A 230686-nucleotide genomic window follows, 5' to 3' on the forward strand; every position below is an offset into this window, starting at 1 on the left:
GCCGGACACCGATGGGACGGAGGACGTGAACTACCGTGACTTCGATGACGACGGCGACGGTATAGACACCCCTGACGAGGATGCGGACGATGACGGCGACCCCACAAACGACGACACCGATGATGACGGCACCCCCGACTACCTGGATCCTGATATGAATAATGTCATCGACGCTGTTGATGATTCTTATACGGCTGATGGTAATGGAGTAATCGCGGGTAGCAATGTGCTTTCCAATGATACCCTTGATGGAGAACCTGCAACATTATCAGAGGTGATTTTGACCTCCACAGTTACAGATGAACTCACCATCAATGAGGATGGAAGCATTACCGTAGCCGAGGGAACCCCGGAAGGTACCTATACCATAGATTATACAATTTGCGAGATTAACGATGAGGACAACTGCGATTCAGCAACGGTTACCGTGGAAGTAGGTCCGGGAATGGGCAACATCATCGATGCCGTTGATGATTCCTACACCGCCGATGGAAGTGGAGAAATCGCTGATAGCAATGTACTTTCCAACGATACCCTCAATGGAGAGCCTGTAACATTATCGGATGTAATTTTGACCTCAACAGCTACGGAGGAACTCACCATCAATGAGGATGGTAGCGTTACCGTAGCCGAGGGAACACCGGAAGGCACCTATACCATTGAATATACAATCTGTGATATTACAGATGTGGATAACTGCGATACAGGTACGGTTACCGTGGAAGTAGGTCCGGGAATGGGCAATATCATCGATGCCGTGGATGATTCTTTTACTGCCGATGGAAGTGGAGAAATCCCTGATAGCAATGTGCTCTCCAATGATACTCTTGATGGAGAACCCGTGACATTGTCAGATGTGATCTTGACCTCCACGGCTACCGATGAACTCACCATTAATGAGGATGGAAGCGTTACCGTAACCGAGGGAACACCGGAAGGCACCTATACCATTGACTACACGATCTGTGAGATTGCCGATGAGGACAACTGCGACACAGGTACAGTTACCGTGGAAGTAGGTCCGGGAATGAACAACATTATTGATGCCGTGGATGATTCGTACACTGCTGATGGAAGTGGGGTAATTGCTGATAGCAACGTACTTTCCAACGATACTTTGAATGGAGAGTCAATTGAGCTATTGGATGTAATACTTACTTCGACCTCCACAAATGAACTCACTATCAATGAGAATGGAACGGTTAGCGTAGCTTCAGGAACCCAGGAAGGTACATACACCATCGAATATACAATCTGTGAAGCTGGAAATACCGACAACTGCGATACCGCAACTGTTACCGTTACGGTCGCTATTGAAGCTATTTCCGTGAATCAGATGTTGACGCCGAATGGCGATTTGAAAAATGACTTCCTTTTCATAAGAGGTGTAAAAAACATTAGGGCCAGTACGCTTAGAATTTTCAACCGCTGGGGAGTAGCTGTATACGAAGGGAAAAACTACGACAATGTGAACAATGTTTTTGACGGGCGTTCACGTGGAAGGTCGACCTTGAGTGTCAACGATTATCTTCCGGCGGGAGTATATTTTTATATATTTGACTACGAAACGGATGAAGGAAGTTTTACCGACTCCGAATACATATACATTAGTAGGTAACATATTGAATCAGAATGATTAAAAAACACTTTTTAATTCCGTTTTTGTTCGTTGTTGTAACGTTTCAAAGCCTTGTAGCACAGCAAGACGCACAATATACCCAATACATGTACAACACCCTTAGTGTAAACCCTGCTTATGCCGGGTCTAGGGGTCAGTTGACATTTGCAGGTCTATACCGTTCACAATGGATAGGTCTTGATGGAGCCCCGGAAACCTTTACGATAAATCTTCATTCCCCAATCAGAAACAGCAGATTGGGATATGGTATTTCCATAGTAAATGACAATATTGGTGACGGGGTTGTGCAAGAAACATATCTCGATATGGTTCTCTCGTATACCATCGAATTCGCTCGTGAAAATAAACTGTCATTTGGATTAAAAGCGGGTGGAAATATGCTGAACCTGGATTTCAATGGTCTTAGAAATTTTGACCAGGAGGTAGTCCAGCAAGACAATATCGACAACCAGTTCAATCCAAATTTCGGATTGGGACTTTACTATCATAATGACAGGTTCTATGCAGGCTTTTCCGCTCCGAATATTTTGGAAACGGAATACTTTGACAATGGTAATTCTGATTCGGTTAATTTTTTGTCCGCTGAACGAATCAATTTCTATTTTATAACAGGTTATGTTTTTGATGTAAACCCCGATTTGAAATTCAAACCAGCGCTTTTGACCAAAGCCGTTGGAGGAGCACCGTTACAAGTAGATCTTTCAGCAACCTTTCTTTATGCTGAAAAATTCAGTTTTGGCGCAGCGTACAGATTGGATGCAGCGGTCAGCGCTTTGGCAGGATTCCAGATTACAGATCAAGTAATGTTGGGCCTAGCTTACGATCGTGAGACAACAGAGCTTGGAGGAACCCAATTCAATGATGGTTCGTTCGAGATATTTTTAAGATGGGAGCTTTTAAGGGCTTTCCAAAGAACTGTATCACCTAGATTCTTTTAATTTATGGTTATGCTAAAAAGAATACTTATACTTCTTGTTTTCTTAGGATTTGCATACCATGGGGTGGCCCAAGAAAAAGATAAGGTCAATGAGAAGCAACAGGCCAAGGTCAAGGCAAAGGCCGATGAGCAGTACAATGAATATTCTTTTAGCCCTGCCATAGACATTTATAAAAGAGTACTCGACAAGGGCTATGTTTCATCAGATCTGCTAAAAAGACTTGCTAACTCCTACTATTTCAATGCCAAGTATGAAGAAGCTGCGAAAGTTTATCAAAGATTGGCGGAAGCCTTTCCAGAGGAAATCGAGCCTGACTATTATTTCCGCTATGCCCAAAGTTTGAAAACATTGGGAAAGTATGACGAATCAGCCAAAATAATGGCAAAATTCAAAGAAATTACTGCTACATCATCCGATGATGCTTATGATGAGGATTATCTGGATAAAATAGAGCAGAACTCCGGAAGATATAATGTTGAGCCTTTCCCTTACAATACGAAATATTCGGATTTTGCAGCATCTTACTATGAAAAGGGGTTAATATTTTCTTCGGATAGGGATACCGGAAATTTGGCGCGCTATAGACATACATGGAATTCGAAGGATTTTTTGGATTTGTATAAGGTAAATGCGGATAGTATTTCCGATGACAACGTGGTAAAATTGGAAGGTGACATAAACACAAGGCTTCATGAATCCACTTCTGTGGTTACCAAGGATGGGACAACCATGTATTTCACTAGGAATAACTTCTTGGATGGGAAAAAATACAAGGACGAACAAGGAGTAATACGACTAAAGATTTATAGCGCAGAATTGGTGGATGATGAATGGACCAACGTGATTGAACTACCATTCAACAACGATTCGTATTCCGTGGCGCATCCAGTTTTAAGTCCAGATGGCAAAAAACTCTACTTTGTTTCCGATATGCCTGGTTCACATGGGGAATCTGACATCTTTATGACAGAAATCATAGGAGATGGCACTTATGGTCCCATTGTCAATTTGGGGAAAAACATCAACACAAGAGCAAGGGAAACTTTCCCGTATATCACTGATGAAGGAGTTCTTTATTTTTCTTCTGACGGCCATCAAGGATTAGGAGGATTGGATGTGTTTGCAACAAAAATTGCCTTTGGCAACTTTAATGAACCTATTGTAAATGTTGGAAAACCCATCAATAGCAATTATGATGATTTTGCATTTATCATGGACAACGAGGCCAAAACGGGATATTTTTCATCAAATAGAACCGGAGGATTGGGTGAGGATGATATCTATCAATTTGTTGAAAACGAACCGCTGGTACTGGATTGTATACAAGATGTAACAGGAACGGTTCGGGATCGAATATCCAATGAGGTTTTGGTAGGCGCAACGGTTAAAATTATTGATGAAGAGAACAACGAAGTATCCTCCACCTTGACAGATTCCAAAGGAAACTATGTCTTGGATTTAGATTGCGCCAAAGGGAATTTTGTTAGGGCATCCAGAGATGGCTACGTACCTGCCGAGGAGTATTTGAACAAATCCTATGGAAAACCAAGGATTGTGGACTTTTATTTGGAGCGTGATGTGGTTACGGGTGGTTTTGGAGACGATTTGGCCAAATTACTGCAGCTGAGCACAATTTATTTTGACCTGAACAAATTCAACATACGTCCAGATGCGGAGATTGAGATTCAGAAAGTGATTGTGGCCATGGAAAAATATCCAAGCTTAAAAATCAAGGTAAACTCGCATACCGATAGCCGCGGTAACGATGCCTACAACCTCTGGTTATCACAAAAAAGAGCTCAATCTACGGTTAATTATATGATTTCTAAAGGCATCTCAGCCGATAGGTTACAGGGAGAAGGCTTTGGCGAGACTCGTTTAGTGAACGATTGCCTTAATGGTGTTCCTTGTTCTAGAGAAAAACATCAGTTAAACAGAAGATCAGAATTTATCATTTTTGAGTAAATGCCTTTCTAACGGCTTGAAGCTTGTAACAGAATTTCCTTAAGAGCTTTAAATCAAATACTTGGCATCCATTCAAAAGATGTATATGCATGAAATCTGTATTTACACAACATTTTTTATGCAAGTATATCAATGAATTCTAGTTTTGGGCAGATTGATAGGCTCAAATGAGGAATTTATGGGTAGATTACAGCTTTCAACTTTTCTTTTTTTAGTATTTGTTTTGTTCCTGACCTTAAATTTGAGGGCACAGGTGAATGAAGATTTTGAAAGTGGTACTGCTACTGGTTGGACAACTTCTGGTACGGCATCGACAGGAACTTTTGTAGTTGCCAACCCTACAGGTCAAAGCAGCGGAGGGGTAGCTACACAATTAGAAGACGACCATACCACTGCGCCAGGAGTAAATGCATATTTTACTGCCACCAACAGTTCTGCAGGGAACGCTGATGTAGATGGAGGCACATCGGTTACAACTTCCCCAACCTATAATATTACGTTGGCTTCTCAGCTTTCAATCTGGTATTTTTTTGGACAGCGGGACAATGGAGATGATGCCAACGATTTTTTTCTATTGGAATATTCGTTGAATGGCGGAGGTAGTTACACGAGCTTGGTTTCAATAGGCGATGTAACCACCAATGCAATTTGGACTGAAGCAACAGCAGCTATTCCGGCAGGCTCCAATGTAGTTGTTAGAGTAACTGTTTCAGATGGAGCAGGCGCAGGGGATATTATTGAAGGTGGAATTGATGACTTGGTGATATCTGCAATTACTCCAGAAGTACTAATAGATGATGTTTCAATTGATGAAGATGCCGGAACAGTTACACTTACTGCCACGCATTCTGGACCCGATGCTTCAGGAGCATTTACCGTTGATTACCAAACAAATGATGGGAGTGCCGTCGACGGGTCTGATTATACTGCAAGCACAGGAACACTTAGTTTTAATGGAACTTCAGGAGATACTGAACAAATTACAGCTTCCATTTTAGACGATTTAATATTTGAATCAGCTGAGAACTTCACCGTTTCATTTTCAGCGACCTCGGACGCTGATGTGAACATCTCCGATACGGCAACGGTGACCATAAATGACGATGATAATGACCCCAATGCAACAAGACCTTATGAAGAAAGAACCGCCATAAACCTTATGGGAAACTTTAAAATGCTGGGAAATACCAATTTACAATGTACATCGGGATGTCCAGTATCTCCAGTCTCCAATAACCCGTCGGTTGTGATGGGATATGCCGATGTAGATAGTGATGGCACAACGGTTAATTCAAGTAGTAGTAACCTTAATTTACCAGTAGGTTCTACCGTAGAATGGGCAGGGTTATATTGGGGAGGGGTTTACAACAGTTCTTACGGGGGTATTACCAATCCAGCTGGCTCGTTAAATATCGATCAGGTCAGGTTCATGGACCCTACATCAGGAACGTATGCAACGGTAAATTCGGATGTCAGAAATATAGAGACCACCAGTTTTGCAGGATGGAACACCTTCATGTCTTATGCCGATGTAACTTCTATTGTACAATCTGGAGGAAATGGTAATTATTTTGTGGCTGACATTGCTTTGGTGACTGGAAGCGCATTCACCGGTCCTCATGGAGGATGGACAATGGTGGTCATATACAATGATCCAGCAGATACATCTAGAAATGTTAGTGTTTGGGATGGTTTTGACTTCTTTGGATTCGGAGCAAATGATTCTTTTACGGTTACCGGACTTCTTACTCCCTCTATCGGAACTTTTGAAACCCATGTGGGTTATTACGGCATGGACGGGGAAGCAAGTAGTACTGGAGATTTTGTAAGTGTAGAAGGCACTGCTCTTTCAAATGGACTTAATCCCGCCAATAATACATTAAATGGTACCATTTCGGAGTTTGGAGTGGATTTAGGAACGAGAAATCCCAATTTTGGTTACAGTTGGGGTGTTGATATTGACGTATTTGATGCCTCAGGATTGGTTCCCAATAATGCTACGGATATGGATGTTGTTCTGGGTAGTAGCAGTGAAGGAATTTGGGGGGGAGTATTTGTTACTTCCAACGAAATTGCATTTCCTACAGTTGCAACGTCATCTTTTAACCCTACTGAAATTTATACAGGAGAAGAATCAACAGTGACCATAACCATTGAAAACCCGTCAAATGGAGTATCTCTCACAAATTTAGCATTGACAAACAACTTGCCATCTGGTATGGTTATAGCTTCCACTCCAGATGCCTCATCTACCTGTGGGGGAACCATCTCCGCTATAGCTGGGGCAACATCCTTTTCCATTACAGGGGTAAGTCTGCCAGCAGGAACAACATGCACTTTTACCTTCGATGTGACCGCTTCGTCTGCAGGGTTGTATACAAACACAATCTCACCTTCCGATATTACAAATGATCAAAATATACCACTGTCGGGAACAACGACTTCTGATTTGACAGTGCTTGCAAGACCAGTGAACCTAATTACCAATCGAGGAATTACTTATAGGGTGAACAAGGATTGAATCTTCAGGATAAATCAAGTTATGATAAAATTGGGTTGCTGAACACTTATTTTTATTGGATTTATCGACCAATTACCTCACAATTTTGCAAGTATGCAATCGAAACCAAGGAGTACACAACAATTATTTAGAAACACTTTGAAGTACAGTTACATTTGGTAAAAGCATATTAGGATATATAAAAGCCAGCCAAAGTATTTTGTATGAAAAAAGGTCTAGCACTATTGACAATTGCATTTGTATTGTCTTGGTCGTCCATGTTGGGGCAAGATACCTTTCGTGATAATTTTAGCTCAACTTCCTACTCAAATAACGACGGTACCCAGAATTTTTCCAGTAGCTGGGATGAGACAGGAGATGATGATAGTCCAACTAGTGGACGGATTGAAATAGTTGGGAATGAGTTGGAATTCAACAATATAGACAGTAGAACTATATTTAGGAATCTAAATCTATCCGGTGCGTCAAGCGTAACCTTGGACCTTGATTACGATGCAACGTCAAGGGGAAACGAATCCCTTTTGGTGCAGTTATGGAACGATAACACTTCTTCCTACGAAACTGTTGCAACCATCAACACTTCCGTTTCCAGTTCTATCAGTCATAACCTAACCGCCGACCAAATTGCTTCAACTTCCTCTATCCGATTTGTAGGAGGAGATTCCAATTGGGGTAATGGCGAGACCATATACATAGACAATGTTTTGTTTACGGCTACCTTTAGTCCGATAATTACGATTGCGGATATTTCTTTTGATGAAGGTACAGGAAATGCCATTTTTACGGCGACTCACTCAGGAGCAAACGCTTCGGGAGCTTTCACTGTAAACTTTCAAACAGTCAATGGAACTGCGATAGCAGGAAGTGATTATACAAGCACAACAGGAACATTAAATTTTAACGGAACCAGCGGGGATACCGATACCGTCTCGGTTCCAATTACAGATGATGGGACGCTGGAAAGTTCGGAAACTTTTACACTACAATTTACCAGTACTTCTGACGGTTCTGTGAATATAGCGGATACGGCAACAGGAACAATAACCGATAATGACGGCTTTATTATTACAGATGGCGTTACGGATACCACTTGTACTGGAACTTTTTTGGATTCAGGGGGAGTAAGTGGAACGTATAGCAATAATGAGGATATTACCTATACCATCTGTCCTGATGTGGCAGGTAGCTTTACCAGAATAAGTTTTACCAGTTTTGATGTGGAAAATGGTTTTGATTTTTTATATGTATATGAGGGAACAACTACCGGTGGAACCTTGATTGGACAATACCACAATGGGAACCTTCCCCCGACCACCATTACTTCTACGGACGGTACAGGATGTTTGACCTTTAGGTTTACATCGGATTTCAGTGTCACCAACAATGGTTGGGAAGCAACGATTTCCTGTTTTACTCCAGGGCCCAGCGTAACTGTTGCCGATGTTGCAGTGAATGAAACAGCAGGTAATGCTGTGTTCACGGTTACGCATTCCGGATTGGCGGCCTCCGGCCCGTTTACGGTCAATTTTCAGACAGTTGATGGTACAGCTTTAGCAGGAAGCGATTATACCAGCACCACCGGAACCTTGAACTTTGATGGAACAGTTGGAGATACCGATACTATAACAGTACCTATTACTAATGATAGTACCGTGGAAACAGCAGAGACCTTTACAATTCAGTTTACAAGTTCTTCAGACGGAACGGTTGACATTTCGGATACCGCTACCGGTACGATAAATGCCCAGATTTTTTCTGATGAGCCATTGACCTTATATGAAGAATTCCATGGAAATGTAGATTATGTTGTAACGGGAAACACGCTTAGAACAGCTGATAACAACACGGACCCCTGTGCGGTGACCAATACAAGTTCTGGTACTTTAATTGCACCTATTCCAGGTACAGGGACGATTAGAAAAGCATATTTGTATTGGGCACATTCAAGTTCTACCCTAGATACGGATGTTACATTTGAAGGGCAGGCAGTAACTGCTGATATTGCTTATAATGCCTTTGGAGCAACTTATTTTAGCTATTTGAGCGACGTTACCACCATTGTAAATGGAGTGGCCAACCCTTCAACGAATACCTATGACTTTGCAGATCTGACCATTGATACAACAAGTAGTTGTAGTAGCCAAGGTGTTCTTGGAGGTTGGGCGCTTATTGTATTTTATGATGATCCAACCCTACCGGCATCAAGTATCAATTTATATCAAGGGTTTCAACGACTTAGAAATGCCAGTGATTCATTTACCTTGGATTCCTTTTATGCCATAGCAGGTTCTGGAGCCAAGGCAACTTTCCTTTCATGGGAAGGTGATAGTACACTTTCGGGCACATCTGAGACACTTTCGATTACCAATCAGGCTAGCACAACTTTCACCTTAAGTGGTGACGGAGGCCAAACAGGAAATAACGCATACAACTCAACCATATACGACGATACTCAAGCTCCAGTTTATAATGATGCCACTACTTACGGTTTGGATTTGGATACCTATGGAATATCGACGTACATATCCCCTGGAGATTCTCAGGTTACGGCGAATGTTTCAGTAGCTTCCGATGCCGTTTTGTTTAATGCGGTATTGATCAGGGTACAATCTAACTTGATAACCGGGACTGTGTTTGAAGATGTAAACTATCCAGGAGGGTCGGGCCGAGATCAAGCAACATCTACAGGAGTAGGGGTCAACAATACAACCTTGGAAATATTTGATGCATCAAACAATTATATAGAAAGTACTACTACCGATAGCAATGGCGATTATACCTTCGGAGGGATGGCAGATGGGAACTACACGGTTAGGGTGGTCAATTCATCGGTAAGGTCTTCAAGAGGAGGAGGTGTAGGTTGTACCTCATGCATACCGGTACAAACCTATAGGAATTACAATACTTCAGGTTCGTTTGTAGACGTTACGGATGAAGTTGGTGGAGCTGATCCCTCAGCAGTGGATGCCACGACAGGAACGCTTACAGGAGCCCAAACCACTTCCGCGGTAACCATAGCAAGTGGGGGAGTAGTGGGATTGGACTTTGGTTTCAATTTTAATACAATCGTCAACACCAATGAGGATGGACAAGGTTCCTTGGAACAGTTTATTGTCAACTCCAATAATTTGGATGAAACGGGATTGGATATTGGAGCGAATTCGATTTTTGATCCGGCAGCAGGGGAGGACATTTCAATTTTTATGATTTCGACCACTTCAGATCCCTTGGGTAGAACGGCGGATTCTAACTTTAGCGGGGGATACTTTGATATAAGCATAAGCAATGGAAATCCATTGACCGCTATAACAAGCAATAAGACCAGTATCGATGGTAGAACACAAACAACATATTCTGGTGATACCAATTCCGGTAATGTGGGCTCAGGTGGAACAGCGATTGGGGTGTCGGCGGTTGCACTTCCCAATTATGCCCGACCAGAAATACAAGTACACAGAAACTCAGGAGATGTTTTCGATATTCAAGCCGAGGCTACCATAAGAAATCTCTCAATATACGCCAGTAGCAATGCCGCAATTCAAGTCAATAGCGGGACTGCAAACATTACGGCCAATCTCTTGGGAGTAAATGCACAGGGAAACAATGCAGGCAACGTTAATTTTGGTATTGAAAACTTAGGTGGAAATATCACTGTTGATGGCAACTATATTGCAACGAACACTGATAATGGGATTCTTGTGAATGGTGGAACATCCAGCCTGATACAGAACAATCACATAGCCAGCAATGGTGACGCCGCCTGTGATGACAACATCAATATCCAAGGTGGTAGTGGAATCACGATTCAACACAATCTCATTGAAAATGCGGCTGCCTCAGGAATTGATGCATCAGCAATATCCGGCGGGTTGACCATAAGAGAAAATGCTATTACGGCCTCTGGGCAGGATGGCGGAAATTGTTCGGGAGAAGTTAAAAGCATGGGAGTCATCCTTGCAGGAGACAACTCTCAGTTAACTAATAATCAGATATATAGCAATGGAGGTGGAGGAGTTGTGGTAATAGGAGGTACTGGTAATTTAATTAGCCAAAACTCTATTTATGCAAATGGAACATTGGCTGCAGCATTAGGAATTGATTTGGACGCTTCCGCTGGTGTAGGCGATGGTGTGACCATTAACGATAGTGCCGATGTAGATTCAGGTCCGAATAATTTATTGAATTTCCCTATAATTTCAAACGCATATATTTCTGCGAGTAATTTGGTTGTAACAGGTTGGTCAAGACCAGGCACCACGGTAGAATTCTTTATAACTGATATCAGTGAAGGAACGGCTACTGCTGGGGATAATCAATTGGGATTGACCACAGATTATGGAGAAGGACAAACTTTTCTTGGTAGTGCTGTTGAGGGAAGTGTATCGGATGACGATGGTGATACCACTTCATATTCAGATGCAGATGGAAATACGGACAATACCAATGCATTCAAATTCACCATTCCTTTGTCGATTTCACCTTCGGCGGGGCAATTTTTGACCGCAACTGCTATGTTGGGGAACTCTACTTCGGAATTCGCTCCAATTTCGACTTTAAAAATACCTACGGTAATCACAAATAGAAGAATTACTTACAGAGTCAATAGAAATTAACAGGATTTTTCTTAATTCTTATTGAGATGATTTCATGACTTTTTGGTCACGGATGATACCCTATGTTAACTTTTTTAACACTCATCCTAGCCTTTGACATTGTTGGTGTAATCGACCAATGACCTGTAAAAAATGAAAGGTTTTTAAGGCTATGACCTCAGGATTTAACCACTATACCTTCGGAATTCAGGCATACACAACAAATATTTTCACCCCCTATAGGTAAAGGTAATTTTGTAAAGTGTAGTAGTGTTTAAAATGCACAGCAAGCATTAAAAACACCACGAACAAGCATAAAAGATTACAAAAAACACATTAGACAATGTCATTTAACGATAACCCCATGAAAAAGAGCATAATAGTCATTGCGTTACTATTTTTCTCCGGACTTGCCTATTCCCAGACCACGGTAACATTACAGGATCAATGTAATTGTGAAGTATTGAGCGGAACGGCCGTATCCAGTCCTGGAGCGGTTACCCCAAGTGGAGCCGATACAGGTGATGTATATGTGAATACCAATACGGGTACAATCTATTTTTGGGATGGAGATTCTTGGGAGTTGACATCCACGGATGACCAGCAACTTACAGGATTTACCTTTGATGGAGCTACAAACGTACTGACATTGACCCTAGAAGATGGGGGAAGCGCAAATGTCGACTTGAGCAGTTTAAGTGATACTTTGACAGATACAAATACCACAATTATCTCTTTCGCAATTGATGGAACCAACACTAATTTGGTTATTACTGATTCCGATGCAAACACATTCGCAGTTGCTTTGGCTGATATTGCAGCTTTGATCGATACCGATGACCAGACCGCTGCCGAGGTAAGCTATGACAACACCACATCTGGATTGACGGCAACGGATACCCAAGCGGCTATAGACGAGATCGCTGCAGGCAGTACCGATGACCAGAACATCGAAAGCCTTGGAGTTGATACTGGAACGAACATATTGACTGTGGGCATAGAGAACGGTACTGGTCAAACAGTTGACCTTTCGCATTTGGATGATGCTGGAACCGATGACCAGACCGCCGCCGAGGTGAGCTATGACAATACCACATCTGGACTGACCGCAACGGATACCCAGGCTGCCATTGATGAGGTAGCTGCTGGTAGTACCGATGACCAGAACATCGAGAGCCTTGGAGTTGACACAGGAACGAACATATTGACGGTCGGTATCGAAAATGGTACAAGCCAAACCGTGGACCTATCGCATTTGGATGATGCTGGAACTGATGACCAGACCGCTGCCGAGGTAAGCTATGACAACACCACATCTGGATTGACGGCAACGGATACCCAGGCCGCAATCGATGAGGTTGCAGCGGGCAGCACCGATGACCAGAACATCGAGAGCTTGGGCGTCGACACAGGAACGAACATATTGACGGTAGGTATCGAGAATGGTACAAGCCAAACTGTGGACCTTTCACACCTTGATGATGCTGGCACGGATGACCAGAATATCGAGAGTCTAGGGGTTGACACCGGGACGAACATATTGACAGTGGGCATTGAGAACGGAACAAGTCAAACAGTTGACCTTTCGCATTTGGATGATGCTGGAACCGATGACCAGACCGCTGCCGAGGTAAGCTATGACAATACCACATCCGGATTGACGGCCACCGATACCCAGGCCGCAATCGACGAGGTCGCGGCAGGCAGCACGGATGACCAGAACATTCAGAGCCTTGGAGTGGATACAGGTACTAACATATTGACAGTTGGCATCGAGGATGGAACAAGTCAAACAGTGGATCTTTCCCATTTGGATGATGCTGGAACAGATGACCAGACCGCCGCCGAGGTGAGCTATGACAATACCACATCCGGATTGACGGCCACCGATACCCAGGCGGCCATTGACGAGGTTGCTGCTGGTAGCACCGATGACCAAAATATTCAAAGTCTTGGAGTTGACACCGGAACGAACATTTTGACGGTGGGCATCGAGAACGGAACAAGCCAAACAGTTGACCTTTCCCATTTGGATGATGCAGGTACTGATGACCAGAACATCCAGAGCCTTGGAGTGGATACGGGGACTAATATATTGACCGTTGGCATTGAAAATGGAAGCTCACAGACAGTAGATCTGTCACATCTAGATGACAATGGAACGGATGACCAGACCGCTGGCGAGGTAAGCTATGACAATACCTCATCTGGATTGACGGCAACAGATACGCAAGCAGCAATCGACGAGGTTGCAGCTGGAAGTACTGATGATCAGACCGCTGCCGAAGTGAGCTATGACAATACCACATCTGGACTGACGGCAACGGATACCCAGGCTGCCATTGATGAGGTCGCGGCGGGCAGCACCGATGACCAGAACATCCAGAGTCTTGGTGTTGACACAGGAACAAACATCTTGACGGTTGGTATCGAGAACGGTACCTCACAGACCGTTGACCTATCGCACTTGGATGATGCCGGTACCGACGACCAGACCGCTGCCGAGGTGACCTATGACAATACCACATCAGGCCTTACGGCCACCGATACCCAGGCCGCAATCGACGAGGTCGCGGCGGGCAGCACCGATGACCAGAATATCCAGAGCCTTGGAGTTGATACCGGAACGAACATATTGACGGTGGGCATCGAGAACGGTACCTCACAGACCGTTGACCTATCGCACTTGGACGATGCAGGAACCGATGACCAGACCGCTGCAGAGGTGAGCTATGACAATACCACATCAGGCCTTACGGCCACCGATACCCAGGCCGCAATCGATGAGGTTGCAGCGGGCAGCACCGATGACCAGAACATCGAGAGCCTTGGAGTTGATACGGGCACGAACATCTTGACGGTAGGCATCGAGAATGGAACAAGCCAAACAGTTGACCTTTCGCACTTGGACGATGCAGGAACCGATGACCAGACCGCTGCAGAGGTAAGCTATGACAATACCACATCAGGCCTTACGGCCACCGATACCCAGGCGGCCATTGACGAGGTCGCTGCTGGCAGCACCGATGACCAGAACATTCAAAGTCTTGGAGTTGACACAGGAACAAACATATTGACCGTTGGTATCGAGAACGGTACCTCACAGACGGTTGACCTTTCGCACTTGGACGATGCTGGTACTGACGACCAGACCGCTGCAGAGGTGAGCTACGACAATACCACATCAGGCCTTACGGCCACCGATACCCAAGCAGCAATCGACGAGGTTGCAGCTGGCAGCACGGATAACCAGACTATTGATAATCTTTCCATTTCTGGGGGTGAACTCAGCATTTCACTGGAAGACGATGGTGTTGCACCATCAACAGTTGACCTGATAAGTAATAATGCGAACAATGATATTTCTGCTGGTACTGATGGTGGACTCTATCTGAACGTAGCTTCCGTGAGTATTTCAGAAACTATCACAACCTTGACGGACAATCTTGACGGGACATACACTTATACAAGCGAAAATGGAACACCTACAACATTCACGGGCACGGACGACCAGACCGCAGCGGAGGTAAGCTATGACAATACCACATCCGGATTGACGGCCACCGATACCCAAGCAGCAATCGATGAGGTTGCCGCCGGAAGCACCGATGACCAGAACATCCAGAGTCTTGGGGTTGACACAGGAACAAACATCTTGACGGTGGGCATCGAGAACGGTACAAGTCAAATAGTGGACCTTTCCCACCTTGACGACGCTGGAACAGACGACCAGAACATTGAGAGCTTGGGCGTTGATACGGGCACGAACATCTTGACGGTAGGCATCGAGAATGGAACAAGCCAAACAGTGGACCTTTCGCACTTGGACGATGCAGGAACCGACGATCAGACCGCTGCAGAGGTGAGCTATGACAATACCACATCAGGCCTTACGGCCACCGATACCCAGGCGGCCATTGACGAGGTCGCTGCTGGCAGCACCGATGACCAGAACATTCAAAGTCTCGGAGTTGACACAGGAACGAACATATTGACCGTGGGTATAGAGAATGGAACAAGTCAAACAGTTGACCTTTCGCACTTGGACGATGCAGGAACCGACGATCAGACCGCTGCAGAGGTGAGCTATGACAATACCACATCAGGCCTTACGGCCACCGATACCCAGGCTGCCATTGATGAGGTAGCTGCTGGCAGCACCGATGACCAGAACATCGAGAGCCTTGGAGTTGATACCGGAACGAACATCTTGACCGTTGGCATCGAGAACGGTACAAGCCAAACAGTTGATCTTTCCCACTTGGACGATGCTGGTACCGACGACCAGACCGCAGCGGAGGTAAGCTATGACAATACCACATCTGGACTGACCGCAACAGATACCCAGGCTGCCATTGATGAGGTCGCCGCAGGCAGCACGGACGACCAGAACATCGAAAGCCTTGGAGTTGATACAGGAACAAACATCTTGACGGTGGGCATCGAGAACGGTACAAGTCAAACAGTGGACCTTTCCCACCTTGACGACGCTGGAACAGACGACCAGAACATTGAGAGCTTGGGCGTTGATACGGGCACGAACATCTTGACGGTAGGCATCGAGAATGGAACAAGCCAAACAGTGGACCTTTCGCACTTGGACGATGCAGGAACCGACGATCAGACCGCTGCAGAGGTGAGCTATGACAATACCACATCAGGCCTTACGGCCACCGATACCCAGGCGGCCATTGACGAGGTCGCTGCTGGCAGCACCGATGACCAGAACATTCAAAGTCTCGGAGTTGACACAGGAACGAACATATTGACCGTGGGTATAGAGAATGGAACAAGTCAAACAGTTGACCTTTCGCACTTGGACGATGCAGGAACCGACGATCAGACCGCTGCAGAGGTGAGCTATGACAATACCACATCCGGATTGACGGCCACCGATACCCAGGCCGCAATCGACGAGGTCGCGGCAGGCAGCACGGATGACCAGAACATCGAGAGCCTTGGAGTGGATACAGGTACTAACATATTGACGGTAGGCATCGAGGATGGAACAAGTCAAACAGTGGACCTTTCCCATTTGGATGATGCAGGTACTGATGATCAGACCGCTGCAGAGGTGAGCTACGACAATACCACATCAGGCCTTACGGCCACCGATACCCAGGCTGCCATTGATGAGGTCGCGGCGGGCAGCACCGATGACCAGAACATCGAGAGCCTTGGAGTTGACACAGGAACGAACATATTGACGGTGGGCATCGAGAATGGAACAAGCCAAACAGTTGACCTTTCGCATTTGGATGACGCGGGAACCGATGACCAGAACATTGAGAGTTTGGGTGTTGACACCGGTACGAACATATTGACAGTGGGTATCGAGAACGGTACCTCACAGACCGTTGACCTGTCACATTTGGATGATGCTGGTACGGACGACCAGAACATTGAGAGCTTGGGCGTTGATACGGGCACGAACATCTTGACGGTAGGCATCGAGAATGGAACAAGCCAAACAGTGGACCTTTCGCACTTGGACGATGCAGGAACCGACGATCAGACCGCTGCAGAGGTGAGCTATGACAATACCACATCAGGCCTTACGGCCACCGATACCCAGGCTGCCATTGACGAGGTCGCTGCTGGCAGCACGGATGACCAGAACATCGAGAGCCTTGGGGTTGATACCGGAACGAACATATTGACTGTAGGCATCGAGAATGGAACAAGCCAAACAGTGGACCTTTCGCACTTGGACGATGCAGGAACCGATGACCAGACCGCTGCAGAGGTGAGCTACGACAATACCACATCCGGATTGACGGCAACGGATACCCAGGCTGCCATTGATGAGGTAGCCGCAGGCAGCACGGACGACCAGAACATCGAAAGCCTTGGAGTTGATACAGGAACAAACATCTTGACCGTTGGTATAGAGAACGGTACCGGCCAAACAGTGGACCTTTCCCATTTGGACGATGCAGGCACCGATGACCAGACTATTGACAACTTTTCTATTACTGGGGGAGAGCTTAGCATTTCATTGGAAGACGATGGTGTTGCGCCATCGACGGTTGACCTGATAAGCGCCAACGCTAACAATGACCTTTCTTCAGGTACTGACGGTGGCCTTTATTTGAACGTAGCTTCCGTGAGTATTTCAGAGACCATCACAACCTTGGCCGATAATCTTGACGGGACGCACACTTATACAAGTGAAAATGGAACACCTACAACATTTACAAGCACCGATGACCAGACCGCTGCAGAGGTAAGCTATGACAATACCACATCCGGGTTGACGGCCACCGATACCCAAGCAGCAATCGATGAGGTTGCCGCCGGAAGCACCGATGACCAGAACATCCAGAGTCTTGGTGTTGATACAGGAACGAACATCTTGACGGTAGGTATCGAGAACGGTACAAGTCAAACAGTGGACCTTTCCCACCTTGACGACGCTGGAACAGACGACCAGAACATCGAGAGCCTCGGGGTTGATACCGGAACGAACATATTGACGGTAGGTATCGAGAACGGGACAAGTCAAACAGTGGACCTATCGCATCTGGACGATGCAGGAACCGATGACCAGACCGCAGCAGAGGTGAGTTATGACAATACCACTTCTGGATTGACGGCAACCGATACCCAGGCTGCTATCGACGAGGTAGCTGCCGGCAGCACCGATGACCAGAACATCGAGAGCTTGGGCGTTGACACAGGAACAAACATATTGACGGTAGGTATCGAGAATGGTACCTCGCAGACGGTTGACCTTTCGCACTTGGACGATGCAGGCACTGACGACCAGACTGCAGCAGAGGTGAGCTATGACAATACCACATCTGGATTGACGGCCACGGATACCCAAGCGGCCATTGACGAGGTTGCTGCTGGTAGCACTGATGACCAGAACATCGAGAGCCTTGGGGTTGATACCGGAACGAACATATTGACTGTAGGCATCGAGAACGGTACCAGTCAAACAGTGGATCTTTCCCATCTGGATGATGCAGGAACCGATGACCAGACCGCAGCTGAGGTCAGTTATGACAATACCACTTCTGGATTGACGGCAACGGATACCCAGGCCGCCATCGACGAGGTAGCTGCCGGCAGCACCGATGATCAGAATATTCAAAGTCTTGGGGTTGATACAGGCACGAACATATTGACTGTGGGCATCGAGAATGGTACCTCACAGACAGTTGACCTTTCGCACTTGGACGATGCCGGTACGGATGATCAGAACATTGAGAGTCTTGGCGTTGACACCGGAACCAACATCTTGACAGTTGGTATCGAAAATGGAACAAGTCAAACAGTGGACCTATCGCATCTGGACGATGCAGGAACCGATGACCAGACCGCAGCAGAGGTGAGTTATGACAATACCACTTCTGGATTGACGGCAACCGATACCCAGGCTGCTATCGACGAGGTAGCTGCCGGCAGCACCGATGACCAGAACATCGAGAGCTTGGGCGTTGACACAGGAACAAACATATTGACGGTAGGTATCGAGAACGGTACCTCGCAGACGGTAGACCTTTCCCATTTGGACGATGCTGGTACTGACGACCAGACCGCTGGCGAAGTGAGCTATGACAACACCACATCAGGACTGACCGCAACGGATACCCAGGCGGCCATTGACGAGGTGGCTGCTGGCAGCACCGATGACCAGAACATCGAGAGCCTTGGCGTTGACACCGGTACGAACATCTTGACCGTTGGCATCGAGGACGGTACAAGTCAAACAGTTGACCTTTCACACCTTGATGATGCCGGTACTGATGACCAGAACATTCAAAGTCTCGGAGTTGACACCGGTACGAACATATTGACCGTCGGCATTGAGAACGGTACCTCACAGACGGTTGACCTATCGCATTTGGACGATGCCGGTACTGACGACCAGAACATCGAGAGTCTTGGAGTTGATACTGGAACAAACATCTTGACAGTTGGTATCGAGAACGGAACAAGCCAAACAGTTGACCTTTCCCATTTGGACGATGCTGGAACAGATGACCAGACCGCCGCCGAGGTGAGCTATGACAATACAACATCAGGACTGACCGCAACGGATACCCAAGCTGCGATCGATGAGGTTGCCGCTGGTAGCACCGATGACCAAAATATTCAAAGTCTTGGAGTTGATACCGGAACCAACATATTGACGGTTGGAATCGAGAACGGTACCTCACAGACGGTTGACCTTTCCCATTTGGATGATGCCGGTACTGACGACCAGACCGCCGCCGAGGTGAGCTATGACAATACCACATCCGGATTGACGGCCACCGATACCCAGGCGGCCATTGACGAGGTTGCTGCTGGTAGCACCGATGACCAAAATATTCAAAGTCTTGGAGTTGACACCGGTACGAACATATTGACCGTCGGCATTGAGAACGGTACCTCACAGACGGTTGACCTTTCCCATTTGGACGATGCTGGTACTGACGACCAGACCGCTGCCGAGGTGAGCTATGACAATACAACATCAGGACTGACCGCAACGGATACCCAAGCTGCGATCGATGAGGTTGCCGCTGGTAGCACCGATGACCAAAATATTCAAAGTCTTGGAGTTGATACCGGAACCAACATATTGACGGTTGGAATCGAGAACGGTGCCTCACAGACGGTTGACCTTTCCCATTTGGATGATGCTGGAACAGATGACCAGACCGCCGCCGAGGTGAGCTATGACAATACCACATCCGGATTGACGGCCACCGATACCCAGGCGGCCATTGACGAGGTCGCTGCTGGTAGCACCGATGACCAAAATATTCAAAGTCTTGGAGTTGACACCGGAACGAACATTTTGACGGTGGGCATCGAGAACGGAACAAGCCAAACAGTTGACCTTTCCCATTTGGACGATGCTGGAACAGATGACCAGACCGCTGCTGAGGTGAGCTATGACAATACAACATCAGGACTGACCGCAACGGATACCCAAGCTGCGATCGATGAGGTCGCTGCTGGCAGCACCGATGACCAGAACATCCAGAGTCTTGGTGTTGACACAGGAACAAACATCTTGACGGTAGGTATCGAGAACGGTACAAGTCAAACAGTGGACCTTTCCCACCTTGACGACGCTGGAACAGACGACCAGAACATCGAGAGCCTCGGGGTTGATACCGGAACAAACATCTTGACGGTAGGTATCGAGAACGGTACAAGTCAAACAGTGGATCTTTCCCACCTTGACGACGCTGGAACAGACGACCAGAACATCGAGAGCCTCGGGGTTGATACCGGAACGAACATCTTGACGGTGGGTATCGAGAACGGAACAAGCCAAACAGTTGACCTATCGCATTTGGATGATGCCGGTACTGACGACCAGACCGCCGCCGAGGTGAGCTATGACAATACCACATCCGGATTGACGGCCACCGATACCCAAGCTGCGATCGATGAGGTCGCTGCTGGCAGCACCGATGACCAGAACATCCAGAGTCTTGGTGTTGACACAGGAACAAACATCTTGACGGTAGGTATCGAGAACGGTACAAGTCAAACAGTGGACCTTTCCCACCTTGACGACGCTGGAACAGACGACCAGAACATCGAGAGCCTCGGGGTTGATACCGGAACGAACATTTTGACGGTGGGCATCGAGAACGGAACAAGCCAAACAGTTGACCTTTCCCATTTGGACGATGCCGGTACTGACGACCAGAACATCGAGAGTCTTGGAGTTGATACTGGAACAAACATATTGACGGTGGGTATCGAGAACGGTACAAGCCAAACAGTTGACCTTTCACATTTAGACGATGCTGGAACTGACGATCAGACCGCCGCGGAGGTGAGCTATGACAATACCACATCTGGATTGACAGCAACGGATACCCAAGCGGCCATTGATGAGGTGGCTGCAGGCAGCACGGATGACCAGAACATTGAGAGTCTCGGCGTTGACACAGGTACGAACATATTGACGGTAGGCATCGAGAACGGTACCTCGCAGACGGTAGACCTTTCCCATTTGGACGATGCTGGTACTGACGATCAGACCGCCGCGGAGGTGAGCTATGACAATACCACATCTGGATTGACGGCAACGGATACCCAAGCGGCCATTGATGAGGTGGCTGCAGGCAGCACGGATGACCAGAACATTGAGAGTCTTGGCGTTGACACAGGTACGAACATATTGACGGTAGGCATCGAGAACGGAACAAGCCAAACAGTGGACCTTTCCCATTTGGACGATGCTGGAACCGATGACCAGACCGCTGCCGAGGTAAGCTATGACAATACCACATCCGGATTGACGGCCACCGATACCCAGGCCGCAATCGACGAGGTTGCAGCGGGCAGCACCGATGACCAGAACATTGAGAGTTTGGGTGTTGACACAGGGACCAACATCTTGACGGTAGGCATCGAGAACGGTACAAGTCAAACAGTTGACCTATCGCACTTGGATGATGCTGGAACCGATGACCAGAACATCGAGAGCCTTGGGGTTGACACCGGAACAAACATCTTGACGGTGGGTATCGAGAACGGTACCTCACAGACAGTTGACCTTTCACATTTGGATGATGCTGGTACCGACGACCAGACCGCTGCCGAGGTGAGCTATGACAATACCACATCCGGATTGACGGCCACCGATACCCAGGCCGCAATCGACGAGGTTGCCGCTGGTAGCACCGATGACCAAAATATTCAAAGTCTTGGAGTTGATACCGGAACCAACATATTGACGGTTGGAATCGAGAACGGTACCTCACAGACGGTAGACCTTTCCCACTTGGACGATGCTGGTACGGACGATCAGACTGCAAGTGAAGTTAACATTACGGATGCAGGAGGAAACTTTGCAGCTACAGAAGTTGAAGGAGCATTAGCAGAACTTGCTGCTTTGACCGATGATGACGTAAGTGTAACAAATACCGTAACAGGAAATAGGATAGCAACAATCTCAGAACCAGGAATCTCAGCTGTAGATATCAACGAAACAGTTACAAGTCTATCTCAAAACACTTCAACAGGTGTGATCAGCTATACCGATGAAGATGGTGGCGCTGCACAAACAGCCAATGTGGTAAGCACTGATACCAACAATGAACTGACAGTGGGAGCAGATGGCGGTGCCTCTTTTGAAATGACTGATTTGGATGTTGATGGAGACGGAGCAAATGAAGGAACTGTGGATGATGCCATGTCGGACATTGCTAAAATAACAGCAACTGCAGGAAGAATCTTTTATCCACCTTCAATAACCGTTGATGCGTCAACCACAGGAATAAAGAATATCGATTTGTACCAAGAATATTTGGATCAGTTTGGAACACCTACCGTAGGAAGCGCAGGAGCTCCCGCGGCAATTCCGACATATGGTCGCACAGATTTGTATTACTATGTTACCTATGCAGATCCAACGGTTTTTGAAACGGACTCTGGTGACCCCAACTTTATGACGATTGATGCAAACGGTAATCTTACTATTGAGGTTGAAAATTTACCTACGGATTACAATACTTTGATCAATGTAGTTTTTGTAGTGAAATAATAACAATAAGAGCTAAACAAGCCGTTGAAACCTAATATCTTACATAAATCTTTATTCCTTGGGCTGTTTACCCTCTTTATTGGGATGAACACCATAAATGCACAGTTCTTGCTACAAGCACCGACCGGTGGTGGTGAAAGCAATTACCAATGGTTTGAAGCATCCGACTTAAGTACGGTACTTGGCACAAATTCCTTTTACGAAGCCACCCAGCCAGGTGTTTACTTTGCAACCTACGATGGTACACTTTGTGGGTCCAATGCTACGGGCTATTTTATCTTGACAGATTGTAGAGCTCCCGACAACCAGGTAACCTTAGATATTTCTGCCAGTATTCCAACAGGGGCCGCAGTGAGCTGGAGTCCTACTTTGACAGGAGACCAGACCCAACCCACTGTAACCAGCACGGAAACTGTTTCCAGATATACCGCCACAATAACCAAAGCGGGGAATGCAAGTCAGCTTCCGCGATTTACGGTAGTTTGTATGACTGAGGCAGCAACACTTGTGGATGATCTTATAGCAGTGGATGAGGACAGCTCCGTTGTTGTTCCGATTTATGCCAATGATACTGACTTACCCAATGACGGCTCATTGACCACAACGAATCCGCCGAACGGAACGGTTACCATCAACAATAATGGTACGGCAAATGACCCCTCAGATGATATTGTGACTTATACTCCGGATCCAGATTATAATGGTACGGATACATTCGACTACACAGTTTGTACTTCAACCGGAGCATGCAGCACTGCGACAGTTACCGTAGATGTGATTCCAATTGTGGATGCATTGGATGATTCAGTGGCTACAGATCAAGATGTAGCTGTCGATATTGATATCCTGGCCAATGACAACGATCTTCCAACAAGTGGTACTTTGACCACTACAACTCCATCCAATGGAACTCTGTCCATTAACGATGGCGGAACTCCTGGTAATCCATCAGATGATTTCGTTACATACACGCCAAATGCTGGCTATTTAGGTCCCGACAGTTTTGATTATACCATCTGTGACACAAGTGGAAACTGTAGCACCGCTACCGTTACCATACTTGTCAATGTTCCAAGTATAAACTTGGATGCTGATAACGATGGGATTATTGACAGTTTCGAAGATTTGAATGCAGATAATGACAATGATCCGACTACCAATCCTACCGATACGGATGGTGATGGTATCCCTGATTATTTAGACATAGATAGCGATAATGATGGTATTCCAGATAACGTTGAAGCTCAACCAACATCCACCTATGTAGCTCCGAGCTTGATGGATGTGGATGACAATGGATTGGATGACGCTTACGAAAACGGAGGAAATGTTGGATTGATTCCTGTTGATACAGACGGCGACGGTATCCCAGACTATGTCGACACCGATAGTGATGATGATAATGTGCCAGATAGTATTGAAGGCCATGATTTAAATCAAGATGGAATCGCTGATGTAACCATTATTGGTTCGGATAAAGATAATGATGGACTTGATGATGCCTATGAAGGTAGCACTGTTATCGATATTGATGTAAATGATGAGATCGATAACCCTAGCGCCAATTTAATGGACACAGATAGCGATGGTGTACCAGATTATAGGGATTCTGACGATGATGATGACGGAATTGAAACCATCGATGAAGACATAGACCTTGATGGCAACTACGCCAATGACGATGCCGATGGGGACGGAATACCAAACTACTTAGATCCAGACCTTGGACCAACACAGGTTGATCCAATTGATGTAATAAACGTAATAACGCCAAACGGTGACGGCATACACGATGTCCTTACCATCAGAAATTTAGAAGATTATCCAAACAACACAGTAAAAATTTATAACAGATGGGGTGTGCTGGTCTATATGACCAAGGCATACAACACCAACGGAAATGTCTTTGATGGCACTTCCGAAGGAAGAGTAACCGTAGACAAGGATAATAAACTTCCTGTGGGTACGTATTTCTATATCATAGATTACGAGGATCCAACGGGAAGCATGAAACAGCTTTCAGGTTACTTATACATTAACAGATAAAAAAGAACCGTGTACTGTGGAAAGAAAGGATATGGCAAAGAAAATTAGATTACTGATCACGATATTGGTATTTGGCTTTGGAATCATGGTCCAAGCACAGCAAGATGCCCAATATACCCAGTATATGTACAATACCGTGAGTGTCAATCCCGGTTATGCGGGATCTCGAGGACATTTAAGTATTGCAGGATTATATCGAAACCAATGGTTGGGATTGGATGGTGCCCCGGAGACACAGACACTTAATGTGCATTCACCAATAGGATACCGTGGAGTTGGATTGGGAATTTCAGTAGTCAATGATAAAATTGGACCAACCTCGGAAACTTATTTTGATGTTGATTTTTCATATACAATACATACTTCCGTGGATGCAAAGCTTAGCTTTGGGTTAAAAGGAAGTGCCCATATGTTGGATATTAGGTATTCGGAACTGGATGAATTTGATGTAGATCCTCAACTGCAGGCCCAGCAAGATGTCCAAAACAAGTTTTCCCCTAATATTGGAGCTGGAATATACTATCATACAGAACGATTTTACACCGGACTTTCAGTACCCAGGTTGCTAGAGACCACCCACTTTGATGAAGCTTCAATTTCAGAGGCAAAAGAGCAGATGAATTGGTATTTCATTACGGGGTATGTATGGGATTTGAATCCCTTTTTGAAATTTAAACCTACACTTTTGACCAAAATGGTTCAAGGTGCTCCGTTGCAAGCCGATATCTCGGCCAATTTTATGCTCAATGAAAAATTTATCGGTGGAATTGCTTATCGATGGGATGCTGCATTCAGTGGCCTTGTCGGATTTAGGTTATCTGATGAAATGTTCATAGGTGTTGCCTATGATCGCGAAATAACCGATTTAGGCGCCGCAACCTTTAACGATGGATCTTTTGAGATTATATTGCGATATGATTTCCTAAAGAATGTCGGCAACCTGAAATCCCCACGATTCTTTTAAGAATACGCAAGTTTAAGAACATTTTAGCCCTCACATCCCCATAATTCCTGACAAACGTCATATTTTTACTCTATGAAAGAGGAAAATGTGATTTTGGTCAATGAAGCCGATGAACCTATCGGCTTAATGCCCAAAATGGAAGCCCATGAAAAAGCTGTTTTACATCGGGCTTTTTCGGTTTTTGTAATGAACCAAAAGGGACAGACCATGTTACAACAAAGAGCGAAGGACAAGTATCATTCCCCTTTGTTGTGGACCAATACCTGCTGCAGTCATCAGAGGGAAGGGGAGAGCAATATTGAAGCTGGAAAAAGACGTTTACAAGAGGAAATGGGTTTTCAAACTGAGCTTCAGGAACTTTTTTCTTTTATCTACAAAGCTCCTTTTGATAATGGCCTCACCGAGCACGAGCTGGATCATGTGATGATGGGAAATTATGAAGATTCCCCAACTATCAACACAGATGAGGTAGAAGCCTGGAAATGGATGTATCCATCGGAAATTAAGGAGGACATAGCCAAAAATCCTGAACAGTATACAGCTTGGTTCAAAATTATTTTCGAGCGTTTTTATGATCACCTAACCAAAAGCATGGCAAAATGAAGGTGAAAGTCAGTAGAAAAGCAAGCTTCAATGCGGCCCATCGACTTTATCGAAAAGATTGGGACCATGAAAAAAACAACGAAGTTTTTGGAAAGTGTAGTTATCCAAATTACCATGGTCATAATTATGACCTAATTGTAAGTGTCGAAGGAGCAATTGACGAAGAGACCGGTTTTGTAATGGATTTGAAGGTGCTCAAGGATTTGATCAAAGAACATGTGGAGGAAGCATTGGATCATAAAAACCTGAATACCGATGTTCCAGATTTCAAGGATTTAAATCCAACCGCTGAAAACATCGCTGTTGTCATTTGGAACAAACTCAGGCCCCACATAAAGCAATCTAACAAATTAGAGGTGGTACTTTATGAAACCCCTCGTAACTTTGTAACCTATTCAGGCTAAAAATAAAATGACCCTATACCCATTAAAATTCAAACCCATCCTTAAAGAACGACTTTGGGGAGGAACAAAGCTCAAAGACGTACTCAAAAAGCCTATTGAAAGCGATATTACTGGTGAAAGCTGGGAACTTTCCGGAGTAAGTGGAGATATTTCAGAAGTCTCGGAAGGTGAACTGAAAGACATTTCGTTAAAAACCTTAATAGAGAAGGAAGGAGAAACTCTACTTGGGAAAAGTGTGGTTGATCGTTTTGGGAGTGAATTCCCCATCCTTATCAAGTTTATAGATGCCAAGCAAGACCTGTCCATTCAATTACACCCCAATGATAAGCTGGCCAAAGAAAGGCACAATTCATTCGGAAAGACAGAGATGTGGTACGTGATGGATGCGGATCCAGGAGCACAACTTATAGTTGGTTTCAATAAGGATGTTGAAAAAAGGGAATATGTGGAAAGTCTGGAAAATGACACCCTGCTTGACCTTTTGAACTACGAAGAAGTTGCCGAAGGCGACACCTTTTTCATCAACACAGGAAAAATTCATGCTATTGGCGCTGGGGTTTTGTTGGCGGAGATTCAACAAACTTCGGATATTACATACAGAGTTTTCGATTTCAACCGTAGGGACAAAGAGGGCAATTTGCGCGAACTACACACCCAACTTGCAATCGATGCCATCGATTATTCGAAAAAGGACGACTTTAAGGTAAAGTATTCCAATGAACCGGATCAGGTCAATACCATGGTCGATTGCCCGTACTTCAAAACCAATATTTTGGAACTTACAAGTGCATTGCGCCAAGATGTGGCCCAAAGAGATTCATTTACAATTTATATGTGTGTTGGTGGGGAAGCAGAGATCAAAAATGATTGGGGCAAGACCTTGATTAAAAAAGGACAAACTGCCTTGGTTGCTGCTTCGAGCACCTTTATTGAAATAAGTACCAATGGGGCAAAACTTTTAGAAGTAACCATTTAATATTACCTTTGAAAAAAATTACAGCATGGCAAGCATTCGTGACCTAAAGAAAGATGTCAATTTTGTTTTGGGGGATATTATTGAAGCCGTTTACCTATGGGAGGCCGGTTCCAACAATGTTGATTCCAAAGAAGGTACTGCTATCATAGACAAGGCTATCACGGTTTTTGATGATCTTATGGGTAAAATACACCAAAAGGACGTGGATAACCGTAAAGCCCATTTTAAGGATATTCGTGTTGAGCTTGAAGATAAAGCCACAAAACTAGTGGAAGAGCTGAACAAGCTTTCCAACTAAGCCTTTTTATTTCCCTAAATATGTTTTAAGCGCTTTTCCATATTTGGAAGAAGCTACATCTGCGGATAAGGTTCCATAAATCGAATCCAAATACTTCGGATTTGCATCATTGGCCTGTGTCAACAATATATAAGGGGTTACATAGGAGTCACTATTATTCAAACCAAAATTGAGAATGTACCGATATCGTGCAATGATATTTCGGTCAACCAATTTTTGTATTGAATCCAACGAAATGGCTTCTTCCTCGTCTTCAGAAGGCTGGGCCAGTTGTAAAAGCTCTAATTCTTTGATATTGAAATTGGTAATCATTGCATTGAATTCCTCAAATTTTTCATGGCTTTCAGAACCATATATTTCAGGATCGATATCAAAGGTATTCCATGAGGTGTTTATGGTAATATCGCCAGCTTCCCCGAAGAAGATAATGCGATCGTTAACGTCGTTGTTGTCCTGCTTTTTTAGGTATAGATAAAATATCTCGGGACCTGCCACTTCTTGGGAAAAAGCAAAGGTGCCATCTCCTTCAATTTCCAATGAATCCAAGACCATCAATGTGGAGTCCTTAAAATGTTGTAAGTACAAAGAACCTTTTTTAAGCCCTTTGATGTTACCTGAAACCGTCATGGTATTATCAGTCTTGGAATCACACGAAGCTAGAGACACACAAAGACCTAATAGAAATAAAATCCTCTTCATTCTTAAAATTTAGCGAGGCAAATATCAAAATATTTATCGAATTAGTTCAAATCTATTCCAAAGGAATGCAACAATTATTCTACAGGTTTGATAACGACCTACAAGATTTACTGATATACAATGCTGGAATTTGGATAATCTGGCAACAAAGCCAAATTCTCTTTAATGAAGTGAAGGTCCGCTTCCATATTCAGATTGTTTTTCAAGCTTTTTAGAGCTTTTTGTTGTTCTCCAAGTTTGAGATAGACAAGTATCAATTGGAGTTGTGCATCTGAAAAATCGGGTTGCCTTTGGAGTGCTAAATGTGCATAATGAAACGATTGGGCGTATAGTCTTTGGCTATGGAGCTCCTTGCTCATTTTGACATGGTTTAAAGCGGTTGGATTGGTTTTGGTTACCTCCTTCAAGATGTTCAATACCGTTTTTTTATCCTTGGCAATCTCCAAGTAGCTATGGGCTATCTCATCATGGGCATTGCTCCGAATAATTTCCAGGGCCAATTTTTGGAGTTGATTCCAGTTTTCGGTTCGGTGATACACCTCCATCAAGAGGTTTTCCGATTTCCCGAAAGCAGGTGAGATGGTAGCCGCTTTGACCAAATGTTCCTCGGCTTCGCGATACTTTCCTTCGGAAACCAGAAATAGGGCATAGCTATATAAGTTTTGTAAATTATTTGGTTCAAGTTTAACCGACATTTTCAGATGATGCTCAAGCGTTGCCGATGCTTGTCTAAGGTTTTGAATAGCCTCGAAATTCAATTGTAATTGTTTGTTATGCGGATTATTATGAACCATCTGCCATAGCAAATCCTCGATTTTAGCATATTCTGCCTGATTTATTAAGGAAAATTCATCAAGGGCTTCCCATGAGTTATCCACTTGATATTCAGAATTTGGGAATTGTAGGTAAGCTAAGCAGGCGATGACATAACCTGCTAGACAAAGAAAACTTATTGCCTTGCTTTTATTTGATATGAAATCGGAACCTTCCATGACTCAATATTGGAAGTTGCACAGTTGAGAATGAGATACTGCAACCTATCCTATTCAATCAAGGTAAAGGATGTCCTAAATTATACGGGTAAACGATTTATGTATGAAGGATATGGATTGATGAATCGATGAAAACCACTAAGATTTCCAGAAAATCTACATGGTCGAAGCCACTTCCATCAATAGCGCACATAAATATGCGCCAGCGGTACCTACTACGTACCCAAAGACCGCCAATAGAATTCCAACCGATGTCAAAGATGGATGGAACTCAGCTGCAACAACAGGTGCAGAAGCTGCCCCACCAACGTTCGCCTGACTTCCTACTGCAAGGAAGAAATAGGGAGCTTTTATAAGTTTGGCAACCAAGATGAGCAAACCTGCATGGATGGTGATCCAAATGAGTCCAATAGCAATTAAACCGGGGTTTTCCATTACACGGCCCAAATCCATTTTCATTCCAATGGTCGCAACAAGTATATAAATAAACATACCGCCTATTTTACTTGCGCCTGCACCTTCATAATTTTTGGCTTTTGTAAATGAAAGACCAATGCCAATCGCTGTTGCAAAGACAACCATCCAAAGGAATTTAGAACCTAAAGAGGAAAGTATTTTTTCCTTGTTCCGAACGACTTCAAAATTATTCTCCAAAAATTCCGCAAAATGATATCCCAAAAAATGGGCAATACCCATTCCGGCGAAAGCGAACAGGAGCATCATAATAAAATCGTGCAGGGTCGTTACCCGAGCAATTTTGGCGGTATATGTGGAAACTTTTTCCTTTAATTCTTCAATGGAAGATGTATCAGCCTTTAACCAATTATCAATCCTTTTGGTCTTTCCTATACCTAGCAAAAGTATGGCCATCCAAAGGTTGGCCACAACAATATCAATCAGGACCATACCCCCATATTTTTCTTGGTTAAATTGAAAAACTTCGAGCATCGCTGCTTGATTGGCTCCTCCGCCGATCCAGCTACCTGCAATGGTGGCAAGTCCACGCCAAACAGCATCAAAGCCATTTCCACCCACTGTTTCGGGTGAAAAAATGGATACAATCAAAATCGCCACTGGCCCCCCAATGATAATACCTGCGGTACCGGTCAAGAACATAATTAAGGCCTTTGAGCCAAGATTTGCGATGGCTTTTAAATCTATGCTAAGAGTCATCAAAATTAATGCGGCAGGTAATAAATATCTACTTGCCACATAATAGGTTTGGGACTTGGTTTCATCCACAATCCCAGTACTGGCGAGAATTGCAGGAAGCAAATAGCACATGAGCACGGTGGGTACAATGGCGTAAAACTTTTTCCAGAAACCCTTTTTGATGGAAGAGGTATAAAAAACAAAACCTAGGCAAAGACAAAGAAGACCGAAGATTATGGTGTCTTCAGTAAATGGTAGTTGGTCCATAGAATTTAAATAGCGGTAGTTTCAAATATAGGAAAATCAAAGATGGTCTTTGATAAATTGAGCCACTCCATGTTCTTTATTGCTCAGGGTAACCTGATTTGCAGTTTCTTTGGCCTCTTTTCTGCCATTGGCGACCGCAACCCCAAAGCCAACTTGCTGTAGCATTTCAACATCATTGTAATTATCACCAAAGGCGATTACCTCTTTTAAAGATTCATCCGGTCTTAAAATGGATTTTATGCCCGAAAGTTTGGAGGATGATCTTGGTGCGATTTCAATAAGCGTGTCATTCGACCGATAACAATTCATGGATGATGAAAAATCACGGTCCAATATTGGACTTAATTTGTCCATTTCCTCTTTGTCGGCCATGAGCATAAGTTTATGCGCACCTAAATTCCCTTTTTGCCACTTTTCCAGGGTAGTCTGCGTGTGCTCGAAAATAGGTCGGGCCTTGGTATTGAAGATTTCCTTTTCAACTCTTTCTGACGTCTCGGAAACAAACCAATCGTCGTGCCTGTAAAGTCCTAAACGGATATTTTGCGGCTCACAAATGGAATAGAGCTTTATGATGTTTTCCAAGGGAATGACTGTATTTGTCAATATTTCCCCTTTTTCGACAATCAATGCACCATTATAGGAGATTATGGGATGTTCTTCTATTCCCATTCGTTTTTGAAGATAGGTAATCGATTTGGGCATTCTGGCAGAAACCAAAATAATTCTGGTCTTGTCCTTTATTCGATTGATCTGTGAGATGGTAAACTCGGAAACATCATTTTTTGTGGACAGTAGTGTTCCGTCCAAATCCGAGCAAAGTACTTTAAAATTCATTCTAGATATTTAGCCAATAGGTAAGCTTCAAATTGATGGACCTATTTCTGGGCATAAAGGTATTCACAAAATAATTGTCGTTGTAAACCAAGAACAAATCTGAAAGTGGGGCAAAGCGCCATTGCAGACGAGAGTTAAAGCCCAAGTTATCACGCTGATTACTGTACTGAACCAAAGTTGACCAAAATATGGATTTGCTAAAGGTAATATCCAATCGAGGTGCAATTAGCAAAATGTCTGCTTGCGCGTGTGGGGCGGGTAATTCCAATCGGTCGTAGTTCAGATTCATGGACATATTGACTTTCGGTTGCATCCTTAGATTTAAAAATGCCTCCATGGAATATCGCGTACCGTTAAAGAAACCTCCAATCGAGGGTTCTATGCCGTACGAAAATACTTTTCTCCGATCCGATCTAAACTCCAGCTCAAAAGAATTGAAATAATATCCAGTATCTGCTGGTAAAGGCACCGCATCATCTTTTCCGGTAGGTTCAAATTCGTCGGTCAAAAAGATAAATTGATTGGTATAGGTCGCTTCCAACTCCGACAGGTTGTTGAATTCAGCACCCCACTCAACATTAATTCTGTGGTCGGTGTTCTGATAATCTAGATTTGGTCGCCAAGTAAAAATGGAAAATACTTCAAAACCATGATTGTTCACAGCACCTTGTTTTGGCCAAAAAGTTCGCCTAAAGTTGCTGGCAAGCTTAAAAATATCCGTTCTTGGAATAAAACCTAGATCCGAATTGAATTCTTCATCAATATAAACGGCATCCAAAAATGTACCGTAATTTCTAGCGTTGTAGGATAAAAACGCTCCTCCTGAAAAGTTGCCCTGGCTATCTCCTGGCTGGAATGATTTGTGCGCATAAGCTTTTCCCTGCCAAACATTATCTGACGAAGCCAAATTATAGTCCACCCCAACCACACGGTTGTATTCCTCACTTTCATCCAAAAAACCGGGATTATCAAAAGATTGTCTGTTGATAAAGAACATTCCGATGTTTGACCTTGAAAACACCTTTTGTTGAAGGGTGAACATCATGTTATTGTTGGAAGCGATTTCGTTAGCAGCATCTTCCTCCGTTTGAATGTTCAAAAAACCAAGCCTCAGGTTATTGTTGAGCTTTCCACTCAAACGAACACCTCCGATAATTCTGTTTTCAATGGTATTGTCGGCAGTATCCCTGGCGATACCAATACGCCTGGAAAAGAAGGGATTGGCATCCCTACGTCCGCCAAAATTTCCAAAGAGGTCGTTATTGTCAATAAAAAATTGTCGTCTTTCAGGAAGTGAAACCTCAAAACGGGTAAGGTTTGTAATGAAATTATCGACCTCGACCTGGGAAAAATCAGGGTTAACCGTAATATCCAGATTCATTCCATTACCTATGGCCACTTTGGCATCACCACCTACCTTAACATCGTTGGCAGAGATTTCGTTTTCAAAATCCCTTCCTGAAATCCCATTGACGTATGGAATTATGGCCAAGGGAGTTCTAGATTTTCCCAAGGGCTTTTCAAACACCATACCGCCCATAAAGGCAAGACTTACGATGAATTGGTTCTGTGGAATTCTGATCCAAGTACTACGTTCGTTGGTCTGCATATCGAACCTATAACTATTGAATCTCCATTTGGTTTCCCCTTCGCGAAATTTGAAGGAGGTCAATGGAATAGCCAATTCTGAAATATAATAGTTGTCGTGGATCTTGGATTCCCCCCGCCATTTTACATCCCAGGAGGTCACAAAACCACTGACATCGCTACCTCCTCCAGAGATTAGGGCCTCACGGCGCACACCAAGTGGGTTTATTCCAAATAGAAATGCATTGGTTCCATCGTTAAAGGTGTCAAAAAGCAAACTAATGTTATCGCTATTACCAGCTCTATAATCCCGTCGCAAGGAAGGGGTAAGATAATCACTGCCTTCGGCATCCTGTCGTATTCCGATGTACAAGGTGGTATCGTCGAAAAGCATCTTGATTTCTGTCTTTTGGGTCGCCAAAATGGAGTCAGAAGGGAAGTTCTGTTGAAAATCATGCGCACTTTCTGCCGTTTCCCAAACAGATTCATCCAGTACACCATCAACTGTGATAGGTTGGTCTATGTATTTGACTATGAACGACTTCTTAGGAGATTGGGCTAAAAGTAGAAAAGGAAATAGTGATGCAACGAGTACAAAACGGAGTTTCGGCATGGGTCAATTTGAGTTAGCTGCCCAAATTTAAGCTTAACGTTAGTTAAAAAAATCCCAAAAAATGCTAATAAATTCATCATTTTTTCGGCAAATATTTAGAATATAATTTGATGTAAATTTTATATCGTATTTGAGGTCAGTTTTCTACTTTTGAACAAATCCTGAATTATGAAAAAAACCCTTTTACTTTTTTTACTGATTCCGTTTTTGGTTTCAGCAAATTATTGGGGAAAAACGGGCCATAGAGTTACAGGTCATATAGCGGAAAACCATTTGACAGGAAAGGCCAAGCGTGCTTTAAAAGATTTGTTGGATGGACATAGCCTTGCGTTTGTATCCACCTTTGCGGATGAAATTAAGGCAGATAGGTCGTTTTCAAAGTTTTCCGCGTGGCACTATGTAAACTACCCTTTAGATGTTAGATATGAAGATTCAGAAAAGAGCAAGTGGGGAGATTTGATGGTGGGCATAGAAGAATGTATCCGCATAGTCAAGAATAAGAACAGCTCGAGGGCGGATAGGGTTTTTCATCTAAAAATGCTGGTTCACCTAATCGGGGATTTACATCAACCCTTGCATGTGAGCAGGGCGGAGGACAAAGGTGGTAACGCAATACAGGTGCAATGGTTTGGAGAAGGAACAAATCTGCATAGGTTGTGGGACAAAAACCTAATATTGTCCTATGGAATGACATATACTGAACTTGCGAATGAATTGGACCAGGTTTCCCGAAAAGAACGCAGAGAGATTCAGGAAGGTACTATTTATGACTGGGCCCAGGAATCCCACGAAATTTGTGCGGACCTTTACGAATCCGTCGAGGTTGGCGAAAAATTGGGCTACCAATACAGTTATAAATACAACAAGGTTCTTTTTAGTCAACTACAGAAAGGAGGATTGCGATTGGCAAAGGTATTGAACGACCTTTTCGCTTGATCATTTCAGTATCCGAAAGGTTAAATTGATGCGCTCTCCCATAGGTTTCGATGTCTTTGGAATCTGATGCTGCCAATAATGCTGTGTTGCACCCTTCATAAGTAATAAGCTGCCATTTTCGAGCAGTATTTTATGTTTCTGTGTTTTGTCCGCCTTGTTTCTCAAATGGAAAAAACGTTCGGCTCCCAAGGACACCGACGCAATAACTGGATTGGTTCCCAATTCCTTTTCATCGTCTGAATGCCAGCCGTTGCTGTCCTTTCCATCACGATAAAAATTGAGCAAGCAATTAGTAAAAGCAGTTTCTGAGGCCTTTTCAACCAACTTTTTGATTTGAATCAAGTCTGGCGTAAAAGCATGTGGGCACATAGTGATTCCAGAATATGAATAGGTTTTTGCATTGTCCCCGAATAGTGCAGTCAATCTTGGCTGGTCATAGACTTTACCGAAAACCTTGATTTTATCCTGTTGCCATGGAATTGAATCCTTAAGTACTTGAAAATGGTGCTGGGCCATTTCTGAAGAGAGAAAATCTGGAAAATAAGTGATGTCGCAATCGGGAAGATTTAGAACAATTTTTTCACTGAAGAGCCCCATCTTATTGTAGAACAGCTTTTAGTTGATTCCGGTATTCTGACGGATTTTGTCCGGTAAACGCTTTAAAAGATTTATTGAAGTGTGAAAAATTATTGAAACCACTCTCGTAACATACCTGGGTGATGCTCATCGGCTGTTCAGCCAACAACTTGGATGCATGTACCAATCGATATTCATTTACAAACTGGGTAAAGGTCTTATTGGTGATCTTTTTAAAATACCTACAAAAAGAGGGAATGGTCATACTTACCATATCTGAGATTTCAGCCAAACTGATTTCCTCTTTGAAATTGGCTTTTATATGGTTGAAAACAACATTTATCCGGTCATTGTCCTTTACCTCGGTTTCCATCGAAAAGCCCTCAGCATTCAATACATTGATATCGTCGGAGGTGGCCAATAAGTTGAGAATGTTCAAAATGGATAAGAGTCGTTGAAAATCGGTCTGATATTCCAATACTTCCATCTTTTCCCCAACTTTTGTTTTAGTATTTCCAAAAAAGGCGATTCCCCCCTTGGCCATATCAAATAGCTTTTGAATATTCTTCATTTCAGGGATTTTGAAAAAATCATTTCCCAGAAAATCAGCCTTCATATGAATCAGGGTCTCGCTTTTGTTTCCTGTAAGCTTGTCGGTAAAACCGCAGTGGGGCAAATTGGAGCCAATCAATATAAGATCTCCATCCCTAAAATAAGAGACATGGCTTCCTATCTGCCGCTTACCAGAGCCACCGTTGATATAAACGAGCTCCAGTTCTGGATGATAGTGCCAGCTTCGACCTTTATTTTCGCTACGTTCACTAAATTTCTGATAGGTGAACGAGTTGCCAAAATCGGGTGCTATCGCTTCGAAAGCGGGTTTTTGAACCATTTAAATCAATTTAGCATTCCTAAACAAAGTTAGGTACGCAATTTTCACTTCGTCTATACAAAATTACCAATAATCTATGGTATTTTAACCTTAATATTATTTTAACATACCATATCTGGTAATATTCCATATAAACTGGAAAAAATTGTAGTGTTTTTTGCTTGAAACCAGACATACTTTTGTCCTGTAATCTTAAAAAACGAAATGTTATGAAGTCAGTTTTTAATTATGTTACAGTAGCGGCACTTTTATTGGGAACAATAGGATATGCCAACGGACCTGCAAAAAGCGAGGTGGAAAGAAAGTTGATCAATGTTGAACTTGATCCTGTATTTGTGAAAAAAGGTGATAGAATTTTAGTGAACCTTTTGAACGTTTCACAGGGTAAAGTAGTTCTTAAAGTATATGATAGTCAGAACAGGTTGGTTTACAACGAGTCCATTAAAGGAGAGTTTGTTGTAGAAAAGGCCTTCAACTTTGAAAAAGCTTTCGAAGACGAGTATACCCTTGTTGTTACCGATGAGACCGGTACCTACAAAACAACAATGGAAGTAAAATAGTTGGTTTAGTTAATTAAATTGTTGATTCAATTAGGGCCCGATTCGGGCCCTTTTTTTATGCAAATCGTTTCAAGCGTTCTCTTTTATGCGGTGGGAGTGCTTCATTTGTGATAGCCTTTTCCACAATAGCCTTGTCTTTTGTTCTGGAGAACAGCAGCTGGTAAAACTGTTGGGTCGTAAGCGTGTTTGTTGATTCTTCAACCAATTCGAGAACATCACCGGCTTTCACCTGTCCTTCCTCCAAAACCTTGACATAGGTTCCGGGAAAGCCATGATTTATAAATTTTTTGAGGATATCCTGATCACTAAACCTGATTCCCAGTTTAAAGCAGGGTTCCCGAGGCTGTGTAATCTGCACAAGAGCTGTGCCCAATCTATAGATGCTTCCAATTCTCAGTGTACTTTCGTCCAATCCCTCAACAGTAAGATTTTCGCCAAACATGCCCCAATCCCAGTCCAAATTTGGATATTGTTCCTTCCAGTACGGGTATTGCTCGGCAGAAAAAAGGTAACAGGCCTTATAAATTCCTCCGTGTACTTTTCGGTCACTGATATTATCCTTGGAAACACTTTCTGTTTCCAGGGTAATTGGTTCATCGACAGGGTATTTAAAAATTCCTGTCGTTGTTTCCTCTCCGTTCCAAGTTATGGGAGTAGGTTGACCTAAGTTTGTTGAGATGACTTTCATAGCATAAAGCTAAAAAAAACCACCTTGAAAAAGGTGGCTCCCTAAAAAAGATTTTAAGTGTCTTTTAGTCTTTCTTCTCCAATCGCTTTGTCATATTAAAGCCTACTAGTAGACCAGCTCCGGCCATTAAGAAAATGGTTCCAGGGTAGGCGACTTCCTCATCTAGGTTAAAAGCGTTCACAAGCGCAGACGCAAGAAATATTGCAACTCCTACACTCATTAGCAACACAGCGAAGTTTATCAAGACAATTTTCCAGGTTGGAATATCGTATTGGCCCTTACCTTTAAAAAAGATACTTGCATCCACACCTTTTTCAATTAACGCAAGGCGTTCTTTGTTACGGGTTGAAAAATATAGATAGGTAATCGCAAAGATTACCAAGAAAAAGCTGATTGGAATTAATATTGCTTCTGCCATTTTGATTGTTTTTTAATTGATTAATAAACTCTTTGTAAGCTAAGACGACAGGTTTTACAGCTAGGTTACACTTGCAACATATTTTTTATTTTTAATGTAACCTCCAAAAGCCCATAGTCGTCTAACCTTAAAATGGATCACATCGCGAACCAACCGGATATAGCAGCTATCGTCAATGGTGATTCACAAGAGTTTTCAAAACTTGTGGATAGCTATAAGGATTTGGTATTTACAATTGCGTTGCGAATGCTGAAAAATAGGGAGGAAGCTGAGGAAGTTGCACAGGATTCCTTTATTAAGATATTCAAATCGCTAAAAAGCTTTCATGGCGATGCCAAATTATCCACATGGATCTATAGGATAACATACAATACATGTCTAGATAGAATAAAGAAATACAAAATTGACCAAAAATCAAGACCGATAGAGGAGGTGACTAGCTATCATGTAGCTGATATGGGCAACGCTCTTGATGAAATGATGCAACAGGAAAAATCTGAAATGATAAAAAAGTGTATTCAAAAACTACCTCCAACGGATGCAGCGATTCTTACGCTTTTTTATTTTGAGGAACAAAGCCTGATAGAATTGGCCAAAACTTTAAAATTAAGTGCCAATACGGCCAAAGTGAAATTATTTAGGGCCAGAAAGCGATTGGCCGTAATTTTGAAGGAACAATTGAAACCCGAAACGATTAAAAGTTATGAGTGAGGATAAAGATTTGGAAAAATTGATACACAAATTATTGGATGAAGCCCCATTGGACTCTCCTTCCGATAATTTCACGGAGATGGTCGTTGCAAAGGTTGAAGCGGTAAAAACCGCCAAATTGACGTTCAAACCGTTGATTACAAAAAGGGCCTTTTTGCTCTGGACCGTTGTTTTAGGAGGTCTGGCATTTTATCTGCTGACCTCGGATACGGCGTTCAATGCTGATATAGGAACATATTTGTCGACCTTTTCCGAAACAAATAGTTGGATTTCGGATAAATTGGGACAACTTCAACTCTCCAAAAAAATGATATATACAATAGGCTCATTTGGTGTGATGCTATATTTTCAAACCGTATTGCTCAAACGTTTCTTCAATCGGAGACCTATTTAAACTTTGATAAATAAAAAAAGCCGGTCAATTGACCGGCCTTTTTCAATATAAAACGTATGCTCTATTTTATCATTTCGTAGCTGCGTGCTATGAAATTGGTAAGTTCTTCTCCTTTGAGCAGTCCTTTCGACAAACGGGCTAAATCAAGTGATTGATTGATCAAACGTTCACGTTTTTTAGCTGTTTTTGTGTTCAAAATTTCACCTACCAACTCATGATTGGTGTTTACGATCAGGTTATACATTTCTGGCATATTGCCCATACCGAACATACCGCCTCCACCGGATTGTTGCATTTCCTTCATTCTTCGCATAAATTCCGGTTCCGTAATAATAAATGGGGATGCACTGCTGTCCATGGCCTCCATTTGAATGGTAAACCCTTTTTCCTTGATCACCTCTTCGATTTCACCTTTAAGTTTGTCCTTTTCCTCGTCGGATAACTTGGAAATGGCATCATCTTCTTTTTTGATAAGGTTGTCAACATGATCTGCATCCACTCTGGCAAAAGATAATTTTTCTTTAGAAGTCTCCAGTTTTTGCATCAAATGGGATACAATTGGTGAATCCAATAGCAACACTTCATATCCTTTGGCTTTGGCCGCTTCTATATAACTGTGTTGGGATTCTTTGTCTGACGCATAAAGCACTACCAGTTTATCATCTTTATCGGTCTGGGTGTCCTTTATTTGTTTTTCCAATTCCTCAAAAGTGTAGTATTTGCCATCAACCGATGGGTATAGCGCAAATTTGTCAGCTTTTTCAAAGAATTTCTCCTCTGAAAGCATACCATATTCGATCACCACTTTGATATCATTCCATTTTTGCTCAAAATCTTCACGGTTGTTTTTGAACAGTGAATTGAGTTTATCCGCTACTTTTCTGGTTATGTATGATGAAATCTTTTTTACGGCACCATCAGCCTGCAAATATGATCGCGAAACGTTCAAAGGAATGTCCGGTGAATCGATTACCCCTCGAAGCATTGTTAAAAACTCAGGAACAATACCTTCAACATTATCAGTAACAAATACTTGATTTTGGTAGAGTTGAATCCTATCCTTTTGAATATTGAGGTCATTGGTCAACTTTGGGAAATACAGAATACCTGTCAGATTGAAGGGATAATCCACGTTCAAATGGATATTGAACAAGGGTTCCTCAAACTGCATTGGGTACAGCTCCCTGTAAAATGCCTTATAATCCTCATCCTTAAGATCGGCAGGTTGCTTGGTCCATGCTGGTACTGGATTGTTGATGATATCATCCACTTCCTGGGTAGGTGCTGGATCTTCTTCCTTTGCCCCTTCAGGTTTTGGAAGTGTTTCTGTTTTGGTGCCAAACTTGATCGGAATTGGCATAAACTTGTTGTACTTGGTCAAGAGCTCCCTGATTTTGACATCTTCCAAAAACTCAATGGAGTCTTCAGCTATGTGCAGGATGATTTCAGTTCCTCTATCCTTTTTCTTGGCTTCTTTTAAGGTGAATTCCGGAGATCCATCACAAGACCAATGCACTGCAGCTTCGTCCTTAAAGCTCTTTGTGATTATTTCAACTTTGTCCGCAACCATAAATGCTGAATAGAACCCAAGCCCAAAATGACCTATGATTCCTGCATCTTTGCCAGCATCTTTATATTTGTCCAAGAACTCTTCAGCTCCAGAAAAAGCAACTTCGTTGATATACTTTTTAACCTCCTCTTCGGTCATTCCGATACCTTGGTCAATAATATGGATTTGCTTTTTATCCTTGTCTACTTTAACCTCGATAATTGGGCTGTCATACGCTACCTTGGCCTCACCGATTGAGGTAAGGTGCTTAAGTTTTAAGGTCGCATCAGTAGCATTGGATATAAGTTCACGTAAAAAGATTTCGTGATCGCTATATAGAAATTTTTTGATTAAGGGAAATATGTTCTCTACGGAAACATTGATTTTACCTGTCGCCATGGTTTACTAGTTTTCTTTTATTTTCTTCAGTAATGACAAAAAAAATACCAGAGTGCAGTATATGACAAACTGACATTTCAAGGGGTTTGTTGTCCTATTTTAAACTTTAACATTATTTTGTTTATTCAAATAACATATTAATTAAACAAAATTCATATATTTGAAGTGTTGTAAAAATTGCTATGAATTAGATTCATGCTACAACAAGTTTGTTTATTTATTGGTTAGGTTGTTGAAAACGCATTTTCGCCCGGAAATGCGTTTTCCATTTTTAATTATATAATGTTTATTAATAGAATAAAAATTATAAACAAAATAACTATTAAAACTAAATATTTTGAAACAATTCCTAGGTTCTTTAGAAATGGATGGACAAACATTTCCGGCAGAAACGCGGCAAGGAGTTGAACTATTTTTATGCTATATTCATACTTCCTTGGATATATTTTTTACTTTTCCATTGAATAGCCAAGGCTTTGTAAGTAATTACCTAAAGTATACAATATGTACAATTCAAAAATAACTGGTCTCGGGTTTTACGTACCTGAAAATGTGGTGACCAATGACGATTTGTCCAAAGTAATGGACACTAGTGATGAATGGATTCAGGAACGGACCGGGATAAAGGAAAGAAGGCATGTTGTTCAAGGAACGGATACCACCACCTCAATGGGTGTCAAAGCGGCTGAGATTGCCATTGATAGAGCTGGAATAGCTAAAGATGATATAGATTTTATCGTTTTTGCCACGCTTAGTCCAGATTATTACTTCCCAGGTCCGGGTGTATTGGTGCAGCGGGATTTGGGACTGAAAACCGTAGGGGCATTGGATGTACGAAACCAGTGTTCCGGATTTGTGTATGGTGTTTCCGTTGCCGATCAGTATATCAAAAGTGGGATGTACAAAAATGTTTTGGTCATCGGTTCGGAATTGCATTCCCACGGATTGGATATGACCACTAGGGGTAGGGGAGTTTCTGTCATTTTCGGTGATGGTGCTGGAGCTGCTGTACTCACTCGCGAAGAGGACACCTCAAAGGGAATTCTATCGTCCCATCTACATTCAGAAGGGCAACACGCAGAAGAACTTTCGTTGATTGCCCCTGGAATGGGAAAAAGATGGGTAACAGATATCATAAGTGACAAAGACCCTGAGGATACTTCTTACTTCCCATATATGAACGGCCAATTTGTGTTTAAAAATGCGGTGGTGCGATTCAGTGAAGTAATTATGGAAGGATTGCAGACCAATAATTTGGGACCTCAAGATATAGATATGCTTATTCCCCATCAGGCAAACTTGCGTATCTCCCAGTTTGTACAGAAGAAATTCGGCCTTTCCGATAATCAGGTATTCAATAATATCATGAATTATGGAAACACTACTGCCGCATCTATACCCATTGCATTGACAGAAGCCTGGGAATCGGGAAAAATCAAAGAAGGTGATGTTGTGGTGCTCGCAGCTTTCGGAAGTGGATTTACCTGGGGAAGTGTTATCATAAAATGGTAGTTTTTTATGGCAAGACAGCTTGATAAACTCAATCAGCCGCTTATCGATTTCATTCAGGAGCAAAAGGTGTTTTTTGTCGCCACTGCTATGGAAGAGGGGTCAATAAACCTATCTCCTAAAGGACTTGATTCTTTGCGTATTGTGGATGAAAACAGGGTAGTCTGGTTGAATTTGACCGGAAGTGGTAATGAGACCGCGGCTCATTTGGGCCATAATGATCGTATTACACTTATGTTTTGTGCTTTTGAAGGTGACCCAATGATTTTGAGGCTTTACGGAACGGCAAAGACCCATGTCTTCGAATCCACTTTTTGGAATGACCATATTGGTCTGTTCCCACCAATAAAGGGAGGTAGGCAATTGATTGACATCAACATTGAAATGGTTCAGATTTCTTGCGGAATGGGAGTGCCCATCATGGAATACAAGCGCCAACGTCAAGGATTGCTGGATTGGGCGGAAAAACAGGGTGATGACGGCTTAAAAAAGTATTGGAAAACCAGAAACAGTAAAAGTCTGGATGGCCATGAAATCGAAAGTTAACTTAAACGTAAAACCCCGATCCATTTGGATCGGGGTTTTTAATTGATAGACCTTGAAAGACTAACCAACCAACACTCTACTCAAGGAATATCAAATACGGTCTACAAGATTCCTCCACTGGATTGCTTGGTATTGTTATCTCTGCGTTTACGCTGTTTGGCTCTGTACTTACCGCCACCAAAGCGATAGTTCATACCTACGTAAACATTGTTGCTTTCCCAGTTGAACCCACCTTTCTGTAGATATGGGCGCTGGCCATCAAATCCAAATCGCATAGTATTGAAAATATCATTGTAGTTAAAACTCAATGTTCCTTTGCCCTGGGCAAAACTGTATCGTGCACCAAGATTCGCAAAGTACATTGGTCTTACTTCAAATTGGAGTGTTCTATTCTGCCCTCTGTAAAAACCGAAGGCTTGTAATGTGAGTTTTTTATTTATTTTGAAACTGTTGTTCATACGTAAATTCCACGCTGTGTTGTCGACCTCTACGTTCTCAACCGTAATATCGTCCTCAGTAGGATCTACAACATCCGGATCTAAACTCTCGGTAATTCCCCGCTGGGTCTGTGAATAAAAGTCAAAACTTCCGTTGATGCTCCACCATTTTATGGGCTTGTAGTTCGTAGATAGCTCAAAACCATAAGCCGAAGTATTGTCGAAATTATCGAAGGTCAAGATTAACTTGTTGAAGTCCAATCTATCCACATAAACTGCTCTGTTGATTTCATCGGAAATAGATCTGTAGAAGATACCTGAGGTAATACTTCCATTTTTGATTCTTCTTGTGTAATTCAGTTCATATGAATTGGTAAACTGGGGCTCCAAACTTGGATTTCCAAAGGAAGAAATCAAGGGTGTGGCCCACTCCCTAATGGGGTTTACCTGACCCAGACCTGGTCTATCTACCCGTTTGCTATAACTTACCTGCCATTGGTCCTTCTCATTTGGACTGTAGGTAAGGAAAGCAGAAGGGTATACTTGGGTGTATTTGTCGGTAAAAGCCCTAACGGTATTGGTATCCGCCTTGACTTCAACATCCTCGATGCGTACGCCGACCTGATATGACCACTTGTTTCTTTTCTGACTAAAAGTGGCGTATGCCGAATAGATATCCATATTGTAAACGAAGTCAGTACTAGGTGTTGGAATCAGATCCCCACCAGAGTTGAACGATAAACCGGTTGAGGAATAATCCACATCGGTTTCAAATGTTCTGGACTCCAGTCCAACTTCAATTTTGGAAATACTATCAAGTGGATTCACATAATCCAAATTGATGAAAGTTTGGTTACGCTCGGTATCCACAAAATCCATATAATCTGGAAACAACGATGCTCCTGAGGTTCTAAAGTTTGCATCCTGGCCACTTTCAAATTCGTTGTGGTCAACTTCGAGTTCTATATTGTGTCCTTCCTTTGCAAAATCCAATTTGTAGTTAAAATTGTATTGCCCGCTGGTGTTGTCACTTACATCGTTAAAGAATTGGGTGAGATTTCTTGCCAAATCGTCATTATAAGTTACTGCCGTGATGCCCTCTCCTTTACCATCAAAAATGTTCTGATTGGTGAAAACGGAAATGGTGTTTTTATCATTCAAATAGAAATCGACACCCACTTTGTACAAGTGTGATTTGTTGTTATTGAAAAAGTCAAACTCTTGAAGGGAGTTTTCATCCAGTCTTGTAATGGTACCGTCGTTAACGTATTTACCGATGTTATTACCATAATTACCGTAAAAATTGAATTTTCCGTTACGGTAATTCAAGTCGATTGAGGAATTGAATTTAGCTTCAATGCCTTTGGTAAGTCCAGTGGTAATACTACCGTTAAAGCCTATATTGGCATTTTTATGCAATACAATATTGATGATTCCACTCATACCTTCAGGATTGTACTTGGCCGAAGGATTGGTGATCAACTCAATGGATTTAATTGATGTTGAAGGAATTTGACGAAGCAATTGTGCCACGGGCACATTCGAAAGTTTTCCATCGACCATTACACGTACATTGGAGTTACCTCTCATGGTGATGTCCCCTGTTTGGGAATCGACGTTCAAAGAGGGGATATTGTTCATGATATCCGATGCCGTGGCTCCTGCCGTGGTCAAATCTTTTCCCACGTTGATTACTTTACGGTCTACACGTTGTTCTATGGTAGTTCGTTCGGCAACCACTTCGACCTCGTCGAGTTCGGCCGTTTCCTCCATCAATGTAATGGTGCCGACATTTACTTTACGATTTCTTTTGGTGATGACCAACTTTTGGGAATGGGTCTTGTAACCAATGAATTGAACTTCAAGAACAAATGATCCCTCGGGCAATTTTTTGATCTCAAAAGTACCTTCATCAGTGGTTATTCCCCCTGTAATGGTCTCTGTACCGTCTTCCGATTTTATTACGATGGCCGCATAGGCAACCGGTTGTTTTAAGTCATTGTCAATAACGATTCCCGAAATGGACCCAATTGGAGGTTCATTATCGTTCGTTATTGCCAAGATTGTTGAATGTGCGCCAAGTAAGAACAGCGCAAAAAGTAGAATTACTTTTTTCATGAGTTCGTTTTTTTTGATTGATTGACTGATGTTGTCTACAAGACGACGATATTACGGAAATGTTACATCCCGAGTGTTGTTTAACATTTTTTAACAAGGACTGTCAAAACCTCCATATGTAAGATAGCTGTGAAAAGTCGTACAAAAAGTAAACCCTGACTTCCGATAACAACCGAAACGCCAGGGTTTTTACATTGATAAGCTATACTAAACACTAACCATTAACTATAAAAAATACAGACTTACCAATGATTAATTTATATGTACAATAGACGGTTTTTTTTTGGAATAGTTACAATCTTTGATTTAGTTTAACACATAAATTAACAAATGTTAAAGACACTTGTTTTTGGAGCATCATTAAATCCAGGTAGATACAGTAATCTGGCAATACACAGATTGGTTGAAAACCAAAAAGAAACTGTTGCGTTTGGGGTTCGCGAAGGAACTGTTTCTGGTGTGCAAATTACGAACAACCTTGCTGATTTTCAAAATATACACACCATTACTTTGTATTTGAACCCTAAGCGCCAAATAGAATACTACGATAAAATACTTGCTTTAAAACCCGAAAGAGTGATTTTTAACCCCGGAACAGAAAACCCTGAATTCGCCCAAATACTTTCAGAAGCGGGTATAAAGGTCGATAATGCTTGTACCTTGGTTTTGCTGGCTACTGGGCAGTACTAGGAGTATGATTTTTAGTTCGTATCAACCAAAGCCCCAAAAATGTCAATATCCCATTCAATGGCAACAGTTCATACCCCATTACATACCCTCCCAAATGTTCGGATGGAATATTGGCAATAGTCCAAATAATAAAAACGGAGAGCAGCCCCACTATCCACACATATTTGTCCTTTATATGGTGTTTGGTAAAAATTCCAAACGCAAAGAGGCCCAGAAGAGGTCCATAGGTATAGCCGGCAACGGTCAGTAGACTATCGATGACATTGCTGTTCAAAATGTATTTGAATGAAATAATGACCAAAATGAGCATTAAGCTCATGGCAATATGGGTTCGTTTTCTGGTTTTCTTTTGATTTTCCTCAGTTTGTTTTTCCACATTAAGAAAATCCACACAAAAAGAAGTCGTCAATGAGGTCAGGGCGCTATCAGCGCTGCTGTAGGCTGCCGCAATAAGCCCCAACATAAAGGTAACCGCGAGTGTTAGCCCAAGACCACTGTTAAGGGCAATCTCAGGAAACAATAGGTCAGATTTAGGTTTACCATCCATCAAAGGAATCTCAATGCCATTTCGATTGGCGAAAATGAACAATAAAGCTCCCAACAGCATAAAAAGAAAGGTTACGCCCACCAATACCAAACTGAAGGATACCATATTCTTTTGCGCATCTTTCAAGGTCTTGCAGGTAAGATTCTTTTGCATCATATCTTGGTCCAATCCGGTCATACAGATGGTTACGAACATCCCACCAACAAAGGACTTTATAAAATGATTCCGATCTAGAAAGCTATCGGTAAACAGGAATTTGTTGTATGTTTTTAATTCATCAGAAACCAAAAATTCACCAAAACTCCAATCAAGTTCCCTGTTTATAAATATGATGGACAGCACAACTGCCAAAATCATAAACAAGGTCTGCAATGTATCGGTCCAAACAATGGTTTTAATGCCCCCTCGGTTTGTATAGATCCAAATCAAGGCAATTGAAAGTGTAACGGTAAACTCAAAACGAATGCCCAGATCATCAAAAACAAACTGCTGCAATACAATGGCGACCAGATATAGTCTGAAAGCAGCGCCCAAAACCCTGGATACGAAGAAGAAAAAAGCCCCTGTTTTATGGCTTACCATCCCAAATCGATCCAACAAATACTCATATATAGAGGTAAGGTTGTATCTGTAATACAGCGGTAGGAGCACATAGGCCACAACAAAATAGCCAAATAGATAGCCAAGCACTACTTGCATGTACCCAAATTGGGAATCCTCTACCCAGCCGGGTACAGATATAAAGGTTACTCCTGAAAGTGAGGCCCCCACCATTCCGAACGCAACCAAATACCATGGTGATTGCTTTCCTGCCTTAAAAAAATCTGAATTGGAGTCATTTTTTCCCGTGAAGTAGGAAATGATCATCAACACCAAAAAATATGCGCCGATGAGCAAAAGAATCTGAGTGGCCGACATAGATTGTATTTGATTTGCAAAATACAAAAGTAAATCGGTAACTCTAAAATCGTAATTTTGCCAAACAATCGGAGGTATGGAGTTTTCATCGAAAATCTTGGAAAATGCAGTTTACGAAATGTCGCAGTTGCCGGGTATAGGCAAACGTACTGCCCTAAGGTTGGTGTTGCATTTGCTGAAACAACCAGAGGAACGTACGAATCTGCTTTCCGAAGCCCTCTTGAAATTGAGACATGAGATTAATTTCTGTAAGACCTGTTTCAATATTTCCGATACTGAAGTTTGCGAGATTTGTGCCAACACCAAACGCGATCGAAGCCTGGTCTGCGTGGTAGAGGATATTCGGGATGTTATGGCCATTGAAAACACTTCGCAATACAACGGGCTTTATCATGTACTGGGGGGTAAAATATCACCAATGGAAGGTGTAGGACCACAGGATTTGAATATTGTTTCACTGGTAAAAAGAGTTAAGGAAGAAGGTGTAAAAGAGCTTATTTTTGCATTAAGTTCTACCATGGAAGGGGATACCACCAATTTTTATATCTACAAACAGCTTGAAGGATTGGAAGTGGAAACTTCCACCATAGCAAGGGGAATTTCTGTTGGAGATGAATTGGAGTATGCCGATGAGGTGACCTTGGGTAGGAGCATATTGAACCGGGTCCCCTTTGAAAATTCAATTAAGGCCAGTTGAATTTGAACGAAATAATACATATAAATTAAAAATAAGAGGATTTCTTTACTATTTTTGCAAAATATAAGTCGATATTACCTCGTTAAATAAGAATATGTCAAAGTTTGAGTTGAAATTACCACAAATGGGAGAGAGTGTTGCCGAAGCAACATTGACTACTTGGTTGAAAGAAGTTGGAGATACGATTGAATTGGATGAAGCCGTATTTGAAATTGCAACCGATAAGGTAGATTCGGAAGTGCCTAGTGAGGTAGAAGGAGTGTTGTTGGAAAAACGATTTAATATTGATGATGTCATCAAGGTTGGAGAGGTTGTGGCGGTAATCCAAATGGAGGGAGATGCTCCAGAAGCTTCAAGTAATGGTGCTGATTCAGTCGAAGAAATTGAGGATGTTGAAGAGCCAGCTGCGGTGATTGAAAATCAAATGGCCCAGGTTCAAGAAGCTGTTTCGAGCACCACTCAGGATTTTTCAAGCTCAGAACGCTTTTATTCTCCTTTGGTAAAGAATATTGCCAAAGAGGAAGGGGTTTCCATGGAAGAATTGGAATCCATAATAGGTACAGGAAAAGAAGGAAGGGTCACAAAAAATGATATCAAGGCATTTTTGAAAAATAGATCTACCAATGGTAGTTCTCCCGCAGTTGCGGAACCGGCTGCGGATAAAGTGGTTCAGGCACCTGTTAAACAGGAAAGTCCCAAAGCGCCGAATGAAGTCTCTAAAGCGGCTCCTGTTCCGGTTACCGAAGGTGATGAGATAATTCCATTGACCAGAATGGGCAAACTTATTGCCCAACACATGGTTGATAGTCTATCCACTTCTGCCCATGTCCAGAGTTTTGTAGAGGTAGATGTCACCAATGTGGTTAACTGGCGAAATAAGGTCAAAAAAGAATTCGAGCAAAGGGAAGGTGAAAAACTGACCTTTACTCCCATATTTATGGAAGCAGTTGCCATGGCCTTGAAGAAATATCCGTTGATGAACATTTCTTTGGATGGCGACAAGGTCATCAAGAAGAAAAATATCAATTTGGGTATGGCTGCGGCCTTACCTGATGGAAACCTGATTGTTCCCGTAATCAAAAATGCCGACCAGCTCAATTTGGTGGGAATGGCAAAAACGGTGAACGATTTGGCCAATAGAGCTAGAAACAATCAGCTCAAACCTGACGAAGTCCAAGACGGCACATATACCGTTACCAACGTAGGATCCTTCGGCAGCGTTTTTGGCACACCTATTATTAATCAGCCGCAAGTGGGTATTCTGGCGTTGGGAGCTATTAGAAAGACCCCAGCAGTAATCGAAACCGATCAAGGTGAATATATAGGAATCCGGAGCAAAATGTTCCTTTCCCATAGCTATGACCACCGAGTGGTAAATGGAGCTCTAGGGGGCATGTTTGTAAAAACTATAGCCGATTATCTTGAGGCTTGGGATATAAATAGGGAAATCTAAATACGAAAAGCGACTTTTTTCTTTCCACTATTGTTAACTTAGAGGCTTAATTCAATTCATTGATCAATGAAATATTTTGCCGCTATCAGTTTGGCGTTACTTTTTTTATTTAGTGGTTCAATGCTGGCTCAAGATTTGACCAATTTTCAGAAAAAAACCTTCGAAAAAGATGGGGAAAGTATCCCTTATCGCATATTACTGCCGAAAGATTTTGACCCATCGGAAAAATATCCTTTGATTTTGTTTTTGCATGGCTCCGGGGAGCGAGGAAATGATAATGAGGCACAACTGGTGCACGGCTCCAAGTTGTTCTTGCAAGATGAGGTAAGGAACAACTACAAGGCCATTGTAGTTTTTCCACAATGTAAAGCTGGTAGTTCTTGGGCAAAAATTGATGTCGAAGGGGAATTTCCGAACCGGGAATTTATTTTTTATGAAGATGCGGAACCAACCAGCGACATGATGCTACTGGAAGGTTTGCTGAAACACTTAAAGAAGACTTATAAACTGGATAAGAGCAGAATATATGTAGGTGGACTTTCCATGGGTGGCATGGGAACCTTTGAATTGGTCAGGAGGAATCCAAAACTCTTCGCGGCTGCTTTCCCTATTTGTGGTGGTGCCAATCCAGAAATCTCTAAAAAACTCAAAAAACCGCATTGGTGGGTCTTTCATGGAAGTGCGGACCAGGTTGTACCTGAAAAATGCTCTTCCCAAATGGTGGATGCCATGAAAAACCTTGGAATCAATATCGACTATACCGTATATGAAGGAGTAGGGCACAACAGTTGGGACAATGCCTTCGCTGAACCTGAGTTGTTATCTTGGTTATTCTCTAAATCGAAATAAATCTACATGGAATTACAGCTTACAAAGCCAATATGTTTTTTCGATTTGGAAACAACGGGCACCAATGTCGCTAAAGATAGGATTGTTGAAATTTCAATTCTCAAGATTTTTCCCAACGGTAATAAAGAAAGCAAGACCTGGTTAGTAAACCCGGAAATGCCGATTCCTCCAGAAGTGGTTGCCGTACATGGCATTTCAAACGAAAAGGTGGCCAATGAACCTACCTTTAAGCAATTGTCCAAGGAAATCTATAAAATGATAAAGGACAGTGATCTGGCGGGGTTTAACTCGGATAGATTTGATATTCCGCTGCTTGCTGAGGAAATGTTACGAGCCGATGTTGACTTCGATATGAAGAGTATGATGTCCGTTGATGTTCAGACCATTTTCCATAAAATGGAAAAAAGGACACTTGGGGCTGCCTACAAATTCTACTGCGACAAAGACCTTGATAATGCACACAGTGCCGAAGCAGATACTAATGCTACTTATGAAGTGCTCAAGGCCCAATTGGACCGCTATCCTGAATTGGAAAACAACGTTAAAAAACTGTCGCAATTTACCACACGGAAACAATCATTGGATTTCGCAGGATTTATCGGTATCAATGAAAATGAAGAACCCATTTTTGCCTTTGGAAAGCACAAAGGGAAGACCGTTGATGAGGTCATGGAGTCGGAACCTGGTTATTTTGGGTGGATATTGAACGCAGACTTTCCTTTATACACAAAAAAAGTACTTACACAGATAAAGCTGAGCAAGCTGAATAACAAACTTTCTTAATAATAGTTAAATTGACTGGTGATGAAGTTGATATGTATCGGCAGAAATTATGCTGCCCACATTGAAGAATTAGAAAATGAGCGACCGGCGGAGCCTGTTGTTTTTATAAAACCGGATTCCGCAATTTTACCAAAAGAACAAGATTTCTACATTCCCGAGTTTTCCAATGATGTGCATTATGAGGTCGAGGTTTTGGTCAAAATAAAAAAGGTGGGAAAACATATTGCAAAGCAATTTGCCCATACCTATTATGATGAAATCGGACTTGGAATAGATTTTACCGCAAGGGACGTTCAGGCGCAACTAAAGTCCAAAGGTTTGCCTTGGGAAAAAGCCAAGGGATTTGATGGATCTGCGGTGGTTGGTAGGTGGTTATCAAAAAATAAGTACGAAAATATTGACAAACTGGGTTTTTCCTTGTTAAAAAATGGGAAAAAAGTGCAAAATGGCAATACATCCTTGATGTTGTGGAAGATAGACGAACTCATCGCCTACGTATCAACCTATTTTATGCTCAAAAAGGGCGATATTTTGTTCACGGGCACCCCGGCCGGGGTTGGTAAAGTTAGTCCAAATGATTACCTTTCAGGTACACTGGAAGGAGAGAATATGTTTGAAATTACTGTGAGATAATGATTTACAACCTCGACAAAGTAAATGAGATGGCAGAAGGCGATCAGGACTTTATAACCTCTGTTATTTCTGTATTTTTGGAAGAAGTCCCAACAGACCTGGAAAGCCTTGAAATGGCTATTGAAGCCAGGGATTATGAAAATGTGTACAAACTTGCCCATAAGATTAAACCCAACGTGGATTTATTGGGTATGGAGCAAACAAGAGCCACTGCACTGGAAATTGAAACCTTAGGAAAAAACACCACTAGCATTGACGAAATTGAGAAAAAATTTCCCTTGCTGAAAAAAGATGTACTTCAGGTGGTGTCCGAGCTGAAAAAAGATTTTAATCTGTAAATGCAAGCCGAGATCATAACCATTGGGGACGAGATTCTCATTGGTCAGATAGTGGATTCCAACTCTACATTTATTTCCAAGGAATTGAACAAGGTTGGTGTTTCCGTGTATCAAATTACATCCGTTCAAGATTCACGGGAACATATCTTGGAAGCCATGGCCTCTGCTGGAGCGCGCTCTCCCCTGGTGATTATTACCGGTGGATTGGGGCCGACCAAAGATGATGTCACCAAGCACACGCTGTGTGAATTTCTGCAGGATAAGTTGGTCACGGATAAGGATGTCCTTGCACACATAGAAGTGTTGTTCGAAAAGTACATTTCCACCCCAATTTCCGATTTAAACAGAAAACAGGCTTTGGTGCCGTCAAGGGCGACTGTTTTGCACAATGCTTTTGGAACGGCTCCCGGTTTATGGATGGAAAATGGAAAAACGGTTTATGTTTCCTTGCCTGGGGTTCCCTTGGAAATGAAACATTTGATTCAGGATTATGTGGTTCCAAAAATTGTGGATACCTATGAACGTCCGCATATTTTGCACAAGACAATTCTTACTTATGGACTTGGAGAAAGTGCACTTGCAGAAAAAATTGAAACCTGGGAAGATAGTCTTCCAGACTTTATTAGTCTGGCATACCTCCCAAACTTGGGAAGGGTGAGATTACGATTGACTGCAAAGGGAAGCGATAATGATGTTTTGATCAAGGCCATTAAAGCTGAAGTTGAAAAATTATACCCTTTGATTGGGGATATTATCTATGGAGAAGAAGATGGAGATTCCATTGAAAGTCAAATTGGGAAATTGCTGACCGACAAAAAGATGACCCTTGGAACGGCAGAAAGCTTTACCGGGGGGAAAATAGCAGAGCGAATTACTTCGATTCCAGGTGCTTCGGCTTATTTTAAGGGAAGTATTGTGGGCTATGCCACCGAAGTCAAAATGGCTTTATTGAACGTTCCCAAGGATATTGTGGATAAACATTCGGTCGTTAGCGGAGAAGTCGCTGTTGCTATGGCCGAAAATGCCAGAAAAGTGCTTAAAACGGATTTTTCAATAGCTACTACGGGGAATGCCGGACCCACCAAGGGAGATTCGGACGCTGAGGTCGGTACGGTGTTTATCGCAATAAGTACTCCCAAACACACTTTTGCAAAGCAATTTACGATGGGGAATCAACGCGAACGCATTGTTCAAAAGTCTGTAAACAAGGCGTTTGAGCTGTTGATAAAAGAAATTTTAAATTTCTAAAAAAGAAGTTTGTGCATCCGATTAAATTGCCATAAATTTGCAGCCTCAATAAAATCACTCAAAAGTTAGGGAGATGTCTAAAGTTTGTGAAGTAACAGGTAAAAAGGTGATGTTTGGAAACAACGTTTCCTTCTCTATCAATAAAACCAAAAGAAGATTTGATGTAAATATTTCAAAAAAGAGATTTTACATTCCTGAGGAAGACCGTTGGGTTACCCTTAATGTTTCTTCAAGAGGTTTAAAGATCATCAACAAAAAAGGAATCTCTGCTGTTTTAAAGGAAATCAATTCCAAAAAATAGGTAGATAAGATTTTAAGTACGATACAATGGCAAAGAAAGGAAATAGAATTCAGGTTATTTTAGAGTGTACAGAGCATAAAGACTCTGGTATGCCTGGTACTTCTAGGTACATCACTACAAAGAACAAAAAGAACACGCCGGATAGAATGGAGATCAAAAAATTCAATCCTATCCTTAAGCGTATGACCATTCATAAAGAAATTAAGTAATTAGGTTTTTTACCACGTAAAAGCCGAATCATAAAAAGTAAGCCATGGCAAAGAAAACAGTAGCAACACTTCAATCATCATCAAAAAGATTGACCAAGGCCATTAAAATGGTAAAATCTCCAAAAACTGGAGCTTATACCTTTGTAGAGTCAGTTATGGCACCTGAATTGGTCAACGATTGGTTGAACAAGAAATAATTGTACAACGCATAATATTGAAAAGCCGCTCTATGCGGCTTTTTTTATGCCTTTACTTTCCTATATTTGACGACTGATGACGATTGCATATGAGCCTTTTTAAAAAAATATTTTCTTCGGATAAAAAAGAGACCCTGGACAAGGGTCTTGAGAAATCAAAAAGCAGCTTTTTTGGCAAATTGAGCAAAGCCGTAGCCGGTAAATCCAAAGTTGATGACGAGGTTTTGGATAATTTGGAGGAAGTGTTGGTGACTTCCGATGTAGGCGTAGACACCACCCTAAAGATAATTGACCGTATAGAGGAACGTGTTTCCAAGGACAAATACTTGGGAACAGAGGAGTTGAATACCATTCTTCGAGAAGAAATTGCTGGATTGCTCTCCGAAACCCATATAGGTGAGGACAATGAATTTACCGTTCCAGCTGATAAAAAACCCTATGTTGTCATGGTGGTAGGGGTCAATGGAGTGGGAAAAACCACAACCATTGGTAAATTGGCCCACCAGTTTAAGAACCAAGGACTTAAAGTGGTATTAGGAGCTGGTGACACCTTTAGGGCGGCAGCTATTGATCAATTGGAAGTTTGGGCCAACCGTGTAGATGTTCCGATAATAAAACAAAAAATGGGAAGTGATCCTGCTTCGGTAGCTTTTGACACCTTAAATTCTGCAGTTGCTGACAATGCTGATGTGGTTTTGATAGATACTGCAGGTCGATTGCACAACAAGGTGAATTTGATGAATGAGCTTGCCAAGGTAAAAAGGGTAATGCAGAAAGTGGTTCCTGATGCTCCCCATGAGGTTTTATTGGTTTTGGACGGATCCACGGGGCAAAATGCCTTTGAACAGGCCAAACAATTTACCAAGGCCACCGAGGTGACCAGCCTAGCTGTGACCAAATTGGATGGTACTGCAAAAGGTGGGGTGGTCATTGGAATTTCAGACCAGTTTCAGATTCCGGTCAAGTATATTGGTGTAGGTGAAGGTATTGAGGATTTGCAAGTCTTCAACAAATACGAATTTGTCGATTCTTTCTTCAAAATTTAACTGTAGACCATTCGGACTTAAATAGCCAAAATTCCCTAAATTTAATCGGCCTAGCGATAAATTATGGGAAGAGTACATTTGTTTGAGTTCGAGGATCAAAAATGGTTTCCCGATATTCTACGTAACTACGGTACAGATTTCCTTCAATTCTTATCGAATAAGGTAAAAATCTATAAGCCCGTTATTTGGGTTCTTGAAAAAGGCATAGAAGCTAGTGGAACCGACAAAATCATAGACCTTGGCTCGGGAGGAGGTGGCGGACTGCTTTGGTTGAATTCGGAATTGAAAAAAACATGTCCAGACCTTAAAATAGTACTTACAGATTATTACCCGAACCTTAACGCCTTTGAATACACCAAAAAACAAGCCGATAATTTTGAATATATCAACACTTCGGTTGATGCGCGAAACGTTCCAGGGAGTTTGAAGGGGTTCCGCACCCAATTTCTGTCCCTACATCATTTTAGACCTGAGGATGCCAAGAAAATATTGCAGAACGCTGTGGATGCCAATAGCGTTATCGGTGTTTTTGAGGCTCAAGAAAGAAGTATACCCAGCATTTTGGCCATGTTGTTTTCGCCAATTTCTGTTTTATTGACAACCCCTTTTATCCGACCTTTTAAAATTGGAAGGTTGATTTTTACCTATTTGATTCCCATTGTCCCCTTGTTTGTACTTTGGGATGGTGTAGTTTCTTCCCTTCGGACCTATTCCGTAGACGAAATGAAAGCTTTGGCGAAGGATTTGGAAAATGGAGAAACTTACGACTGGGAAATTGAGCGTGTTAAGTCCGGACCTGGTGTTGTGCTGTATCTTTTAGGAACTCCAAAATAGATAAGTGTAGAATGAAAATGTATTCGCTACTTTTTGCTTTGACTATTGTTTTGTTGGGCTGCCAGGGTGAAAAAAAGGTTCAAACCCAAGAAAATAAGGTTGCAAAGATTGCCTGCGTAGGCAACAGTATTACCTATGGAGCTGGCATGGACGACAGAGAAAACAACGCTTATCCGACCCAGTTGCAAAATATGCTGGGCGATGCCTATGAAGTGAGAAACTTTGGGGTAAGTGCTCGTACTTTGCTTAAAAAAGGGGACCATCCCTATTGGGAAACCAGCGAATATAAAGAAGCACTGGACTATGGTGCGGACATGGTTTTTATAAAGCTTGGGACCAACGATACCAAGAAACAAAACCGCATATATTTTGATGAATTTGAATCGGACTATAAATCGCTCATCTCAGCTTTTAAAGAGCGAAATGAAAAAGCAAGAATCGTCTTGCTGCTTCCGGTTCCATCGTATTTGAATGATAGCACAAGTATTTGGAATCCAATTATTAAAAACGAAATAACGCCCATGACGCAACAGGTGGCGTATGACCTGAACTTGGAAACCATTGACCTTTACCAATTGTTTGTGGACAATCCAGGTTTGCTGCCGGATAAAATCCATCCCTCCTCCCTGGGGGCGACCCTAATTGCAAAAAGGGCCTATGAAGCCGTAAAACAGGAATCCAGCACTTTTGATTTGATAAGGGCCCTACAGGTGGAAAATGCTAAAAAGTCAAACTTTTATGGCTTTAATCAATTTGATTTTGAACTGGAAGGACTCCAACTTAAAGTTGTGCAGCCCAAAAGACCCTTGGAAGATCGACCATGGGTATGGAGGGCCCGTTTTTTTGGTCATGAGTCGCAGACAGATATTGCCTTACTGGAGAGAGGGTATCACATTGTTTATTGTGAAGTTGGAACCTTCTTTGGCAACCCGGAAGCCGTCCAGCGCTGGAATAAATGCTACGATATCATGACCGATGCTGGCTTAAACCCTAAACCTGCTTTGGAAGGGATGAGCCGCGGAGGTTTGATTGTCTATAATTGGGCAGCTGAAAATCTTGATAAAGTAGCTTGTATTTATGCGGATGCCCCTGTTTTGGACGCGAGAAGCTGGCCAGGCGGTTTTGGCAATGGTCAAGGCAGTGCAAGTGATTGGGAATTGGCCAAAGAAAGATATGGACTGACTTCGGATACCCAGCCTGATGATTTTATGGGATGGCCAATACACAAGGCAAAACTTTTTGCTGATTCGAGGATTCCGCTACTGCATGTATGCGGAAACGCCGATAAAGTTGTGCCTGTAGAAGAAAATACACGTCTATTTGAAAAGGAGATAAAAGCACATGGTGGAAATATCAAGACCATTTATAAGGAAGGTGTGGGACATCATCCGCATAGCTTGGAAAATCCGAAGGAAATTGTCGATTTTATCCTGCGCGCCACCAGCCACAAGACCAATTTTGCAACGATTCCCGCTCCCGCCTCGGAATATCGGTCCGCAGCAGGATGGGAAGAGGGGAAAGGTTGGTGGTCCCAAGCCAATCAGATTGATTCCTTGTGTCAAGCTTCCCAAAATGTTGACTTGCTATTGATAGGAAATTCAATAACGCAAGGTTGGGGTGGCTCACGAAGTTGGGTGACCTATAAACCCGGACAAGCTGCTGCTGACACGCATTTTAATGGAATGAAATGGATTGGTGCTGGAATTTCTGGTGATCGCACCCAGCATATCGCTTGGCGATTGGAAAACGGAAATTATGATGCATGCAATCCAAAAGTGGTGAGTTTGGCCATTGGGGTCAATAATTTCCCTGATAATTCCGTAGAGGAAATCGTGGAAGGACTCAAAAACACATTACGGATTACCGAAAAGAAGTTTCCGTCTGCTACCATCCTCTTCTTTGGACCTCTTCCCGCCGGTTTGGACCCTTCATCCGACAGAAGAAAAAAATATAGGGAAATACATACAGAGTTAGCCAACATTGACTACTCCAAAAATGTCCAATACCATAATTTGGAACAATATTTCAGCGATGGTGAAGGAACGCTGAAAAAGGATGATTTAAGTCCGGATGGAATTCACCTTCAACCCAAAGGATATGAAACCTGGGCAAAATATATTCGAGAACAAATTGATAAAATCAACCAGCAATAAAAATTCAATCTCATGAAAAAACTACTCTTTCTTTTGTTGGTATTACTGGCCAACGTCAGTTTTGCCAAAATATGGACCCCAACAATTCTATCGGATAATATGGTGTTGCAACAGCAGTCGGATGCCACAATTTGGGGCTGGACAACTGCTACGAGTGAAACCATAACAATAATAGGTTCCTGGAACAACATTGAGGTTACGGCCAAAGCACATCAAGGTGTTTGGTCAGCCCAATTGCCAACTCCCGTTGCCGGAGGACCTTATACAGTGACCATAAAGGGTCATGAGGAAATTACCTTTACCAATGTCATGATAGGGGAGGTTTGGATAGCATCCGGCCAGTCGAACATGCAATGGACCCCAAATATGGGATTGGATAATGCCCAGGAAGAAATAAAACAGGCAAACTATCCTGATATACGATTTTTTCAAGTACCCCAGCGAAAATCCGCTTCTCCCCAAGATAATACTCCCGGGGAATGGGTTTCATGTGCCCCGGAGACCATGCAGAACTTTAGTTCTGTTGCGTATTTCTTCGGAAGAAAACTACATAAGGGTTTGTCAACACCCATTGGTTTGATAAGTTCTAATTGGGGAGGAACTCCCGTTGAGGTCTGGATACCTGAAGAGCTCATACAGGGTGACACAGAACTCGAGCAAGCGGCTCAACAACTTACCGAATTTGAATGGTGGCCGGAAAAACCGGGAGCCACTTTCAATGCGATGATTCATCCACTTTTGAACTTCAATATAGCCGGAGCGATATGGTATCAAGGAGAATCGAATCGCGCGAATGCGAAATCATATTATAAGTCATTCCCATTATTGATCAAAGCGTGGAGAGACCTTTGGAAAAAAGAGTTCCCGTTTTATTATGCCCAAATAGCTCCCTTTGATTATGACAAGGAAAAGAAGGATATCAAAGCTGCTATTGTGCGGGATGCCCAACTGTACACCATGCAGCAGGTGTCCAATACAGGGATGGCCGTTACCAATGACATTGGAAATCTTAAGGATATTCACCCCACCAATAAACAGGAGGTCGGCAGGCGATTGGCTTTGTGGGCTTTGGCCAAAACGTACGGCGTAAAAGATGTTACTTTCAGTGGACCGGTTTACAAGGAGATGGAAATCAAAAAGAACAAAGCCATATTGACCTTTGATCATGTGGAGAACGGACTTAAAATGGAGGGAAAAACACTCAAGGAATTTTACGTGGCAGGAGCTGACCAACAATTTTATGAAGCCAGGGCCAGAATTAAAGGAAACACGGTAGAAGTATCTTCGAAAAAGGTAAAGAAGCCTGTGGCGGTCAGGTTTGCCTTCTATGACAAAGCCCTTCCCAATTTGTTCAATTCGGAAGGATTGCCAGCATCTGCTTTTAGAACGGATGCTTGGGAAATACCGTTGGAATAAACGTTTAACCATTTAAAATCTATTAAGATGGGTTCTTTGGTATTGCGAATTTTGATAATAGGCTGTTTTGTATGTGGTTTACATGGTGAAGCGCAAATAAATCATCCGAAGGTGAGTCCGTTTTCTTTGGTGGAGCAGGACATAGGCTTGTCAAAAGTGTCAGTTCGATATTCGCGTCCGGCTACAAAGGGACGTAAGATTTTTGGAGGCTTGGTGCCCTACGGCCGTATTTGGCGTGTAGGCGCCAATGAAAGCACTAAGATCCGTGTCGATGCTGATGTCAAAATAATGGAAAGTATCCTACCCAAAGGTACCTATGCAATATATGCTTTTCCAGAATCAGATAGTTGGGAAATAGCATTTCATACGAATACTACCCATTGGGGTGATGGTCGCAAAAATTACGATCCTGAGGAAGATTTGTTTAGGATTTCAGTCAAACCCCAGAAAATATCATATCATCAGGAGAATTTTTTAATCACTTTCGATTCCATTACCCATAACGCTGCACATATGAAGCTAATTTGGGCAGATACCATGGTTGTGATTCCATTTGAGGTGGATACCCATTCACAAATGCAAAATGAAATCTCAAAACAGATTGCAGATAATCCCTCCGCGCAAACCTATTATGAAGCAGCGCGCTATCTGCAAGAACAAGGAATCGATTATCAAAGGGCCTTGGAATATCTGAACAAAGCTTTGGATTTAGGGGGCGATACGTATTACTTCCATAGAGTAAAATCTTTAGTGGAAGCCAAGCTTGGGGACTACAAGTCGGCACTCAAATCTGCTAAAAAGTCGCTCCAAATTGCCGACGGGTTGGGTAAGGATGAATTTGTTCGAATGAATCAAAAAAATATTGATAAGTGGGAAAAACTGTTGAAATAAAAGTGATTGTTAAAAAGAAATACAATCTAATTGCGCTAAGTCTTATGGCTTTGTTGGTGCTTCAATCCTGTCAGTTTTTGGAAAAGAAAGAAGCGGAAGCTGAGGTAGAAAGTCCCCCTATCACAATCGATGAATCTGAAGCTAATATAGTAGAAGAAAGACCACTGTGGGTTCCCTATAACGATTCGTTGGAAGTAGCCCAAAATGCAGAGCATGAAAGGGAACGAATGCGTTACAAATTCATCCAATCCAAAGTTTTGGACAAAAATGAAGTTTTTGAACCCTTATATGCTGAGGTTGCCAAATTTCCAATTGAAAAATATGAATTGATAAAATCTTTGGTGTTGGAACAGGATATTCCGAGCATACAACAACATATTAAAGCTGAAAAATTCAGTTATGTGGATTTGGTATTGTTTTACCTACACCGCATTTACCATTATGAATTGCCAAACGAAACAACTTTAAATACTGTAATAGCTCTAAATTCGAATATTTTGGATGAAGCCAAAGCATTGAATACCAATGCTGAAGGTCACCATCCCATTTATGGTATGCCCATCTTATTGAAAGATAATATCGGCACCTCAGGGATGAATACGACAGCGGGTGCTATTGCAATGCAAGGCAACCAAACAGATGATGCGTTCATAGTAAAACGGTTAAAAGAAAATGGTGCCTTGATTTTGGGCAAGGTCAATTTAAGCGAATGGGCCAACTTTATCTGCGATTGCCCTAATGGACAAAGTGCCTATGGAGGGCAGACCTTAAACCCATATGGCCGACGTGTTTTTGATACCGGCGGCTCAAGTGCTGGAAGTGGAACTTCGGTAGCGGCCAATTACGCCATTGCCGCAGTGGGAACAGAAACATCCGGTTCAATTTTGTCACCATCAGGTCAGAATTCGGTGGTAGGGATGAAACCGACGGTCGGACTCTTAAGCCGTACCGGAATTGTCCCTATTTCAAGCACGTTGGATACGCCAGGACCCATGACCAAAAGTGTTATTGACAACGGAATCTTATTGGATGCCATGCGAGGTTTTGATATGGATGACGAGAAATCGGTGCAGGCCGATTGGAACGAAAACTGGTATGCCGAAGCGGTAAGTTTAAAAGGCAAAAGATTTGGGGCTTTCAAGAATTATATGAAGAGTGATTCCATTTATAGAATGACCATGGAGAAATTGGAAGCGGCAGGAGCAACTGTTGTAGAATTTGAACCCCCCGAATTGGAATTCGACGGCTTTCTTTCAATTTTGAATATTGATATGAAAAATGGCTTACCTACCTACATTGAAACCCAAACAAAAAATAAGAATCAGGTTCTAGTTAAAAGTGTGGCGGACGTGGTGGAATTCAACCTGAAAGATACCTTGATCCGAATCCCGTATGGACAAGCTCGTTTTGATGGCATTTTGGCCGATACCACATCTGCAGAAGGCCTCAAGGCCATCAAGAAGCGGTTAAGAACTGTTGGTCGGACCTATTTTAACACTCCAATGAACGAGTATCAACTGGACGCCATTTTATCCATTAATAACTATGATGCTGGTGCGGCAGCAGCGGCAGAGTATCCTGCATTGACCATTCCGATGGGATACAAAGTTTCCGGCGAGCCTATTAATTTGACTTTTATTGGGAAGCAATTTCAAGAAGGAAAGCTATATGCCCTTGGTAAGGCATTTGAGACTTTGACCCAAGCACGGGAAATCCCTAAAGATTACAGTGATTAATCAATATAGTCGTTGATTTTTTCCCAAAGGGTATTGTCAAAACTCGATGGACCAAGAAGATTTTCACCAGCATCCTCGCCCAAACGGACTATAACCAGATCCATGCTGGGGACGAGATATAATTTTTGATCATCTTTTCCAAGTCCAGCATACATGTCCGCTGGTGCGTTGGGAATCAATTCACCCTGAAACTCAATTTGCAGTACAGGAGCTCTGTAGCCTGATTTTCCATTCAACCACCATAAATATCCATAAGATTTATTCAAGTCCTGAGAGGTATTTTTCATGCCATCAATATAGTTGGAATCTCCAAGGATAACCTCCCCGTTCCATATCCCGTTGTTAAGGTTCACTAGACCGAATCGAGCCATGCTTCGGGCCGAACTAAAAAATACATTGTTAAGTCCGTTCGTGGAGAACCAAAAACCGTCCATTCCAATTTTATCACGTAGATTATCATTAAAATAATCAGGCCAATCGGTATTGGAGGCATTGGCCACAACTTTTTGCAATAAGGTATAGGGACCATTGTGGTATGCCCAACGGGTGCCTGCGCCAGCAACATATTCTAAACAATCTGAAGTAACGCAATCAAATCTTAAATCGTTCAAACCAGAGGTCATTGTAAGCTGATTTCGTACTGTTATCAGACTTTCCTGTTCTGATGTGGCCGAAGTCCATCCTTCCCCCAAATAATCAGAGGTTTTGTCATTTATACTCAACAATCCTTGTTCTTGGGCAATGCCGACGGTAAAGGCAGTAAGGGTTTTTCCAGCCGAGGCCCAATACCAACTTGTATTTTGGGTATGGTCGCCAAAGTACCATTCCACCGCGATTCTTCCCTCTTTTAAAATAATAAAGGCTTTGGTGCCTTTTTCCTCCAGTAAATCGAATAGTGCCTGCTCGTTGTCTGTATTCCAACCCAGTTCCGTAGGGGAAACTGATGCCCATTCTGCCGATTGAATGGGAGGAAAGTACAGTTCAAGTTCATTCCCATCGTCAATCAATGGGTCGGTTTCAGACGAACAACCATAGCAAATCATTGCCAGAAGAATGATTAACAGTTTGGTTCTCATGGTTTTGTTTTAGTGTTAGATACCCAGTTTGTCTAAAGGTTTAACGTTTTCTGAACACAATTATGCGTTATTATCGACCAGTTGCAAGGCTTATTGTATTTTTGCACTCCATTTACAAAAGGTATGCGGACAAAATCGCTTAAGAAGAACAAAATCAATGTAGTTACCCTGGGATGCAGTAAAAATGTTTACGATTCTGAGGTGCTTATGGGTCAATTGAGAGCCAACAACAAGGAAGTGGCCCATGAGGAAGAGGGAAATGTGGTTGTGATCAATACCTGCGGGTTTATTGCCAATGCGAAGGAAGAGAGCGTAAATACCATACTGGAATATGTTCAAAAGAAGGAGGCCGGTAATGTTGACAAGGTTTTTGTAACGGGTTGCCTAAGCGAGCGCTATAAACCGGATTTGGAAAAGGAAATCCCTAATGTGGATGAATACTTTGGAACTAGCGACCTGCCCAATTTGTTGAAAGCCCTTGGAGCTGATTATAAACATGAATTGATTGGGGAACGATTGACCACCACTCCCAAGAATTACGCTTATCTAAAGATTGCTGAGGGTTGCGACAGGCCATGTTCTTTTTGTGCCATTCCGTTGATGCGAGGAAAACATAAAAGCAAGCGCATTGAGGATTTGATAAATGAAGCTGAAAAACTTGCTGCCAAAGGAGTAAAGGAGTTGATTTTGATTGCTCAAGACCTTACGTATTATGGACTTGACTTGTACAAAAAACGAAACCTTGCCGAATTGTTAGAGGCATTGGTGAAGGTAGAGGGCATAGCATGGATTCGCTTACATTATGCATTTCCTACCGGTTTTCCTATGGATGTGCTGCAAGTGATGAAAAGAGAAGCCAAGATTTGCAATTACATCGATATTCCTTTGCAGCATATAGCCGACCCTATTCTGAAAAGCATGCGCAGGGGTACGACCAAGGCAAAAACCACAAAATTGTTGGAAGATTTTAGGACAGAAGTCCCTGGAATGACTATACGTACAACCTTGATTGTTGGATATCCAGGCGAGACAGAGGAAGATTTCCAGACCCTGAAGGAATGGGTAAAGGAAATGCGCTTTGAACGGTTGGGGTGTTTTACCTATAGCCATGAAGAAAATACCCATGCCTATACCTTGACCGATGATGTTCCAGAGGAAGTTAAACAGGAACGCGCGAATGAGATTATGGAACTGCAGTCCCAAATCTCATGGGAGCAGAACCAAGAAAAGGTAGGAAAAACATTTCGGTGCATCATTGATCGCAAGGAAGGCAACCATTTTATAGGCCGAACAGAATTTGATTCTCCCGATGTTGACAACGAAGTACTTATCGATGCGACCAAGCATTATGTGAAAATCGGAGATTTTACCAATATCAAGATCATGGAAGCTTCGGACTTTGATTTGTATGGTGTCCCGGTTGGTTCCTAGTTAATTACATTTGATAAATATCATAGAAGTATTTTTGAGTTTGTTGTAGATTTGGTAGGTTCTTTATTAATCAAAAACACCAAGTTATGGTCGCGACAGCTCAGGACCGTAGGGTCAAAATCAGTATTACACTTTTGCGAATCTTGATTGGATGGCACTTTTTGTACGAGGGCATCGTAAAGTTGTACAATCCAGAATGGACTTCGTTTGGATATTTAGCTTCTGCCCAAGGTCCGTTCAAATCTATTTTTCATTCCTTAACCGCTCCCTCTGTAATTGATTGGGTGGATACCTTGAACGTTACTGCGCTTATGGTAGTAGGAATTACTTTTATTCTAGGAATTTTTGAAAAGAAAGGAGCTTTGGTGGGCATAGGTCTTTTATGCCTGTATTACTTAGCTCACCCTTCGCTTCCCGGAATCCAACAGGTCAATGTTGAAGGGAATTACTGGTTGGTGAACAAGAACCTTATTGAACTAGTGGCCTGCTTCGTTATTTACAACTACCCGACCGCCCACTTTTTTGGGCTTGGTCGTTTTTATAAAAGGAATATTAACCAAACGCAACAGCAATGAACTGGACTAGAAGAGATTTATTGAAAGGTTTAGGAGGACTTCCCATTTTGGGTGCCCTCTGGTGGGCGGGTGCAGCTTCCGTGGTCAATCGTAAGAAGAAAAGATCTGAAATTTTAAACCAATTGAACATTAGTCCGTCATTGCCACCGGCTGTTCCCGGAATTGGCGGAGATCCAGTTCGAATTGGAATCATTGGTTTTGGAATCCGAGGAGAGCAACTCTGCAGGTCTTTAGGGTTTGCCACCGACGAATGGAAGGAAGAAATGAGATTGGTGGCAGAAGAAGACCCCAGCATCAAGGCTCTGGAAGATTTTTTGAAACAGGATAAGCTCAACGTGCGTATGGCCGGAATCTGTGATATTTTTGATGTTAGGGCCGAAAAGGCTTTGAGGTCCTTTGGAACTTCAGAGAACAAAGTCAAGCGCTATGCGACCTATAAGGAAATGATTCATAGCGGGGAAATAGACGCAGTTGTCATAGCGACACCGGATCATTGGCATGCCCCTATGGCCATAGAGGCCTTGAATAACAATGTTCACGTCTATGTGGAAAAACCCATGACCCACACGGTTGAAGAAACCTACCAACTAAGAGAGGCGGCGAAGAACTCCAATGCTATTTTACAAGTGGGGCATCAACATAGACAGACCTTAAGTTTTAGTACTGCACGGGACATTATTGAAAAAGGTACTTTGGGCCATGTTTCACTGATTCAGACCAACACCAATAGAAATGATGACAATGGGGCATGGAATTATGACATTCATGATCAAGCCAGTACCGAGACTATTGATTGGGACCAGTTTTTAGGGCCTGCTCCGAAAGTTCCTTTCAACAAAAACCACTTTTTTAGATGGCGTAAGTGGTGGGCTTATGGTTCAGGGCTTTCAGGTGACTTGTTGACACATGACTATGATAGGTTGAATTGTGTGCTCAATATGGGTATTCCTGATGCGGTTTCGGCTTCAGGAGGTATTTATACCCATAACGATGGGCGAAATGTGCCCGATGTACTTCAAGTAAACATGGAATTCCCAAGATTTTCAACAGGAAGTAGTCAAGCCAAGGGAAAAGAGAAAGGAATGACCTTTTGTTATAGTGCATCCCTCGGTAATTCATTTGGAAGGCCAACCATTTTAATGGGACACGATGCCACAATGGAATTGGGCAATAAACTCACTATTTGGCCAGATATTGCATCCACCAGATATGCAGATATGTTGGAAGCTGAAAAAATGAGACCTAATGTCCCAATCTACCAATATAACCCTGCAGCAAATGTTCCGGATGCGATATCGTCGGCTACCTCCCAATACTTTGCCGATAAAGGATTGATGTGGACCTATATTGATGGGGTTAGGGTAGATTCTACTTTTTTACATATGAGGGAATGGCTTAGTGTCATCAAAAATGGCGGAAAGGTGAGTTGCGGTATTAAAGAAGGTTTCGAAGAAGCTATATCTGCACATATGGCCGGACTGTCCTGGAAATTGGGAAGAAAAATTGAATGGGACTTTGAGAAGGAATTACTTAAACCGATTGAGGGTATAAACTTTGATGAAGTTTTGCTCTTCAATGGAAAGTGGAAGGCGCCTTCCCAGATTTTGGAAAGCTAAAAGTACCATATACTCAATTTTAACATTAGGGTACTACTATTTTTCTAAATTTGTATGATGTATTATAAATTTTGAATCTTTCAAATTAATGTTCGAACCCATTGCCAAGCGAGAATCATTAAGTAGTCATGTAGAAGCTGAATTGACAAAGGCCATCAGGAAAGGTCAATATCAACCCTTGCAGAAGATACCGACTGAGAATGAACTTTGCTCTATTTTTAATGTCAGCAGAACCGTCGTTCGGGAAGCTATAAAGGGATTAAATGCCAAAGGCATTGTAGATGTCAGAAAGGGGAGCGGGGTTTATGTGTCTGAGATGAGTATCCAAAATGCCTCTGAAACATTGAATCTCTTCTTTGGATTATCATCTGATCAAGACGTAATTCTGCATACCATCGATTCCCGCGCAATGATTGAACCCATGATAGCAGCCAAATCCGCGGTCATTAGATCGGAGAACCATATTTCCTTATTACTGGAGAATATGGAAAAAATGCGTCAGTGTCCATTGGAAAACAAGGCCAAAGAAGCGGAACTTGATAATCAGTTCCATAGGATTTTGCTGGATTGTATTGAAAACCCTGTACTTCACTTGTTGGTCGATCCAATTTTTAATCTCATGCCAAGATTTAAGTATAATGTTTTCGCAAAGACAATTACAGGGGATATGGAAGAAGAAAAAGAGAAAATGCTCCACTATCATCAAATGATTACCAATGCCGTTGTCGAAAAGCATCCGCTAAGGGCCGAGAATTTTATGAAGGAACATTTGAGGGTAACTCGTGAAAACTATATTAAGGCACTGAACCAATGAAGGGATTTGTCACGTTTGGTGAGATAATGTTGAGATTAACTCCTTCGCAACAAAAGGATAAGCTATTGTTGGCGAATGAATTCTCAGTGGGTTATGCTGGAGCGGAATCTAATGTTGCAGTTTCATTGGCCTGCTTAAAAAACGAGGTTGATTTTGTAAGCAAGGTTCCACACAGCCCTATGGGACAAGCAGCATTGCTAAGTCTTCAGAAATTTGGTGTTGCTACAGATGAGGTTCTGCATGGAGGAAATCGGATGGGAACCTATTTCATTGAACTCGGTTCTTCGATTAGACCTTCTAGGGTTGTTTATGATAGGGCCGGATCTGCCATTGCTGATATAAAGTCGGATGAATTTGATTGGAAAACGATTCTTAAAAACAAAAAGTGGTTGCATCTCTCCGGGATAACACCAGCCTTATCCAATCAATGCGCGAAAGAAACCGTACTGGCAGCTCAAACAGCCAAGGAAATGGGGGTGAAAGTCAGCTTTGACCTGAACTTCAGAAGAACACTGTGGTCAGATAAAAAAGCTGCTAGAACCATATTTGACAAAATAATTGCTTGCTCCGATGTCATCTTTGCCAATTTGGGAGCGCTGGAGGATGTCTATGATTTGCAGTTTTCGGGAACAGACGCGGTTGAGGGAACAAAAAATGCAATGCTAAAGGCAAACACGCTTTTTGGTGTTGATAATCTAGCCTTTACCATAAGGGAGCATCATTCGGCATCGCAAAACAAACTTCAGGGAATGGCCATGAATAAGAGTGAAATGGTCAACTCAAAGTCTTATGAGATTCAAGTTGAGGATCGCTTTGGTGCTGGAGATGCCTTTGCAGCGGCATATTTACACGCTTTGGACAAAAGTTGGGAGTTGGATAAGGCAATTGAATTTGCCACAGCCGCTTTCGCATTAAAACACACACTTAAAGGAGACCTCCATACGAGTTCGGAGGACGAAATTTTTTCAATTATGAATGGTGATTTATCAGGACATGTAATTCGATGAAAAAACAGGAAATACTGCATAAGTTGTTGGAAGAAAAAATTATTTCCATCATTCGACTAAGGAATGGGGAGATTACTTCGCATGTCATTGATTATCTCGTTAAGGGTGGAATTAAAGTGCTTGAAATCACTTCCAACACACCCAATTTTGATATTGAAATTTCCAAGGCACGAAAGAAGTACCCAAACATTCTGGTAGGGGCAGGGACAATTACCACTCGGGAAAATGCCCAAATTGCCATTGATGCTGGAGCTCAATTCTTGGTCACTCCAAATACGGATAAAGCGATAATCGAACAAGCTCAAAAAACTGATATACCTGTCGTCATGGGAGCATTTACGCCAACAGAAATTGCCAACGCAATTGCCTTTGGAGCTGATATTATAAAACTTTTTCCGGCCAATCAATTGGGGACAGCTTACTATAAATCCCTAAAAGGACCTTATGATGATGTTAAGTTTTTTGCCGTAGGAGGCATTGGTCTGGACAATATGGAAGAATGGTTCGAAGCTGGAATAGACGGCGTGGGCGTTGGAAGCACCTTGGTTAAATCAGAAATAAAAACCCTGGGAGAATGGGAAGCGGTAGAACGCAATGCTTCAAGATTTGTTGACCATTTAAAAAACATTCATGAATCCAGTACAGATTGAGAACATAGAGCTTTTTAAAGTGCCTCCTAGGTGGTTGTTCCTAAAAATTACCACAAAAGACGGTATTATAGGGTGGGGTGAACCGGTTATTGAAGGAAAGGCAGAGACCGTCGCTGCCTGTGTTCGTGAGCTGACTCAACATCTTGTAGGGCGTAATGCAGGTTCTATTGAAGACATCTGGCAAACTTTGTATAGAGGTGGGTTTTATCGAGGAGGTCCAATATTGATGAGTGCTCTGGCCGGTATTGATCAAGCCCTTTGGGATATTAAAGGAAAGTCGTTGGGTGTGCCCGTACATGAGTTGTTAGGTGGTGCAGTCAGACAGAAAATGAAAATGTATTGTTGGATAGGTGGAGATACACCAGAAGTGGTCATTGAGCAAGCTCAATCCAAAGTGAAACAAGGATATAAGGCGGTGAAAATGAACGCTACCGGTGCACTTGAGTGGATTGATTCAACCAAGAAAATAAAAAGTGTATCCAAGAACATTCAAATGCTTCGGGAAGAATTTGGTGATGACCTGGACATCGGACTTGATTTTCATGGAAGGGTGCACAAGGGAATGGTAAAACCGTTGATTGATGAGTTGGCACCCTATCGACCCATGTTTATCGAAGAACCTGTTTTGACCGAAAATAACGAGGCATTGGACCATGTATATGCCTACAGTCCCATTCCGATTGCCACAGGGGAAAGAATGTTCTCAAGATGGGATTTCAAAGAGATACTCCATAGGGGCGTAGTCGATATTATTCAACCCGACCTCAGTCATGCAGGAGGTATTTCTGAGGTAAGAAGAATAGCATCAATGGCCGAAGCGTATGATGTCGCTTTGGCACCACATTGTCCATTGGGGCCAATTTCACTTGCGTCGGCACTGCATATCGATTTTACCAGTATAAATGCATTCATTCAAGAGAGCAGTTTGGGTATTCATTATAACAAAGGCTACGATCTCTTGGATTATATGGAAAATCCTGAAGTGTTTGATTTAGAGGATGGATACATTCCTCTGCTGAAAGAACCGGGACTGGGAATAAAGATTGATGAAGAAAAACTAAAAGAAGCCCAAAAAATAGGGCATCAATGGAGCAATCCCGTCTGGAGAAATGCCGATGGTAGCTTTGCCGAATGGTAATGCCTTACCAGAATGATTTTGATAATGGAACACTCAACAAAATACCTCCTTTAGACACCGTCCTATGGTATATATAATAGCATTGTTATTGGCCTTGACGTTTATCGTTTTAGGCATTGTTAAATTTAAGATCCACCCCTTTTTTATATTGCTCTTGGCAGCCATTGGATATGGTTTTTTAGTTGGAATGGATGTTTCCACGATTATTGCTTCAATCAATGATGGATTTGGGGGGATTATGGGCAAAATCGGATTGATCATCTTTTTTGGTGTCGTGATCGGGACCATTCTTGAAAAGTCAGGTGGAGCATTGGTCATTGCAAATTCCATTTTAAAATGGATTGGTGAAAAGTCGGTATATCTGGCCATGATGTTAACCGGATATGTGCTGTCCATTCCGGTATTTGCCGATAGTGCCTTTTTGATGATGAATTCACTGAACAAGGCGTTGTCGCATAAGGCCAAAGTTCCCTATGCTGGGACAACAGCCGCTTTGGCGCTGGGTTTGACCGCCACCCATGTCATGGTTCCACCTACACCTGGCCCTATAGCCGCGGCAGGTATTTTGGACGCTCAACTTGGCAGTGTAGTGGGTTGGGGGGTGCTGGTAAGCCTATTGTCCTTGACAACATGTTATATTTTTGCCAAGAAAGTGGCTTCAAAAGTCTCTATTCCATATCGCTTGGAAACTATTGAAAATCCATCCCATCTTCCGAAATTATGGAAGTCCCTTTTATCCATTGTGGTACCCATATTGCTCATCGTCCTAAAATCAATATTTGACTATCCAGAATTTGGAATGAAGGAGAATGTGCTGTACCCAGTAGTTTCTTTTTTAGGGACTCCAATGATTGCTTTGCTCATAGGGGTTATTTTAACATTGCTTTTGCCTGAAAAGTTGGATGAGAAAATTTATTCCGCTTCCGGATGGTTGGGAGATGCACTAAAACTTGCAGCTCCAATCCTGTTGATAACCGGTGCTGGAGGTATTTTTGGAAAGATGCTTCAAAATTCTGGAATGGCCGAAGTGATCACGGATGGTCTAGCAGATATACGTATTGGATTGTTTTTCCCTTTTTTATTGGCAGCCTGTCTTAAAACTACCCAAGGCTCGTCCACAGTGGCATTGATTACCACCGCCTCAATTGTAGCGCCCATTTTACCCGCTTTGGGATTGGATGCTCCATTTATGAAAACGATGACCGTATTGGCCATTGGAGCTGGCTCTGCCGTTGTTTCGCATGCCAACGATAGCTTTTTTTGGGTGTTTACCCAGCTTACAGGGATGAACATTCGACAAGGAAACCAGGTCCAGACAGCTGGTACTTTGGTTTTTGGTGTAACCGCGATGTTGATTATTTTTATGATTACCCAACTTATAAATTGATATGTTATGATTTCCAGCAAACAAATTTTTTCATTGGTAATAGTGTTGATAGCTTTCTCGGCTTGTGTTCAAAAGGCTGAAAAAAAATACAAAGAGGATGCTTTTGTGGAAATCTTGGACGATGAAGCATTGAAAATTATTGATGCGGATGCGAAAATGGAGATTCTGGGAGAAGGATATATCTGGTCGGAGGGACCGCTATGGGTTGAGGACGGACAATTTCTTCTGTTTTCCGATATCCCCAATAACAAAATCCATAAAGTTGATGCAGAAGGAACTACCGATTACCTAACACCTTCGGGTTACACAGGGAAAGAACCAAGAGGAGGTGAATTGGGCTCCAACGCACTTTTACTGGATAATGATGGAAATCTTGTGCTCATGCAACACGGAGATCGTAGAGTTGCGAAAATGAATGCGAAACTGGATGATCCCAAGCCGGAATTTGAAACCATTGTGGGCTCATATGAAGGTAAAAGGTTTGACAGCCCCAATGATGGTGTTTTTGATTCGTACGGAAATCTCTACTTTACCGACCCTCCATATGGTTTGGAAGAACGTGAAAAGGATGAAGCCAAAGAGATTGCATACCAAGGAATTTATTTTTTGGGGAATCAAGAAAAAGTAATCTTATTGGACAGTGCAGTCACCAAGCCGAATGGGATTAGGTTGTCTCCGGACGAAAAGAAGTTATATGTGGCCGTTTCAGACCCGAAGCACTCCGTATGGTATCAATTTGATGTTTTGGAGCCTGGAAAAATTGAAAACAAGAGGATTTTTTACGATGCCACGCATTTGGTCGGAAAAGAAGGAGAACATGGACTTCCTGATGGGATGAAGATAAATAGCGATGGATACATATTTGCCACAGGACCTGGCGGGGTATGGATTTTTAATCAGCAAGCAAAACCCATAGCAAAAATCCGCACTGGGGAAGCCACATCCAATTGCGCATTCTCCACAGACGAAAAACGACTGTTTATCACCGCTGATGATTTTGTATTGGGAGTAGATTTAAAATAATCCAACTACATATTCACGAACTCGTAACCGGACAAGGGAATGTTTCTTAAGTCAAATTCGGTTTCGTTCAATAATATGCCGTGTTCCAAGTGCGCTTTCAAATTGGCCAGCCAAAATGTCCATCCGTTGCTGCAGCCATGATGGATATTTAGTTTACTTTGATCATCGGTTGGAATATCAAACTGTTTTAGAACGACCAGTGTTGCCTTTTCGTTCTCTTCCAAGGCCACGGAAACTTTGCTGTCCGCAAAGGAGATTTCCAAGAAATCTGTACCGTTTGCTTTAAGTACCTTTCCACTTTCCGTTCCGTCCCAGTTGTGCCATTGCCAGGTGTAGCTATCACCGGCCTGGATGTTTTCCTCGCTGGACCTTTTTGTTCCGGATTCGGAGATATAATCGGCATGGCTCAAAAACCAAGAGGTGATTCCAGCTGAGGTGCCCCAGCACCAATACAGTTTTTCTCGCGAAGCCTTTATGTAGATTTTTTTCGTAAAACAATCAAAAGTTAATTTTTCCATCACTTACGATTTAGCTCATACTGGTACAATTCCCTTCCCAATTGGGCCAAAAAAGGTATTCCAACCGCATCGTACTCGTATGCATTATCATTAAAGATACCATCTTTATTGACCAAAATGGTCGCAGTGACCATAAAATCTATAGCATTCTTTTCATCCTGAATGTAGGCGCAATCGGTCAGGGTTCCATAAGCATAACCGACTTTGTTGTAGATTTTGATATACTCTGGCATCGGCTCTTCAGAATCTCCGAAAAGTAAAAATTTGACGTAGCTATCATAGTAGGTCTCCCTATCATAACCTGCATCTTTCGGAAGCGTGTACATGGCTTCAAGGAGGAATTCATGCTGAGCGTTACTTAGGTTAAATCGTTGTTCGGGTGGAAAAGCCTCAGGAAAAATAATCCGCTTTAAGAGCGCATGCTGCGCCTCGATGGGGTAGTAATTTTTCATTGAAAAATCAAAAGGACCCTGTTGCAGCTCGTCTTCCGCGTAAAAGCCGGTGCCCTTTTGGATTTTATCAATCCCAAGAGCTGTTTGATATGTATTTATGATAGGCTTACTGGCCACCGTGGTAGAATCGTTTGTGTAAATGATCAATGGCGTTGTGGTTACATTATCCGCATCGGGTACGGAAAGACGATGTACTATTCTAATAGGGGCCACTCCTTTGTTCAACATCCTTTCGTTGAGCGCATCTTGACCCAAAAACTCAATCAGGCGGTTATTAGCCGCATTGTCCGATACCGCAAATATTTCCGAAATAGCCTTTGCAAAAGTGGTTTCAACAGAATCGCCTTCAATGTAAAATAAGGTATTCATGGAGAGGGAATCCACTTCATTCAGCTTTTCCAAAGCAGCCACTGCAGCGGGAAATTTAACGGTACTGGCTGGATAGAAGTAATTTTTCCTGTTTACCTGAAAATCAAAATCCTTGAATTCGACACTGTCATTTTTCCGGTCAATTTGGGTGTATCGGATTTGGATCTCATATTGATCAACACTATCCATTACTTTTCGTATCAAGGGGCTTTCAGAGGCAAGTGCTTTTTCCAAAGAATTTTTGGATTCCTCTTTTTGACACCCAATGTATAGTAATCCGAAAGCCGTAAGTAAAAAGAAAATGCGTTTTGACATATAGTCACTTTTTACATTTAAAAATCGTCCAAATACACTTCGCCTCTATGGGGTTTAAGAATTTCTCTTGCTTCTTCCATTTCAAACTCTGCCACAACCATGAACGCAATACTATGATTGTCACTAAAATGATTCACACCGGTTATATCGAATTTCAATTCTTCAATAACGATGAACTCTTCAAGGTGCTTTCTATAATGTTCAGCGGTTTTAGCAGCTCCAGGCCCACGGAAATCCCAAATCATTTTTATTTTTCTATCCAAAATTTTTGTCATTTTGCTAGGTGTTTAGTACCGATGTGCCATTTTCCGCGAAGGCTTTAAAATCTTCCAGATACTTGCACGATTGTTTTTTGAAAGCTCCTGGCATAAGAAAAGCCATGATTTTCATTCCGATACCTGAAAATTGAAATTCACTTTCAGAAATCCACCTTGTCTTTCCATTTTCTTCTTTAAAGTAATTTTTTTGGATATTATGTACTCCCTTGGTGTCGTAGGTAGTATGCATTTCATCAGGAAGGTTTCTTTTTATAAGGGTCTCTATCATATCAAACTCACGTTTTCCCATTTTATATGTCAAACTCATCTGGGCACCCTCTCGGCTGGGATCTGGAGACAAGAGCTCATATTTTACAAGGCCCCGTTGCCAATGTTTCATATTTTCCGCGTTATCCAATTTTTTGAGGAATTCATCACGCGGGAGGTCGATGACAATTTCTATGGTATACTTCATGTTGGTTGGTTTTTTACTAATGTAATAATTTATGCGATTAGAATACAGAGCTACTAAAAATCTGTTAATGGGAAAGCAACCTGCTTGCGAGCCATGATGTAATTGTTATTTTTGCGGAATGCTTATGCTACAAAAAAATATGAAACCTCTTTTAGGTTTGATTGTTATTGCATTTTTGGGTTCTTGCGGTTCCATTTTTAGGGAAAAAGCAGAAAAGGAACCTTTGGCCCGGGTTGGGGATATCTACCTTTATAAAGATGATGTCGCCTCGCTTATTCGGGATGATATGTCTCCACAGGATAGCGCATTGTTCGTGAACAATTATATCAACAACTGGGCCTCAAAACAGTTGTTGCTCTCCAAATCTAAAATCAATCTACCAGAAGATGAATTGGCCGAGTTTGATCGCTTGGTTGAAGATTATCGAGCTGATTTGTACACCCGTGCCTACGTTGAGGCCCTGGTACTCCAAGCCCAAGACACCGCGGTGACCACTTCACAGCTTAGGTCTTATTACGAAAAGGAGAAGGAAAATTTTAAGCTGAACGAGAAATTGGTGCAATTGCGGTTTGTAACACTACCTCCACAATTTTTGGACAAGGATGAGGTAATCGCAAAAATGAAGGAATGGAAAGACGAGGATAAACAATACTTGGATTCCATTGCCGTCCAGTTCAAAAAGATACATTTTAACGATTCCATTTGGGTAAGCACATCCCGGGTAATTGAACAAATACCAGCTCTTTCCTCTATAAATGAGGCCGACTACTTAAAAAAATCACAATTTTTTGAATTGGAAGATTCCTTAGGGGTATATTTGGGAAGAGTGCGTGATGTATTGGAAATCAATGACACAGCGCCATTTGAATATATTTCACCTGATATCAAACAGCTGATTTTAAATCGACGAAGGTTGGATTACGTAAGAAAGCTGGAAACTGAAATTATTGACGAAGCAACAAAGAAGAACGAATTCGAGGTTTATGAAAAAAATGAGTAAGAAACTGCTTTCAATGGCATTGTTTGCCGTTGCTGGATTGGTCAGCGCGCAGGAAAGCGACCAGGCATTGGTGGAAAAAGATAGCACTGAGGCGACTACAAAAGTGAAATTGGATGGTATTGCTGCAGTGATCGGAGACTATGTTATCCTTGAATCGGATATTGAAAAAACATTTATTGACCTAAAGAGTCAGGGTGCCTCCACGGCCGATTTTACCCGTTGCGGAGTACTTGGTAAGTTGATGGAAGATCGTTTATATGCGCACCAAGCGGTGCAGGACAGTCTCTTGGTATCCGATGATCAAGTGAATGCACAAAGTGATAGACAGATTCAACAATTGACAGCCCAAGTGGGATCCATTGAAAAAGTATTGAAATTCTATAAAAAGCAGGATATCGAAAGTTTTAGAACAGAGCTTTTTGAGATTAATAAGCTTCGTATGCTTTCGGAGAAGATGCAGGGCAACATAGTTGAGGAGATTGAGGTGACTCCAGAGGAGGTTCGCCAGTTTTTTGGCAAAATTCCTGAAAACGAGCGACCCGTTTTTGGAGCAGAGTTGGAAATAGCCCAAATTGTTAAACAACCGACAGCTCCAGATTCGGAAAAGCAGAAGGTCATAGACAGATTGAAGCAAATAAAGCAGGATGTTGAGGAAAATGACGCTAGTTTCAATGTAAAGGCCATTTTATATTCCCAGGATCCAGGTTCAAAATCTAAGGGAGGATTTTATAGCATGACCCGTGAGACTCCTTTCGTAAAAGAATTCAAGGATGTTGCCTTTAGTTTACAGGAAGGTGAAATTTCGGAACCGTTTGAAACAGATTTTGGATATCATATCATTTATATAGAAAAAATAAGAGGGCAGGAAGTTGATTTAAGGCATATTCTTTTAATTCCTGAAATACCTCAAAGTGCAATAGACACTGCGGTTAAAGAATTGGATACTATTCGTCAACAAATTTTGGATGGAAAATACACCTTTGCCGAAGCTGCATTGAACTTTTCCGAAGAAAAAGAAACCAAGTTTGATGGTGGATTGCTTCGTAATCCTATCAACTTTGATTCTCGATTTGAGTTGACCAAAATGGATCCAACCCTATATAATCAGGTTCGGAACCTCAAAGACGAGGAAATTTCAAAACCGATACGAGAAAATGACGAAAGGGGAGGAGCGCCCAAGTTTAAGATTATGAAGATCTCCAACCGCTATGACGAGCATACGGCGGATTTTGCAAAAGACTATATCAAGATTCAAGAGTTGGCATTAAGAGAAAAGCAATTTAATGCCATTAAAGAGTGGATGAACGAGCATATCGAAGACACTTATATCCATGTAAACACTGAAAACAGGGGTTGCGATTTTGCAAATAAATGGGTAAAGGAGTAAATATATATGTCAGACGTTGTTGCGGTTGAAAACCTGGTAAAGAAGCACCAAGCGCTTAAAAATGAAATTGCCAAGGTCATAGTTGGCCAAGATTTGGTAATTGAACAGATTTTACTTTCCATTTATACAGGTGGACATTCTTTGTTGATTGGAGTACCTGGATTGGCTAAAACTTTAATGGTAAACACTATTGCCCAAACCTTGGGACTTGATTTTAAAAGAATCCAGTTTACACCAGATTTAATGCCAAGTGACATTTTGGGGAGTGAAGTTCTGGACCAGAATCGAAACTTTAAATTTATAAAAGGTCCTGTTTTTGGGAACATCATCCTTGCAGATGAGATCAACAGAACACCTCCCAAGACCCAAGCGGCGCTTTTGGAAGCAATGCAGGAAAAGGCAGTGACCATTGCTGGTCAGCAGTATAAATTAAATATGCCCTATTTTGTATTAGCAACACAAAATCCTATTGAACAAGAGGGAACCTATCCCTTACCGGAAGCACAATTGGACCGTTTTATGTTCGCTATCGAATTAAAATACCCCTCCATTGCTGAGGAGATTCAAGTAGTAAAATCCACGACAACGGATGATGAAGTGCAACTGGATACCCTTTTTAGTGCTGAGGAGATAATTGAAGTACAACATTTGGTACGAAGAATACCTGTGCCCGAGAATGTGATAGATTACACCGTTAGATTGGTAAACAAGACCAGACCCCGCATGGAAGGGTCTTTAGATTTTGTGAACAACTACGTGGATTGGGGTGCTGGACCCCGTGCATCCCAAAATTTAGTGTTGGGAGCAAAGGCCCATGCAGCTATCCATGGGAAGTTTTCTCCGGACATTGAAGATGTTAAGGCAATTGCTATGGGAGTTTTAAGGCACAGGATATTAAAAAACTATAAAGCCGAGGCCGAAGGCATTTCTGAAGAAAAAATTATTTCAGAATTGTTATAAATACAAAATCCTACCGACTTATTTGCCAAATTCTAATTCCTAAATCGTAGGTATTTTAGTAAATTAGCCGAATTGTAAAAATCTTAAATCCAATCTAGAATGGCATTTGACATTAAGATGATCAAGGGTGTCTACGCTTCAATGGGGGAGCGCATCGAAAAAGCCCGCGAACTAGTAGGGCGACCTTTGACCCTTGCTGAAAAAATATTGTATTCACACCTTTGGGAAGGAACCCCAACCACACAGTTTGCTCGAGGCAAGGACTATGTAGATTTTGCTCCGGATAGAGTGGCATGTCAAGATGCGACTGCACAAATGGCATTATTGCAATTTATGCATGCCGGAAAACCCAAGGTGGCTGTTCCTACCACTGTACATTGTGACCACCTTATTCAAGCAAAGGTTGGTGCCAGTGCGGATTTAAAAAGAGCAAACGAGACCAGTAATGAGGTTTTTGACTTCTTGGAATCCGTATCCAATAAGTATGGAATTGGTTTTTGGAAGCCAGGAGCTGGAATTATACACCAAGTTGTATTGGAAAACTATGCTTTCCCTGGTGGTATGATGATCGGGACAGATTCACATACCGTGAATGCCGGAGGATTGGGTATGGTGGCCATTGGTGTTGGTGGTGCCGATGCTGTGGATGTTATGGCCGGAATGGCTTGGGAATTGAAATTCCCGAAATTGATCGGAGTAAAATTGACCGGGAAACTTTCGGGTTGGACCGCTCCAAAAGACGTGATACTCAAAGTAGCTGATATTCTTACCGTAAAGGGTGGTACAGGTGCTATAATTGAATATTTCGGTGAAGGGGCAACTTCTATGTCCTGTACCGGAAAAGGAACCATTTGTAATATGGGAGCTGAGGTAGGTGCAACAACCTCCACCTTTGGATATGATGAGTCTATGGATCGCTATTTGAGAGCCACAGACAGAGCAGATGTTGCGGATGCAGCTTTAGAGGTAAAAGAGCATTTGACAGCTGATGCTGAAGTCTATGCCAATCCTGAGCAATATTTTGATCAAGTGATTGAAATCAACTTGAATGAATTGGAACCACACTTGAATGGACCTTTTACTCCAGATTTGGCAACACCAATTTCAAGGATGAGCGAAGCGGCCAAAGCAAACGATTGGCCTTTGAACGTTGAAGTGGGATTAATAGGGTCTTGCACCAACTCTTCCTATGAAGATATTTCAAGAGCTGCATCATTGGCAAAACAGGTCTCGGATAAAAACCTAAAGACTAAATCAAAATTCACAATAACACCTGGGTCAGAACAGGTAAGATATACCATCGAAAGGGATGGATTTATTGATACATTCGATGCTATAGGCGCCACAGTGTTTGCGAATGCATGTGGACCTTGTATTGGAATGTGGGATCGCTACGGGGACAAGGCAGCGGATGGACCAAGAAACACCATTGTACATTCCTTCAATAGAAACTTTGCTAAGCGTGCTGATGGAAACCCAAATACCTTAGCTTTTGTAGGCTCTCCTGAATTGGTTACGGCTATTGCCATTGCTGGAAGGTTGGATTTTAATCCGGTCAGCGATAAATTGATCAATGAAGATGGCGAAGAAGTGATGCTGGACGAGCCAAGAGGGTACGAGTTGCCACCAGAAGGTTTTGCAGTAGAAGATGCTGGTTTCATCGCGCCTATGGAAGATGGTAGCGGGGTTCAGGTTGTGGTTTCTCCTACTTCCGAAAGACTTCAGTTATTGGAGCCATTTGTTCCCATATCGACGGAAAGTCTGCAAGGTGTTAAACTTTTGATCAAAGCTTTCGGTAAATGCACTACGGACCATATTTCAATGGCAGGCCCTTGGTTGAGGTATCGTGGACATTTGGATAATATAGCAAACAACACCCTGATTGGTGCTGTCAACGCATTCAACAAGCAAACAAATTTTGTCAAGAACCAATTGACAGGGGAATACGTAGCTGTTCCTGATGCGCAAAGGGCTTATAAAAAAGAAGGAATCAAGACCATAGTGATTGGAGATCACAATTATGGGGAAGGTTCTTCAAGAGAGCATGCTGCAATGCAACCTCGTCATTTGGGTGTTGCAGCGGTATTGGTCAAGTCTTTTGCTAGGATTCATGAGACCAACTTGAAAAAACAAGGTATGTTGGGATTGACCTTCGCCAATGAAAGTGATTATGATTTAATTCAAGAAGATGACACGTTCAACTTTGTTGACATTGCTGAATTTGCTCCAGGGAAACCTTTAACATTGGAGGTGATACATGCGGATGGAAGCAAGGACACCATAGTTGCTAACCATTCGTATAATGAATCACAAATTCATTGGTTCAAAGAAGGTTCTGCATTAAATGTGATCAAAAAAGAGAATGCATAAAATACCTTTCGGATAATTCAAAGAAACTCCTGATATTGTATCAGGAGTTTTTTAGTTTTAACCAAATCCTAACCTAATGAAAATCAGTAAAAAAACGGTTCTTAATGTCGTACTTATTCTATTCGTACTTTCCTTTTTTATCTCCCCACTAGGTTTAGGACATTATGGTAAGATTCTATTGAACAGGATATTTGCTTCATCACCGCCGATCATAGAAGAGTCAAAGCGTGAGAAAATCACAGATTATGATTGGAAGCTCAAAGACGCGGAATGGAACTTTTTCAATTTTGAGAAATCAAAGGGCAATGTCATTTTTATAAATCTATGGGCTTCTTGGCGATTGCCCAGTGAAGCTGAATTGGCTAGTATTCAGGAACTGTACGATACCTACAAGGGCAAAATGGATTTTTATATCATTACCAATGAAAATAGACCTCCTGTTGAAGAGTTCATGACAAAAAATGGATTCACTTTCCCAGTCACCTATTTGATCATAGGTGAAAAAACGCCCATCAATCCAGATGAAGTACCTTCTTCTTATCTTATTGATAAATCTGGAAATATTGTGATCTATAAACGAAAGATTGCGGACTGGAGTACGACCAAGGTATATGACCTATTGGACGAATTGATTGCCGAATAATTGAATGAAATTTACTAAAGAACAGCTGAGCAATGCCGTTTGGATCTTAGCTATTATTTTAATTGTGTTTACGCCTGTGGGCTTTCATGCCCGGGTTTTTGTGGGAAAGATTTTTGCCATGGATGCCGATATTGTTGAGGCTGGAAAACAAAAAACTTTGACGGATTATAATTGGAGTTTAATGGATGTTGAAGGAGGTCAAATGAATTTCGTATCCAAAAAGGGAGAGGTGAGTTTGGTCAACTTTTGGGCGACATGGTGCCCTCCCTGTGTGGCTGAACTTCCGAGTCTTGAAAAACTTCATAACGATTATGGGGACAAGGTGAATTTTGTTTTTGTTACCAATGAGGAAACTGAAAAAGTAAAACGGTTTCTCGAAAAGAAAGGGTACAGTTTACCTGTTTATGCTGAGAACTCCCGGACTCCCGATGAATTTTTTTCCAGAAGCATACCGGCTACCTTTGTTCTAAACAAATCTGGTAAAATTGTAGTTGATGAAAAAGGTGCTGCCGACTGGAATTCAGTAGGTATCAGAAATCTGTTGGACCAGCTTTTGGAAGAATAGCTTTATTTTTTGAAATACTTAAAGGGTACGACCAACATTCCGAAACATTCCCCATCTTTTCTTCCTAAATGTTTATGATGGATTTTATGTGCCCTTCGTACCCCACGTGCATACCAATTATTGGCATTTCGAAACAGTCTAAAACGTTGGTGGATAAAAATATCATGAACCAAAAAGTAGGCGATACCATAGGCTAGAATACCAAACCCCAGTGGCCAACCGTACCAAAAATCGGTTTCTGCCCCGGAATAGAAACATACCATACTTACCACTGCATAGAAGATAAAAAAAGCATCATTCCGCTCAAACCATGAATCATGGTCTTTTTTATGATGATCTTTGTGAAGACTCCATAAAAACCCATGCATCACGTACTTGTGGGTAAACCATGCCATGAATTCCATAATGGAAAAGGTGCCAAGAAAAATCAATATCCAGAGGAAAATTTTCATTTAGAGCAATTGTAATTTGTAGTTGACATAAGATTCCGCCAAAAGTCCGAATTTTTGATAGTTTGGAACACGGATTCGTGTATTTTTTATTTCGAGTGGTGGAGTACTCTGTAGCTTTTGAAGCAGTTTTTTATAATAGCGATAAGCCGTATATACGCCAAACTTGGCCTGTTCCGGAAGTTTTACAATACCGGAATACCCGACAGCAAAATCAGCCTTGATTTCGTCTACAATTCTTTTTTTAGAAGCTTCGTCCAGCTCCATTAAATTGGTATTGGGAAAATAAGTGCGGTCCAAATCCTCAAAATCGGCTTTTAAATCCCTCAAAAAATTCACTTTTTGAAAGGCAGAACCCAAGGCCATTGCAGATTCCCTTAACTCATTATATTGTTCCTTATCACCATTGACAAAAACACAAAGACACATTAAACCAACTACATCCGCAGACCCATAAATATATTCCTTGTACTCCTCATAGGTAGTGTACTTCTTTTTGGTCAAATCCATTCGCATACTCTTCATAAAGGACGCTACAAGATGATGTGGGATATCGTATTTGTGATAGGTATGCTGAAAAGAGTTTAAAATGGGGTTTAGACTTATTTTATTTTGTACTGCAGCCTCCAATGAAGCCTCAAAACTCTCAAATAACTCTTTCTTATTATAATCGTGAAAAGTATCCACAATTTCATCTGCAAAGCGCACAAAACCATAAATATTGTAAATATCCTTTCGTATGGAGGCTGATAACATCTTTGTTGCCAAAGCGAAAGATGTGCTATAAGATTGCGTCACAATTTTACTGCAATCGTAGGAAACACGGTCAAAAATAGTTTTCATGGGCTTAAGCTTTTTTAGTTATCAGATCTGCCACCAATTTTCCGGAAATCAACGAAGGTGGAACACCCGGACCGGGAACAGTGAGCTGACCTGTAAAAAACAAATTTTCTACTTTGCTACTCTTGAGGTTAGGTCTTAAAAAGGCGGTTTGACGCAATGTATTTGCCATACCATAGGCGTTGCCCTTATAAGAATTGTATTGTTCAATAAAGTCTTTAACACAAAAGCTCTCTTTAAAGATAATGGATTTTTTGGCTCCTTTTTCTGTATGTTGTTCGAACCGATCCATCACAATATCAAAATATTGATTTCTTAACACTGGAGTGTCTTGTAAACCTGGAGCAATTGGAACCAGAAAAAAACCAGTTTCGCATCCCTTCGGAGCCATTGTAGAATCTGTTACAGAGGGAAAATTGGCATAAAACAGAGGTTCGCTTGGCCATTGTGGATTGTCATAAATTTCAATAGCATGCTGGTTAAAATCTGTGTCAAAGAAGAGGTTATGGTGCTTGACCTGTGGTAGTTTTTTATTGAAACCGACATAAAATAAAAGTGATGATGGAGCGTAGATTCGATTGTCCCAATAATTTTCAGAATATTGACGATATTTTTTTGGCAATAAACTTTCTGAATGATGATAATCAGCTCCGCTGACAACTAGATCTGCTTCATGATCTTGTCCAAAACTATGAATTCCCTTTACTTTACCATGATCAACCTGAATTTCGCTGACAGGGCTGTCCGTATGGAATTTCACCCCAAGTTCAGCGGCCAAACTTGCCATGGCCATGATAATCTGGTACATTCCACCCTTTGGATGCCACGTACCCAAGCCGAAATCGGCAAAATTCATGAAGCTATAAAAAGAGGGTGTCTTACTGGGTTTAGCACCCAAGAAAAGTACTGGAAACTCCAAAACGGAAACTAACTTTGGGTTTTTGAACCTTTTCCGAACTTCATGGCTTATGGTTTTAAAAAACTGATCCACCCGCAGTATCGTTTCTTTGGTTACTAACTCCAAAGGAGATAGACCTGGACGAAGCACTACCTTGTTGATGGCAATGTCATAATTGTCCTGCGCTTTGTTGATAAAGCTTTTAAGTTTAACGGCGCTGCCTGATTCAACCCGTTCGAACTCCTCACATATTTTTTCCATGCAATCACCAATGGTGATGGTGTCATCCTTAAAGAAAATTTTATACGCTGGATCTAATTTATCAAGCTGGTAGTAATCAGAGGTTTTTTTATTAAAATCAGCAAAGAATTTGTCAAAGATATCGGGCATCCAGTACCAACTGGGACCCATATCAAAGGTAAACCCATCCTTTTTAAATTGTCTGGCCCTCCCACCAACGGTGGAATTCTTTTCAAAAACTTCCACCTGAAAGCCAGCTTGCGCTAGATAGCAAGCCGCGGAGAGCGAGGAAAAGCCCGAACCTATGACAATTACTTTTTTCATTTTTTGAATGGAATTCCCTTATAAAGTGCTGACAACTTGTTCCAGGGAATCGAATACTTTAATATTTTCAGGAAGATTGCCCAAATCGACATACTGGATTTGATGGCCCAATACATACAAATTGGAATTTCCTGATTGATTTAGTGTTTTAGAGAATTTTTCGAAGTACGAATCCAGTTCATCCTTGGTAGGTGAGACCGTGAAATAGGATAGGAAAGTCAGATTGTCGTAATATTTTAATAAATCCTCTAAACTTTCAATGGGCATGGTCTGTCCCAGGTAAATCGACTTGTAACCCCTGAGAGTTATTTCGTAGTTGATATATAGCAATCCGAGTTCATGGATTTCGTTTTCTGGTAAAAAAAGTGCAAAAACCTTATCCTTCTTGGTTGGTTCCACCATTTGAAGCTTTTCTGTATTGACAAACAGTTTTTGTTTGATCAAATGCGTAATAAAATGCTCATGCGCTGGGCTTATGGTGTCAGTCTGCCACAGAAGTCCAAGTTCGTTCAACAATGGAATAAAAACGTCCGAGAAAATCTCCCTAAACGATTTTTCAGATAGCAAACTACTGTAGGTATTCAAGAACAGTGTCTGGTCAAAATTTACCATAGCTAATTTAAAAGCATTGATAGCATGGGTTTTTTCACTGTTTTTCGAAACGATTTCCCGTACCATTACGGGTATTTGGGCTTCCTCTATCTTGGCTATTTTGGAAATCTTATAACCATTATTATAGAGCAAAGTGACATTTAACAACTTTTGAAGACTTCCTATGCTATACGTTCTGATGTTTGTGTCTGTGCGTTCAGGAGTGAACAGATTATATCTTTTTTCCCAGATTCTAATGGTATGTGCCTTTATTCCCGATAGGTTTTCCATATCTCGGATACTAAAGGAAGCTTTAACATTGTTCATCTTTTCGGTATAAACGTTAAACAAATTTACGATTTAATCAGAGTTGACCTAATTTATTGTCATAAAATTTGTAAAGATTCCATGGAATGCTTTATTTCACGCGCCGAAGTCAGATAACTCGGACAAATATTTAGTTCCCCACAGTAAGTAAAAATCCTTGGGAATGATGGGGGAAATAGTTTTTGGTTAACATATAAGCAAGGGCAACCAAGGATTCGTATTCATTACAGCATAATAGAAGAGGTTTGACTAGGCCAAGTTGAAAGAACTACAACATTAGCCAGGAATGCATTTAGGCCATAACGATAGTGCGGATGTGCAATAATGCTTGCACAAGAAAAAAAACGAAAAGTCCAGATTTCCTTCACTGAACTTAATCATTTCAAAATCTCTGCTCTAAGGACAAGAGTATTTATCTTCTCAAGTATTTTTTGGATTTGAAATTGGTGAGTGACAAATCAGACTGCATTTAGTGATGCCAACCTTAAAAATGGAAAATAGCACGCCATACAACCTGTATTTTTTATAAGTTTTACAAGCTGGATATGGGATAGCGGAACAGTCTATGGACAGCTATTTTTCAGTCAAAATCTTAAAAAGAACGAACAAAACTGTAAGTAAAACGATGCCAATAGATCCGTAAATCTGGTTTTTTAGGTGTTTTTGCATGAGGTTGGATTAGGAACTAACAAGATAGGAATTTTGTGCTCTTAATCGTTATAGATTTGTAAATATTTTCGGCTATTTTGTTAAGAACCTTAGCTGGGAGGACCTAAAATCAAACGATGGAAAAAGGAATTGAGGAATCTAAGCCTGCAGATACTAAAAAAAGGACCAACTAGAGTTTTCTTGCTCTAATTCGCCCCTTAAATGATAAACTCCTGCAGATACAGGGTTTCAGTGCCCACGACTGGAGTCGAACCAGCACGTCCTTTCGAACACTACCCCCTCAAGGTAGCGTGTCTACCAATTCCACCACGTGGGCCTTTTGGAATTTGCGGGCAAATATCGTTAAAATTTAATTTGTTTCAACAAGGTTTTTCGAACAATTTACCATGATTCGGGATTAGGTCAACAGATTTCCATTTTCATCCCATTCTGCAATGACAGCCCTCTTGCTCTGATCCACACATTTTGCCAACCACTCATCATCGTATGACACATCATGTTTGGCAAGTACTTCGTCCGGTACACCATTCCACACATTGGGCATATTGCCCTTGTATCCCAATTCTTCAATCCCCATTTTGGTTGTGTAGTATCCTGAAACCGTCAAATTTCGCATTGTTGAAAAAAACTGGACTTCCAAAGGTTGCTCCTGCTCCGGAATTTCGGGGTTGGGGAAGGCAATGGTATCCAATATAGCTTTTTGCTGTTCCTCGGTAGCTGATTTGAACATGATATTGTAATCGGTATTGCACTTATGATCCAGCCACATCAATCCTCCACGTAACGGGATTTGTAGTTCTGGGATATCTTTTACCATGAATTCAATAAAATCCGGTACTTCGGCATTTGTTGCGCTTCCGTACTCACCGGTGGCAGGTAGAATTAAATCACAGAGAATGGCAATGGTTCCCATTTCATGCTCATTAAAAAAGACCTCTTCCAAAAGCTCTTGATCACGTTCCTTTTCCTTTGTTGTTCTACCATAGGTATAACTTTTAAGCGGAACAATTTCCTCATTTACGGCTTCAGATTTTGGTTTGCATCCATGGACAGCCAATCCGCTGGCAACACCACCTAACAAAATTGATTTTAAACTTTTTCTTCTATCCATGATCAAATGTTTTGCTTTTTTAGTTCTTCAACGATATAATCAGATGCTCTCCAGGCCAAGGCTAAAATGGTCCATGTTGGGTTTTTATCCGCTTGCGATACAAAAGGTCCGGCATCAACAATGAAAACGTTGTCCACGTCATGCATTTGCTGGTATTTATTTACCACGGAAGTCTTCTTGTTATCACCCATACGAGTTGTTCCCACTTCATGTATGATCTCACCTGGAGTCAAAATACCATAGTTTGCATCTTTTCCAGCTTTTTGTCCAAGAACCTGTCCGCCCATATTGTGGATGATCTCTTCAAAAGTATCCTGCATGTGCTTGACCTGTTTTATTTCATGGTCGGTCCATTTATAATGGAACTTTAGCACCGGAATACCATATTCGTCCACCTTGGTGTTATCAATTTCGCAGTAGTTGCTTTCTTGGGCCACAGATTCACCTCGTCCAGCCATCCCGATGACCGAGCCATAATATTTTTTAACATCTTTTCTCAGACCATCTCCATATCCTCCAACGGGCAAGCCAAAAAATTGATTTAATGCATTTGGATTGAAGCCAAATCCGTAACTGGGCATGCCCAAACCACCCCACATTTCAATATGATACCCCCTTGGGAAATCGAGTTTTTCGTTCTCAAGCCACCACGGGGTGTATACGTGCATACCCCCAACACCATCTTCGTTGTAGGTTTGCCTGTTCATAAGGTCAGGGATAAAACCCATTAGATTACTTCCTGTGGAATCGTGAAGGTATTTCCCCATCACATTGCTGCTATTCCCCAATCCATTTGGATGTTGCTTGCTTTTTGAATTCAATAAAATTCTAGCAGAACTACAGGCAGAAGCAGCCAAAACAACTACTTTTCCCTTGAGCTTATATTCTTTTCGATCTTCTTTGTTGATATATGATACCCCAGTGGCTTTACCCTCATCGTTGGTTGTCACCTCGCGTACCATGCAATTGACAAAAAGGTCTATTTGTCCACCGCTTTTCTGTGCCGGGAAAATAAGGCAAGTACCGGCTGAAAAATCGGCATAAACCTGACATGCTCTTGAACACTGGCCGCAATAAAAGCATACACCGCGATCATTGTTTATTTTTTTTGTAAGCATAGACATCCGGGATGGATAGACAGGAATGTTGGACTTTCGCGCTCCCTTGATGTAGTATAACTCGTGCAACCTTGGTTTTGGCGGGGGAAGGAAAAAACCATCTGGATCATTTGGAAGCCCTTCATTGGTGCCAAAAACCCCAATCAGTTTATCGACCTTATCGTAGTAAGGTTTTACATCTTCATACCCAATAGGCCAGTTGTCTCCTAAACCATCGATATTCTTTCTCTTAAAATCGTTTGGCCCAAAACGAAGTGAAATTCTTCCCCAGTGATTGGTTCGACCTCCTAGCATACGGGAACGGAACCACTTAAAATCGGTTCCTTTTTCCTTGGTATAGGGTTCTCCATCAATATCCCATCCACCATAGGCAGAATCAAAATCACCAAAAGGCCTTGTTGTGCTCGCACCACGTCTGGGGGATTCATAGGGCCATTTGAGCTGTGTCATTTGGTCTGGATCTGCTGGGTCAAAAAAGGGTCCTGCTTCTACAACGGCAACTTTTAGTCCAGCTTCTGAAAGAATTTTTGTGGCCATTCCACCACCTGCACCTGATCCCACAATGATGACATCGTATTCTTGGGAAGATTCGATTATTTGCATTTGCTCTGAATTACTTCAGCAAAATATAAAATTTAATAGGAAATTATTCCAACTTCTAGACCAATAACTTGGGAACAAAGACAGTCAACCTTCATTTTTAATGTAAACATTAGCTCTTTTTAGAAGTCTTTTGCTTTTGCTTTATGCACTAATCGCCATACTGGAAGGACTGTCCAGAGCAATAACATAATGAAAGAAATAAACAGCCCTTTGTTGGTTCCGAAAAAGTCTTTGAAAACTGCACCGGTATATCCCAATAGGGCGGATATATCTAATTTTAAAAGAATTAGGGTTCTCGATAAATCGATTGGATTCAGCATTGTGGCGACCAATGAAAAGGTATCCAATGGATATTCTTCAAATACTATCAAAGACATCAAAAACAAACCATCGTAAATAACGGCCATGAACAACCAAAGCAATACTGCGTATCCAAAACCCTTTATTTTGTTTTCGTTGGATAAGGCGATGTTGAAAGATAACGCGGTAAATATTAAGGTCAAAAAACCTCCGGTGATCAATAGTAGGCTAAAGTCGAAAATGGCATCGCTTCGAAGCAATCCGTAGATAACAAAGGGAATCCCCAAGCCCAATATTAAACTTAGTGACAGGGAACCTGCTACGCCGAGATATTGCCCCAAAAATATCGAGGTGCGTCTTATGGGCTGTGCCAACAATAACTCTGTAAATTCCCTGGAATTGTAATAGTACATAACACCGAAGATCGTTCCGATCAAGGGCACCAAAACAATGATGATATTCATCAAGGTAATGACCGCTTTAGAAACATCGTTGTTCAGAAAAAGCAATACAAAACCTAAAGCGAGGTAGAATAAAAAATACACATAGCTCCATCTACTTCTTATAAGGTCATAAAAGCTGTATTTTAATATTTTAAGCATGTGCGTTTTCTGTGGCTATGGCCGCTATGGCATGTTCAACATTGGTCTGGTTGGTCATTTTCTTCAGCTTATCTATGCTGCCCTTAAAGTAGATCTTTCCTTCCAAAAGGTATACAACCTCGTCCGCAACCTCTTCAACAAATTGCATAATATGGGAGGTGACCAGAATGGTTTTTCCATTGGATTTTTCTTTCTGAATCAGCTCTTTAAGCTGGATCAAAGCAGCTGGATCTAGCCCGGTTGTAGGTTCATCCAAGATGATTAGGGGACCATCGAACATAAAGGTCATGACTATATTCACTTTTTGTTTGGTACCTCCGGAAAGAGTAGCAAGTTTTCTATCCAAAAACGGTTCTAGGCCAAATAGGGATATCAATTCCTTATCGTTGCTGGGTTGTTGGTGGAGATCCTTTATCATTCGTATGAGTTCCTTAACCTTTAGGTTATTCGGAAAATTGGCTATCTGGGGTAAATATTCTATGTCCCTAAGGTATTTCCATTTGTTTCGAATGTTCTCTCCAGAAATTGTGATCGTTCCTTCATTCGGTATCACCATGCCCAATATTGACTTTATCAAGGTGGTTTTACCAGAACCATTTGGCCCTAGAATTGCTACAATGCCTTTGGGCTCTATGGTCAGGCTCAAATCTCGAAGCACTTCATTTTTACCGAATCGTTTGCAAAGGTTATCTATCTGTATCATTGTGTTTGTTTCATTAATGGGGTTGCATCCAAAAGATTGTCAGGTGTAAACACAGGAGAGACCTTCTCTGAAAAGTCTATAATGTCCATAAAAAGACTTCTGAGCAGTACAATGGTCTCCGGGGTACGATTTACAATGTATGAAAAGAGTTTGACAGGTCTGTAAGGGACATCTCCAGTCCCATCCTTGTCAAGATCATATCCAGTGTATTTGCTCCAGTAATTTCCACTAAAAATATTATCGTTGAGCTTGCTGTTGTACGAGACATCAAAGGAGTTATGAAGAAAATTATTGGTCGAAAAGATGTTTCCATAACATGCTCCCCTCACTTTTAACGCCCAGCCGTTGTTTATAAAATTGTTGTTCAAATATTTAATTCGGTTAGATCCTTCGATACTAATGCCCACGGTATTTTCTTCAAAGGTATTTCCTGTAATTTTGGCATCGTTGATTTCTTTCAAAAGCATTCCAAAGGAAGCTGCTCCCCAATTTTTTCGAAACGTATTGTTTCGCATTTCAATGTGCTTCGAGAACATTACCGCCACTCCGGATCCATTGTTCTCAAAGACATTATTCTCATAAATATCGTTGTTGGAAAACATAAAGTGCAATCCATACCGAACATTATTTGTGCTGCTATTGTTTTTGATGAGAATATCATCTGAGAATTCCAAGTAGATACCGTCCCTTACATGTTGCACAATGTTTTGTTCTACCTCGATGTTATTGCTGTACCAGAGTTGTATCCCATTTCCCGAATTGAATTCCTCCACAGCGTCTCCAATAATCTTGTTATGATATACTCTACCATGGCTTGATTTCTCCAAATAAATTCCAAAGAATAGTTTTTCCAGAACCACATTCTGGATTAGGAAGTTTTTACTCTTTATGACCCGGATTGCGGCATAATCCGCTGTGTAACTGGTACCTACGTTTATAATGAAAAGACCATCAATAGTGACATTGTCTGAAACTACCGTGATAATCTCTCCCTGATCCCTACCATCTATGATGGGATAGTTTTCACCCAAAATGGTCAAGGGTTTATCGACCCTAATATCGAATTCATTGTACGTTCCTTTTTTAATTAACAGCGTGTCAAAATCAGCGGCACGTTCAATTCCTTTTTTGATGGTGTTTGTCTCGCAACTAGTACAAACCACGATGGTTTTGGCATGTCCGTAAAAGACCATCCAAAGAAGAAGAAAAACAACGATAAATCTGTGCTGACGGAACATGATCTTGATTTATAAAATGGTGTATTTAACACACGTACTTAAAATATAGTCAGAATCCATAAAGATTCCGTTGAAATTTTGGTACAGGGGAAAACTGATTTCTGTTCCAAGTACAAGCTTACTTTGTAAAAGGCCAATGTTGACTCCAGTTCCTCCCCAAATACGTTCACCACCGTAGTTGTTAGGGTCTGCTGTTGTAACCATCATAGGATTTAATTCTGTGTCCATACCTTCTATCTCATTCTCAGTGCTGCCGCTCAATCTAGCAGACACACTAATATTGTTCGAAAGGGCGTATCCAGCCCAGGAGTGCAGCTCATATAAATTGCCAAAACGGTAATCCTCACTGTTGGTTCCTGTTCTGAGGGTACTCAATTGTTGTATTCCCCATGAAAGATCACCGTGATTTCCTTTTAATGTACCCCCAAAAGTAATATCGAACGTTCCAGTACCCAATTGCATGGCATAAGGCAGTTTGGCATCGGCCATCATCGGTGTCGCATCCCTATTTTTAATATCCCCTAGGGGAATGTTGATTTTTGAATTAATGTGAAAGGATAATTTTTCGCTTGAAACCAGACCATATAGCACCCCCAGCTTTAAATCGCCAAGACCGCTAGATGATGTAGAAAAATTGTTTAACATGGGCATATTGTTCATTATCATTCTTGCGGTTAGGTCCATGTCATTTTGGACGAAATTTTGCATGAGCATGACCGTTAAGTTATCTGAGATACCGTACATGGCCCCTACCATATACATCTGCATGGTCATTTCTTGGGGAGCAACCATAAATCTTTGGTAGATATCCTCATCCGAAACCCCATTGGAACCTTCTCGATTCCCGGTCATGGCCATGTTCATATACCGAATTGAAACCATAAAACCACCTTTAGGGTGCAAATGATCTCCCATGATTCCACTTGGGGCATATGCACCAGGTCCATGATGGTGGTGAGAATGGTCGGTAGCGCCAAAATTTGATGAAACAAAGCGTTCGTTTAGCGCTTTCCAATCCATGACTTCACCGTCCTTATCTTTTTGCATTGCTTGAGCATCTTTCTCAGTTGAATAAGCGGAAAGATTTGCTCCCATTGGACTTGGAAGAGATTTGCTTTTTAAATAATAAGCCGTTATGGCCGGTATATAATTCTCAGTGTTGTAATCTACAACCAACAGTTGGCCAAAGTCACTTTCTTTTTTGGTTTTAAGGTAATTGATCAAGCACTCTATGGCATCAAAATGATATACTTGAGTATTGTTTTTTACTGCTTTTGCCTTGAAATTATTGCTTTTGACGTCCATTTTACAGTGTGCGCACTGCTTGTGTTTTTGCGCTGAAAGCAGGGTGAAAACAAGACATGCGAGGACCGTGAAAACTATTTTGGGATATTTCATTTTACTGTTATCGTACGATTAAAAATTTGGAATTCTTGTTCGCCAATACCCAATGTTCCTCCTCTGCAGGGAAGTTGAAATTCTCGTAGGTTTTGAGGTTATATTTTGTTTGATTGATATGAAAATCAATATCTCCTTCCAATACAATTAATTGAGCATCCTTTGGGGAGGTATGAACAGGAAAAGTCGTGTCCTTTTCCATGCTGATGGTCAATATCTCCAGAGCATTGGTTTTGACCAAGGCTGTCACTTGTAACCCTTTAGGTTTCTGTTCGATTATTTGATGGTTAATGGTGTACATCTACTGGAAGTTTTATTGGTTCAATTCAATTAATAGTTCGTCCCAGGAATACAGGGTGCCCCCATGCTTATTTTTTCCAAACTCGGCATCAGTTCTTGTTTCAAAAGCGGTTAGAAATTCGCCCATTGGACTTGGAATTCCTTCGCTTATAAGAAAAATGGCACTTGTTGCATCCATTAATTTTCCGGGTTCGGTATAGTAATTACAGAGATGCAAAGCAACACTGTTGGGCCCCACATCTTTTAAATGGTTTACCATGCATTCGATAGCGTCAAACTTAAATGCCTTGCCCTTGGTCGTCACAATCTGGGCCGCATGTAGCTGGTCCACAATGGTCATTCTGCAAAAGTGGCAACCATCGGTTCCATAAACGATTTCCTGTGGTTTAACACTGCAGCCAGTTAAAACAGTGGTTAAAAAAATGGGAAGCAAATAAATTACGCTTGGATTTTTCATGCTATGGACTTTTTGCGTTCCTTTTTTCCAAGGATATAAGCAACAAATGAGAGTCCCATACCCAAGGCAAGACTGAAGGCTCCCAATTGAGGGTATGAATGCGCTCGGAAGTTTAAAATGTCTTTGGACCCAAAGAATGGAGGTTGAAAGCCCATAACCGAACCATCAGGATTCGTAAACTTCATTATGGCCTTAGGGTCGAGGTCATGTCCATAATCGTGCTCCCAAAGGTAGAAATCATACAATCCGGCAGCACTTAGTAAGACCATAAAAATAAACCAATACAGGTACCAGCGATAATTAGCCTTAAAGGCAATCAACAGTCCAAGAATTGTGGTGGATATTATTCCAATGGGAAAAATCTTAAACTCTGGTATTGCTTCCGGGATATATTTCATGCCGACATAATGGTTCATCAAGTTGATGTTTTTGATATCATGTGGATTGGCATCTGAAAAATCATTGATATGGATATACATTCCCAAAGGTGTTGGATATTGCGGGGCTTCAAGTGTTATTTTCCATAAGGGGAAAACAAATAGAAGTAGGGGCAATAGCACACCAATAAACATTACAATTTTTGAGGTCTTTTTCATTTTTTTACGCTCTAGGGTTTAACAAGCGGGAGGGAACGTCCTCCCGCTTATTCAAATAAGAATCCAACAATTTGGAATCATTGCGTCAGTCCTCTCCCAATGACCAGGTCAAATCAATACTTGAGTTGGCTGGGGAGACTCTAACATACCCTTGCATCTCTTGGTGAAGGGCTGAACAGAAATCGGTACAATAGAAGGGCCAAACGCCAACTTGTTTAGGCTCCCAAACAAAGGTTTCGGTTTGTCCTGGCATAATCAACAGTTCGGAGGTATTGGCGCCTATCATGCTGACACCGTGAGGTACATCATAATCTTGCTCAAGGTTGGTCACGTGAAAATATACTTTGTCACCAACTTTTATACCTTCAATATTGTCTGGATTAAAGTGACTTCGAATCATGGTCATATATATGTGAACCTCATTTCCGTCACGTTCTACCCTTACGTTTGCATCAGATGTTGTAGCGTATTTATGCTTGTTTTCCTCGAGACTGTAGATTTTCTTGGATCTAGGTTTTACCAGATCTGCAGGAATACCGGCTGCGTAGTGCGGTTCACCGACTGTTGGGAAATCAAGAAGCAACTCCATTTTCTCTCCCGAGATATCATACAACTGTGCGGATTGTGTTACCTCTGGTCCGGTAGGCAAGTAACGATCTTTGGTAATTTTGTTCATAGCCAGAACATACTTGCCATATGGCTTTCTAGAGTTACCACCTGGAATCATCAAGTGACCTACGGAATAATAGCAAGGTTGTCTGTCAACAACTTCCCAAGTTCCAACTTTCCATTTCACCACTTCGGAAGAAATAAAGAAGGTGGTATAACCGTTTCCTTTGCCATCAAATTCCGTGTGCAGTGGTCCGAGTCCAGCCTGTTTGACTGTTCCGGCCAAAACATCCTCAAAGCTCAGAATTGGAATTCCGTAAGCTTCCCCTTCAAATTTCTCGTTTTCGATGGCATCGATCATCTTGTTGAACGAGTGTACGGTTAAATCGGATGAGAGTTTCCCGTTTCCTACAATGTATTCACCGGTTGGGTTAACATCACAACCATGGGGGGATTTAGGAGTCGGTAGCAGATAAACTAAACCTGGCAATGTCGAGGCATCGAGTATTCGAACTTCCTTTTTCATTGTGGAGGTAGCTGTGTGGGTCTCCTCATCATAGACATTGTGCGCATAATTGGCCGGCATGGTGGTAAACTTACCTTCATTGATATATTCTTCGGCTTTTTTCCAGTTTACCGCAGCGATAAAGTCCTTATCGTTTTGTGAAGCGTTGACTTCCATCAGGGTGTGGGATTCTTCAGAATTATAGGTTGAGAAGAACATCCATCCATGTGAAGCACCTCTACCGGGGTGGGCCAAATCATAATCGAATCCTGGCATCAATATTTGGAAAGACAAATCCATACCACCATCTTCAGGATCAACACTTAGAAAGGAAAGGGATCCTTTGAACTTACCTTTATATTCTTTGATGGAGATATCCTGTTGTGGGATTGGAACGGAGAAACGGGTTCCCGCTACTACATACTCCGTGTTTTCTGTCACAAAGGCGGAGCTGTGGTTACCGGCACTATTTGGAATTTCAATAATTTCAGTGGTTTCAAATACACTAAGGTCCACTTTAGCGATTCTAGGTGTATTATTTCCATTGATGAAAACGTAGCGACCGTCAATTTCCCCGTTGGTTTGTGAAATATCGGGGTGGTGGGCATCATCCCAGGGAACGAAGCCATGGGAAGTATTGAGCATGGGCTTGGTCTCTTCATTATATCCCCATGCTTTTTCGGCATCTTGTGAGAAAACAGGAATCACTTTGAACAAACGACCTGATGGAAGGCCATATACGGACATTTGTCCACTGAATCCTCCAGAGATAAAGGCGTAAAAATCATCGTGCTCTCCAGGTGCCACATATACCTTTTCAGCAGCACTGGAAGCCAATGCCCCACTTGAGCTTTTGCTCTGTTGGTTACAGCTCGTAAATAGCAGTGAAACACTGGTGAGAGCAAAGATTAAATAATGGACTTTTTTCATTGTTATTGTTTTTTTAAGGTTGTTCTTTAATTATTCACTTGGTGGTAGCATTACTTTATCCACCACATGTACAATACCATTGCCACAAGGGACACTGGCAATTATTTTTGCTCCTCCAACAAAGACATCGTCTCCCTTTACCTCAACTTGGACATCCTGATTATTGGCTTGCCCTAGTTTTTTAAATTTTTTGAGGAAATCTTTAGAGTACTTTCCAGGAGTCACATGATATTGGAGAATATTCGCCAACGAAGCTTTGTTCTCAGGCTTAAGCAGATTCTCGACAGTTCCTTCCGGTAGTGCATCAAAAGCAGCATTGGTAGGGGCAAAAACCATTAAAGGACCTGCATTTACCAAGGCGTTTTCCAATTCAGCGGCTTGGACAGCGGCTACTAGTGTTGTGTGATCTTCTGAACCAATAGCGATATCCAAAACGTTGGGCTGGGCCTCATCATCCTTAAGAAAGGCCTGTCCCTGTTTTTTATCGCTTTTTTGTGTTGCCACTTCGGAGGTGGTAGGGGTCTCAGTTTTGGCTTCGTTCTTACAGCCATGCAAAATGCATAGCACCAAGAGCGAACCTAGGAATACTTTAATTTTGGTGATTACTTGCATAGTTAACTATTATAGGGTTCTAAAATATTCGAGTACAGCACGGGCTTGTTCCTCGGTCAGGCTTTGATTGGCCATTGGAGATCCATTAAATTCCATCAGGAGTTCCTTAGCCAATGGATCTTCCTTTACCATGACCTCTGGATTCAAGATCATGTTCATGACCCATTCTGGGGAACGTCGTTCCAAAATGCCGTTAGGTGCTGGGCCGATAAACTTTTTTCCCACTCTATGGCATGCCAAACACATCTGTTCAAATACGGCTTTGCCCTCTTCGGCCATTGTTTGGTCTATTTCATCATTTAATGTCAAGGATTTAATAGGCCCAACTCCTTTAGTGGTGAAGTCCACCCTTTCAGAGGCTTTTACAATGCTGGCTGTTGACTGGGTATCAACTTTTTCGGTAGTGGATTTTTGTCGCTGCACCTGAAAGCCCTCTTCTTTCTTTTCTTCTTTACCTCCGCAACTTAAAAGAAGGACCATAAGTAAAAATGCACCGCTTTTGACTAGAATTTTCATTGTATTACAATTGTTAGATTTTATGGTCAAAAGTATTGTCCTAAAATGTCAGAGAATATGATAATTGTCACATTTCGGATAAAAACATCTTTTTTATCTTTGTTGCTTGTTTTTAGATACTTATGCTTACAACTTCATCAAAATACGCTATCAAGGCTGTTTTGTTTTTGGCTATCAACTCAAGTGAAAACAATAAAATGATGGTCAAGGATATGTTCGACAGAATTAATGTCCCTCAACAGTATTTGGCCAAGATTTTACAGGAACTTTCCAAAAGGGAGGTCATATCTTCATCCCGAGGACCAAAAGGAGGTTTTTATTTGAGTGATATCAATAAAAAGCTTCCCTTAGTTGCCATTGTCGATGTTATTGAGGGAAGGCATCGCTTGCAGTCCTGTATGCTCAGTATAAAGGAGTGTGATAACGAAAATCCCTGTGCTCTTCACGATTTGGTTGGAAATGCCAACAGTTACTTCTTAAAAAAAATGAAGGAGACCTCAATTGAGAAACTTGTTGGGGATATAGCGGAAGGCAAGGCCGTGCTGCCTTTATGATTTCTTACGCATCTTAATCTCAGATTCAGAATTACTATTTTTCAATCCTATTCAATACTTTTTTTGCATTTTATGTGATAAAATTGTAGAAATGGTATGTTGAATGCTATATTTTTTTTAATTTCAGGGCTTACTCACCAAATATGAAGCTCCACTTATTAAATAGGACTAGTCCTAATAATAGTTCGTTTATGGTTAGCCATAATCTGTATCCTCACTTTTTGAAGATTTGGCATTATCACCCAGAATTAGAGCTGATTTTGCTTGAAAAAAGCTCCGGCACCCAATTTATTGGAGATAGTATTGAAAAATTTGATGTGGGAGAAGTGATTCTAATAGGGAAGAACCTTCCACATATGTTACTCAATGATGATGTGTATTTTGATCCATCATCACAAAGAATGGCCGAATCTGTAGTGGTTCATTTTAAAAAGGAATTTTTGGGAATAGGGTTTTTATCTGTTGCCGAAACAAAACCCATAACAGATTTATTGGAAAGGGCCAGTCGCGGCGTAAAATTTTCAAACGTTGATAAAAAGCTGGCGGAGGACATAAGAAGCTTACTGGATTTAGAGCCTTTCGAAAAGTTGATAAAGTTTATTGAAATTTTGAACGCTCTTGCTAAGCAAAGACCCTACAAATTGTTGTCCAGTATGGGCTATATCAATTCTTTCTTGAAAACAGAAAATAAAAGGCTCCATAAAATTTACGAGTACGTGTTCAAGAATTTTAAAAATTCGATTGGGGCAAGTGATGTTGCTTCGGTGATTGGCATGAATTCCTCGGCTTTTAGCAGATTCTTCAAACAAGTTCACCGTAAAACCTTCACTAGATATTTAAATGAAATACGAATAGGTTATGCCTGTAAACTGTTGCTCGAGGATAAGATGAACATTACGGCAATTGCCTACGAATCTGGATTCAATAATATCTCAAACTTCAACCGTCAGTTCAAAATGATTATTGGTAAATCGCCAAGCTCCTATATTCAATATCATACCGATAAGATGGAATATGTCTAATATGGAGCAAAAATAGTATTGCTCTTCGTGGTTTATTAGGTAGCCAATCCTTGCACCACGGATTAGTTTTGTTTTAAACAATAATAGTAATGTCCCACGCAATATTGATAACTGACATTGAGGTCAAGGATATCCGCTTTCCTACAAGTAAGAATATGGATGGCTCCGACGCGATGAATCCGGACCCGGATTATTCTGCGGCCTATGTAATTTTAAAAACGGACCACCCAGATGGGATAGAAGGACACGGATTGACTTTTACTATTGGTAGGGGGAACGAGCTTTGTGTTGCTGCAATAGAATCCCTTTCTCCACTAATATTGGGAAAATCACTGGAAAGCTTCACCCAAAATATGGGCGATTTCTGGAGAATGATAACGGGTGACAGTCAACTTAGATGGTTGGGCCCGGAAAAGGGGGTGATCCATTTGGCAACCGGAGCAATGGTGAATGCTGTATGGGACTTATATGCCAAAGTTGAGAATAAGCCGCTTTGGAAACTACTTGTTGATATGTCAGCAGAAGAATTAATCTCCTGTGTTGATTTTACCTATATAACGGATGCCATTACAGCGGAAGAAGCGCTCGAAATGTTGAAAAAACAGGAGGGCTCCAAACAACAACGTATCAATAAGCTGCTTGAGTCGGGTTATCCTGCCTACACGACTTCAGCGGGATGGTTGGGCTATTCTGATGAAAAAATGCGTCGCCTTTGCAGAGAAGCTAAAGCCGCTGGATTTAAGCATATGAAAATAAAGGTAGGAGTAGATCTCAATGATGATATCCGGAGAGCAGCTTTGATTCGGGAAGAATTGGGGCCAGACTTGACGTTGATGATGGACGCGAACCAAAAATGGGACGTGGACGAGGCAATTACCAACATGGAAGCTCTAAAAAAGTTTCAACCTTGGTGGATTGAGGAACCCACGAGTCCTGATGATATTTTGGGACATGCGCGGATCGCCAAGGCAGTTCATCCTATAAAAGTGGCCACAGGAGAACATTGTCAAAATCGGGTAATATTCAAACAATTAATGCAAGCGGGGGCCATTGGGATATGTCAAATAGATAGTTGTAGGGTAGGGGGAGTCAATGAAATATTGGCTATTCTGCTTATGGCGGCTAAATTCAATATTCCTGTATGTCCCCATGCTGGAGGAGTCGGACTATGTGAATACGTTCAGCATCTATCAATGATAGACTATGTTGCAATTAGCGGATCCATGGAAGACCGGATTATTGAATATGTGGATCACTTGCATGAGCATTTCCTTGATCCAGTTGTCATCAAGGATGGCGCATACATGCCGCCATCCATGCCGGGATACAGTATTGCCATAAAAGACGAATCCTTGGAACAATATAGATTTCCTAACGGAGTGGTGTGGAAGGCAGAAATGGCCAGTGTAAATTAAATTCAGCGAATTCTAAATAATATTACGTTCAAAAAACTGATTGGATGTCATTGTTCAACCTAAAAGGAAAAACCGCAATAATTACAGGAGGGGGAAGTGGAATTGGAGAAGCTATTTCCAAAACCTTTGCCAAACATGGTGCCGAGGTTCATGTGTTGGAGCTAGACTTGGATAAAGCAAAATCCATCGCGGAGGAGATCAAAAGTACTGGTGGTAGTGCTGTGGGACACCAATGTGATGTGTCGATTCAAGAGGATACCAAACGAGTGATTGGAGCAATCTCAGATAAATCCAAGATTGATATTTTGATCAACAACGCTGGTATTGCCCATGTTGGTAATATCGAGGGGACCACAGAGGAGGACATGGACCGTCTATTTAAAGTAAATATCAAGGGAGTTTACAATTGCGTACACTCCAGTATTGGAACCATGAAAGAACGTGGCGGAGTAATCTTGAACATGGCTTCAATTGCTTCTTCAGTCGGCATTTCAGATAGATTTGCCTATTCCATGACCAAGGGAGCCGTTCTCACCATGACCTATTCCATAGCCAAGGATTATTTGGAATACGGGATTCGTTGCAACAGTATTTCGCCGGCCAGGGTACATACTCCCTTTGTAGATAACTTCATAAAGAAAAATTATCCCGGAAAGGAAAATGAAATGTTCGAGAGTCTTTCCAAAACGCAACCTATCGGTCGTATGGGAAAACCCGAGGAAATAGCTCATTTGGCATTGTACCTATGCTCAGATGAGGCATCTTTTATTACTGGAACTGATTTTCCAATTGATGGTGGATATATAAAATTAAACGGATAGATGAAACTAATACGATTCGGAACAAACGAAAACGAAAAACCAGGTCTGGAACTTGAAAGTGGTACTAGAATAGATGTTTCTGGGTTTGGGGAGGATTACGATGAGGCCTTTTTTGCAAGCAACGGAATTGAAAGGTTGCAGGATTGGATTACTGAAAACTTGTCCACATGCCCTCCCATACCTGAAGGAACACGATTGGGACCACCATTATGTCGTCCCTCAAAGATTGTTTGTGTAGGCCTAAATTATGCAAAACATGCTGCGGAGAGCGGAATGGAGATTCCGTCAGAACCGGTGTTGTTTTTTAAGGCTACTTCCGCAATCGTGGGTCCCAATGATGATTTGATCATACCGAAAAACAGTGAAAAAACAGATTGGGAAGTTGAGCTGGCAGTAGTTATTGGCAAAAAAGCTTCCTATGTAGATCAGAATGAGGCGATGGATTACGTCGCTGGGTACGTATTGCACAATGATTACAGCGAAAGGGAATTCCAGTTGGAACGGGAAGGGCAATGGGTAAAAGGGAAGAGTTGTGACACATTTGCCCCACTTGGTCCTTTCCTCGCCACAAAGGATGAAATCAAAGACCCTCATAATCTCAATCTGTGGTTAAAGCTGAATGGCGAAACCATGCAGAACAGCAATACTTCCGATTTTGTGTTCAATATTCCAGAACTCATACATTACATAAGTAAATTCATGACACTGCTACCCGGTGATATTATCTCCACAGGAACACCTTTCGGGGTAGGTTTGGGGTTAAATCCTCCGCGATACCTAAACCCTGGGGATATTGTGGAGTTGGGAATAGATGGATTGGGAAGTTCAAAACAAGAAGCCAAAGCATATAGGTAAAAATGATTATCGATAGTCACCAACATTTTTGGATGTTCGATCCGGTCAGGGATGCCTGGATAGACGAGTCCATGAAGGCTATTCGTAAAGATTTTCTTCCATCAGACCTAAAACCTATTCTGGATGCCAATGGGGTGGATGGATGCGTAGCTGTGCAGGCAGATCAATCGGAAGAAGAAACGCAATTTTTATTGGATTGTGCTGAAAAAAATGAGTTTGTCAAAGGAGTTGTTGGCTGGGTGAACCTTTTGGTAAGCAAAGCAGAGGAACGACTGGAACATTTTGCATCCCATGCATTGTTAAAAGGAATGCGTCATATCGTCCAAGCAGAACCCGACCCCAATTTTATGCTGCGACCGGATTTTCAATCAGGTATTGCCAAGCTGTCAAAATTTGATTTGACCTATGATATTTTGGTGTATCCACATCAGCTATCCGCTGCAGTTGAATTGGCCAGAAAATTTCCAGAACAAAAATTTGTGTTGGACCATATTGCTAAACCAAAAATATCGGATGGTCTGGATTCCCAGTGGGCACTTCATATGAGGTCCTTGGCCCTGTGTTCAAATGTCTCCTGTAAGTTGTCAGGCATGGTAACCGAAACCAAAGATTTTGAATGGCAGGAAATGGAATTCTTTCCTTTTATGGAAGTCATTATAGAGAACTTTGGAGCAGATAGGGTTTTATTCGGTTCCGATTGGCCAGTGTGTTTGCTGGCGGGATCCTATGAAAATGTTATTTCTATTGTATCAAATTTTATCCAGCAATTGTCACCGACGGAGCAGCAAAAAATAATGGGATTAAATGCAATCCATTTCTATAACCTTTAACTATTGACCATGATTCGAAAAAACAACATTTTAATACTTCTGGGGATAGTTTTATTTACGAATTGCCAACCACAGAAAAAGCAAGAAGAAGCACCGTCCCCAAATATCGTATTGTTCTTTGTGGACGATATGGGTTGGCAAGATACTTCTGTGCCATTTTGGAATAAAAAAACACCTTTTAATGAGCGCTACATAACTCCCAATATGGAACGTTTGGCGAAAGAAGGAATGAAATTCACACAGGCGTATTCCACAGCAGTTTGCTCACCGACCCGGGTAAGTTTAATGACTGGAATGAATGCCGCTAGGCACCGTGTTACAAACTGGACATTAAAAAAAGATATGCTCCAACCCATGGAGGTGAACCACAAGACCTTGCAATTTCCTGAGTGGAATGTAAATGGCATGAGTCCAGTTGCAGGTGACAGCAAAGCAGTCCACGCCACGCCTCTACCACAAGTGTTGAAGGACGCGGGATATTTTACCATTCATTCTGGAAAAGCACACTTTGGCGCTATTGGAACCCCTGGAGAAGACCCTTTGAAGCTTGGATTTGATGTTAATATAGCGGGACATGCCGCTGGTGCACCCGAAAGCTATTATGGTTTGGAAAACTTTGGAAATGGAAAAGAGGGTAAGGAGATCTGGGCAGTACCGGGTCTTGAGCAGTACCATGGAGAAGATATTTATTTAACGGAAGCCATTACACGCGAAGCGTTGAGGTCATTGGACACAGCTGCAGAACAGAAGCAACCGTTTTTCCTGTATATGGCTCACTATGCCGTGCACACGCCCATAATGGGAGATGACAGATTCCTTCAAAAGTATTTTGAAAAAGGGATGGACTCTACGGAGGCCAAATATGCTTCCATGGTTGAGGGTATGGATAAAAGTCTGGGGGATATCATGGATTACTTGGAAAAAAAGAATTTGGACGAAAATACCATCATTCTGTTTATGTCGGACAATGGTGGTTTGAGTGCTGTGGCAAGAGGAGGCGAAAAACACACCCATAACAAACCTTTGGCCAGTGGAAAGGGCTCAGCTTATGAAGGTGGTATCCGTGAGCCCATGTTGGTGAAGTGGCCCGGAAAAGTCGCTGCCCATTCCGTTTCTGATAGCTATCTGATTATTGAAGATTTCTATCCTACAATCATTGAAATGGCTGGAATTAAAGACCCTGAACTAGTTCAGACCGTGGATGGACAAAGTTTTATGACTTTGCTGACTGCCGAAGAATCCGATACGTCCCAACGTCCGCTCTTTTGGCATTATCCGAATGAATGGGGACCCGATGGACCTGGCATAGGTGCATCCAGTACAGTTCGACAGGGAGATTGGAAACTCATTTATTTTCATGAGGATCAGCATCTGGAATTGTTCAACCTTACAGAGGATATTGGAGAAACCAATAATCTTGCTTCAACACATGCTGAAAAAACCCAGGAATTGGCGAAAATACTGTCAGACCATCTGCGGAAGGTGGACGCGCAAATGCCTTCTTTTAAAAACAGTGGGGAAACTGTTCCTTTCCCGGATAAAATAACCTTATAAATGAAAAAAGCCCGAATTGCACTTGCATCTTTGATTACGATTGTTGGAATCCATTCTTGCACCAAAGTAGCACCGCCTGTTCCTGTTGGTCCAACTCCTTCTGAACGACAATTGGCTTGGCAAGATTTACAATATTATGCCTTCATTCATTTCAATATGAACACTTTTACCAATATGGAATGGGGGCTTGGTGGTGAATCTCCACAACAATTTAATCCAACCGAACTGGATACCCGTCAGTGGGCCCAGGTCGCCAAAGATGCTGGAATGAAGGGAATAGTGATTACAGCCAAACACCATGATGGATTTTGCTTATGGCCTACTAAAACCACAGAGCATTCTGTTAAAAATTCTCCCTGGAGAGATGGTAAGGGAGATTTGATAAGGGAACTTTCCGAAGCTTGTGAGGAATATGGGTTGAAATTCGGGGTTTATCTTTCACCTTGGGATAGAAATCACGAGGATTATGGTAGACCTGGCTATATTGAGGATTTTCATGAGCAACTTCGTGAATTATTGACCAATTACGGCGATATTTTCGAGGTTTGGTTTGATGGCGCCAATGGAGGTTCTGGGTATTACGGTGGGGCCAATGAAACCCGAAAAATAGATAACAAGACCTATTATGAATGGGACAAAGTGATTGCCATTGTTCGTGAACTACAACCGGAGGCTGTGATTTTCGGTGATGGCGGACCTGATATCCGATGGGTTGGAAATGAAGAGGGTTGGGCCAATGAGACCCATTGGAGTCTTATCAGAAAAGATGAGGTTTACCCGGGTTGGCCAAGATATGTGGAACTAAGAACAGGACATGAAGACGGAACGCATTGGGTTCCTTCAGAAGTGGATGTTTCCATTAGACCGGGGTGGTATTATCATCCTTCAGAAGATCATCAGGTAAAATCTTTGGCACATTTGGTCAAGATCTATTACGAATCGGTGGGAAGGAATAGCAACCTACTATTGAACCTTCCTGTAGATAATCGGGGATTGGTACATGAAACTGATGTGAAACAGCTTATCCAGCTAAGGGAGCAGTTGGACAAAGATTTTGCTGTTGATTTGGCTAAAAATCAAAAGGCAACCGCTTCAGAAGTTAGAGGAAACAGTGCTGATTTTGAGGCAGCCAATGTCACCGATGGAGATCCAAATACCTATTGGGCCATCAATGATGATAGTAGGGCCGCTTCAATTACGGTTGTGTTTGATAAACCTACAGAAGTTAACCGCATTTTAATCCAAGAATACATTCCATTAGGTCAAAGGGTGCAAAAGTTCACCGTTGAAGCTGAAGTGAATGGCAACTGGGTGGAGCTTGCGAGTCAAACGACCATTGGTTATAAGCGGATCTTGCGGTTTGATACAGTAAAAACTTCAAAAATGAGGGTAAACATTACCGCAGCAAAAGGACCTCCGATCATATCCAATATTTCATGTTTCAAAGCACCAAATTTGCTAACGGAACCCATCGTCAAACGAGATAAAGAAGGAATGGTTTCTTTGGAGGTAACGGATAAAAACATCGAAGTGTTCTATACCCTGGATGGTACTGAGCCAATGATGTCCTCCCAGAAATACAACAAACCGTTTTTGGTAAATCAACCAACGACCATTAAGGCCGTTGCGATGGATCCTGCAGATAAAAGAACTACCAGTATCACCACAAAATATTTCGATGTTTCAAAAAAAGATTGGAAGGTGGAAAGTGTTTCTTCCGGAAAGATTGATGAGGCCATAAAACTTATTGACGATGATCCGCGCACATTTTGGGCCACTGATAAAGATGGTTCGTTACCACAAGAGGTTGTAATCGACCTAGGAAAGCAATACACCTTAAGTGGCTTTAGCTATTGGCCCATCCAAGAACGTTGGTCTTTTGGGATAATAATGGAGTATGAGTTTTTAACTAGCAATAACAATACGAATTGGAACAGGGTTTCGAAAGGAGAATTTAGCAATGTGGTGAATAATCCCATTGAACAAACCATAAGATTTGCGCCTTCCACGGGTAGATTTATTAAATTAAGGGCTATAAAACTTGCCGGGGACGACCCAAGGGCATCATTTGGTGATATTGGAATTATTACGCTGAACAACTAAAAATGGATTTACAATTAAAGGATAAGGTCATCATTGTAACTGGAGGGTCCAAGGGCATTGGCAATGGAATAGTCAATGTGCTCGCGAACGAAGGTGCCATTCCCGTAATTGTGGGCCGCACAAAGAATAATGTGTTGGATGCGGTCAAGCAAATTGAAGATAAAAATCTGAAAGCATATTATGCGTTTGCTGAGCTGACGGACCCAGAGCAATGCAAAGAAGCTGTGGCTCGAGTGGTGGAAAAGTTTGGAAGGATTGATGGGCTGGTGAACAATGCCGGGATTAATGATGGTATCGGATTGGAAGATGGAAATTATGAGGATTTTATAGCATCTGTCAATAAAAACTTGACCCATTATTATTTGATGGCGCATTACGCATTGCCAGAGCTTAAAAAAAGTAAGGGCCCCATTGTGAATATTGGCTCAAAGACATCAATTACAGGCCAGGGGGGAACTTCTGGCTATGCCGCTGCAAATGGAGGTCGAAATGCACTTACCCGGGAGTGGGCCGTGGAATTGCTGCCCTATTCCATTCGGGTAAATGCCGTGATTGTGGCCGAATGTTATACCCCTCTGTACGATAGATGGATAAAAACTTTCCCAAATCCAGAGGAGAAACTGAAAAAGATTACGGACAAGATTCCTTTAGAAAAAAGAATGACCACTGCTCAGGAGATTGCCGATATGGTAGTATTCCTTTTATCACCCAAATCAAGCCATACTACTGGACAATTGATTTTTGTTGATGGGGGATATACACACTTGGATCGGGCACTATAACATTAAAAGAACACAAGGTTACGCTCTAGGTGGCCAAATAGGTAAAGAATGAAACGCTACGCACTAGCTTTGGATTTAAGGGACGACCCAAATTTAATTGCCGAATATGAAGCATATCATCAAGCAATTTGGCCCGAAATAGAACAGAGTATACTGGACTCCGGAATAAAACGGATGGAAATCTATAGACTGGGAACCAGATTGTTCATGTATGTAGAGGCTGATGAGCATTTTACCTTTGAAGCTAAGGCGAAGGAAGATTTGAACAATCCGAAAGTTCAGGAGTGGGAAGAACTTATGTGGAAATATCAGCAGGCTTTGCCCATCGCCAAGCCCGGTGAAAAGTGGATATTGATGCAAGAGATTTTTCGATTGCAATCAAATGACTAAGTAATACAAATACATTGTTGAGGTAGCCATTACCCAGTTAAACTTTGATTATGGAACGGAGAAAATTTATAAATCAGTTAAGCGCCGGTTCGGCAGCTAGTGTTTTAACTCCTATGCTTTTGTCATTTAAGCCATCCCTGGAAATTAATGCTAGGTCGCTTCGTTTCGGGATTGTTGCCGACGTGCACAAGGATCTGATGCCTGATGCCGACGAGCGTTTGGAAAAATTTATTACCGAAGCTATAAATCGAGAGGTAGATTTCATTATCCAAATGGGTGATTTTTGCATGGGCGAATCCAAGAACCTGGCATTTCTAAAAATTTGGGAGACTTTTAAAGGTCCAAAATACCATGTGTTGGGAAACCATGATATGGACAGGAATTCAAAACAGGAAATGTTGGATTTCTGGGGTATGCCCAAGACTTATTATTCCTTCGATTTCAGCAACTACCATTTTGTGGTTTTGGATGCAAATTTTCTATATCAGGACGGGAAATATATAGATTATGATAAGTCGAACTTTTATGTGAACAGCAACTATAGAACCTTTATTGATCCAGATCAGATAGCATGGTTTCAAGCTGACCTTGAGGCTACCCAACTCCCGACCATAGTGTTTTCCCATCAAAGTCTATGGCATTACCAATGGGGGGTAAAAAATCGGCTAACGTTGCAAAAAATCATGGAGGCCCATAAAGAAAAGGTAATCTGTTGCATGAACGGGCATAATCATTTGGACTTTCACCATCATCAAAATGGAATAGACTATATCGAAATCAATAGTATGTCCTATTATTGGATGCCCGATAAGTACAAAAATACCGAGCGTTACCCCAAAGCTATGTATGAACAGTACAAATGGCTTCCCAATATGGCCACCTATAAAGATCCCCTTTACGCTTTTGCAGAATTACGACCGGAAGGAACCATTGCCATAGAGGGGGTGAAGAGCAAATGGATGTCCCCTTCACCTTCTGAAGCGGGAGTCCCAAAAGGGGTATACGGAAGTCAAATTTCTGCGGAAATCTCAGACTATGAACTGCGATTTTAGCACTGGATATTCAAACCAGTTAGAAAGTTAAACAATGAGAGCCCATAAAATGAAGAACTTGGAGTACAATACAAAATACCCTTCCATAGAAGACCTTAGAGATAGGGCCCAAAAACGAATTCCAAGGTTTGCCTTTGAATATTTGGATGGCGGTTGCAACGAGGAAGTAAACCTAAAGAAAAATACTGCCGAGATACGCGATGTGGAACTCAAACCCAAATACCTCAATGCCAATCCGAATTCATCCTTAAAAACGGAACTTTTTGGTCATGAATACGATGCTCCCTTCGGGATAGCCCCGGTAGGATTACAGGGGCTGATGTGGCCAAATGCTTCGGAAATATTGGCCAAGGCGGCTTTTGAGCACAACATCCCCTTCATTTTAAGCACTGTTACTACCTGTAGCATTGAAAAAGCCTCGGAACTTACTGAAGGAAGAGCATGGTTTCAATTGTACCATCCTTCAGAAAATAGTGTTCGCGACGATATTTTAGCAAGGGCCAAAGCTGCTGAATGCCCAGTGTTGGTCCTGTTATGTGATGTGCCCACTTTCGGCTTCCGTCCGAAAGAAATCAAGAATGGACTCTCCATGCCGCCAAAAATGACAATAAACAATATGCTTCAGATTTTGGGTAAACCAAAATGGGCCTTGGAAACCTTGAAACACGGACAGCCAAACTTTGAAACCTTAAAACCCTATATGCCAAACAACCTTAACCTTAAGCATTTGGGACTTTTTATGGACAAACTTTTTTCAAAACGGATGCCCGAGGAAAAAATAGCCCCGATTCGAGATCTTTGGAAAGGAAAGATAGTCCTAAAGGGCGTGGCGACTGAGGAAGATGCGGAAAGGGCCATTAAATTAGGTCTAGATGGGATAATTGTCTCCAACCATGGCGGCCGACAATTGGATGCTGGAGAATCAACCATAAAACCACTAACGCGAATTGCGGAAAAATATGGAGATCAAATTAAGGTTATGATGGACAGTGGCATACGCTCCGGACCAGATATTGCGCGCACTCTGGCCAGCGGAGCAGAATTCACCTTTATGGGCCGTTCGTTCATGTACGGGACAGCAGCATTGGGTAATAAAGGGGGAAATCATACCATTTCCTTGCTAAAAACACAGCTACTTCAGGTAATGCATCAGATTGGTTGTGAACGCACTGTGGATTTTCCGAATCATTTGGTTTGAAAGTGTATCGGTATAAAATCTAAACAATTATTGTGACGATGAACACGCTAGTGCGATTTTCCTTCTTATGTCTGTTGATTTTGGGTATCGCTTGTAAAAATGGGCCAAATGCACAAAAAACCGAGACGTCAAAAGAAGACAATTCTTTAGCGTTGAAAGTAATGACATGGAATATTTGGGGGCGTCTTAACCTGGAACCCCGATATACCATAAATGGTAAAACCGCCAGACAACGTGTCATTGAAATTATCCGAGAAAGCGAGGCCGATGTAATTACGATGACAGAAACCTACGGTTCTGCAAAAGCAATAGCCGATGCCTTGGGATTTCATTACTATACCCCCAAGCCAGACGCCAATCTGACCATTTTCAGCCGTTATCCATTGGAGAACTTCGGAAATATTGAAGGCTTATCACCATTTTCCTTTATTGTTGCAACGGCGGTCCTGCCAAATAACAAAAAGCTTAGAATCTATAACATTTGGCTTACAAGCGGGGGAAGACATATTGTAGAGATTAAAGATGCTTCTATCTCGGATGAAGTGTTTAATGAGGGAGATGAGAATCGCTACGAGCATATTCAGGAGCTGTTGCAGCACAAGGAATTTAAAAAAGATGTAGCCAACAGTGACAAAATTCCAATAATTGTAGCTGGCGATTTTAACTGTGTATCACATTTGGACTATACAGAAGCTACCAAGACTGCTGGATTGAATTTTGGAAGAATCCTTCCCAATAAAACATCGATGGCCATGGCAGATGCTGGATTTGTTGATGCCTATAGAGCTACCAATCCCAACATCACCAAAGAGACCTTGGGTTACACATGGACAACGGTTGGTTTGGAGTATATCTACGAGCCCGAAACTGGCTTTGTGCCCATTGCGACCAAAAATCATCCTGAACCGGAATATAGGGATCCATTTGCGCGTATAGATTATATATATTTCAAAGGAAAGGGGATTGAACCACTGAGCTCGAAAACAATTGTCCATCACAAATCCAATCTAAGCAGAAGCTTTCCAGAATTTCCGTCCGATCATGGTGCCGTTTTAAGTGTGTTCATAGTAAAATAAACTGTATTGCAAATTATCGATAGTGATAAATATCTGTTAAATAAGTTGTATATACAACATTGTAAATTATCTTTGCCCTATGAAATATCAATTAAGGCATTGTGTTGGATCCAGGTTGAGGCGTTTATCTCGAATTGCTGATGGGCATATCAGACAGTTTTTGGGTGAGCATAAAATTACCGAGAATCAGATGACCATTTTGTTCACCTTACACGAATTGGGCAGGGTGGAACAAGGTAAAGTGGGGGAGGTACTCTGTTTGGAACGATCAACCGTCAGTAGAAACATAAAACTTTTGGAGAAAAGAAATTTGATTGAACGATCTGCCCAATACCGACCAGATGTTGAACTGACCCAAGAGGGTATGAACTTGGTAAAAGTGCTTATCCCTCAATGGGAGAAAGCTATGGATGTTCTGGTTGAACAACTTGAGGAAGAAGGTTTGAATAGTCTTCAAAACTTGGAAAACAGAATGCGATAAAATTTTAACCATTAAGTTGTATATACAACATTGAACAAATCAAAATGAAACGAATGATCCCATGGAAACAGGCCCTTGTAACCGCGTTGGCAGTTTACCCCTTACTACTATTGTTTGAATGGGTGGTGAAACAAATCCTTCCGGTACAGCAAATGGATCGTAGGTTGATCCTCCTTATTGTGGTAGCAATGATTGCCTCAACGATGGTATTCTTGGTGATGCCCCTCCTCGTGAAACTGCTTGGCCCGTGGCTATTTAAAAACAATAACAATTAAAATCACACTAATGAAAACAAAAGATCGACAATCGAAATTATTGAGTACCAAAAACGTTCGGATTAAAAAGTTTGGATTGAACATTCGCTATGCAGAACTTGGAAACAGCGAGAACCCCACCATATTGCTGTTACATGGAGTCCCTGAAAACCTTCATACATGGTATGATGTTGCACCGGGACTGTCGAAGGATTATCATGTTTTGGCGTTGGATTGGCCAGGGTTTGGCGGAAGTGAAGCTTTTGAGAATCTAAACGATCATAATCCAAGAAGTTTTGCAGCAGTAGCCATGGATTTTTTGGATACGTTACAAATTGATCATTCACACGTCATGGCAACAGATATCGGATTATCACCAGCATTGATCATGGGAGTTGAAAACACGGATGCTATTGGCAGAATTATTGTCATGGATGGTATTCCGTTCCCTACCACCGCATATTCTTCCTGGGAAGTAAAAAGCTTTGGACGCAAAAATTCGATTCGCGCCAAGGCACTTATCAAATGGTTTCCAAAGGTATCCGCTCAAATTGCTTATAAAAAGGGATTTTATAAGAGTAGCGATATTCCCAAGGAGGTCCAAGAAGAGTTTCTGGTAGATGGCTATAACAAGACCACTCAAAATGCTTTTTTGGTATACTTTCAGAATAATGCTCCCGGTCAGGCTTATTTGGAGAGCCGAATTCATGAAGTGCAACAGCCAGTGTTGGTCGTTTGGGGAAGACATGACCGTTTTATCAATGTCGAACTAGGAGAGCTATTGGCTGGGAGTCTACCCAATGCACAATTAAAAATTATCGAGGACTCTGGACATTTTGTACAAATGGATAAACCGGCTAAGCTGCTATATCATTCGATAAATTTTTTAAAAAAGTCTAATCTTGAAGAAGCTTCTTTAGCCTTACCTAATTAGGCATTTCGTTACAATATAAGTTGTATATACAACTTACAAAATACCAAGAGAAAACTCGGATTAAGGAATTGCAATCAAAAAAAAGTATAACATTTAAAATTAAGAAAAATGAAAGCTGAAATTTTAATTACCGGTGCTACCGGAACAACAGGCCAATATGCCATTGAGTATCTGCTGAATCAAGGAAAAAAGGTTAGGGCCATGGTACGTACATTTGATTATAGAAGTAAAGCTCTGGAGGCTTTGGGGGTGGAAGTGGTCCAAGGCGATTTCATGGATGTGACAAGTTTGGAAAAAGCCATGAAAGGTATAAAAAGGGCTTATTTTTTATATCCCTTTATAGATTATCTCCCAAAAGCAGCCTCATATTTTGCGATCGCTGCTAAAAAGAACAAAGTTGAAATGGTTGTGGCCATGTCGCAAATGGGGGTCAGCGAAAACTCACCGAGTCCAGCTACCCAAAACCATAGTTTGGCCGAGCATATTCTGGATTGGGCCCAAGTAGGGGCAGTACATATTAGGCCAGCATTATTTGCCTGGAATTATCTTGGTTTTGCTGCGCCAACAGTTTCAGATCATCAAAAGTTTTATTACCCATTGGAAGACGCCAAGTACTCTATAGTACATCCAAAGGATGTGGGAGAAGTAGTGGCAAAGATTTTGATAGATCCAGATTTTTCAATCCATGTGGGAAAGAGATACGATATCACAGGACCCGAGGTATTTTCGGCAGCTCAGGTCGCCGGCGAGATTTCAGAAATAATCGGCCAACAGGTGGATTATGAGCCAATTTCCGTGGAAACTTGGATAGCAAATATCAAAGGCCATCCCACCATCAATGATTTTTTGGCAAAACACCTCAAGGAATTTAGCATAGAAGTTGGCGACGGAAGATTCAATAGAACCACAGATACGGTTGAAGCAATAACTGGTCACCCACCACGGACCTTTAAAGCTTACTTAAAAGAGCACAAGGAGATGTTTGTTTAGTGGTTTTTAAAGGACCACTGGTCAGAATTAACAAATAAAAAAGCCCATAACTATGTTAAGGGCTTTTTCTGTTTGGAATTAAAGTTTTTGCTGTGACCTGACTGGGGCTCGAACTGAAGACCCAATCATTTGATTTTCAAAAAGTTAAAATAATTACTTCTGATATGTGCACCGATTTGTACACCTATCAGAAACGATATATCAAATGAACTTATTTGCATGAATTTGCTGTCAAATTTAATTAATAATGTGAATGACATAGATAATAATCTTGTTCAAAAATCAATCAGTTATTTGACAAATTTTTATCAAATAAAAATCTGCTAGGGCAAACCATTCAGGTTATGTAATTAATATTCACAAATAATTGCTGTATTTAACAACGAAATATCTTTAACAAGAAGCGACCGTAATCCATTTAAATTAGCTCCGAATGGTCGGAATGTTCTTTAATAAGGAGGTGCTGATTCTTCAGTTAATCAAATATTAATTAAAAACTTAATATTATATGGCGATTAAGGTAGGTTGTTTTGCATTAATTAATCCATTCCAGACTCTTGACAAGCAGGTGGATCAAATCAAGGAATGGGGATTTAAGTTTGCGGATATAACGGACAACGCTGATGGAGCATGCTTAGGTTCGCATTTCGGTTTTAACGCCGTGGCAAGTTTGGATGCAAATGCATTTGATTTGAAAAGATTGTTTGAACTAAAAGGACTGACGATAACAAGTATTTGTGCTCATGCAAATTTATTAGACCCAACTGCGCCTTGGAGATATGGTACATCTCAAATCATCAAGGCTATTAGAATGGCTGCTGCCATAGGTGTTAAGCATATAATTACCACGGAAGGTGATGCATATACCAACTTTGGTAAAAATCTTTCCAAGGATGAGGGTGTGTTTATGATAAAGGAAAAGCTATATGAACCGCTTCAGATGGCAAAGGACTATGGTGTAAAAGTGTTACTGGAACCGCATGGTAAGTTTACTGACTCTGTTGATTTAATGGTGCGAATTATGGACGAGTGCAATTCGGATGCCTTGGGGGTAAATTTGGATACTGGAAATCTTTGGTTGGGTGGCGGTGAGTCAATCGATATGATTAACAAACTTGGAGATAAAATTGAACATGTGCACTGGAAGGATTTACCAAAGGAAATGATTCCGCTAAGAGGAAAAGAATATGGATGTGGAATGGCCACCATTGCTTTAGGTTCCGGAGTTGTAGGAATTGAGGAGATATATAAGAAGCTGGTAAGATCTGGTTTTGATGGGTTTACAACATTGGAAATTGCTGGTGAGCAAGCAGTTAAGGAAAGTAAAAAATTCTTGGATTCGATGCATGAAAAATATGGGAAGGCTTCATAGTTTGTAATGAAAAGAGAGATTCATAATCGGTTTAGTGCAGCTAATATGATATAGAAGACTTACCTCTTTTCGTATAGTGGTTAAATTAAATAAATTGATTTTTCAAAGCCCCCCTTGAAAAAACCTTCCGATATTCTTTTGGACAACTCCTTCTGAATGATTTATGGGGATGGAAACAGTAGTATTCTTTCCTGAGCCTCCTGGTTTCAAAGTTAACTTCTTCGATATCCCTGATTGGTGTGTATCTAGTGCGTCTTCCCTGTATGTGTTGTTGAACCTTTAGATGTATCCTTTCTGGCTCGGTTTTCCGAGCTGAATGTTTAATTTCAATGTACTCGACCTTACAATAGCTTGCAAGGGATTATGGAAAGGACAGGGAGGCCTGCGAGATATTCAATATCAGCAAGATTACCTACTTCAATCGGAATAGAAAGTATGACAATATGGGCCCGAGGGTTTTCTAAGAAAAAAGAGAAATGATAATACCTACGATTCAAATCAAAAGCGCACATGGGTTCCAATCTAGGTTCAGAGGGCATGTAAAGGGCGTTGGCATGATGCACTGATACATAAAGGCGGAAGGCCGCAGCTCAATGGAAAGGTGGAACGGCCACACCTTACCGACAAGAAAGAGTTTATCAGCTACCAGTCTACTCTTTGAATATGGACTAAAACAAAAAAATAAAGCATATAAGGGCTATTATAACTTTAAAAGACCCCAGAGGATATTTAAAAGAAAAAAACCTATGAAATCTGGATGCATCACTTAAGAAAATAAAGTTTTGGTGCCATTTTAACTGAAGCAGCACAGCTTTGCTTGGCATTTTTTAATATTTTTTTTGAAGTTATAACCCTTCAATGTTTAATCTTATCGCTTCATTTAATTTATCTCGGTGAAAGATATTGAACAAATTGACAATAGTAAGTATCTAATTTTAGAGGATGTAACCTAAATATGGAATTATGAACAAAGGGTATTGTTATTTGTTGGTAATTGCTGTTCTCTTCTTCTCATGTAAAAAGGAGAAAAAGGGAATTATAGCCGGACCTTCAACATGGGAAGAAACTATTGAAATGCATATCGATACATCGGTTCGGGTATATGGCAATTATGCTGCAGTTAAATTACCGATAACTAAAGGAGTTGAAATTTGGAATCCAGCAGCTATTGCTATTGATAGTTTGGGTGTTATCTATGGTTCTAATTATACTGGAGAAATATATTCTTTAATTGATTCGGATAAAGATGGATTGGAAGATACCGCACAACTTTTTTGCGATGTTGGTGACGATGGCTTAAGATATCCGACTAGTATAATTTTCAGAAACTCAAAACTTTTCGTAGCTACAACTCAAGAAATTAGAGTTTATGAAGATACCGATGGAGATGGAAGGTCAGATAACAGTTACACTTTTTTTGATGATTTTCCATATACCATGCACCCATTTGATTGGACATTTGCATTGGAATTTGACTCCGAGGGGTATCTGTATGCAATTTTGTGCACCGATTCTTGGAACGATGACCCAGCTCCTGACCCTGAAGGTTTGAGAGGGTCAATATTGAAAATTGACCCAGATGGAAAATCTTATGAACGAATTGCAACAGGTCTACGTTTCGCATATGGAATGAGATTTAATGAACATGGAGATTTATTCTTTTCAGATAACAGGGGAAATGAGAATAAGTACGAAGAGCTAAACCTTGTTGTGAAAGATGGATTTTATGGTAATAATCAGCCTAAATACCCAAATCATCCACCAATCAAAGATCCAATAATAAAATTAGAATATGGTTTCGCTCCAACCGGAATCAGGTTTAATTCGAAGAACAATGATTTTGGCGATACAGCTGGGAACTTGTTCATCGCGTTTTTTGGTCCAGATGGTCAATGGGAAGATGGGTCTTTGTCCAGAGTTAAGTTAACAAAATCAACCGTTGACGGTTCATACGCGGTCAAAGAGTTTCCAGTTGCCGATAAGATTGCTAAACTATCAGATTTAGTTTTTGGTAAAAATGGTGATTTATATCTGGCACAATTTGGTATTGAAGGGACATTTCATAAACCATATAAAAAACCAATGGGCTCTTATTATAGATTTATACATGCTCCTTGGGTTGTGCCAGATAATCTTGACAATAACACTTCTGTGGTATTTGGAAATGTTCATGAGGGTAAAAAAATATTTAATCAAAGGGCATGTGCTACATGTCATTCCGTCGATGGAAAGGAAGATTTATTGGGTCCTGATTTGTTAGGTGTGGGTAAATTACTTCCAGGAGGTGGACTTCTGGAATCGATAATAGATCCTAACAGAAACATCAAGACAGGATTTGACCAGTCGCTAATAACAAAAAAGGACGGTTTTATTCTTTCAGGGAGAATTGTTACGGCCAATAGCAAATCAATTTCATTGATGGTAGCGGGTAACAAGATTGTGGAAATAGAGAAAAGTGAAATAGAAACCTCGGAGCTTGTTGAGAAATCTTTAATGCCCGAAGGGCTTTTGAGTGGTTTAACAGATGCTGAAATAAAGGATTTACTCGGGTATTTAAACTCACTGAAATAAACAATTCTATTTGTCTATGTTTTTAAGAACAAGAACAGTTTTAACTCTCATCTTTTGTATTTTTTATAGTTTTCTGTTTAGTCAGGAAACTATCCATAAATTGGAATACTATTGGGAATCGGATGATGAATCTTGTGCCTTGGTTTCACGAAAGGACGGAATAATTTGGAAATTAAATTTTGATTTGGAACATGGTAAACCGTTTTTTTATCCTTTGTCTAATAGTTATGGAACAAATATGGTGTGGTGCAGGCCAAATGATCATCCTTGGCATTATGGTCATTGGTTTTCATGGAAATATCTTAATGGAGTAAATTTTTGGGAGGAGAATCAGGATACTCGGGAATCGGAGGGGATTATTAAAATTGTAGATGTCAAGAAAGAACTTTTGGCAGGATATGGGGCTAATTTTATATTTCAAATTGAGTACTGTTTAAAAAATGGCGGTGCGATACTTGAGGAGAAACGAGCAATCAAAATTTCAGAACTTGACAGTTTAGGAAGTTATTTCATTGACTGGAAATTAAATTTTAGAGGGCAAAGTGTGGATGTTATATTTGATAGAACTATACCTGGAAATCTAGGAGGTCCTGGTTGGGGCGGATACGCAGGGTTGTCTATTCGTTTTGCCAAGGAATTAATGGGGCATTCATTTATGATGTCGAACGGGGATATTTTAATGGATGATGTTGTAGGTTATGGGAAGAAAGGAAAATGGATGGATATGACAGGGCAATTTAAAGAATCACAAGTAACTGCGGGGATATCAATTTTTAATCATCCAGATAACAATGAAACTGTTCCATGGTATATTTATAAACATAAAGCATTTGCGTTCTATAACCCGGCATTGATTTTTGAAAAATCATTTCAAATTAATAGGGGTGATGAATTTGAGTTAAACTATAGGGTGTTTATCCATAATGACAGATTAAGTTTTGCTGAAATTGAGAAAAAATATGAGGACTATGTAAATTAATCTGGAATATATCTTGAATATGATCAGTTTATCTGAACTGCTTTTCTTGGAGAAAGAAGTCATAGAATATTGCATGAATGCTAATATTATTGCCGAAGTTCGGGTTTGGATACTGAGTTAATGAGTTGGCCGATATCTTGGAATAACAAAAAAATGTTAGTCATATGAAAACACAGCCGTACAATAATTTTTATGAAATATATAAGGCTGACAGATGTAAACCTTTGGTAGAAGCCTCAGGAGTCAAATCAAAAGAGTTAGAGATGTATGCCTTGGGAAGATTGCAATATCCCGGTAAATTTCTAAATGAAGACGTATTGAGGGATGTGTTCAGCATTGGCTACTGGGATGCTAAGAAAAGTCAATCTTGGGGTCTTAACTGGCATAGGAACGAAGGAATCGAAATTACATACCTAGCATCGGGTAGTATTGGTTTTTCATTGGGTAGGAAATCATCACATGTATTGAAACCGGGAAATTTAACGGTTACCAGGCCATGGCAGTTGCACAAAGTAGGGGACCCCAATGTAGCTACTAGTAGATTGTATTGGTTTATTATGGATTTAGGTGTTAATCAACCGCACCAAAGCTGGAAATGGCCGGATTGGATTATTTTATCTAAGAATGATTTGAATTTCCTTACAAAAGTACTACGTCAGAATGAGTTGCCTGTTTGGGACACCCGTGGTAAGCTTGAAAAAGTTTTCAAAGAAATTGGTAAGTGTTTAGTAAAATCACAAGGGCAAGTAATCCTCGATTCAAAATTGAAGATACTGATTAATGAAGTGCTGTTGTTGATGTTGGATGTATTTCGAGAAGGAAAGGTAAAGTTAGATGAATCTTTAACAATTAATTTAAGAACTGTAGAAATTTTTTTAGACCACCTTAGAACGGATTATGAGCGCAATTGGACACTGGATGAAATGGCATTGCATTGCAATTTAGGAATTACAAGTCTTACCAAGTATTTCAAACAACTTACCAACCTAACTCCAATAAACTATCTCAATAAGGTAAGACTTGAGGCAGCTGCGCAATATTTGCACAATCGTGAAAGAACCAATGTTTCTTCAATTGGATATGACTGTGGATTTTCAAGTAGCCAGTATTTTGCTACCGCTTTTAAGAGGATGTATAATTTGACCCCTTTGGAATATAGAAGAAAAAGCTTGACAACTAAGCAAATTGGCCAATGAAAAGTGTTACAAGAGATTAATTAAGCAATTATCCTATACGTCCTATTCTTTAAGAGTTCTCTGTCTACTTGTGTTATTGCGATTGGATTTTTAGGTTTAATAGTACTTTTAGTAATGAGATGAAAAGTGTATCTCGATTATTTTATAAGTTCAATTAAACGATTCCCAAAATTTAAGAGCGAGAAAAACTGCTATAAATATTAAAACTGAAAAGTGGAATGAAATAATCTCTGAACTAAGAAAAAGAGGTTGGATTGTTACCGCCAAGTATTACGGTTTTGATGCAGGAATTGATGATGATTTTTGATTTTAAGAAAAGGCTTAAAAAAAAATATTGGTCGGTTGGACTAATTGGTTAGAGGGAGAAATAAAATGTAATGACAGCGTTTTTGAATATCTAGAGTCAGAAGTTGGGAGAGAAGTTTAAATATGGAAAGCCTACACGTCTGAAACCACTTGTGATTGCAACTTATAAAGTCTAATCTTTGCCATTATTTCTCGTAAATAGGCCAAAAAACCATTAAGACATTGAAAAAGTTTAAAAAACGATGCGTAACACGGATTTAGAGGGGTATAAAAATTTTAAAAAACCTAAATACAGCATGGAAATCGGTTTGACGGGGAGTAAAATCATTCTTGTAATTGTGGAGGCTTTGACCGTTGAGGAAATCGAGGCTATTTTGACACAAAAATCACCAACAGGGTATTTAAGACGTTACGGTGTTATTGATTGACATGTGACTATCAATGTTTTGAAGTAGAAATCTTCCGAAGGACATTGTTTATAAAACTGTTTTTAATTGGAAAAGGCTTCCGATTTATAGGAAGCTTTTTCTTTTCTAGTAGCGAGAACAGGAGTCGAACCTGTGACCTTGGGGTTATGGGTCCAAAAGCCTAATATTGATAAAAATTAAATTTAAATCTTCAACTAAAAGTGGACTGAACTTGGTCTAAAGTTAAGTGAGGGATTGATTTTATTGACGGTGTGGACGGGTCCCAAACCTTAATTTTATCATTCTGATAAACAATTACTTATGTGTTAGGTTCCCTGAGTGGTAACCGAATCGGCAACCTCAAAATCCCAAAAACTGAAAGAACATCGGTTGGTTTTAAATATGGATAAACTAAGGGAAAGAGGTTAACAGATTAGAGATGAGAGGATTAAATTTTCTTTTAGGACTCGAACCTGTCCTGAAACACCCTATAAATAAAGGTTGCCCATGGGCCATTTTTTAGGTTCATTGCAAGACCCTTCCTTTAATAAATTTTAACATTTGCAGACTATTGATAATTTTAAAAAGCAGATTGGACACAATTATTGAAGTGGTGTTTTTGTGTCGTTTGCACGACAACTTTATTCAGTTGTCTTTTGTAGTTTTATCCATGTTGCTATTGCTTGCAATAACACAAATTTGTCGGTAATCATGCGTTTCTTGGCCTGAACAGGTCCAAAAAATACTCTGATTAAAGGCAATATTTTGAGGTGATTTTGTGTTGTGGAAAATTTGAAAATCAGTGAAGAATAGGCACAAAGACGAAACCTTGGTGAAAGGGTAATGAATTGCCAAGAATATAATAAATGAAAAAGACGGGATTTTCGCTTCCGCTTAGACGTGGTGAGCCACCTGAGGTAGGACAGGAACCTCCTCAATTGCAATACTCAGATAAAAGTCCAAGGGAAATTTATGAAACCCTTAAAGAATGGATGTTTAATACCTTTCCTAAGGTTCGAAAAGAAAAGACTAGAATTTCTGTAAAATCTTCCATTGCAATGTGGCTGGATGAAGACGAAAATGTAGCTCATGAAGATGCTTTCATGCCACCAGCTGGAAGTAGGGAATTTACACATTTGCATCTTGACGGAAGCATTCACACCATTGTAAGTATGGAAGTGGAGGAAGAAATCATTGGAAAAAAATGGGGGGTGCGTCATATGTACTATGACAGAGGAGTAAAGGAAATATTGGTTTATGCGCCTAGAAATTTGGAAGAGCTGATCGTGTTAAAATCCATTGTAATTAAATCTTACGAATATGTAACCGGGTTAACCTTCCAATTATGAACAAGTCAGGGTGTTTATTAAGAATTAAGTCTATACTTGAGAATTTCAGAAATTAGGAGAATCATGGTTGTACTCGGTAATGTTGTCAAGAGTTATATTTATGGACACTTAATCCAGAAACAAAGCTGAAAAGTAGACGTTAACTTCCTTGTTACTCAAAGTTGGTCGTTTTTATTTCGAAACCATATATGACATCAGAAAACTGTTAAAACCGATAGAAGCCGTAATCTTTGTTTGGTTTCTTTTTAAATGGGTTGAATATTGTAAAGATATTATGTGTTAAGCTCCCAATTGGAGGTAACCAATTCTGTGTTATAGGAAATATCTGTATGAAAATGGTACTTCAGCACTTAAAATCATTGCAACCCGAAACTTCAGCAAGTATTGTTTTTGAGTGAAAAACAAATCGTAATCAGATATCTCTGGAACTACCTTGTACAGACAACTTGCCTTTTAATAAAGTTTTATGACTCCCAGACCAAAATTGGTTAATGATAATCACAAAAAACCATTTAACATGATTTTGGGGCAAATTGCGTACTGATGATTGCTAAATGAGTATAAATGTATTGAAAGGGCAATAATAAATTTGGACAATGAAAAAAGAAAATCTGGAAGCTAGAATTAGTTGATTAACAATTTTTCGGGTTTTTTTTATAAAAAAGACAATTGTTCATTGGTTAAGATGTCTTTTTCGAATGCGCAGATTGTGATTATGAAAAAAAGGGCTGGAAAAGAGTACTTCCGGATTAAGTGATAACACAATACTAATCATCTGGGTCAATAAATTCATTATTCAGATTCGGTATTGTTGGAGTTAGAAATGAACTAAAAAAATGGATATATGGAGAAAAAAAAATAAATGCACACTTGGTCAGAAAGAGCGGCCAAAAAAACTAAATAACTGAACTAACTTGTTAATTAATTAAAAAATTATGAATAAAGGTTATAAAAAGATTGGAACATTCGCTTTGTTCTCAGAAACTAAATTAAAGTCCAAATTGATTTTGTTCCTCTCTTTTATTGCAATAATGGAAATAAATGCAGCAGCCAACATTGATTCGTTGAACGATGCAGAGCTGGTGGAGAGAACTAATGAAGAACAGATTACGATTACAGGTAATGTTACCGACAGTGCTGGTGTGCCACTTCCAGGGGCAACGGTTTTGGTGAAAGGAACCAATAATGGTACGCAAACAGATTTCGATGGAAACTATACGATTCAGGCTGACCAAAATGACGTCCTGGTTTTTAGCTATATCGGATATATGTCCCAAGAGGCGCCGATAGGAGGAAGGTCAATCATTGATATTTCCCTTCAGGAAGATGCAAATGAGCTTGACGAGGTGGTGATTGTGGGTTATTCAAGTAAAACGAAAGGTGAAATTACTGGTTCTGTTGCATCCGTTGATGTTGGGGAGGCGTTCAAAAACCCTGTTTCCAACGCTGTTGAAGCGTTGCAGGGCAATGTTTCTGGTGTTACGGTTGTTAGCAGTGGTCAACCTGGTGGAGCGCCATCTGTAGTAATTAGAGGTGTCGGTACTACAGGAAATACAAACCCACTTTATATAATTGATGGAGTGCAAACTACGGATCCATGGGTTTTTAATAGTATAAATACTTCTGACATTCAGCAAATGAGCGTGTTGAAGGATGGGGCTGCTGCCATTTATGGGTCTAGGGCTGCAAATGGAGTTATTATTATAACTACTAAAAGCGGGTCATATAATCAAGGTAGGGCTAAAGTTGAGGTAGATGTCTATACGGGCTTATCCTCTTTGGGAAGTACACCTGATGTGTTGACACCTCAACAACATGCTCAAATGATATGGGATGGAAGATTAAATGATGATCCTTCTACTACCCCTTCACACTTGCAATATGGAACTGGAGCATCGCCGGTGATTCCTCAAGTACTTCAGGGTCAGACTGCTGGAGGGGATCCTCTGCCAAATGCCACGGTTAACCCTAATGGATTTGACTGGTGGGATGTAATTACAGAAGCTGCACCTACTACGAATGCCACGGTGAGCATGTCGGGTGGAACGGAAAACTTCAAATCATACTTTTCGGCTTCTTTCTTTTCTAGAGATGCTGCTGTAAAACACAACAGTTTTAAAAGAGGGAATGTTCAAATAAATACTGAATTTAAGGCCTCAGATAAACTAAGGATAGGTCAGCACTTAAATGTGTCCTACGGGAAAAGTAGAGGAGGAAGTGTTGGAGCTGCAGTAGAAAGTGCAGGAAGAATAAATCCATTGATTCCTGTTTATGATGATAACGGTGTTTTTGCTGGACCCTATAATAATGCAAATGAATTGTCCAATGCAGGAAACCCCTTGGCGGCACTTTATAGATCAAGAAATGATATTTTCAGGAATATTAGAATATTTGGTGATGCCTATTTGAATTATGATATTTTGGAAGGCTTGACCTTTACTTCCAATTTTTCAGGAAACTTGGATCTCTACGATGATAGAATATTTACTGCTAGGACTCCTGAACAGGCAGGAGGTAGCAATAATAATACCTTAAGTGAAAAAAACAGCAATTCATCTTCATGGACTTGGCTAAATATGCTTAATTATACGAAAAGTTTCGGTAGTCATAATTTAAGTGCTTTTGCTGCGGTTGAAGCCATTGAAAATGATTTCAAAACCAATACAGTTGTAGCTTCAGGGTTTTTTAATGAGTCTCCTGAATTTTATACGCTGACCAGTGGTTCTACAATTGGGGCCTCTACTGAAGCGATTGCTAGTCAAAATAGCCTATTTTCTGTGTTTGGGTCACTTGATTACAATTATGATTCTAGATATTATTTGACGGCAACGGTTAGAAGGGACAAAACCTCAAGATTTGCCGGAGATAACAAAACCTCGACATTTCCTTCTTTCAGCGCAGGATGGTCTATTAGTAATGAAAGTTTTTTTCCTGATGATGCCTGGGTTTCTAACTTGAAACTTAAAGGGTCTTGGGGAGAAATGGGGAACCAATTTTTGCCAATTAATAACCCAACACTTTCATTTTTCCGTTTTAATGTAAACACAGCAGATTATGCCTTTACTCCGGGAAATGTCTCCCAAGGAGCTTTATTGAGTCAACTTGGAAACCCCAATCTAAATTGGGAGGTAAGTGTTTCCAAAAATGTTGGACTTGAATTAGGAATGTTTGATAATAGGCTGACCGCTGGGATTGAGCTCTGGCAAATTGATACAGAGGATTTAATTGTTCAGGACTTTACGTCAATTAATTCTACGGCACCTGATGCTTCCGCTCCTTTTGTAAATATTGGGGAAGTTAGAAATAAGGGTATTGATTTTGAAATCGCTTATGCAAATGAAACCAAAGGGGGCTTTTCTTATTCTGTAAGCGCAAATATTTCTAGATATAAGAATGAAGTTATAAGTTTGGTCAATGAGGCCCCGATAAGCGGGCAAACCTTTAGTTTTACGGGCTCATACACACGAACGGAAGAGGGTGAGCCCATATCTTTCTTTTATGGGACCAAAGTTGCAGGATTTGATGATGATGGAAGATGGGTTTATGAAGATATTGATGGGGATGGGGATACCAATGGAGATTCGGATGACCGTACAAATATAGGGTCGCCACATCCAGATTTTACATATGGTCTTAATTTTAATGGAGCATACAAGGGATTCGATTTTTCGTTGTTTTTTAATGGTTCCCAAGGGAATGATATTATCAATCATAATAAAATTTTCACAGATTTTCCAACTTTCGTCAACAACAATAGAAGCACAAGGGTCTTGGATTCATGGACGCCCTCAAATACAGATGCCACTCTTCCCGCTCTTTCCAATACTGTTCAGGGAAATGAGTTGAACTCTAGCACTTATTTTGTTGAGGATGGATCTTTTCTGCGTTTGAAAAATGTGCAGTTGGGATATTCCTTTAATGATAATGTTGTTGATAAACTTGGATTATCAGGTTTAAGGTTGTATGCGTCAGCTACTAATGTGTTTACAATCACAAGTTATCAGGGGTTGGATCCAGAAATACTTCCAATCAACAATTTGAATCTAGGGATTGACTCTCGGACTTATCCAATTACAAGGTTAATTACACTAGGGTTAAATCTGAAGTTTTGAAATTTAGATTTTTTCGATTGAAATAATTAAACTTCAATTAGAAACTATCGAAATCAATTTTATAATAATATAAAATCAAACGCATGAAAAATAAAACTAACATTTTTTTAATACTTATAATGTCAATGGTTTTGGCCTGCAGTGACGAGTTTTCTGAAACTGTGGAGATAGGTTCTTTGGTGCCGGAATCACTTTCAAATGAGGAGGGCGTTAATTTCTCCTTAACGGCGGCATATAGTGTTCTTGACGGAACAAGTAATGTTACAGGGAATTGGCAACCTACGGGTGATAACTGGTGGATGGATGTTATTTCGGATGATGCCCATAAAGGAAGTACTGATAGTGACCAGGCGGAATTGTTTCAATTGGAAACATTTAATTGGTCTGGCGGGAATAACTATATCTTTAATAAGTGGAGGGCCTTATATGTGGGGGCCAATAGAGCAAACGCGGTACTTGTGCTAATCAATAGCTTGGATAACCCAGAGGATTTTACCCAACAGGCAGCAGAAGCTAGATTTTTGAGAGGGCATTACAACTTTGAATTACAAAGACTTTATGGTTTTGTATCCTATATTTCTGAAGAGAATTATGCCGCTAGTGAATTTGACCAACCTAATACGACCGATGTTTGGCCACAAATTGAAGCGGATTTCCAGTTTGCTGCGGACAATTTGCCAAGTTCCCAAAGTTCCGGAATTTCAAGGGCAATTTCTTGGTCGGCCAGAGCTTACTTGGGAAAAGCTTATTTGTATCAGCAAAAATGGGCTGATGCCTTAATGGAATTCAATGCTGTCATAAATTCAGGAACATATTCTTTGAATACAGAATTCGTTGATAATTTTAAAGAGTTCGCAGAAAATAGTCCTGAAGCTGTTTTTATAATTCAATTTGATGTTTTAGGAACAAATGCACCAAACGGTAATCATGGGGGGACATTGAATTTTGGAGGGCCAAATGGTTGGTGCTGTGGATTTTATCAACCTACCCAAGATTTGGTGAATGCTTTCCAAACAGATGGGAGTGGACTACCTTTATTGGATACCTATAACCAGAATGATGTAGCCAATGATGCTGGTATATTTAGTGAAGATCCGTTTACGCCGCATGCCGGGCCTTTAGATCCTAGATTGGATTATACTGTTGGACGTAGGGGAATAGATTATAATGGTTGGGATATACATCCTGGAAAAGATTGGATTCGCGCTAGTTTTAGTGATGTTTCAGGGCCCTACAGTCCAAAGAAGAATGTTTATCATAATGGAGAGACTGCCAACGTGGGGACAGGCGGCTGGGGCCAGCAACGTTCGGGCATCAATTATCATTTTATAAGATACGCTGATGTCCTATTGATGGGTGCTGAGGCAGCTGTTGAGACGGGTGACCTGGCAACAGCCTTGAATTATGTTAACCAGGTGAGGAACAGGGCTAAAAATTCCACCTTTGTATCAAACGATGGAGGTGTAACTCCGGCAGCAAATTATGACATTGAGCCCTATTCATCGTTTCCGGACGAGACATTCGCAAGAAAGGCGGTAAGGTTTGAACGTCGTTTGGAGTTAAGCATGGAAGGCCATCGTTTATTTGATATTAGAAGATGGGGCAATGCCCAACAAATAATTACGGATTATTTGGTGAATGAAGCGAGAACCATACCGAATATCACGAGTAAGTTTGAGATTTACGAACCAAAGCATGATTTGCTTCCAATTCCGCAAAGGGCACTTGATGAAAGTAAGGGAGCTCTTCAGCAGAGTCCTCTATGGGATTAATGAAGGAAATAGTATTTTGATTTGAGAAGAAAAGAATACTGTTATTGTTAGTTTGTAGATAAAGGAGCATTTTTTAAATGTTCCTTTGTTTATTAAAGATTAATTTGTAAATGATTGGTAAAATGTCTTCAATAAAGGTTAAAAGTAACATCTACTTATTTTGGTTATCCCTATTCTTGATATTATTTTCCTGCACTGATGAAAGGGAGGAGCGATTAGGTTTGTTCAAACGTTTGGATTCTTCTCAAACTGGAGTGGAATTTGCAAACAATCTTACAGAGAGTGATAGCTTAAATTATTTTGTTTATCCCTATATCTATATGGGAGGTGGGGTAGCAGTTGGGGACATCAACAATGATGGGCTGAAAGATGTGTTCTTTACGGGAAATATGGTGCCAAACAAACTGTATTTAAATAGAGGAGAACTAAAATTTGAGGACATTTCTGTAGCGGCCAATGTACAAGGTGATGAAAGTTGGTTTACTGGAGTTACAATGGCTGATATCAATGATGATGGTTTCTTGGATATCTATTGCTCGGTAAGTGGCATAACCGGGTCAAAAAAGAACAGATTGTATATTAATAATAGGGACTTGACCTTTACGGAAAGTGCAGAAGATTATGGCATTGATTGCGAAGGAAATAGCGTTCAATCTACCTTTTTTGATTTTGATTTGGATGGAGATTTGGATTTGTATGTTGCAAACTATCCAATTACCAAATTCAATGCTCCTCCAAGCCTTTATCGTTATAAAATGGATCATACTCAAAAGGATGAAACCGACAAGCTATATAGGAATGACAATGGGAAATTTACTGATATCACTGATTCCTCGGGATTACGATCCTTTGGATTATCCCTGAGCGCGACCGTGGGTGATCTTAACAATGATGGTTGGCCAGATCTTTATGTTTCCAATGACTTTGCTTCGCCAGATTATTTGTTCATAAACAATAAGGATGGAACTTTTACAGAGCAAATCAAAAAAGCTACTTCACACACGGCTTTTTATGGTATGGGGGTAGATATAGCCGATTTTAATAATGATCAATTATTGGATGTGCTTCAGGTGGATATGGCATCGGACAATAACCGACGCCAAAAAGCGAATATGGCCAGTATGAACCCAGACCTATTTTGGTCTACTGTAAGTTATGGATTGCATTATCAATATATGCAGAACAATTTGCAGCTAAACAATGGAATGGTCATTGATTCAATACCTCATTTTAGTGATATTTCAAACATTGGAGGGTTGTCTTCAACGGATTGGAGTTGGGGACCATTGTTTGCTGATTTGGATAATGATGGTCTTAAAGACATATTCATCTCGAATGGTACCCGAAGAGAAATCAATAACAGGGATTATTTCAATCAGATTAAGAGAACAAGGCTTTCCAAAGAAATTTTATTGGAAAAATCCTTGGCAATCCCAAGCGAGAAAATAGACAATTTTGTATTCAAAAATCTTGGAAATCTTCGGTTTGAAAAGGCGAATTACTTATGGGGCATAGAGCATGAGGGGTTCTCAAACGGAGCAGTATATGCCGATTTGGACAATGACGGAGATTTGGAAATTATAACAAACAATATTGATGACAGGGCCTCCATTTTTGAGAATTTTGCAGCAAACCTGAATAACTTTTTAAACATTGATTTTGAAGGGTCACAAGGTAATAGATTTGGAGTTGGAAACCGGGTCTATCTTACCTCGGGAGGGGTGACACAGATGCAAGAACTTACGTTGACCAGAGGTTTTCAGTCCTCTATAGCACCTGAAGTTCATTTTGGGCTTGAACAAAACACAATAATAGATAGCTTAAAGGTTGTGTGGACAGATGGAAACACCCAAATACTGACTAATGTAAAACCAAATCAAAAATTAACTTTGAGGTATAAAGATGCCACAGAGCATAGAAGCACAATAACCCTTAGCTCAAATACATTGTTCCAATCAGAAGGAGAATTTGCATTTCCAAGACATAAACATAGTGAAAATATCTATGATGATTTTGGGGATCAAATATTACTACCACATAAGATGTCCACATTGGGACCTAATTTGGCGGTGGGAGATATCAATGGCGATGGGCGTGATGATTTTTATGTTGGGGGGTCTTCAAATTATCCGGGAAATCTTTTTGTTCAAACTGAATCAGGATTCAAAAAAATGTATGAAGAAGTCTTCGAAAAGGACCAATTATGTGAAGATGCGGGTGCAGTGATTTTCGATGCGGACCAAGATGGTGATAATGACTTATATGTTGTAAGTGGAGGATATGAATTTGATTTTGATTCAGATAGGTTGCAAGATCGTTTATATATTAATGAAAATGGCAGTTTAGTAAAGGCTGATGAATTTTCCTTGCCTAAGATGATCTCAAGTGGTTCAAGGGTCTATGCAGCTGATTTTGATAAGGATGGGAAGAAAGATTTGCTCGTTCTGGGAAGGCAGACGCCTAGGAATTATCCGTCCCCTGCAAGAACTTACTTGCTAAAGAATGCCACCGAGAATGGAGATGTACGGTTCGTGGATGCCTCAAACCTGTTTCCAGAGGATTTCAATCCATTGGGAATGGCTACAAGTGCTTCAATAGTTGATATAGATAATGATGATTTGTTGGATATTGTGATAGTTGGGGAATGGATGCCAATAAAGGTCTTTAAGAATAGCAAGTATGGCTTTAAAGATGTCTCAAAGAATGTGGGCTTGGCCAACACGAATGGTTGGTGGTGGAGTATTCGAGAAGGTGATTTTGACAATGACGGGGATATGGATTTGGTGGTAGGAAACAATGGATTAAACTATAAATATAAAGCAACCAATGAAGAACCCTTCAATTTGTATTTCAATGATTTTGATCAGGACAATCGAGGGGATATTGTTCTTGGGTATTATAACGGAGGGGAAGAGTATCCGGTACGGGGAAGGGAATGCTCGTCGCAACAGATCCCGACAATCAAGGTTAAATTTAAGAATTATAACAGCTTTGCCAAAGCTACCTTAAAGGATATATATACAGAACAAGGGTTAAAGAGTTCCAAAAAATACCAGGTTAGTTCTTTTGCGAGTGTTTTTTTGGAAAACGCTGGCGGATCCTTTATCTCCCATGAACTTCCTAATGAAGCTCAAATTTCAAGCTTGAACCAAATTTTGGTAAAAGATTTTGACGGAGATCAGTTTTTAGATATCCTGGTGGCTGGAAATCTTTACGGGTCTGAGGTGGAAACCACACGGAATGATGCGGGGATTGGTCAATTTCTGAAAGGTAATGGGAAAGGCGGTTTTATCGCGAAACCTGCTGAAGGTAGTGGCTTTTTCGCACCTGGTGACGTTAAAGATATGGCAATTATTACCGTTAACTCAGAACAATATGTTCTCATATGTAAGAACGATGACTACCTGCAAGCTGTGAAGATTAATACGGAATACCATTAATTTTTCCAGACGGGGCGTTTTATTTCTTTAGATTTTGGTGCTTTAAGCCAAAAACATCCGTTAGAGCAATTTTACGGGCAAACCGAATCTTGTTACGGGACATATATAAATGCAAACAGTAGTTAATAAATAATCACAAATGTTTAAAGTAAAAAATTTACCATGTTTGATGGTGGCCATGACAATGAATACAATGCTGCTTATTAATTTTGAGGTACATGGCCAATCTAACAAAGATGTGAAATACCTTTCCTCTAAATTAAGCGTATCTCAGCGAATTAAGGATTTAATGTCGCGAATGACATTGGAAGAAAAAGTCGGACAAATGTGTCAGTATGTTGGTCTGGAACATATAAAAAGGGCTGAAAAGAATCTTACACTTGAGGAAATGAGGAAAAGTGATGCCCAAGGATACTATCCGGGATTGTTTAGCATGGATGTAGCTAAAATGACAGCGGATGGAAAGATAGGATCTTTCTTGCATGTAGTCACAGCGAAGGAAGCAAACTATCTTCAAGAGTTGGCACAAAAGTCCCGACTAAAAATTCCTTTGCTCATTGGAATTGATGCAATTCATGGTAACGGCCTGTACAGAGGAGCTACGGTATACCCTTCACCAATATCCCAAGCTGCAACCTGGGATGACGCCTTGATTGAAAAAGGAAGTTTTCAAACTGCTCTTGAGCAACGCGCAACAGGTTCACATTGGTCCTTCACGCCCAATATTGACGTTTTGCGGGACCCTCGCTGGGGAAGAACGGGAGAAACTTTTGGGGAAGACCCGTACTTGGTTGGGAACATGGGAGTGGCGACAATCAAGGGACTGCAATCTGATGCGTTTAGCGGGTTCCAAAATGTTATTGCTTGTGCAAAGCATCTTGTTGCGGGAAGCCAATCCATAAATGGATTAAATGCCGCACCCACGGATGTGTCCAATCGTACTTTAATGGAAGTATTTATGCCACCCTATAAGAGAGCAATAACGGAAGCAAATGTATTTTCTGTCATGTTGGCTCATAATGAAGTGGGTGGTATTCCTGCCCATATGGATAAAACCTTAATGACGGATTTATTGAGAGACCGCTGGGGGTTCGAAGGCTTTTACGTGAGCGATTGGAATGATGTGGAAAGAATCCATTCTTGGCACCGCGTCGCTCAGGATTTTAAAGAGGCATCTTTTCTTTCAGTTGACGCAGGGATGGATATGCACATGCATGGACCGGAATTTATGGAGCATGTTATTGAATTGGTAAAAGAGGGAAAGCTTTCAGAAGATCGTATCAATGAATCATGTAGAAAAATCCTAGAAGTGAAGTTTAAATTGGGGCTTTTCGAAAATCCATTTGTTAATCCTGATGAGATTGATGGTGTGGTGTTTGCAAAGGAGCATCAACAAACGGCTCTGGAACAAGCTAGAAAAGCAGTTGTGCTACAAAAAAACAATGGTATTTTACCTCTTGGAAAGGGAAATGGAAAAAAGATATTTATTACTGGGCCAAATGCCAACAACCAAACAATTCTTGGCGATTGGGCAGCTCCACAGCCCGAGGATAATGTTACTACAATTTTTGAGGGTGTAAAGGCTTTGGGTGAAAAAAAAGGTTACGAAGTGTCTTATTTTGACAGCGGACAGCGGTCAAGAGATATGAAGGATGAGGATATTGTAACAGCTAGTGATTTGGCTGGTCAGGCGGATATAACCATCTTGGTATTGGGGGAAAACTCTTTCCGTCATGATTGGAGCAATAAAACTACAGGGGAAAATATGGCAAGGGCAACACTCAAACTTTCAGGTAAGCAAAAGAAACTGGCAGATAGGATATTAACACATGGTAAACCCGTAATTATGGTTTATGTAAGTGGAAGTCCAATTGCAGAACCTGAACTTGAAAAAAGCGCTGCTGCAGTGCTGAATACATGGGAGCCTGGATGTTTTGGGGGGCAAGCAGCAGCAGAAATTATTTTTGGCCTAGTCAATCCAAGTGGAAAGTTACCGTTAACCATTCCACGAAGTGTGGGTCAATTACAAATGGTCTACAATCATAAGCCTTCGGCATATGTCCACAAGTATAGATCTGAGAAATATACGCCACTGTATCCCTTTGGATTTGGATTAAGCTATACTACCTACAAATATGGGGCTCCAACGCTTTCAACAAATAAACTGACGGTAGATGGCAATGTAAAGGTGTCGGTTCAGGTCAAGAATACTGGAAACATTGCAGGAGAGGAAATAGTACAGCTATATGTTAGGGACAATTTTAGTTCGGTGACTCGTCCCGTAAAGGAACTTAAAGGATACAAAAGGGTTTTTCTTGAACCTGGGGAATCGAAAGTGGTGAGTTTTGGAATAATCCCTGAAATACTGGCATTTTATGATAGGGAAATGAAATATGTTGTTGAGCCTGGAGATTTTACCATCATGGTGGGAAGCTCTTCTTCAGATAATGATTTAAAAAGTGTGAGCTTGAAAGTAGAGAAGAAAATAAATCTAGAAGATTAATAGTCGAAGGGTTATCGTTGATTCGATAATCTGGGATGTATGTGTTTTTAAAGGGATATTCTTTAGTTTCAACACCGCTCTATGTCCTGCCCTAAAATAGGATTTTTTAAAATAAGAAATGCTAATTTTAAATCTGCTGGTATATTTGGATTTTCAAATAGTCAATGCTGATCAATACTGCACGGATTAGGAAAGACAATAAAACAGCTCCTTTGAAAACACTTTACATTTCACCCCATGGACAGATAAAGGCAAAATAACTTTGTGATTTGTCCCATCATTGCTAAAAGCAATAATCTTTAAATTTTACTATTTTGAATATTGCGTGCTGCTCTGAGTAGAGATTTTTGAAGAAGCATAAACGGCATAAACAAATACTATTACAAACGAAAATAAAGGAACAATAAATGAATAATGGATGCTTTGCAAAGAATCAGAAATGTAACCTTGTAAAGGAGTCAAAACAGCACCGCCTAAAATCGCCATTACGAGACCAGAGCTTGCAATTTTTGTGTCTTTTCCTAAGTTGGAAACCCCTAGCCCGAAAATAGTAGGATACATTAAGGACATACAGCCGGAAATCAAAACGAGCGAGTAAACTCCGACTATACCACCGATGACAATAACACAGGAAGTAGATAGAATTGCCACAAGGGATAGAACAACAAGCAACCTGCTGGGAGCAAGAAATTTCATGATTGCTGTGGAAATAAATCTTGAGGCGGCAAAAAAGATTATTGAAGCCAGATAATAGTTAGAGGCCAGCTGCTCATCCAGACTCATTTCTTGCATTACATATCTAATGGTAAAGGACCAAACCCCAATTTGTGCCCCGACGTAAAAGAACTGAGCCAATATTCCAAAAAGATATTGTTTGTTGTTGCTTAATCTTTTTATCGCAGGTGCTATGTTGAAATCTTGTGTAGCATCTGAGGCCTTAGGCATTTTGACAAAAAAGATCAGCAACCAAAACAATATCATGAAAATAGCAAGTGCTACATAGGGTGTCATCACAGCACTAAGTTCTTCAGACTGTATAATGTCAAGCATTGAAGATTCCATATGATTTCTTTCTGATGCACTTGCGGGATTTAGATTTGACAAAATGAAAGTTTTCCCGATTAAAATACCCATTATTGAACCTATTGGATTGAAAGACTGGGCTAGGTTTAACCGATACGTTGCAGTTTCATCGGGTCCCATTGCAATAATATATGGGTTCGCTGTTGTTTCAAGTATTGCTAGACCTCCAGCCAATACAAACAAAGCAAATAAAAAGTGACCATATAACATTGTCAAGCTTGCCGGGTAAAACAATATAGCTCCAATAATAAACATTCCAAGACCAAAAAGAACTCCTGACTTGTAAGTAAATCTTTTGATGTATAAGGATGCTGGAATTGCCAGACAGAAATATGATCCATAGAAAGCAATTTGAATCCAAGAAGTCTGGAAATCTGACATGCTCATTATTCTCTTAAAGGCGGCCAATAGCATATCTGTCATATTGTTGAACAATCCCCAGATAAGAAAAAGGCATGTGATAAGTACAAAGGGAAGCTTTTTGAATTTTTCGGGGCTACCGTGCATATTCGTCAGATTTTTTTGGATTAACTTGGTAAGCAGCTTGGCCCAATTGGATCGAAGGTTTTATACGTAATGGAGAATTCTTGATGCCCAAGCTTTTCAGATGCTGTTGCTTTACCACTCGCCACGCTAATGACCTTGGCGTAAATCTCATCAGAAATATCCTCTAGGCTGGTTCCAGACGTAATTGCGCGCCCAGCATTGACGTCCATGTCATCGGTCATTTTCTGATAAGTTTGTGGGTTAGCGCAAATTTTGATAACAGGAGAAATTGCCGAACCTACCACTGAACCTCTTCCGGTGGTGAACAATATTACATGACATCCTGATGCTATTAATTCTGTAATCTCTGAATTGTCATTAATGTTCGGGAATCCAAACCTAGGTTCGCCATCTGGTACAACATCTAGAAGATATAATCCAGGTTTTTTTGGCACATCCCCTGGCTTTATAAGTCCTGATATTACCGAATTACCACTTTTGCTATATGCTCCAAGGGACTTTTCTTCTATGGTGCTTAGACCACCATCAGAGTTTCCAACGGCAAAACTTCCGTGCCCCATTATGGTATAATATTTTTCTGCCTTTTGGACAGCTTTATTTATTTCGGCGGCCAGGCTTTTATTTTTTGCCCTCTTTTGGATATCCAAACTACAACCTATCATTTCTCCTGTTTCTTCAAAAATTGCAATGGCGTTATCATTGACCAATTTGTCAAAAGTTAAACCAACGGCGGGGTTGGCGGTGATACCACTTGTCGCATCCGAACCGCCACAAATTGTGCCTATTATTAAATCCTCCATACCGAGTGGAACTTTTTTTGCCCTTTTCAATTCATCTATTCTTTTTCGAATCCATTTTCTTCCAATACCTATGCTTTTATTGGTTCCGTTATTTTCTTGAATAACCAACGTTGAAACAGGTCTTCCTGAATTTTCAATGGTTTTGGCAAGCTTCCTCCGGTTAAAACTTTCACAGCCTAAAGATACCAACAGTACGGCACCTACGTTTGGGTGAGTACACAATTGGGACACAATTTTATCCGCGTGGGAATTGGGATAGCATCCACCAAAGCCTATTATTTGAACACCTTCGTTTTTGTAAGCACTGGCAATTTCGGAGGCGACAAAGTGCGCACATTCCACCAGATATACCACTAAAATAACGTTGCGAATCCCTTTTCTCCCGTCCTTTCTTTCATAACCGTATATTGGTGTAGTGTTTATTGAATAGTTCATTTTTGCTTAGGTATATATGTTGGAATAAAATTGCTTTTAATATTATGAACATGGACATGTTGTCCTTGCTTGATATCTTCGGTGGCTGTGCCGATAACAGTATTAAACTTAATAATTGGATCTCCCTTGTTAATATCTCTAAGAGCTACTTTATGGCCAAATGAGATATTTTCATCAATCAAATATTTATCATCACCATATGATATAATCTCTTTTGCTTTAATATCGACACAGCTCACTAGAACATTATCTTTTTCGGCTAGCTTAATCAAGGTATTAAAATTTTCCATATCGTAGATAAGCTTTTTGGGGATCAACTCCCGATAATATCGCTGTCCTGACCATATTTTCTGTTCGCAATACTTTTTCTGTTTTTTCAATTACTTCTTTGGCGATTATTTTAGGGATAATAACTACGCCATCTCTATCAGCCATAACATAATCACCTGAATTTATTACTACATTGTCAATGGTAATGGGTTGTTCGAAATCTTTGGCAATCCATCTACCAACTACGTCAACTGGGGTGTAGTATTTACAGAACACCTTGAATCCAATTTTGGTTATGAAATCAGAATCCCTACAACCACCGTCCACAATATATCCTCTTACTCCTCTCAATTGCATGGTCTCTGCTGAAAGTTCGCCCATGTGGGCAAGAGTACCATCATTGGGTTGACATATTACAACACTGTCTTCGGGAGCTTTTGAGAGCATCCCGGTCCATTGCAGTAAAGTGTCATGTGGTTCCAGTGAGTCATTATATTCGCCACTAATGGTAAATATTTGTCCCGCCAATTTATTATTTACATCTAGTGGTCTAATGTTACTTGATAGCACTTGTTTTGGATATCCCATAGCGCGGAGGACATCATATACCGCTCCAGAATAACACTTTTCTAGGCGGTCGGCCAACGATTGTTTTAAATCCATGATTGAACTCAATTATGTTTTTTGTCTTGTTCTATACCTTAATTGTCTTGGGCATTTTTGAAGGGTTCCGGATCCCATTCAAGCGGAAAACTCTCCTCTCCTCGGATATAGCGACCAACTTTGGCCAACGTTTTAACATCCACATCCCTGATTTTTCCCAAGTAATTTGGACCCACATTTACGGAAAAGATATTCCCATACTCTAATGCTCTCTTGTAATCATAGTATATTTTTTCAGCTGGTAAACAGAGTGAATCATGTTTGGGGAGTGAATAAAACCATTCTGCTCCACCTTGATGCTTGGGTAGTATTGGATAGGTGAATTCTGCAACCTTATACCCTTTATAACTTGCTTCCGCTTCCTTGTTGTATTTGGAGGTCTTTGAATCTCCAATCGTACCAGGTTTGCCTCTTTCTCGTAGACATAAACGACCAGCTGGTTCTCCATGGTTGAAACCAACATATGCATCTGGTTGGAATTGGTGAATGAAATCTACAGTTTCTTTATGGCTTAACCCACCGTCCCCTATGGCATGGTCAAGCCAGAAAAATTCAATGGGGCCGTATTTGGTACACAATTCCTTAAGCTGTGCTTTTTTGATTTCTGGATTATGCCCACCTTTACCTACAGCGCCATCAACGGCGCCAGGCCAGTTCCAATCACCTTCCGAAAAATATAACGCAAGTTTTAGTCCATATTTGTCGCAGGATTCTTTAAGTTTGGCCAAAACATCGGATTTCAAGGGACTTCTGGTCACTTTTTTGTCCGTTGTTTCCGTATCCCAGAGACAAAACCCATCATGATGTTTTGTCAAGAATAGGATGTAATTCATTCCAGCATCCTTTGCTGTCCTACACCATTGGTCAGTATCATAATCTGAAGCTTTAAAATAGTTGACATCCTTATCCAAGGTAGGGGTCCATTCTTTTCCATAAAAAGTGCTAAAAGACCAGCAAACGAACATTCCAAACTTCAAATCCCTGATTTCGTCTGCTCTATCTTTGTTCTCAAATTCAGTTGAATCCTTCGCTTTTGCTGTTTTATTGATACAGCCGAGCATCAAAGTTGCTATTAGGAAAATCGTTAAAATATTTCTTGACATAAATGTTTGATTGTTTCTCCGAATACCAGGTGTGTTGAAATGTAAAATTAATGTTCAAGGTTTGTCAACTTAATACAATGATTGCAATGAGTTGTACTGTATTGGCTGAAATAAGTAAAAGAAACCTTTTGGGAGAATCTCTTGGTAAACTTTTCAAAGGTTTGTCAACAGATTGATGAACTTGGTTGCGGGACATAAATTACATATTTTTCAAAATCGTAAATGGTTGTGAAAATCAGAAGTTTTTTCACAACATAACTGTTCCATTACCTGTTGAAGTTGAACTTTTAGAAGTGATGTTATATGATTTCCTCCTTTATTTCCCAATGCTGCCACACTGTACATGAATGGGCGTCCCATAAAAGTAAACTGTGCTCCACTGGCCATTGAACGTGCAATATCTGGTCCACTTCTAATACCACTGTCCATCATTACTGTAGTTTGATTGCCAAACTGTTCTGCAATTCTTTTCAGTGCTTTTATAGAAGATTCTCCAGCATCCAGCTGACGCCCTCCGTGATTCGACACAATGATTCCATCAAATCCTAGCCTAATGGCTGTTTTCGCATCGTATTCACTTGCCACTCCTTTCAATACCAATTTTCCTTTCCACATATCTCTTATCGGGGCTATTTTTTCTTCGAAGAGTTTTCCGGAAAAAGTTTCGTCCATAAATTTTCCCAACTGCTTTAGATTTAGGTTTTTTGGCATATAGGGCTTTAATGTCTCGAATTCAGGTCTACCTTTCAATAATGTGTTTAGTGCCCAATTGGGTTTGCCCAATATTTGAATGATATTTTTTACACTCATCTGGGGAGGCATTGCAAGACCATTTTTAATATCTCTTGGCCGAAAACCAAAGGTGGGTACGTCGCATAGGACAACGAGGACAGGGCATCCAGCATTTTGGGCCCTTTTGATCAGGTCATCTCTTAATTCATTTTTTGCAGGGTGGTATAGTTGAAACCAAGCTTTTCCTTCTGTGATTTCGCTTATCCGCTCGATACTACTTGTGGTGACGGTGCTTAGGACGAATGGAATATTGTGCTCGACAGCGGCTTTGGCAAGAATTTCAGGTGCATTGGGCCACATTAGTCCTTGAAGTCCTACGGGGGAGATTCCAAAAGGGGCATCATATGTATGGCCAAAAATTTTGGTTTTTAAACTACTTTTATTGTGCTTCTTAAGATAGGTTGGGATTAATTCAATTTTTTGGATATCGCCGATGTTCTTCCTGAGGTTGACGTCTTCGTTACAACCACCGGCCAAATATTCGAAGGCGAACGCTGGAATGTTCTTTTTTGCTTTTTTTGCTAAATCTTCGACAGATGGATAATTCGAGTTAAATTGCATGGCTTTTGAGAATGTGAATTGTTGGTTTTGCTTATAATTGGCCATAATGTCATGTAAACTACTTTTTTTGGAAACTGCCCGTTTCCCGATTTTTCAAATTTAACTTATGAAGTAATTGAATAACCTTAGGTGATTTTAATTAGCCCTTAACCGTGCAGGGTATAGATTTATTCATAATGCCCTGTCTAAATGTGTATATCCACCATCGACAAAGATTAACTGACCTGTTGTATGGTTGGATTTTTCTGAGAGTAAAAAAACTACCATATTGGCAATTTCCTTTGTTGTTGTCATTCGATTTCCAAGAGGAATTTTTTTGGTAATTTCCTTTAAACGTTCTTCAGGGTTTGGCAAACTATTGATCCATCTATTATAAAGCGGTGTAAAACACTCAGCTACGATTACCGAGTTGACTCTGATATTATAAGGTAATAGTTCAACCGCCCATTCTCTGGTCAACGCATTTCGGCCACCGTTGGATGCGGCGTACCCTGAAGTTCCACCTTGACCGGTAAACGATGTTTTTGAACCAATATTAACAATTGAACCCTTGCTTCTTTTTAATTCTGGTAGAGCATAATTGGCCATAAGATAGTAATGTCCCAAATTTCGTCTCAAGGATGTCACGAAATCTTCAAAATTGCCATGCTCTAATCCAACCCCATCGTTCACTCCTGCATTGTTTACAAGGCCGTCAATTCTTCCATATTTTTTTAGCACCCTGTTCACTGCATCTTTGCATTGACTCGGTTCGGTAAGTTCTGCAAGAGCATAATATGCCTTTTGTTTTTTTTCTTTTAAATGCTTAACCGCATCAAGTACATTCTCTTTGTTTCGACCGATGATCACTGGGATAGCCCCTTCTTCGGCAAGCATGTTGACAATACCATTGCCAATGCCCTTGGATCCACCCGTCACTATGATTACTTTATCTTTAAGGCCTAAATTCATTTGTATTGGTTTACTTTATTTATCTTATTGGTGAATCTTAATGAGGTTAAAGAGTTTTTTCTGTACCAAGAAAACAGTTGGTCAAAGGATTATGATTGCATTCTGCCAAAAGAATGGTTCATGGTTATTTTGTGGACTTGATTTGTTGGTTGGAAACTCCAAGCCCATCAATTCCAAGTTCAACGATATCACCTGGTTTCAGGTATTGTGGTGGAGACTGGCCCAGACCTACGCCAAAGGGGGTTCCTGTAGATATCAGATCACCAGGTAGCAATGTCATAAATTGGCTTATATAGCTTACCAGTTTTGGAATGCTGAAAATAAAATCCGAGGTGTTGCCATCTTGCTTGGTCTGCCCATTGACCTTAAGCCATAGATTTAAGTTGTGCGGATCTTTAATTTGGTCTTTAGTGACCAAATATGGTCCTAGGGGTGCAAACGTATTGCAACTTTTTCCCTTTACCCATTGCCCCTCGCGTTCTAACTGGAAATCTCGTTCGCTATAGTCGTTATGCAAGACATAACCGGCGACATGGTCCATTGCATCCTTTTCCTCTATATATGATGCCTTTTTTCCGATTACAACCGCTAACTCTACCTCCCAATCTGTCTTTTGACTCCCTATTGGAATAAGGACATCATCATTAGGGCCAATTATGGCCGACGTAGCTTTAAAAAAAAGTACTGGTTCTTTGGGGATTGGCATGCCACTTTCTGCGGCATGTTTGGCATAGTTAAGCCCAACACAAATAATTTTCGAAGGACGGCTTAACGGAGCGCCCAATCTGATTTCCTTTGGAATAATTGGGCAATTGGATATATTGTTCACTAACCATTTTGCAAGTTCCCCAATCTTTCTGTTTTCAAAAAATGATTCGTCATAATCTGAAATAAAATGGCTTACATCCAAACGCGTGCCATTTTCAAGTTCGACTCCGGGCTTTTCATTGCCATCTAGACCAAATCTAATTAGTTTCATGTAACGTTTTTATGTTGTAAATTTTGTTATCCATTCAATTTAATGAACCCTCCATCTATTGGAAAGTCACTGCCCGTTATGAAAGAAGCTTCGTTGGAGCATAGAAATATGGCCAAACTTGCAATTTCGTCAGGATTTGCCATTCGTCCAATTGGCTGTGTTTTAGAAAGTGCTCTGAACATCTCCTTTTCTTTGCCTGGGTAGTTCTTGGAAATGAAGCCATCAACAAATGGAGTGTGTACTCTAGCAGGTGATATGCAATTACATCTAATACCATGATTAATGTAATCTTTAGCTATTGAGTAGGTCATAGTGAGTACCGCTCCTTTGGTCATAGAGTACGCAAATCGATCAGATATGCCTACAGAGGACGCAATAGAGGCCATGTTAAGAATTACCCCGCTATTGCGTTTCTTCATGTTTTTGATAACAGCCCGTGTACAATTGTAAACTCCTTTGATATTGACTTGGTAAAGCCTATCCATGTCGTCTTCGGAGGTATCCTCTATGTCTCCGATGTGAGCTATACCAGCATTATTGATAAGAACATCGATATCTCCAACTGAACTTATCTTTTCAATTGTTTTCTTTACTTCATACTGATTGGACACATCACACTGAAAGGCTTGAGCATCTAGACCAGATACTTGAATGTCCATGGCTACATCTGTGGCATTACCGAAGTTATGATCCAAGATGTAGACTTGCGCTCCTTGCCGGGCAAAATGCCATGAGAGAGACTTGCCTATTCCACTGCCACCCCCTGTTATCAAAACACCTTTTCCCTTATAACTAAATGATGTCATCATCCACTATTCTAAGATAATTTCAATTATTGTATCAATGGAATCCATTTTTTGGATTGGGATATTGATTGTGGTGCCCTGTCTATTTTTTTTATACTCCAAGGCCGTTTTATCCTTGAATAGTCTAATATGCTTTAGGTCACCATCCAGATTTTCAAGAAGAACCTGATTTTCCTCACTGTTCAAAAGATGGATATATATTGTTTTGCCTCTTTGGGTGGAGGTAAATGAGTCTTTTTTGATTACAGGCCCCCCTCTTGTGTTATAAATAGTTTCTCCATATAGCTCCATCCATTTTCCTAACTTTTTTAAAATGTCTATATGTTCTCGTTGGATTCTACCATCGGGCATTGGTCCGACATTTAACAAAAAGTTGGCGTCACTGCCTGCTGCCTTAACAACGTATCTAATCAAATCATCCAAAGATTTGTGATTGTTGTCAATTAAGTTAAAACCCCACGAACCATTTATAGTTTCGCAGGTTTCTAGAGGTAGTTGCCCTATGTCTTCTGAAGCCGTTCCAAAACCTGTAGTATTCTCGCCTGGTAAATCCTTTTCGAACATTTGAAAATCCTCACCCGGGAAAGGTGCTTCATGGTGATTGTTGCCAATAAGGAGTTGTGGCTTGGTTTGGTGAATAATTCTATAAGTTTCGTCCAAGTTCCAATCAATATTGTTATTATCAATTCTGAAGTCAACAATCTTATGCCAATCCGTTTTATGAGAGGCTTGATCCCACCACCCGTCAAACCAAAACCCTGTGATTTCATAGTTTTCGGCCAACTCTTTAATTTGGGCATTTTGGTAATCCAAATATGCCTCCCAATTTCCAGACTCAGGTCTGCCGGTACTGCGACCGGTCCAGCCCCTGGGGAAATAATCAGGATGGTGCCAATCCAACTGGGAGTAATATGCAAATAACTTTATGCCTTGTTTTTTGCATTCTTGTTCCAGCTCCCTAAAAATATCCCTGCCAAAAGGGGTGGCTTTGACTATATTATAATCGGATACACCGGAATCGTACATGGCAAAACCATCATGGTGTTTAGTTGTGATTGTTATATATTTCATTCCTGCCTCTTTAGCCATAGAGACCCATTTTTTTGCATCGAATTGTACTGGATTGAAGAGTTGGGGCAGTTTTTCATACGCCCTCGCTGAGATTCCCTTTGTTTGCATTATCCATTCGGCGATGCCTTCTTCACCACCGCCTGCCAGCATGCTGTATAATCCCCAATGGATAAATAATCCCATTTTTGCTTCTTGAAACCAATTCCTAGCTTTTATGTTTTCAGGAGATGGTTGGTAATGCCTCTGTTCTTGTGCGGTTACAACCATAGTGAACAGTACTGCAATCATACAAGGTTTCAATAATCGGTTCATTTGCTTTGTTTTGAGATTTAAAAAAAAAGCCATGCGCTAAATCATGGCTTTTTTGCTAACTAAACTTTAAAAGAGACTTAGCATGTAAAGTATCTAATAAACTATCTATAAACTATCTAACTCAACTTAGATGAAGCAAATTTAATCACGGAGATGGATGAGAAATGTATTTAAACCGCAAAGACCAGTACTTAATTTGCATCTTGGGCCAATTGTATGCAATTATCGATAATTATATATATATTGATGATATGTAAACATAGTAAAATGAAATTACTGTATTTAGATAGAACTAGTTTAGGGGATTCTTCTTTTAGAAGCAATCTATTTGTGGGCCCCCACTTTATTAAAGAGTGGCATTATCATCCGGAGTTAGAACTTGTTTTGGTCCAGAAAAGTAGTGGAACTAGATTCATAGGCGACCATGTAGGGAGATTTGATGAAAATGAATTAATCCTGATGGGAGAGAATTTGCCCCATAAGTATAGAAATGATGAAGACTATTTTTTGGAAAACAACAACCTTGAAGCTATGGCCTATGCCGTTCATTTTAAGCAAGATTTATTGGGGAATTCCTTTAACAAGATGCCCGAACTTGCTCATATAGGAGAGATGATCGGGCTTTCCAAATTGGGTATAAAATTTGAAGGAGTCGCTCCGGAGATTTTACAAATGATAAAGGAACTCAGGAGTCTTGAACCAGCCAATAGACTTATCCAATTGTTGGTTATCCTTGATTATTTAGCACGGCACAAGGATTTCCAAGTTTTGTCTAGTGAGGGATTTATCAATTCGTTCAGTATGTCGTATAAGAGCCTAGATATGGTATATGAATTTATTTTTGAAAATTTTGATAAACAAATAACGTTGCCGGAGGTGGCTGAGATTGCATATATGAACCCATCTTCTTTCAGTAGATTTTTCAAAAGGGTCAATGGGAAAACATTTAGAGATTATTTAACCGAAGTAAGAGTAGGGTACGCTTGTCGTTTATTGGCCGAGAAGAAATATAACATAACAAGAATAGGCTACGAAGCGGGATTTAATAATATTTCAAATTTCAACAGGAGATTCAAGGCAATAACAGGACAAACACCAACACAGTATTCTAAAAAATATCAAATTTAACATTTGTTAAACCAATGTCACTTTAATTTCACATGAAGCTTTATTCCATTAGCTGACGAATATTGTGAAATTCCCTTGCATAGAGTCAAGCACAATTTTTTTTTGGAAGGTTAACTTTTCTCAAATACGAAACATTGTTTGAAAAGAAGGCCTATTCTCTTGGTGAGAAGGAAGATTGTATTCCTTGGAATACAAAAGCACATTTTGCTAAATCAATAATATAAAGGTTGTTGTTAAAAAGAGACTAATTGAATCTCAGAGTGATTCGGAATTGAGATTAAAAGAAATAAAAACCAATGAAAAAAAGTGCATTTATTTTTATCTTATTATGTGGTCTTGTAGAACTGCAGGGACAGCAAACCAACTCATATAATAGGGCATTTATAGATAGCCTGAGGAATTCCGTTAGGTCAGAAAACCAAGTGACAAAATTCAATAGTTACCTTGCGCTATCCAAGTTTTATGAAAAAAGGAGCACAGATTCCTCTTTGTATTATGCCAAGATTGCCGTTGAATTTGCTGTTAGGATGAAAAACAATGACAAAATAGGTGATGCTTATCGAAATCTTGGATTTATTACTTTTCGGCAAAAGGATTACGAGTCAGCAAAAAGTAATATTCATTTTGCACATATGTATTATGAGCGAGATAACAACACCATGGCAATTGCTTTGATGAATTTTGAGTTAGGTGAAATCTATTATCAACATACCTATCTAAACCAGTCTTTAAGCCATTTTTTATCAGCCCTTGATGTTTTTAAAAAACAGGGACCCTCGTTAAGGTTACTTGAAATAACTGATGCAATCTCCAGAATCTATTGGGATTTGGACATGTTGGGAAAGAGTCTAGAGTTTCAAATGCAGTCTTTGGAAATCAATAAGGCTTTGAGCAGTTCAATTGGAATCATGGCATCGAAAAATCGTATTGCCTCAATTTTGAGTCGAGAAGGCTGCTTTAATGAAGCGATAAAATACTTTGAGGAATCAGTTAGATATCATAGCGATTCTATTACCGATGCATTCAGGGACCCTGGACTATTGGAAGAGTTACTGGTGTCTCTCAATGGCTTGGCTGAAGTTTATTATAATATAGGTAAATATAAACTAAGTCTCGTTTGTTCCAAAAGGGCTTTCGAAATCATGGACGAAGAAACAAAACCTAATATTGTTGCACAAGTTTATCATAATATAGGTATGTCGTATTTTGGGTTGAAGGAATTCGATAAATCGGAGGAATTTTTGAAAAAAGCATATGCTAAACTAGCCTCAAATCCATCCAACGTGTCTATACTTTCGGCTTGTAATAAAGGTCTATATCTGTTATATGAAAAAAAAGGAGATTACAAAAGGGCTATGAAGCATTACAAGATATTGACAAATTTAAAAGATAGTATTTATGGTAAAGAAATAAATCAAAAAATAGTGCAACTCGAATCGGCACGCGAACTCGAAATAAAGGACAAAGAGTATAAGGGGTTGATGTTGGAGAATGAAAATCAGAGATTGCAGTTCCAGTCGAAAATAAAGAATATTTTTATTGTTTGTTCCATCATTTTTGGGATTGTTTTTATACTGTATACCACAAACGCTTTAAGAAGCAGGACGCTGCTGGCGGAAAAAGAAATGGCAGTGGCCAGGAACAAACTGGATATGTTGCGTTTGCAGATGAATCCTCATTTTGTGTTCAATGTTATTAATGGGGTTCAAAATTTCATATTAAAATCAGATAGATATGAGGCTTACGAACTATTGGGGAAATTATCTAGTTTGTTTCGCTTGATGCATAAGAATTCAAAAGAAACGTACATTTCGCTTGGAGATGAATTGAAATTAATGAGAAATTACATTGAGCTGGAAAAGGCAAGATTTCGAAAAGGTTTTGAATTTAGATTGGAAGTTCCAAAAATTTTGGAAGACAGCAAGTTAAAGATTCCGTCCATGCTCATTCAACCGGTAGTTGAAAATGCGATAATACATGGACTATCCAACAAAAAGGACAAAGGTTTCCTGAGTGTGGAATTCCAATATAAATCAAATGGCCAGAATTACGTAATATGTGTTGTGGAAGATAACGGTATTGGGAGAGAAGAGGCACTTAGAATAAAAAAGCAAAACAAGCACATGTCACTTGCCTCGCATAATACCATGGAACGTCTTGAAATTTTAAAAAAAATGGGACATGAAAATGTAGATGTCAGCTATGAGGATTTGTACTCGGATGGTGAACACCCAAGGGGTACTAAGGTGACATTACGTTTACCGATTACTGAAATATGAGCGATTTAAGAGCACTGATTGTCGACGATGAACTTAATGGGATTGAAAATTTGGTTCATATATTAAAAAAGTATTTCCCGAATGTTACCATTCTAGGGAGTGCACAATCATTGGATATGGCGGAGAGTGCCATCAAGGAACTTGATCCAAATTTATTATTCTTGGATGTGCAAATAGGTACACGTAGCATATTTGAATTATTAGATAGATTAAATACCAGGACTTTTGAAATTATTTTCCTATCGGCTTATGATCACGCTGTAAGGGCCTTCAAATTCATGGCGATAGATTATTTGCTAAAACCGATAGATATTTCAGAGTTAAGAAGTGCTATTGAGCGGGCAACGTTCAATATTGATAACAGGAGTATCCATGATCATGCCGACGACCTGTTATGTGCTATAAGAAGTTCGAGCATGGAAAATCAAAAAATTGCGGTGTCAACCGCCAGAGGTTACGAATTTGTTTATGTAAATGAAATTATGTATTGCATGGCCAAAGACTCCGGTACGCACTTTTTTTTAAAATCAAAGAGAATAATGGCTTCCCAAGAACTAGGTTATTATGAAGCCCTTCTTTCCGGCTTTAATTTTATAAGAATTCACGACTGCAATCTTATAAATACAAGTTTTGTTGAACAGGTTATTTGTTCAGAGGAATGTCATGTGCTCATGAAAGATGGTGAAAGGCTGTCCATAGCAAAATCGAGAAAGGGAATTGTACTTAAAACCTTGGACTCTTTGTAAAACCCTGATTTCCGATTTAGCCCAAAATAGATCGTTGACAATTCATTTTAAGGTCAGACTCCGTTTAATTCTTCCTGTGGTAATCGAACCGAAGGAATAGAACAAACTTCAAGTTGCTGTCACTTAGGCGACACCTGTGCATTTAGGCATAACCTAATTTCGTATGAAGCATTAAGGAATGGATTGGGAAGTTTAGCATTAGTGCTAATCTGGGTTTCAGGTTATCGACCTCAAAATCACAAAACAAAAAGAAATGATTGGCTCATGTGAATTTTTAGAAATAAGGCATTATTCAAAGGGTGAAGAGATTAGACTTAAATCAGGTCATGTCAATGAAGTCTTTTTTCTTAAAAGGGGGGCACTAAAGATTGTATGCCTTAAAGATAGTGGCGAGGAAATTATAAAAGATTTGGTCAATGAAGGTGAGATTTTTGGGATACTGGGTTTAATGGGCGCCCAAAATAGGGATGATTACGCGGTGGCCATAGTGGATTCCCAAATTTGTGTAATGGATGCCATTACACTTAGGAACATGACGGATATTAATCCAAAACTGAACAAATACCTTTTTAGAATGGCAGGAGCCTTAATTCAGAAGCTTGAGAGCAAATTGGAATCTTTGACCATTAATGATGCAGAGACAAGGATTAAAGAGTTCATTATTAGCTATCTCAAAAGTTTTGGGGTGGAACACCAAGAGAAGCTGATGGCAAAAAACCTTTTAAGCAATGAAGAAATTGGTTGGTTAACATGCACCTCTAGACAGACGGTGAACAAAGTATTGAATAACCTTAGGTCAGAAGGATACATTGATTTTGATAAGAATGTACTGAAGATTGAATTAAAAAGAATCAAAAACTAAGCTCAATTGAAATATGATATTATCATAATAGGTACTCTGGAGGTGGAACGATTGCTGCAAAACTGGCGCATACGAGCAAATGAATTCATCATGAGCGCAGAGGCTTTTTCCCTCCTGTCCTACTGTAAGTCCAACTTTAACCACCGTTATGACCCAAGCCCTAAAGGTGGAAGATTAACTAATTAAAATGTCATCCGAAATGAAATTAATGAAGATTGCAGTTGCTTGTGTTATCTTTTTTTCTGGAGCCCAATTGTTTTGGGCTCAAACTGCGCTTGAGGTACAAAAAGTCACTATTACTGTCAGGGATCTGGATGTGTCCCTGCCCTTTTTTGAAGAATTACTGGGCTTCCAAAAAGTAGGTGAGAATATAACGTCGGGTACTGATGTTAGAAAGTTAATGGGGTTGGATAACCCAAGACTTGTTATAAAGAGCGTAACCTTGCAATTGGGTGATGAACAAATTGAACTGCAAGAATTCGAAAATGAAGAAAGGGCCAATCAAATTCCCATCGACTCAAGAAGTAATGATTTATGGTTCCAACATATTGCCATTGTGGTCAGTGATATGGATAAAGCGTATAAAAAACTTCGAGCTTACGGTGTTACCCATGTTTCTACCGCACCGCAGACCTTGCCAGACTACATTACGGCAGCTGCCGGTATAAAGGCGTTTTATTTCCAGGATCCTGACCGTCATAATTTAGAACTCATTTATTTTCCTAAGGGTAAGGGAGATATCAGGTGGCAACAGCCTTCCCAAAAGATATTTTTGGGTATTGACCATACAGCGATTGGTATTAAAAATACTGAAAAATCCACCTCGTTTTACGAAACAGTTATTGGCCTAAAAACCATGGGGCACAGCGAGAATTATGGTAATGAGCAAGAACATTTGAACCAGGTCTTTGGAGCGCGGCTCTGGATAAGCGGATTGCGAGCTGAAAAAGGTTTTGGGGTTGAATTTCTTGATTATATCGCGCCTCCAGGTGGTAGGAATTACCCTAAAACGAGTAGACCAACTGATCTATGGCACTGGCATACTACTATAAAAATAGAAAATGTGGAACACCTGTATAATCGGCTTTTGGAGAAGGATGTTGAATTCATTTCCAATGGAATTGTTGTAATTGACAACAGAAAACAATTTATGATAAGGGATGTGGACGGACATGCTTTATTGATAACCGAATAAATAAACATTACCTATATGAAAACGACAAAAATTTTCACGTTAACAGCAACCTTGTTGTTTGCTTTGAGTTCTTGCTCACAAAAATGCGATAAACCATTTCCGGAGGGCAAGCACTTGATAAATACGGATGAGGCTGGCCGAAACATAGCAATGGAGGGTATTGACCTTGTTTCTTTTTTTAATGGAAGTCCTTTGAAAGGTACTGATGCCTACTCTTTTTCGTATGAGGGTATAACGTACCTGTTTGCCTCACAGGATCATAAAAATGCTTTTGCTGAAAATCCTGCCAAATTCATGCCCCAGTATGGTGGTTTTTGTGCGGTTGCTATGTTCTTTGGAAAAGCCGAGGAACTACAGACCTACAACTTGTACCATGTAGTTGATGGCAAGTTATATTTCAACAAGAATGAAAAGGCAAAGAAAATGTGGGACAAGAAGACCCCAGAAGTTATTATCCAACAATCTGATAAAAATTGGAACTGTGTCCTAACAGATTTAGGATTGGATATAACAGAACCCTATAAGGAACCAGAAAGTATTAAATAAACATCAAAATAAACATCAAAATGAAAAAGCTAAGATTATTTACCATGTTCGCCGCTATTTTGGCAATAGGATCAATACACGCACAGGTTGAGAATTCATACAGCCTTACTTTGGAAGGAGCAAAGAAAATAATGAAAGCTGCCACCGACTATGCAAAAGCGAATAATGCACCGGGGGGTGCCATTGCCATTGTTGATGCGGGAGGACACGTAATCCTATTGGAACGGTTGACCGGTACCTTTCCTGCAGCTTCAGAGGTTTCCATAGGAAAAGCTAGAACAGCAGCTACCTTCACCTTTGAGTCCAAAAAATTAGAAGATGCAATAATTGGAGGAAGAACCTCATTGATTACGGTGGGCCATAATATGCTACGTGGCGGAATCCCTATCAAATATAAAGGACATGTTGTTGGTGGTATAGGAGTTAGTGGAGCTGCCAGTGCAGACCAGGATGTTCAAATAGCCGAAGCGGGAGCAAGAGCGAAATTCGACTAAAATATGATCCAGCAGAGAAAAGTTTGTACTGTCCTTGGGATTTTAATTTCTCTGGGTTGCCTAAAAGCCCAGGAAAGTAGGGAATTGGTTGTAGATAACCCTGACGTCATTATCGATTTGAGGACAAAGGAAGGGGTTGAAATGTTGAAAACTGCTTGGAAGTATAGCGATGTGGCAATTGTTGATGATACATTTGGGGCGCCGGGTCCATCCGATAATGACCCTTTAGCACTTTACCCAACCGGAAAAAAACAGGCTACATGGAACATTGAGCCAAAGGCAGGTGGCAATAATTTTAATGATTCTGGCTGGGAAACTATAGACCCTACTAGTCTAGAAGAAAGACGTTGCCCTGGAAGACTTTGTTTCAATTGGTATCGATTGAACATCACCATTCCAGAGAATATAGACGGATACGACCCTACTGGTTCCACAGTTTTCTTTGAAATAGTCATAGACGATTATTCGGAGATTTGGGTTGATGGTAAATTAGATAAAACCTTCGGTCAGTCTGGAAATGGAATGATAAAAGGTTTCAACGCAAGGAACAGGGTTATCCTAACCAATAATGCAAGACCAGGGGATACTCACCAATTGGCTATACTGGGTATTAATGGTCCCATAGCTGATATTCCGGACAATTACATCTGGATTCGTTCGGCCACGGTTGATTTTCACAAACAATATACCGTCAATGATGATTGGAAAGAACTAGGGTCGGTTGTGGTTTCTCAACCTGAGCTCAATAAGGTTATTGATGTAAATGCAAAAATCGAAAAACTGGCAGAAGGTTTCCAGTTTATTGAGGGGCCGGTATGGCATCCAGATGGTTATCTTCTGTTTAGTGATCCTAATGCCAATGTGATATACAAGTATAGTCCAAAAACTAAAAATGTAGAGGTACATATCACCAAATCAGGATATACAGGCACCGATATTGGTAAAATACATCAACCTGGTTCTAACGGATTGACATTAGATGCCAATGGAAGATTGTTCGTTGCCCAACACGGTAATCGCAGAATTATCAAACATGAAAGAAAAGGTCCTATTACGGTAATTACGGACAATCACGAAGGTAAACGGTTGAACAGCCCAAATGATTTGGTGTTTAAGTCAGACGGCACGCTATACTTTACTGATCCGCCTTATGGTCTGGAAAAGAATTATAACGATCCTAAAAAGGAGACACCATATCAAGGAGTTTATCGGGTAAAAAATGGTAGGACAGAACTCTTATCTGATAGGGTGGGTGGACCCAACGGTATCGCTTTCTCACCAGATGAGAAATACTTGTACGTGAGTAATTGGGACATTAGAGATGTGATGAATTCCAAAAAGCTATATCGATTTCAGGTAAACCGAGATGGAACCTTGGAAGAACCAGAATTGTTCTACGAAATGAACCAAACAAATCAAGTAGAGGCTTTGGATGGTGTAAAAGTGGATTTAAAAGGGAATGTTTTCGTTTCCGCCCCTGGTGGGGTATGGATTATATCTCCATCGGGCAAGCTACTAGGAAAAATAATTGGCCCTGAAAGACCTGCCAATATGGCTTGGGGGGATGATGGCAAAACACTTTATCTAACTGCACACACAGGATTATATAAAATTAAAACAAAAATAGGCGGTAAAATGCCAGGATTTAAAAACTGAAAGAATGTATCAAAAACCAAATAAAAGATTGTTGGGGCAAACAGCAATTGTTACAGGAGCTAATTCCGGAATTGGTCAAGCTGTCGCTGAATCCCTTGGTAAGGATGGAGCCAATGTAGTGATAAATTATATATCAAATCCAGAGGCCGCAGAGGAAATTGCACATAATATTTGTTCAGATGAGCTCTGTGGTCAGGGTATTGCTATAAAGGCCGATGTTAGTAAGGAGGATCAGGTTGAAAGAATGTTCAAGCAGGCCATTGATCATTTTGGAACGATTGATATTTGTGTGCCAAACGCAGGCTTGCAACGTGATTTTCCAATGCATGAAATGCCCTTGAAGGAATGGCAATTTGTTATTGATGTTAACTTGACTGGTCAATTTCTCTGCTGTAGGGAAGCTATACGAGAGTTTTTGAGAAGAGGTATGAGGCCTGAAGTTTCTGCCGCCTTGGGCAAAATCATCCACATGAGTTCCGTTCATGAGGTTATTCCTTGGGCAGGCCACGCTAATTATGCAGCTTCAAAAGGAGCTATTGTAATGCTGATGAAGTCAATAGCCCAAGAGTACGGGCCAAAAAAGATAAGAGCTAACAGTATTGCCCCAGGCGCAATACAAACACCCATTAATCGGGATGCATGGGAAACCCCAGAGGCCATTGAAAAATTGAACGAGCTTATACCTTATAAACGTATTGGTAAACCCACGGATATTGGTGCAGCGGCTGCATGGCTGGCTTCGGATGAATCAGACTATATAAATGGATCTACAATTTTTGTTGATGGTGCTATGACCTGCTACCCTGGGTTTACTACTAACGGTTAATAACTTAAGATGGGAAAATCTAAAACAGTTGAGGATCTAAGATTACAGGAAAATTATTCTGGCAAGAAGAATTGGCTTAAATGGGGGCCATACCTTAGCGAACGTCAATGGGGTACGGTAAGGGAAGATTATAGTGAACATGGGGAGGCTTGGGACTATTTTCCCCATGACCATGCACGGAGCAGGGTCTATCGTTGGGGTGAGGACGGCATTGCAGGAATCACAGATGAGCATAACGCCATATGTTTTGCCATAGGCCTTTGGAATGGAAAAGATCCAATTATAAAAGAACGCATTTTTGGATTAACCGGTCCAGAGGGTAACCATGGAGAGGATTGCAAAGAATTGTACTATTATCTAGATAGCACTCCCACACATTCGTACATGAAACATCTGTACAAGTATCCACAAAATGAATATCCATATGGAGATTTATTGAGTACCAACAAAAATCGTGGTAAACAAGATTTGGAGTATGAAGTTTTAGATTCAGGTGCTTTCAATGAAAATAGATATTTTGATGTATTTACAGAGTATGCCAAGGCGGATGATGAAGATATCCTGATAAAAATATCCGTCCATAATCGTGGTCCTGAAGCTGCTGAGATTACTGTACTCCCTACCTTATGGCTTAGAAACCTTTGGAGTTTTGGGCAAGCCGATGGCGAACATATTATCAAAAAGAAAAAAGCTACGGCAAAATATGGATCCGTCCAATTATCGCATCCAAAATTGGGAGATTATCACCTGTATTTTGAACAGCCTCATCAGTGGATGTTCACTAACAACGAAACCAACAAAAAAAAGTTATATGGCATAGAGAATGAATCGCCCTATGTTAAAGATTTGTTTCACGATGCCATTATTGGGAGAAACTATGAGCTTACAGAGGCCGTTGAGAAAGGAACCAAGTTCGCTCCCATGTTTCAAGAGAAGGTAGAAGCTGGTGCTAAAGTTGAGTTTAGACTTCGATTTTCGAAAAAGGAGCACTCCGGTAATCCATTGAACTTAGAATTTGATACTGTTTTTAGGTTACGGTTGGAAGAGGCAGACTCCTTTTACAGGCAATTTCAGCACGGTCCATGTGAGGACACGGCCAACATTCAAAGACAAGCCTTTGCTGGAATGCTTTGGTCTAAACAATACTTCAACTTAGATATGGAAACATGGCTCAAAGGAGACCCAGGACAACCGGAGCCTCCCAAAGAACGAATGTCGGGCCGAAATAGCAACTGGAAAACGTTGAATAACGAGGATATAATATCTATGCCAGATAAGTGGGAATATCCTTGGTACGCAGCTTGGGATCTGGCCTTTCACTGTGTCCCGCTTGCAATGGTTGATGCTGATTTTGCCAAACAACAGTTAATCTTGATCGTTCGGGAATGGTATATGGCACCCAATGGGCAAATCCCTGCCTATGAATGGGCATTTTCTGACGTAAATCCCCCAGTTCAGGCATGGGCAGCTTTTAAAGTATATGAAATTGACAAGAAAAAAACAGGAAAGGGAGATGTTGAGTTTTTAAAACGGGTGTTCAATAAATTGTCATTGAACTTTACCTGGTGGGTCAATCGCAAGGATAGAAGTGAAAATAACGTGTTCGATGGCGGTTTTTTAGGCTTGGACAATATAGGGGTGTTTGATCGCAGCAGTCAAATACCGGGAGGAGGTTATTTGGAACAAGCGGATGGTACGGCTTGGATGGCGATGTACTGTTTGAACATGCTTCAGATGGCAACAGAAATTGCTATGGAAGATGCTTCCTATGAGGATATGTGTACTAAATATTTTGAGCACTTTGTGCATATTGCAGCTTCTTTAAACCGTATAGGAGATGATTGGTTGGGAAGTTGGGACGAACATGATGGATTCTTTTATGATGTTCTGGTATTACCAAGCAACTCCTACATTCCCATTAAGGTAAGGTCCTTAGTAGGTCTAATGACCTTGAATGCCGTTTTGGTCCTGAGCAGTGACAAGCTTAAGAAATTAAAGAATTTTCAACAGGGGATCAAATGGTTCAGAAAACATCGTCAAATACATGGGAAATATTTGGTTATTGAGGAGTTGAAAGAAGGTGAAGATGTTCTTCTTTCCCTGGTTCCAAAAAAACGTATGGAAAAACTCCTGAACGCATTACTTGATGAAAAAGAGTTTTTAAGTACATGTGGTATAAGGGCACTTTCCAAAGCACATGAGATACCTTATTCTATTATGATAGCTGGGGAAACGTTCGATGTAAAATATGACCCAGCGGAATCTTCAACCCATTTGTTCGGAGGCAACTCAAACTGGAGGGGACCAATTTGGATGCCTATGAACTTTTTGTTTGTACAATCACTGTTGGAATATCATAAATATTATGGAAACAATTTTAAGGTCCATTTTCCTACCGGTTCAAAAAACATGTTCAACTTAAAACAACTGAGTGATGAAATTAACAATCGTTTGGTGAGTATTTTTAAACAAGATGAGGATGGTAATCGACCAGTACACGCCCTCAATGAAGACTGGTATAGGGATGAGTATTTTAAGAATTTGATTTTGTTCTATGAATATTTTGATGGTGACAATGGGCGTGGTGTAGGCGCTACGCACCAAACAGGGTGGACCGGATGTGTTGCCCATCTTATTGATCAATCATGTTGGTAAGTATATGAGATTGTTTTTGATAAAATATAGAACTAAAGTACTTCAATGCCTGCTTATCAAGGCGCTAATAGTAGGGTTACATCTATTTACTTTTTCATCATGCAGACAGGTCGATAAAAAACCCATTAAGGAGAAAATTGGAACAGGAAACTTGGAGGTGGCTGTAAGGAGTTATCGAAAAATTGGCAGTATTGAAAGGATTTCACCTGAACTAGATGCCATTGTTCCAATTGAGGCCGAAATTGAAGTTTTGGGTGAAGGAATGTCCTGGGCAGAAGGTCCCTTATGGATACCTCATAAACAATGGGTTCTTTGTTCTGATGTAAAAGAGAACAGAATTCACAGATGGTCCGAGAAGAATGGTTTTGAGATTTATCTGGAACCTTCTGGGTTTACTGGAGACAACACGGATAGCAGGGAACGGGGCTCAAATGGACTGGCTCTGGATAAAGCAGGTCGCTTGGTTCTGTGCCAGCATGGAAATAGACAAGTAGTGAGAATGAATGCTCCATTGGAAGACCCTAAAGCGAACTTTGAAATTATCGCAGACAATTTTGGTGGATGGCTACTGAACAGTCCCAATGATTTAGTATATGATAGCCACGGGAATCTTTTTTTTACAGATCCGCCCTATGGTTTGAGTGAAAAAATGATGGAAGACCCTAAAAAACAGCTTCCGTTCCAAGGCATATACCGATTGGATCAAAAAGGCGAGCTCAGTTTGCTGACAGATAAGATAAGCCGTCCGAACGGTCTTGCATTTTCACCAGACGAGAAAATATTATACGTATCCAATACCGATTCCAAGAAGGCCTCTTGGCTGGCGTTTGAGATGCTTGATAATGGTACTTTGGGAGGCATGAATGAAATTTTAAACGTTACTGACTTAATTGGAAAGGAAGTTGGTTTTCCCGATGGAATGAAAGTTGATGACCAAGGAAATATTTTCACAGCCGGACCAGGTGGAGTATGGATATTTAATGCTAAACATGAACTTATCGGAAAAATTAAACCTGGGGAATGGGTTTCAAATTGTGCATTTGATGAGGATTATAGTACACTTTATATCACGGCAGACGAGTATTTATTGAGGGTAAAGCTGAAAAACTAATAAAAGTTTCTAAAATGGATTTAAAAAATATTGAAATCAAGGATTTGCTTTCCATGGAATGGTTAGAAACTAATGGTCTTGGAAGTTATGCCTCATCTTCGATTTCCGGTGCAAATACTAGAAAATATCATGGCCTTTTAGTGGCTGCATTGAACCCTCCCACGGAAAGAAAGGTAATGGTCGCCAAATTGGAAGAACAAGTTTTAGTGGATGGGGACATTTCAGAGATTTCGGTTAACCAATATCCCGGTACCATGCACCCCCAAGGACACAAATATTTAAAATCTTTTGTACGACGACCGATCGCAACCTGGCAGTATCAAGGGAACAACTGGAAATTATCTAAAAAGATATTCATGGTCCCCAATAGTAATACCACCGTTGTTATTTATGAGAATGTTGGAAAAGAAGCTTTTAATTTGAAGGTAAATCCTTTGTTCGAGCATACGGATTACCATGCTACAATGCATGAGAACCAGTTTGATTTCTATTATGAAAAAATCAAATCTGGAATAAAAATATATGCATATCCTGATAGTCCTGCCTTGTATATGCAATGGACGCGAAGCAACTTTACAGAAGACAGAACATGGTATAAAAATATAGAGCTCTTCAAGGAACAATATAGAGGACAGGATTTTAGAGAGGACTACTATCAACTTGGATTTCTTGATTCCAAGCTAGCACCTGGACAAAAGGCTTCACTCCTTTTTACTACAGAAGAGGGAATGACAGTTAAACGATATTCGGATCTGCAAAGAATAACAGAAAGGTTTGTCTCAAGTTTAAGGTCCAATGAGACAAAAGATGATTTTTATAATGACCTATTGGTTTCAGGTAACCAATTTGTGGTCAACCGGACATCCACAGAGTCAAAATCCATAATAGCAGGCTATCATTGGTTTACCGATTGGGGCCGTGATACTATGATTGCTATGAGAGGCCTTACCATTGCAATTGGTGATCAAGACACCTCAAAGTCCATATTGTCGACTTTCTTAAAGTATGTTGATAAAGGGATGCTACCTAATCGTTTCCCAGATTATGATGGTCAAGATGTAGAGTATAACACAATCGACGCCACCCTTTGGCTTTTTGTTGCGATGTACGAATATCAGATGAAGTTCGGTGACGATGCATTCATAAGGGATAACATGGAAAAGCTTGAAGAAATATTACTTTGTCATATTGAGGGTACCAGATATAACATTCATTTGACCGAGGAAGGATTTATCTGGGGAGGAGAGGAAAACTGGCAGCTCACCTGGATGGATGCAAAAGTAGGTGATTATGTGGTGACTCCACGGATAGGCTGTCCAATAGAAATCAACGCCTTATGGTACAACGCCATGTGCATTTATGAGCACTTTTGTAGTGGATGTGATATTAAAATCCATAGAGAAATAGTATTAACTAAGCAGAATTTTCTCAAAAACTTCAAAAGAAAGTTTTTAAACGAAAACGGTTATTTAAATGATGTAGTTACCAAAAATGGTGTAGATAGTAGCTTTAGACCTAATCAAATCTATGCTGTGAGCCTTCCTTTTCATATACTTTCAAGAAAAGAGGAAAAAGAAATTATTAAACAAATAGGTGATAAAATGTTGACTGGATATGGGTTGAGAACCCTTGACCAAGAAAATAAGGATTTTGTACCCCATTACGGTGGAAATCAATGGCAAAGGGATACTGCGTACCATCAAGGTACGGTTTGGCCATTTTTGCTTATGGAATTCTGGCAAGCATATTTGAAGGTGTACGGTTTTTCTACCAAGGCAAAAAAGGAAGTGGTCAATGGCTTAAAACCCCTTAAAGCTCACTTTTATACTTCAGATTGCCTACATGGCATTTCTGAAATATTTGACGGGCTAGAGCCCAATGAGGGTAGAGGTTGCATACAGCAGGCTTGGTCAGTTTCCGCCCTTGTTAAACTTTATTCGGAGCACAACCTATATCAGATTAAGTAATCATGAAAACACAAAAAGTTTTAGCGGTGTATTTTAGTGGATTTTTGGTAGGGGTTGCCCTGGTTTTGTTTCCTGCTGCTGGTAATTTGTTCGTGGACAATACGTTCCATGGTTTTTCAAGTGCCCAATATGGGAGTATTTTCATACCTCAAATTGCATTTGCCATTGTCTCCTCGTTGAGCGCACCGAAGATTGCAGAATGTATCGGCATGAAAAAAATCATGCTATATGGGTTGTTCAGTTTGTTTTTGTCAATGTTTTTGCTGTTCACCTCCAACTGGTTAATGGAAGGTACATTAGATTATTGGGTAATTCTTTTGGCAACCACATTTATAGGGACGGGGTTTGGGTTTACGATTACAGCGCTCAACCCGTTTGCCTATAATTTGTTTCCAGGCAAGGAGACATCTGCGGTAACGGCAATGCATATTATGCTGGGACTTGGCACCGCGAGTTCCGCAATTCTTTTGAACACCTTTATGAATCTTGGATTTTGGTGGGGAGCCCCAGCTTTGGTGACCACTTTTTCCCTGATAATGTTCTTTTTTACCCTGTTCACTCCATTGGAATTGTCCCTTGAGGAAAGCGAAGAGAATTTAGGTGATGGTAGAATTCCGAAAAGGATTTGGCTTTTTGCTTTAGCAGTGTTCTTATATGGTACTTGTGAAGCTACTTTTGGTAATTTCGGTTCTGTCTTTTTGGAACAGGAGGGAGGATTGTCATTGACCAAGGCTTCAATTGGTCTATCACTTTTTTGGGGAGGGATAACGGTCGGAAGAGTCTTTTTTACGTTCGTGGCACTAAAATTTTCCACAAGAGTATTGTACATAATAGCCCCCTTTTTGGTTAGCGTTGTTTTTTTTATGTTGCCTTTTGCAACAAGTGAATTGGTATTGTTGGTTTGTATGGCCCTTGGGGGGCTGGGCCTTTCATTTCTATTTCCCAAATCAATCAGTGCAGCAACTGATGAATTCCCTAAGTACGCCACGTTGATTTCAGGGGCATTGGTTGCATCTATTCAGTTGGGTACTGGGCTTAGTTCAAACGTACTAGGGATTTTTAGCAAATACTATTCACTGTCAACTTTATTCCAGTTCTCATCGCTATATGCCTTGATTCTTGGACTATTGATTACATATCTAATGATTTCAAAAAAATGAAAAAGACTATAATAATTACTGGAGCAGCCGGCAATCTGGGAAGAACAATAACGTCCAAATTATTGGAGCAAGGTTATGCTGTAAACGCGGTCCTCGGACCTTCAGATAATCCGGATTTTATTAAACATCAAAACCTTGTTTCGAACAGTGTCAATTTACTGAACCAAGATGACAGCAATGAATTCATTCATTACGTTACGGATTATCTCAGAGAGGACGTAGAGGCACTAATATGCCTTGTTGGTGGATTTGCGACTGGAAACATAGAAGATACTGGGTCAGACTCAATCCAAAGGATGATTGACTTGAATTTTAAAACCGCTTACCATGTAGTTAGACCTATGATTGGGTACTGTAAGAAACATGGAAAACCGCTTAAGGTAATTTTGATTGGTTCCCGTCCGGCAATAAGCCCTAGTGAAGGAAAGAACCTAGTTGCCTATGGGTTGTCAAAATCATTGTTGGTCCAATTGGCGGAATACATCAACATAGAAACCAATGAAACCGGAATAAATGTATCGGTAATCGTGCCAAGTACTATGGATACTCCTGGAACCCGGGCAGCGATGCCCAATGCGCAGCCTGGTGATTGGGTGCCTTTGGAAGAGGTATATGAGACTATTTTCTTTGTTCTTTCAAATGCCGGTGGGATGATGCGTGAACCTATTTATAAACTATATAATAAAGCGTAATGATGTCAGATTATATCAAAAATGTGCACGGGGAGTATTTAAAAATCGATACAAAACAAATGATTGAGGTTGATCGATTAATGATGGAAGATTATCATATAGACCTTATTCAAATGATGGAAAATGCTGGTAGATGTTTAGCCATACTTACCAGGGAACGAATATTCAAAGGAGATGTGAGCAACAAAAAAATTGTGGTATTGGCCGGGACCGGAGGAAATGGGGGTGGTGCTTTGGTCGCTGCCAGAAGACTACATGGTTGGGGCGCCAAAATAAGAGTTGTGGTAACTGGAGCAGAAAAAGATTTTACCCCCATCCCATTACACCAATACCTTATATTGAAACGTATGGGACTCCCAATATTCAACTCCAAGGAACTTGATGGATTGGAGGATGTTGAGGCCATATTGGATGGGGTCATTGGTTATAGCCTAAATGGGAATCCATACGGGGCCGCAGCCGAAATGATTTCTTGGGCTAATAGTCAATCTGCACCTAAAATCTCATTGGATACGCCTTCTGGTCTTGACTTAACATCAGGTACTCTGTATACCCCAATAATAAATTCGACCGCTACTTTAACCTTGGCTATGCCTAAGATTGGACTGTTCCAAGAGAAGGCAAAAAAGGTAGTTGGGGAATTATATTTAGGAGACATTAGCGTGCCTAGAGAGCTATATCAGGAGAAAACCCTTGATTTGAAAGCTACCAACATCTTCCGTCACAGCGATATTGTCCGCATTGCATAACAATATGATATAATTATGAGAACAAACAATAGTATAGTTTTTTTGCTAACGTCGGAGTTAGAAATCTACGAAGATAAATTTTTTGAGCCTCTGGGACCCAACAATGAAATATTATTGGAATATAATATTAATAATGCAATTGAATCGGGGTTTAATAATATGGTTTTTATAACCCAAAAAAGTATCAGGCAAAAAATTGCCCGGGGTATAGGAGCTAAATTTAAAAGCCGGGTACGGATTCATTGGATATCTACAAGTCCTGGTAAGAATAGATTTAGTTTGTTGGAAAGAATTCCGAGTGAAAACTTTAGCTATGGTACTTACGCTCTTTGGAAGGCTAAGAAATATATAGATGGCCAATTTTTGGTGATAAATGGGCTATTTTATTATGGCAAGGAATTATATAGGGAGGCAATAAGTTTTATGAACTCAAACAGGAAAATGTTTGCTGTGTTGAGTTCGCCATTGGGAGCAACCTTGTCCCCATTTGGTGGTGTCGACAGAAGCATTTGCATTACTAAAGGTGGAAGTGATTGTTTGAAAAAAATTGTGGATGCAAGGAAAATTAGGAAACAAAACCAAAACCATTACATAGAACATTCGGCCAAAAGTTTATTAAAACTTTCCGAGGAAATACTTGCTACTACCGGGGTCTTTTGTCTGAATTTGAATTACTTCAAAATTTATAGGGAATTTCTTGAGTCGGATATGAGAAGAACGTCACAACCAGACAAGAAAGCGACCATTACAACATTGATTAACCTTGCCCTGAGGAAAAAGCAATGTCAAGTTAAGGCAATTACGGTCAATTCAAACTGGTTCAGTATCAAGTACAAACCCGAAAGGGTACTTGCCATTTCCAAAATCAAGGAAATTGTGAATACAAGTCAGCAAACAAAAATTTTTGCATAGAACTTAAAAAGGAACCTTAATTTTTATAAAACAATAACATGACGATATCAAAACAAATAGGTATTCTAATCATAATGATTATCCCTCTTTTTTATTCGGTGGATTTAGCAGGACAGGAAACAACGATTTATATTTCTGCAAATACAGGTGATGAAGAATTGGGAAATGAGGTTTTAAGTACCATGGCATCAAAGAAAGGTGAAAATCAGATTTTGCTGCTGCTTGGAAATATTGTTGGTGAAGAGGGAAACAAAAATGAGAACTCAATCATAAACCAAATGAGACTCTGGGACACATTTGACGGGAGAGTGATTGTTACACCGGGTAGGAGAGAATGGCATCCGGAAGGACACAGAAGTGTTACTGAAACCGAAAAATACCTTCAAAAGAACAGCAAGGCAAAATTTTACCCTAACCATGGATGCCCAATTAAAAAGGAAGATCTTGCAGATGATATTGTTCTAATAATCGTTGACTCCCAATGGTTTATGGAAGATTGGGATAAATATCCTTATATAAATAACAACTGTGATATTAAAAATAGAAATCTGTTTTTTCTAGAGTTTGAAAGCATAATGAAAAAATCAGTTGGAAAGACCAAGATTGTGGCTATACATCACCCAATAGCCACCAATACAGTCACTGGCCTATTGAGTAAAACAGCCGGTCCATCCACGCAAGATTATCAAAACCAGCAATATCGCTCTCTGAGAAAACGATTGACAACTTTGTCCCAAAAGTTTGACGATATAATTTTTGTATCTGGTCTGGACAAGAATATGCAACTCATTTCCTTTCATGGAATACCACAAATTATTAGCGGAAGTGCAAAGAACACCAAACGAGCCAGGCCAAAAAACCAGGAAGACTATGCGGGAGCAAATAAAGGTTATGCTAAATTGGAAATCGATGAGCATGGACATTCTGTAGTAACTTTTATCGAAGTTAAAGATTCGTCCGAGGAAGTTCTTTTTACAAGAATTTTAAGCGATAAAAGAACAAAACGAGCCATTTCATCGGGGTATGCACCGAGGAGTAGTTATAGCGACACTCAAAAAGCTTCGGTATATGACCCGGAAGAAACTACAAAAAGTAAACTATATAAGGGTTTGTGGGGAGCACATTACCGTGAATTCTATGGCCTTTCGGTCGAAGCTCCAGTAGTGTTTTTAGATACATTGTATGGAGGTTTGTCACCTTTACGTGTGGGCGGGGGACATCAAACTAAATCCCTAAGATTGGCAGATAAGAATGGAAAAGAATTCACGTTAAGGGCTTTAAAGAAGAGTGGTGTTCGTTTCCTCCAGACGACTGCATTTCAGGATTCGTATATAGAAGATAAGCTCAAAGGGAGCTTTGTTGATCGTTTTATAATGGATTTTTATACTACAGCGCATCCATATACACCTTTTGCAATAAGTGTGCTTTCCGATGCAGCTAAAATATATCATACCAATCCGCAATTATTCTATGTCCCCAAACAAGATGCACTTGGCACATTCAATACTGAATATGGTAATGAATTGTATATGATAGAAGAAAGGGTCGAGCCTAGTCAAAGGACGGTGGCTAGTTTTGGATCTCCGGATAACATTTTGAGCACAGATGAGGTGTTTGAGGAACTTGTCGAGACTGGGCAGGTCCATATAGACGAACCTTCTTATATAAGAGCGAGGATTTTTGATATGTTAATAGGTGATTGGGACAGGCATGAAGATCAATGGCGTTGGGCTGAATTTAAAAATGACAATGGGTCGAAGATAATAAAGCCAATACCTAGAGATAGAGATCAGGCTTTCTCCGTATTCGACGGGAGCATAATTTCGTTTTTGACTTGTGCTATACCTGATTTAAGAAAAATGCAATCTTACGACGCAGATTTGTCTAGTCCTAAATGGTTCAATTTTGAAACATATTATCTTGATTTGAATTTCATAAATGAATCGGATTGGAGTGAATGGGAAAGACAGGCAAAATATCTCCAGGAAAATCTTACCGATGATGTGATCAATGAGGCTTTCAAAAGACTTCCTGATGAGGTTCAAGGACAAAAAGTTGAAGAGATAAAGGAAAAGCTTAGGGGGCGGAGAGCTAATATTGTTGACCTTATCAGAGAGTACTATGAACATTATGCGAAATTCAAGATTGTATTGGGCAGTGAAATCGATGATCAATTTGAAATAACCAGAATGCCCAACGGCAAGACCAAAATAAAGGTGAGCAACAAAAAGGGAACAATATCTGAGCGAATCTTATCCAAAGATGAAACCAAAGAGGTATGGATTTATGGACTTGATGGCAAAGATATGTTCAAGGTAAATGGTAAAGGTAATTCTCCAATTCCTATAAAAATAGTCGGTGGTGAAAATAATGATACATATGATTTCAAAAACAAAAGAAGGGTAAAACTTTTTGATTACAAGAGCAAGAAGAATACCATTGTGGAAAATGGTTCGAGAAAACGTTTGGTTGATGATTATGATGTAAACAACTATGACCATAAAAAGGTTAAGGAGCATATAAATCAACTTTTTCCACTTCTTTCATTCAATCCGGACGATGGCTTGCGCATTGGTTTTATGGATAGATATTCCGTTAACGGTATTCATGGAAACCCATTTACTCAGCAACACAGTTTTGCTGGGGCATATTACACCGGGACATCCGGAGTTAACCTTTCCTATAAAGGAGAGTTTGCAAATATATTTCACAACTGGAATTTTGCTGTAGAGGCCTGGTACACCAGCTCGAACTTTGCAATGAACTTTTTTGGTGTCGGAAATGAAACGGAATATGATAAAGATTTGGTGGATTTGGATTTTAACAGAACACGAATTCAAAGAATAGGTTTCGCTCCATCAATTGTTTGGAAGGGAAGGGATGGTGGTTCATTCTATGTTAAACCCTTGTATGAATCGATTGAAGTAGAAGATACGGAAGGTAGGTTCATTAGCACTATACCCGAAGACGCCTCAATATTTGAAAGGCAGGATTATCTTGGAGGAGAGGTGAGTTATCAATACGGAAATAAGAATGACACTTCTTTTCCAACATATGGTTTTGAATTTGATCTTACAGCGGGGTTTAAATCTTATATTGGGGATATTGACGGAATAGACAATGAATTTGCCTATGTTTCCTCTAGTTTAGATTTTGATATAAGTCTTATTCCAAGCAATAATCTTGTATTGGCAACGGAATTAGGTGGAAAAGCCATATTTGGTGACAATTTCGAGTTTTACCATGGTGCAACTCTTGGTGGGGTTCATAGTTTAAGAGGATTCAGGAATGAACGGTTCAATGGTAAATATGCATATTACCAAAATACAGACCTACGGCTAAGGTTAGGAAGGTTAAAAGCTTCCTTTATTCCGTTGAAATACGGGTTTACAGGTGGTTTCGATTACGGTCGCGTTTGGGTTGAGGATGACAATTCGAATAAGTGGCATAATAGTTATGGCGCTTCATTTTGGGTAAGTGGACTTGATGCTTTCACTGCAAATTTGGGTTATTACAATAGCACAGATGGTGGACGGGTAGTCTTTGTTCTCGGTTTTCCATTTTAGTTAGAATGAAAGGTTGACAAATATGGTGTTATGAATATGATAAAAACCACACATTTAGTTGCTCAATATCTTGCTGCGGCCGGAATAAGTTTCTTGGAACCCAAAGAAGACGACAGCCATACAAGCTTAAAATTCAATATGGCTGACAAATCAATATATACATATCCATTAAATATTTATGGCGATACGATATCCTTTGATTATGCAGATTTTTGTATTCGTTGGAATTCGATTAATAATCATGGTGAACTAAACCTCAAATGGTGTACACATAAGAAGGTTCTGAAATGGATTGAAGATAGAGCAAAAATGTCGGGTATTCAGAAGCAATATAAGTACAAGTTCCATTATAAGCTACCGTATGCCATTAGGGAAGATTTTGTTTTTGAAATTACTGATGATAGGGGTTCCTTAATAAGATTGTCGGATATAAGAACATTGGGCCAATTATCCTTGGAATCTTTTATTTTAAATAGAAGGCTGGTGTCTGATGTTAGAATCTGGCCCCACCATTTTGATTCCGGGGCATACGTTCCCAATCTTGGCACAAATAAGAATTACGCGTTAAGCTTTGGACTGGCAATACCTGATAAACTGTTTTCCTCTTTTTATTTTTATATGGCTTTGTACGATGACGAAGGCCATACTAGTGTTGAAACAAAAACATTAGAACCGTTGAAAATTGGAAAATGGCTAGACACCGGTTTCAAAGGTGCGGTACTTCCAGTAGACGAAGTTACAAATGAAAGTGTAGCAACACATTTTTTTGATGAGGCTTATGAGATTTATAGAAGACGATATGATTTTTAAAGGATAGAAAATTTTAACTAAAATGGAAATAACAACTGAATTTTGGTATTTGCTTCCCATAGCCGTGGCGATATCAACTGTTTCTATGTCATCGGGTATTGGAGGCGCTGTATTTTTTTCGCCTCTTTTCATGATAGGCTTAGGGCTTGAACCAAAAATAGCTATAGGTGCTGCCTTGGCTACTGAACTTTTTGGTTTTGCATCGGGTCTTTTCGCTTATATGAGTGCCAAACTGATAGACTACAAATTAGGAATTAAGCTTTTGATTTTTTCAGTGCCATTTGCGCTGTTAGGAACATTGTATGGAAGTTTGATTCCGCCAATTATACTAAAATCCATTTTTGCGGTGGGATTGGTATTTATAGGGTATCAGCTATTTGCCTCATGGCGGAAGGAGGAAAGGGAAAAAATGGAGGCAAGTATTAAAAAAGAGTTTGCCAATGTTTATGAGACCAAATTGATTGACAAATATGGCAATGTATATAAGTATACGGTATGTAATAAAAGTATGGGGAAAATGTTTGCGGCACTTGGGGGAGCATTTGTTGGGATGATTTCGGTGGGCCTTGCAGAGCTCCAGGAGTATCATTTAGTTGCTAAATGTAAGGTTCCAACACAGGTTGCCGTTGCGACTTCCATCTTTGTCGTTGTCATGACCGTGTTGGTGGCCTCGGTGGGACATTTTTATGAATTTGCCACTGAGGATAGAAGAGTACTTCATGAAGTGATAAACCTTATTGTATTTACAATACCGGGAGTAATTATTGGAGGTCAATTGGGGCCGCGATTACAAAAAAAGATTCCAGCAGATAAGATGAAAATTGCAATTTCTTTGATTTTTATATTGGTTGGGATTTTTATGCTATATACTTTGGTTTAAGAATAATGGGAGTTGTGATTATATTTACCCACGCGGGTTAGGGGTTCCTATTTAAGCAGGGATTTGTTCAACTAACAGGTATAGCAATTGATAATATTGAGCTATAAAAATCATAAACTTAATTAAACATAAAAAAATGGAAAATAACTATAGTGATGGCTTGAATTACGTAGAACAATGGTTGCAAAACCTTGGGGAAACTGGATTGCCCGTTCCCGGATTTGAAATTGAAGTGGGGCGAACCGCTGTGGTAATTACAGACCCACAAAATGACTTTTTACACCCTTATGGTGTAGCTTGGGGAGCGGTAGGTGAAAGTGTTGTGGAAAACAATACGGTGGCCAACCTGAGAACCTTGATGGGGATAGCAGTAGAAGTTGGGATGCCATTATTTATAAGCCCACATTATTACTTCCCTACCGACCATAGATGGAAATTCGAAGGCGCCCTTGAAAAGCTAATGCACAATATTAAGATGTTCGATAGAAAAGGAGCGTTAAATCTTGATGGTTTTGAAGGTAGTGGTGCGGACTGGTTGGAAGAATTCAAGCCATATATCAATCACAAAGAGACTGTTGTTTGCAACCCTCACAAGGTTTATGGACCGGAGAACAATGATTTGGTGCTACAATTGCAGAAACGTAAGATTGATAAGGTAATTCTTGCTGGGATGTCAGCCAATCTTTGTGTTGAATCTCATTTGAGAGAACTCTTGGAAAGAGGTTTCGAGTGTGTGGTGGTAGCTGATGCTTCGGCTGCGGCAAAAGTTCCGGGTCTTAATGGAATGGATGCAGCGCTAATCAATTACACTATGCTTTCAAGCCAAGTCATGACGACCAAAGAAGCGGTTAGAATCATTGAAAAGGCAAAATAGAAGACATACTGATCAATTAGGTGTATGAATAACGGTGTGCGTCCATTACAAATGAAGGTTGCTGCAAAACTGGAGTATTGAAGACTGAATCCGCCACTATCTAAATATGTGCAGTGCTGGGTTAGTATATCGGCAACCTTTTGTACAAAGGAACTAATATAGGTGTTAAAAGATGTTTTCCGGTTCTAGGGTTGGCTGTCTTGTTCCAGATGTTCACAGACAAGACCAAAACATAGAGGTTAAATGCATCGTGGTCATTTTCTTAATCATTGCAGTATGCTTCTTTTTAAGAGCGGACCAAAGTAAAAGTGTTATTAGGGTCGGTAGATTGGATAGTCAGGAATCTTTAACATGGGATTGAAGAAATGACTTCAATTTGGATTTTGAAATCCAAATAAATTAATGGTATAATTCTGTTATAAAAGGAATATAAAATCAAAATTAGAATTATGGACGCAGAAGAATTAAATAAATATGTTTAAGATTTTCACAAAAATTAGAAATACAAAACAAAATCTATAATATACTTTCAACATGAACAAAAAGAATGAAGAAAAAGCAAAAGAGCATTTCCTCTTGCAAGAAATGAATATTGATAAGGATGAGCTAAAAACTCTAAAAAAGAAGCTTTCAAAGATTGAGCCACGTGCGGAACGTGGAGCTGAAACACTTTTTAGGCTCGTCTCGAAGAATCATTATACTTTGAACGTAATGGTTGACAAAAAATCCAGTATTCTAATTTCGGTTAATTCAATCATTCTTTCAATAATTATTGGAACTGTTTTACACCAGTTGGACACAGATCCACATTTGATTTTTCCTGCAATCACGATACTTGTATCTAATTTGATTTCAATTACTTATGCAATTCTGGCGACAAGACCAGAAATGGAACATGGAGAAAAAGAAACAAAGAACCTAATGTTTTTTGGCAACTACTTTAATATGAACGAAGAGGAGTATACCAATGAACTTGTCGACTTGATTTATCGTGGAGATGACCTGTATTATTCAATAGCCAAAGATACCTATCATCTAGGGAAATCCATCAATAGAAAGTTTAAGATGCTAAGACATTCATTTCATGTTTTTCTCGTAGGAATCATAGTTTCTGTGTTAGGGTTTGTTTTATGCCACCTATTGTTTATTTGATATTGGCGAATGAAGGCTTTTGGGCATTATTAACATGAATCGGATACAGGAAATCTACAATCGCTAACTAAACTTTAGGCCATGTTCTGGCCTACGCTATTTAATCCATTTGGGTGGGCATCCTTGTGACTCCTTGTTAAAAATGTAAGTATGCTTAGAGTGTGGCTATTCTTGTGGGTAGCCTTCACTTTTTTAGGGAAAGGCTACAGTATTTGTATATAAGTTTGGTTAAACAAAACTCACGGAATCGAGATCAACCATATCGTGTATTGCTGATAAAGATATTGTGACCTTGAGGCATTAAGTATATTAGTGCTGGCAAATTATTTTGGGTACCAAATAATATCAATAAAAAAAAGTGCATTTAAATCTTTGGATATGTTCATTACAGAAATTTTGGCCTCAGGGCCAATTTCGAACCTCCCAAATTTCGTTGAATTATAGCCCAGGCCTAAATAGAATTCATTGAGGTTATTGAAAGCTGTTCTTGGTTTTGTGGGCTGAACAAAATAACTGCTAATTGAATTCAAATAAAATTCGTTTGCATTTAAATGTTTTCCTTGTAAAGGTAGATCCCATCCAAGTGAATAGGAAAGACGTATTATGCCATTGAAAGCTCCACTGCCGCTTGTTGATTCAATTAAACGTTCCTCTGCTCTTAAATGATTTCTAATTCGGATGCTGCCCCAATGCGATATATGAACATATTGCTGAATAAGACGATGTTCCAAACGAATATCTCCCTTAAATGGGTCAATTAACCTAAAAAGGTAGCCGGATGTTAAATGGCTCCGGCTATTCAATTTAAAGCTTAACCCCGCAATAAATGTAAGATTGAGTACTTTTTTTGGAATTAGAACCTCTTCCAAATAGTCATCCACCAAATCTATTTCACTGAAAAATGAACCATTAAGACTAATCTTTTCTGAAATGGGCGTAGTATAGTTTATTCTCGGCAAAAACCCCAAATGAGTTAAATCCTGAGGATACAAATGCCCTGGAAAGAAAAGCAAATTGAAAGCTAGAACGACCAAAGTTTGTTTGCAGGGCATTAGTGAAAAATTGGGCCAAGGGGCTTTTCGGGTAATTTTTTCTGTGACTTGAATACTCCATTCGAAGTATAGATCAAAATGAGTTTTTTATGTTCGGTATTCAACTCAATTTTATAATTAAACCTCCCTTTTCTTATCTGGGTTTTGCAACTTGATATCTTATATTTTTTAAACCTCATGTCAAGATCATCTTCAATCAGGATGGAAATCTCTTTGGGGATGGTATTGAATTCAACAACTTTTTCGGTATGTGTTAATTCACCGTTCACATCGAATAGGATATAAGCGCTTTTTTTATTCTTTTTGAGCACAGCCTCAAAGCGAATTGAACTGTCAGCTTCTATGATTTTATAATATTTCACCTTATATCCAGAATATTTTTTTTTTATCAACTCGACAGCAGTCTTGGGAAGCATGTGTGGGTCGATTCTCCCTTCAAAAACAGGGAATTGTGCTTCAATGGATAAGAAGATGAAAAACATGGGAATTACCAGAGCTTTTTTAATCATATGGATGCTTATCGTGAAAGATAGGTTTTGAATGCAAATTAGATTGTTCTTTTTCTTTGAGGTGTCGGCTTGCCGACAGCACTGGAAGGAAAGAGCAATTAATTTTGAAGTATTCAAGAAGTAAAAGGTTTTCTTGATCAACAATCAAAGTTAATGAGAGCAACCAATATTTTTGATTTACAACCAGCTAAATGGGTTGAGCGTTATTCAGATTGTCTAGCCATTTATGCAAGTGCAAGAGTACCTCAAAACATGGTACAGGATATTGTACAAGAAACTTTTTATTCAGGTTTAAAATCTGCTAAAACCTATAAGTCCAAAGCTAAAGAAAGAACATGGCTGATCAGTATATTGAACCACAAAATTATAGACTACTATAGACGGGTAAATTCGAAAAAGGGGAAGGTCAATGAAAAGTTATTTTTGGAAGCTGATTACAATGATGGTTCTGTCAATCAGTTTGCGGATTTGAAGTTAGATGTAATTACTGGGGAAATTGTATATCAAACAAAAGAACTGATGTTGATAGTTGAGCAAGGGCTAATTGGCTTACCTAAATCTGAACGTTCAGTTTTTAAGCTTAGGTTTCATGGGTACAGTACGCCTGAAATATGTCAAATTCTGGAGATAAGTGAGAATTATTGTTGGGTGCTAATGTGTAAAGCTAAAAGCAAAATCAGGGATTATGTTGCCAAGAATGGATATGAGGTCGCCTAACGTGTTAGTTGGAAAATTTTGGATTAAGGGTCGTTGACCTCGTTTGTTTGCTAACTTGTTGCTTAGAGGCAAAATAAGGTTGTGGAAGAGGAGGTAGTCGCGTTCATTGGAAGTAAATCAAAGTGAGCTAAATTTATAAACGGGTTGTTTTGAATATACAAGAAATTGGGTATGTGTATGGAGATTAGCACTATTGAGATATGGAAGTGTATATATTCAAATTGGTTATTCATGCAATATTTAGAACGTTGAATTAACCAAATTCTATATTTCAAATGAGGTATAGATTATTTGGAGCGTGATGTTTAATTAATTTTAATAAACCAAAAGATTGTCCATTTAACATTTATAATCGATCCTATTGACATTGGAGAATTAAATGTACTAGGGTTGGATTCATGTAATGTGTGATATTTTGTATTTTTAATTCTCACATTTGATTCAAGATTGCATTTGCTTAATCGAATTGGTAAAAACTTATGAAAGACATTGATAGCATGGAATTTGACAGTAAATTTTGGCATTTAAGCCAATTTCGTATGTCAAAAAGGTTAAGTAAAGAGGAAATGGTGCATATGTGCTCTGCTCTTGAAATGAGGCACTTTAAGAAGGGAAGTGAAATGGTGATAAGGAATAACAATAGACAGGATGATGTTTTTTTTCTTAAAAGTGGCACCATTAAAATCGTTAGTGTTTCATCTAGTGGTGAGGAAATTGTCAAAAGTGTTATTAAAAAAGGAGATATTTTCGGATTGTTAAATTTGATGGGTATGGGAAGCGCAAATGATTATGCTATTGCAATGGATAACTCTCTTGTGTGTATTATTGATGCTACTTATATCACCAGAATGATGGCAGAGAACCAAAAACTGAATAGTTATGTACTTAAGTTGGCTGGTTTACGAATTAGAAAATTGGAAAACAGTTTGGCATCGCTGTTATATAAAGATGCCAGTACAAGAATAAGTCATTTTATTTTTGAACATGTAAAAGAAGTGGGAATTGAAAATGAGAGTTTTTTTATTGCCAAAAACTTACTTTCAAACAGAGAGATCGGTAAACTTACTTTTACCTCTAGGCAAACTGTAAATAAGACTTTAAATGGTTTAAAAAGAGAGGGTGTGATTGATTTTGATAAAAGTACCATAAAGCTTAGAAAGGAAGCTTTGCCCACAACTGTCTGTCTTAAATTGAATCAATGAGGTTTTAAATTTAAAACGTGTAGTGTGAAACTAAGATTTCTTAATCTTGATATTGAAAATTTGAAATTGACCTTTCTGAAAGTTGAACAGACCCACTTTTGGGGAAGATTATAATCCAAAGTTCGGTAATGACGAGTGATTGTCGTTTAAGGTATAAGGGCCATAAAACTATAAAGAATATCAGGTGCAGCATATGGTCATGGTAATGACATATGCTGAAAATTACTGACAGAAAAGGTATGGTCACAACCCTTTCCACAAAAAATCCCAAACACTTCAATAGCATTTGGGATTTTAAATTATGCATCAGAGGAAGGAACTAGAACTTTCTATATTCCCCTTTCAAATATTGATTGGCTTCTTCTTCGGCAAATTTTGCCTTTTCACTGTCCCAGTGCAGGGTTTGATTAGGGAAACGTCCTGCAATAACACCCAATAGAATGGTCTCCGTCAAACGGGCAGCATACTCAAAAGGCGCAGTACATTTATCCTTGCCCAAACAAGCATCAATAAATTGGTGATAGTGCTTGGGCCCCTCACTGGCATAATTTCTAACAGGCTCTCCCAAATTCTGCTTGGCAATATCCTTGGAAATGTCCACATATTTGCCCCGTACAATTTTTCTGGGCAACTGCATAAAATGAGGTAAGAGCAAACGTCCCTTTGTCCCCACGAACATCGCACCCTGCTCAGGTAATTGACCCTCTGCAGCAACGCCAGCATCCAAGGAATTGTTGTTTTTTACGGTTTGTTTCTTTTTACCCGCGGTCTTTGCTCCTGGAAGCACCAAATCTTCGTGGGCAGGAGGCATTCCTGGCCCATCGTACCAAATCCACTTTAATGATTTTCCTGTGTATTCGGTCCCTGGGAACTCGTATGTAACCGTATTGTTTTCAGGATATCCATACCCGTTCGGTTCGCGGCATTCATTTTTAATGGTTCTCGGAACATCCAAGTTCAATGCATTGTAGGGCGTATCAAAAATATGAACCCCCATATCGCCCAAAGTACCACATCCATAATCCATCAGCTTTCGCCAGTTCCCTGGATGGTAGTATCCTTCCTTGTAAGGGCGTTCAGCTGATGTACCCAACCAAAGGTTCCAGTCCAATTGTGCTGGCACAGGGTCTTCCCCTTCCGGTTCAGCACCATTGTACCCCCAAGATTTTGGACTCCATGCGTGCACTGTGTGTACTTTTCCAATAATGCCATCCTGGATCAACAAGGTGGCCAATTTATAATCATAGAAAGAATGTACTTGTATGCCCATTTGAGTGACCAGACCTTTGTCTTCGGCCATTTTCTTCATGGCTCTGGACTCGGAAACATAATGGGTCAATGGTTTTTGGCAATACACGTGCTTATTCTTCTCCATGGCCAGCAATGAGGCAGGTGCATGGGTATGGTCAGGAGTAGATACAACTACCGCATCAATTTCATCGGCCATCTCATCCAACATCACCCGGTAATCGAAAAACACTCTGGCCTTGGGATGTTTCTTTCGTGCGGAGGACAGGTTGATGGCGTCCACATCACAAAGTGCCACCACATCAACCTGCGGATGTGATGAAATATCATTAAGGTCAGCTGCGCCCATATTGGCTACCCCAATATGTGCCGTTCGTATTCTGTCACCCGGCTTTAGCGTTCTTAATTTTTCATTGGCACTCAGAACGGCAGGTGCGGCCAACAGCCCGAGGGCGCCCACACCACTTTTCTTCAAGAAGTTCCTCCTATCTTGATTTGATATCTTCTTACTCATACTAGTGGTTTTATAAGCTATTTTTTCGACGGTAATTTTTTGATTTTGATGTCTCTGAACCAAATTGGGCTTGAATGATCTTGTAACGCTATAAAGCCCTTTTTGTATTTTCCATAATCAGGGGCTTCGTCCCACTTTCCGGAGTTTTTCTTTTTGTTCCATTCCTCGGACCAGGGTTGAAACTCCAACAACTTTTTGCCATTGAGCCAATGTTCCACCTTTTCAGGCGTGAAAACGATTTTAGAGGAATTCCATTCCCCAACAGGATTTAATACCTTTTGGGACTCATCGACAACATGCATTGCATAATCAGCGCCGGTCTTCTGCCAGTCTTGCAACAATTCTGGATGTTCGGCCCCAAACTGAGCGTTATATTCCGTTAGATCATGGATTTTGGCGTAGTTTTCATCATCAATAAGCTGATATTCGGGCGAAACCACGGGAGGGCCATCATAACCTTCCTTAACATGATAGAAGATACCACTGTTGCCGCCTTCAGGTAGTTTCCATTCCAAGTACAATTCGAAATTATCAAACTCCTCGGCTCCATAGATAATATCTTCCCCTCCTTCGTAATCTTGTTCCAGTCCCAATTCCGTATCGAAAGTCAATGTACCGTCCTTAATGGTCCAACCCGGTGGCATGCCTTCACCATTGTAGGCCCTCCACCCATCCATACTGGTACCATCAAATAGATATACCCATTCTTCGGATTGCGGTTTTGCTTCTTCGACACTTACTTTTTCGGCTTCGGTCTTTTGTGTTTTTTTACAAGAACCGATAATGACCAACGATATTAGAATCGCGATTTTCTTCATAGTTTTGTTATTCAATTTTTGGACTTAAAAAGGGTGTTAATCATGCAAAACTTATGCACTATTAAGATTAATCTACGTTTATTTTAATCAAAGATTTGTTGATGCCTCACGTTTTTCACAAGTGATAATTTTTAAAGAATCGTTATTAACGGCAAAAACGTATGCTCTTACTTTTTTTGTTCCCAATATAATTGGCCTTATAGCCTTGACCTCACCCTTTACAAAAAGTTGGTTTTCTTGGAGTGATTGATTTTTGAATTGTCCAGATTTTGTATTTTCCAGTACAAGACCAAAACTGGAATCATTCCTTGGAGTTTCTACTTCTGAATTAAGCAGGTTGCCTGCAACCAATAAATCTGGAAAGGAATCATCATTTATATTTATAACTTCAATATCGTTTATAGAAGATAATTGTGCTTTGGGAGGTAACTTATGCATGACAAAATTACCTTTACCTGTATTTTCCAACCAATGATGTGCAAATGTCTTTGAAACGTACTTCAAGGAATTTTCTAGTATTAAGGAACCATAAATATCGGCAAGATCTGCATTGGCAAATTCTTCGTATGTTTTAAACCTATGTTTAATTGCTGGGATTTGCTGGGAAGAGCATTCTCGACCTCGAACTGGAAGTTGCCTGCCTTTTTTTGTATAGCTTAATACAATATCTTTTTTCCCATTTTCGTCAAAATCATTGGCGTAAATTTCAAATGTGGTGTTGTCATCAGTTTTATATTTATAGTTTAATCCTAGATTTCCTGCCACAATATCCAAGTCATTATCATTGTCAAGATCAACCGATTCGAGGCTATACCACCAACCGTTGGTGTCTTCATTGCCCGTTAAACTCGATACCTCTTTAAACACTCCTCCATTGTTTTCAAAGAATCGTATTGGCATCCACTCACCAGCTACTATCAGGTCTGGCCAGTTATCTTCATTAAAATCCTGCCATAAGGCACTTGTCACCAATCCAAGTCCAAAAAAATCCTTCGCAAGTGATGATGTTGCATCGACGAACCGCAAATCCTCATTTTTTCCACCTTCGTTGCTTAAAAGGATACTATTTGCAGGATAAGGGTATTGACCAGGTACTATTCGACCACCAATAAAAAGATCCAAATCTCCGTCTAGATCAAAATCCTCGGAGATTACAACTTGGCCACTAGAGTTTATTTTGGGTAAAATATTTGTGTTCTTAATGAACGTTCCATTTTGATTTATATACAATCTATCTTGAAAGTCAGATTTATTCTGGTTTATTTCGTTTCCCCCACTAACTACATATAAATCCAAATCTCCATCCTGATCAGCATCAAAAAACAGGGCCCCGGTGTCTTCATTTTTAGCATCGGTTTTCCACGGTCCATCTTTTTCGATAAATGTAAGGTCTTCTTGTTGTATGTATAGTGATGAAACTTCACCTAGAGCACTCCCGACATAAAAGTCTTCCAGCCCATCATCGTTTATATCTCCAACTGCTAGTGCTGGACCTAATCTTGAATATCTATGCGGCAATAGGGGTTCATATTGAAAATCATTATACTCATTTTCTCTATGTTTATAGGTTATTCCTACTTCTTGGGTAACATCCACAAAGTGGTACTTTTGCCCCATATCAAATTTCTTCACTGTCTCAATGTACATTGCTGTGTTTTTCTTGACATGTACTAGTTGATTACTTTGTAAATCTTCCAATTCCTGAACCAGTCCATCTGGCCAAGTAATTTTTACCCTTTCAACTTTTTCTGCTTGACCAACGCCAAAATGAACTACTGGTTCCACACTTGATTGAAAACCTCTGGTCAATGTCAGTTCTTGGGTTTGTACCTCGCCTTGATAATGTATTGAAATTTTTGTGCCGAGAGCTAAGGGGTTTTTTTCGGATCCTTTGAGTTTGAACCTCATAGAGTTGTTGGATGACGAAGAGGTGTTTTCGTAAATTTCTGAGACAGAGTCCAAATTATTGATAACAATATCTAAATCTCCATCATTGTCAAGATCACCATAAGCAATTCCGTTTGAAAAATTTTTAAGTCCAAACCCAGAATTGTCGCTAATATCTTCAAAGGAGTAATCTCCTGAATTTTTAAAAATATAGTTTTTAATGGGTTCACTGGGCACATTGGACATCTCAATAGGTTTTGGGTTCAAAGTCAACTTGTTGATATTGTTTATGTCATTATTGTTGACATCCCTTCGAATTCCATTTGTCACCATCAAATCTTTTTTTCCATCGTTGTCTAAATCAGCGAACAAAGCTCCCCAGCTCCAATCGGTAAGTGCAACGCCCGACTTTCTGGAAACTTCGCTAAAAATAGGTGTTCCATTAAATAGATTTCCTTGGTTTACTTGAAGACTGTTCTGCATATATTGGTAATGCCCCCCAAGACTCACCAATTGCCAAAAACCTTCAGGGTCCATACTGGCCATATTTACCTTTGCACGTTTATAATTTTCTGGAGCCATATCTACCTGAACCAAATCCATCAATCCATCATTTGTGAAATCGGCAGCATCGACCCCCATTCCAAACATTGAGGTATGTTGAAAGGACTCGGTCAGCATTTCCGCGAATGTTCCGTCTTTTTGGTTGATGTATGCATAATCGGGAACCTGAAAATCATTGGAAACATATAAATCTTGCCAACCATCATTGTTCAAATCTGATGCAACAACACCCAATGAGAGGCCATAGTTTTGTACACCTGCTTCTTTGGTCACATCAACAAAACCATGGTCACCTTCATTCTTAAATAAATGACCTGAAGAGGTAAATTCGTTCTCAGCAATTTTTTTAAAGTAATATTGATTACCCATGCTTAACGGAATCAAAGGATAATTGGCCACAAACAAATCCAAATCGCCATCGTTGTCGTAATCAAAAAAGGTTGATTGGATAGAAGGACTGTCATCATCGATTCCGTAGAAATGCGCTTTTTCAGAAAAGGTCAAATCACCATTGTTGACGTACAGTTGGTTCTTTGAATTTTTTTTGCCCGAAGCACATAAATAAATATCAAGCCAACCATCATTATTGATATCTACCATGGTCACCCCGGTAAACCAGCGATTGTCACCAACAACACCTGAGTCCAATGTCACATCTTGGAAGGTTAGGCCACCCAGGTTTAGATAGAGTTTATTTCCCACCATGTTTCCTGTGAAAAAAATGTCGGAAAGCCCATCATTGTTAATGTCACCAATTGCGACCCCTCCACCCATGTACATATAGGGGAAATTAAAATAATTCAAACTATCACTCTCGATGATATTATTGGAAAAATGTATGCCAGATTTATGAGATGGTTGCCTTACAAGTTTGATGTTGTTTGAAATGGTTTCGCACCCCAAAATGTTCGCCAATACCAATAAAGCCAGTATTGGGAAACTTCCCGAACAAACCTTAATAATTCTAAAAATATTTAATGAAGAAATCTTCACCGTATGCTCAATAAATAGGTAAAATTTTAAAATTAGTTTTTATGCCTGCGTTGACCATCCTTTGAGGTATGGAAATGATTTCGGACCGAACCTGCCAAAGGAATGAACCATACAGCAAATTAAGTAGATTTTACCTGGTAGTAGGTTCAAGCTCCTTGAAAAAATATCAAGGAGCAAGAATCTACCAGGGTCTAGATAATCAAACTAAACTGACTTAAACTAAAAACTATACACTTTTGAAGTTAAAATTATATTTTAAAATACGATTATTAATATCCAGGGTTTTGATTCAAAAGCGGGTTACTTTGGATTTCCGCAATTGGAAAAGGTAATCGGGTATGGACGTCGGAAAAAGGAAAGTTCTCTTCGGGATGTCCCACCGCTCTAATTTGATCATTAGAAGGTCCAATATTTCCAACTCTATCTGCATTACCGTTCATACGGTCAACAACGACCCCCCATCTTTTTAAATCAAAAAAGCGGTCATTTTCCAGTGATAATTCCAATACGCGTTCCAATCTTATTCTATCCCTTAGTTCACCTGTGGATAATCCTGATGAAACATCAGGCATGTTTGCTCTTTGTCGTACTCTATTAAGACTGGCCAGGATTTCAACTTCGGACCCTCCGGATTCATTAAGTGCCTCTGCATGCATTAGGAGCACATCTGCGAATCGAATCAATTTAAAATTCTGTCCGGAAGCTGTTCCCAAATCGCCGTCGTTGGCTCTACCATCAGTGAGCATCCCTGTATTCTTTTTTGGGTATATTTTAGATTGGTCTAAAACGGATTCAGAAAAAGGTTGATTCAAATAAATGGTAGATTCCGGATGATTCCATGCAAGCGTGGTTAGTGCTCTTTGGTCAATTTCCCCATCTAAATTATCCTCTAGAAGAAATGCATCCAGAATCCATGGGTTTACCTGGTCGATCCATTCCCCTCCAAAGGCTTCGGGCGCTCTTAATTGTAGCCATACCGATGATCTGCTTGAATTGACTTGATCCGAAGACCAACCAATGGCATCTTCAGAAGTATGCTGTATTTCAAAAATAGATTCAATATTGTTATCGCCATTTTCAGTAAAGTTATTGGCAAAATTAGGATCTAAATCATAAATACTGGAATCAATAACTTCTTTGAATTGTGCAGCCGCTAAATCCCATTGCTCTGTATAGAGGTACGCTTTACCAAGAAGTGCAGTGGCAGCTCCCCAGGTAGCTCTACCGTATTCATCACCCCAGTCATTTGGCAGCAGGTTCTTGGCCGCTTGAGCATCTAAGATAATCTGTTCATAAATAGCAGTAGGATTACTGTTTGGTTGCGGAAATTCAGCTATACTCTCACCAACTGCTGCTTGTGTAATTAATGGCGGATTGTCCCAAGTATTGACCAGGTAGAAATAATACAATGCCCTTAAATAAAGCGCTTGACCAACAGCTTGATCTCTAACTGTTTGATCCAGGTCGGGAACGGTATCAACATTGTCTAAAATGTCATTGCATCTAAAGATTAAGCGCCAAATCTCTGGCCATTGGTTAGGTAGGAATATATCAGCAGGGTCAACTATTATACCTCTTACTCTTACATTTTCAAAAGAAGGGGTAAATTCATCGGCCCTTCTAAACCAAGTGAAGGGAAGATATCTTCCCCACCCAAAAATGGTGCTCATTGGGCTGTAAGCTCCTACCACTGCCTGCTGTACATCTTCATCATCTTTCCAGAAACTATCTGTGGAAAGAGCATTCGGGTTTTGTTGGTCCAATAGGTTGCTACAAGAAATCAAAACACCTATCAGTATAAATGACAAAAATTTAAATCTATTTTTCATAATTCTTTTTTTAATTAATTGTGAATTGAACTCCAAGCGAAATCTGTGTATTTTGAGGGTAGGCAGAAAAATCCACCCCACGCGTCAAAAGATTTCCTGGAATTCCTACTTCGGGATCATAACCCGAATACCCAGTAATAGTCAATAGATTCTGTCCGCTTATAAATAGTCGTAAATCCGTAGTGTCATTAAACAAATCCTTGAAGTTGTATGCTACCCGGAGCTGCTTTACCCTAAGATAGCTACCATCTTCTATATAAAAGGGTGAAACATCAAAGCGGGTATTGCCCAAAACAGGGAAATTGGTGTCCGTATTTGAAGGGGACCAAGCATTTAGCACATCTGTCGAGTAATTGCTCCTAGAATCAAAGGAAAGATTATATTTGGTGGTATTGAGAATTTCATTGCCAACTTGTCCTTGGAGAAACAGATCAAATTCAAAATTTTTGTATTCGGCATTAAAATTCACTCCAAATTCGAAATCGGGATAAGGATTTCCTATGTTGACTTTATCTTCGTTGCTTATCAGCCCATCTCCATTGGTATCACTATAAACAAAGTCACCTGGCTTCAAAACAGCTCGTTGACCAGGGCTATTGACTAGGTTTGGGTCATTGTCGATTTCAGCTTGGGACTGATACAGTCCATCTGTCTGAAAGCCCCAGAAAACACCTAATTGCTCACCAACAATTGCCCGTGTGCCCTGAAGTTGTTCTGCAGAAAATACACCACCCACTAATGGTGAATCAAGTTCCCCCAAAGAAGTGACCTCATTACTTGAGGAAGTCAAGTTTAGGTTGACATCATACTTAAATGCATTATCTCTATTTCGGTAATTAAGGTTCAGCTCCAATCCTTTATTCTGGATTGCTGCTGAATTTGTAACAACAGGTTGTCTAGAGCCTGATGTTTGGGGTATTGCAACAGACAATAGAATGTCTTCCGTGTCACGAATGTAGTAATCTAAAGAAGCTTGTAGTTTATGATCAAAGAAACTTGCGTCTATTCCAAAGTTTGTGGTCTTGGATTTCTCCCAAACCAAGTCATTTAATCTAAATTGCGTGCGTGAGACCCCAAAGAAACGTTGATTTCCAAAGTCGTAGTTCGAATTCAAATTAATTACTGGGGTAAATGCATAATCCTCAACATTTTGAGAGCCTAGCTCTCCGTAGCTAGCTCTAAGTTTTAAACTGGAAACGGGCCCATCCTGGGGAAAGAACTCCTCGTTACTGATTTTCCAACCTACTGAAGCTGAAGGGAAATATCCTGTTCGGAAATCTTCTGAAAACCTGGACGACTTGTCCCGTCTTAAAGTACCAGTCAAAAAATATCTATTATCATAATCGTAAATTAAACGACCGTATAAAGATGCCAAACCTGTAACGATTTCCTCCCCTGAAAACAAATCCACTTGTTCTGCTGCAGATAGTACGCGCAAATCGTCGGATGGAAACCTTGAAGCAGTGACCGAAGTACCCCGGGTGGTTACTTTTTGAAATGAACTTCCCAAAATAGCGTTAATCGAATGTTTGCCAATTTCCTTGTTATAGCTTAACACATTGTCTACTAGCGCATCAAAACGAGTACTTCGTGTCTCCCTAAGGTCTGCATCCAGATTTTGATTGGCACTGGCATTGGATTCACTCCAAAAGAAAGTAGGGGTAAATAAATAATCTACCAAAGAAGTAAAGTTCAATCCAAGATTCAATCTATATTTAAGTCCAGGTAAAAATTCAAATTCCCCTGCAATATTGCCAAAAATCTCATCAATCCTGTTTTCATCATCTAAGGTTACCGCTCTTGCATATCTATTCCTACTGAAAGCTACACCATGTTCTAAATTGCTCGGCGCAACAAAATTCCCGTCAGTATCCTGAAAAGGTAGGGTGGGAAAATTATATCCATTTACTCCATAATCATTGTTTTGGTTGAGCGTTTTTTGTGTCAATGCCAAGGATTGACTTAACTTTAATTTTTTGTTCTTTGACCAAAATTCTGAGTTTAATCTTAAGTTAATACGATTATAATCTGAAGAAACCAAAACACCCCTTTCGTCAAAATAGTTAGCTGATAAGTATACCGAGGCCTGTTCGCTTCGATTGGAAATATTAAACCCATAATCTTGTAGAATACCAGTTCTGAACGTCAAATCTTGCCAATCTGTATCGACATTAGGATTGAAGTTCGTTGAATTGGCTGGAGCTCTAGATGCATTACTTGCATCATCTATGGCATTTCTAATATCGGCATATTGTCTGGCATTCAAGAAATCTATCTTACTCGTAGAAGTGGTTACACCTCCTGTTATGTGCCCATTTATGACCAATCCCTTCGAAGAACTTCCTTTGGTCGTTGTTATGATAACAACGCCATTAGCCGCTCTGGAACCATAAATGGCTGCGGCCGAAGCATCCTTAAGCACCTCCATTGTTGCAATGTCATTTGGGTTGACGGAGCTAAGATTTTCAAGAAATACACCATCTACAACATAAAGCGGGTCAACGCTGCCATTAATGGTGCCAGCTCCTCTTATTATCACGCTCACTCCAGCTCCGGGGGCGCCACCATTGGATTGCACATTAACGCCAGCTACCCTACCTTGAAGTGCAGCAGTTGGGTTTGATATGGTCAATGCTTTTGCATCTTCCGAAGATACGGATGAAACAGCGCCAGTAAGATCGCTCTTTCGTACAGTTCCATAACCAATTAAAACCACTTCATCAAGGCCGGCGGCATCTTCATCAAGCGATATTGCTAGATTAGTCTGTCCGTTCAGGGCTACCTCTTTGGTTGAATATCCAATGTAGGAAATAACCAAAACGGCATTTTGATCCAGAACATCAATGGTGAAATTTCCATCAAAATCTGTTTGGGTTCCATTGGTTGTTCCCTTTTCAACAATATTGGCTCCGGGTAAGGGTTGTCCATTGGAGTCGTTTACTGTTCCACTCACAGAGACTTGAAGTACAACGTTTGGAACGTTTTTTTTACTCCGTTTCTTTACGATGACAGTTTCGTTTTCGGTAAATTCAAAAGTGCAATCTATAGGGGATAATCCTTTTCTTAGTAACTCTTTTGTGCGAACAATCCCTTTTTTTAGTCTTACTTTCGGAGCTTTTCTGATCAAATCATCACTATAGACGAATTTATAACCTGCCTGTTCTTGTATAATCTCAAAAATCCGTGATACGGAAATCTCCTTATCCTTATCTATAACAATTTTTGCGTTTTGGGAGTGAGCATCGTTCGGTGCAAAACTAAGCGCTGTGGTGAAGCATAGGAATAAGAACGTTCTCATCATAATTTTGAGCAGCTTTTCTCCACATAGGAGATGAGCTTTCTTAAAGTTAATTTTCATAAATTAGCATTTGGATTAGTTAAATAATTTTGATTAATCTGGTCTAAAAGGGACGAAGTCAAAACTTTAGGACGTGGCGACTTTGTTCCTCTTTTTTTATTCAATAATTACGGTTCTATCATATATTGTGAATTTTATTTCATTGGTTTTTTGTAAATGCATTAAAATTTGATCAATAGTACTTTCTCTTCCCAATACCCCAGTAAATCTTTTACTTTCTTTAGCTGGATCGTTGAAAATATAATCTATGTCATACCATCTTGAAAGAATCTTCATGATATCTTTCATCGATTTACTTTTGAAACTGAAATAACCTTCTTTCCATGCAATTTCATCAAATATTTTATCCACTTTTTTTATGGAGAGGTCAGTGTTTTCAGTATTTATAATAGATTGTTCTGAAGGTTTAAGAAATGTTTTCTTGATTCCATTGCCTATTGTTACCCTTCCTTCAACTAAGGTGGTGGTAATATCAATTTCGTCTTGATATGCCTTAATATTAAATTCAGTTCCTAGCACCTGCACCTCTTGAATTCCTGTTTTAACGATAAAGGTTGCCCCATTGTGTTCGTTGCTTGGGGATACTTCAAAATAAGCTTCGCCATATAGTAATTCAACTACCCTTGATTGTTCCTTCTGGAAACTTATTGGATACTTAATTTTCGAATCTGAATTTAACCATACTTTGGTCCCGTCCTCCAATTGTACAAAATACTGTCCTCCTTTTGGTATGGTCAAATAATTGTATTCCGAACTGTTCTTTTGCGAGATATTTTCAGTGTAAACAAGTTTGTTGTCACGATGCGATGCCCCTTTTAATTCTATTTGCTTTCCTTTTTCCAATACTACTTCTTCACCATTCTCTAATGTGAGAATTGCTTTTTCTATTCCTGGGCGTATTTCAACCTCAACTATGTTGTTGGAATCTTCTTGGATAACAAAATCATTGTTTCTTATATTGAGAATATATCCAATTCCAATCAGGGCTATAAAAATGGCTGCATATTTAAGTACTTTCCACGCTTTTCCTCTTTTTTCTTTTCGCTCATCTTTCTTAATTTTTTGCAGTACTTTCTCTTTTTCCCCTTCTGTGTCAAAGTCAAGCATCGTGTAATCAATTAAATAGTTTGTTTTTACAAATCCCTTGAAAGCTGATTCATTGGATTCTTTCCTCAACCATTCGGTTAATTCAATCATTTCCTCGGTGGAAATGGATTTACAAAAGTATTTGACTATAAGAAGCCCTATTCTCTTACTCAAAATAACAAGTCGATTTTAGTAAAGACACATCAAAACCTCCCAACACTTATATTTTTTTGATTTTTTTTTAAATTGAGCCATTATTTTTTTGAAAATGGGCGCAAATATTAAATTTTTGAATGAAAGGGTATTAAAAAATGAGCTTCAGAAAGGAAACCATGAAACAATGGTTTTTTTAATGGATACCTATCACCAATCTCTATGTCTATATGTTTACAGCCTGTCAAGTGATTACGAGTTGGCACAGGATATCGTTCAAAATGTATTCATAAAGCTATGGGAAAACAGACAGAAATCGAAGACGATAAAATCTATTAGAAAATACCTGTACAAATCTGTTTATAATGCTTTTGCCAACCACTGGAGAAAAGATCGAAAAATGTTGGCAATCGAAGAAAAACACATGACGGCTTTACATCAAATTTTTGAGAATGAAGATGAAGATTTGTTTAGAAAACAAGTAAAATTGGTCCAGCAAGAGGTTCAGAAGCTTCCTCCTAGATGTAAAAAAACATTTTTATTGAGTAAACAGGAAGGTCTCACAAATATTGAAATTGCAAATTTTATGAATGTTTCCATCCGTACTGTTGAAGCCCAAATAAACAAGGCTTTTAACATACTTCGGGAAAGATTAAAGGATAAGGTTGAGCCAATTCTATTTTTGCTTCTAAGATGTCAATGCGAGCATGGAAAATCTTTGTTTTAAGTCGAAGTTTCAATGAAGAATAATAGACTGAACATAATAGTGTAATATGTATTTTTAATTGGCCAAATATCATGTCCAAACTAAAATGAACCAATATTATTGACTTTGTCGAAACTAGGCTTTTGAATTAACAGTTTTTATGTTGTTCAAGTCCATTTAAATGCAACAGTGACCCCTATATGTCCTTGAGATTTTACCACATGAGAGGGATTTACATCATATATATTGAATTAGCAAAAGGGTTGTTGCTACATTAAAAAAATAGGGGGTTGTGAGTTCTATTTTTAGCTTGTTCTAAATTGGCAGTTGAACTTCCTTATATTTCACTTGGTGTTTGGGATTGAATTGACCTTTGATTTCTGGGTTAGAACGAAATTAATTTTAATGTCAATTACACTGAGAACAACTCCAATCTTGTTTTTATCATAACGGTTTTTGCTGTTTACCCTAAACAATTGCTATCATCCTTGATGATCTTTTAAGGTGATACCAATGTAACGGATTATTAATTCCTACCATAAGTCGCCTAAAAAGTATGTGTGAGAAGAGGAGGTTCACTTTTTGGATTTGGCTATGTCCACTTCTTATGTAAAAATTTCTATGCCCCACCCCCCCGAAGGTTTAGAGTTGAGTTTGCTTGCTAACGTTTTTCTTATATGAATTTTGAGAGGACCGATGCTTGCCATTTTCTTTTCTTAATGAAATAGATGATGACACACTAAATCCTAATTCGCTAAAGATGGAAATCTTTATGGATAGCCCAGAGGGAGAATTACGGGTATTGCTGAAATGAAGATAAGATAAAAAATAGCCGGTCTTAAGCCCTGTAAAACTTTAAAGTTCAAATGTTCTAAAGACCCTTTTTGGGTAATAGGGACAAAGGATCGGATGTGGGCCTTATGCCCTAGAGGATATTCATTAGAACAAGGTCGTTGTTCACCACATATACAATTTGGTTGGTGTTTTGTTTCACAGATAGCGTTTATTTCTTGGAATTTGATGTTCAAAATATAGGAACTGTATTGAAGTGCTTTTTGCACATATCATACCTGTTTATATTATAATTGTGTCTATTTGATTTTGACAATTCATCATAAGAAACTGAAATAATTACTAGGGGATGCCTTAGCTGTCGCCAAGGCGACAATTGGTGGAGATAAACGTTTTTAATTTAGCAATGATTCTTAAATGATAAATGGACATAAAAGTCAAATATTGGTATTTAAGTCAATTTCAACTGGCAAAAAGACTTAATAACGATGAGATGATGCAGCTATGCGGAAATCTTGTGTTAAAGCATTTCAAGAAAGGGGCAGAAGTCAGCTCAAAACACTTCAAAAAGGATGTTTTTTTTCTTAAAAGAGGCTCCTTGAAGATAGTCAATTTGATGGATTCAGGAGAGTTAATAATTAAAGAGGTTATCAGAGAGGGTGATATTTTTGGGATTTTGGGCTTGCTGAAAGGTGATAGAGAAGAGGATTTTGCAATAGCCTTAGAAGATACTTGCATTTGTGCTATAAATGCGACAACCCTAAAGAACATGATGACATCCAATGAAAGTTTGAACAACTATATTTTTACATTGGCAGGTAGCCGTATTCAAAAAATAGAAAAGAAATTGATGTCGTTGATATACAAGGATGCAAATGAGCGCATAGAGGAGTTTGTTCGCGAATATATTTTACGGTTTGGGGAAGAGGAAGGAGATTTCATTGTGGCCAAGAACTTAATTTCCCATCAGGAAATCGGAAAGCTCACTTCTACATCGAGGCAAACAGTCAATAAGGTCCTTAATGCTTTAAGGATGAATGAAATTATTGACTTTGATAAGTATTATATAAAACTGAATAGGGATAAAACGAATTCAATTGATTATAACAAAGGATCTGATGGAACATTATGATATAATAATAGTTGGAACAGGTGCAGGAGGTTCTACTTTAGCATACAAATTGGCCAGAACGGGGAAAAACATTCTTGTTCTGGAAAGGGGTGGGTTTCTGCCAAAGGAAGTTGATAATTGGAACCCGGAAGCTGTGGCAAAAGGAAAATACAGAACCGGAGAAAAATGGGTTGACAAGAATGACGATGAATTTGAGCCTTATACACATTACTGGGTGGGTGGAAACACCAAGATGTATGGAGCCGCTTTGCTGCGTATGAGAGAATCTGACTTTGAAGAAGTAGAACATTATGGTGGTATTTCGCCAAAGTGGCCCTTAACTTATTCCGATTTCGAATCCTATTATTCCCAAGCGGAATATTTGTATAAGGTTCATGGGCAAAGAGGTCTTGACCCCACTGATCCCCCTTCATCAACATCTTATCCATTTGGAGCTCTCAAATATGAATCAAGAATGAAGGAAATGGCAAACGCACTAAAGGATCAAGGACTACACCCTTCTCCCATTCCTATTGGAGTGAATCTGCCTTCGGATAATGAGGTGGTTTCGGCAAAGGTGAATTTATCTTTGTTTGACGGTTATCCAGATCCCACAGAATCGAAAGCCGATGCTCATGTTATAGCACTAAAGAAGGCGTTGGAAAGCAATAATGTTACTTTGAAAACGGATCGTAAGGTTGAGCGCTTAGAAACTGACCAATCTGGAAAAAATGTGACAAATGTTATTTGTACAGATCGGATGGGGAATGAAATATCATATAGTGGAGGTATCATTGTCCTTAGTTGTGGAGCCATTAATAGCGCCAAGGTATTGCTGGGTTCCACGTCTGAGAAGCACCCCGATGGTCTTGCTAATTCATCCGGACTTGTTGGAAGAAACCTGATGATGCACAACAATGGAACTGTTGTGGCGATTTCCCGAAAACCCAACGAATCAAAGTTTCAAAAAGCTTTTTTGATTTCTGACTTTTACCATGGGGCGGAAGATTCTAAATATCCATTGGGCACGATTCAATTAATGGGAAAAACCGACCCAGTCACTTTAAAGGAAGAACTGCAACAGATTAACCCAGATAAGGAATTTGATTTGGATGATGTAGCCAAACATAGTGTTGACTTTTTCATTACGGCAGAAGATTTACCAGATCCCTCTAATAGGGTTATACTAACTAAAGAGGGTAAAATTAAACTTGTTTATCATCCAAATAATACGGAAGCTTATAATCGGCTCCGGCAAAAATTAATAGGACTATTGGGGCATATGGATTGTGAAGAGGGGTATTGTAAGGACAACGCCTATGTCGGTTTTAAACTTGGGGTTTCAGGTGTCTCCCATCAAAACGGAACATGTAGGTTCGGTGTCGATCCTGAAAATTCAGTTTTAGATATAAACTGCAAAGCGCACGATTTGGATAATCTCTATGTTGTGGATGGAAGTTTCTTCCCATCATCTAGTGCTGTAAACCCGTCATTGACCATTATTGCCAATGCTTTGAGAGTTGGTGATTATCTTATCGGCCACTTGGGGTCAAGGTGAGAGATAAAATGAGTGTCATCCTTTTGGCGGGTCATTATTAAAATAAAAATTGAATCTAAAAGGCTGTGAAGTTGGGAAAGAGAGCCGTTGTTGTCTTTGTCGAAAAGCTGTTGGGTGTTATTATACTGTAATAAGGTGCTTAAATATTAGATATCCTATCCCCGAATGATTATATAAACATTAAGGGATTGGCTCGACAAAGATGGTGTGTTCATACTAAAGTGCAATATTCTGGCGGAATATTACACCAAAGGAAATTTGAATTGGTTATTTATAGAAGATCTCGTTGGCCAATAGTTACATGGTAAATCACTAGAATGGAAATGGTGCATTTACGATTATAGCTGGATAAGTTAATTCCATACAAGGGAAAAAGGGTCTCTCAATCAAAGTTTAAGATTGATTAACCATAAAAAATATAATGGAGCCATCGGGAAGGCTATGATAAGAAAATTCCGAGGGACTTGTGAAAAATTTCAAATTTACCTCTGATGCTAACAGTAATTTAGAAATTCAGGTACAATCCAAACCGTTTAGACCTTATAGGAACAATGGGAAAAAAGAAAAGTGTATTAGTGATTGGGTGGGAATTTCCACCTAGAATGGTAGGGGGACTTGCTGTGGCTACTTATGGCATTGTAAAGGCCTTGAGTAATTTAATCCATGTAAAACTTATTATTCCATATAAGGATGATGAAACGCCCAAAATTAAAAATGTCACGGTATATGGCTTAAATAAAATAAAAGATGAAATAGGGAGCATTGAAATTTCCCAACTTATGGACAAGATGTTTAAACATGAATGGTCACAACAGCTATCGGCCTATCCTTTACAAAACATTCAATCATCATCATCTTTTGCTCATCTTGAAAGTAATTCCAATGAAAAAATATTCTTAGAGCACAACTACCTTAGTCTTTTTGAATCGGAGCAGGTGTACGGCATTGGGTTGCGTGAAAAAATGAAAGCGTTCAAAGAGATTGTTGCTGTGATGTCCAAGCACATCTCCTTCGATTTGATCCATTGCCATGACTGGGTAACTTTCGAAACTGGCATGTTAATCAAGTATTTGACAAATAAACCACTGGCGGTGCATGTTCATGCCTTGGAAACGGATAGGGCTGGGATAAATACTAGAAATGATATATTTCATATTGAAAAAAACGCAATGGAAATGGCAGATGTGGTTTTTCCAGTTAGCGAATACACTAAACAAAGCATTATAAAAAATTATGGGATAACCGAAGATAAAATTGTTCCTGTTCATAATGCAGTAGACTATGTTTCCACTAAGCGATGGAGGCACCTCTTACCTCAAAAGATTGTTACTTTTTTGGGGCGAATCACTCCTCAAAAGGGACCAATATTTTTGCTTGAAACCATTCAAAAAGTTGTAAATGTCCATAAGGATGTCATATTCATAATAGCGGGGTCCGGGGATCAGTTGGAAGAGATATTAATGCAAAGCGCATATAAGCGCTTGAGCAGATATATGATTTTTACAGGTTTTATTAAAAGGGATAAGGTAAATGCATTGTTGTCCACTTCAGATATTTATTTTATGCCTTCGGTATCGGAACCTTTTGGGCTTACAGCTTTAGAAGCTGCAAAAGCGGGCGTCGCATGTGTGATATCTAAACAATCAGGGGTTTCAGAAGTATTACCATCTTCACTTAAAGCTGATTTTTGGGATACGGATAAGTTTGCGGCCCAAATAATCGACCTGCTGCAAGATGGTGAAAAACGAGCACATATTGCCAGTAAACAGATGCAAGAGGCTGAAAAGGTAAATTGGATGACTTCGGCAGAAAGAGTGGCCGCGGCGTATGACGAAATTTTAAAATAAAAAAAATGACTTCAGTTTGTTTTTACTTTCAAGTACATCAACCTTACCGGATAAGACAGTTGGATTTTTTTGATGTGGGCCGTTGCAAAAATGTTTTTGATGTCATTCAAAACAGAGCGATACTTGATAAGGTCAGTGAAAAATGTTATCTCCCCACCAATAGATTGATGCTTGACCTTATCGAAAAACATGAAGGAGCCTTTAGAATTAGTTATTCCATATCTGGGGTTGCATTAGAACAATTTGAGAGATGGAGGCCGGATGTTCTTGAGTCTTTTAAGAAGCTTGTACAAACAGGTTGTGTTGAACTTCTTTCGGAAACGTATTACCATTCGTTGAGCAGTTTGTATTCGAAAAGAGAATTTGAAATGCAAATTAAAGAACATAGGAATATGGTCAAAAAGCATTTTGGGATTACACCTACCGTTTTCAGAAATACAGAATTGATATATAATAATGAAATTGCGTCTGTCATATCCGAAATGGGATATGATGGAATAATAGCCGAGGGAGTAGATAAGTACTTGGGATTCAAATCTCCAAATTTCTTACACCATCCCCCAAATAATAAAGAATTTCCAGTTCTTTTAAAAAATTATAAGCTTAGTGATGATATTGCTTTTAGATTTTCGGACAAAAATTGGAGTGGGTTTCCTTTGAGTTCGGAAACCTTTGCACATTGGATGCACGGCCTGGCTGGTAATGGCGATGTCGTAAATCTGTTTATGGACTATGAAACTTTTGGTGAACATCAATGGGCGGAAACAGGGATATTTAATTTTCTCGAATATTTGCCCGAAAACGTTTTAAAACATCCCGATTTTGATTTTAAGACTCCTTATGAAGTAATCCAATCTAAATCTATAAAAGGTGATTACAATGTTCCGGATATAAGTTCTTGGGCGGATACCGAGAGGGATCTATCTGCTTGGAGAAGTAATTCAATCCAGTATGAAGCCTTGCGTAGAATATTTGATTTAGAGCATTCGGTATACAGTACCTGTAATCTAAATTTAATCAGCGTTTGGAAAAAACTCACAACATCCGATCATTTTTATTATATGTCTACAAAGTACTGGGCTGATGGAGATGTACATAAGTATTTTAGCCCTTATAAGACTCCTATTGATGCTTATAATTATTTCATTAACGCTTGTGCACAATTAGAGTACGAATTGGAAAAATCTACAATATCCAAAAGTATTTCTATCAAAAAAAAGCGAAGAACTGGAGAAAAAATCAAAATATGAAATAACTTTTTAATAGGGTGGTGATTTTGATAAAATGATGTTAAAGGCTTAGCCGTATTTTGTCGGTTTGGGAAAAGAATTTGATTGCCCGTTTTTAATATTGTTGAATTTCTTTTGCCCTCTTAAACTATGAAAAGATAACCTATGAACTATTTGATTATGAATATGTATTTTTTTAATGGCATTTTAATAAGATTTGGATATCAAGCCTTAACTCTTTTTGTTTTTTTAGCTTTTCAGAATACCGTACAAGCACAGAAGGGTTGGATAGCGGGCGCTGGACCATCAGTAGAACTCGATCAAGGACTCTATGGGATAAACGCACGCCTGTTTTATGGTATAAACAGTGAATTTTGCTTTGGACCTGAAATAGCATATTTCCCATACGCGACCATCAATGACGAACACGAACTGAGAGTTACAGATCTAAATTTCAATGCACATTACATTTTTGAAGTAACTGAAAGGTTGGGTCTGTATCCATTGACAGGGATTAATTATACCATAGAAAAAGAGCGTATGTTAGAATCTGCATCAGAGTACGAAAAAAAGGAGGAGTTTGGATGGAATTATGGCTTTGGATTGCATTATAATCTCAATAATATTTTTGTTTTTGGTGAATTTAAAGGGATTGTGGGTTCATTGAATGACGAATTCATGACTATTGGAGTGATTTTTAATATTTTCAAAGAAAGTGAAAGTAAAGAAGTTGAATAGAGGTTGAACCTATTAGAGAGAATAAGAAATCTTATTTAATTGGTTAAGTAGTGCAATTCTGAAGCAACATTTGTTAATGTCCCATCGTGCTGCTGTGGATATACATTCAAAACGGATATGTATTCGGAAGACTTGATAATTTAATTTGTCTAAGAATATTGAGAAAGGTTTGGGTTATACAAGTTTTATGATTGATAAAGGATCTGTATTATATGTTTGCTAAAAAAACTCCTAAACCGCTCACAATTTTGCCGCATAAATTAAGTGTTCCTTAAAATTTGACCGTCCGTAAATATATTTTCCCTATAAATGTGATTTTATTTTCCATGATCAAAAACTGATTTTCCAACAAATCTCCAGCACATTCATTTTAGATGGTCTTGTTTGTTAAGTTTAGGTATTTGATATTATTGGTCTTACCTGAAGCTAGGAAATACGGTTTAATGGAAATCTCCACCCACTGTCATATAGACGACACATGGGATTGTATCAATGATTTAACTTGGCGTAATCTTAAAACTACACTGAACAATTGTTTTGGTGCAAAGTATTGGTTTTTAGGTTAATACTGAAAATTTTATTGATAGTAAATGGTTGTAGAAAGACTCAAAGAACTTGGATATGATTATCAGCCTGCAGAAGTTAAAGTTTTTGAATTTCATCAGGCAGTGAGAACGGGGAATCTCATATTTACCTCTGGTCAGACCCCCTTGTTTAAGGGTAAGGGTGCAAAGGGTAAAGTTGGAGAAGAGATAGGGTTAGAGACGGCTTATAAAGCTGCTGAAGTTTGCACATTTAAATGTTTAACGGCCATAGGTTCCATTGCGGATGTGAATGATATCAAAAGGGTGGTGAAGGTTTTTGGAATGGTAAACGTGGGCAAGGACTTCAACAATACATCAGGAGTAATCAATGGAGCTACACATTTCTTAAATAAGTTGTTTCCTGGTAGCGGGCATGCCAGGTCGGCGGTGGGAATGACCATTCCGAACAATTGGGCAGTAGAAGTTGAAATGGTCGTAGAAATGAAATCTTAGTAGACGTAAGAAAAATGGAGAAACTAATAAAAAATTTAGGGGTAGCGGATGTAATTGACGCGATGGGAATGGAATATGACCATAGAGCCCATATCATCCATTTGAAATCACCTGATCCTAACAAAGTTTTATTTGGTCGGGCAGTTACCATTGGATTTATGCCAGTGAGGAAGGACTTTATGGATTCTAAAAAACATAGTTTGGCACCAGCTTTCTATAGGGCGATAGGTCAGGAATCTCCTGTAAAAAAGGTTTTGGTCATGTCAAGTGGGGGTTATCAAAATACTTCATTGGGAGGTGGAACCAAATTGTCTAGGCTAAAAAACCACCAGATGGCAGGTGTATTGTGTGATGGTCAATTAAGAGACTTTGAAGAATTAAATTCTTATGAATTTGCGACCTATTGTAGGGGTGAGACCGTGCGAGCAGGAGGAAATGAAATTCTACCTTATTTGACAAATGTCCCAGTTGTCTTGGATGGAGTCACCGTGTTGCCGGGAGATTATGTGTTTGCCAAGGGCAGTACGGCGGTCATCATCCCTGCAGAAAAGGTAGAGTATATTCTTAAAAAATCAAAGGTAATCATGGATAAAATGGACGAGGTCAAAACAACCTTTATTGGAGAGGATCCTGTTAAAATCTTGAAACAAGGAAGTTCAGAAATTTAAAAAGAAATATGAACGCATCAGAACAAATTGTTGCTGCATTGGCCAACGAAGGTGTGGAATATGTTTTCGGTATTCCCGGTGATGAAAATTTACATTTTATGGAGGCTTTGAGAAAGGAGCCTGACATAAAATTCATTTTATGTAGACATGAACAAGCGGCAGGCTTTATGGCGGCCTCATATGGCCGGTTGACAGGGAAATTGGCTGTTGCTATGGCCACTTTAGGCGCTGGGGCGACCAACTTAACAACGGCTGTCGCCCATGCTTATCTTGCGGGTATGCCAATGCTGGTAATAACTGGGCAAAAAGCGATAAGAGATAATAAGATGGGGATGTATCAACTGGTTGATGTAGTAGATATAATGCGCCCGATAACTAAATTTACTACTTCTGTTCCTTCGGGTTTGATGCTAGGATCTCTTGTTAGACAGGCAATGATGAGTGCATTGAGTGATAAAATGGGCCCTGCTCACCTGGAAATTCCTGAAGATATCTTACGTGACAAAGAATTAGGTGCTTTAGTTCCCTGCAGACATGGGGATAAACCCATTCCATCAAATGAAAGCATTTTAAAAGCTGTCAATTTATTGGAGAACGCAAAGAGTCCTTTGATTATGGTTGGGGGAGGTACCCGAGCCAATCGTCCTGAGGTTTCGGCAGCTCTTCGGAAATTAATTGACCAGACCAAGATCCCATTCATTGCTACCATGATGGGGAAAGGTGTTGCCCTGGAAAAAGGCCCTCTATATGTGGGGACCACTATCATGCCTGGTGATTACACGCACTGTGCGGTTAAGGCTGCCGATGTCATTTTAAATGTTGGTCATGATGTTCAGGAGAAACCCACTTTTCAAATGAGTCCAGGGGGATTAAAAACGGTGATTCACCTTAATCCCTATGCAGCTATGGGAGATCCTATTTATTTTCCGCAGCACCAAGTAATTGGAGATATGGCTGTGGCTCTGAATGAAATTGCGAAATATTTAAGGCCAAATCCCAATTGGGATCATTCCATTATGCTTAGTGCTTCAATAAAGATGGATGAAAGTATCCATAAAAACGATCAACAAACTTCGTTTCCCGCACATCCGGGATATGTGGTGAGCACACTTCGGAATTTTATGGGGGAAAACGATATCATTTCGTTGGACAATGGAATACACATGATGTGGATGGCAAGAAATTATGGAGCCTTTGAACCTAACACCATGTTGATTGATCATGCACTGGGTAGTATGGGGATCAGTCTTCCCGCGGCTATCTCCGCAAAATTGGTATATCCAGAAAGGAAGGTTGTTGTAGTGACTGGAGATGGTGGTTTTATGATGAATAGCCAGGAAATCGAAACTGCGGTTCGATTGAAGCTTGACTTGATTATTATAATTTTCAATGATAGTGGCTTGGGAATGATTGATATAAAACAAAGAGCTGATGGATACGGGAATTATGGGGTGAATTTTGACAACCCAGATTTTGTAGCCTACGCTAACAGTTTTGGGGCATTTGGTCATAGATTGGAAAATCCGGTCGATTTCAAAAACATTTTGGAAGATGCCCATGGCCAGGGAGGGGTTCATGTAATTGATGTTCCTGTGGACAAAAAACAAAACATGATGCTTTTGAAGGAAATGAAAATGACTGACTGTTCAAAGCTATAGAATCATCACAAGAATGACCTTTCGAAGTTCTATAATGGACTATCTGTTCTCCGACGAGTATATGGTCAGTAAATATCTGCACGTTGAAGTTAATTTAGCAAAAGTGCAAGCTGAATTGGGAGTGATTCCAAAGGGTGTTGACAAAACTATTGCCTCCATCGCATTGTTGTCCAATATTGATATGTGTCGATATAGGAGAGATTTTGACAGGATTGGTTTTCCAATTGTTGGATTGTTGGAACAAATAAATGAAAAATTACCAGAAGACCTAAATGGATATTTGCACTGGGGCGCCACAACTCAAGATATCATGGATACCGGATTAGTTTTGACTCTAAAAGAGGTTGTGGAGATTTACTGTGAAGAAATTAATGGCCTTATCAGCCAATTGGCTGATAAGGCAAAAAAACATAAAAATACAATGATGGTCGGCCGAAGCCAGTTGCAACATGGTATTCCGATTACATTTGGGTATAAAGTTGTTGTATGGATAGCACCCTTAAAAAGACATTTAAACCGTTTAAAACAGTTAAAAGCAAGACTTGGACAATTGCAATTTGGAGGCGCTATGGGAACAATGGCTGCGTTGGGAGAAGTTGGATTTTCTGTTAGGGAGCGGTTAGCTGATGCCCTAGATTTGGAAAACCCAATACTTTCATGGCATACTCAGAGAGACAATCTGATGGAGTTTATGTCACTCATTGGTTCTTTGAGTGGGAGTATTTCCAAGATAGCACAAGATATCTTGTTTATGACTCAATCTGAAGTTTCTGAAATTACGGAAAAGAGCAACGGCAAAAGTTCAACTATGCCCAACAAAAATAATCCAATAAATACACAAAAAGTGTTGGTTGCATGCAAATTGGCGCGTGGAGATTTACAGTTAATGAACGAAGCAATGGTCCAGGAACATGAGCGAGGTTCAGGAACTTGGCAAATAGAATGGCAATTGATTCCCAGTATCGTATCACACACATTTTATGCTCTGAATATGTTGAATTCCATGTTTCGAAATGTAATTGAAATCAACGGAAAGAACATGATCAAAAATCTCAATCTTTCTGAAACTGTTTATGCCGAAGGGTTAATGATGGCTTTGGCTCCATTTATTGGTAGGCAAAAGGCACACCACCTTGTTGATACAACTCTAATACAAACTGGAGATCAGGGTAGTTTCAAGCAAACCGTATTCACAATTAAGGAAATAACCAATGTATTGTCAAAAGAAAAGATTGAAAAGGTGTTTTCAGGAAAAATACATATGGAAATGGCCGAAGAACTTACAAAGAGATTTCTAGATGATTTAGATGCGAACAACAAATTTGAAGGGTAAAGTTGATGTAATCAAGGGGAACCGAAAACCTTAAATAGAGTAGGAAAAAATAAAAGATTTTGAAGATGGAAAAATTAAAAGTTCTTGTACTAAATTGTACCATAAAATACAGTCCCGAGGTTTCCAATACTGAAGCTTTGGCCAATATGTTGTCAAATAGACTAAAGGAAGTACATGATAACTTGGATTTGGAAATGATTAGGGTAACCGATTTTAATGTGAAATTCGGTGGCGCAAGCAACGATATGGGCCATGGTGACGAATGGCCGATTATTTTAGAAAAGGTAAAACAATGTGACATATTCATTATGGCAATGCCAATTTGGATGGGGGTGCGATGTTCGGTCGGACAGATGGTCATTGAACGATTAGATGGAACAACTAAGGGCAATGATGCTCAATTTCCATTGTACAACACTGTTGCAGGTGTCGTTGTAACTGGAAATGAGGATGGAGCACATGATGTTGCGTCAAACACTTTGTATAATCTTGCACATTTTGGATGTACAATACCGCCAAACACTGACGTATACTGGGTTGGTGATGCAGGCCCTGGTGCTAGTTTTATTGAGGCCAAAGGGGGATTGAGTCCTTATGTGCAAAGAAACATTGAGCTTACTGCTCAGAATTTGATACATGGGGCACTTATGTTGAAAAAAATGCCCTACCCAATTGATATAAGACCAATTATGATGAAAATGAAAAAGCAAATGGAACTTAAAGGAAAGGTCATGAAGGAAGCTACAGAGAAATTTAAAGCAGGTTTGGACAATTTATTATAATATCATAGAATAGTTATATATATGGAAACGATCAAAGAAATTATTTCAACCATTGGCGAAGTAATCGATTTAATAGGGGTCACTATTCTGCTTTATGGTTTTGTCAAAATATTCATAAAATATACAATTACGGAATTTGTTAAAAAGCCTTTCAAGACACCAATTAGAAGTCTTCAAAAGTTGCGATGTGAGATAGGAATTTATATTCTTTTGGCTCTAGATTTACTAATAACATCCGATATCATTCATACCATTATGGATATCACACAGGAACAACTGATTGAACTTGCCATAATGATTGTGTTAAGGACAGGAATTGGCTTTTTCTTAGGTAAGGAGGTAGAAGAACTTCATGATTGATTTATAGGCTTTTTTGGGAAATCATCAGGTCAATATTCATGAAGTCGAATGAAAAAGATTACGGGGTTTAATATTACATGCTAAAAGAGGTATTAGGAGACAGTTAGAATGTTCCTCCGATTAAATGAGCAACATATTTTTAATATCAATATTGACAAATGGTAAATTGGAAAGTTGTACTCTAGGATATTGAAAAGTTGTATTTATTTCAATTGGCGGTCTACCTTTCTAAATCTGCCCAAAATAGAACCCTCAAAAAGATGTGACCAGTGCAACACAAGATGATAAAAGAATTGGTTTATTTTTTTAAAAGGCCACAAAAAGAAACCGAAACCAATGTACCTGAAGGATTTTGTCCAAATTGCTGGGGAAAACAAGAGTACGGCAATGTGGTAAGGACAATGTTCAAGGATAAACAAATAGAAGTAAACAATCATAGGCAGAGTTATTCCTTTATAAGGGATTTTGTTGTTACCCATGTAGATGGAATCCATCTAAAAAAGGGAAATAATAGTTTAGAGTGCCCAACATGTCACATAAAGTATGATGATATCAAAAATGGGTGAAATGTTCAGCTTGGGTTAAGGATTATTTGGTTTACAAGGGGGAGGGGTAAGTTATATCAATAAAGATTGAGTATGAATCACCCGATGCGGTCTGTTTCATGGTAACCAAAATCCAATGGTATGTGGGCCGAGATATGGGTGGTTACATTGTCTGTTTACGGGCAATGCGGAAGACCTAAATTTTCCCAGTTTCGGAAGGAGTAAATAACATATGCAAATGTGTGGATAAATCTAGTATTATGGTTGCGCCAATAATTCCAGAAAATGAAGAGCAAAGGCTAACAGAGTTACTTTCTCTAAATTTATCGTCTGTTGATGTTAAGAAACAGTTTGATGGGGTTGTAACTGTCCTTTCTAAATGTTTGGAAGTGCCCATTGCATATATATCTACCATTGAAAGTAAAAACCAAATCATACATTCCTCTTGCGGATTGGATTTTAACTCGTCGGATAGATCTACGTCTTTTTGTGGTCATACCATATTACAGAGTACCCCACTAATTATTGAGGATACATTGGAAGATGAGCGTTTTTTTGATAACCCTATGGTTATTAATGACCCAAAAATTCGATTTTATGCTGGTTATCCTTTATCAAGTCAAGAAGGGTTCAATGTAGGCGCCTTGTGTATTGCAGATTATGTGCCTAGAAAACTCAATAAAACCGAGATCAAAATTCTTAAAATCATAGGAAAGCTTCTCAACGAAAGAATATGGTTAAACAACATTAGTGGACTACAAGGACGGATTGCGGATTCCAGAAGACAACTGGAAAAATTAAACCTCGAACTCTCAGAATCTAACCAATTCTATCAGAATATATTTGGACAATATATGAGCCAATCTTTATTGGAAAAGGTGATTTCGAATAAAAGAGAGACGAAACTAGGTGGAGAAGAAAGAAACGTTACCGTTTTGATAAGTGACTTAAGGGGTTTTTCTAACTTATCAAAGAATTACAAACCAAATATAGTCCTGGAAATACTTAATATTTATTTTGAGGAAATGATAGAGATAATTCATAACCACGAGGGGTACATCAATGAGATACTTGGGGATGGTATTTTAGTGGTTTTTGGGGCTCCCCGTCATGTGGGAAATTGTGCACTTAAGGCTGTGAAGTGCGCAAAATTAATGCAAAAGGGCCTAAAACGGGTCAATAAAAAACTTCAAGTAATGGGATATCCTAATTTGGAGATGGGTATAGGAATAAACAGTGGAAATTTAATTGTAGGGAATATAGGATCCAAAAAAAGGATGAAGTATGGAGTGGTCGGGGAAACAATAAATATAGCTTCAAGAATAGAAGCCTTAACCATATCTGGACAAATTTTGGTTTCTGAAAATACGTATAAAAAATTAGGAGATAAAACCAAAACATTGGGTAGGATGCGAACAAAAGTAAAAGGAGCCGAAGACCCAATTGTGATTTATGATCTCTCGGAACTTTCTGGAAACCAATAAAACCTAACATGTGAAATAGAAGGAAAGATTTCGGTTTTGTTTTCAAGGAATCTATTGATTGCTCGGAGACAATCAATTCGGTATTTGGATTGTCTTTCTTTGATAGATGGGATGGTTTGAACTACAACTATTTTAATTTAGATTGTAACTGTAGGTAATTACTTGTGGCATTGCGCATGATAAAAGGTTTTCGGGATGCCAAGATCAGATTTTATTTCAGTGAGGTGTAACTTTATTGTTTTAATTTCTCAGTTGTGCCCTCCTCTTCAATTTGTCTAGCCTTTGTTAGTGCAGTGGCGACCAGTCCAGCTGGAACGGTCACTATACCTATTCCAATTATGAGGACAAAAAAAGTGAATATTTTTCCTCCTATTGTGATAGGCAGGACATCGCCATACCCAACAGTGGTGAGAGTAACGATTGACCACCAAAGACTATGAAAGATGGAACTGAAAACCTCAGGTTGGGCATCATATTCAAAGAAATAAATTCCAGATGCGGTCAAGAATATTAAAATTGCGGTTACGAGAAAGAAAAGGATTATTTCCTCCTTGACTATGACGGCTGCGATGTGAAACCGTCTTAATGCTCTATTGTACCGAATGAGTTTTAATGCACGAAATATCCTAAAAATACGAAAAACGCGTAATGCCCTTAAATCAACGGCAACCTTTAAATAAAACGGTAAAATTGCAAGTAAATCAATTATACCATAAAAACTAAAAATATACTTAATAGGTTTTTTTGCGACAAATATGCGGAGCAAATATTCGATGGAAAAGATTATGACACAACCAAGTTCAACTATGTTGAGAATTTTTGTTGCTCTTTCCGAATTATTTGGGAGTGTTTCAATCGCAAATGAAACCAAAGAAATAAGAATTAGGACCTGTATGAAATAATCGAATATTTTACCACTCTGGGTGGTATTGTCTTCAATTACCTTTCTGATATTCTCTTTCATCAAAGCCATTCTAAACTTAGGAGTTGCAAAACTCCAGATGGAGTTTGTTTAAACCCAAAAGTTACATAAAAAATGGGTGAATATATCCTTAAAATGACACCATAATCTAAGTTTTCAAGGGGAATTTATATGTGAGGTTTTGGATGAAGGAAATTTACCCTAAAAATAGAAATACTTGATTAATTTGCTTCTACAACTTAAATTATTAGTGCCTTATATTTATTTTACAATCAATTTAGTTCTCATAATTTGTGAGTGCCCTGGGAATGTGCATACAATCCAATATTCGCCAGGTTCACTTGGAGCTTCGAAAAAAATACTTTCCTGTGCTTCTGGTTTTACAACACCAGTGTGGTAAAGTACCAAATCCGTAAATGGGACGTAATTCAAATCTGCACCGTCAAGACCTAGTTTTAAGGCCATATCACCAACTTTATCAACAGAAGAAACTCCTTTTTTGGTAATAACCAAATTATGAAGCATATCATCATTATTGTTAAAAGTCAATTCAATTTTTTTTCTCTTGGCTATTATTATTTCATCAACATTATATTTTAAGCCTGGCTTTGTGCCGATAACAATGCTTCTTTCCGGGCCATTTGACCAACTAATAGGCATCGTGTTGGTTCGTTTCGGTTGCTCTATCTTTTTGACGACCGACTGTTTGGGGGTCATCGAGTTTGAGGTAAAGCTACCACTGGGCAATTGATTCAATGTATAATAGCCCTTATTATGCAGTAATTTTTCACCAGAAATAGATTTTAAGTCAGGTATCTTTATTTCATGGATATATCCCTGTCGTAATCCCTGAATTGTTAATTTGACGGACAAACCATCTTCTCCCACTTCTGCCTTTTGTATAATAGCTTTTTCTTGATTGATAATTGGGCTTCCATAAGAATTATGGTATTTATATGTAAAACTGGTCATCTCATAGGAAGCTTTTTGATTTCCGAGCAGTCTATTGACAGGCTGTGTGAACTCCAATAAAAATCCATCATCTTGAGCTTTCATAGTTTTAATTTCAAATGGTGTTTTTCCACTCCAAACCAATCGTTGTAAACCAAAAGACTTGGGTCCGGTAGATGGCCAGCCTCTACTGGTCATGCCAACAAACATGCTATTGTCACTTCCCCAGATCATCCGTAAAATTCCTGAAGAGAAGCCTTCAACAAAGGGAAACACCGCTCCCTGATATACCCCGTTCACCTTTTCCATGTACACCCTCATGATCTTGCTGTGACCTTGGTCACCTACAAACAATTGATTTTCAAAAGGTCCAAATCCTCCTTTCGTAGTATCAAACAAAAGGTCCGACGTAGAGATACCTAGTATGGCGTGAGGTAGCCAAATTGCTGGAGCTTTTAATTCAGGTACTTTTTTGGTATATTCAAATAACGTCAGTCCTGATTGAGGTTCAATATCTTCCTTTTTTAGTTTTAAGGGTGATTTTTCATCATCTGTCCATATTAACCCTTCTGGATTTCCGGCAAAATCTCCTTTTTCCAATTGAGTAATTCTCCCTGATCCTACCCAACCGCCTTGATTTTCGGAATAAAAAACAGCTCCTTCGTCATTGACAACAAATCCGGCAGGAGAACGTAATCCACTTGCAACTGGTTCCATTTCCCCTTGTTGTGAAATTTGCAAAAGCCATCCTCGCCATTTTGCCAAGCTTGCCCCATATCCTATCCAGGATAGATTCAGAGTAACCAACATATCTCCATTTGGCAAAAACTTAGGGCCATATGAATATTCATGATAATTTCCTGAAAGCGGCCAAGAATATATTGTTTTATATACGTCTGCTATATCATCTCTGTTTTTATCAATTAATTGTGTCAACTCGCCACGTTGCGCAAGATAAAAACTGTTGTTCCGATAGGTCAGTCCCAATGCTTCATGCAGGCCATGTGCAAATCTTTTGAATACAGGTGTTTCACTATATGGCTTATCTATTAACCATACATCTCCCCTGCGTGTGGAGACTCCAAGTTTATCGTTGTCTGTAAGTGCTAAACCGCCTACTTCTAACGATATGTCTTCAGGAATTGGCACATCAACAATTTTATAATATTTCGACTCTTCCGTTGATGCATGGGATTGAGCGTTCAAGACCAAAGCCGGACTTGAAGCCAATAGAAGACATAATTTGATTGATTTATATATCATTTTGTGCTTTTAATTTAAAATATCTACCAGAGGACGCTATATTCAAAACCTTGTTTTCCAGATGGAATTTTAACCACTAATTCCATTTTCTCATCAGTACGTCTAATTATTGGCGTGGGACCATCAAGCGAATCTATAATGACAAAGTAACTTTCGTCATTAATGATATAAGAGTTGTCTGGCAATTTTTGGATGTTCATACCGTCACCGATTTTAAACCAGATTGGCTTATCACCATGACTATGGATTTTTCTGGTGAATTTTCGGATCGATTTGGCAGGGATTATTTTGTCTTTTATCTTGTTTTCTTCTAAATCTAAAATAAATATGGGCAAACCATCATCGTCAAATTCATAGCCGAGGGATTTGAAACGACCTACTTCGAATATTTCCTTTGGCCAAGGAGAACTGTTGTTCTCCAAAATTGCAAAATCCAAGTCCCCATGGAACATTACCGTTAAATCCAAAGGGGTCATTAATTGTTTTGTGCCTCTTGAATGCCACATTTCTGATGCATCGATAAAGTCACCCTTCCAAGCGCTAAGTAAAGCTCCTTTATTTAAATCATAACTGTAATTGATGCCTTCTGGAGTCCCCACGGTTATACAATGGGTCCTTTTCTTTTTTTTATGCATTAGAAATCCTCGCTGAGTTATTGTCCTATTAGCAGGGTCAACCGTTATCTGATTAACATGATTTCCTCTTTTCTTCATAATTGAGCTTGGGGCATGTAATGCTTGTTTTTGCAAACCAGGTCCTTCTACGAATAAAGAAAATCCCGTTTGCCAAATATTATGTTTATTGTACACCATTTTAAAAGGGATGTTTCCCTTAGTAAGATTTACTTTTGCATAGGCAACAGAATCCATCATGTAATTGCCATCCCGATTTAGTATAGTGTCTTTGTCAAGAATGAATAATGCGCCACCAGAATTGACGTTAAGTTCAAAAAGGTAATCGCCTTCTGTTGGAATATTGAGTTTTCCATTAAAATCCAGTATGCGCTTAACTTCTCCTCCTAAGAACATTGTTGCGGATATTGTGTCGGTTGAAAACTCTCTCAGGGGTTGTAAAGTGGCCATATTGGGCAAAGTTTCCCCAGGACTTTCATATTCTTTTGCATTTAATTCTGAAATTGATACTTCCTTATCTTCATAAAGTTTGTATTTTAAGTTTTTTAGGGCAATTGGTCCGTGATCACCTTGAATCATTAGTGGGCCTAATTCCCGCTCGTCACTAAATAATGCTGCTCTTGTTGGTCCACTCAACTCAATATCGTTGTGAATGAGCATCCCATTTAACCAAACTTCTTCAAAACGCGCATTTTTTATTTTTTCACCTTTTTCGTCAAATTTAGGAGCCTGGAATAAAATCTTAAAACGTTGCCAAAGACCTGGTGCTTTCGAAGCGTTAATTTGTGGAGTATATCCTTCAAAGCCATTGTTGGTTGCTTTTTCTGTATCCCACCGTTCGTAAATACCTCCCATATCTCCATAGGATATACTGTCTCTACCCCAGCTATCAAATATTTGAATTTCGTACCTGCCCTGAAAATATAACCCCGAGTTAGACGAAACAGGAAGCATGACATCGACTTCTAATTCTATGTCGCCATGTTCAAATTTTGTGAGCAGATTCGAGTTGTTGTTTTCCGAGGGAGTATTTATGAGTATACCTGAACCTTCTGTAAAATCAATGTTCAGTAATTCAGACCGGTTGACATAGGTATCACCGACTATTTTCCAATTATCCGCGGCAGATCTGAATGCGTTCATGTTGTTAAGTTGAACTGACTTAAATGGTAGGATATGTTCTATTCTTTTCTGCGAAATTTTAATTTCCGTTCTCGATTTTTGCGTACAGCATACTATTAATGGGAAAGAAAAGAGAAAAATGAGATATCTGGATTTATTCATATTTTGATTTTATCAAAGCCAAGCTGCCAAAAGATCTAGGCATCTTGAACATTGCATTAAGAAATGAGTGCTTCTTGGTTTTTTAAGTTGGTTTGATAATAAGCGACCGTTGTGCTTCATTAAATCGTTACGCTTAATTAATTTGGATTTTGCTTGAAGGTGACATACATCATTTCAACCTTGCTGTTCTTTAATCTGTAATTCTTTCGCATATATTTTATAGTATTTATTTTTAAGTGCAGGGAGATTTTGCTCAAATGAAAAGATTTCTGCCGTTCTGAGACTTATACCACCCAGTACTACCTATCATATTCGGAATATTTTTCTAGTTTGGGAAGTATCTCTAAATTGAATTTGTCAAGTCCTTTTTTGGTCATATGGTTTAATAAAAGCTCCCATATATAAACAACCATGTTTGCCTCTTGTGTTGAATAAATATTTGTGAGGACCGTTTCCTGAGCCTTCCAAAAAGTAATTAAGATTCTAATCGAGTGTTGTAATCTTGCATACATTCCTTTTCGTGGCTCTTCTTTAAAATAGCCATGGGCAATGAAAGCCTTAAAAAAACTTCTTGTCTGCTCTTTCCTGATTTGTAACGTGTCATGGAATAGAGCGCCTATGGTTTCAAAATTTCGTGCTATTTCTAAAATATCTCGGTTGAAAAAGGCATATTTATCATGAAATTCCTTAAGAGTTTCAAGAAGTTCATGGAAATGAAGATACGGGTCATGACTTATTAATTTTTCTTCGTAAACGCCTGAAATTTCCTTGCGCATTTCAAGGTAAATAGCATAAAGTAGGGCCTCTTTGTTCTTAAAATGGTATTCGAGATTGCCGTGACTCATGCCAAGGGATTTAGCCAAATCCCTACTGGTAACATTGGTTACCCCATATTTGTTATAGTATTGTACAGCTTTGCTGATAATTCTTTGTTTTGTTTTCATTTTGTCAGTTGAAAATATCCGCTTCCTAAGTCTTTCAAAAAAATCAAATGTAATGCATTTTTAGGTCATATGTACTATTTTATATGCTCCTATTACTTAGAGTGGAAATCTATAATGTAATCATAATATTTTATTGAGGTATAGTGTTTTGAAAAGATAAGAGCAGGTATTTTGGGTAAACAAATATTTAAAAATAGGGCAAATGCCCTATTTTTAAATATTTTTTATATATTTGACAAATATGGAGAGGGAAGAGTGTGTGATTTGTTGAGTTTTTAACTCCTTTTTTATAAAATCAGAAATTATGAAAAAGCTTTTTGGATGAGTTATTTGAGAGAGTAGAAGAATTAAACATGATAAATAACCCAAAATCAATGATAATTATGAAAATTATTTTTAAAACAAGATGTTTAATCTTGTTATCGCTGGCCTTGGCCAGTTTTGTCAGCAACGCTCAGGGCACGGAAACCTTGGTTCGGGGTAAAGTTTTTGATGGGACTACCAACGAACCTTTGATGGGGGCTACAATTGTTGCTAAAAACGAAAGTACGGGTTCCATAGCGGGAACAGTAACGGGTATGGATGGATCATTTAGTCTTCGTGAACTTCCCATTGGAGGGGCGTACATTTTCGAAGTTTCTTATATAGGATATTCAACTATACAATACAAAGGATATCAACTGAAACAGGGAACAAATATTGATCTAGGTAACGTCATGTTGTCGCAGGGCGAGCAATTGGATGAGGTTGTTGTTTTGGGGCGTGAGAATAATTTTACCAGCAGGGTAGATGCAGGTGCGGCTTTATCCATTAGTCGTCAGGTATTAGACCTTATACCAACTGCTTCTAGGGATTTTAAAGATTTGGCAAATTTTTCGCCACAGGCTAGCATTCCTATAAACAATGAACGGTATGGTATTTCGTTGGCGGGAGTGAAATCAACAAGCGTTGGTTATACTATTGATGGAGCAAATGCAAGAAGGGGTGTTTTTGGGGGTACATCCACCGATGCAGCCTTTATTATTTCACAAGAGGCTGTAGAGGAATTTAGGGTGGAGACTAATAATTATAATGTAGTGGGTCCGAGAAATGGTGGCGGGGCCATAAAAGCTATTACAAAGAGAGGGACCAATGATTTTAGCACATCGGCATGGTCTTATTATACAGGGAATTCACTTTCTCAGGATGAGGATTTTAGAGGGAATCAAATAGGCGGAGAAGCAGGGAATTCGTTTGACAACTGGCAAGCTGGATTTAGGGTCAGTGGACCTATAATAAAAGACAAGCTAACATATTTTGCCCTTTATGACCGTTATGCGCAAAATGCCCCTGATGGTACCAGCTTACTGAACTACGATCTCTTTACCGCACAGGAACAACAAGGGATAGAGCAGTCCGATGTGGAGCGTTTGCTGAACCTTTTGGAGGACAATTCTGTAATTGAGGATGGTTCATTGGCTGCACAGACAGGAACATTTCAAAAAAATGATGTGACACAAAACTTCTTTTTAAGAATGGATTGGGACATAGATAAAGTACATAAACTTACAGGAAGATTCTCGTACCTTGATTTTGTGGGCACCTACAATGCCGCAAATGTTTTTGTGAGTCATATGATTGCAGATAGACGCTTTGGTTGGGCAAATAAATCCTTTAAGGGTTTATTGAATCTTAAATCCTATTTTGAAAATGGAAGTTTCAACGATTTTAAATTGAACATATCAACTGATAACCGTTTCCTTACAATCCCTGGGGAACATTTTCCATCCGTTAGTGTTGGTATCGGTGAAAGTGGTGTGGCATTTGGTTCGCCTTGGTGGGGTGGAGAAGAAATATACTCTACCCAGTATCAACTGATAAATGATTTCAACTTTACTACTGATAATGGTTGGAATGTTACACTTGGAACAGACAACATAATTCACAGGTCTCGAGAATTCTATCCTCATTTCACGGCTTCAGTAATAGCTTATGATAATTTGGATGACTTGGAAAATGATGTGTCAAGCTCTTGGACAAGATTGGTTCCTGCCGATGGGCAGCCAGCTCGCAGGTATTATCAATATCCACTGTTGGAAGTTTCCCTTTATGCGCAATTTTCCAAGTATCTTACAGATGACCTGAAATTGGATGCCGGGTTGAGATGGGACGGTTATAGTATTTCTGAAAAATCACAAGAAAACCCTGCTTTGGACCCACTGGGTATTCAAACAGCACAAGGGATATCGGATTTTAACAATGTTCAACCCAGGTTCAATTTAACTTGGGATGTTAACGGTGAAAACAAAGATATACTTAAGCTGGGGGCCGGTGCATTTTCAAGCGAGCCAACAACACATGCCTATACCTTTGCCTTAAGGGGGAATGGGTTGGATTATAGGCAAATAACCATTGATGGCAATAGTTCTGCTGCAGCTCAACAGTTGGTTGGAGGCAGTTGGAAAAGACGTTTGAGCGAACAACCTTCGGCTGATCAGCTGGATGCTGCTGGCGCTAACATTTTTGACGTTCCAACAGATATTGTAACCGTTGCGGATGATTTTCAAACACCTATGACTTGGAAAGCCAATTTCACCTACCTTCATAATTTTAACGATTGGTTCTCAGCCAGTATATCGGGATATTATGCGAATACTATTAAACAGTCTTATTTTGAGGATATTAACAAAACAGTCCGTTTAGATGGTAGCGGAGCACCAGAACTGGCCGCTGATGGTAGGATGCAATATGTAAATTCCAATCCGGATTTTGGCAGTGTTCTTGTATTCAAGAATGCAGATTGGTCGGCAACTTATCTGGGTTTGACGGCTGAAGCAACTTTCAGACACAAAGGAGGTGTCTTAAACCTTTCATATACTACAGGAGATCAAAAAGGGGAATCTTTTTATGGAGCTGGCAGTGCTTGGTTGCAAGGACAAGGGATTGGCCGATCCTATGAAGACTACTCTTCGCAAGTTGGTGATTGGAGTAGCGGTTATGTTATCAACAATAAATTTGTGGCAATATTGTCATCTCCCAGCTTTCATGGTTTTACAGTATCTGGATCTCTGACCACTGGTCAATATGAACGATTTTCAGTTGTAACCGGTAATGATGTAAATGGTATAGCCAATGAAGGTGGCGGAGATGGAAGAGTGCGTGCGGGGGATTTGGCTTTTATTTTTGACCCTGATGACCCGAACACCCCAACCGATATTGCACAAGACATGCAAACACTTTTGGCCAATACATCTTCTGAATATAGAGATGCTCTGTTAGAGAATATGGGTGATTTTGCGGATCAGAACACTGGCAGACAACCTTGGCAAACAATTACTAACCTATCAGTGACCAAAAGGTTTGAGTTTGAGAATGTGAATATATCAGCAAGGATGGATGTATTTAACCCTCAAAACCTTCTAAGCAGCGATTCGGGATACAATGAGGTGATTACGAACCTTAACTTATATAACATTGATGGTGCTGGTAATATAGCTATCAATCCAAATGCTGGGACAAAGGTAAACGTGTTTAATCCAGAAGCTTTGTCAAGGATTCAATTGGGGTTAAAGGTGCAGTTTTAATTGGAAGTTAACCTTATTTTTTTCTGATGTAATTAAGTTCGCTTTGGGGAGTAAAATTTAGATGACGGATTTCTGTAGCCACTTCCCAAAGCGATTGACTTATATACATAAATTGATTTTCTGAGTGTAAATAGATCTGTTTCTTGGTGAGCATTCATAGGAAATATGATTTTGTTTTTCAAATAAGAATTTGGATTTCTAGATAATTTAGTTGCTTTTGTTTGACACTGGAACCAATCACATTTGGTTACCAATGATGGAATTAAGAAAGTAACTTGAAAGCTAAGATTCATAATAGTGTCAAGGTTTTGGTGGTTAGTTCATTGGGATTTTAAAATATTATTTGTTCATGCTATGGATTAGTTGGCTTGTTTCAGGCAATTATTGATATGTTTTTATCCTCTGAAGTTTGAAATAATGATTAAAAGAGATAAGTGACGACCCGAATAAATAGGGAGCTTTAATCTGCTCGGCCTTGTAATTATTCCATCGCTATGATTTCCGAATCTCAGTTATTGTACTGTTTGGAGCCTGTCTAACAATTTAAAATAATAAACTTTCCCCTTCATAATCTAGAGTTGTCGTTTTTCACAGGAATTTCATGATAAAAGAAAAGGTGTCGAGAGCCAATGTAGTATCGAATAACCTTTGAGTTTACATCTTTATTTAAAAACCCAAGATTGCGCGAGTTGGAGTTTCATGTTTTGTTCCGCTGTTCAGTATTGATACTGCGGATAAACAAGAAGAGGGGTGGTCTAAGCGGAAAAGGAATGTTGTTTCAAAAAAAAATGTTATTCAAAATATCCCAAATGGAATTACAATTCAGATTTTCGGGAATTTACGCCCTAGATAAATCTATGGTTTGGATATCATGCAACTTAAGGATTAGAGTTGAAGTACTTTATAAGATGTCGTCAATTGTGATACATAGAAATTGGCCCCACGGGGATATAGACTTTCATTTCAGTAACAATAATTGAAGTGCTTTAATGAGTCAACTTGCTTTAAGGGTCAATAGATTCTCCAGAATATTTCATCAAAGAAAGTAGTATTGGCATTTGTCGAAAAATTTATATTATGAATATTAAAAAGGTTTTAGTAGCGAACAGGGGTGAAATTGCCATTCGCATCTTCCGGGCGTGCGTTGAAATTGGATTAAAAACGGTTGGGATATATTCCCACGAAGATCGTTATTCCCTGCATCGGTACAAGGCGGATGAATCTTATCAGGTTGGAGAATTGAATGAACCATTAAAACCGTACCTGGATATGGACCTCATCATTGAAGTGGCAAAGAAATATGGAGTGGACGCCATTCACCCCGGTTATGGATTTCTTTCGGAGAATGCAAATTTTGCGCAAAAATGTCAAGACAATGGAATTATCTTTATAGGGCCTAAAGTGTCTGTTCTTAGGGCATTGGGAGATAAGATAACTGCGAAAGATGTGGCTGTGACTAACCAAGTGCCAGTTATACAAAGCAGTGACCAGCCATTGATATCTATAGATTCTGCTCTGGCTGAAGCTGACCGAATTGGTTATCCCGTTATGTTGAAAGCTGCCTCAGGAGGTGGTGGGCGTGGTATGCGCGTAATCCACTATCCGGAAGAATTGGAGAAAGCCTTTCCGGAAGCAAAAAGGGAGGCTCTCAATGCGTTCGGTGATGATACGGTTTTTTTGGAAAAGTTTGTGATTAACCCTAAACACATCGAGGTACAAATTATGGCAGATGAACATGGAAACATTGTTCATCTTTACGAAAGGGACTGCTCTGTACAACGACGCTATCAGAAGGTTATTGAATTTGCTCCGTCCCTTGGTTTACCGCAAACCATTAGAGATAATTTGTACAAGTATGCTTTGGATATATGCAGAGCTGTAGATTATAACAACATAGGCACGGTAGAATTCTTGGTCGATGAGGATGACAGTATCTTTTTCATTGAGGTAAACCCGCGAATACAGGTAGAACATACTGTGACCGAAATGATTACTAATATAGACTTGGTCAAGGCTCAGTTGTTTATTGCTGGGGGATACAGGTTATCGGATGATCAGATAAAGATAAGGTCCCAAAAGTCTATAAATTTAAGAGGTTTTGCCTTACAATGCAGAGTAACAACTGAGGACCCGACAAATGATTTCAAGCCTGACTATGGTGTAGTTACCACCTATAGGAGTGCCTCGGGCAATGGTATTCGGTTGGATGCTGGAAGTTTATACCAAGGGGTCAATATTTCACCCTTTTTTGACAGTATGTTGGTTAAAGTCTCAGCTCAAAGTCATACGTTAGATGGCTGTTGCAGGAAAATGCGTAGAGCATTGACGGAGTTTAGAATTAGGGGTGTCAAGACCAATATTGGATTTTTGAACAATATTCTTTCACATTCTACTTTTTATCAAGGTCTTGCAACGGTCAATTTTATAAATAGAGAACCGTTGTTATACCAGATTTCACAACCCAGAGATCGAGCGAATAAGCTACTTCGGTTTTTAGGAGAGACCATTGTGAATGGCAACCCAGATGTCAAGAATATCAATCCAAACCATTGTTTTATTTCGGCTAAAATTCCAAAAAGTTCTGAAAAAATGAGATACCCCAAAGGAACCAAAGACATGCTCACCGAACTCGGTCCCGAGGCTTTTGCTCAATGGCTAAAGAATGAAAAGAAAGTTCATTTTACTGATACCACGATGCGTGATGCGCATCAAAGCCTCTTGGCTACAAGAATGAGAACGATTGACATGCTCCAAGTTGCGGAGGGTTATGCAAAAAACCTTCCCGAAATCTTTAGTATGGAAGTTTGGGGAGGGGCAACCTTCGATGTTTGTTTAAGGTTTTTACAAGAGAATCCGTGGGAGCGACTCTCCTTGTTAAGAAAAGCTATGCCCAACCTTTTGTTACAAATGCTAATAAGGGGTTCTAATGCGGTGGGATACTCCGCCTACCCCGATAATCTTATCCGTGAGTTTGTTAAACAAGCTTGGGAGAATGGGGTCGATGTATTTCGGATATTTGACTCCCTTAACTGGTTGAAATCAATCGCCCCCTGTATAGAACATGTTAGAAATCATACCAAAGGTCTAGCTGAAGGATCTATATGTTATACTGGCGATATTCTTGATTCCAAAAGAACAAAATATACGTTAGAGTATTATTTACGACTTGCTAAAGATATTGAAAATGCTGGCGCCCATATTTTAGGAGTAAAGGATATGGCTGGTTTGCTTAAACCCAAAGCAGCCTATGAACTTATTTCTGCACTTAAATCAGAACTTAAAATTCCAATTCATTTGCATACACATGATACTTCATCAATACAATCAGCTACCTATCTAATGGCCATAGAAGCGGGTGTTGATGTAATCGATGTCGCTATTGGAGGATTGTCAGGACTTACATCACAGCCAAATTTCAACTCAATTGTTGAAATGTTGAGGTTCCATCCAAGGGAAAACCTTTTAGACAAGGTCAAATTAGCTGAATACTCAGACTATTGGGAGGCGGTTAGAAGCTATTACTATCCATTTGAATCTGGATTGAAAACTGGTTCTGGTGAGGTGTATGTGCATGAGATTCCTGGTGGCCAGTACTCGAATTTAAAGGGGCAAGCGATTGCTTTGGGTTTATCGGATAGATTTCCAGAAGTAACTAAGATGTATGCCAAAGTCAACAAACTTTTCGGGGATATTGTAAAGGTAACACCAAGCTCAAAAGTGATAGGCGATATGGCCCAATACCTAATCAGCAATCAATATAGTGTTGAAGATGTATTGGAAAAGGGGGAAGAGATCTCGTTTCCGGATTCAGTCATCAGTTATTTTAAAGGGGATATGGGACAGCCAGTTGGCGGTTTTCCTGCAAAACTGCAAAAAATTGTTTTAAAAAATGAAAAACCTTATACTGACAGACCGAATGCCCATTTGAAACCGATAGATATGGTGAAGGAATTTGAGGTGTTTAAAAGAAAGTTTTCTGAAGGTATGGGCCGTGAACTAAAAACCACAGACTTCCTCTCTTATCTTTTTTATCCGAATGTGTTTGTTGAAGCTTATAACAAACATGTCAAATATGGAAACATGATTAACCTTCCTACTAAGAACTTCTTCTATGGTCTTGAAATCGGCGAAGAGATTATGGTGGAACTGGACAAAGGTAAAAACCTGTTGATATCGCTGGTCCAAAGAGGGCAAGCCGATGAGTTAGGCAATGTCAATCTGTTTTTTAGAGTTAATGGACAAATAAGAAGTATTACCGTCAAGGATGAGTCAATTAATGTAATTACAAAGGAAAATGTAAAAGCAGATACAGGTGATTCCAAAGAAATCGGAGCTCCAATACCCGGAATGCTCTCCAGTATTTTAGTTGAAACAGGCCAGAAGGTGAAAAAAAACCAACCACTTTTTGTTATTGAAGCTATGAAAATGGAGACCACTATAATTGCGGTCGAAGAGGGGATTATTAAAAAAATTGAACTCAATAATGGTACTTTGGTGAATTCGAATGACCTTGTGTTGGTTATGAAATAATGATTAGTAATCTATTGAAAGAAAATCAATTCTAAGAAGAATGAAAATACCACGCATCTTTAAAGGGCTGCCAGCTTCAAAAGTAATTGGAAAGATAAAATCTGTGGAGTAACTGTTTGATTGCTCACCCAGCTTTAATTTCCAATATTGGTCAATAATATCAATCCATTGCTTGGTTCAGGTCTAAATGGTAAAAATACTTGTGTTGGTTAACTTGGCCAGTCATGTGATGGATTTTACCATGCGCCACATCTATTTTGCAGGGATTGGCATTTGCGCTAGCCAAGGTAATAGTTGGATTCCCAATTATTGATTAAACATTGTCTTTTCCTTGTATACCACTCTGCCGTGGACACGCAAGTATTTTTTTAAAAGTGCTATTTTATTTACAGGCTGGTAAAATTGGGTTATTCGTTTTTAAAAAAGGTGTCAAAACTACTACCTGAGTTTTAACTAACGCAATATCCAATGGTTTGTTCATGGAATAAATTTCAAAGGCGGATTGGAGACTTAGTTTTGATAATTTAGGCAAAGTTAAAGGTATATAAAAAATTAGGGCTTTTGTCCTAATTTTGTATATTTACTCCCTTGTTAATGCTTTAAAAAAGGATAAATAACCAAATAGGTGTGCTGAAATAAATAATAAGCAACGGGTATCCGTTGTTAGGTTCAGTAATTTCAAAAGTTCATTCATGGATGTTTTGGGGTCGTGAATTTCATTTCGCAAACTTGGATAATGTGATGCAAAAGATATTTTTTTAAACTCTAATACCTAGATAAGCATTGTTTTTATCCCCAATTGTGTCTAAAGCTAGGAAGTGTTTATTTTGAAACAAGCACTTTGCTGACAGGAACAATTATGAAACTTTGAATTTCCTTATAACCGGTGAACGTCTTTTAGGAGAAGTGGAAAAATCTGATAGAATATGAGTCAATTAGCTAACATAGATTTAATGATAATTATAACCTATATTTTGGGTGTCATCTTCATTGGTTTATGGTACAGTCGGAAAAAAAGGGGTAATAGTGAGGGATATTTTTTAGCTGGTAAATCTTTGACATGGTCAGTTATTGGAGCTTCACTTTTTGCATCTAACATTTCAACGGTTCATCTTGTGGGTTTAACGGAGTCGGGCTATATAGATGGGATTGTATGGGGAAATTTTGAATGGTTTTCCGCATTTGAACTTGTAATTTTAGCTTTTGTTTTCATTCCTTTTTTTTTACGGACAAAAATAACAACACTTCCTGAATTCTTGGAAAAAAGGTACGATGGTCGCTCTAGGTTAATACTTGCTATTTTCAGTATAATCGCGGCATTGTTTATGCACATAGGTGTTGGGTTTTATGCTGGGGCGGTAGTTTTTGAGAAAATGTTTGGTTTAAACATTTTCATCTCTATTGTAATTATAGCAATTGCTACTGGGATTTATACAATTATTGGAGGATTGGTATCCGTTGTAATAACTGAAGCTGTTCAAACAATAATACTCATTGTTGGTGCACTAACCATAACCCTTTTGGCCATTTATCAGCTTCCAGAAGTTGGTATTCATTCTTATAGCTCACTAAAAGAAGCTGTTGGGCCAGACCAATTTAGAGCGGTTAACTTCGATGTAGCTAAAAAGGGTTTTACTTTTTGGGACATGCTTTTTGGACATTTGGTGCTTGGTATATGGTATTGGTGCACGGATCAAACCATAGTCCAGAGGGTGCTAGGCGCCAAATCGGAAAAACAAGCAAAATTAGGTGCCTTATTTGCAGGTTTTCTTAAAATTTTACCAGTATTTATTATGGTTGTACCTGGTATTTTAGCCTTTGCTCTTTTTCAAGATGAAATCGGTGAAAACACAAAAAGCGCACTTCCAATAATGATCTTGAATTTAATGCCTGTTGGGTTAAAGGGACTTATGGTAGCTGCACTGCTTGCAGCTGTTATGAGTAGTGTGGCAGCGGCTTTAAATAGTTGCTCTACACTTGTGGTTTATGACATCGTGGATAAAATTAGACCAAATCTAAATGACTTTTCTAAAATCAAAATTGGAAAAATAACCAGTTTTGTAGTATTGGTATTGGCGGTCGCCTGGTCTCCTTTTTTAGATAATCTAGGTGGGATTTTTGAATTGATTAACCAGATGTTTGGGATTTTTGCACCCTCTATCGTAACTGTTTTTTTATGGGGCGTGTTGAGCAAAAAAGGAACAGCCAATGCTTCATTCTGGACTTTATTGACGGGTAGTCTCTTCGCTGGGATAGTTTTTCTTTTTGAGAAATATGCAGTTGTAGGCGGTCTTAAAAACTATATTTCAAATCCAAATGGACTTGGAATCAATTGGCTAAGACAAACGTATATATATTTCATTATTTCCTCTTTGATTTTTTATTTGGTTTCTCATTTCGACCGTTCCCAACAAAGCATACCCTCCACTTTTTACCTCAAAGTAAAATCAACATCAAAGACCGTAAACGTATTAGCGTTGACCTTGGTTTTTATTATGCTATTTATCTATGTGTTATTTTATTGATATGGTGATGAAGGAAAACATAATGAGATATTGCTTTGCAATTCCCGAATTTTCAGCAGCGGGTCGGCAAACAAAACACAAGATTAAGGAAATGGTAGCTAGAGATTTTCGATTCGATTTCGAAATCGGAAATTATAACATTTATATGGAAGGGTCTTTTTTTCTTATTGTTATTCATGTAAGGTTTCAGCATCATGCGGATGGTTTTTGGGACAAGTGTTGTGAACTTTTAAGGAAAATTGAAGGTGATATAGGTTTGGGAAAAGCAATCCCTTTAACCAGAATCTTTAAAAAAGAAGCAAAAACCCAGTATGTAGTAAGAAAAAATTCCCGATATAAAACAACTGCTATGACCTTGAATCTTAAAAAAGATAAATCATTGTTGCGGGAGTATATAAAAATCCATCGTCCAGAAATGATATGGCCTCAAATTATTGAAAATATGAATACCATAGGAGTAACCGATATGGAAATTTACTTAAACGAATATCAAGCGTTCTTAATTATGGACACTATACCTGATTTTGACATAAAAGTTGATGTGAAACGATGGGCGAATTTGCCAAAGGAAAGGGAATGGCAAGTGTACGTTTCACAATTTCAAAAAGTGAACTCTAGAAGTATGTCCGCCGAAAAATGGAAACTAATGACTCTAATAGGAAATAATGGATATAGACCAACAACCTAGTTTACCCAACAATCCCCTTCCAATTGTCATTATAGGAGCCGGAGGTATTGTAAGAGATGCACATTTACCTGCTTACACCAAAGTGAATTTTAAGGTAAAGGGAATTTTCAATAAAACAAGATCGAAAGCTGAAACCTTGAAAAACGAGTTTGGTATAGTTGAAAAGGTCTACGATTCTTTGGAAGAACTAATAGCAGATGGTAAAAAACATAAGGCGATATTCGATTTAGCACTTCCCGCAAACCTTCATGCAGAAATTTTGGAACAACTCCCTAATGGCTCACCTGTATTGATACAGAAACCGATGGGAGAGACTCTGAAAGAAGCCAAGCAGATATTGGAAATATGCAGGAGAAAAAAACTAATTTCTGCTGTTAATTTTCAATTGAGATATGCCCCATATAACATTGTTGCCAGGGAAATGATAAATAGGGGAATGCTTGGAGATATTTATGATATGGAGTTGATGGTATGTGTTTATACACCTTGGCATCTATGGGACTTTTTATACCAGTTGCCCAGAGTTGAAATTTTGTATCATAGTGTACATTATTTGGATCTAATTCGCAGTTTTTTGGGTAATCCCCAGAAAGTATACGCGAGTACCATAAAGCATCCTAAGATGAGAAGCCTTGCCTCTACGCGTACAACTATGATACTTGATTATGATGAATTCACACAAGCAAGAGTAATAACAAATCATGGTCATGAATTCGGTCCTGAACATCAACAGTCTTATTTTAAAATTGAGGGAACAGAGGGAGCGATTAAAATCCGTATTGGATTGTCCTTGGATTACCCGCATGGACGTCCGGCCAAATTCGAATATATGTTCTTGAATCAGGAGCCCAGGAAATGGAAAGAGATTCAAATCAAAGGTGGGTGGTTTCCCGATGCTTTTATGGGAACGATGGCAGGTTTGCAAGAGCATGTAATAGATTCAACCAAGTTCCTTCCGCATAGCACAGAAGATGCGTACAACACTATGAAGTTGGTGGAAGCGGCGTATCATTCAAACCAAAAAGGAGGTGTCCCCTTTATAAACATCGAATAATCTGAACTTTAAACAAGTATGTATGAAATTGATCTTATGTTGCTTAAGCGCAATTATGACCTGGAATTTGCAGGCGCAGCTTTCTGGGGGAGGTGAAGCCAACCCTTATTTACGTACCAATCGAGAGGCATTGGAAAACTTTAAGGACCATCGTTTCGGGATGTTTATCCATTGGGCCCCTGTAACCCTTAGGGGCACGGAGATCGGTTGGTCCAGAGGTAAAGAGGTTTCCTTTGATGACTATGATAATTTGTATAAAGAGTTCAACCCGATGTTATTCAACGCTGCCGATTGGGTAAAAGCTGCCAAAGATGCAGGTATGAAATACGTTGTCCTGACCACTAGACACCATGATGGGTTTTGTCTTTGGGATAGCCAATACACTGATTATGATATGATAAGCACTCCCTATGGTAAAGATGTGGTAAAAGAACTTGCAGAGGAATGCAAAAATCAAGGGGTTATTTTTGGGGTCTATTATACTATATGTGATTGGCATCACGAAGATTATCCGGTGATCCATCCCGCTGATGATTACGAAATTCATGTAGAAAGAGAGATAACAAATCCAAAGGTTAAAAAGCAGATGGATAACTATGTTATCTATATGAAAAACCAGTTGAAAGAATTGATTGACAATTATGACCCAGCATTCATTTGGTTCGATGGAGAGTGGGAATGGGCTTGGACACATGATATGGGAATGGATATGTATAAATACTTACGAGGTCTAAAAGATGACTTGTTAATTAACAATAGAGTAGATAAGGGACGCGAGGGAATGTCAGGTCGTACTAAGAGTAATAAGTTCGCCGGCGATTACGCCACTCCAGAACAAGAAATTGGAAAATTTGACAATGAAAATGCTTGGGAAACCTGTATGACTATTGCCACGCAATGGGCTTGGAAGCCGAACGATAAGCTCAAGTCAAAAAAAGAATGTATACAAACTTTGTTGCGGACTGTGGGTGGTGATGGCAATTTGTTGTTCAATGTAGGGCCAATGCCCGACGGTCGAATAGAGCAGCGCCAGATTGACCTTTTAAGAGAAATGGGTGATTGGCTAAAGGTCAATGGAGAAGCAGTTTATGGAACTCGTGGGGGACCTTTTCTGCCCACAGACTACATGGTAAGTACAAGAAAAGGGAATAGTATATACTTGCATCTCCTAAAGAGCCCTCCAGATAATATATTAAATCTGCCCTTTAAGAGTGGGGTGACCATAGAAAAGGCGTATTTTCTAGATGGAAGCTCACCTGTGGATTTTCTTAAGAAGGAAGAGTCTTTCATCATTAGATCTTTGAATGTCTCTTTGGATCAAATGGCAAGAATAATCGTTTTGGAATTAAATAAACCAGCGGAGGAAATTGAATTAATAAAAACAGAGATGAACTAGCTTAAACACCAAAGTAGAGTTTAAGGGGAAAGATTTTTTAGACAAAATATGGGTAAAACAATTATAATAGAAAAGGCAATTGCTTCAGATGTTCATTATAACTTAAAAGAAGGTGCCGGCTCCGATGCCATTCACACGACGCCGGTATATGCTTATGCAGTATGCAAACTAAAGACAAATATAAATTTGGAAGGGGTGGGCCTTGCGTTTACCTTGGGAACGGGAAACAAATTGGTTTGTGATGCAATCGATTATTTGGTAAAACACATAATTGGTCGAGAAATAAACGAGCTAATGTCCAACTTCGGAGTTGTATTTAATGCAATGGTGGATGATCCTAATTTTAGATGGCTGGGGCCGCACAAAGGTATAACTCATTTAGCCTTGGCTTCCATTGTAAATGCTTGTTTTGACCTTTGGGCTAAATCAAAGGGGCTTCCTCTATGGAAATTATTGATAGACCTGACTCCTGAAGAATTAGTCGAAACTTTGGATTTTTCATATTACGAGGATGTTTTGACAAAGTCTGAGGCCATTGACATGCTGGAGGGTCAGCGGATCGGCAGACAGGAGCGTGAGAGAATACTTGAAGAGGGCTACCCTGGTTATGATACCTCAATAGGATGGTTTAATTATACTGATGAAAAGATTGCCGCTAACATTAAAAAAGCTTTGGATCATGGTTTTAAGGCTATGAAATTAAAGGTAGGTGCCAAGAATCCGGAGAGGGATATAAGAAGAGCAAGCCTATTGAGGGAAATTGCGGGTGGTGATGCGATAATAATGTTTGATGCCAATCAGCAATGGAATTTACCCGAGGCCGTTTCCATTTGTAGAAAGCTTGAGGAATTAGACCCATTTTGGGTGGAGGAACCCACGCATCCTGATGATATCCAAGCGCATGTTGAACTGGCTGAAAGTGTTTCTGTAAAGTTAGCTTTGGGAGAGCATGTTCCCAATAAAATAATGTTTAAGAACTTTATTCAGGCTGGATGTATGAGTTTTAACCAGGTAGATGCAGTGAGGGTAGGAGGTGTATCTGAATTTATTTTGATTAGCTTACTATCAAGAAAATACAATGTGCCCGTAGTTCCACATGTCGGGGATATGGGGCAGATTCATCAGCATTTAGTCTTATTCAACCATATTTCTTTAGGGCACCCAGTACTTTTATTAGAGCATATTCCACATTTAAGAAACTATTTTAAGTTTCCAGCCAAAGTTGTTAACGGATATTATCAAGTGCCCCAGGAACCCGGAATGAGCTCCGACTTGATCGAATTCTGAATTATACGGCTTATATATTTTAGGCTCTAATCAATAGGCAGTTTTTTAATGTATGCAAACGTGCCATCAGAATATGCTACTGGATCTTGTTGAGGTATCACCCAGTTAGAGTAACATTTCTTAATTCAACTTGGCTATACTGTCTAATTCCGTAAGATTTGACACTTACTTTTAGTGATCGATTGTCAGGACCTCATATATTTAAGATATTATGGGTTAAATGATGGAGTTTCGCAGAAGGCAACCAAAATTTGAAGGTATAGTGGCAAGGTTACCCTTATTGGGCTGATCGATAGATTTTTTTTTCAATTAATAGACAACAAAAAGCAAAACACCAAAGCTTGTTAATGTAAATAATCTCGGGGCAATAGCTTAAGTAAAAACTTTAATAGCCAAATTTTCGTTAAAAGTAGGTTGTTTGATCAATATCGGATGGAATCTGTTCAGGGGAAATCACTTCGGTTGTATCAAAATTATTGTTTTTAAGTAAGGGTAGAATCTTCTCTTTTATCGTTATTTCTAATAGGTTCAGAATAGGTTTTTTTACAAAATGTTGATGGATTAAGATTCCTACATTTCGTACTGGAACATTTTTCTTAAAGTAACTCAAGTTGTTTTTGTCAGCAGCTAAAAAATCGAGGGTGGCCAGATACGGTAACATGGTGTTGCCGTTACTTTCTTTAACAAAACGAATTAAACTGTCAATAGAACCAGCCTTGAATTCAAAATTGTTGGTCACCTTTGATTTTTTTTTATCCAAATTGCAAATTTTTGTCACCTGGTTGGCTAAGCAGTGACCTTCCTCTAGCAACCAAAAATAGTCATAGTTTATTTCATCCAGTTCAATAGGGTCCTTTTTGGTTCCCGAACAACAATCATATAAAACAAACTCTTCATTGTACAAGGGGTACTCCAATAAATCCGGTTCATTTATTGGTAGGGCCAAGATTCCTGCGTCCAACTCCCTTTTTTTCAGTTTGGAGATAATAGTTTCGGTGGTTAATTCGCTAATCGAAAAATGTATCCGAGGATACTCTTTGGCCAGGTCTCCAAGAAACTTTGGAAGTATGTATGGTGCAACCGTCGGAATAATCCCAATTTTGAACTGACCACTGAGTTCTCCTTTTAGCAGTTTAACATTTTCTTCCAAATTCTCGATTTCTTTCTGAATTATATATAACTGGTCGATTATATCATTTCCCTCTTTCGTTATTTCAACTGGTTTGGTCTTTCTGTCAAAAATCTTGATTTGAATTTCATCTTCAAACTTTCTGATCATCGTGCTCAACGTAGATTGGGAAACAAAACATTTTTCCGCTGCAAGCTCAAAGTGACGTAACTCCTTTACTGCCAGAACATATTGGATTTGTTGAATGTTCATCTATGCTATCGATTTAGTCATCTAAAATATCGTTTTTGTTAATCAAAAATACTTAATAGTATTGTTTTGATGAAAAACGAGTCTTAAAATTAATTAATATGGATGGTGATAATAATTGCAGTGGCTTAAATGAATGCGGGATTTGTTCAAAATTGTTCAATAAGGAAAACCCTTACGCATGTGATGAGATTGGTTTTATTATAATTGATAGGCATGAGAAAATTAATTTTTCCCGTGGCGCTCTTGCCAATAAGGTCTGTTTTCTAAAAAAAGGTTCTATCAAGATCATGACGCTATTAAGTAGCGGGGAAGAAAGAATTAAATATATTTTAACTGAAGGGGAAATTATAGGTGTCTCATTTCTATTAGGGGAAGAACCTGAAAATGATTATGCTGTTGCCATGGAGGAATGTACTATTGCCATGGTCGATGCTAACTTTGTCAAAAAAGGGATGAAGAATAACCCTTTATTGAATGAATATATTTTTGGTGTCGCGAGCATTCGTCTTAATAAAATGGAAAAGGCTTTGGAGTCCATATTGTATAAAGATGCCCAAACACGAATAAAAGATTTTATAAAGGACTATATCGAGGATTTGGGGGATGAAAAAGGTGGTTCCATGATAGCTAAAAACCTATTATCAAATAAAGATATAGCTAAGATTACAGGAACATCTAGGCAAACCGTAAATAAAACATTAAATGACTTGAAGCGTCTTAAAGTCATTGACTTTGATACAAATACCATTACATGGGTCGGAACTTAGTATAAGATTGTTTTATGTATGACTAAAGTGTTTTTTGGTTCTAAGTTGAACTAATTTGTGCACCTAACCCACTTCCCTCTCTAAACATGATGGTAAGGATTCTATAGCTAACAAAAGTGGTTAAGGAATAAAAGCAATGAAACAATTATCCTAAGTATTGATGATCTCACACGACATAATAAGTTAGGAAACCAGGTTGGTCATATTAAAATACTCCTTTTTTCTACTAATAAGCCTTCGTCAACAGATGTAGAGATAACAAATTGGTGTTGAATTCTATCTAATAAGGCCTATATGGAGTAGATATTAATGGGGTATTTTGATTGCCATGCCATGTTCACTCTTATAATGAATTTGCTAAAATATCCCATTCAAAGGAAAACAATTTTATTAAATATCAGTTGTTGGATCTATGGATGCGTAATGATTGGTCAATCAGTTCCTTCCAGTTTAAATGACAAAACCATTTGGAATGACTTTACCTATGACATTGGGAATATTTTCTATGGCATTGGTCATACTTTCAGCAGTCCGGTGCGCTGGAAAGGAAATCAGTGGATTGGTTTTTCTGCACTCATTACCGGTACAGGATTGGTTTACCTGATGGATGAACCAGCCAACGATTTTTTTATGGAACTTGACGATAAGGTCCCTCAGATCATACAGGAATATGGAACTAATTATGGTTCTCCGACTTACAATTATTTATTTACCGGAGGGGTATATCTCTCAGGTTTGTTTGGGAGGAACGAGAAATTGAGAAGAACAGGAGTGCTTTTGGTTGCCTCGGCCAGCGCAGTTGGATTATTGCAACAACTCACTAAGAGTTTAACAGGAAGGAGCAGACCTTTAAATGGTAAATCAAAGGATACTTTTGATCCTTTTAATTCACATCGAAACTATCATTCTTTTTTTTCAGGTCATGCCGCCCTAGCTTTTTCTAACGCATATGCATTGGGAAAACAATTTAGGAACCCTTGGATTAAAGGAGGGCTATATGCAGTTGGACTTATTCCTGGATTTTCTAGATTATGGGATGACCAGCATTGGTTATCTGATGTTGTCCTGGGAGTAGCTTTGTCTATACTAACCGTTGAGTCAATAGACAAATATCTTGATGGAAAATATCATCAAAAATATAATAATACTGGGAAAAAGTTAGATTGGGATTTAAATTTTGGGATGAACAATGTTGGAGTACTCATAAATTTTTAAACGATGATTTTACTTCATGAATTTGCCAATTGTTCCACATGGATGCGACAGTTTAACAGGCAAGTTTCTGTATGGCTAAATCTGAACTTTGAACCCTTGTTTTCAACCCGCCTATTTTTAAGAAACCTTGCATATCAATTAAAGGTTATAAAAAAACTAGATAAACTAATGTGGCGTAAAAAGGTTGTATTAATAGGTGAGTTGGGAGGTTCTAGCTTGTAACCCTAGACCGTTCTGGGAACGATTCAACTAGTCGTGTTGGCATATTGAAGGTTGGAGGGGGAGGTAGGATATAAAAGAAAAACCTTTAAAGCACCTGTCAAAGATTATTGAGAATATGAACATGAAAAGGTAGTGTTTCAATTGATCGAAGTGTGGCGTATTTTAATATCAAACAGTTATGCAGTAAGAGTTCATGATACCGTATTGGTGTCGACATCTTTGTAATTGGCTGTTTGGGTGTATACTTCAATTTTTTGTGATCTATCAAAGATTTGCGCAAAAAAAATATTCTTTTAGGATAAAAGAATATCAGTTTTAGAGCAGTCGAAAATTTATTTTTGCTAGGAACGCTGAATACCTTGTATTTGTCAATTTTGTCTTATGTCTTTCAAAAGGCGGTTCTATATAATTGATGTGATGTTAAATAAAGTTTTATGAAGATAAGTGGCCAAAAGAATGTGGTGGTTGTGCTATTAATCCTATTTACCGTTCTTAGTTGTTCGGATGACAAACCTATGTATACGGATGCGTATAACGTGGTTTGGAGCTCTCCGAGCGATGATCATAGTGGCTCTATGCCTATTGGTAATGGGGATATCGGATTAAACACTTGGGTTGAAAAGAATGGAGATGTTTCTTTTTATATTGGGAAGCTGGATTCATGGGGAGATAATGGAAGATTGTTAAAGGTTGGGAAGATTAGGGTGCAAAGTAATCCACCCATTGTATTTCCAGGAGCGGATTTTCGTCAAGAACTTGATTTGAAGTCGGGAACTGTTAAGATAAGCTCTATAGGTAAGATTAATGGTGAAGATGTGAATTTTGGTTTGGATATTTGGGTGGATGCCAATCAACCTGTTATCCAACTTAAGCAAAGAGGAAGTATACCTGTCGAGTTAAAAACGTCCATTGAAATGTGGCGTACTAGTAAAGATACCTTGCCAGAAATCAATGTAAGTGATTTTATGGAAGATCCGGATGCTGAGGGGTTTCTGCGAGAACCGGTGATAGTTGAGCCGGATAAGCTTGTTGCAAGCAACGGTAAGGATTATATAGGGTGGTATCATCATAATGCAAAATCGGCCGGGTTCAATACTGTCAATGAGTTACAGGGAATGTTGGAATATGTAAAGGAAGATCCTATACTTCATAGGACATTTGGAGCGCTTATTTCTGGAAAAGGAAGTGATCGGGTCAACGATTCAACCTTGATTTCGGCTGCGTCGATGGAAAATTCCCTTCAAGTTTGTGTTTTGACCAAGCACCCTTCGAGTCCCTCTGATTGGATAAATTCTGCGGAAGATATTTTGGATCAAGTTGCACAGGTGCCTTATGAGAAAAGTTATGCTGAACATGAAAAGTGGTGGAAATCTTTTTGGAACAGAAGCTGGATTCGGGCCTCTAAAACAGGTTCTGTTCAAGAGCCGTCCAATGATGCCTTTTTGGTCTCCAGGGCATATCATTTACAACGATTTATAAATGCATCTGCCGGGAGGGCGGATTACCCAATTAAGTTTAATGGGTCAATTTTTACTGTTCCGGCAGAAGGAAAAGTAGGAGGTCCCGATTATCGAAGATGGGGTCCTGGTTATTGGTGGCAAAATACCAGACTGCCTTATTTGGGTATGTGTGCTTCCGGAGATTTTGACCTCATGCAACCTTTGTTCAAGATGTATGCGGGAGATGTTTTGGAATACAGCAAATATCGCACCAAAAAATATTTTGGATTTGAAGGGGCTTATTTTCCAGAATGTATGTATTTCTGGGGTGCGAATTTTCCAGGGGCATATGGATGGACTCCTTTTGAAGAGAGAGAGGATAAATTACAGGAAAGCGGATGGCATAAATGGGAATGGGTTGCAGGGCCTGAATTCGTCTTTATGATGTTGGATTACTATGACTATACAGGGGATAAGGGTTTTCTTCAGAACAAAATCGTTCCCACGGCTAATGAAATCATAAGGTTCTTTGATAACTATTATCAAACCAATGATAAAGGTGTTTGGGTGATGTATCCATCCATGGCGGCAGAGACATGGTGGGATTGTACCAATCCTATGACGGAAATTGCAGGATTACATGGAATTATCGATAGACTAATGGCTTTGCCCGAAGATTTGACAAAGAGAGAAGATCGAGCA

At 39.8% G+C, this 230686-nt stretch carries 178 protein-coding genes and 1 tRNA gene (1 of these 179 cut by a window edge); 122 read left to right on the forward strand and 57 right to left on the reverse strand.

Annotated features, from left to right (window positions below; translation table 11 throughout):
* The 12 genes from ACULLH_RS15865 to ACULLH_RS15920 form a co-directional block, all read left to right on the forward strand.
* Positions 1 to 1618, forward strand: a 1618-nt coding sequence (locus ACULLH_RS15865) for a T9SS type B sorting domain-containing protein (protein ID WP_454089734.1), incomplete at its 5' end; no start/stop codon positions are given.
* 14 nt (positions 1619 to 1632) lie between these two features.
* A complete protein-coding gene (locus ACULLH_RS15870) occupies positions 1633 to 2577 on the forward strand; it encodes a PorP/SprF family type IX secretion system membrane protein (RefSeq protein WP_454089735.1) in 945 nt (314 codons plus the stop codon).
* Positions 2578 to 2586: 9 nt separating this feature from the next.
* Entirely contained in the window at positions 2587 to 4542 is a 1956-nt protein-coding gene (locus tag ACULLH_RS15875) for an OmpA family protein (protein ID WP_454089736.1), read from the forward strand.
* A gap of 178 nt (positions 4543 to 4720) precedes the next feature.
* Positions 4721 to 7063 carry a DUF7933 domain-containing protein gene (locus tag ACULLH_RS15880; protein ID WP_454089737.1) on the forward strand — a complete coding sequence of 781 codons (2343 nt, stop codon included), beginning with the start codon at positions 4721 to 4723 and terminating at the stop codon, positions 7061 to 7063.
* 203 nt (positions 7064 to 7266) lie between these two features.
* Positions 7267 to 11676, forward strand: coding sequence for a beta strand repeat-containing protein (locus ACULLH_RS15885; RefSeq protein WP_454089738.1), 4410 nt, complete (start codon positions 7267 to 7269; stop codon positions 11674 to 11676).
* Positions 11677 to 12019: 343 nt separating this feature from the next.
* A complete protein-coding gene (locus tag ACULLH_RS15890; RefSeq protein ID WP_454089739.1) occupies positions 12020 to 23161 on the forward strand; it encodes a hypothetical protein in 11142 nt (3713 codons plus the stop codon).
* A gap of 84 nt (positions 23162 to 23245) precedes the next feature.
* Complete coding sequence (locus ACULLH_RS15895) at positions 23246 to 25207, forward strand: Ig-like domain-containing protein (RefSeq protein WP_454089936.1); 1962 nt, start codon at positions 23246 to 23248, stop codon at positions 25205 to 25207.
* A gap of 31 nt (positions 25208 to 25238) precedes the next feature.
* Positions 25239 to 26171, forward strand: coding sequence for a PorP/SprF family type IX secretion system membrane protein (locus ACULLH_RS15900; protein WP_454089740.1), 933 nt, complete (start codon positions 25239 to 25241; stop codon positions 26169 to 26171).
* Between the two features lie 72 nt (positions 26172 to 26243).
* Positions 26244 to 26774 (forward strand): isopentenyl-diphosphate Delta-isomerase, encoded by a 531-nt coding sequence (gene idi / locus ACULLH_RS15905; protein ID WP_454089741.1) that lies wholly within the window; start codon positions 26244 to 26246, stop codon positions 26772 to 26774.
* Positions 26771 to 27178 (forward strand): 6-pyruvoyl trahydropterin synthase family protein, encoded by a 408-nt coding sequence (locus ACULLH_RS15910; protein ID WP_454089742.1) that lies wholly within the window; start codon positions 26771 to 26773, stop codon positions 27176 to 27178. Before idi ends, ACULLH_RS15910 begins: the two co-directional genes overlap by 4 nt.
* A 7-nt stretch (positions 27179 to 27185) precedes the next feature.
* Positions 27186 to 28154 carry a type I phosphomannose isomerase catalytic subunit gene (locus ACULLH_RS15915; protein WP_454089743.1) on the forward strand — a complete coding sequence of 323 codons (969 nt, stop codon included), beginning with the start codon at positions 27186 to 27188 and terminating at the stop codon, positions 28152 to 28154.
* A 25-nt stretch (positions 28155 to 28179) separates the two neighbouring features.
* Positions 28180 to 28452, forward strand: a complete 273-nt coding sequence (locus ACULLH_RS15920; RefSeq protein WP_454089744.1) for a hypothetical protein — start codon at positions 28180 to 28182, stop codon at positions 28450 to 28452.
* Between the two features lie 6 nt (positions 28453 to 28458).
* On the opposite strand, the gene ACULLH_RS15925 is transcribed toward ACULLH_RS15920, so the two are convergent.
* The 5 genes from ACULLH_RS15925 to ACULLH_RS15945 form a co-directional block, all read right to left on the reverse strand.
* Positions 28459 to 29151, reverse strand: coding sequence for a DUF4369 domain-containing protein (locus ACULLH_RS15925; protein ID WP_454089745.1), 693 nt, complete (start codon positions 29149 to 29151; stop codon positions 28459 to 28461).
* Between the two features lie 107 nt (positions 29152 to 29258).
* Entirely contained in the window at positions 29259 to 30143 is an 885-nt protein-coding gene (locus tag ACULLH_RS15930) for a tetratricopeptide repeat protein (protein WP_454089746.1), read from the reverse strand.
* Positions 30144 to 30299: 156 nt separating this feature from the next.
* The gene (locus ACULLH_RS15935) at positions 30300 to 31562 is read right to left on the reverse strand and encodes a DUF819 family protein (protein WP_454089747.1); all 1263 of its coding nucleotides are present in this window, start codon (positions 31560 to 31562) and stop codon (positions 30300 to 30302) included.
* Positions 31563 to 31598: 36 nt separating this feature from the next.
* Positions 31599 to 32396, reverse strand: coding sequence for an HAD family hydrolase (locus tag ACULLH_RS15940; RefSeq protein WP_454089748.1), 798 nt, complete (start codon positions 32394 to 32396; stop codon positions 31599 to 31601).
* 1 nt (position 32397) lies between these two features.
* Positions 32398 to 34596, reverse strand: coding sequence for a DUF5916 domain-containing protein (locus ACULLH_RS15945; RefSeq protein ID WP_454089749.1), 2199 nt, complete (start codon positions 34594 to 34596; stop codon positions 32398 to 32400).
* Between the two features lie 168 nt (positions 34597 to 34764).
* On the opposite strand from ACULLH_RS15945, the gene ACULLH_RS15950 reads away from it, so the two are divergent.
* On the forward strand, positions 34765 to 35532 hold the full coding sequence (locus ACULLH_RS15950; protein WP_454089750.1) for a S1/P1 nuclease: 768 nt from the start codon (positions 34765 to 34767) through the stop codon (positions 35530 to 35532).
* On the opposite strand, the gene ACULLH_RS15955 is transcribed toward ACULLH_RS15950, so the two are convergent.
* Both ACULLH_RS15955 and ACULLH_RS15960 read right to left on the reverse strand, forming a co-directional pair.
* Positions 35533 to 36129, reverse strand: coding sequence for an alpha-ketoglutarate-dependent dioxygenase AlkB family protein (locus ACULLH_RS15955; RefSeq protein ID WP_454089751.1), 597 nt, complete (start codon positions 36127 to 36129; stop codon positions 35533 to 35535).
* Between the two features lies 1 nt (position 36130).
* The gene (locus ACULLH_RS15960; protein WP_454089752.1) at positions 36131 to 37000 is read right to left on the reverse strand and encodes an AraC family transcriptional regulator; all 870 of its coding nucleotides are present in this window, start codon (positions 36998 to 37000) and stop codon (positions 36131 to 36133) included.
* A 209-nt stretch (positions 37001 to 37209) separates the two neighbouring features.
* Here ACULLH_RS15960 and ACULLH_RS15965 point away from each other — a divergent pair, with 209 nt between their 5' ends.
* Complete coding sequence (locus tag ACULLH_RS15965) at positions 37210 to 37560, forward strand: hypothetical protein (RefSeq protein ID WP_454089753.1); 351 nt, start codon at positions 37210 to 37212, stop codon at positions 37558 to 37560.
* 55 nt (positions 37561 to 37615) lie between these two features.
* Here the strand turns inward: ACULLH_RS15965 and ACULLH_RS15970 are convergent, their stop codons facing one another.
* A complete protein-coding gene (locus ACULLH_RS15970) occupies positions 37616 to 38248 on the reverse strand; it encodes an MOSC domain-containing protein (protein ID WP_454089754.1) in 633 nt (210 codons plus the stop codon).
* Positions 38249 to 38312: 64 nt separating this feature from the next.
* On the reverse strand, positions 38313 to 38666 hold the full coding sequence (locus tag ACULLH_RS15975) for a DUF6249 domain-containing protein (protein WP_454089755.1): 354 nt from the start codon (positions 38664 to 38666) through the stop codon (positions 38313 to 38315).
* Between the two features lie 132 nt (positions 38667 to 38798).
* Between ACULLH_RS15975 and ACULLH_RS15980 the strand changes: the two genes are divergently transcribed.
* On the forward strand, positions 38799 to 39377 hold the full coding sequence (locus ACULLH_RS15980) for an RNA polymerase sigma factor (RefSeq protein WP_454089756.1): 579 nt from the start codon (positions 38799 to 38801) through the stop codon (positions 39375 to 39377).
* Positions 39370 to 39771, forward strand: a complete 402-nt coding sequence (locus ACULLH_RS15985) for a hypothetical protein (RefSeq protein WP_454089757.1) — start codon at positions 39370 to 39372, stop codon at positions 39769 to 39771. Before ACULLH_RS15980 ends, ACULLH_RS15985 begins: the two co-directional genes overlap by 8 nt.
* Positions 39772 to 39832: 61 nt before the next feature.
* Here the strand turns inward: ACULLH_RS15985 and htpG are convergent, their stop codons facing one another.
* Positions 39833 to 41719, reverse strand: a complete 1887-nt coding sequence (htpG, locus tag ACULLH_RS15990; RefSeq protein WP_454089758.1) for a molecular chaperone HtpG — start codon at positions 41717 to 41719, stop codon at positions 39833 to 39835.
* A gap of 504 nt (positions 41720 to 42223) precedes the next feature.
* Between htpG and ACULLH_RS15995 the strand changes: the two genes are divergently transcribed.
* Positions 42224 to 43231 (forward strand): 3-oxoacyl-ACP synthase III family protein, encoded by a 1008-nt coding sequence (locus tag ACULLH_RS15995; RefSeq protein ID WP_454089759.1) that lies wholly within the window; start codon positions 42224 to 42226, stop codon positions 43229 to 43231.
* A 6-nt stretch (positions 43232 to 43237) separates the two neighbouring features.
* Positions 43238 to 43774 (forward strand): pyridoxamine 5'-phosphate oxidase family protein, encoded by a 537-nt coding sequence (locus ACULLH_RS16000; protein ID WP_454089760.1) that lies wholly within the window; start codon positions 43238 to 43240, stop codon positions 43772 to 43774.
* A gap of 101 nt (positions 43775 to 43875) precedes the next feature.
* Here the strand turns inward: ACULLH_RS16000 and ACULLH_RS16005 are convergent, their stop codons facing one another.
* The gene (locus ACULLH_RS16005; RefSeq protein WP_454089761.1) at positions 43876 to 46329 is read right to left on the reverse strand and encodes a TonB-dependent receptor domain-containing protein; all 2454 of its coding nucleotides are present in this window, start codon (positions 46327 to 46329) and stop codon (positions 43876 to 43878) included.
* Positions 46330 to 46659: 330 nt separating this feature from the next.
* Here ACULLH_RS16005 and ACULLH_RS16010 point away from each other — a divergent pair, with 330 nt between their 5' ends.
* Positions 46660 to 47019, forward strand: a complete 360-nt coding sequence (locus tag ACULLH_RS16010) for a CoA-binding protein (RefSeq protein WP_454089762.1) — start codon at positions 46660 to 46662, stop codon at positions 47017 to 47019.
* Here the strand turns inward: ACULLH_RS16010 and ACULLH_RS16015 are convergent.
* Complete coding sequence (locus tag ACULLH_RS16015; protein WP_454089763.1) at positions 47003 to 48484, reverse strand: sodium:solute symporter; 1482 nt, start codon at positions 48482 to 48484, stop codon at positions 47003 to 47005. The genes ACULLH_RS16010 and ACULLH_RS16015 overlap by 17 nt on opposite strands.
* 76 nt (positions 48485 to 48560) lie before the next feature.
* Here ACULLH_RS16015 and recR point away from each other — a divergent pair, with 76 nt between their 5' ends.
* The 16 genes from recR (at position 48561) to ACULLH_RS16095 (ending at position 63268) form a co-directional block, all read left to right on the forward strand.
* Positions 48561 to 49181 carry a recombination mediator RecR gene (gene recR / locus ACULLH_RS16020; protein WP_454089764.1) on the forward strand — a complete coding sequence of 207 codons (621 nt, stop codon included), beginning with the start codon at positions 48561 to 48563 and terminating at the stop codon, positions 49179 to 49181.
* A gap of 94 nt (positions 49182 to 49275) precedes the next feature.
* Positions 49276 to 50634 (forward strand): dihydrolipoamide acetyltransferase family protein, encoded by a 1359-nt coding sequence (locus ACULLH_RS16025; protein WP_454089765.1) that lies wholly within the window; start codon positions 49276 to 49278, stop codon positions 50632 to 50634.
* 66 nt (positions 50635 to 50700) lie between these two features.
* Complete coding sequence (locus ACULLH_RS16030; protein ID WP_454089766.1) at positions 50701 to 51483, forward strand: carboxylesterase family protein; 783 nt, start codon at positions 50701 to 50703, stop codon at positions 51481 to 51483.
* Positions 51484 to 51489: 6 nt separating this feature from the next.
* Positions 51490 to 52266, forward strand: coding sequence for an exonuclease domain-containing protein (locus ACULLH_RS16035; RefSeq protein ID WP_454089767.1), 777 nt, complete (start codon positions 51490 to 51492; stop codon positions 52264 to 52266).
* Between the two features lie 21 nt (positions 52267 to 52287).
* Positions 52288 to 52899, forward strand: a complete 612-nt coding sequence (locus tag ACULLH_RS16040; protein WP_454089768.1) for a fumarylacetoacetate hydrolase family protein — start codon at positions 52288 to 52290, stop codon at positions 52897 to 52899.
* Positions 52899 to 53237, forward strand: a complete 339-nt coding sequence (locus ACULLH_RS16045) for an Hpt domain-containing protein (RefSeq protein WP_454089769.1) — start codon at positions 52899 to 52901, stop codon at positions 53235 to 53237. Before ACULLH_RS16040 ends, ACULLH_RS16045 begins: the two co-directional genes overlap by 1 nt.
* Positions 53238 to 54485: a competence/damage-inducible protein A gene (locus ACULLH_RS16050; RefSeq protein WP_454089770.1), complete on the forward strand. Its 1248-nt coding sequence runs from the start codon at positions 53238 to 53240 to the stop codon at positions 54483 to 54485.
* A 73-nt stretch (positions 54486 to 54558) separates the two neighbouring features.
* Entirely contained in the window at positions 54559 to 54786 is a 228-nt protein-coding gene (rpmB, locus tag ACULLH_RS16055) for a 50S ribosomal protein L28 (RefSeq protein WP_116185924.1), read from the forward strand.
* Between the two features lie 26 nt (positions 54787 to 54812).
* A complete protein-coding gene (gene rpmG / locus ACULLH_RS16060; protein ID WP_073181589.1) occupies positions 54813 to 54995 on the forward strand; it encodes a 50S ribosomal protein L33 in 183 nt (60 codons plus the stop codon).
* A 44-nt stretch (positions 54996 to 55039) separates the two neighbouring features.
* Positions 55040 to 55192: a DUF4295 domain-containing protein gene (locus tag ACULLH_RS16065; RefSeq protein ID WP_073181591.1), complete on the forward strand. Its 153-nt coding sequence runs from the start codon at positions 55040 to 55042 to the stop codon at positions 55190 to 55192.
* Between the two features lie 89 nt (positions 55193 to 55281).
* A complete protein-coding gene (gene ftsY, locus ACULLH_RS16070) occupies positions 55282 to 56238 on the forward strand; it encodes a signal recognition particle-docking protein FtsY (RefSeq protein WP_454089771.1) in 957 nt (318 codons plus the stop codon).
* A 63-nt stretch (positions 56239 to 56301) separates the two neighbouring features.
* Complete coding sequence (locus ACULLH_RS16075; RefSeq protein ID WP_454089772.1) at positions 56302 to 57072, forward strand: hypothetical protein; 771 nt, start codon at positions 56302 to 56304, stop codon at positions 57070 to 57072.
* A gap of 11 nt (positions 57073 to 57083) precedes the next feature.
* Complete coding sequence (locus ACULLH_RS16080; protein ID WP_454089773.1) at positions 57084 to 59225, forward strand: GDSL-type esterase/lipase family protein; 2142 nt, start codon at positions 57084 to 57086, stop codon at positions 59223 to 59225.
* A gap of 12 nt (positions 59226 to 59237) precedes the next feature.
* Complete coding sequence (locus ACULLH_RS16085; protein ID WP_454089774.1) at positions 59238 to 60641, forward strand: sialate O-acetylesterase; 1404 nt, start codon at positions 59238 to 59240, stop codon at positions 60639 to 60641.
* 27 nt (positions 60642 to 60668) lie between these two features.
* The gene (locus tag ACULLH_RS16090) at positions 60669 to 61532 is read left to right on the forward strand and encodes a DUF2911 domain-containing protein (RefSeq protein WP_454089775.1); all 864 of its coding nucleotides are present in this window, start codon (positions 60669 to 60671) and stop codon (positions 61530 to 61532) included.
* Positions 61511 to 63268, forward strand: a complete 1758-nt coding sequence (locus ACULLH_RS16095) for an amidase family protein (protein ID WP_454089776.1) — start codon at positions 61511 to 61513, stop codon at positions 63266 to 63268. Before ACULLH_RS16090 ends, ACULLH_RS16095 begins: the two co-directional genes overlap by 22 nt.
* On the opposite strand, the gene ACULLH_RS16100 is transcribed toward ACULLH_RS16095, so the two are convergent.
* The gene (locus ACULLH_RS16100) at positions 63265 to 64344 is read right to left on the reverse strand and encodes a serine hydrolase domain-containing protein (protein WP_454089777.1); all 1080 of its coding nucleotides are present in this window, start codon (positions 64342 to 64344) and stop codon (positions 63265 to 63267) included. The genes ACULLH_RS16095 and ACULLH_RS16100 overlap by 4 nt on opposite strands.
* A gap of 123 nt (positions 64345 to 64467) precedes the next feature.
* Here ACULLH_RS16100 and rimO point away from each other — a divergent pair, with 123 nt between their 5' ends.
* From rimO to ACULLH_RS16145, 9 genes are all read left to right on the forward strand, one after another.
* Positions 64468 to 65775: a 30S ribosomal protein S12 methylthiotransferase RimO gene (gene rimO / locus ACULLH_RS16105; protein ID WP_454089778.1), complete on the forward strand. Its 1308-nt coding sequence runs from the start codon at positions 64468 to 64470 to the stop codon at positions 65773 to 65775.
* Positions 65776 to 65861: 86 nt separating this feature from the next.
* Positions 65862 to 66350, forward strand: a complete 489-nt coding sequence (locus ACULLH_RS16110; protein ID WP_454089779.1) for a DoxX family membrane protein — start codon at positions 65862 to 65864, stop codon at positions 66348 to 66350.
* Positions 66347 to 67966, forward strand: coding sequence for a Gfo/Idh/MocA family protein (locus ACULLH_RS16115; protein WP_454089780.1), 1620 nt, complete (start codon positions 66347 to 66349; stop codon positions 67964 to 67966). The genes ACULLH_RS16110 and ACULLH_RS16115 overlap by 4 nt, the downstream gene beginning before the upstream one ends.
* An 88-nt stretch (positions 67967 to 68054) precedes the next feature.
* Positions 68055 to 68780, forward strand: a complete 726-nt coding sequence (locus ACULLH_RS16120; protein WP_454089781.1) for a FadR/GntR family transcriptional regulator — start codon at positions 68055 to 68057, stop codon at positions 68778 to 68780.
* A complete protein-coding gene (locus ACULLH_RS16125; RefSeq protein WP_454089782.1) occupies positions 68777 to 69787 on the forward strand; it encodes a PfkB family carbohydrate kinase in 1011 nt (336 codons plus the stop codon). Before ACULLH_RS16120 ends, ACULLH_RS16125 begins: the two co-directional genes overlap by 4 nt.
* Complete coding sequence (locus tag ACULLH_RS16130) at positions 69784 to 70437, forward strand: bifunctional 4-hydroxy-2-oxoglutarate aldolase/2-dehydro-3-deoxy-phosphogluconate aldolase (protein WP_454089783.1); 654 nt, start codon at positions 69784 to 69786, stop codon at positions 70435 to 70437. The genes ACULLH_RS16125 and ACULLH_RS16130 overlap by 4 nt, the downstream gene beginning before the upstream one ends.
* The gene (dgoD, locus tag ACULLH_RS16135; RefSeq protein WP_454089784.1) at positions 70418 to 71575 is read left to right on the forward strand and encodes a galactonate dehydratase; all 1158 of its coding nucleotides are present in this window, start codon (positions 70418 to 70420) and stop codon (positions 71573 to 71575) included. Before ACULLH_RS16130 ends, dgoD begins: the two co-directional genes overlap by 20 nt.
* Before the next feature lie 64 nt (positions 71576 to 71639).
* Complete coding sequence (locus ACULLH_RS16140) at positions 71640 to 72962, forward strand: GntP family permease (protein ID WP_454089785.1); 1323 nt, start codon at positions 71640 to 71642, stop codon at positions 72960 to 72962.
* A gap of 6 nt (positions 72963 to 72968) precedes the next feature.
* A complete protein-coding gene (locus ACULLH_RS16145) occupies positions 72969 to 73985 on the forward strand; it encodes an SMP-30/gluconolactonase/LRE family protein (protein WP_454089786.1) in 1017 nt (338 codons plus the stop codon).
* Positions 73986 to 73990: 5 nt separating this feature from the next.
* On the opposite strand, the gene ACULLH_RS16150 is transcribed toward ACULLH_RS16145, so the two are convergent.
* Genes ACULLH_RS16150 through ACULLH_RS16165 form a run of 4 tightly spaced genes read right to left on the reverse strand, consistent with a single transcriptional unit; the run spans position 73991 to position 76371 of the window.
* The gene (locus tag ACULLH_RS16150) at positions 73991 to 74503 is read right to left on the reverse strand and encodes an SRPBCC family protein (protein WP_454089787.1); all 513 of its coding nucleotides are present in this window, start codon (positions 74501 to 74503) and stop codon (positions 73991 to 73993) included.
* Positions 74503 to 75639 (reverse strand): serine hydrolase, encoded by a 1137-nt coding sequence (locus tag ACULLH_RS16155; RefSeq protein ID WP_454089788.1) that lies wholly within the window; start codon positions 75637 to 75639, stop codon positions 74503 to 74505. The genes ACULLH_RS16150 and ACULLH_RS16155 overlap by 1 nt, the downstream gene beginning before the upstream one ends.
* A 17-nt stretch (positions 75640 to 75656) precedes the next feature.
* Positions 75657 to 75914: a hypothetical protein gene (locus ACULLH_RS16160; protein ID WP_454089789.1), complete on the reverse strand. Its 258-nt coding sequence runs from the start codon at positions 75912 to 75914 to the stop codon at positions 75657 to 75659.
* 4 nt (positions 75915 to 75918) lie between these two features.
* Positions 75919 to 76371 (reverse strand): SRPBCC family protein, encoded by a 453-nt coding sequence (locus ACULLH_RS16165; protein ID WP_454089790.1) that lies wholly within the window; start codon positions 76369 to 76371, stop codon positions 75919 to 75921.
* Between the two features lie 139 nt (positions 76372 to 76510).
* Here ACULLH_RS16165 and ACULLH_RS16170 point away from each other — a divergent pair, with 139 nt between their 5' ends.
* The 6 genes from ACULLH_RS16170 to ACULLH_RS16195 all read left to right on the forward strand — a co-directional run bounded on the left by ACULLH_RS16170 (position 76511) and on the right by ACULLH_RS16195 (position 83296).
* Complete coding sequence (locus ACULLH_RS16170) at positions 76511 to 77371, forward strand: peptidyl-prolyl cis-trans isomerase (protein WP_454089791.1); 861 nt, start codon at positions 76511 to 76513, stop codon at positions 77369 to 77371.
* On the forward strand, positions 77364 to 78758 hold the full coding sequence (locus ACULLH_RS16175; protein WP_454089792.1) for a peptidylprolyl isomerase: 1395 nt from the start codon (positions 77364 to 77366) through the stop codon (positions 78756 to 78758). The genes ACULLH_RS16170 and ACULLH_RS16175 overlap by 8 nt, the downstream gene beginning before the upstream one ends.
* 6 nt (positions 78759 to 78764) lie before the next feature.
* The gene (locus ACULLH_RS16180; RefSeq protein WP_454089793.1) at positions 78765 to 79718 is read left to right on the forward strand and encodes an AAA family ATPase; all 954 of its coding nucleotides are present in this window, start codon (positions 78765 to 78767) and stop codon (positions 79716 to 79718) included.
* A gap of 99 nt (positions 79719 to 79817) precedes the next feature.
* Complete coding sequence (locus ACULLH_RS16185; RefSeq protein WP_454089794.1) at positions 79818 to 82088, forward strand: aconitate hydratase; 2271 nt, start codon at positions 79818 to 79820, stop codon at positions 82086 to 82088.
* Positions 82089 to 82164: 76 nt separating this feature from the next.
* Positions 82165 to 82731: a TlpA family protein disulfide reductase gene (locus ACULLH_RS16190; protein WP_454089795.1), complete on the forward strand. Its 567-nt coding sequence runs from the start codon at positions 82165 to 82167 to the stop codon at positions 82729 to 82731.
* A gap of 4 nt (positions 82732 to 82735) precedes the next feature.
* Positions 82736 to 83296: a TlpA family protein disulfide reductase gene (locus tag ACULLH_RS16195; RefSeq protein WP_454089796.1), complete on the forward strand. Its 561-nt coding sequence runs from the start codon at positions 82736 to 82738 to the stop codon at positions 83294 to 83296.
* 2 nt (positions 83297 to 83298) lie between these two features.
* Here the strand turns inward: ACULLH_RS16195 and ACULLH_RS16200 are convergent, their stop codons facing one another.
* The 17 genes from ACULLH_RS16200 to ACULLH_RS16280 all read right to left on the reverse strand — a co-directional run bounded on the left by ACULLH_RS16200 (position 83299) and on the right by ACULLH_RS16280 (position 99232).
* Positions 83299 to 83748: a beta-carotene hydroxylase gene (locus ACULLH_RS16200; protein ID WP_454089797.1), complete on the reverse strand. Its 450-nt coding sequence runs from the start codon at positions 83746 to 83748 to the stop codon at positions 83299 to 83301.
* Positions 83749 to 84588 (reverse strand): phytoene/squalene synthase family protein, encoded by an 840-nt coding sequence (locus ACULLH_RS16205; RefSeq protein WP_454089798.1) that lies wholly within the window; start codon positions 84586 to 84588, stop codon positions 83749 to 83751.
* 4 nt (positions 84589 to 84592) lie between these two features.
* Positions 84593 to 86047, reverse strand: coding sequence for a phytoene desaturase family protein (locus ACULLH_RS16210; RefSeq protein ID WP_454089799.1), 1455 nt, complete (start codon positions 86045 to 86047; stop codon positions 84593 to 84595).
* An 18-nt stretch (positions 86048 to 86065) separates the two neighbouring features.
* Positions 86066 to 86965 carry a MerR family transcriptional regulator gene (locus ACULLH_RS16215; RefSeq protein ID WP_454089800.1) on the reverse strand — a complete coding sequence of 300 codons (900 nt, stop codon included), beginning with the start codon at positions 86963 to 86965 and terminating at the stop codon, positions 86066 to 86068.
* Between the two features lie 901 nt (positions 86966 to 87866).
* Positions 87867 to 87950: transfer RNA gene (locus tag ACULLH_RS16220), tRNA-Leu, on the reverse strand.
* A gap of 81 nt (positions 87951 to 88031) precedes the next feature.
* Positions 88032 to 88745, reverse strand: coding sequence for a gluconate 2-dehydrogenase subunit 3 family protein (locus tag ACULLH_RS16225; RefSeq protein WP_454089801.1), 714 nt, complete (start codon positions 88743 to 88745; stop codon positions 88032 to 88034).
* Positions 88746 to 88747: 2 nt separating this feature from the next.
* On the reverse strand, positions 88748 to 90466 hold the full coding sequence (locus ACULLH_RS16230; protein ID WP_454089802.1) for a GMC family oxidoreductase: 1719 nt from the start codon (positions 90464 to 90466) through the stop codon (positions 88748 to 88750).
* 119 nt (positions 90467 to 90585) lie between these two features.
* Positions 90586 to 91368, reverse strand: coding sequence for an ABC transporter permease (locus ACULLH_RS16235; RefSeq protein ID WP_454089803.1), 783 nt, complete (start codon positions 91366 to 91368; stop codon positions 90586 to 90588).
* Positions 91361 to 92071: an ABC transporter ATP-binding protein gene (locus ACULLH_RS16240; protein ID WP_454089804.1), complete on the reverse strand. Its 711-nt coding sequence runs from the start codon at positions 92069 to 92071 to the stop codon at positions 91361 to 91363. Before ACULLH_RS16240 ends, ACULLH_RS16235 begins: the two co-directional genes overlap by 8 nt.
* On the reverse strand, positions 92068 to 93264 hold the full coding sequence (locus tag ACULLH_RS16245; protein WP_454089937.1) for a nitrous oxide reductase family maturation protein NosD: 1197 nt from the start codon (positions 93262 to 93264) through the stop codon (positions 92068 to 92070). Before ACULLH_RS16245 ends, ACULLH_RS16240 begins: the two co-directional genes overlap by 4 nt.
* A 54-nt stretch (positions 93265 to 93318) precedes the next feature.
* Positions 93319 to 94707: a nitrous oxide reductase accessory protein NosL gene (locus ACULLH_RS16250; protein WP_454089805.1), complete on the reverse strand. Its 1389-nt coding sequence runs from the start codon at positions 94705 to 94707 to the stop codon at positions 93319 to 93321.
* Positions 94708 to 94714: 7 nt separating this feature from the next.
* Positions 94715 to 95008 carry a cupin domain-containing protein gene (locus ACULLH_RS16255; RefSeq protein WP_454089806.1) on the reverse strand — a complete coding sequence of 98 codons (294 nt, stop codon included), beginning with the start codon at positions 95006 to 95008 and terminating at the stop codon, positions 94715 to 94717.
* Between the two features lie 12 nt (positions 95009 to 95020).
* On the reverse strand, positions 95021 to 95464 hold the full coding sequence (locus tag ACULLH_RS16260) for a nitrous oxide reductase accessory protein NosL (protein WP_454089807.1): 444 nt from the start codon (positions 95462 to 95464) through the stop codon (positions 95021 to 95023).
* Positions 95461 to 96060 (reverse strand): hypothetical protein, encoded by a 600-nt coding sequence (locus tag ACULLH_RS16265; RefSeq protein WP_454089808.1) that lies wholly within the window; start codon positions 96058 to 96060, stop codon positions 95461 to 95463. Before ACULLH_RS16265 ends, ACULLH_RS16260 begins: the two co-directional genes overlap by 4 nt.
* Before the next feature lie 85 nt (positions 96061 to 96145).
* Positions 96146 to 98104, reverse strand: a complete 1959-nt coding sequence (nosZ, locus tag ACULLH_RS16270; protein ID WP_454089809.1) for a Sec-dependent nitrous-oxide reductase — start codon at positions 98102 to 98104, stop codon at positions 96146 to 96148.
* Between the two features lie 30 nt (positions 98105 to 98134).
* Entirely contained in the window at positions 98135 to 98716 is a 582-nt protein-coding gene (locus ACULLH_RS16275; RefSeq protein ID WP_454089810.1) for a fasciclin domain-containing protein, read from the reverse strand.
* A 9-nt stretch (positions 98717 to 98725) separates the two neighbouring features.
* Positions 98726 to 99232: a c-type cytochrome gene (locus ACULLH_RS16280; protein WP_454089811.1), complete on the reverse strand. Its 507-nt coding sequence runs from the start codon at positions 99230 to 99232 to the stop codon at positions 98726 to 98728.
* 122 nt (positions 99233 to 99354) lie between these two features.
* Here ACULLH_RS16280 and ACULLH_RS16285 point away from each other — a divergent pair, with 122 nt between their 5' ends.
* From ACULLH_RS16285 to ACULLH_RS16410, 26 genes are all read left to right on the forward strand, one after another.
* Complete coding sequence (locus tag ACULLH_RS16285) at positions 99355 to 99786, forward strand: RrF2 family transcriptional regulator (protein ID WP_454089812.1); 432 nt, start codon at positions 99355 to 99357, stop codon at positions 99784 to 99786.
* A 191-nt stretch (positions 99787 to 99977) separates the two neighbouring features.
* Entirely contained in the window at positions 99978 to 100808 is an 831-nt protein-coding gene (locus tag ACULLH_RS16290; RefSeq protein WP_454089813.1) for an AraC family transcriptional regulator, read from the forward strand.
* Positions 100809 to 100897: 89 nt separating this feature from the next.
* Positions 100898 to 102223, forward strand: coding sequence for an L-fuconate dehydratase (locus ACULLH_RS16295; protein ID WP_454089814.1), 1326 nt, complete (start codon positions 100898 to 100900; stop codon positions 102221 to 102223).
* Positions 102224 to 102267: 44 nt separating this feature from the next.
* Positions 102268 to 103044 (forward strand): SDR family NAD(P)-dependent oxidoreductase, encoded by a 777-nt coding sequence (locus ACULLH_RS16300; protein WP_454089815.1) that lies wholly within the window; start codon positions 102268 to 102270, stop codon positions 103042 to 103044.
* The gene (locus ACULLH_RS16305; RefSeq protein ID WP_454089816.1) at positions 103045 to 103899 is read left to right on the forward strand and encodes a fumarylacetoacetate hydrolase family protein; all 855 of its coding nucleotides are present in this window, start codon (positions 103045 to 103047) and stop codon (positions 103897 to 103899) included.
* 2 nt (positions 103900 to 103901) lie between these two features.
* Entirely contained in the window at positions 103902 to 104729 is an 828-nt protein-coding gene (locus ACULLH_RS16310) for an amidohydrolase family protein (RefSeq protein ID WP_454089817.1), read from the forward strand.
* Positions 104730 to 104738: 9 nt separating this feature from the next.
* On the forward strand, positions 104739 to 106283 hold the full coding sequence (locus ACULLH_RS16315; protein ID WP_454089818.1) for a sulfatase: 1545 nt from the start codon (positions 104739 to 104741) through the stop codon (positions 106281 to 106283).
* Positions 106284 to 108386: an alpha-L-fucosidase gene (locus ACULLH_RS16320; RefSeq protein ID WP_454089819.1), complete on the forward strand. Its 2103-nt coding sequence runs from the start codon at positions 106284 to 106286 to the stop codon at positions 108384 to 108386.
* 2 nt (positions 108387 to 108388) lie between these two features.
* The gene (locus tag ACULLH_RS16325; RefSeq protein ID WP_454089820.1) at positions 108389 to 109168 is read left to right on the forward strand and encodes an SDR family oxidoreductase; all 780 of its coding nucleotides are present in this window, start codon (positions 108389 to 108391) and stop codon (positions 109166 to 109168) included.
* 48 nt (positions 109169 to 109216) lie between these two features.
* A complete protein-coding gene (locus ACULLH_RS16330; RefSeq protein WP_454089821.1) occupies positions 109217 to 109558 on the forward strand; it encodes an L-rhamnose mutarotase in 342 nt (113 codons plus the stop codon).
* A gap of 50 nt (positions 109559 to 109608) precedes the next feature.
* Positions 109609 to 110610, forward strand: a complete 1002-nt coding sequence (locus ACULLH_RS16335) for a metallophosphoesterase family protein (protein ID WP_454089822.1) — start codon at positions 109609 to 109611, stop codon at positions 110608 to 110610.
* A 34-nt stretch (positions 110611 to 110644) separates the two neighbouring features.
* Positions 110645 to 111808: an alpha-hydroxy acid oxidase gene (locus ACULLH_RS16340; RefSeq protein ID WP_454089823.1), complete on the forward strand. Its 1164-nt coding sequence runs from the start codon at positions 110645 to 110647 to the stop codon at positions 111806 to 111808.
* A 38-nt stretch (positions 111809 to 111846) separates the two neighbouring features.
* Positions 111847 to 112884 (forward strand): endonuclease/exonuclease/phosphatase family protein, encoded by a 1038-nt coding sequence (locus tag ACULLH_RS16345; protein ID WP_454089824.1) that lies wholly within the window; start codon positions 111847 to 111849, stop codon positions 112882 to 112884.
* Between the two features lie 79 nt (positions 112885 to 112963).
* Entirely contained in the window at positions 112964 to 113365 is a 402-nt protein-coding gene (locus tag ACULLH_RS16350; protein ID WP_454089825.1) for a MarR family winged helix-turn-helix transcriptional regulator, read from the forward strand.
* A 285-nt stretch (positions 113366 to 113650) separates the two neighbouring features.
* Complete coding sequence (locus ACULLH_RS16355) at positions 113651 to 114553, forward strand: alpha/beta fold hydrolase (RefSeq protein ID WP_454089826.1); 903 nt, start codon at positions 113651 to 113653, stop codon at positions 114551 to 114553.
* Positions 114554 to 114661: 108 nt separating this feature from the next.
* On the forward strand, positions 114662 to 115543 hold the full coding sequence (locus tag ACULLH_RS16360) for an NmrA family NAD(P)-binding protein (RefSeq protein WP_454089827.1): 882 nt from the start codon (positions 114662 to 114664) through the stop codon (positions 115541 to 115543).
* 508 nt (positions 115544 to 116051) lie between these two features.
* On the forward strand, positions 116052 to 116915 hold the full coding sequence (locus tag ACULLH_RS16365; protein WP_454089828.1) for a sugar phosphate isomerase/epimerase family protein: 864 nt from the start codon (positions 116052 to 116054) through the stop codon (positions 116913 to 116915).
* A 963-nt stretch (positions 116916 to 117878) separates the two neighbouring features.
* On the forward strand, positions 117879 to 119486 hold the full coding sequence (locus ACULLH_RS16370) for a DUF7133 domain-containing protein (protein WP_454089829.1): 1608 nt from the start codon (positions 117879 to 117881) through the stop codon (positions 119484 to 119486).
* Positions 119487 to 119586: 100 nt separating this feature from the next.
* Positions 119587 to 120465, forward strand: coding sequence for a DUF6807 family protein (locus ACULLH_RS16375; protein ID WP_454089830.1), 879 nt, complete (start codon positions 119587 to 119589; stop codon positions 120463 to 120465).
* Positions 120466 to 120629: 164 nt separating this feature from the next.
* The gene (locus ACULLH_RS16380) at positions 120630 to 121661 is read left to right on the forward strand and encodes an AraC family transcriptional regulator (protein WP_454089831.1); all 1032 of its coding nucleotides are present in this window, start codon (positions 120630 to 120632) and stop codon (positions 121659 to 121661) included.
* A 548-nt stretch (positions 121662 to 122209) separates the two neighbouring features.
* Positions 122210 to 122395: a hypothetical protein gene (locus ACULLH_RS16385; protein ID WP_454089832.1), complete on the forward strand. Its 186-nt coding sequence runs from the start codon at positions 122210 to 122212 to the stop codon at positions 122393 to 122395.
* Positions 122396 to 123240: 845 nt separating this feature from the next.
* Complete coding sequence (locus tag ACULLH_RS16390) at positions 123241 to 123723, forward strand: luciferase domain-containing protein (protein WP_454089833.1); 483 nt, start codon at positions 123241 to 123243, stop codon at positions 123721 to 123723.
* Positions 123724 to 124658: 935 nt separating this feature from the next.
* Complete coding sequence (locus tag ACULLH_RS16395) at positions 124659 to 127835, forward strand: SusC/RagA family TonB-linked outer membrane protein (RefSeq protein ID WP_454089834.1); 3177 nt, start codon at positions 124659 to 124661, stop codon at positions 127833 to 127835.
* Positions 127836 to 127918: 83 nt separating this feature from the next.
* Positions 127919 to 129607 carry a RagB/SusD family nutrient uptake outer membrane protein gene (locus ACULLH_RS16400; protein WP_454089835.1) on the forward strand — a complete coding sequence of 563 codons (1689 nt, stop codon included), beginning with the start codon at positions 127919 to 127921 and terminating at the stop codon, positions 129605 to 129607.
* Positions 129608 to 129729: 122 nt separating this feature from the next.
* Positions 129730 to 133047: a VCBS repeat-containing protein gene (locus ACULLH_RS16405; protein WP_454089836.1), complete on the forward strand. Its 3318-nt coding sequence runs from the start codon at positions 129730 to 129732 to the stop codon at positions 133045 to 133047.
* 139 nt (positions 133048 to 133186) lie between these two features.
* Complete coding sequence (locus ACULLH_RS16410; protein ID WP_454089837.1) at positions 133187 to 135550, forward strand: glycoside hydrolase family 3 N-terminal domain-containing protein; 2364 nt, start codon at positions 133187 to 133189, stop codon at positions 135548 to 135550.
* Between the two features lie 309 nt (positions 135551 to 135859).
* On the opposite strand, the gene fucP is transcribed toward ACULLH_RS16410, so the two are convergent.
* The 10 genes from fucP to ACULLH_RS16460 form a co-directional block, all read right to left on the reverse strand.
* A complete protein-coding gene (gene fucP, locus ACULLH_RS16415) occupies positions 135860 to 137140 on the reverse strand; it encodes an L-fucose:H+ symporter permease (RefSeq protein WP_454089838.1) in 1281 nt (426 codons plus the stop codon).
* A 20-nt stretch (positions 137141 to 137160) separates the two neighbouring features.
* Complete coding sequence (locus ACULLH_RS16420) at positions 137161 to 138375, reverse strand: UxaA family hydrolase (protein WP_454089839.1); 1215 nt, start codon at positions 138373 to 138375, stop codon at positions 137161 to 137163.
* Entirely contained in the window at positions 138372 to 138665 is a 294-nt protein-coding gene (locus ACULLH_RS16425) for a UxaA family hydrolase (protein WP_454089840.1), read from the reverse strand. Before ACULLH_RS16425 ends, ACULLH_RS16420 begins: the two co-directional genes overlap by 4 nt.
* Complete coding sequence (locus ACULLH_RS16430) at positions 138652 to 139308, reverse strand: RraA family protein (protein ID WP_454089841.1); 657 nt, start codon at positions 139306 to 139308, stop codon at positions 138652 to 138654. The genes ACULLH_RS16425 and ACULLH_RS16430 overlap by 14 nt, the downstream gene beginning before the upstream one ends.
* Positions 139309 to 139346: 38 nt before the next feature.
* Positions 139347 to 140411 carry an alpha-L-fucosidase gene (locus tag ACULLH_RS16435; protein WP_454089842.1) on the reverse strand — a complete coding sequence of 355 codons (1065 nt, stop codon included), beginning with the start codon at positions 140409 to 140411 and terminating at the stop codon, positions 139347 to 139349.
* Between the two features lie 210 nt (positions 140412 to 140621).
* The gene (locus ACULLH_RS16440) at positions 140622 to 141809 is read right to left on the reverse strand and encodes an alpha-hydroxy acid oxidase (RefSeq protein WP_454089843.1); all 1188 of its coding nucleotides are present in this window, start codon (positions 141807 to 141809) and stop codon (positions 140622 to 140624) included.
* Between the two features lie 126 nt (positions 141810 to 141935).
* Positions 141936 to 142715: an SDR family oxidoreductase gene (locus ACULLH_RS16445; protein WP_454089844.1), complete on the reverse strand. Its 780-nt coding sequence runs from the start codon at positions 142713 to 142715 to the stop codon at positions 141936 to 141938.
* 124 nt (positions 142716 to 142839) lie between these two features.
* Positions 142840 to 143694 (reverse strand): fumarylacetoacetate hydrolase family protein, encoded by an 855-nt coding sequence (locus tag ACULLH_RS16450; protein ID WP_454089845.1) that lies wholly within the window; start codon positions 143692 to 143694, stop codon positions 142840 to 142842.
* 26 nt (positions 143695 to 143720) lie between these two features.
* On the reverse strand, positions 143721 to 144500 hold the full coding sequence (locus tag ACULLH_RS16455) for an SDR family NAD(P)-dependent oxidoreductase (RefSeq protein WP_454089938.1): 780 nt from the start codon (positions 144498 to 144500) through the stop codon (positions 143721 to 143723).
* A 6-nt stretch (positions 144501 to 144506) separates the two neighbouring features.
* A complete protein-coding gene (locus tag ACULLH_RS16460) occupies positions 144507 to 145883 on the reverse strand; it encodes an alpha-L-fucosidase (RefSeq protein ID WP_454089846.1) in 1377 nt (458 codons plus the stop codon).
* 267 nt (positions 145884 to 146150) lie between these two features.
* Here ACULLH_RS16460 and ACULLH_RS16465 point away from each other — a divergent pair, with 267 nt between their 5' ends.
* The 21 genes from ACULLH_RS16465 (at position 146151) to ACULLH_RS16565 (ending at position 172143) form a co-directional block, all read left to right on the forward strand.
* A complete protein-coding gene (locus ACULLH_RS16465) occupies positions 146151 to 147011 on the forward strand; it encodes an AraC family transcriptional regulator (RefSeq protein WP_454089847.1) in 861 nt (286 codons plus the stop codon).
* Positions 147012 to 147307: 296 nt separating this feature from the next.
* Positions 147308 to 149290, forward strand: a complete 1983-nt coding sequence (locus ACULLH_RS16470; protein ID WP_454089848.1) for a tetratricopeptide repeat protein — start codon at positions 147308 to 147310, stop codon at positions 149288 to 149290.
* Positions 149287 to 150036, forward strand: coding sequence for a LytR/AlgR family response regulator transcription factor (locus ACULLH_RS16475; protein WP_454089849.1), 750 nt, complete (start codon positions 149287 to 149289; stop codon positions 150034 to 150036). Before ACULLH_RS16470 ends, ACULLH_RS16475 begins: the two co-directional genes overlap by 4 nt.
* Before the next feature lie 253 nt (positions 150037 to 150289).
* Complete coding sequence (locus ACULLH_RS16480) at positions 150290 to 150898, forward strand: Crp/Fnr family transcriptional regulator (protein WP_454089850.1); 609 nt, start codon at positions 150290 to 150292, stop codon at positions 150896 to 150898.
* Between the two features lie 208 nt (positions 150899 to 151106).
* Complete coding sequence (locus tag ACULLH_RS16485; RefSeq protein WP_454089851.1) at positions 151107 to 152093, forward strand: VOC family protein; 987 nt, start codon at positions 151107 to 151109, stop codon at positions 152091 to 152093.
* A 15-nt stretch (positions 152094 to 152108) separates the two neighbouring features.
* Positions 152109 to 152639, forward strand: coding sequence for a YHS domain-containing (seleno)protein (locus tag ACULLH_RS16490; RefSeq protein ID WP_454089852.1), 531 nt, complete (start codon positions 152109 to 152111; stop codon positions 152637 to 152639).
* 20 nt (positions 152640 to 152659) lie between these two features.
* Positions 152660 to 153133, forward strand: a complete 474-nt coding sequence (locus ACULLH_RS16495) for a GlcG/HbpS family heme-binding protein (RefSeq protein ID WP_454089853.1) — start codon at positions 152660 to 152662, stop codon at positions 153131 to 153133.
* A 3-nt stretch (positions 153134 to 153136) separates the two neighbouring features.
* The gene (locus tag ACULLH_RS16500; RefSeq protein ID WP_454089854.1) at positions 153137 to 154789 is read left to right on the forward strand and encodes an SMP-30/gluconolactonase/LRE family protein; all 1653 of its coding nucleotides are present in this window, start codon (positions 153137 to 153139) and stop codon (positions 154787 to 154789) included.
* Between the two features lie 4 nt (positions 154790 to 154793).
* Positions 154794 to 155615, forward strand: a complete 822-nt coding sequence (locus ACULLH_RS16505; RefSeq protein WP_454089855.1) for an SDR family oxidoreductase — start codon at positions 154794 to 154796, stop codon at positions 155613 to 155615.
* Between the two features lie 9 nt (positions 155616 to 155624).
* Entirely contained in the window at positions 155625 to 158270 is a 2646-nt protein-coding gene (locus ACULLH_RS16510) for an MGH1-like glycoside hydrolase domain-containing protein (protein WP_454089856.1), read from the forward strand.
* 4 nt (positions 158271 to 158274) lie between these two features.
* The gene (locus ACULLH_RS16515) at positions 158275 to 159381 is read left to right on the forward strand and encodes an SMP-30/gluconolactonase/LRE family protein (protein WP_454089857.1); all 1107 of its coding nucleotides are present in this window, start codon (positions 158275 to 158277) and stop codon (positions 159379 to 159381) included.
* A gap of 14 nt (positions 159382 to 159395) precedes the next feature.
* A complete protein-coding gene (locus ACULLH_RS16520; protein ID WP_454089858.1) occupies positions 159396 to 161348 on the forward strand; it encodes an amylo-alpha-1,6-glucosidase in 1953 nt (650 codons plus the stop codon).
* A 2-nt stretch (positions 161349 to 161350) separates the two neighbouring features.
* Complete coding sequence (locus tag ACULLH_RS16525; RefSeq protein ID WP_454089859.1) at positions 161351 to 162508, forward strand: MFS transporter; 1158 nt, start codon at positions 161351 to 161353, stop codon at positions 162506 to 162508.
* Complete coding sequence (locus tag ACULLH_RS16530) at positions 162505 to 163200, forward strand: SDR family NAD(P)-dependent oxidoreductase (RefSeq protein WP_454089860.1); 696 nt, start codon at positions 162505 to 162507, stop codon at positions 163198 to 163200. Before ACULLH_RS16525 ends, ACULLH_RS16530 begins: the two co-directional genes overlap by 4 nt.
* Entirely contained in the window at positions 163200 to 163949 is a 750-nt protein-coding gene (locus ACULLH_RS16535; protein WP_454089861.1) for an NAD(P)H-hydrate epimerase, read from the forward strand. Before ACULLH_RS16530 ends, ACULLH_RS16535 begins: the two co-directional genes overlap by 1 nt.
* A gap of 15 nt (positions 163950 to 163964) precedes the next feature.
* On the forward strand, positions 163965 to 164861 hold the full coding sequence (locus ACULLH_RS16540) for a hypothetical protein (protein ID WP_454089862.1): 897 nt from the start codon (positions 163965 to 163967) through the stop codon (positions 164859 to 164861).
* 38 nt (positions 164862 to 164899) lie between these two features.
* A complete protein-coding gene (locus tag ACULLH_RS16545; protein ID WP_454089863.1) occupies positions 164900 to 168427 on the forward strand; it encodes a metallophosphatase in 3528 nt (1175 codons plus the stop codon).
* Between the two features lie 30 nt (positions 168428 to 168457).
* A complete protein-coding gene (locus ACULLH_RS16550) occupies positions 168458 to 169237 on the forward strand; it encodes a hypothetical protein (protein ID WP_454089864.1) in 780 nt (259 codons plus the stop codon).
* 22 nt (positions 169238 to 169259) lie between these two features.
* Positions 169260 to 170117, forward strand: a complete 858-nt coding sequence (locus tag ACULLH_RS16555; RefSeq protein WP_454089865.1) for a sulfite exporter TauE/SafE family protein — start codon at positions 169260 to 169262, stop codon at positions 170115 to 170117.
* Between the two features lie 136 nt (positions 170118 to 170253).
* Positions 170254 to 170991, forward strand: coding sequence for an isochorismatase family protein (locus ACULLH_RS16560; RefSeq protein WP_454089866.1), 738 nt, complete (start codon positions 170254 to 170256; stop codon positions 170989 to 170991).
* Between the two features lie 534 nt (positions 170992 to 171525).
* Positions 171526 to 172143, forward strand: a complete 618-nt coding sequence (locus ACULLH_RS16565; protein ID WP_454089867.1) for a Pycsar system effector family protein — start codon at positions 171526 to 171528, stop codon at positions 172141 to 172143.
* 323 nt (positions 172144 to 172466) lie between these two features.
* On the opposite strand, the gene ACULLH_RS16570 is transcribed toward ACULLH_RS16565, so the two are convergent.
* Both ACULLH_RS16570 and ACULLH_RS16575 read right to left on the reverse strand, forming a co-directional pair.
* Positions 172467 to 173195, reverse strand: a complete 729-nt coding sequence (locus ACULLH_RS16570; protein ID WP_454089868.1) for a DUF2490 domain-containing protein — start codon at positions 173193 to 173195, stop codon at positions 172467 to 172469.
* Positions 173195 to 173704: a hypothetical protein gene (locus tag ACULLH_RS16575; RefSeq protein WP_454089869.1), complete on the reverse strand. Its 510-nt coding sequence runs from the start codon at positions 173702 to 173704 to the stop codon at positions 173195 to 173197. Before ACULLH_RS16575 ends, ACULLH_RS16570 begins: the two co-directional genes overlap by 1 nt.
* Positions 173705 to 173857: 153 nt before the next feature.
* Between ACULLH_RS16575 and ACULLH_RS16580 the strand changes: the two genes are divergently transcribed.
* Both ACULLH_RS16580 and ACULLH_RS16585 read left to right on the forward strand, forming a co-directional pair.
* Positions 173858 to 174421, forward strand: coding sequence for an RNA polymerase sigma factor (locus ACULLH_RS16580; RefSeq protein WP_454089870.1), 564 nt, complete (start codon positions 173858 to 173860; stop codon positions 174419 to 174421).
* Between the two features lie 479 nt (positions 174422 to 174900).
* Complete coding sequence (locus ACULLH_RS16585) at positions 174901 to 175623, forward strand: Crp/Fnr family transcriptional regulator (protein WP_454089871.1); 723 nt, start codon at positions 174901 to 174903, stop codon at positions 175621 to 175623.
* A 319-nt stretch (positions 175624 to 175942) separates the two neighbouring features.
* On the opposite strand, the gene ACULLH_RS16590 is transcribed toward ACULLH_RS16585, so the two are convergent.
* The 6 genes from ACULLH_RS16590 to ACULLH_RS16615 form a co-directional block, all read right to left on the reverse strand.
* Complete coding sequence (locus tag ACULLH_RS16590; RefSeq protein ID WP_454089872.1) at positions 175943 to 177385, reverse strand: Gfo/Idh/MocA family protein; 1443 nt, start codon at positions 177383 to 177385, stop codon at positions 175943 to 175945.
* A gap of 17 nt (positions 177386 to 177402) precedes the next feature.
* Positions 177403 to 178203 (reverse strand): 3-keto-disaccharide hydrolase, encoded by an 801-nt coding sequence (locus ACULLH_RS16595; protein WP_454089873.1) that lies wholly within the window; start codon positions 178201 to 178203, stop codon positions 177403 to 177405.
* A gap of 87 nt (positions 178204 to 178290) precedes the next feature.
* Complete coding sequence (locus ACULLH_RS16600) at positions 178291 to 181647, reverse strand: VCBS repeat-containing protein (RefSeq protein ID WP_454089874.1); 3357 nt, start codon at positions 181645 to 181647, stop codon at positions 178291 to 178293.
* A gap of 269 nt (positions 181648 to 181916) precedes the next feature.
* Positions 181917 to 183476, reverse strand: coding sequence for a RagB/SusD family nutrient uptake outer membrane protein (locus tag ACULLH_RS16605; protein WP_454089875.1), 1560 nt, complete (start codon positions 183474 to 183476; stop codon positions 181917 to 181919).
* Positions 183477 to 183486: 10 nt separating this feature from the next.
* On the reverse strand, positions 183487 to 186834 hold the full coding sequence (locus tag ACULLH_RS16610) for a SusC/RagA family TonB-linked outer membrane protein (protein WP_454089876.1): 3348 nt from the start codon (positions 186832 to 186834) through the stop codon (positions 183487 to 183489).
* A 96-nt stretch (positions 186835 to 186930) separates the two neighbouring features.
* Positions 186931 to 188031, reverse strand: coding sequence for a FecR family protein (locus tag ACULLH_RS16615; RefSeq protein WP_454089877.1), 1101 nt, complete (start codon positions 188029 to 188031; stop codon positions 186931 to 186933).
* 229 nt (positions 188032 to 188260) lie between these two features.
* Between ACULLH_RS16615 and ACULLH_RS16620 the strand changes: the two genes are divergently transcribed.
* The 13 genes from ACULLH_RS16620 to ACULLH_RS16680 all read left to right on the forward strand — a co-directional run bounded on the left by ACULLH_RS16620 (position 188261) and on the right by ACULLH_RS16680 (position 203921).
* On the forward strand, positions 188261 to 188800 hold the full coding sequence (locus tag ACULLH_RS16620; RefSeq protein WP_454089878.1) for a sigma-70 family RNA polymerase sigma factor: 540 nt from the start codon (positions 188261 to 188263) through the stop codon (positions 188798 to 188800).
* A gap of 1195 nt (positions 188801 to 189995) precedes the next feature.
* Positions 189996 to 190703, forward strand: a complete 708-nt coding sequence (locus ACULLH_RS16625; protein ID WP_454089879.1) for a Crp/Fnr family transcriptional regulator — start codon at positions 189996 to 189998, stop codon at positions 190701 to 190703.
* Positions 190669 to 192240, forward strand: a complete 1572-nt coding sequence (locus ACULLH_RS16630; protein ID WP_454089880.1) for an FAD-dependent oxidoreductase — start codon at positions 190669 to 190671, stop codon at positions 192238 to 192240. The genes ACULLH_RS16625 and ACULLH_RS16630 overlap by 35 nt, the downstream gene beginning before the upstream one ends.
* 551 nt (positions 192241 to 192791) lie before the next feature.
* Entirely contained in the window at positions 192792 to 194087 is a 1296-nt protein-coding gene (locus ACULLH_RS16635) for a glycosyltransferase (RefSeq protein WP_454089881.1), read from the forward strand.
* 5 nt (positions 194088 to 194092) lie between these two features.
* Positions 194093 to 195337 (forward strand): glycoside hydrolase family 57 protein, encoded by a 1245-nt coding sequence (locus ACULLH_RS16640; RefSeq protein WP_454089882.1) that lies wholly within the window; start codon positions 194093 to 194095, stop codon positions 195335 to 195337.
* A 144-nt stretch (positions 195338 to 195481) separates the two neighbouring features.
* Positions 195482 to 196054, forward strand: a complete 573-nt coding sequence (locus tag ACULLH_RS16645; RefSeq protein WP_454089883.1) for an outer membrane beta-barrel protein — start codon at positions 195482 to 195484, stop codon at positions 196052 to 196054.
* Between the two features lie 590 nt (positions 196055 to 196644).
* Positions 196645 to 197091: a RidA family protein gene (locus ACULLH_RS16650; RefSeq protein ID WP_454089884.1), complete on the forward strand. Its 447-nt coding sequence runs from the start codon at positions 196645 to 196647 to the stop codon at positions 197089 to 197091.
* Between the two features lie 14 nt (positions 197092 to 197105).
* On the forward strand, positions 197106 to 197759 hold the full coding sequence (locus tag ACULLH_RS16655) for an RraA family protein (protein WP_454089885.1): 654 nt from the start codon (positions 197106 to 197108) through the stop codon (positions 197757 to 197759).
* Positions 197760 to 197767: 8 nt separating this feature from the next.
* Entirely contained in the window at positions 197768 to 199417 is a 1650-nt protein-coding gene (locus ACULLH_RS16660) for an acetolactate synthase large subunit (RefSeq protein WP_454089886.1), read from the forward strand.
* A 13-nt stretch (positions 199418 to 199430) separates the two neighbouring features.
* Complete coding sequence (locus ACULLH_RS16665) at positions 199431 to 200750, forward strand: class-II fumarase/aspartase family protein (protein ID WP_454089887.1); 1320 nt, start codon at positions 199431 to 199433, stop codon at positions 200748 to 200750.
* 65 nt (positions 200751 to 200815) lie between these two features.
* Complete coding sequence (locus tag ACULLH_RS16670) at positions 200816 to 201532, forward strand: flavodoxin family protein (protein WP_454089888.1); 717 nt, start codon at positions 200816 to 200818, stop codon at positions 201530 to 201532.
* A 21-nt stretch (positions 201533 to 201553) separates the two neighbouring features.
* Positions 201554 to 201892: a DUF1622 domain-containing protein gene (locus tag ACULLH_RS16675; protein WP_454089889.1), complete on the forward strand. Its 339-nt coding sequence runs from the start codon at positions 201554 to 201556 to the stop codon at positions 201890 to 201892.
* Positions 201893 to 202697: 805 nt separating this feature from the next.
* A complete protein-coding gene (locus tag ACULLH_RS16680; protein ID WP_454089890.1) occupies positions 202698 to 203921 on the forward strand; it encodes an adenylate/guanylate cyclase domain-containing protein in 1224 nt (407 codons plus the stop codon).
* A 232-nt stretch (positions 203922 to 204153) separates the two neighbouring features.
* Here the strand turns inward: ACULLH_RS16680 and ACULLH_RS16685 are convergent, their stop codons facing one another.
* From ACULLH_RS16685 to ACULLH_RS16700, 4 genes are all read right to left on the reverse strand, one after another.
* The gene (locus ACULLH_RS16685) at positions 204154 to 204885 is read right to left on the reverse strand and encodes an ion transporter (RefSeq protein WP_454089891.1); all 732 of its coding nucleotides are present in this window, start codon (positions 204883 to 204885) and stop codon (positions 204154 to 204156) included.
* Positions 204886 to 205104: 219 nt separating this feature from the next.
* A complete protein-coding gene (locus ACULLH_RS16690) occupies positions 205105 to 207057 on the reverse strand; it encodes a plastocyanin/azurin family copper-binding protein (RefSeq protein WP_454089892.1) in 1953 nt (650 codons plus the stop codon).
* A 23-nt stretch (positions 207058 to 207080) separates the two neighbouring features.
* Positions 207081 to 208832 carry a 3-keto-disaccharide hydrolase gene (locus tag ACULLH_RS16695; RefSeq protein ID WP_454089893.1) on the reverse strand — a complete coding sequence of 584 codons (1752 nt, stop codon included), beginning with the start codon at positions 208830 to 208832 and terminating at the stop codon, positions 207081 to 207083.
* 440 nt (positions 208833 to 209272) lie between these two features.
* Positions 209273 to 209917 (reverse strand): TetR/AcrR family transcriptional regulator, encoded by a 645-nt coding sequence (locus ACULLH_RS16700; RefSeq protein WP_454089894.1) that lies wholly within the window; start codon positions 209915 to 209917, stop codon positions 209273 to 209275.
* Positions 209918 to 210300: 383 nt separating this feature from the next.
* Between ACULLH_RS16700 and ACULLH_RS16705 the strand changes: the two genes are divergently transcribed.
* The 7 genes from ACULLH_RS16705 to ACULLH_RS16735 all read left to right on the forward strand — a co-directional run bounded on the left by ACULLH_RS16705 (position 210301) and on the right by ACULLH_RS16735 (position 224960).
* On the forward strand, positions 210301 to 213480 hold the full coding sequence (locus ACULLH_RS16705) for a carboxypeptidase regulatory-like domain-containing protein (protein ID WP_454089895.1): 3180 nt from the start codon (positions 210301 to 210303) through the stop codon (positions 213478 to 213480).
* A gap of 1077 nt (positions 213481 to 214557) precedes the next feature.
* Positions 214558 to 218010, forward strand: coding sequence for a pyruvate carboxylase (locus ACULLH_RS16710; RefSeq protein WP_454089896.1), 3453 nt, complete (start codon positions 214558 to 214560; stop codon positions 218008 to 218010).
* Positions 218011 to 218936: 926 nt separating this feature from the next.
* On the forward strand, positions 218937 to 220535 hold the full coding sequence (locus tag ACULLH_RS16715) for a sodium:solute symporter family transporter (RefSeq protein ID WP_454089897.1): 1599 nt from the start codon (positions 218937 to 218939) through the stop codon (positions 220533 to 220535).
* 91 nt (positions 220536 to 220626) lie between these two features.
* Entirely contained in the window at positions 220627 to 221223 is a 597-nt protein-coding gene (locus ACULLH_RS16720) for an L-rhamnose mutarotase (RefSeq protein ID WP_454089898.1), read from the forward strand.
* The gene (locus ACULLH_RS16725) at positions 221201 to 222277 is read left to right on the forward strand and encodes a Gfo/Idh/MocA family protein (protein WP_454089899.1); all 1077 of its coding nucleotides are present in this window, start codon (positions 221201 to 221203) and stop codon (positions 222275 to 222277) included. Before ACULLH_RS16720 ends, ACULLH_RS16725 begins: the two co-directional genes overlap by 23 nt.
* A 22-nt stretch (positions 222278 to 222299) precedes the next feature.
* Positions 222300 to 223673, forward strand: a complete 1374-nt coding sequence (locus ACULLH_RS16730; RefSeq protein ID WP_454089900.1) for an alpha-L-fucosidase — start codon at positions 222300 to 222302, stop codon at positions 223671 to 223673.
* Between the two features lie 48 nt (positions 223674 to 223721).
* Positions 223722 to 224960 (forward strand): enolase C-terminal domain-like protein, encoded by a 1239-nt coding sequence (locus ACULLH_RS16735; RefSeq protein WP_454089901.1) that lies wholly within the window; start codon positions 223722 to 223724, stop codon positions 224958 to 224960.
* A 403-nt stretch (positions 224961 to 225363) separates the two neighbouring features.
* On the opposite strand, the gene ACULLH_RS16740 is transcribed toward ACULLH_RS16735, so the two are convergent.
* On the reverse strand, positions 225364 to 226341 hold the full coding sequence (locus ACULLH_RS16740) for a LysR substrate-binding domain-containing protein (RefSeq protein WP_454089902.1): 978 nt from the start codon (positions 226339 to 226341) through the stop codon (positions 225364 to 225366).
* A gap of 98 nt (positions 226342 to 226439) precedes the next feature.
* Between ACULLH_RS16740 and ACULLH_RS16745 the strand changes: the two genes are divergently transcribed.
* From ACULLH_RS16745 to ACULLH_RS16755, 3 genes are all read left to right on the forward strand, one after another.
* Positions 226440 to 227108 (forward strand): Crp/Fnr family transcriptional regulator, encoded by a 669-nt coding sequence (locus ACULLH_RS16745; protein ID WP_454089903.1) that lies wholly within the window; start codon positions 226440 to 226442, stop codon positions 227106 to 227108.
* 423 nt (positions 227109 to 227531) lie between these two features.
* Positions 227532 to 228323 carry a phosphatase PAP2 family protein gene (locus ACULLH_RS16750; RefSeq protein ID WP_454089904.1) on the forward strand — a complete coding sequence of 264 codons (792 nt, stop codon included), beginning with the start codon at positions 227532 to 227534 and terminating at the stop codon, positions 228321 to 228323.
* Positions 228324 to 228979: 656 nt separating this feature from the next.
* On the forward strand, positions 228980 to 230686 hold the 5' portion of the coding sequence (locus tag ACULLH_RS16755; RefSeq protein ID WP_454089905.1) for a DUF5703 domain-containing protein. The gene runs 603 nt beyond the window's last position; only the first 1707 of its 2310 coding nucleotides appear in the window; its start codon is at positions 228980 to 228982; its stop codon lies beyond the right edge, outside the window.

This window comes from Flagellimonas sp. 2504JD4-2 (assembly GCF_053642935.1).

Bases quoted from the DNA above. Each gene is read 5' to 3' on its own strand.
- ACULLH_RS15970 (WP_454089754.1), bottom strand. From the start codon at position 38,248: ATGAAAGTCATCTCAACAAACTTAGGTCAACCTACTCCCATAACTTGG.
- ACULLH_RS16425 (WP_454089840.1), bottom strand. From the start codon at position 138,665: ATGGAAAATTTTAATACCTTGATTAAGCTAGCCGAAAAAGATAATGTT.
- ACULLH_RS16385 (WP_454089832.1), top strand. From the start codon at position 122,210: ATGCGTAACACGGATTTAGAGGGGTATAAAAATTTTAAAAAACCTAAA.
- ACULLH_RS16485 (WP_454089851.1), top strand. From the start codon at position 151,107: ATGAAGATTGCAGTTGCTTGTGTTATCTTTTTTTCTGGAGCCCAATTG.
- ACULLH_RS15980 (WP_454089756.1), top strand. From the start codon at position 38,799: ATGGATCACATCGCGAACCAACCGGATATAGCAGCTATCGTCAATGGT.
- ACULLH_RS16650 (WP_454089884.1), top strand. From the start codon at position 196,645: ATGGTTGTAGAAAGACTCAAAGAACTTGGATATGATTATCAGCCTGCA.
- fucP (WP_454089838.1), bottom strand. From the start codon at position 137,140: ATGCACGGTAGCCCCGAAAAATTCAAAAAGCTTCCCTTTGTACTTATC.
- ACULLH_RS16665 (WP_454089887.1), top strand. From the start codon at position 199,431: ATGACCTTTCGAAGTTCTATAATGGACTATCTGTTCTCCGACGAGTAT.
- ACULLH_RS16370 (WP_454089829.1), top strand. From the start codon at position 117,879: ATGAACAAAGGGTATTGTTATTTGTTGGTAATTGCTGTTCTCTTCTTC.
- ACULLH_RS15890 (WP_454089739.1), top strand. From the start codon at position 12,020: ATGAAAAAGAGCATAATAGTCATTGCGTTACTATTTTTCTCCGGACTT.
- ACULLH_RS15930 (WP_454089746.1), bottom strand. From the start codon at position 30,143: ATGGAAGGTTCCGATTTCATATCAAATAAAAGCAAGGCAATAAGTTTT.
- ACULLH_RS16505 (WP_454089855.1), top strand. From the start codon at position 154,794: ATGTATCAAAAACCAAATAAAAGATTGTTGGGGCAAACAGCAATTGTT.
- ACULLH_RS16430 (WP_454089841.1), bottom strand. From the start codon at position 139,308: ATGGATTTAAAACAATCGTTGGCCGACCGCCTAGAAAAGTGTTATTCT.
- ACULLH_RS16660 (WP_454089886.1), top strand. From the start codon at position 197,768: ATGAACGCATCAGAACAAATTGTTGCTGCATTGGCCAACGAAGGTGTG.
- ACULLH_RS16155 (WP_454089788.1), bottom strand. From the start codon at position 75,639: ATGTCAAAACGCATTTTCTTTTTACTTACGGCTTTCGGATTACTATAC.
- ACULLH_RS16680 (WP_454089890.1), top strand. From the start codon at position 202,698: ATGGTTGCGCCAATAATTCCAGAAAATGAAGAGCAAAGGCTAACAGAG.
- ACULLH_RS16480 (WP_454089850.1), top strand. From the start codon at position 150,290: ATGATTGGCTCATGTGAATTTTTAGAAATAAGGCATTATTCAAAGGGT.
- ACULLH_RS16455 (WP_454089938.1), bottom strand. From the start codon at position 144,500: ATGACATCATTTAGTTATAAGGGAAAAGGTGTTTTGATAACAGGGGGT.
- ACULLH_RS16225 (WP_454089801.1), bottom strand. From the start codon at position 88,745: ATGGATAGAAGAAAAAGTTTAAAATCAATTTTGTTAGGTGGTGTTGCC.
- ACULLH_RS16580 (WP_454089870.1), top strand. From the start codon at position 173,858: ATGAGAGCAACCAATATTTTTGATTTACAACCAGCTAAATGGGTTGAG.
- ACULLH_RS16575 (WP_454089869.1), bottom strand. From the start codon at position 173,704: ATGATTAAAAAAGCTCTGGTAATTCCCATGTTTTTCATCTTCTTATCC.
- ACULLH_RS16490 (WP_454089852.1), top strand. From the start codon at position 152,109: ATGAAAACGACAAAAATTTTCACGTTAACAGCAACCTTGTTGTTTGCT.
- ACULLH_RS16410 (WP_454089837.1), top strand. From the start codon at position 133,187: ATGTTTAAAGTAAAAAATTTACCATGTTTGATGGTGGCCATGACAATG.
- ACULLH_RS16305 (WP_454089816.1), top strand. From the start codon at position 103,045: ATGAAACTAATACGATTCGGAACAAACGAAAACGAAAAACCAGGTCTG.
- ACULLH_RS16200 (WP_454089797.1), bottom strand. From the start codon at position 83,748: ATGAAAATTTTCCTCTGGATATTGATTTTTCTTGGCACCTTTTCCATT.
- ACULLH_RS16035 (WP_454089767.1), top strand. From the start codon at position 51,490: ATGGAATTACAGCTTACAAAGCCAATATGTTTTTTCGATTTGGAAACA.
- ACULLH_RS16720 (WP_454089898.1), top strand. From the start codon at position 220,627: ATGGTAGCTAGAGATTTTCGATTCGATTTCGAAATCGGAAATTATAAC.
- ACULLH_RS16710 (WP_454089896.1), top strand. From the start codon at position 214,558: ATGAATATTAAAAAGGTTTTAGTAGCGAACAGGGGTGAAATTGCCATT.
- ACULLH_RS16730 (WP_454089900.1), top strand. From the start codon at position 222,300: ATGAAATTGATCTTATGTTGCTTAAGCGCAATTATGACCTGGAATTTG.
- ACULLH_RS16185 (WP_454089794.1), top strand. From the start codon at position 79,818: ATGGCATTTGACATTAAGATGATCAAGGGTGTCTACGCTTCAATGGGG.
- ACULLH_RS16335 (WP_454089822.1), top strand. From the start codon at position 109,609: ATGGAACGGAGAAAATTTATAAATCAGTTAAGCGCCGGTTCGGCAGCT.
- ACULLH_RS16350 (WP_454089825.1), top strand. From the start codon at position 112,964: ATGAAATATCAATTAAGGCATTGTGTTGGATCCAGGTTGAGGCGTTTA.
- ACULLH_RS16125 (WP_454089782.1), top strand. From the start codon at position 68,777: ATGAAGGGATTTGTCACGTTTGGTGAGATAATGTTGAGATTAACTCCT.
- ACULLH_RS16465 (WP_454089847.1), top strand. From the start codon at position 146,151: ATGAAATTACTGTATTTAGATAGAACTAGTTTAGGGGATTCTTCTTTT.
- nosZ (WP_454089809.1), bottom strand. From the start codon at position 98,104: ATGAAAAAAGTCCATTATTTAATCTTTGCTCTCACCAGTGTTTCACTG.
- ACULLH_RS15985 (WP_454089757.1), top strand. From the start codon at position 39,370: ATGAGTGAGGATAAAGATTTGGAAAAATTGATACACAAATTATTGGAT.
- rpmG (WP_073181589.1), top strand. From the start codon at position 54,813: ATGGCAAAGAAAGGAAATAGAATTCAGGTTATTTTAGAGTGTACAGAG.
- ACULLH_RS15900 (WP_454089740.1), top strand. From the start codon at position 25,239: ATGGCAAAGAAAATTAGATTACTGATCACGATATTGGTATTTGGCTTT.
- recR (WP_454089764.1), top strand. From the start codon at position 48,561: ATGGAGTTTTCATCGAAAATCTTGGAAAATGCAGTTTACGAAATGTCG.
- ACULLH_RS15935 (WP_454089747.1), bottom strand. From the start codon at position 31,562: ATGGACCAACTACCATTTACTGAAGACACCATAATCTTCGGTCTTCTT.
- ACULLH_RS16085 (WP_454089774.1), top strand. From the start codon at position 59,238: ATGAAAAAACTACTCTTTCTTTTGTTGGTATTACTGGCCAACGTCAGT.
- ACULLH_RS16685 (WP_454089891.1), bottom strand. From the start codon at position 204,885: ATGAAAGAGAATATCAGAAAGGTAATTGAAGACAATACCACCCAGAGT.
- ACULLH_RS16590 (WP_454089872.1), bottom strand. From the start codon at position 177,385: ATGAGTAAGAAGATATCAAATCAAGATAGGAGGAACTTCTTGAAGAAA.
- htpG (WP_454089758.1), bottom strand. From the start codon at position 41,719: ATGGCGACAGGTAAAATCAATGTTTCCGTAGAGAACATATTTCCCTTA.
- ACULLH_RS16260 (WP_454089807.1), bottom strand. From the start codon at position 95,464: ATGAAAAATCCAAGCGTAATTTATTTGCTTCCCATTTTTTTAACCACT.
- ACULLH_RS16690 (WP_454089892.1), bottom strand. From the start codon at position 207,057: ATGATATATAAATCAATCAAATTATGTCTTCTATTGGCTTCAAGTCCG.
- ACULLH_RS15960 (WP_454089752.1), bottom strand. From the start codon at position 37,000: ATGGTTCAAAAACCCGCTTTCGAAGCGATAGCACCCGATTTTGGCAAC.
- ACULLH_RS16475 (WP_454089849.1), top strand. From the start codon at position 149,287: ATGAGCGATTTAAGAGCACTGATTGTCGACGATGAACTTAATGGGATT.
- ACULLH_RS16530 (WP_454089860.1), top strand. From the start codon at position 162,505: ATGAAAAAGACTATAATAATTACTGGAGCAGCCGGCAATCTGGGAAGA.
- ACULLH_RS16445 (WP_454089844.1), bottom strand. From the start codon at position 142,715: ATGAATTTAGGCCTTAAAGATAAAGTAATCATAGTGACGGGTGGATCC.
- ACULLH_RS16120 (WP_454089781.1), top strand. From the start codon at position 68,055: ATGTTCGAACCCATTGCCAAGCGAGAATCATTAAGTAGTCATGTAGAA.
- ACULLH_RS15870 (WP_454089735.1), top strand. From the start codon at position 1,633: ATGATTAAAAAACACTTTTTAATTCCGTTTTTGTTCGTTGTTGTAACG.
- ACULLH_RS15925 (WP_454089745.1), bottom strand. From the start codon at position 29,151: ATGAAGAGGATTTTATTTCTATTAGGTCTTTGTGTGTCTCTAGCTTCG.
- ACULLH_RS15875 (WP_454089736.1), top strand. From the start codon at position 2,587: ATGCTAAAAAGAATACTTATACTTCTTGTTTTCTTAGGATTTGCATAC.
- ACULLH_RS15885 (WP_454089738.1), top strand. From the start codon at position 7,267: ATGAAAAAAGGTCTAGCACTATTGACAATTGCATTTGTATTGTCTTGG.
- ACULLH_RS16030 (WP_454089766.1), top strand. From the start codon at position 50,701: ATGAAATATTTTGCCGCTATCAGTTTGGCGTTACTTTTTTTATTTAGT.
- ACULLH_RS16140 (WP_454089785.1), top strand. From the start codon at position 71,640: ATGGTATATATAATAGCATTGTTATTGGCCTTGACGTTTATCGTTTTA.
- dgoD (WP_454089784.1), top strand. From the start codon at position 70,418: ATGAATCCAGTACAGATTGAGAACATAGAGCTTTTTAAAGTGCCTCCT.
- ACULLH_RS16610 (WP_454089876.1), bottom strand. From the start codon at position 186,834: ATGAAAATTAACTTTAAGAAAGCTCATCTCCTATGTGGAGAAAAGCTG.
- ACULLH_RS16460 (WP_454089846.1), bottom strand. From the start codon at position 145,883: ATGAACCGATTATTGAAACCTTGTATGATTGCAGTACTGTTCACTATG.
- ACULLH_RS16310 (WP_454089817.1), top strand. From the start codon at position 103,902: ATGATTATCGATAGTCACCAACATTTTTGGATGTTCGATCCGGTCAGG.
- ACULLH_RS16390 (WP_454089833.1), top strand. From the start codon at position 123,241: ATGAAAAAGACGGGATTTTCGCTTCCGCTTAGACGTGGTGAGCCACCT.
- ACULLH_RS16470 (WP_454089848.1), top strand. From the start codon at position 147,308: ATGAAAAAAAGTGCATTTATTTTTATCTTATTATGTGGTCTTGTAGAA.
- ACULLH_RS16190 (WP_454089795.1), top strand. From the start codon at position 82,165: ATGAAAATCAGTAAAAAAACGGTTCTTAATGTCGTACTTATTCTATTC.
- ACULLH_RS16290 (WP_454089813.1), top strand. From the start codon at position 99,978: ATGGTTAGCCATAATCTGTATCCTCACTTTTTGAAGATTTGGCATTAT.
- ACULLH_RS15950 (WP_454089750.1), top strand. From the start codon at position 34,765: ATGAAAAAAACCCTTTTACTTTTTTTACTGATTCCGTTTTTGGTTTCA.
- ACULLH_RS16300 (WP_454089815.1), top strand. From the start codon at position 102,268: ATGTCATTGTTCAACCTAAAAGGAAAAACCGCAATAATTACAGGAGGG.
- ACULLH_RS16615 (WP_454089877.1), bottom strand. From the start codon at position 188,031: ATGATTGAATTAACCGAATGGTTGAGGAAAGAATCCAATGAATCAGCT.
- ACULLH_RS16320 (WP_454089819.1), top strand. From the start codon at position 106,284: ATGAAAAAAGCCCGAATTGCACTTGCATCTTTGATTACGATTGTTGGA.
- ACULLH_RS16655 (WP_454089885.1), top strand. From the start codon at position 197,106: ATGGAGAAACTAATAAAAAATTTAGGGGTAGCGGATGTAATTGACGCG.
- ACULLH_RS16355 (WP_454089826.1), top strand. From the start codon at position 113,651: ATGAAAACAAAAGATCGACAATCGAAATTATTGAGTACCAAAAACGTT.
- ACULLH_RS16265 (WP_454089808.1), bottom strand. From the start codon at position 96,060: ATGAAAAAGACCTCAAAAATTGTAATGTTTATTGGTGTGCTATTGCCC.
- ACULLH_RS16625 (WP_454089879.1), top strand. From the start codon at position 189,996: ATGGACATAAAAGTCAAATATTGGTATTTAAGTCAATTTCAACTGGCA.
- ACULLH_RS16705 (WP_454089895.1), top strand. From the start codon at position 210,301: ATGAAAATTATTTTTAAAACAAGATGTTTAATCTTGTTATCGCTGGCC.
- ACULLH_RS16110 (WP_454089779.1), top strand. From the start codon at position 65,862: ATGGTCGCGACAGCTCAGGACCGTAGGGTCAAAATCAGTATTACACTT.
- ACULLH_RS16735 (WP_454089901.1), top strand. From the start codon at position 223,722: ATGGGTAAAACAATTATAATAGAAAAGGCAATTGCTTCAGATGTTCAT.
- ACULLH_RS15895 (WP_454089936.1), top strand. From the start codon at position 23,246: ATGAACACCATAAATGCACAGTTCTTGCTACAAGCACCGACCGGTGGT.
- ACULLH_RS16075 (WP_454089772.1), top strand. From the start codon at position 56,302: ATGGGAAGAGTACATTTGTTTGAGTTCGAGGATCAAAAATGGTTTCCC.
- idi (WP_454089741.1), top strand. From the start codon at position 26,244: ATGAAAGAGGAAAATGTGATTTTGGTCAATGAAGCCGATGAACCTATC.
- ACULLH_RS15920 (WP_454089744.1), top strand. From the start codon at position 28,180: ATGGCAAGCATTCGTGACCTAAAGAAAGATGTCAATTTTGTTTTGGGG.
- ACULLH_RS15880 (WP_454089737.1), top strand. From the start codon at position 4,721: ATGGGTAGATTACAGCTTTCAACTTTTCTTTTTTTAGTATTTGTTTTG.
- ACULLH_RS16620 (WP_454089878.1), top strand. From the start codon at position 188,261: ATGGTTTTTTTAATGGATACCTATCACCAATCTCTATGTCTATATGTT.
- ACULLH_RS16080 (WP_454089773.1), top strand. From the start codon at position 57,084: ATGAAAATGTATTCGCTACTTTTTGCTTTGACTATTGTTTTGTTGGGC.
- rpmB (WP_116185924.1), top strand. From the start codon at position 54,559: ATGTCTAAAGTTTGTGAAGTAACAGGTAAAAAGGTGATGTTTGGAAAC.
- ACULLH_RS16545 (WP_454089863.1), top strand. From the start codon at position 164,900: ATGACGATATCAAAACAAATAGGTATTCTAATCATAATGATTATCCCT.
- ACULLH_RS16240 (WP_454089804.1), bottom strand. From the start codon at position 92,071: ATGATACAGATAGATAACCTTTGCAAACGATTCGGTAAAAATGAAGTG.
- ACULLH_RS16750 (WP_454089904.1), top strand. From the start codon at position 227,532: ATGATTGGTCAATCAGTTCCTTCCAGTTTAAATGACAAAACCATTTGG.
- ACULLH_RS16010 (WP_454089762.1), top strand. From the start codon at position 46,660: ATGTTAAAGACACTTGTTTTTGGAGCATCATTAAATCCAGGTAGATAC.
- ACULLH_RS16440 (WP_454089843.1), bottom strand. From the start codon at position 141,809: ATGGCCAATTATAAGCAAAACCAACAATTCACATTCTCAAAAGCCATG.
- ACULLH_RS16245 (WP_454089937.1), bottom strand. From the start codon at position 93,264: ATGGTCTTTTACGGACATGCCAAAACCATCGTGGTTTGTACTAGTTGC.
- ACULLH_RS16195 (WP_454089796.1), top strand. From the start codon at position 82,736: ATGAAATTTACTAAAGAACAGCTGAGCAATGCCGTTTGGATCTTAGCT.
- ACULLH_RS16255 (WP_454089806.1), bottom strand. From the start codon at position 95,008: ATGTACACCATTAACCATCAAATAATCGAACAGAAACCTAAAGGGTTA.
- ACULLH_RS16725 (WP_454089899.1), top strand. From the start codon at position 221,201: ATGGATATAGACCAACAACCTAGTTTACCCAACAATCCCCTTCCAATT.
- ACULLH_RS16365 (WP_454089828.1), top strand. From the start codon at position 116,052: ATGGCGATTAAGGTAGGTTGTTTTGCATTAATTAATCCATTCCAGACT.
- ACULLH_RS16700 (WP_454089894.1), bottom strand. From the start codon at position 209,917: ATGAAAACAAAACAAAGAATTATCAGCAAAGCTGTACAATACTATAAC.
- ACULLH_RS16050 (WP_454089770.1), top strand. From the start codon at position 53,238: ATGCAAGCCGAGATCATAACCATTGGGGACGAGATTCTCATTGGTCAG.
- ACULLH_RS16015 (WP_454089763.1), bottom strand. From the start codon at position 48,484: ATGTCGGCCACTCAGATTCTTTTGCTCATCGGCGCATATTTTTTGGTG.
- ACULLH_RS16400 (WP_454089835.1), top strand. From the start codon at position 127,919: ATGAAAAATAAAACTAACATTTTTTTAATACTTATAATGTCAATGGTT.
- ACULLH_RS15915 (WP_454089743.1), top strand. From the start codon at position 27,186: ATGACCCTATACCCATTAAAATTCAAACCCATCCTTAAAGAACGACTT.
- ACULLH_RS16160 (WP_454089789.1), bottom strand. From the start codon at position 75,914: ATGACAAAAATTTTGGATAGAAAAATAAAAATGATTTGGGATTTCCGT.
- ftsY (WP_454089771.1), top strand. From the start codon at position 55,282: ATGAGCCTTTTTAAAAAAATATTTTCTTCGGATAAAAAAGAGACCCTG.
- ACULLH_RS16565 (WP_454089867.1), top strand. From the start codon at position 171,526: ATGAACAAAAAGAATGAAGAAAAAGCAAAAGAGCATTTCCTCTTGCAA.
- ACULLH_RS16635 (WP_454089881.1), top strand. From the start codon at position 192,792: ATGGGAAAAAAGAAAAGTGTATTAGTGATTGGGTGGGAATTTCCACCT.
- ACULLH_RS15955 (WP_454089751.1), bottom strand. From the start codon at position 36,129: ATGGGGCTCTTCAGTGAAAAAATTGTTCTAAATCTTCCCGATTGCGAC.
- ACULLH_RS16555 (WP_454089865.1), top strand. From the start codon at position 169,260: ATGGAAATAACAACTGAATTTTGGTATTTGCTTCCCATAGCCGTGGCG.
- ACULLH_RS16280 (WP_454089811.1), bottom strand. From the start codon at position 99,232: ATGAAAATTCTAGTCAAAAGCGGTGCATTTTTACTTATGGTCCTTCTT.
- ACULLH_RS15975 (WP_454089755.1), bottom strand. From the start codon at position 38,666: ATGGCAGAAGCAATATTAATTCCAATCAGCTTTTTCTTGGTAATCTTT.
- ACULLH_RS16395 (WP_454089834.1), top strand. From the start codon at position 124,659: ATGAATAAAGGTTATAAAAAGATTGGAACATTCGCTTTGTTCTCAGAA.
- ACULLH_RS16605 (WP_454089875.1), bottom strand. From the start codon at position 183,476: ATGAAAAATAGATTTAAATTTTTGTCATTTATACTGATAGGTGTTTTG.
- ACULLH_RS16205 (WP_454089798.1), bottom strand. From the start codon at position 84,588: ATGAAAACTATTTTTGACCGTGTTTCCTACGATTGCAGTAAAATTGTG.
- ACULLH_RS16235 (WP_454089803.1), bottom strand. From the start codon at position 91,368: ATGCTTAAAATATTAAAATACAGCTTTTATGACCTTATAAGAAGTAGA.
- ACULLH_RS15965 (WP_454089753.1), top strand. From the start codon at position 37,210: ATGAAGTCAGTTTTTAATTATGTTACAGTAGCGGCACTTTTATTGGGA.
- ACULLH_RS16515 (WP_454089857.1), top strand. From the start codon at position 158,275: ATGAGATTGTTTTTGATAAAATATAGAACTAAAGTACTTCAATGCCTG.
- ACULLH_RS16170 (WP_454089791.1), top strand. From the start codon at position 76,511: ATGAAACCTCTTTTAGGTTTGATTGTTATTGCATTTTTGGGTTCTTGC.
- ACULLH_RS16090 (WP_454089775.1), top strand. From the start codon at position 60,669: ATGGGTTCTTTGGTATTGCGAATTTTGATAATAGGCTGTTTTGTATGT.
- ACULLH_RS16250 (WP_454089805.1), bottom strand. From the start codon at position 94,707: ATGAAATATCCCAAAATAGTTTTCACGGTCCTCGCATGTCTTGTTTTC.
- ACULLH_RS16180 (WP_454089793.1), top strand. From the start codon at position 78,765: ATGTCAGACGTTGTTGCGGTTGAAAACCTGGTAAAGAAGCACCAAGCG.
- ACULLH_RS15910 (WP_454089742.1), top strand. From the start codon at position 26,771: ATGAAGGTGAAAGTCAGTAGAAAAGCAAGCTTCAATGCGGCCCATCGA.
- ACULLH_RS16585 (WP_454089871.1), top strand. From the start codon at position 174,901: ATGAAAGACATTGATAGCATGGAATTTGACAGTAAATTTTGGCATTTA.
- rimO (WP_454089778.1), top strand. From the start codon at position 64,468: ATGCGGACAAAATCGCTTAAGAAGAACAAAATCAATGTAGTTACCCTG.
- ACULLH_RS16040 (WP_454089768.1), top strand. From the start codon at position 52,288: ATGAAGTTGATATGTATCGGCAGAAATTATGCTGCCCACATTGAAGAA.
- ACULLH_RS16100 (WP_454089777.1), bottom strand. From the start codon at position 64,344: ATGAGAACCAAACTGTTAATCATTCTTCTGGCAATGATTTGCTATGGT.
- ACULLH_RS16510 (WP_454089856.1), top strand. From the start codon at position 155,625: ATGGGAAAATCTAAAACAGTTGAGGATCTAAGATTACAGGAAAATTAT.
- ACULLH_RS16275 (WP_454089810.1), bottom strand. From the start codon at position 98,716: ATGCAAGTAATCACCAAAATTAAAGTATTCCTAGGTTCGCTCTTGGTG.
- ACULLH_RS16115 (WP_454089780.1), top strand. From the start codon at position 66,347: ATGAACTGGACTAGAAGAGATTTATTGAAAGGTTTAGGAGGACTTCCC.
- ACULLH_RS16695 (WP_454089893.1), bottom strand. From the start codon at position 208,832: ATGAACGCATTCAGATCTGCCGCGGATAATTGGAAAATAGTCGGTGAT.
- ACULLH_RS16715 (WP_454089897.1), top strand. From the start codon at position 218,937: ATGAGTCAATTAGCTAACATAGATTTAATGATAATTATAACCTATATT.
- ACULLH_RS16230 (WP_454089802.1), bottom strand. From the start codon at position 90,466: ATGCAAATAATCGAATCTTCCCAAGAATACGATGTCATCATTGTGGGA.
- ACULLH_RS16165 (WP_454089790.1), bottom strand. From the start codon at position 76,371: ATGAAGTATACCATAGAAATTGTCATCGACCTCCCGCGTGATGAATTC.
- ACULLH_RS16740 (WP_454089902.1), bottom strand. From the start codon at position 226,341: ATGAACATTCAACAAATCCAATATGTTCTGGCAGTAAAGGAGTTACGT.
- ACULLH_RS16065 (WP_073181591.1), top strand. From the start codon at position 55,040: ATGGCAAAGAAAACAGTAGCAACACTTCAATCATCATCAAAAAGATTG.
- ACULLH_RS16380 (WP_454089831.1), top strand. From the start codon at position 120,630: ATGAAAACACAGCCGTACAATAATTTTTATGAAATATATAAGGCTGAC.
- ACULLH_RS16540 (WP_454089862.1), top strand. From the start codon at position 163,965: ATGAGAACAAACAATAGTATAGTTTTTTTGCTAACGTCGGAGTTAGAA.
- ACULLH_RS16345 (WP_454089824.1), top strand. From the start codon at position 111,847: ATGAACACGCTAGTGCGATTTTCCTTCTTATGTCTGTTGATTTTGGGT.
- ACULLH_RS16130 (WP_454089783.1), top strand. From the start codon at position 69,784: ATGAAAAAACAGGAAATACTGCATAAGTTGTTGGAAGAAAAAATTATT.
- ACULLH_RS15945 (WP_454089749.1), bottom strand. From the start codon at position 34,596: ATGCCGAAACTCCGTTTTGTACTCGTTGCATCACTATTTCCTTTTCTA.
- ACULLH_RS16325 (WP_454089820.1), top strand. From the start codon at position 108,389: ATGGATTTACAATTAAAGGATAAGGTCATCATTGTAACTGGAGGGTCC.
- ACULLH_RS16550 (WP_454089864.1), top strand. From the start codon at position 168,458: ATGAATATGATAAAAACCACACATTTAGTTGCTCAATATCTTGCTGCG.
- ACULLH_RS16435 (WP_454089842.1), bottom strand. From the start codon at position 140,411: ATGTCAAGAAATATTTTAACGATTTTCCTAATAGCAACTTTGATGCTC.
- ACULLH_RS16340 (WP_454089823.1), top strand. From the start codon at position 110,645: ATGAGAGCCCATAAAATGAAGAACTTGGAGTACAATACAAAATACCCT.
- ACULLH_RS16495 (WP_454089853.1), top strand. From the start codon at position 152,660: ATGAAAAAGCTAAGATTATTTACCATGTTCGCCGCTATTTTGGCAATA.
- ACULLH_RS16520 (WP_454089858.1), top strand. From the start codon at position 159,396: ATGGATTTAAAAAATATTGAAATCAAGGATTTGCTTTCCATGGAATGG.
- ACULLH_RS15995 (WP_454089759.1), top strand. From the start codon at position 42,224: ATGTACAATTCAAAAATAACTGGTCTCGGGTTTTACGTACCTGAAAAT.
- ACULLH_RS16330 (WP_454089821.1), top strand. From the start codon at position 109,217: ATGAAACGCTACGCACTAGCTTTGGATTTAAGGGACGACCCAAATTTA.
- ACULLH_RS16500 (WP_454089854.1), top strand. From the start codon at position 153,137: ATGATCCAGCAGAGAAAAGTTTGTACTGTCCTTGGGATTTTAATTTCT.
- ACULLH_RS16595 (WP_454089873.1), bottom strand. From the start codon at position 178,203: ATGAAGAAAATCGCGATTCTAATATCGTTGGTCATTATCGGTTCTTGT.
- ACULLH_RS16045 (WP_454089769.1), top strand. From the start codon at position 52,899: ATGATTTACAACCTCGACAAAGTAAATGAGATGGCAGAAGGCGATCAG.
- ACULLH_RS16210 (WP_454089799.1), bottom strand. From the start codon at position 86,047: ATGAAAAAAGTAATTGTCATAGGTTCGGGCTTTTCCTCGCTCTCCGCG.
- ACULLH_RS16640 (WP_454089882.1), top strand. From the start codon at position 194,093: ATGACTTCAGTTTGTTTTTACTTTCAAGTACATCAACCTTACCGGATA.
- ACULLH_RS16295 (WP_454089814.1), top strand. From the start codon at position 100,898: ATGTCCCACGCAATATTGATAACTGACATTGAGGTCAAGGATATCCGC.
- ACULLH_RS16560 (WP_454089866.1), top strand. From the start codon at position 170,254: ATGGAAAATAACTATAGTGATGGCTTGAATTACGTAGAACAATGGTTG.
- ACULLH_RS16145 (WP_454089786.1), top strand. From the start codon at position 72,969: ATGATTTCCAGCAAACAAATTTTTTCATTGGTAATAGTGTTGATAGCT.
- ACULLH_RS16150 (WP_454089787.1), bottom strand. From the start codon at position 74,503: ATGGAAAAATTAACTTTTGATTGTTTTACGAAAAAAATCTACATAAAG.
- ACULLH_RS16360 (WP_454089827.1), top strand. From the start codon at position 114,662: ATGAAAGCTGAAATTTTAATTACCGGTGCTACCGGAACAACAGGCCAA.
- ACULLH_RS16285 (WP_454089812.1), top strand. From the start codon at position 99,355: ATGCTTACAACTTCATCAAAATACGCTATCAAGGCTGTTTTGTTTTTG.
- ACULLH_RS16315 (WP_454089818.1), top strand. From the start codon at position 104,739: ATGATTCGAAAAAACAACATTTTAATACTTCTGGGGATAGTTTTATTT.
- ACULLH_RS16025 (WP_454089765.1), top strand. From the start codon at position 49,276: ATGTCAAAGTTTGAGTTGAAATTACCACAAATGGGAGAGAGTGTTGCC.
- ACULLH_RS16525 (WP_454089859.1), top strand. From the start codon at position 161,351: ATGAAAACACAAAAAGTTTTAGCGGTGTATTTTAGTGGATTTTTGGTA.
- ACULLH_RS16450 (WP_454089845.1), bottom strand. From the start codon at position 143,694: ATGAAACTAATTAGATTTGGTCTAGATGGCAATGAAAAGCCCGGAGTC.
- ACULLH_RS16670 (WP_454089888.1), top strand. From the start codon at position 200,816: ATGGAAAAATTAAAAGTTCTTGTACTAAATTGTACCATAAAATACAGT.
- ACULLH_RS16175 (WP_454089792.1), top strand. From the start codon at position 77,364: ATGAGTAAGAAACTGCTTTCAATGGCATTGTTTGCCGTTGCTGGATTG.
- ACULLH_RS16000 (WP_454089760.1), top strand. From the start codon at position 43,238: ATGGCAAGACAGCTTGATAAACTCAATCAGCCGCTTATCGATTTCATT.
- ACULLH_RS16645 (WP_454089883.1), top strand. From the start codon at position 195,482: ATGAACTATTTGATTATGAATATGTATTTTTTTAATGGCATTTTAATA.
- ACULLH_RS16215 (WP_454089800.1), bottom strand. From the start codon at position 86,965: ATGAACAATGTTAAAGCTTCCTTTAGTATCCGAGATATGGAAAACCTA.
- ACULLH_RS16535 (WP_454089861.1), top strand. From the start codon at position 163,200: ATGATGTCAGATTATATCAAAAATGTGCACGGGGAGTATTTAAAAATC.
- ACULLH_RS16405 (WP_454089836.1), top strand. From the start codon at position 129,730: ATGTCTTCAATAAAGGTTAAAAGTAACATCTACTTATTTTGGTTATCC.
- ACULLH_RS16675 (WP_454089889.1), top strand. From the start codon at position 201,554: ATGGAAACGATCAAAGAAATTATTTCAACCATTGGCGAAGTAATCGAT.
- ACULLH_RS16420 (WP_454089839.1), bottom strand. From the start codon at position 138,375: ATGAACTATTCAATAAACACTACACCAATATACGGTTATGAAAGAAAG.
- ACULLH_RS16005 (WP_454089761.1), bottom strand. From the start codon at position 46,329: ATGAAAAAAGTAATTCTACTTTTTGCGCTGTTCTTACTTGGCGCACAT.
- ACULLH_RS15940 (WP_454089748.1), bottom strand. From the start codon at position 32,396: ATGAATTTTAAAGTACTTTGCTCGGATTTGGACGGAACACTACTGTCC.
- ACULLH_RS16570 (WP_454089868.1), bottom strand. From the start codon at position 173,195: ATGCCCTGCAAACAAACTTTGGTCGTTCTAGCTTTCAATTTGCTTTTC.
- ACULLH_RS16745 (WP_454089903.1), top strand. From the start codon at position 226,440: ATGGATGGTGATAATAATTGCAGTGGCTTAAATGAATGCGGGATTTGT.